The organism is Acinetobacter sp. 70_2, assembly GCF_056736115.1.
This window is the reverse complement of sequence record NZ_JBWZIP010000015.1, coordinates 1,267,725-1,497,797: the sequence shown is the minus strand read 5'-3', so window position 1 is coordinate 1,497,797 and position 230,073 is coordinate 1,267,725. Positions and strand designations below refer to the sequence as shown.

Sequence of the window (230,073 nt, the reverse complement as noted above, 5' to 3'; positions counted from 1 at the left end):
ACCCACGATATTCGGAAGTCTTTTCCACTTGAGCGTTTTGCTCATAACGAAGAAGAACGTGAAAAGCTTTTGCAAACATTTAAGCGTAACCCACCAGTGGTTCACCCAGTGGTGCGTACCCATCCGGTTACAGGTGAGCCTTTGTTGTTTGTAAGTGAGGGTTTTACAATTCGAATTAATGAGTTACCTGAACAAGAAAGTGAGCAATTACTTAATTTCTTGTTTGAACATGCGACCCAAGAGCAATTTCATTTACGCTGGAAATGGCAAGATGGTGATGTCGCGATTTGGGATAACCGTTGTACGCAACATAAAGCATTATTTGATTATGGCGATGCCCATCGCATCATGCACCGCGCAACCATTAATGGCGATGTACCATTTTATACAGAAGAACAAAAGCCAGAGTTAGCAGAGGCTTAATTCTTTTGACTATTCTTTGTTTCAATTCCAACGCAGTGTTTTGAGTTGGAATTGAAACAATAACTCTTTAGCGTATTCCAAATCCTGACAATATACCTGTGTAACTCTTTACAGGAGGTGAGGCCCAATCACCAACTTTGCTGGTTTTTAAATTTAACTGGACTAACATTTCAGCTTGTTTAACTGCTGCTGCAACGCCATCAATAACGATTACTCCCAACTCGTTTTGTAGCTTTAGACATAAATCACTCATACCTGCACACCCCAAAACAATCGCATCGCTTTTATCTTCTGCGAGCGCTTTTTTGCACTCATCTCGTATGGTTCGATAAGCATCTGAGTCAGGAAGCTCCAACTCTTCAACTGCAATGTCACAAGCTCGAATATTTTTGCAAAATGGCGTAGAGCCATAGCGATGAGCCAGATGCCAACTCATATTCACTGTGCGTTGTAAGGTTGTGACTACACTAAACCCAGTACTGACATAACTTGCAGTTCGCATAGCTGCTTCGGCAATCCCAATCACAGGTGCCGAAGTGATTTCACGGGCGGCATAAAGCGCAGGATCACCAAAACAGGCAATGATATAGGCATCTACACCTACAAATTCACCTTGGCGTATTTCTTCTAACACACCTACTGCACTTAGAGCTTCATCATAATAACTTTCAATTGTTGCAGGGCCCATTTGGGGACTCACTGCAATAATTTGAGTACCAGAACTTGTGACTATCTTTGCTGATGCAGCAATTTTGTCAGTCATACTTTGGGTGGTATTAGGATTAATAATTTTAATTTTCATTGTACTTTTACCTTAGTCATTGCCGATTTAGCATGGACAAGCGGTTGGTTAAGAAATCGGTAAATGACAAAACCGAATCCCATCCCAATAAACCATGTGAAATTAGCAAGTGCAGAGAGTTGTGGTAAAAGCACACATAGAATAGGAATTAATGAAGCTGGAATTAAGGCATAAAAGGCAGAGTGGTTATAACCATTTTTGTACCAATACAAACCTTTGGTATCTAAGGTATATAAATCATCTACTTCGATTTTCTGTTTTTTAACGAGGTAAAAATCGGCTAGCAATACACCAAAAAGTGGGCCAATAAATGCACCTAAAATATCAATGGTGTAGTGGATTACTTGAGGATTATTAAATAAATTCCATGGGGTAATGAAAATTGAACCAACTGCTGCAATCATTCCACCCATGCGCCAGCTAATTTTGCTCGGTGAAACATTAGAAAAATCAAAGGCAGGTGAAACAAAGTTAGCGACAATATTAATTCCAATGGTGGCAATCATTAAGGTTAAACTGCCTAAAATCACCACAAATGTGTTATCTAGTTTTCCAACCATCTCGACAGGGTCTGTAATGAGCTTGCCGTAGACTGGAAGCGTTGCTGCAATACACACCACAGTAAGTAAAGAAAAGCCTAAGAAGTTAATCGGTAGCCCAAGAAAGTTCCCCATTTTAATGGCATTAAAACTTTTGCCATAACGAGAGAAGTCACCAAAGTTCAGCATAGGCCCTGAAAAATATGAAACAACAAGCGCAATAGCACCAATCATGACTGGTACAACCGCAAAACCGTCGTATTGAACACCGCTCAAGTTTAAATCAATATTCTGCCATCCAGCTTTCCAGATCAGCCATACTGCCATCGCAAACATTACGATGTAGACAGCTGGACCTGCCCAGTCAATGAATTTACGAATACTGTCCATGCCAGACCAAAAAACAATCGCTTGCAGTAGCCAAAGCAGCATGAAGCCAACCCATCCTAAATAGGAAAGCCCAAGAAAGCCGTAATTTGAAACATCGGCATAGACTGACCATTCTGGAAAGAACTTTAAAATGACCAATAAGAAAGCACTTGATGCCAAATAGGTTTGAATGCCATACCATGCGACAGCAATAAGACCACGAATAACAGCAGGAATATTAGCACCAAGCACACCGAAGGTTGCGCGGCAAATAACAGGATAGGGCGTACCAGTTTGTTGGCTAGACTTGGCAATCAGATTTGTAAAAAACTGAACTATGGCAATGCCGATCAGTAAAGATAAAAGTACCTGCCAGCTATTGAGCCCGAGTGCAAAAAGGCTCCCAGCCATAACATAACCGCCGACACTATGAACATCAGACATCCAGAAAGCAAAAATATTATAAGCGCCCCATGTTTGCTTTTTTAAAGGAGCTAAATCTTGATTTGTCAGTTTTGCATCATAAGAAGGTTTAATTATTGCTTCGGTATTATTCATCTTGAACACTCACTTCCTTAAGATGGAGGCACTTTCAGCAGCATTGTTTTTCTGTCTAAAAGAATGAAATTAAAATTGTGTACAATGTGGTATTTAAATTGTGCACAATTTAGATTGAGCAAAAGTTATGCCAAATTTAAGAAGTAGCGCTTATGAGTCATTTAAACTGGTATAGATTTTGGATATGCAGGGACAGATTTATAAAATGAGAAGTGCTTAATTTTTTATAAAAAGTAAGTAAATTGAGGTGTATAAGTGGATATTTAGAGATTTAATATTGAATTATTTGGTTAAGTATATTTGTCGTGGGAATGAGAGCAATATTCCAAAACGCTTAAGTTAAACTTACACTACTGTCATGAGATAAAGTTTTAAAAAGAGGGAGCATCAATAAAAAATGGAAAAATCAATGCCATCGAATGCACCAAAAAAAGCCGTAGAAATGAGCAATGATGAAATTGATGACCATATATATAACGCTATTGTAGATGCTATTTTAAATCGACAACTTGCCCCTGGCGCACGTTTAGTTGAAGCACCTTTGTGTGAAGCATTTGGTGTAACGCGAGGAGTGTTAAGACGTGTTTTTGTCAAACTTGCCCATGATAAGGTCATCGAAATTCAGCCCAATCGTGGAGCACTCATCGCAAAACATAGCGCTCATGAAACAAAAGAGGTCTTTGAAGCACGCAGCATGCTTGAAATCGCTACTGTAAAAAAGCTAGCTCAAAAGTCACATAGCCTAGATTTTAGTGAGCTTCGAGGTTTAGTAGATCAAGAGTCTCATGAGCGTTTAGCTGGCAATTGGGCCGAGTGGATTAAGCTATCAGGGCAATTTCATTTAAAGCTGATTGAAGCAAATCAAAATACGATTATGACCAGTTATTTGCAGACGCTTATTGCAAGGACTTCGTTATTAATTGGGTTATATGAAATTCCAAAACATAATAATTGTTCGGCAGATGAACATCGTGCAATTTTAAATGCGATTGAGCAAGGCGATGAAAAGCGAGCAACTCAATTGATGGAAGAGCATTTAGAACACTACGCGACGACATTTGTTGAAGAAAACAGCCCAGTGACAGCAGAGCAAAATTTATTAAATTTATTTAAAAATAAGAAGATTGAAGCTACTCAAACCAACTAAAAAAAGTGGGCCAACTCTTATGGAAAAGGCCCAGACCACTTATTTTATAGGAGCGATTTGATGCGTTAAAAAATCAATAAATAGTTTTACTTTCTTCGATAAAATTTTACGGTTTGGCCATGTCACATATAAGTGCAGTGGCTGACTGGTGTAGTCTTCTAAACATTTTTGTAATTTACCTTCTTTGTAGTAAGGCTCCGCAATAAACTCTGGAAGGAATACAATACCGTGATCTTTTAGGCACATATCTAATAATAATTCACCATTATTACAGGTCATCACAGGGAAACAATTAAAGGACACTTCTTTTTGATCTTTTTGGAAAATCAATTTCTTATGACGGCTATCTTGATAATAAATTAAAAATTTATGATCTTTGAGTTCCTCTAAAGAGGCGGGTAATCCATGCTGATTAAAATACTCAGGCGTTGCATATAAATATCGTTGATAGGTATTTAATATTTTACTATTTGCCAAATTTGGAGGAGAACCATCTACACGAATTGTTAAATCAAATTTATTATTATTCATGTCTAATAGCTGATCTGTCATGAACAAATCAATTTTGATACTAGGGTATTTTTCAATAAAATCTGAAATTATATTTTGAAGAAAAATATTACTAAAAGACATGGGGGTATTGAGTTTGAGTTCACCTTCAGGGTACTGCTGATTGTAGTTAATTTCATAGGCGGCCCATTCAAACTCACTTAAAATGACTTTGCTATGTTGATAAAACTTTTCTCCACAAGAAGTGAGGTTCATCTGTCTTGTGGTTCTGGTTAATAGTGTAGTTTTTAGGTCATTTTCGAGGTAGCAAACGCGTTTGGCAACCAAGTCACGAGAGATATCGAGTGCTCTGGCTGCACTACTAAAATTACCATGTTCTACGACACTTACAAAAGTGGAAATACAGTCTAATCGATCCATGGATAAGCGAAAGTTAAAAAAAATATATATCAATGATTAAACTATAAAAATTAAAAAGCAATCATTGTTTTTATTGTATTCGTGCAGGATACAGATTCGTGCTGATTTGCTGTCTATGCTTTTACATTTTTATCTGTTTTCATAATAACCAGTAAGCAATTTTAATGCATTACTCATAAGGAATAATGGAGTTTACCCATGAATAAATCACTTTTAGAACAACTATCACCAACCAATTGTCAGGTTATTTTTATTGATCATCAGCCACAAATGGCTTTTGGGGTACAGTCAATAGATCGCCAAGTATTAAAGAATAATACTGTAGGATTAGCAAAAGCAGCTAAAACATTCAATATTCCTGTCACCATTACAACGGTTGAAACTGAAAGCTTCTCTGGTCATACCTATCCAGAACTTTTAGATGTATTTCCAGATGCTCCATTACTAGAACGTACTTCAATGAATTCGTGGGATGACCAAAAAGTACGTGATTCGCTTGCAAAAAATAATCGTAAAAAAGTGATTGTTTCAGGTTTGTGGACTGAAGTGTGTAATAACACCTTCGCTTTTGGTGCGATGCTTGAAGGGGATTATGAGATTTATATGGTCGCGGATGCTTCAGGTGGTACATCGAAAGAGGCACATGACTATGCCATGCAACGTATGATTCAAGCTGGTGTTGTTCCGGTAACTTGGCAACAAGTATTACTTGAATGGCAGCGTGATTGGGCACACCGTGATACGTATGATGCAGTTATGGCGATTGTCCGTGAACACTCTGGTGCTTACGGTATGGGTGTGGACTATGCCTATACGATGGTACATAAGGCACCTGAGCGTACAACATCAAAACATGAAGTACTTGCACCAGTTCCTGCAAAATAAAACACTACTGATTTAGGTAAAGGCATGTCTAGTATTCAATATTTAAGTGATATTAATACAGATATGCCTTTATTTTTTAGAACGATAATTCACAAGAATGGAGTTCAGAATGACTGAAATAAACCTCATACTCATAAACGGTAAAATCACAACATTAGACCCCAAAAGTCCAGAAGTACAAGCAATTGCGATTGCAGATGGTAAAGTATTACGCACGGGTACAAATGATGAGGTTATGAAGCTCGCAACACCAACAAGCAAAGTTGTAGATTTAAATGGCCGTCGCGTTATACCGGGTCTAAATGACAGTCATTTGCATATTATTCGTGGTGGCCTAAATTACAATATGGAGCTGCGCTGGGAAGGTGTGCCATCTGTTGCCGATGCGTTACGCTTACTCAAAGAGCAAGCCGATAATACTCCAGCTCCACAATGGGTCCGTGTAGTAGGCGGATGGACTGAATTCCAGTTTGCTGAAAAGCGTTTACCGACTTTAGAAGAAATTAATAAAGCTGCACCAGATACTCCAGTATTCGTTTTACATTTATATGCCAGTGCCTTGTTAAACCGAGCTGCGCTTGATGTATTAGGCTTTAACAAGGATACACCTGACCCACCTGGCGGCAAGATTGTACGAAATGAAAAAGGTGAGCCAACAGGTCTGTTGCTCGCAACTCCATCCGCTATGATTTTATATTCGACTTTAGGTAAAGCGCCGAAATTGCCAGTTGAAGATCAAGTCAATTCAACTCGTCATTTCATGCGTGAACTGAACCGATTAGGCATTACTTCAGCAATTGATGCAGGTGGCGGTGGGCAAAACTATCCTGAAGATTATGATGTGATTAAGCAATTGCACGATCAAAATCAAATGACCGTACGTATTGCTTATAACCTATTTGCTCAGAAGGCAGGCCAAGAGCTTGATGATTATCGTCGCTGGACAGAAATGACATTTCCGGGTGATGGTGATGAGCTATTTAGAATGAATGGAGCAGGTGAGAACCTGACGTGGTCAGCGGGTGACTTTGAAGATTTCTATGAACCACGTCCAGATTTACCAGAAAAAATGGAAGGTGAACTCGAAGCCATTGTAGAACACTTGGCTGAAAAGAAATGGCCATTCCGTATTCATGCAACTTATGATGAAAGTATTAATCGCTTACTGAATGTATTTGAAAAAGTAAATTCAAAACAGCCATTTGCGACACGATTTATTATTGACCATGCCGAAACTGTATCTGAGCGTAATATTGAACGTATTGGCGCGTTGGGGGGCGGTATCGCTATTCAACACCGTATGGCATATCAAGGTGAGATTTTCGTAAAACGCTACGGTGCTGAGGCTGCTCAGGCAACGCCACCCGTTAAGAAAATGTTAGAACTCGGTGTTCCTGTGGGTGCGGGAACAGATGCGACTCGTGTTGCATCCTATAACCCTTGGGTGTGTTTGTATTGGCTAAGTACTGGTAAAACAGTCGGTGGTTTACCACTCTATGATGAAAAAAATCTATTAGACCGTCAAACAGCACTTAAACTCTGGACTAAAGGTTCAGCTTGGTTCTCAGGTGAAAAAGATGTCAAAGGTTCACTAACAGCAGGGGAACTTGCCGACTTAGTTGTGTTGTCAGATGACTACTTCAAAGTTGAAGCAGAAGATATCCAGTGGATTGAATCTGTACTCACTGTTTTAGGTGGCAAAGTGGTGTACGCAGGGGCAGAGTTTAAGCACGACGATCCGCCGTTACCGCCAGCATCTCCAACATGGTCGCCGGTAAAACGCTTCGGTGGTCAGTGGCGTTTATCCGAAAACCGTAATGCACCTTCGAATCAATCATTACAGTCACAAAGTGCATTGTGTGCATGTGCTAGCAGCTGTGGAATGCATGGACACAGCCACGCTTGGATGCTTGATGTTCCTGTAAATGATAAGGACAAAAAATCTTTCTGGGGCGCACTTGGGTGCTCGTGTTTTGCATTTTAAATAAAACAGTATGGGAACCTGCTGATTAAATGGCTTGATTCTCTAAGGTATGTACGATGAAAATGTACTTGTTATCTTTGGCTGTAGGGTTGCTTGTTGGTGTCTTATATTATGTTTTAAATGTTAAGTCACCAGCTCCACCTCTTGTTGCATTAGTCGGTTTATTAGGCATGGTAATAGGAGAGCAACTGCTTCCTTTTATTAAATCCTATTTTTAATCCGTTTCATTCAGAAAAAGCTAAATGGTGCCATGCCATTTAGCTTTTTATATTAATAAATATCTTCAATTACTTTATACGGCGGCCTTGTTCATCAATGATTACTTCGCCATCTTCTTTTGCAAAATAGCTTAAGTTTTGTGTATCTAAAATATCCAATACAATCTCAGAAGGGCGGCAAAGTCGCGTGCCTTTTGGTGTAACAACAAATGGGCGATTAATTAAAATTGGGTACTGAACCATAAAATCAATTAACTGTTCATCGGTCCAATGGTCTTGTTCCAAATCTAAATCTTTATAGGGATCAACATTTTTACGAATTGCTTCACGTACAGTTAGGTTTGAATCCTTAATGAGTTGAATCAATTCATCTTTACTTGGTGGTGTTTGCAAATATTCAATAACGATAGGTTCAATTCCTGCATGACGAATAAGCGCCAATGTATTGCGTGAGGTTCCGCAAGCAGGGTTATGGTAAATCTTCACTAGCTCAGTCATGGTAAATTTATTGTCAAATTAAGATATTGCATTTATATATGGATATCCGTATATTTGCAATAACGAATATACTCTGTTGAAGATATGATCAACCAAGTCGATTTCTTTAAATGTCTATCTGACCAAACTCGGTTAAATATTCTTAAATTAGTTCTAAATAAACAAAATATTTGTGTTTGTGAGTTAACTGAACAGCTTGAGTTGAGCCAACCGAAAATCTCTAGACACTTAGCCTTATTAAGAACTCATGGCGTATTACTGGATGAAAGAAAAGGCCAGTGGGTCTATTACAGCTTAAATCCTGATTTACCTGTCTGGGCTTTAGATATTTTAAAGGTGATAGAAAATGATGAGACTGAGACAAGAGTAAAACAACAGGATCAGCCTTTCATCGCTACAACGTGCTGTGATTAATCTTCCTAGATTTCTGTCTTAAAAATTCGGATTTTTTTAGCATAAATGCATTAGTCATTTGTGTGTATTGAGCAAAATTAATCAATTCTTTCTTCGAGTAGAACATGACCAAACAAGGGCTTTCCTTTATAGACCGTAACCTGACGCTATGGATTTTTATTGCCATGGCTTTAGGCTTAGCGATTGGAGTTTTCTTTCCTCAGGCATCTGTGTCTTTAAATGAATTAAGTGTAGATAACGTTAATATTCCGATCGCAATCGGCTTAATTTTGATGATATATCCACCTTTAGCAAAGGTTGATTATGCTACGTTACCAGAAGTATTTAAAGATAAGAAAACCTTAACTTTATCGTTGGTACAGAACTGGATTATTGCTCCAGTTTTAATGTTCGTACTTGCGATAGTTTTCTTGCATAGTTATCCGGAATACATGACAGGCCTGATTTTGATTGGTTTGGCACGTTGTATTGCAATGGTTTTGGTGTGGAATGGTCTGGCTTGTGGTGATAACCAATATGTTGCAGCTTTGGTTGCCTTTAACAGTATTTTCCAAATTTTGTTCTTTAGTACCTACGCCTGGCTTTTCTTAACCTTCTTACCTCCGTATTTTGGTGTGGCAGGGCAAGTCATTGATGTCAATTTTTGGACTATCACACATGCGGTTTTGGTGTACTTAGGTATTCCATTCTTAATGGGGTTCTTGACGCGTTTGATTTTAGTCAAGTCGAAAGGGTTGGAATGGTATCAAACTAAATTTTTACCAAAAATCAGCCCGATTAGTTTAATTGCTTTACTTTTTACCATTGTGGCTATGTTTAGTCTAAAAGGTGGTGATGTGGTGAGCTTGCCTTTAGATGTATTACGTATTGCAATTCCACTCACGATTTACTTTGTGGTGATGTTCTTCATTAGCTTCTTTATGAGTAAACGTATGGGAAATAATTATCCACGTACCACTGCTATTTCGTTTACTGCGGCTGGTAACAATTTTGAGTTAGCTTTAGCGGTTGCCATTGCAACATTTGGTCTGGCATCACCTGTGGCATTTACCACAGTGATTGGACCATTGGTTGAAGTACCTGTGTTGATCTCACTAGTTTCAGTTTCGCTTTGGCTGAAGAAAAAGTATTATTCTTAAAAATATAATAAAATTTATTTGATCAAAGTTTTATTAAAGTGCCTTTATACAGGCACTTTTTTATTATTTGGTTGCTTATATTCAAGTCATCGTTGGTAATAGTTTTTGTAGTAGTTCAATGAAGTTTGAAACTTTCGCTGAATTTTCATTTTCACGTGTAATCAAGTAAATAGGCGCATTCATTTTTATAGAGTCATCAAACTCGCGATATACAATTTCATGTTCCCAAAAGTTATGCATTGAGGCTGGCACAATCGTTATACCAATTCCAGCCGCCACTAAATTTAATGTTGCGGTAGGACGTGGTGCTTCCTGAATAATACGTGGACTAAAGCCTGCTTGATAGCAACTATATAAAATATTGTCATATAAGCCTTGTCCTGAAGAACGACGGTATAAAACAAAATTTTCATCTGATAAGTCATTTGAGCTAATTTTTTCTTTTTGTGTAAGTGGGTGGCCTATAGGCAATGCCACCATCATTGGCTCATCTAATATATGGTGATGTTTTAACCCAATATCACGGCTGATCGGTGCTCTTAAAAAAGCAATATCAAGTTTCTCGGAGATTAATCGATCTAATTGTTTTTGGCTGCCTGCTTCTTCAAGTTTGGTTTGTACGTTTGGATATATTTCTCGATATGAGCGCAATACTAGTGAAATAAGCGGATGTAAACCTGCGGAACTTGTAAAACCAATATTGAGTTGTCCAGTTTTACCTTGGCTAACATCTTGGACTAATTTTGGAATATGTCTGGCATGTTCTAATAAAAGCTGTGCTTCTTTAAATAAGGCTAAACCAGCCTCAGTTGGTTCAATTCCTCGAGGCTGGCGAATAAGTAATTGTGTACCAAGTTCTTCTTCGAGTTTTTTAAGTAAACGCGTTAGAGGCGGCTGTTGAATAAACAATCGGTTTGCGGCATGCGTAATATTCCTTTCTTCAACTACCACAACAAAGGCATGGAGTTTATGTAAATCGAGCATAGGAATACCTTTATGGTATGGTTAATGAAAATAAAAGCATTTGTAGATATACCACAAAAGTATCATTCTATCTTGGTCAGATAAAGTGAAAAGTAACGAAAATGAACCATGTTGAGATTGCCGTGCAGAAGGATACTGTTCCTACCTGCACACAGTTATTTTTAGGTTTTTTAACATTAGGTTTAATTGGATTTGGTGGTGTTTTACCTTTAGCAAGAAAAGTCATTGTAGAGCAGAGACAATGGTTAAGTCCTGAAAAATTCACTGAGTTACTTGGTCTGTGTCAATTCTTACCAGGGGGCAACATTATTAATCTCTCGGTTGCCATTGGCATGGAGTTTCGCGGCGTCCGTGGAGCAGTGAGCTCACTCATTGGTTTAATTCTTGCCCCTACCGTAATTGTTGTACTTTTACATTATGTCTATGAGCAGTTCCAAGATAATTTAATGGTTAAGCATCTTTTTGAAGGGTTGGGAGCCGCTGCCGCTGGGCTTCTGGTGGCAACTGGCTTAAAAATGCTGAAACCATTATTACGTAACCCAATAGCGATATGTGTTGTCGTGGCTGCAATTATCAGTATTGCTTTTCTAAAAATTCCTTTGCTTTTGACGATGCTGATTCTATTGGCACTTTATTCAGCTATCATTTGGAGACGTGTGTAATGGGCGCAGTTTTACTTACTTTAGCGATCATTTTTACTCAATTGTCTCTTATCGCATTTGGTGGAGGAAATACGATTTTGCCCGAAATGCAACGTCAAGTAGTTGATATTCATCACTGGATGACGGCACAAGAATTCAGTGCATTGTTCGCCATGGCTCAAGCTGCCCCGGGTCCAAATATGATGATTGTACCGTTAGTCGGTTGGCATGTAGCAGGATTATCGGGACTGCTAGTCGCCTCTACCGCTAAATTTTTACCTTCATCTATTATTACTGTGTTTGTAATGAGAGGCTGGTCTAAGTTCAAAGACAAAAAATGGCGCCGTGTTTTACAGCTTGCTTTACAACCTGTCACTGTGGGAACTGTGCTTGCCAGTGCGTGGATTATTTCTGAAGCAGCGGCAATAAATACTTTACTTGTCATTATGGTCGTCATTGCAACTTTATTATCTTTAATTAAAAAGGTTCACCCTTTGCATGTCCTGATTGCTGGGGCGGTATTTGGTGTGACCTTACTCTAGTTTAACCAGTTTGCCGACCTGCACTGGGATAAGTTCAGGTTGGCTTTTTTTGAATGAAAAGAATAAAATCTAAAAAACCGATCAAATCTATAAAAACATACTGTTTTACCTATTTATTGTTTTAAAGTACTATGCATCTATTGAAAGAATTTGGATGCATTGGAGTAAAAACAGATGTTAGATCAAAACATTAAAACTCAATTAAAAGCTTACCTAGAACGTTTAGAAAGTCCAATCGAATTAGTTGCTGCTTTAGATGAATCAGATAAAGCTGCTCAAATTAAAGAACTTGTGACAGAAATCGCTGAGCTTTCTGACAAGGTAACTGCCCGTTTTGATGGCAACAATACACGTCGTCCAAGCTTTGGTGTGGCTAAAGCAGGTGAACAGCCTCGTGTGTTCTTTGCAGGCTTACCGATGGGTCATGAGTTTACATCTTTGATCTTGGCTCTGTTACAGGTGTCTGGCTATGCACCAAAAGTTTCTGATGAATTGCTGAACCAGATTAAAGGTTTAAACCTCAAAGCTAACTTTGATGTGTTTGTATCTTTAAGCTGTCATAACTGTCCGGATGTAGTACAGGCGCTGAACCTGATTGCGATTTATAACCCGAACACTACAGCAACCATGATTGATGGTGCATTCTTCCAAGACGAAGTTGAACAACGCAAAATCATGGCTGTACCAATGGTATTCCAAGACAACGAACACATTGGTCAAGGTCGTATGACGCTTGAAGAGATCGTGGCAAAACTTGATACCAACTCAGCTGAAAAAGATGCAGCAGCACTTAATGCCAAAGATGCGTTTGATGTATTGGTGATTGGTGGTGGACCTGCAGGTGCAACAGCTGCAATCTATGCAGCACGTAAAGGTATTAACACAGGTATCGTAGCTGAACGCTTCGGTGGTCAGGTGATGGATACCATGGACATTGAAAACTTCACTTCTGTGCAAAAGACTCAAGGTCCTAAGTTTGCTGCCGAGATGGAAGCACACGTTCGTGAATATGATGTTGATATCATGAACCTGCAACGTGTCAGCAAAATCACAGGCGCGAACCAGACTGCAAATGGCTTGGTTGCAGTTGAACTTGAAAACGGTGCAAAGCTTGAATCGAAAACAGTGATCCTTTCTACAGGTGCACGTTGGAGAGAAATGAATGTACCGGGTGAGCAAGAATATCGTACCCGTGGCGTTGCGTACTGCCCACACTGTGATGGTCCATTGTTCAAAGGCAAACGTGTTGCCGTGATTGGTGGCGGTAACTCAGGTGTTGAAGCTGCAATTGACCTTGCAGGAATTGTTGAACATGTAACTTTGGTTGAGTTCGATACAAAACTACGTGCTGACCAAGTTTTGCAAAACAAATTGCATAGCTTGCCAAACACAACTGTGATTATGAATGCCTTAAGTACAGAAGTGTTAGGCGATGGCTCACAAGTGACTGGCCTTAAATATAAAGACCGTGCGACTGATGAAGAGCATGTGGTAGAGCTTGCAGGGATCTTTGTACAGATTGGTTTATTACCAAACACTGACTTCTTGAAAGAAAGTGAAGTTGAGTTAACTAATCGTGGTGAGATCATTGTGAATGACCGCAACGAAACCAATGTGCAAGGTGTATTTGCTGCGGGTGACTGTACCACTGTGCCTTATAAGCAAATCATTATTGCTACAGGTGAAGGCGCTAAGGCATCGCTCTCTGCGTTTGATTACATCATTCGTTCTGGGCAGTAAAATCTAGTCTAAAACAAAAGAGCCAAAGGATATCCTTTGGCTCTTTTTATTTTTTATGGTTTATATAAACCATGTTCAACTAAATGCTCTCGTAAAATACGACGTAGCTCTAGTACAGCTTGAGGTGTCAACTGAATAGAGTGTCCACCCGGAAGGACTTTCTCAGACTTTGCACCTTCTAGATGAGCACTCTTATAAGGAACAATACCATCGGTAATCACATTTGGATCATCGCTCTTGGTAATGTTACCCATAATTGAGTGGAAGACTAATCCTTGGTGTGGATTAATATTTTCCGTAAGCTCCATAAATTTAGATTGATGACTCAAATCACTTGGTCCATTTTGAATTAGACCATTATCAATGTTATTCAAGAAATCTTTAACATCTAGGTTTTCAGTAGTTAGTGACGTCGCTACAGCAGATAAAAAAGCACCCGGCAAACGAATAATTTTACGAGCAGCCAAAGTAAACCATCGGTCTGCATAATCTGTACCTCTGTGAGGTGATGCCAAGAAAATTGCGCGATCAAAGTTTCCAATTGAATGCATTTGCAATCGCTCAGTTACCATAGGGTGTTTCTTGAAACGGTTCTGTTGACGTACAGTCATCAGTTTTAAGGCTGGTTGAGTAATATCACCATCACTGACCAGTAAACGGCTAATAATACCGCCCATACTATGACCTACAAGCACAGCATCGTGTGCAGCAGGGTCACTTGGGTTTAGCGAACTAAACGCTTGTTTAAGCAGTGCATAAATTTGGAAGCGACTTTCCAAAATTGGCATATTGGTCGAATAGAAAACTTGCCAAACTTGGTAATTGTCTCTTAAAACCGTATCGCCCATAACATCGTTGGTGAGAGCAATCCATGCCTCGGGGCTACTTGCCAAACCATGTACCAACACAATAATTTTTTTGTTTGGATTATAAGGTTCGAGCATATATAAATGCGGCATAGTTAAATGCTGATCACGATCAATCAGACTTAAATAAGCCGCTACGCCTAAGTTATTTTCAGCTAGCCATAAACCATAAGGTGCAGAGAAGTTGGCTGCTAGAGGATATTGTTTACCTGCGACATTAATATTATCGGTGCGATAAGGGTCATAAACTCGAATTACAAATTCTGGGTTATTTAGTATGTCTTGAACAGTTTTGGCATTTTTAGGCTCAGCCACAATCGTTGCAGCTAAATAACGGGCATGGTGAATATTAGGATTTACACCATTTTTATAGCTGTAATTAAGTGGATCTAAAATATATTCATTAATGTCTTCTTTTCCTGAACTCGGAAAAACAGCTACAAATTCAGAACCGAAACCATCACGACGGTTGATTGTTCTTAAACCAGAGAAATTTAAGTTATAGCTCGAAATTAATTTCTCTAACTTTTGGCCAGTTAATTGTCTATGAAATTCAAAGTCTATTGAATAAACACTCTTACCAATATGGATTTGTGGCTCTACCACATTTTTTTTCGGGTATCTTAAATCATAAACACTCACCATTTTGGCAATGGCTTGATTATAAAAGTCGCGTATTTGAACTTGTCTGTTATCAAAAATACGGTCAGTCGGCTGACGTTTTGTTGAAAACAAATAGGCATAACTATAACGAATGCTCTTGTCGAGTAAGTTCAATTGCTGGTCTAAGCAATCGTCATATTTATTCTGAATCGCTTTTTGTTCATCAGCCGCTTTGTGTTTAGTGAATCGACTAATTTTACACTCGGAAGAATCTGATAAAGCCATCGCTTTTGCCAGATAAATTTCGCTCGCAGCAGATAAAAGCTGTTCGTCTAAAATTTGGGGAAGATTTTTAAGCTGATTAACACAGGTGTCAGGGGAGTCTGTACAGGTTTTGGCCTCTTGTCCTGACATAGACAAAACGTTAAGACTTGCTTCACTCAGTTTATCTTGGGTAAGAATACTATTACGTTCATTTGCAATAGTCACGTTGAGAGCTTGTTGCTTAACATTGACCACCTGACATCCACTCAGAATTGAACCGAGGAGTATGACCGTGAAGAGCGCTGAGTTTCTTTTTCTAACAAACATTATGGTCAAATATCTGGATCAGTAATATGCTGATCATACAAATTTTAAAGTATTTTTCAATTGATCAAATATAAAAAAAGGGCTGTCAAATCAGCCCTTTTTAATAAGCTTACATTCTTACTTTTTTGCAGGTGCAGTTGGGGTAGCTGGCGCCATAGCAGGGTTTGTTAAAACTTGCCATACATTCCAACGACCTTGTTTTTCAATTTCTTGAATTAAACGATCTGCAACTTCAGCTTCGTCAGGGTATTTAATCTTGTAATTTTTCAAAGTCTGAATCGCATTTTTCTTTTGTTCCATTGCAATATAGTTATTTGCAGCGGCTAAATATGCTTCTTGAACATTGCCTTTAATGGCTTTGTCTAAGTATGGAATAGCTTCACGTTGACCACCACCTTCAGACAAACCAAAACCAAACCAGAAATTCGCTTCTGCATCGTCTGGGTTAATTTTTAAAAGTCTTTGTGCATATTCTAAAGATCTAGTTGTATGTGCAGTACCTAAATCAAGGTTACGGGCAAGTACGCTTGCTTTAAAAGCACGAATAAGAATATCAAATGACGCATTTGGATTAGCAGCTAAAGTATCTAAACGCTGAGTGACTTCTTTAAGTTTGCTTTCAAAACCTTTACGTTCTTGACGGTCAGTAAAGCGAGGCGGGTAGTGACGAGCTTTACCTTCAACAAGTTGTAAGAAGTCATCAATTTCAGTCACATCAATTTCATTATCGCCCGCTAAAACTGCGTATTTCATTGAACGTTGTGAATTATTGATAGTAGGTACAATTAATTTATTTGTATCTAATGTAAGTGATTTAGTTGGATCGTCCTGACGAGTTACCACCATTTTAGTTACAGGCTGTGCTGCAGCTTCTTTTAAAGCGACTTCAAACGCAGGTGGAGCATCATAATTAAATGGATTTAACGCATAAAATGGAGGAGTAAGCTCTGGTTCCTTGAAAACAAAAGGTTCAATTTTTTGTTCTTTTACAGGTGCCATTGTACACGCTGTTAAACTAGAAGTTGCAAGGATTAAATACGCCAATGGCTTAAAATTCATAGGATCTTCCGTTCATTTTAGTAAAGTCAGATTTGGTACAGCTAAGTCTAGGAAAAGCTAAACCCACTTGCAAGGGTAAGCGTGTTACATTATGAATCAAGAATATTACGTTTTTGATGTCTTGTTTTGTGCACCGCATTCACGACGAACTTCTTCAAGAATTTTTAGCTCTTCATCACTAAAAGGCTGTTCATCTTGGCTTTCTTTTTTGAAAGTTGGATCAAGTTCAGATAAGCGTTGGCACAAATTATTCATACGTGTTTCGTTGTGTTGAATACGATCAAGTAAAACTCGCATTCCTTCTAAAATCGGATCAGATTGATCAGCAGTAGTCGCATACGGAGCAAAACCAATACTCTGTGCATAATCACGGCGACGTTCTTCATCTTTATCTTTAGTTTTATCGGCATCTTTATAAATATAGCGAGCAGGGTTTCCAACTGCTGTTACACCAGCAGGAACAGCTTTTGTCACCACAGCATTTGAACCAACTTTAGCACCTTTACCTACTGTAAATGGGCCTAAGATTTTTGCACCAGCTCCTACAACCACGCCATCTTCTAGCGTTGGATGGCGTTTGCCAGTTTTCCATGTGGTACCACCTAAGGTAACACCATGATAAAGCGTTACATCGTCACCAATTTCAGCAGTTTCACCTATTACAACGCCCATACCATGATCGATAAAGAAGCGTTTACCAATTTTGGCACCAGGATGGATTTCAATACCTGTTGCAAAACGGCTAAATGATGAAACAAAGCGAGCAGTCCCTTTGCAGTCTTTTTTCCAAAGCTCATGTGCAAGTCTGTGCAAGAGCAAGGCGTGAATACCAGGATAAGTAGTGAGTACTTCAAATGTATTTCGTGCAGCAGGATCTCGCGCGAATACAGCCTGTATATCTTCTTTAAGCTGTTTAAGCATTGGATTGATCCTCCTTGTCCGATGATGCTTTTTTCCATTTGCCGCTAGTCAGAGCTTGAACTCGACTAAAAATACCGCGAAGTAAATGATATTCCATACGATCTAATTGTATACGACCAAATAAACGACGCAAGCGTAAAGGTAATAAACGTGGATTTTCTGGATCTAAAAATTCAATTTCGGTCAGCATTTTTTCCAAATGAGGATAAAACTCTTCCATTTGTTGCTGAGTGACTAAAGGCTCATCCCATTGCATGCTTTGACCTTGAGCAAGTGGCATTTGTCCATCATCAGAAGTAGACTCTTTTTGCTCTAATACCGACATGCGAAGTTCGTAACATACGACTTGAATCGCTTGAGCAACGTTAAGTACACCATACTCCGAGTTTACAGGAATAGTAAGGTGATAGTTTGCTAAAGCTAATTCTTCATTGGTTAAGCCGCGGTCTTCACGTCCAAAAACAATAGCAATCTGTTGACCTTGTGAAGCTGCCTTAATTGCTTCTTTGGAAGCAGGGCGCACATCAAGCAAAGGCCATGGAATAGTACGGCTACGCGCACTCGTTCCAAAAACTAAATGGCAATCTTTAATCGCGTCTTCGAGTGTTTCAACAATTTCAACTTGTTCTAATAAATCTTGTGCACCAGCAGCAAGCGCCTGAATATCTGGATGTGGATAGGTCTTTGGTGAAACCAGAACCAACTTACTCAAGCCCATTGTTTTCATTGCGCGTAAAGCACTGCCAATATTAGCAGGCAAAGTGGTATTGACCATCACAATACGCACTTGTGCTAATTGTTTTGACACAGCGGTGTCGTCAAACAAACTCATAAGATTTCCAGAAATTACGAATATTGAGAAACTTCGCTTTGGTATGAATCCAACGCATCATCAATAGTCATGTCCACAGGAGGTGAGGCAACAGGTTGTGGACGAACAGGTTCTGCTGCTTTAGCTGCCTTAGATTTTACCTGATATTCAATATGAATATTATCTTTGCCAAAGTAATCTCTCAGTTTGGCAAGAAGTTCATCTAAAGGAGCGACTTTCCATTGCGGACCAAGCTGAAGCTCAGCTTGAGCATATGGTTGGTCAATCTGTAGTTGTATTGCAATATGCTGATGCATATCGACATTACAATAAGGCAATAATATATTTTGTAGATCTTTAGCCAAACTTGGTTGCATTAAATCATGGGTTAATTTGATTTGAATACTGTTGGCACGTTTTTGTCTGATTTCATTTAAGTTAAATGCTTTGTTTAATCGCCCCATTGGACGATCAAAGCCTTCACGCTCATAAATTTCGCCTTCAAAGACCACTACACGTTCAACTTGAATGATATCTTTAAAGCGTTGGAAACGCTCATGGTTACAGCTGACTTCAATACGTGCTGTTCCATCGTCGAGTACGATAACAACACGGTTTGGGAAGTTGGCTACATCAAGAACAAGACCTGCATAAACAGTCGTTACGCCGCGACGAGTTGCTGTAATTTCGTTAAGTTTTGCAGGAATAAATGCTTTGAGTTCTTGACGGTAAACATCAATAGGGTGACCTGTTAAATACAAACCAAGAGTGTCTTTTTCACCCTTAAGACGAACTTCATCGCTCCACGGCTTAACTGGCTTGGCGGGTTTACGTTGAACTTCTTCAACTTCACCAAATAAGTCCATAATGCCGCTTTCACGGTTACTACGTGCTTGTTCAGCAGCTTGTACGGCTTCTGGCAATTGAGCCATTAAACTCGAACGTTCAATACCTAAACAGTCTAGCGCACCAGCACGGATAAGTGCCTCTAAAGTTCGTTTATTGATTTTTTTCAAATCAATACGGTGGCAGAAGTCGAACAGGTCTGTATAAGGCCCTTGCTGACGGCGTGAGTCAATAACAGACTGCATTGCCTGTTCACCAACACCTTTAATTGCACCTAAACCATAAACGATGGTTTTATCATCACTGGCATGGAAATGATAAGTCGACATGTTAACTGAAGGAGGTAGAACTTCGAGTCCATTATTTCGACAGTCATCAATCAAAAATACGACGCTGTCCGTGTTCTGCATTTCCGATGACATTACCGCTGCCATAAATTCGGCAGGGTAATGAGCTTTTAACCATGCTGTATGGTATGCAACAAGAGCATAAGCAGCCGCATGTGATTTGTTGAAACCATAGCCCGCGAACTTTTCCATATAGTCAAAGATATGGTTGGCGGTGCTTTCATCAATGCCTTTTTGTCCAGCACCTTCAAGGAAGATTTGGCGTTGTTTCACCATTTCTTCAGGTTTCTTTTTACCCATTGCACGGCGAAGTAAGTCAGCGCCACCAAGCGTATAACCTGCACAAATCTGTGCAGTTTGCATTACCTGTTCTTGGTAAACCATAATCCCGTAGGTTGGCTCTAATACACCTTCCAGCAATGGATGAAGATATTCAAAATCTCCACCATGCATACGGTGAATAAAGTCAGGAATCAGGTCCATCGGGCCCGGACGATACAAAGACACGAACGCAATAATTTCTTCGAATTTACTTGGACGTGCTTCTTTCAGCATTCGTTTCATACCGACGGATTCAAACTGGAATACCGCGGTTGTATTTGCATCGGCAAAGACAGAATAAGCTTTCGGATCGTCAAGAGGGACGTGTGAAATGTTTAAAGGGTCATTGCCACGGTTTTTATTAATATTTTGAATAGCATCTTCAATAACGGTTAAGTTACGTAAGCCCAAGAAGTCGAATTTTACAAGACCTGCAGCTTCTACGTCATCTTTATCGTATTGAGCTACACGGTTAGTACCGTCGGCGTCACAAAGTACCGCAGAGAAATCGGTAATTTTACCGGGTGCAATAACAACACCACCGGCATGTTTACCGGTATTTCGGGTAATACCTTCTAACTTTAATGCCATTTCCCAAATTTCGCTGGCATCATCGTTATCAGGGTTTGAAGGGTTAGTTACGATATCTTTAAGCTGAGGTTCCATCTCAATAGCAGTTGCCAAATCTACACCGAGTGGTTTAGTTGGAACCATTTTTGAAATACGGTCAGCTAGACCATAAGACTTACCTAAAACACGGGCAACGTCACGAATTGCACCTTTTGCTGCCATGGTTCCGAAAGTTGCAATCTGAGAAACCGCTTCACGGCCATAAGTACGTGATACGTAGTCAATAACACGGTCACGACCTGCGATACAGAAATCGACGTCAAAGTCGGGCATCGATACACGTTCCGGGTTTAAGAAACGTTCAAAGAGTAGGTCATAACGAAGTGGGTCAAGGTCGGTAATTTTTAAGCTATATGCAACCAATGAACCAGCACCAGAACCACGGCCCGGGCCTACAGGGACACCATTATTTTTTGCCCATTGAATGAAGTCCATGACGATAAGGAAGTAGCCGGGGAAACCCATCTTCAGGATAATACCGACTTCATAATCAATTCGCTCATCATATGGCTTACGAATTTCTGGCCAGTCTTCACCACGTTTTTCAACTGGGTAAAGATAGTTTAAACGCTCTTCCAAACCTTCTTTTGATAAGTGCTCAAAATAGCTGTCGATGGTAAAACCATCAGGAATTGGGTACTCAGGTAAGAAGTAAGTGCCGAGTTTTAAGCTGACATTACAGCGTTTAGCAATATGATATGTGTTTTCAATAGCACTCGGGATGTCTGAAAATAGCTCGATCATTTCATCTGAGGTTTTGAAATGCTGTTCCGGGCTATATAAACGTGGACGTCGGTCATCTGCTAAAACATAACCATCTGCAATACATACACGTGCTTCGTGTGCTTCGAAGTCTTCTTTTTCAACAAAGTGCACATCGTTATGTGCAACTACACCAATTTTGTATTTAGCTGCAAGTTTGGCAGCTTCTTGAATAAAGTCTTCTTCGCCCGGACGATCAGTACGTGTTAAAGCAAGATAAACACGATCGCCAAACTTTTCGATCCACTCTTCAAGTAAAGGTTCAGCTTTTTGTGGGTTAGATGAGCAAAGCATTTGCCCAACATCGCTGTGCTGACCCAGTAAAACAATAATATCTTGGTGTTGTTCTAGAACCCATTCTTTTTGTACGCAAGGGATACTGAGTTGTTGACCTTCAATGAAGCCACGCGAAACAATTTCAGTCATACCTTTCCATCCAACCTCACTCATTGCAAGTAACGTTGCACGATGCTGGGCATCGTTAAGACGGATGGTGCTACCTAAAATAGGTTTAATACCTTTTTTTAGACAAGAGTTATAAAACTTTACAGCAGCATGCAGGTTGGATAAGTCGGTAAGTGCCAGCGCAGGCATTTCATCCTTTACAGCAGCCTTGACCAAGTCGGGTATGCGAACAATCGACTCTGTAATCGAAAATTCTGTGTAAATACCGAGATGAACAAACTGCATAAACCAATCCTTAATGCGACCGAAGCATAGTTTAACACGCAAAGTTCAAACGAAATGCTTAATATTTTGGCAACTGTTATGGATTTTAGTATTTAAACAGAATGTTGAGAACACGAGAGTGGAGGATTGACCAAAGATGGTGCGTATTTTAAAGGAGAGAATTAAGGAGAAAAGAACCAGCCCAAACTGAGTTGGGCTGGTTGAAAAACTTAGTACTGCCAGAACATGCGTTGAATTTCTTTAGCATCATTCGTCTTGGTAAGAGCTAAAGCTGCAAGAAGACGTGCTTTTTGTGGGTTTAAATCATGAGCAGCTACCCAACCATATTTATCATCAGGTTGTTCAGCATTACGTAATACGAAACCTTGTGGTACACGTGATGAACGGATAATTTGAATACCGTCTTTATCATGAAGTTTTTGTAAAGTTGGAACGATATAGTTCGCAACAGAACCGTTACCTGTACCCGCATGGATAATCGCTTTAGCGCCAGCTTTTGCATATGCTTCATAAGCATCAGGAAGCATAGAGTCTGAACCGTAAACGATTTGTACGAGTGGAAGTGCATCACCTTTAATATTTTCAATATTAAATTCTGAAGCATTTGCAAAACGTTTAACAGACTGTCTGAACCAGTATGGTTTACCTTCAACTAATGTACCTAAAGCACCCCATTGGCTAACAAAAGCATTTGTATGAATGTTAATGCCTTTAGTTACATCACGTGCAGCAAAAATAGAGTCGTTCATGAGAACCATAACGCCTTTATTTTTTGCTTCATCAGAAGCTGCTAAAGCAACTGCGCTATAAAGGTTAAGTGGTCCATCTGCTGAAAGTGCAGTTGAAGGACGCATTGAACCAACAACAACAATTGGTTTGTCAGTATGAACAACAAGATTTAAGAAAAATGCTGTTTCTTCTAAAGTGTCTGTACCATGAGTAATTACGACACCATTCACAGATGGCTTCTTAACAAGGTCGTTTACTTGACGAGCAATTTGTAATAATTCCTTGTCAGTAATACTTTCAGAAGCAACCTGTAATGCTTGAATACCGCTTACATTTGCCAAATCTTTGATTTGTGGCACTGCATTGATTAAAGCATCAACTGGAACTTTTGCTGCTGTGTAAGTTGCACTATTTGCTGAGCTTGCGCCAGCACCAGCGATTGTACCGCCAGTAGCAACGACAACAACATTGTTTTTTGCGTAAAGTGGGAGAGAGCAGGCCAATAAGCCCATAGCTAAACCGAAAGATTTAACAGTTTTAGTCAACATCGAAAATATCCTTATGAAGTGACGAAGTAGAAGTTTGCTGAATACGCCTGCTTGTCCTAAGCAAAATACATACCATGTAAAACATATTCGCAACTTGTTTGAATAAGAAGCATCCCTGAATATCATTTTGTTTCGACAACAATCATTTAGTCATTGCTTTTATTCAGCGCTAATAAATATCATGAAAAAAATAAAAAATCTATTAAGTTTTTCTAATTTATCTCTCTTTTTTTACTTTTTTATATAAATATTACAAATGACTTTTTTATTATTATAAAAATAAAAAATAACAGGTAGTTTTGAAGTTTTATTTACCATATGATAATTTTATATTATTGATTTTTAATGTTATGGTTGAAATTGTAAATAATATTAAAATTCATATAGTTAAACTCAATAATAATTTCAGTTATTTAATATAAATAACAAGAAATAAATTGAATTAAAAAGTAAGCGTTTGATCTATATTTTTAAAAATATAAATTTTGATTGTTTGGTTTTTATTCTTTTTTTAAGGTTTGGGTTTGAGAAATTTAATAGGAGTTAAAATCTATTTTTTGGACTATTATTTAATATAAAAATGTCCGTAAATTTTGATTGTTTAATTTTAGAATAAAAAAAAGAGCAATTTTATTGGTCATATAAAATTGCTCTTTAGTTGGGAGAGTGGGAGAAAAGAGAAACTTAAGCGATCGTTTGTTCTTGTGTTGTTTTAATTAATACTGGTTCTGGTGACTCTTCAATATCAGCAACTTTGTCACCTTCAAGTTTTGCGACGACTGCGGTAGCAATACTATTACCAACCACATTTGTAGCGGTGCGGCCCATATCTAGGAATTGATCAATTCCGAGCAATAATAAAATGCCAGCTTCAGGTAAATGGAACATCGTCAGGGTTGCTGAAATCACCACAATAGAAGCTCTCGAAACACCTGCAATACCTTTACTTGTCACCATGAGAGTTAACAGAATTAAGATTTGCTGGGTGAAGCTCAAATCAATATGGTAAGCCTGCGCAATAAAGAGTACTGCAAATGTGGTGTACATCATTGAACCATCTAGGTTAAATGAATAACCCAAAGGTAAAACGAAACTGGTCACTTTTTTAGGCACACCGAACTTATTTAGGGCATCCATAACTTTTGGATAAGCCGATTCGCTCGAAGCTGTAGCAAAAGCAAGTGTTACAGGTTCACGAATTAACTTACCTAAACGGAAGATATCTTTTTTAAGTACGATTGCACCAACAGAGAACAAAATGATCCAAAGTAATAAAAGACCGAAGTAGAACTCTGCAATTAAAATACCGTAGTCAACAATTAAGCCTAGGCCTTGTACAGTAATTGCAGATGCAATCGCTGCAAACACTGCTACAGGTGCAAATTTCATGACGTAATCAGTAATACGGAACATGATTTTACTGAGTTCATCCGTTAGACGAATAATAACGGAGTCTTTTTCTTTACCCTGATTGACATAAGCAAGTGCTGAACCAAAGAAAATAGCAAATACAAGCACTTGTAAAATATCATTGTTCGCCATGGCTTCTGCAATACTGCGCGGGAATACATGGCTTAAGAATGACTGTAGTGTAAAGCCAGTAGTCGCTGGGAGAGTGGCGCTACTGAGTTCTTGAGCTGTTGGTAATACTAAATTTAATGCTGCGCCAGGCTGGAAAAAGTTGACTAAGCCCATACCGATTGCAAGCGATACAAACGACGCAGTAATAAACCAAGTCATTGACTTAAGCGTGATACTACCAATAGAAGTTGATTTACCCATAGATACAATGCCAGACACAATTGTGGCAAATACCAATGGTGCAATAATCATTTTGATGAGACGTAAAAAGATATCTGTGACGATATTAAAATAAGAAGCGATTTGCTTCAGTTGCTCACCTTCGTTAAAGAAGTGGTGACAGATCCAACCCGTCAATACTCCTAATAAAATAGCAACCACAATATACTTGAGCAATTTCTTTTGCTTCATATGAACCTCTATCCTTTGGGTTCAATCATCTTTTAGATGGGCTAGAGATGATTGAAAAGCTTTCCTTGTAACTTCAGTTCGGTCCTTTAACTGATTTCATCTTCCTAAATCTGCATCAGTGTTAACCGAATCGAATATGGTGATGTTGTTATGGAAAGGGATTGTTGCTCGATTTTGAAGCAGTGTGAAATGCAAAAAAATATCAACTCATGCATTTTTTGCATAATTACTAAAAAGCAAATAGAGGAAAAATATAATAATTTAATCGAATGGTAAAAAATTTAGGTTTCTTTTTAAGGAAGGAGGGTGGTGAATTAAATTTATTAAAAATATATATGAATCAATATATTAATTTAATTTATTAATTTTTTTAAATAGAAGTGAATAAATTTTAAATGCATATATAGATGATATAAAAAACAAAAAAGGCATCTAATTTAAGATGCCTTTTTTATTATGCATTTTTTTAACGGCGATTTGCTAAGAAACGACCTAAACGACCAATTGCTTCACGTAATTCATTTTCTGCTGGTAAGAAAACAACGCGGAAATGGTCTGGTGTTGGCCAGTTAAATCCCGTTCCTTGTACTAAAAGTACTTTTTCGGCACGAAGTAAATCTAACATTAATTTTTCATCATCTTCGATTGGGTAAATGTTAGGATCAAGTCGTGGGAAACAATACATCGCACCTTCTGGTTTTACACAGCTTACCCCAGGAATTTCATTTAACATTTCCCATGCGATATTGCGCTGTTCATATAAACGACCACCCGGGCGGATCAAGTCATTAATGGATTGATAGCCACCAAGAGCAGTTTGAATTGCATATTGAGCTTGTACGTTTGCACATAAACGCATAGAAGCCAACATGTCTAGGCCTTCAATATAATCTAATGCACGACTTCTATCGCCTGTGATTGCCATCCAACCTGAACGGAAACCCGCAATACGATAAGCTTTTGATAAGCCATTGAACGAAATACATAGCTGATCGCCGGCTAAAGAGGCAACTGAAACGTGCTCAATTCCGTCATAAACAATTTTGTCGTAAATTTCGTCAGCAAATAGAATAAGGTCGTATTTCTTGGCAAGTGCCACAATTTGTTCAAGCACGTGGCGTGGATATACCGAACCTGTTGGATTGTTCGGATTAATGATCACAATACCGCGAGTATTTGAAGTAATTTTACTTTCAATATCGGCAATATCTGGATACCAACTATTTTCTTCATCGCATTTATAGTGAATGGCTGTACCACCTGAAAGGTTAACGGCTGCTGTCCAAAGCGGATAGTCCGGCATTGGAATGAGCATTTCATCGCCATCGTCAAGTAGACCTTGCATAGCCATTACAATAAGTTCAGACACACCGTTACCAATATACACGTCATTAACGTGCATATTTAGGATGCCTTTTTGCTGGTAATACTGGCAGATCGCTTTACGTGCTGGAAAGATACCTTTCGAATCAACATAGCCAATTGCATTTGGCAGGTTTAAAGCAACGTCATTAATAATTTCTTGTGGTGCTTCAAAACCAAATGGAGCAGGGTTGCCGATATTTAGCTTAATGATTTTATGTCCTTGCTCTTCCATTTCATTGGCGGCTCGTAATACAGGTCCGCGAATGTCATAACAAACATGCTCAAGCTTCGATGATTTCTTAATTTCACGAGAAGTTGGCATGGATTGGAGAGTAGCAGTATTTTTAGACATAGCTGGATTCACTTTTGCATATCGGTATAAATAACTTTTAAATGTTTTAACTGTCACCAAATTCAGATCGTGTTGATCTTTTAGTAATTCAACAATTTTTTCATGGGTAAAGCCCGATTGCTGATACTGTTTGATAACTGGTAATAGTTGCTGGAAAAGCACACTTTTTTTCTGAGACATGTTTTGTCCTATACAACCGTGCCAAACAAGAATAGCACCATCTTTGCTTCCTTGAAAGAAAATAAAGCATAAATTTGCTTACTTTTGTTTTTATAATTTGCTTACCTTTTGCTTTCCATTGCTTAGATGATTAAATTCCAACAAATTTTACGTTCAGAGACTAGTGTTTTTTTGATGAATGGCGTAAATATAAAATACGATTATCAATTTATGTTTACATCAGAATAAAAGGTGCAGCTCATGGGAAAAGTTAATAAAACAGACCGGGAATGGCAAAGAGAGTTATCACCAGAAGAATATCGGATAACGCGACAAAAGGGCACTGAACCAGCTTTTACGGGGCAATACTGGAACACTAAGCAACATGGTACTTATGTTTGTCGTTGTTGTGGCGCGGAATTGTTCTCGTCAGATGCAAAATACGATAGCGGTTGCGGCTGGCCAAGTTTCTTTCGTCCAGTAAATGGAACGGTCATTGAAGAACATGAAGATTTAACGCATGGTATGGTCAGAACAGAAATTGTTTGTCATGATTGCGAAGCTCATCTTGGGCATGTTTTTGAAGATGGACCACAGCCGACTGGTTTGCGCTACTGTGTGAACTCGGCATCATTACAACTTAAAACACAAGAAAAAAATGACGAGGAAACTTATCCATGAGTAACATTTATCAGTTTGAAGCTGAATTGTTAGAAGGTGATATTAAGCAATTTGCTGATTACAAAGGTAAAGTTTTATTAATTGTAAATACTGCCAGTAAATGTGGTTTTACTCCACAATTTGCGGGTCTCGAAAAACTTTATGAAAAATATAAAGATCAAGGTTTAGAAGTTTTAGGTTTTCCCTGCAATCAGTTTGGTGGGCAAGATCCAGGAAATAATAAAGAAATCGGGGCATTCTGCCAGCGAAATTATGGGGTAAAGTTCCCTATGTTTGCCAAAGTAGATGTAAAAGGGCCTGAAGCTCATGTGATTTTTAGATATTTAACACGTGAAGCAAAAGGAATTTTGGGAAGCAGTAGCATTAAATGGAACTTTACCAAGTTTTTAGTTGGCAAAGATGGCTCAGTTTTGAATCGTTATGCACCTACAACCAAACCAGAAGCATTAGAGGCCGATATTGAAAAAGCATTAGCGGGCTAATCAATTCAATGAACGCTATTCCTCAAACTTTCGAGTTTTGGCAAGATCGGCGAATGCCATATGTTGAAACTCGAAAGTCATGTCGTAGTCGGACATGTTATAAATCTCATAGTCATCCAACATTTTCAATTGGTGCGGTAGACGAGGGGAATAGCATTTTTCAAAGTTCTTTTGGCACTGCCCAAGAGATCTCTGCGGGTACTTTAGTTATAGTGCCCGCACATATTGAACATTCTTGTAACCCGAAGCCAAATGAGGCTTGGAGTTACCAAATGCTGCATTTAAATATAGCTTGGTTAAGTCAGTTGTATTCAGAATTTCAAGAACAAGGTTTTGATTTGCATCTACCTCAGCATAAGCCGCTCATTATAAAGGACGACTCTTTATATGAAGCTTTTACTGAAATGAATGAGACATTATTTGATTCGCAAAAGTTAATTCTTGAAAAAGAACAGTCGCTTCTTCATTGTCTTATACATTTGTTATTGCCTCATTTTATTTTAGAAGAAATACAAAAACCTCAATATTTATATAAAGATTTTCTAAATTTGGTCGATGTGATTACTTCTTCTGAGAATTTTATTTCTTTAGAGGAACTTGCCCAGCAGGTTGGTTTGAGCAGATACGCAATCATACGGCTATTTAAAGCAAATGTTGGTTTAACACCGCATGCCTTTCAAATAAATTTAAAGATTAACCAAGCTCGAGAACTCCTTAAACAAGGAATTTCACTCGCAGAGCTGGCTGTCAATTTAGGCTTTAGTGATCAAAGTCATTTTCATAAAGCATTTAAAGCACATACTGGCGTTACTCCTCGACAGTTCCAACTTGCAGCCGCGCAATAATTTACAAGAAATAATTCGATTCTATTTTTAAGATTTTCCAGACTGTTTTATAGATGAAGCTGTTATGGAAGTTTTTTTAGTTATTGCATTTACTCATTTCTTAGCATTGTTATCTCCGGGTCCAGATTTCTTTTTAATTCTCACTAGTCTTCTGCAAAAAGGACGCGGTTATACCTATGGTGTTGTTTTGGGCATTACTTTCGGAAATGCTTTAATTTTAGCTGCATGTTTGTTTGGTTTTATGCTGCTTGGAGATTTGAGCAGTAGCATTCTTACATTATTGAAATGGCTTGGTGCAGCTTATTTAGTTTATTTGAGTGTTCTTTGCTTTAAGGCAGCCAGATCTAGTGTTTTATCTTTTTCAACTGAAGACAATAATTTAAGTGATCAAGCCAACCTTAAGCAAAACAAAATTAAAAGTTTAATGTTAGGTGTGCAGTCTAGTCTTCTAAATCCTAAAAATATTATGTTTTATAGTAGTTTGATGCTGCTTATACAATATAAGTTTAGCTTAATTCAAAAACTGCTCATGAGTGTATGGATGGTTGGAGTTGTTCTTGGTTGGAATATTCTACTGATTGGATTACTTGCTCAGGGGCGGGTTTTAGACAAAATTAAGCGCTCTGCGACAGGTTTATACTATTGTTCTAGTGTTGCTTTTATTATTTTTGCTGTGCTTTTGATTACCTATAAATAGTGTTATAGCCCAGTTGTACAACCTGAGTAAAAGGCTGTACAACTGCTAAGAAGAGACTTAAAGAACTGCTTTTAAACGCTTAACTACTTCTTCACATTGTGCCAAATCTGCTACTAAAGCCATACGTACATGGTTGGCTCCAGGGTTACCTTGTTCCGTATCACGAGATAGATAACGACCCGGTAAAACTTTAATGTGTGCTTTTTCCATGAGCATCTTGGCAAAAGTTTCATCATTATCAACTTTTAGCCAATAGTAAAAACCAGCATCAGGTTTTTGTAATGGCAGTAAATGGCCTAGTTCAGATTGGAATAAGTCAAATTTTGCACGATATTGCTTACGGTTTTCTTCAACATGCTCTTCATCATTCCATGCTGTAATTGATGCAAGTTGATGTTGAACAGGCATTGCTGCACCGTGATAGGTACGGTATTGCAAATATGGTTTTAATAAATCAGCATCACCTGCTACAAAACCTGAGCGCATACCCGGTAAGTTTGAACGTTTAGACAGTGAATGAAATACGACACAGTTTTTATAGTCATCACGACCAAGTTCTGCACAAACCTCTAATAAACCTGTAGGTGCTTGCTCGAACCAAAGTTCTGAATAGCATTCGTCAGAAGCAATAACAAAATTATATTGATCAGATAATGCAATTAGCTTTTTAAATTGTTCTTTAGAAAGCACAGTACCTGTTGGGTTCCCTGGTGTACATACAAAAAGAAGGGCTGTTTTTTCCCAAACTTCTGCTGGTACGGCATCAAAATCACCTAAGTAACCGTTTTCTTCTGTGCAATTAATGAAGTATGGCTTTGCGCCGGCAAGTAATGCTGCACCTTCATAAATTTGATAAAACGGGTTTGGCATTACCACATATGGTGCATCTTCACGGTTAATTAATGCCTGTACAAAAGAGAAAATCCCTTCACGTGTACCAGACACAGGCAAGATGTGGTTTTCAGCACTAATACTATTCAGTTTAAAGCGCTTAGTTAGCCAATCTGCAATGCTTTGGCGAAGCTCTGGTAAGCCTTTACTGTTTGGATAAGTGGATAGATGGTTAAAGTTATCAATAATAGCCTGTTTAACAAACTCTGGTGCTGGGTGCTTCGGTTCGCCAATTGATAGAGGAATCAAGGGAAGGTTAGCTGGGGTAATATCCTTAAAAAGTTGGTTTAACTTTTCAAATGGATACGGATGTAATAACGACAAGCTAGAGTTCATTAAACAGTTACCAAGTAGTTGAGTTTCAGTGCTGACAAATTTGATTAGATGCTTCATCTAATGCAGCTTTCAGTTTTTCCGAGAAGAGTTTAACCTCTTCGTGATTCAGCGGTTTTCCATCTTTTTTGGTGACAAAGAAAATATCTTCTGCACGCTCACCTAAAGTTGCAATTCGAGCTGAATGGATGTCTAAACCTTGCATCATAAATAAACCACCTACACGTGCAAGTAGACCAGGATGGTCAAGTGTTGAAATTTCGACCATGTTTTGCTGTAAAGCTTCATTCAATGTAACGTCGACTGTATTTTCAATATCGAAGTGACGTAATTGACGTGGAATACGGCGTTGCATGAGTCCCGGGTATTGGTCTGGTTGGCTAAGTGCTTTCACTAATGCATTTTTAACCGTTTCTTCGCGTTCTGGGTCGGTAAGTAATGTACCGAAACGATCGAGTACAACATAGGTATCTAAACTAAATGCCGTACTTGCCGTGATAATTTTTGCGTCCTGAACGTCTAGGTTCATTCGGTCTAAAACGGCAACGGTTGTAGCAAACAGGTTAGGTTGATCGCGTGTATAAATAAAGATTTGTACCGCATCTTGAGCTGCTTTACGGTGAGCACGTAAGAGGACTAATGGCTCAGGGTTATCGCCGTGTTTTAAAATAGCTTGTGTGTGCCATGCAATTTCATCGGCCGATTCTTTAATGAAGTATTCATCACCAAGTTCTTGCCATACTTTTTCGACATCTGCCAATGCGAAGTTATTCACGAGTAATTCACTTGCTGCAAATTTGGTGTCTTCAATCAGCATTTGATAGTCAACAGGACGGCCTAAACCAGTACGGATTACATCACGGGCATGCGTATAAAGCTGACGCATAAGCGAGGCACGCCATGTGTTCCAAAGTTTTGGATTTGTCGCATTAATATCGGCAACCGTTAAGGTGTATAGATAATCGAGATGCTCCATATCGCCAAGTTTTTCTGCAAAATCTTTTACGACGTCTGGATCAGAAATATCTTTTTTCTGAGCAGTGAGTGACATGAGCAAATGGTTTTGAATCAACCATGCAATTAATTTGCATTCACGTTCTGTAAAGCCATGTGCACGCCCAAACTCAATTGCATCTTCGGCACCGAGTTCGCTATGGTCACCACCACGACCTTTTGCGATGTCATGGAATAAAGCAGCAATAAATACAATATCTTGACGCGCAAGACGTTGGAAAACCGAACTTACAACAGGAAACTCTTTAGCAAACTCTGGCTCTCTAAAACGGTTTAAATTGCGCAGTAATAGTAATGTGTGAGCATCGACTGTATAGATATGGAATAGGTCATATTGCATAAGACCCATAATTTGCCCAAAAGCAGGAATGTAATTTCCTAAAACACCATAACGTTTCATCGCAACCAAGGTATCGTATAGACGATACGGTGAGCGAATAATCGACATAAACAATGCTTGGTTTTCTGGGTTATTACGGTAACTTTGGTTAATTCTTTTCGCTGCAAGAATCAGTAAGCGCAAAGTACGAGCGCGAATACCTTCGATATCTGGTCTATTCGCTAAAATATAGAACAACTCTAAAATCGCACTTGGATGTTCTGCAAATATTTTATGATGCTGTACGGCAAGTTTATTATCGACAATTTTAAAGTGATCATTAACAACTTCAATTTTGCGTTCGTAGTTGGGTAGTCGAGGGGTAATCACCGATTCGCTAAAATACGCCAGCAGCATTTCATTCAATGTCGAAACCTGTTGCGCCGTACGGTAGTAGCGTTTCATGAACTGCTCAACGCCGTAATTTACAGGTTGACCTTCTTGACGAACATAGCCAAATTTTGCGGCGATTTCTCTTTGGTGATCGAAAAGTAAACGGTTTTCGTCACGTTTCGCTAAACGGTGTAAATGGTGACGAATTTCCCAAAGAAAACTTTCAGCTTCTTCTAAAACACCCAGCTCAAATTCTGAAATAAAGCCTAAATGTACTAAGTCATAAATACGGTTTACACGAAAGTGGCGTTTGGCAATCCAACCAATCTGATTAATATCGCGAATACCGCCAGGCGCATTTTTAATGTCAGGTTCTAAATTGCTTTCAGTATTGTTGTGTTGGTGGTAACGCTTAGCTTGTTCTGCCATTTTTGCGTCATAAAAGGTTTTATCTGTCCACGTCTGCGAAACAATGCGGCGAGGCCATCTTGCAAGTTGAGTATTACCTGTAATTAAACGAGCTTCAATGAGTGTAGTTGCAACGGTTAAATCGGTAGCAGCCTGCTCAACACAACTTTGAATGGTACGAACGCTAATGCCGGGTTTAAAGTTTCCAACGTCCCATAATGAAGAAATAAAGGTAGAGATACGTTTTTCATTTTCTTCACTGATTTCATGTTCTGACAAAATCATGATATCGACGTCAGAGTAGGGCAGCATTTCACGGCGCCCATAACCACCTACAGCAAAAAGACCTAATTCAGTCTGATCAAGTTCAGCATGTTTCCATAAAAAGATCAGTGCTTCGTCAACTAGATCTGAACGGGCTTTAATAATTTCACGAATAGATTGCCCATTTTCATATGAATCTTGCAATTGCTTTTCTACATCCGTTCGCCACTGATTAATGGCTTTAATATCATGATGACTTGAGACATAGTTCAACAATGGCGATGTATTGATCATGAAAATGGGTCTACCAATAAGTAAAAATTAAGAGTTTGTTTGAACGCTTACTTGATCAGCGGTTTCTTTCGCTAAAGTACGAGCAAGATCAGTATTTTCAGCACGAGCAGTTGCAACACCCATACGACGACGTTTGAAACCTTCCGGTTTACCAAACAAACGTAAGTCGGTATCTGGATGAGCTAAAGCTACATTCAGATTGCTATAACTTAAATTGTTGGCATCTACACCCGCATAAATTACGGCGCTTGCGGCCACACTGTGACGCGTTGTGTTTACAGGTAAACCTAAAATGGCACGTGCATGCAGTTCAAATTCACTTTGATACTGAGACGCTAAAGTTACAAGTCCTGTGTCGTGTGGACGAGGTGAAACTTCACTGAACCAAACTTTATCGCCCTTAATAAACAGTTCTACACCAAAAATACCACAGCCACCAAGTGCTGTTGTCACTTTATTTGCAATACGTTTTGCTTCTTCAAGTGCAGCAGGGGACATGGGTTGAGGTTGCCAGCTTTCTACATAATCGCCTGCATCTTGGCGGTGACCAATTGGGTCACAGTAGTGAGTTTCAATTTCACCGGTTTCAGGGTTTTTAGCACGAACAGTAAGTAAGGTAATTTCAAAATCAAAATCAATTTGAGATTCAATAATCACTGTGCCTTGATTAACACGGCCACCTTGCATCGCATATTCCCAAGCAGCATCGACTTCATCGAAACTTTTTACACGAGACTGACCTTTACCTGAAGATGACATGACTGGTTTTACAAAGTTCGGATAACCAATATCATCACACGCGGCGCGGAAACTTTCTAAAGATTCAGCAAAACGATAAGCAGAAGTAGGTAAACCAAGCTCTTCAGCCGCAAGGCGGCGAATACCTTCACGGTTCATGGTGAGGTTTACAGCTTTAGCAGAAGGAATAACAGTTGCTGTTTGGTTAGCTTCAATCTCAAGCAAAACTTCTGTCGCAATTGCTTCAATTTCTGGAACAATTAAATTCGGTTTAACTTTTTCAATGAGCTGTTTTAATTGAGCAGGATCAGCCATGTTTAACACATAAGAAAAGTGTGCAAATTGCATGGCTGGTGCGTGATCATAACGGTCGGCTGCATGTACTTCGACACCAAGGCGTTGTAGGGAAATTACAACTTCTTTGCCAAGCTCTCCTGAACCTAACAATAAAACTTTAAATGCAGAAGATTGAAGGGGGGTACCGAGTGTCACGCTCATGCGAATCATCCTGACAAAATTATTTTTTTAAGCATAGCAGAACTTATGGTGGAGTTAAGCCTTATAACGCATAAAAAGATGAATTTTGTCAGACAATGCGTAAGTCGTTTTTAAACGTTAACTTGATAATTTAAACGTAATTCATCTGCGTTTTGACCACGGATGCCCCAATTTTCTTTAGGGGTTTCAAAAATAGTGATTTCAATGTCTTGTGGGGCAATTCGGCAATACTGTTCAATATTACGAAATAAAGTTTGAATGAGTCTTTTCTTGGCTTCGGTACTTCGGCCAGTAAACATTGAAAGTTCAATAATAACGTAGTGCTGGCTTCGATCTGATGGATAGATAAAGTTTTCCGGTTTAAGGCTAATAAACCTTTGAAATTTTTTCTCTATTGGGTATTTCAACTCTTCAATGAGGGCCTGATGAACTGCATGAGAAAGCATTTCTCGATACTGCATGATGGTTTGTTCATTTGCATAAATTTTAACTTGTGACATTTTTATCTCTAATCGCTAGATGGTGTTATCTTTTAATAAATTTCAAAAATGAGTTTTCATACTAGAAGTTATTATTCTTAATCACTTCTAGTATTTATATATTATATAAGGTTGATAAGTTTATCTATTTATAAAGGTAAATAAGTGTAGATCAAGCCATAAACGAGCGCAGCAGTTAACGTTGCTGGAACAATTTTCTTAAATTTAAAATAAAGACCTGCTAAAACCAGAAAGCCGATGAGCATAGCTAAACTTTTATCTGGATTTTTAAGAAGTGGTGGAAGGGTTGCTACCACAAGCATGGCGCTAATTGCAGATATACCAATACTTCCCAATGCAATTTTTATCCATACAGAACCACGTTTTTGATGAGAACCTTGTAGTTTTTGTATAACGAAAAATGGTCCGAAGCGTGAAGCAAAATTGGCAATACCAACAATAATACCCACCAAAATAATTTCTAAATTCATATCAGGCTTCAACCTCATCAAACTGTTTCAGCACATAATATTTAAATAGACCCGCTAAAATGCCTGAAAAAATACCAATAAAAATAGCAGCAGATAAGTTAATCCAATAACAGGCTAAGGCTGAAACTACTAAAGATACAGCGACAACCAAAGTATGTTTACGTTCAAAAGCCGCGAGTAAAAAACTTAAAAATAAAGCTGGTAGTAAAAAGTCTAAAGCTGCTTGTAAAAATTTTGGAAGATGAGCGACTTGATCTGCAAATAGTCCACCTAACAACGAACCACTTGCCCAAGACATCCAGCTGAACAGACTTAAACCTAACATCCAAGATTCAGACCATTGCTGCTTGCGCTGTGAAAGCTGAATCATTCCACTCGCAAAAACTTCATCTGTAAGACCCCAAGCCCAAACAGCCGTCTTTTTTAAGTTCAGTTTATTTGCAATTAGGTTATAGAGCGCTGGGCCATAAAGGACATGGCGAATATCAAGTGCAATAACCGTTAGGGCAGTTAACCAGATAGATGAACCACTTGCTAAAAGAGCCACCACTAGAAATTGGCTAGCACCGGCATACATCGAACAAGAAAGAAAAAATGCTTCCCACGGGCTAAAACCAAATTGAGATGCAGAAACACCAAAAGCAAAAGAAACAGGTAAATAGGTAAGTACGATGGCTTGACTATCTTTGGCACCTTGCCAAAAAGTTGCTGTTTGAGCAGCCATCTGTTGTTGATTTGACACAATGCACCTTGGCAGGAAAACAATTATAAAAACTTGAAAGATTGAGTATTGTAGCCGAATTTAATAGCATAGTGCCGAAATGTTTAATTCGGCAGTTTGATATGTTCAAGTCAAAGACTCGTTTAGTTTATATCGCCATCCTGAGTGCGAGCGTATTTATATTGCAAGGCTGTGATAATGGGAATCAGAGCACGGATAAAAAAGTTGAAATTAAACCAGCGCCGAAATTAACCAATGATGCAACGGTCTATGCAAATAAGGCATGGACATTAATTAACACGGTTGATCCTTTAGTCTATGGGAAACAGCTTAGTCAGATAAATGATAAGGTTCGTAAACCCTTACGTCAGCTCAGTACAGATTGGCGTATTAATGTAAAAATGACAGATTCGGTAACTGAAGGAAAATATGCACTTTGCCGCAAAGCCTTAACAAGTTTAGATGTATGGGCAAGAGAAACTGTCGAAAATTCAAATTCTGTTGCTCAAAAACAGGTTGATTACGAGCGTGATAAACAGCAGTGTAAGGATGCAATTGCAAATCCAAATTTAGGAAATACATCTCCAAAATAGAGTCACTGCATATAAAAAAGCGAGATTTTGAATCCCGCTTTTTTAACTCATAAATTAATCAATATTAATTATGGTTTTGTCGCAGTTTTAGCAGTGTTCGCAGTTTTTACAGCATCTTGTTTCATTTGGTGAGTAGCTTGATTTGCTTCTTGTTTAGCATGAGTTGCGCTAGTCATTGCAGCATGTTTCTGCTCATTCATATCTTTTTTAACATCTTGTTTTGTTTTTTCAGCTTCTTTTTTTGCTTTTTGAGCAGTAGGTTTGCCGCTTACAGCAACACATTTACCGCCTTTATGATGTGGTCCAGTTCCTCCTTGGAGTTGAGTTCCTTTTGGACATGCAAATGCCGAAACACTTAACATTGCCAATACGCCAGCTGTAAGAATTGTTGATAATTTTTTCATGTTAATCAGCGCCTTGTTGAGTTTTTGAGTATTATTGCTCAGTCTGAGTGTAAAATGAAAAATTCTGTTTTGGAATACTTATTTTGTGAAATAGAGTTTGAACAATGTTTTATTTTGCAGTGTTATCTGATTTTTTAATTTAATTTTAAGTTTTTATTATATAGCGCCTTTAAGTATTAGATTTTGCAATTAAACTTAATTTTTCGATATCTAAAATTTCAATTTTTCTAAAGGCAATTTTAATAATATTTTGTTTTTCTAACAAGTTTAATTCGTGGTTAATGGTCTGTCTGGATGTGGTCAGCATATTTGCCAATTGTTCTTGAGAAATATGGATGTGATGATCTTGAATAAGAATATGATTTCCATATCCTTCTAAAATGAATAGAAGACGTTGAGCAAGCCTTTGAGAAATACTGCGTGTTTGGATAGCAATCTGTTCTAAAAAAACGTACCTGAGTTTTTGGCTGGTTAAACGAGCAAAGTAATACCAGTAATATGGATTGTCTTTGAGTAATTCATTTAATGGTTTGGCAGGAATATGCAGAACGGTACTTTTTTTCAAAGCAATCGCATCGTGCGAACGTGGTTCATGATCAATCAGGGATATTTCACCAAACCACATAATTGGCTCAGCAATTGCAGAAAGAGCTTCGTTACCATTTACGTCGACATAACCTAAGCTAATTGAGCCTTCAAGCACAGTATAAATACCATCAAACACATCTTGGGCACGGAACACATAATTGTTTTTTTCAAAGGTTCTTTGCTTACCATGCTCTAGAATAAAGTTTTGGAATGCTTCTGGAAGCAAACTAAACCACGTGTTTTCTCTTAATCGATTAATATAAATAAGATCCAATATCAGCCCATCCATGAAAAAAATCATTACTTTGTCAAATAGCTGACAACTTTAAGTTTTCCTTATTTGTACAGTATGACTATAGATAGATGAATAGGGAACAACTCATGTCAAATCTGGAGCAACAGCTTAGCAAATATGCAGCTTACCACTTAAATCATAAAAATATTTTGACGCATTTTATCGGTATTCCGCTCATCGTGTTTTCAATTTTATGTTTAACTGCGAGAGCTGGAGTCGATATTGGCAGTTTTAAACTGACTTTAGCTGTAGTGTTGATTGCAGTTAATACGATCTATTATTTCATTTTAGATAAAGTTTTTGGCGTAATTATGCTGATTCTTTTAGCCGCTGTGTATCCACTGGCGAGCCAAATTGCTCAATTATCCTTAGGACAATGGTTAGCGGCAAGTATTGGTTTCTTTGTGGTGGGTTGGGTCTTTCAGTTTGTTGGGCATTATTTCGAAAAGAAAAAACCAGCTTTTGTTGATGATGTGATTGGACTTGCCATAGGGCCATTATTTGTATTGGCAGAATTTATATTTATGCTAGGTTTTAGAAAGCCTTTGCATGCGCGTATTTTACAAGAGGCGCGCAGTAAACGAGAGGCGATGGATTTAAGTCATTAACAATAAAAAAAGCCCCAATATGATGGGGCTTTTTCTTTCTTAAACTTTAACTTATACGTTAAAACGGAAGTGCATTACATCGCCGTCTTGAACAACGTAAGTTTTGCCTTCTAAACGCCATTTACCAGCTTCTTTAGCGCCGTTTTCACCGTTGTATTGTACGAAGTCGTCATATGCAACAACTTCAGCACGGATAAAGCCTTTTTCGAAGTCAGTATGAATCACACCAGCCGCTTGAGGAGCAGTTGCACCAACTTTTACTGTCCATGCACGTACTTCTTGTACACCAGCAGTGAAATAAGTCTGTAAACCTAAAAGTGCATAACCTGCACGAATAACCACATTTAAGCCTGGTTCTTCCATACCCATTGCTTCTAAGAACTCAGCACGATCTTCATCTTCTAATAATGAAATTTCAGCTTCAATCTGGTTGCAAAGAGGAACAACAATCGCGTTTTCTTCAGCCGCAAGTTTTTTAACTGCGTCTAAGTGTGGGTTGTTTTCAAAACCATCTTCTGCAACGTTTGCAATATACATGGTTGGTTTTAAAGTCATTAAACCAAAACCACGAACTAATTTACGTTCGTCATCAGACAAATCAGCTGCACGAGCTGGTTTACCTTCGTCAAGTAAAGGTTGGATTTTTTCTAAAACTGCTTTAGTTGCTACAGCTTCTTTGTCACCGCCTTTAGCAACTTTAGTTAAGCGTAAAATTGCTTTAGCAACAGTTTCAAGATCGGCAAGCGCAAGTTCAGTATTAATCGTTGCGATGTCGTCTAATGGATCAATTTTACCATTTACGTGAATTACGTTTTCGTCTTCGAAACAACGTACAACATGAGCGATTGCATCAGTTTCACGGATGTTAGCAAGGAATTGGTTACCTAAGCCTTCACCTTTTGATGCACCAGCAACAAGACCTGCAATGTCCACAAATTCCATTGTAGTTGGCAAAATACGCTGTGGTTTAACAATCGCAGCAAGTTTGTCTAAACGTGGATCTGGTACAGGAACAATACCTGTGTTTGGTTCAATGGTACAGAAAGGGAAGTTTTCCGCTGCAATCGCTGCTTTCGTTAATGCATTGAAAAGGGTAGATTTCCCTACGTTTGGCAGACCAACAATACCGCAATTAAAACCCATGAAAACCACTCACAAATGTGTAAATTAAAAATTGTCGCTGATTTTACATGAAAGCCATGACAAAGTCATGGCTAGAGCGGGGTTGTATTGCTTTTAAACTTTACGTTTATCAAGTTGCTGGGCTAATGCATCGCCAGTTGCTTGTACTAACATGACTAAAACAATGAGCACAAAAATTACAGCCAACATAATTTGCATATCAAAACGTTGATAACCATAACGATAAGCAATGTCTCCTAGGCCACCTGCACCAATAGCACCAGCAATCGCAGAGGAGTTAATCATAGTCACAATAGTCACGGTAAAGCCTGCCACAATACCCGGCAAAGCCTCTGGTAAAAGCACATGCCAAATAATTTGTTTGCGGTTACAACCCATGGCTTGTGCAGCTTCAATTAAACCTTGATCGACTTCGCGTAAGCTGACTTCTGCAATACGAGCAAAGAAGGGAATTGCCGCAATCGTTAAGGGAACAACGGCTGCCCACACACCATAACTTGTACCTACAATCCAGCGAGTCAGCGGAATAAGTGCAACCATTAAAATTAGAAAGGGCACAGAACGAGTAATATTAATGACCCAACCTAAAGCCTGATTAATCTTTTGCGATGGGTGAATGCCGTGCTCAGAAGTACTGACTAAAACAACAGCAATAGGTAAGCCAATTAAAAAAGCAATAAATGCAGATGCACCTACCATGAGTAAGGTATCTACGGTTCCAGTAATTAATAAATCAATGAGCTGGTCGTGCATAGCCAAGTACCTCAAATTGTGCAATTGCAGTTGATGCATCTTGTCGTATAGATGAAAGATCAATTTCTACGTTTGGAATACCGACTAAAAGTGAGCCAATAATATGCCCTTGAATGGTATCGACCTGACTTTGATATAAATTGACGGGTGCTTTAAATCTAGCAAGTAGCTCTTGTATATCGGGTACTTGATGGGCTTCAGCCTCATATTTCAGTTTTACAATAATATGAGTTGAATTTTCATCGGGTAGAGGGCTGATTTTAAAAGGCAGAGTGATCTGCTCAAGGTTCAACAATTCTTGAGTAATTTGTTGCTCTGGTCGTGAAAATACAGACCAGACTTGTCCAGCCTCTACAATTTCACCTTGATCAATCACTACCACTTGATCACAAATTTCTCGAATGACTTGCATTTCGTGAGTGATGAGTACAATCGTTAGGCCAAGTTCCTGATTAATCTTTTTAAGTAAAGCCAAAATAGTAGCGGTACTTTCTGGGTCAAGTGCTGAGGTGGCTTCATCACAAAGTAAAATTTCAGGATGATAGACAAGTGCACGTGCGATACCGACACGTTGCTTTTGTCCGCCCGAAAGTTGTGATGGATAATGACCAGACTTATCTGCAAGACCTACGAGTGCTAGAACTTCATTTACACGTTGATCGATATCTGCTTTGTTGTAATTGGAAACTTTTAAGGGCAATGCCACATTTTCCCAGACCGTTTTTGCAGACATCAAATTGAAGTGTTGGAAAATCATTCCAATACGTTGGCGTGTTTGAATAAGCTCGGCATGACTCAATTCAGCAATGTTTTGTTGATGAATATGAATACTGCCGCTATTCACTTGTTCTAAGCCATTTAAAGTGCGGAGTAGGGAAGATTTTCCTGCACCACTTTTACCAATAATGCCTAAAATCTTACCTTGAGGAATATCAAGGTTAATCTCTTTTAAAGCATGCAGCTTTTGACTCTGCGATTGGTAAAACTTATTTAAACCACGAATTTTGATATGGGGTAGAGAAAAATCAACTTGTGATCCAAAACTCACCATGGTCATTCTCCTTATTTCCAGCCTTGAAACCACATACCTTGGCCAAAGTCTTTATCCAGAATATCTTGTGCTTGTTTTGAGTTCTGGAATGCTTTAACAAAGGTTGCAAGTTTTTGGTTTTTATCTTGGTAATCGCGACGGGTCACAAACAAAATTGCATATTTTTTATCGATTGGATCTAAAAATAATGCGCTATGTGGGTCGGTTACCTTTGCCATTTTTAAGTAGTGAGGAAAGCCGAAAATTAAATCGACATCGTTATATGCATGCGCGGTTTGAGGGCCTTCAACCTCAACAAAGCTTAGCTGTTTAGGATTAGCAATAATGTCTTGAGTCGTTGAAAGTTCATTATTAATGTCTTTAAGCTGAATTAAACCTGCACGGTGCAATAAAATTAAAGCGCGAGCTAAATTGACGGGATCGTTTGGAATAGCAACACGTGCATTTGAAGGTAAGTCTTTAAGTGATTTATATTTTTTTGAATATAAACCCACATGACTTCCTGAGCCCACGGCAAATGCATGTAAGTCATAACCCGTTTCTTTTACAGCATTACGTAGAAATACGCTTTGCTGGAAAAAGTTTGCATCAATATCGCTGTTTTGTACGGCAACATTTGGTGCTCGCCAGTCAGAAAATTCAACAAGCTTGACATGAACGCCTTGCTTTTCTACTTCATTGGCAACGCTTTGTAATAATTCAGCATACGGTGGACTAATGCCAATCGTTAAAACATCATCGGCTTGTTTATTTTTAATATAACGGTAACCGACGAGGCCCAGAACTACGATAACAATCGTAATTCCGAGTAACCAAGGCTTATGCTGTTTGAACTGAATCGCCATAATCTTTCCGCTATTACTTCCAGCCAGGGAACCAAAGTTTTGGCCCAATCTCAGCATCTAACACAGCTTTAACTTTTGGCGAGTTTTGATAGATCTCAACAAATTTCTTTAATTTGTCGCCCTTGTCCTGATAGTCGTCACGTACTACAAACAAAATGGCATAGCGTTTATTGGTATTGTCATCAAGTAAAAGTGCACTATTAGGGTCAGCTGTTTTTGCTAAGCGTAAGTAATGTGGATAGCCAAAAGCCAAGTCAACATCATCAATTGCACGAGCAGTTTGTGGTCCTTCAACCTCGATGAATTGCAAGTTTTTAGGGTTTGAAACAACATCTTTAAGTGCAGATAAATGGTTGTTGGAATCTTTAAGCGTAATTAATTTAGCTTGCTGTAAAAGGAGTAGGGCACGACCTTGATTCACTGGATCATTTGGGATGACTACACGTGCGTTTTGTGGCAATTCATCAAGGCTTTTATATTTCTTTGAATAAAGTCCCACATGTGATGCTGCCCCTACTGCAAATGCTTTTAATTTAAAGCCAGTTTCTTTAATTGCATTGTCTAAGAAAGGTTGATGCTGGAAAAAGTTGGCATCAATATCCCCATGATTTAAGGTAATGTTTGGTGTGTTCCAGTCAGAAAACTCAACCAGTTTCACATTTAAACCTTGTTTCTTTGCTTCATCGGCAGCAGCTTGTAAAGGTTTTGCAAATGGTGGACTAATGCCAATCACAAGTTCATTTGAGCCACTTTGACGATGTTTATTCCATAAGAATAAAGCAACAAAAAGGACTACAACGACTAAGCCTACGCCTAGCCATTTTTTAGAGGCTGTTTGAGCCATGTCTATCTCCAAATTTAAGCGGTTATTTCTTCAATTTTTGTTAGGTTTTTGCTGTTGTTATAGGGACTACATCGGAACGCTTGAACAGGGTGTTGTTCTGGTAATTGATCACCCCGATTAAAAATTTTGTTCCGTAGTGAACCCGTTTTATATGCAGTTTTATAGCGACCACGTTGCTGTAGTTCAGGAATAACCAAGCGAATAAAGTCGTGGTGAGACTCAGGCGCAACTGTACGTGTCAAATTAAAGCCATCAATATCAGTCTCATCTAAAAGATGAATTAAGTATTCAGCAACTTCTTCGCCACTACCCACGATAAGGGGATAACGGCCACCTAAAACATGTTGAGCTTTTAAGTCATTTTTTGTGATTTGCTGTTCTTTAAATTTTTCGGTAATCGAAACAATGCTATTACTTTTTTGGTAAGGAATTGCTTCATCGTCAGCAAATTTACTTAAGTCAATGCCTGTTGAACTCGCATAATGTGCGAGGCCTGCTTCAGGACTTGCATATTGACGATATTCATTAAGTTTTTGTACGGCCAGATCATGTGTTTCGGCAACAACAACGGTTATACCGACAAAGACTTTAATGTCATCCGCTGAACGGCCTTGTTGTTCTGCAAGATCACGAATCTTTTTCACTTGTTCGCGTATTTTTTCGGGTTTGTCACCGCCAATAAATACACACTCAGCATGACGAGTCGCAAACTGCATGCCTTTTGGTGAAGCACCTGCTTGAAATAGTGTTGGGGTGCGTTGCACAGAAGGAGATACCTGAAATACCCCTTCACTTTGGTAATATTTTCCGTGATGGTGAATGGTGTGAACTTTAGATGGATCTGTAAAAACACGCTGTACTTTATCTTTTTTAACTGCGTCGTTTTCCCATGAACCTTCCCAATATTTATAGCAGAGCTCTAAAAACTCTTCGGCTTGTTCATAGCGAGCATCGTGGTCTTTTAAACCTTTTTGACCAACTAAGCGTTCGGCACTGTCTAGATAACCTGTCACAATATTCCAGCCAATACGACCTTGAGTTAAATGGTCGAGACTCGCAAAGCGGCGGGCAAATTGATAAGGATGCTCATAGCTCAAATTTACAGTGACTCCAAAACTTAAGTTTTGAGTGACTGCTGCCATAGCTGAAATAAGTGTAGATGGATCATGGCTCGGAAGCTGAATGGACTCTTTTAAAGTTAAATCAATACCATTTTGATAGACGTCATAGACACCTGTAATGTCCGCAATAAACAAACCATCAAATAAACCACTTTCTAAGATTTTGGCTTGTTCTGTCCAATAGCTCAGTTCATTAAAGCGGTGTGATTCATCACGTGGATGTGTCCATAAGCCATGATTGATATGACCAACACAGTTCATGTCAAAGGCGTTTAATAAAATTTCTTTTGCTTTGAAATCTGCCATTACAATGTCCCCCGACGAGGTGGTAGAACACCGTTAAGAACATAGTTCCCAATAAAGTAATATTTCCATCGTGCGGCATCATGTAACGTATGTACACGCGCATTGCGCCAGAAACGGTCTAGACCATCTTGTGACTGACTACCACGGCTTCCTGCAAGTTCAATCAGCTTAGACGATGCTTTGAGTGCGATATCAGTACTATGAGCACGCACTTTGGCCACATCAATTGAAGCTTTTGCAATGCTTTCAGGTGTGGTTTCAATTTTTGCGGCATCAATTGATTGAGCTGCTTGTTTTAATAACACTTCACTTGCCCGTACATCTACAGCAATGCGTCCTAATTCATAAATTGTTAAAGGATCTTGGTTTGCTGTTTCTACATTTGAATCAATCCATGGGCGGGCCTGATGCACTCTTTGCAAGCTTTCTTCAAAGGCTGCACGTGCAATGCCTACTTCAATTGATGCATGCATAATTTGGGCAAAAGGGCCCACTAAGGTTGGTTGTAAAAATGCAGTATCAAAAGGAATAACATCATCTGCATCTACAAAAACCTGATCAAATTTAACTGTACCGCTACCTGTGGTTTTCTGCCCAAAGCCAGACCAGTCATCAACAAGTTTTAATCCTTGTGAACCACTTTTTACAAAGGCTAAATATTCTCGGCCTGCATCATCTAAAACTAAGGTTGGAATACGGTGAGCAAATAAACTTCCTGTGCAGTAAAACTTTTCACCTTGAATGAGATATCCATTTTCGTGAGGGCGAATATTGGTTTGTTTATGAGTTGAAGTTTTGGTTTTAAACTCAGCAAGTGCATTACCAAAGCGAGTGCCATTTAAAACTTCGCCGTATAAACGTTGTTTTTGAGCTTCTGTGCCCGTATTGCGCAATACTTCTAAAGCATAGAAATGATTTTGTGGAATTTGTCCGATTGAACCATCTGCACCGCTTAAAAGTGCAATCACTTTAGCAACAGTATGACTTGAAACTTCAGCACCGCCATATTGCTTTGGCACTGTAATTGCCCAAAGACCAGATTGGCTCAAAGCATCAATTTCGGTATACGGTAAAATTCGTTTAGCGTCTCGCTCAACTGCGGTTTTTTTAAATTGCTCAGCAAATTGTTTGGCAATTTCTAATGCTTCAGCATCATTTTGAATAATGTGCGCTTGGCCAGATGCCGATGTTTGTTTAGTTTGAACCGATTGATATGAAGTCATGACAATTGCTCCTTAAATCCAGGCATGGCGGGCAGGGAAATGACCATTAAGGTAATAATTGCCAATGGCATGTAATTTCCAGCGAACAGGGTCGTGTAAGGTATGTACACGGGCATTTCGCCAATGTTGATCTAAATTATGTTGGCTTAAGCTTGAACGACTACCACCTAGCTCTAGTAGTTTTTCAGAGATTTGTAGGGCAGCATCATTGGCATAGACTTTTGCTTCAGCAACCAAAATTGAAGCTTTAGCTACTTGTTCATCAGTCACAGTTTCAAGTTGGTCAAGTTCATCTAAATATTCAGCAGCGTCATCAAGCAGTAAAATTGCAGCATCGAGCAAAATATTTAACTTACCTACCTCTTGCAGGGTGTAATGTTCAAAGCTGGCTTTTTCAACGTTTGCATCAATAATTGGACGTGCTTTATGAATAGTCGATAAAGTATCTTCAAAAGCAGCTTCTGCAATACCGACATCAATCGCTACTTGTAATAGCTGTGAATAAGCACCGCGATAAGTAGGAACCTGTGTTAATAAACGTTCATCAAAAATAAGCTCAGGATTAACTTCAACATGATTTAATTTAACTGTGCCGCTCGCTGTCGTACGTTGCCCAAAACCATTCCAGTCATTAATGACTTCAATACCTTGAGCCTCCCGGTTAACAATGACTAAAACAACATGACCTTCGGGATGAACCGCTTTAATTGCGAGCCAATGCGCAAAACTTGTTCCAGTCGAATAAAATTTTTCACCGTTTAAAATGTATTTACCGTTTTCAATGGTAAGCGTTGTTTTTAGTGTTTTTGAGTCATGTGTATTACGCTCTGGACCGCCGTTAGCAAGACGTTTGCCTGCTAATATTTCTGAAAAGATAAATTGTTTTTGTTGTTCTGTACCCAAGATTTCGATGAGGTTTAACAGGCTAATCTGATTTTGTGGAATTTGACCAACATTGGCATCGCCTTTACTTAAAATACGGAAAACTTGAGCCAAAGTTTTATTGGAAACAAATGCACCGCCGTATTTTTTTGTGATGCGAATTCCGCCTAAACCTTTTTGGCTAAAGCTTTCGATTTGCTCATGCGGCAATAAGCGTTGTTGATCACGTGTATTACGACCCTCTAAAGCAAAATCAGCCACTTGATAAGCGGCATTAATCGCTTGTTGATCATTTTGAATGACTTGGACGTATCCCGTCGTTTTAGATAGAGAATTAGACATAATGACACCTTGTATTGCTGTCATTACCTTACAAAAGAAATATTTTTCCACTAAACGAGGACTTATGCTCAGCTTATGAATAAAAATGCAAAGCACTTTTTTTGATTTTTAATAGATAAATATAGATATAGAAATGTATTAAAAATCAAATAATTATGCTTTTTGTTTGCAAAATGAATTACTAAAGTAGTTTTAATATGAAAAAGAGCTATAAGTACGGTAAAAAAAGATATAAAAAATATAGACCTAACTGTCAGTGAAAAATGAGCACAATATCCATTGTTTTCATTAAAAATAGCTTCTAAAGTATCTATTTACCGAAGACGATTTTTGTACGAATAGTCAAATAAAAATAAACGTGGAGATTTTATGCGGGTTTTGTATCAGTTTCCTTTATCTCATTATTGTGAAAAAGCTCGCTGGTTGTTAGACCATAAAGAACTTGATTACGTTGCACATAATTTGATTCCTGGCTTTCATCGTGCTTTTGCACAACTCAAAACAGGGCAAAATTTATTGCCAATTTTGAAAGATGACCATCGCTGGATTGCTGAATCAACTAAAATTGCGCTTTATCTGGATGATACCTATCCAGAACATGCACTTTTACGCCGAGATGAGCAACTTAGACAGCAAACACTTAAGATTGATAGTTTGGCAGATGAACTGGGTGTACATGTACGTCGTTGGGCACTTGCCCATACTTTAGCCCACGGCGACCATGCTCTAGAGATTATGATGGGTGAACAGGGTTACTTGCGCCAGTTTGAAAAAATATCAAAACCTTTCCTCAAGACTTTAGTAAAGAAGAACTATAAGCTTGAAGGGGAAGTGGTGAGCCAGTCAAAAAAACGTATGGATGAACTCATCAGTGAGTTGAATCAGTACCTCATTGAAAACCAAGCACGTTATATGGTTGGCGAACGCTTGAGTCTCGCTGATATTTCGGTTTGTTCTATGCTTGCACCTTTATTAGAAATAAAAGGTACACCATGGGAACCCGAAGAGGATGAAGAGGTGTCGCCAGAGTGGAGAAATTATCAAAAAAGTTTACTTGATTTGCCGCTTGGACAATATGTTTTAAGAATTTATCAAACTGAAAGAAATGCGCGAGTTGATTGGCGAGGCATTTAATCTATAGGTTTTATAAAAAGGCTCGAAATAAATCGGGCCTTTTTTCTCATATTCCCAAAAACATTTTAATTGTAAAAATATTACTATCAATTTTATAAATGGATTTTATTAAAACATTTATAAATATTATTTTGATGCTTTATCTTCTTTTTTAGAAAAATAATCTGCTTCGGTCTAACTGTTTAATAAGTTTAATTTTTCTTTTTATCAAAATAGTAATCTTTTTCTAAAAACAGTTTTTAGAAAAATTTAAGCCACTTTATTGTGCATGTGTTTACATTGTAATCAATAATTGCCACATTTAAGTGTAAATAGATGAGCTTAATAATAGACAGAAGATTAAAACTTAGATTAAAGTAGAAACATGTGAGCAGTTTTAAAGGTATTAATTCTGCGAAACAGATGAATAATAAGTGAAGCAAATGGATGGAGTCCTGCTTGGAAAAGTTGGCTCGATAATTGCAATTTAATAATAAATCGCTCTATTTCTCTATAAGAATGATTCTTTAGACAAATAGAGAGAATGATCATCAAGGAGTTCTTATGAAACGTTCTGCAACCTCTCTCATTGTTTCAACAGTTATGCTTTGTACGGTTGGTGCTACTTCTCAAATTCAGGCAGCAGATACATTAGCTAAAATTAAAAGTACTGGAAAAATCGTTATTGGTCACCGAGAATCATCCGACCCAATTTCATACGTTGTTGGAGGTAAACCAGTAGGTTATGCAGTCGACATTTGTAACCAGTTCGCAAATGATATTAAAAAAGAATTGAAAATGCCTGGTTTAAAAGTTGAATACAAGGCAGTAACTTCATCAACACGTATTCCTGAGCTTTTAGCCGGCAATATTGATATGGAATGTGGTACCACTACAAACTCTAAACAGCGTCAGCAGCAAGTTGGTTTTTCAACGAACTACTATGCAACAGAAGTGCGTATGGCTGTTAAAGCAAACTCTGGTATTAAGAGTCTAGCTGATTTAAATGGTAAAGCAGTTGTAACGACTCAAGGTACAACATCAGACAAGTACATTAAAATGAATGAAAAAGGTCAGTCACTTAATGTACAAAACATTTATGGTAAAGATCATTCTGACTCATTTGCCATGATGGCATCTGGCCGTGCTGCAGCATTTGTAATGGATGACAATATCTTAGCTGGTCTAATTGCCAAGTCATCTACACCAAAAGCATTCGCAATTGTAGGGCCAGTACTTTCATCAGAACCTTATGGCATCATGATTGCAAAAGATGATCCAAAATTTAAAGCAATTGCTGACCGTACCGTAAATAATTTATGGAAAACTGGTCAAATGGACGCTTTATATAAGAAATGGTTCTTATCACCAATCCCACCAAAAAATACTAATTTGAACATGCAACCAAGTTCATCTTACAAAAAACTTAAAGCTCACCCAACAGATGCAGGAATCTAACCAGATCCTTTTGTCCTAAATTTACTTGTGCAAGTGTAAAACTTCATTTGCACAAGTGGTCTATTTTCTAAGATATTCATTTAAGGGGCAAACATGTCAGTCGGCTCGCTAAACTGGACTATATTCTGTGCGGAGTCTAATGAATATGGTGTCGATAAAGCCGCATGGGCAGAATCAGTTTGTAAAGTCATTGGTAGCTCTAGCTACAATGCCTATTCTGAGGCGCCCACATGGTTACAAATGTTAGGTTCTGGTGTCTTTACTATGGTATGGACTGCCGTTGTAGCCTTTCTTATCGCATTTTTATTAGGTTCTCTCCTTGGGGTAATTCGTACTTTACCCAATAAACCGCTTGCTTTTATCGGCAACTGTTATGTCGAAATATTCCGTAATATTCCTTTAATTGTACAGTTATTCTTCTGGGCTTTTGTATTCCCAGAGTTCTTACCAGATAGTTTAAGTGCCGGAAGTGGAGATGTCGTAGCAGGTGGTTGGTGGAAAAATATTTTAAATCATCATCCTGCTGTTATTGGTGTTTTTGCTTTGGGTCTATATACCGCAGCACGTGTTTCTGAGCATGTAAGAGCGGGGATTAACACTGTTTCTCGAGGACAAAAATTTGCAGCTTCTGCAATGGGTTTTACAACAGCGCAAAGTTATCGTTATGTGATTTTACCAGTTGCATACCGTACGGTATGGCCAACCATTACTTCAGAAGCAATGAACGTCTTCAAGAACTCGGCAGTTCTATATGCACTAAGCGTTTTGAACTTCTTTGCTTATACCAAAACCATGCGAGAAGAAACTTCTCAGGACATTATCATTCTTATTCTGTCTACTCCGGTTTATTTAATCATTACCTACACGATTAAATTTGTGATGGCATGGATTGAAAAACGCATGGCTGTACCAGGTTTAGGTTCGGGAGGAAAATAAATATGGATTTTTCTCTATTACATAACCCTGATGTTATTGCTGCATTAAAAGAAGGTTTTATCTTCACGCTTACAGTAACGGTGCTTGCGATGATGGGGGGGATCCTGATTGGAACTCCATTAGCAATGATGCGTTTATCTAACAGCACCATTGCAAGTAACTTTGCGAAATTTTATGTCGATCTGTTTCGTGGTATCCCATTAATTCAGGTCATCTTTATTTTCTATTTTTTGTTGCCGAAAATATTTGAGTTTCAATCTGATACTTATTGGGGGCCATTATTTTCGAGTGTAGTGACTTTTGCTATTTTTGAAGCTGCATTTTTCTCGGAAATTGTACGTTCCGGTATTCAGTCTATTTCAAAAGGTCAGGTCAATGCAGGCTACGCTTTAGGGTTTACCTATGGGCAATCTATGCGTTATGTGGTTTTACCACAAGCCTTCCGTAATATGCTCCCAGTATTACTCACTCAAACTATTATTCTCTTTCAAGACGTGTCATTAGTTTATGTCATTAGTGCACCAGACTTCTTAGGTCGTGCAGATACGTTGGCTAATACCTATGGTCCTGAAACGAAAGCAACATTCTACTTAATCGTCGCTGTGGTGTATTTCTGTAGCTCGTTTGTGCTATCGCAATTAGTCAAACGTTTACAGAAAAAAATTGCCATCATTCGCTAATTGGAGATTTTAAATGCCAATGATAGACATCCAACATATCTCTAAATGGTATGGTGATTTTCAGGTTTTAACAGATTGCACGACGAGTATTGAAAAAGGTGATGTCGTTGTTGTTTGTGGGCCATCTGGTTCAGGAAAATCAACGCTTATTAAAACTGTAAATGCTTTAGAACCATTTCAGCAAGGCGATATTATTGTTGATGGAGTTTCTCTGAAAGATCCAAAAACGGATCTTGCAAAGTTCCGTTCTCGGGTAGGAATGGTGTTCCAGCATTTTGAACTTTTTCCGCACATGACTGTTTTGGAAAATTTAACCATTGCTCAAGTGAAGGTGTTAAAACGTTCAGTTGCTGAAGCGCGTGAAAAGGGGCTTAAGTATTTAGAACGCGTTGGGTTACTTGCTCATAAAGATAAATTCCCAGGTCAACTTTCTGGTGGGCAGCAGCAACGTGTAGCAATTGCTCGCGGATTATCGATGGACCCAGTCTGTATGTTGTTTGATGAGCCTACTTCGGCTCTCGACCCTGAAATGGTAGGTGAAGTTCTTGAAGTTATGGTGCAACTTGCTCATGAAGGTATGACCATGATGTGTGTGACCCATGAAATGGGTTTTGCTAAACGCGTATCTAACCGCTTAATTTTCATGGATGAAGGAAAAATTCTTGAAGATTGTCCAACCAATGAATTTTTTGATAATTTAGAGGCTCGTCATGAGCGCGCTAAACTTTTCTTGCAGAAAATTCAAGCCATGCACTAATACCATTAATAAAAAAAGAGCCTTTTGAAAGGCTCTTTTTTTACATCCAAATTTTAGAAACTATATTTTGCTAATAAATTTATGCGGGAGTAATCGCCTTTATCATCTGCAAATGTTTTGCGCTGGCCATAAGTATATTCTGCACCTAAGTCAATGTTCTTAACAGGGTTCCAAATTAGGTTAACCAGTGCATTATAAATTTCTTTGTTATAGCTGGTGCTGGTTAAATTGCTATTTGCATAGATGCTATCATCTTTATATTGAATACCGCCTATTGCAAAAGTAGACCGGAGGATAGGGCTCCATTTACGTTGATAGCCGATAACTGCACTATCAAATTCAGCTAAATTAATATCCTGAGTTGTTGTGTCATAGGCATAAGCTGAGTTGCTATAAAGTAAATAGCGGCCATCTCCTTTAACATGATAGTAATTAGCAACCAAGCTATCTTGAGGTGTTAAATCATATTTACCACCTATGCCGACACCCCAACCAAATTTTTCTTCAGAAGTGCTATCTTTGGGAGCTACACGGTTTTCATGAGCAAGACCATGTAACTGTAATAGGCCTTTATTATCTGTAGTTTTAAAATCATATCGTGCTGTTAAAGCAGGAAAGCGGCTTCCACCAGCAGCGTTACCAGCTTTTTCAACATCGCCGCCTTCTAAGGCAACTAATATTTTTTGTTGTGCATCAATAGGCTGAGTATAACGGACTTGTACAGTACGTGTTGTTCCTGTACCAATAGCACCATTAAAATCTACTGTTTCTGGTGATGTATCTGTATTTACAAAAGGTGAAGTCGTTTGACCGGCTAACCATTTTCCTAAAGACATATAAGCATGGCGAACGCGGAAGGTACCATTACCATTATCGCCATTTCCACCCATGAAATCGGCTTCAATTTTACCGGTTAAATCTCCGTATTGGGTAGGTCGAGTAATATCCAGACCAATTCTTGAAGTTGCAGCAGATACATTTAGTGAATCTTGTTTCGGATCATCTTTATTTAATGGATAGTTGGCACCATTTGAAATGCTACCATTTGAACCTTTAAAATCATAGGTTGCATCTGCACGGACACTACCATAAAGCTTAACTTGGGTTTGCCCATCCGTCATTGCCATCCACCCTGGTTTTGATACAGGAGGAGTAGCTGGTGCTACGGGAGTTATTGCTGGAGCACTAACAGATAAAACTGTTTTTTGTTGATCAGATAGTTTCTGGACGAGTTGTTTCAACTCCTTTACTTCATCACGTAAAGCATTAACTTCTGCATCAGTAGCAGCATGAGCAGGCATAACTACACCTGTTAGGCTGACAGTACTCATCGCAAGAACTAAAGTTTTGATTTTTTTCACAAGCATTCCCCACATCGGATAAAGTTTTCCCGTATGTGCATAACAAAAACAGTGCCAACTTTTTAAAATTATAAAAAGTTATTGATTCTATTAAATAAACTCTGAAATTTTGGAAATAAGATAGTCTTTCGTTGATGCATTAAGAGAAATGTTGAAGAGATATAAGGCGATGAACGATTGCAAATGCGCTATAAACGTCATACCACTGCACAGTTAACAGGCACAGTGTTGAGTCAAGATATTGAAGTAAAGCTTAATTCTTTTTTTAATTGGGTTTGATTTTTTAAAGTAGACTTAGCTTTAGGATATACTGTTAACCTAAAAAGAGCTCATTGGAGAAAAGAATGGAGTTAGACCGTTTTGATAAACAAATTCTGGAAATTTTGTCTCATGAAGACCTGAATTTGAATGAGCTCTCAGAACGGATTAATCTTTCAGTTAGCTCTGTTCATCGCCGTATTAAGCATTTGATTGAAGCCAATGTTATGGGGCAGCTTAAAAGAGAAATTAACTTTAGCAAATTGGGTTTTACCTTGCATATTTTGCTACAAGTCTCTTTAAGTAAACATGATAGTGAGACCTTCGATAAATTTCTTTCTGAAATTGAAGCGATTCCTGAAGTTACAAATGCATTTTTAGTGACGGGCCAAAGTGCCGATTTTATTCTTGAATTAGTGGCACGTAATATGGATGACTACAGCGAAATTTTATTAAGACGTATTGGTAAAATTGACAATGTGGTTGCTCTACATTCGAGTTTTGTCATTAAAGAGTACAATGTGTTTAACTGTTATAACTTATTAAATAAGCTATAAAAAAACGCACCAATCGGTGCGTTTTTTTAATTTCAATGTTTGGTTTAAGCATCTAATTGAGCTAAAACTTCATCTGAGAATTCAACGTTTGTATAAACGTTTTGAACATCATCAAGATCTTCAAACATATCGATCATTTTAAGAATTTGTTTTGCTTGGTCAATATCTGTAATTTCAGCTTTTGTTGATGGACTCATCACAACTTCTGCGTTATCAGATTTTAAACCTGCAGCAGCAAGAGCATCTTGAACTTCACCAAAAGTTTCTGGTGAGGTGATAACTAAAATTTCATCTTCTGAAACTTCAATATCTTCTGCACCTGCTTCCAAAGCAACTTCCATGATTTTGTCTTCTAAAGACACATCTTCAAAAGTAATTTCGCCACGTTTAGTAAATAGGTAAGATACAGAACCCGCAGTTCCTAAGTTACCATTGGTTTTACTAAAGCAGTGACGTACATCTGGAACTGTACGGTTAAGATTATCTGTCATTGTTTCAATAAGGACAGCAACACCACCAACACCATAACCTTCGTAAGTTACTTCTTTTAAATCGTCATTGTCTTCACCACCAACACCGCGTTGGATTGCACGGTTAATGGTGTCACGTGTCATGTTGACAGAAAGTGCTTTTTCGACAACAGCACGAAGGCGAGGGTTGCTAGCAGCATCTCCACCACCAAGTCTGGCAGCAGTCACAATTTCACGAATATATTTAGTAAAAACTTTACCGCGACTTGCATCTTGTTTAGCTTTACGATGCTTAATATTGGCCCATTTAGAATGACCCGCCATGGAAGTGAACTCCAAAAATTAAAAAATGCAAAAGTGCCAGAATATTATCATAGGCATGGTTTTCTTGAAAACTGTTGTCCTATGTTTTGTTAACCAATTAAGTAAGCTTAGAGGCCCTAAATTTAAGTAAAAAAATAGTCCCTAAAGTTGTTACAGAAAAAATTAGTTAATCTTCACATCAATATCATATTGCGCGTAAAGTTCTTTAATCGTTTCAAGATCTTTTTGCAAATCAGAAGGGTAAATCTTACCTAAAATACCGCCTTTCTTTGTTCTTGCATTTGCATACATCAGTACAATTGGAACATTCGCAGCTTTTGCAATATGCCAGAAACCTGTACGAATGGGCTTACGCTCAGATCCATCTTTTGCACGAGTTGCTTCGGGGGCAATGACTAGATTGAAGGTATCATTACTTTGAAATTTTTCGACCATTTGAGACACAATATCTTTGCTTGCTTTGCGGTCTACAGGAATGCCACCTAGTTTCTCAAGTATGGGTTTCATTGGCCCTTTAAAAAGCTCTTTTTTAATTAGCGTATGAATCTTTAAATCTAATATTTGAAACATAGCGATTGATAAGATCGCATCTAGGTTAGAAGTATGCTCGAACCCAATAATAACTTGTTTTTTCTCAAGAATTGTAGGATCTACATCATAGGTCCAACCAACTGCTTTGAAGATAGAATTGCCTAAAAACTTTTTCATAGAGACATGGGAGACAATAAGGTTGCGGAATTCTAATATGAGTTGGTCTAAAAAGGTAGAAAATTATCAACAAGTTAAACTTTATTTATTTTAATTTTTAAATTGAAATATTTAATAAAATTTATATTTATTAATATTATATTTTAACTCCCCAATAGAAAAATATATAATAAATCAATTTAAAGTAATCTTTTATATATTAAAAATACTATGAATTCTCTGTTTTAATTAAATACTCGATATATATCCATTTTTTTACAGGATCAATCAATTCTTTATCAATGGTTCCATCAATAATAATCCCATCAATAATCGAGATGATGATATGAGTAAGCGGAGTAGGGTCTTTAATATCTAACTCTACTAATAAACTATTGAGTAAATTGATAAGCCAATTTGTATATTCTTGAAATGGTTCACGAATTGAGGTGTATTGTTTAGATACTTCAATAAATGCCTTCTTAAACAAGCAACCATTAAAGTTTTCGCTATTAATCCAGTCAATATACCAGTTAAAAATAAGATGTATTTTTTCAAGTGGCTCAGCATCTGGATGTAGATTTAATTTTTCATAAATTGAATTTTGTATATTAATATTTCGATGATGTAGACACTCCATGATTAAACTTTCTTTGGAAGGAAAGTATTTATAGAAAGTCATCTTCGCGACGTTTGATTCAGCAATAATTTTATCTACGCCTGTAGCGTTATAACCGATTTGGTTAAAAAGATCTAAAGCAGTATTTATAATATCTTCTTTTTTTGACATTACTGTTCCATATAGTTAAAACTAATTATTACTTTACATAGATTTTAAATTTTTAATCAAATTGATCATAATCAAAAACATAATTTGATTCAAGTTAATATTATAAAAATAATAAGCATTATTTTTAACTTTTTTTAAATATTCTATTTGATTTCGTATGATTTTAATTCTAATATGGATTTTTGATAAAAGGAGTTTTATTTTTGGTATAACTCTTTGTTTTTAAAATAAAATATGGAAAACCAAAGAACTTTAATAAGTTTAACGAGCGTGGATTATGCCTAAAAAATTTGAGAACTTTAATAATCCTAGGAAAAAGGCACTCGCAGGGATGAAACAAAGCATTTCAGCTGAACTTTGGGATAAAAATCTTAACTTTTTAACTCAATTAAGAGCGAAGATTGCGAAGCATCCGGTATCTCATCATCCTGCAATTGAAACTTTAAATAACGGAGAGATTAATAAAGAAAATTTAAAGCGTATTCATTTGGAATATCGCCATGCAATCGTACAAACATTCACAGATGCTTTATTAATGGCTCAGTATCAAACAAAGCAGTTAGAGCCTAGATTGCACGCAGGGGCAAAAATGTTCCCACGTTTTCTTTTAAGTCTGAATATATTTGATGAGTTTGGATTTAGACCCGGAGCTGACCGAGATGGTTACTATCAGGGAAACCCTGAATATGCTCATTATCCATTATTCGAAGATGTATTGAATGATTTTGGAGTAACTGAGGAAGAGCGCCTAAGTTATAAACCAACCAGCATTGCACATCAAGTAAGAGAGTTTTTAGAAAACTCTTACAACGACTATAAAGCTGTTTCCGCTTTACTAGCAGTAGCCGAAGAAGAAGTTATTTTATATAGTCCGCCTTTGCGAAGAGCGACCAGTGCTGTCGGTATAGAGGTTGAGGGTGGTGGGTATTACCATGTTCATGGTGTATCCGAAGATGAAACTGCTGAGGCAGCAGATGATGATCATGAAGAAGATTTATGGTTTATTTTGATGCAAGCTTGTACAGAAGAAGACTATGTTCATTTAGAAAACTTATGTCTTGAATATTGTGATTTATGGGAAAAGTTTTGGGATATTCAAATGGAAAACTCGAAATCAATTCCTAAACAGAATCTGGCTTAAGAATATATCAAATAATTAACTCAATAATTTATAACAATCATAAATACTAAAAGGAATGTTTAAAAATATGGAAATAGGTAAAGATCTTTTAAAGTTTAAGTGATCAGTTTTTGAATAATGTAGTGATATTCAGCAGTAATTTAAGATGCGTAAAATTAAAGAACCCCAAAAACTATAGGTTTTTGGGGTTTGTATTTGGTGGGCCCACACAGACTTGAACTGTGGACCAACGGATTATGAGTCCGCTGCTCTAACCAACTGAGCTATAGGCCCTATAAGTAAGAAAAGCTTTTAATCTCAAGGCTTTTCAGTGCCTGCAATACTAATCAATTTTTTTATTAAACACAAGTATTTTTCAAAAGTAGGCGCAGTAGACCTGAAAAATATTTTGCTATATTGTTAATTATCACAAGCGATAGGGATTCTAGCTTATGAGCACTTCACGAGTAAAGCTAACTAAGCCATTTATCGATCAACTTAAACTCATTCCAGCAATTTATCGCGACAGTGAGATTATTGGCTTTGCTATTCGTGTAAATAATTCCTATAAAACCTATATTGTAGAGAAGAAAGTAAAAGGTAGATCAATACGTTGTAAATTAGGAGACTACGAAAGCATTACTCTCGAAGAAGCACGTATACTTGCCGAGCAAAAATTAAAAGATTTATCTGATACTAATCCTTCAATTATCAAAAATAATAAAATATTAAAAAATAATTTAGATAAGAAAAATTATCAGCCCGACTTAAATGAAGCTTTCCAGACCTATATAAATCACCATAAACTAAAAGAAAGGACATTAGTTGACTATAAAGAAGTCATAGAAAAATACTTAGTAGACTGGGGGGAACTTAAACTAATTCATATTACTGAACAGATGATTGAAGATAAGTATGTCCAGTTATCTAGAAGTAGCTATGCAAAAGCTAATTTATCTATGCGGGTATTGAGAGCTGTTTATTGTTTTTCGGTTAAATATTATCAAGATAAAAATAAAGAAATAGTCATACCTATGATGAACCCAGTTACTTTTTTAAATTCGAAACAACTTTGGCAAGCGGTTCCACCTCGAAATAATTATATTGATAGAGAAAATTTAACAAAATGGGTCCATGCAATTATTGAATATCAAGGTCGGGGCCAAGAAAATGAAACAAATAAGGACTTTTTATTAACACTTGTTTTAACAGGGCTCTTTAGAAATGAGTGTGAATGTTTACGTTGGGAAGATCTAGACTTGGACGAAGGTAGCCTCTCTTTTATAAATACTTATAATAATGAGCGCTATAAAATTTATATGGGTGATTTCCTTTGGCATTTAATGAAAAAACGTAAAATGAAAATTAGGGAAGAATGGGTGTTCCCATCTGTGAAGTCTAAAACAGGACATATTGTTAATATTTCAAAATTCCGAAAAAAAATAGAGGAGCAGTGTAATATCACTTTTACTTTTCAAGATTTACGTAGAACATTTAATTTTGTTGTAGATCACTTAAGTGATAAACCACTATTTATTAGAAAGGCAGATGAGAAAGAGAAAATGCCAGAATCTATCAATGTGGCTCACGATATGCGCAATAGAATGAATAGGGTAGAACAAGTTGTTCTTGGCACCTATAGAGATGAATTTATTAAATCTATCACTACCCATCTATAAAAATTTTGAACTTTCTAAACTAAAAATGAGAAGACTTTCTCTTTTAAAATTAGTGTAATTTTATAGTAAGTTTTGTCTGTAAAACACAGAATGATTATTCTTTCAAACTTCCTACAACTATTTGTAATTGATGAATTTTATACTTGACTAAAACACTTGGAATTTATACAGTAGTGGAGTATTTTTGATAATTATTATTATTGCTTAGTCCTGAAATACAGTAAGAAGCCTATTCGCTATGAATAGGCTTTTTGCTTTGTTTTTAAATGATAACTAAAGTCTAAATCTCTTAAAAAATTAATTTAATAAAATCAATTAAATAGTTTTTAGGTGTTTTTTTAATAAATTGAAAAAAATTGACACGTAAATTTTCATTATGAACAAAACTGATTTAAATAGTAGTCAAAGTGAAACATACCTAAATGCTAAGTTTAATTTTCACTAAACGAGGCATAGGAGTGTCATCATGTTAAAAGCAATGTTTTTCTTCAGTGCAGGTGCAATGTTTGGCTATTGTTATAAACATAAGAATGATAAAGCCGAAGCTGATAAATCTAAATAAGCACTGAAAAACCGCCTATATGGCGGTTTTTAATGAGCAGCATTAGATAAGTTTGCTTGAATAATTTGTACAAGCTCTCTTGCTGCTTTTGATAAGGGTTTATCTTGGAGCCAGATGAGATAGATAGATAAAGGTAAATGATTTTTTGTATTTTTAAAATCTAGTTGAACTAAATGTCCTTGCTCAATTTTTTCTTTTATTAAAGATAAAGGAAAATTTCCCCATCCCAAACCAGCCTCGACCATATGAATGGCAGTTTGTAAACTGTTGGTTTTCCAATACATGGCCCCAACGATGGAACGTGAGTCCTGCATATTTAATTCACTACTTGCAACCACAATTTGCCGAACATTAATTAATTCTTCGATAGAGATTAACTTATTCTTTTGTTCTAAAAGTGGATGATGAGCAGAAATTGTGGCGACTAGAGTTTCATTCATCACCAATTGCAAACTTTCACGCATTTTTATATTGAGATCTGAACCTGCAAGGCAAAGACTAATATTTTCTGTATAGAGCAAATTTAGAATATCGTCTTGTGGAGCTGTAATAATCTCTATGTTAAGTAAGGGAAATTTGTCAGCCAGTTTCTTTATGGCTTTAAAAAGTAAATCGGTATTCGCATCTGAAACAACACCAATTTTTAGTTTACTTTCAAGCCCTAATGAAAGTTCATAGGCATGGGTGCCTAATAGCCTAAGTTGCTCAGCAATAATTCTTGCTTGAGGTTCTAATGCTAAAGCTGCCGAAGTAGGAATAACTTTACGGTGAGTACGTTCAAACAGGGGATAACCAAGTTCTGCCTCGATATTGGCAACAGCCATGCTCACTGCTGATGGTACTCGATTTAACTTACGCGCCGCTGCCGAAAAAGATCCTGTATCTAATACAGTTAAGAAAAGCTCTATATTTTCGCTATTAAAATTCATTTTGATATCAGTAGAACTGAAAGCTGTTAACTTTATGTATGATTTTAACTGAAACTAAAATAAAAAGAAGTAAGAAAAGATGATTGGTTATGCAAGGTTTAAAGCGTCGTATTGTTTATGTGTCCTCATATGAAATTATTGGAATGGTGATTTCATCGGTTGGTTTAGCTCTTCTCGCTGGCGATAGTGTAGAGCATACTGGTCCGCTCTCAGTCATGATTACGACCATTGCGGTAACATGGAACTTTATTTACAACATTCTTTACGAAAAATGGGAAGCTCGCCAAGAAAATAAGTCACGTACGGTTAAACGTAGAATCGGACATGCGATCGGTTTTCAGATCACTTTGGTGATGTTCTTAATTCCGCTGATTGCATGGTGGATGAATATTTCTCTCGTTGCCGCATTCTGGCTAGATGTTGCCTTTATTATCATCATTCCAATTTATACATTTATATTTAACTGGACGTTCGATAAATTATTTGGATTACCTGCTTCTGCACAGGTAAAGATTGTTCAAGAGTAAAAGAAACTATTTAAGAGATATCAAAGTACTGATCTGTTAACTTTGATATCTCATCTGAAATTATTTAATTTGTTCAAGCTCAAGATTTTTTGAAACCTTTATTTGAGCTCTTTTTGCTAACACATAATATAAAAGCGCAGTTGATAACAATCCAACTAACCAAGATAAATCAACTCCACCTAGCATTTGAGCAATTTGTCCTTTGTAAAATTTGCTATCGATAAAGGGTAGTTGAAGTAATATGCCAATAAAATAACAAGCTATACCAATGGTGTTCCAGCGTCCATATTTACCATTTGGATCATATAGTGCGTCGACATCACATTCTTCTTTAGAAATAAAATAATAATCAACTAAATTAATTGCACTCCAAGGAATGAAAAATGTCAAAAGAAATAAAATAAAAGCTTTGAATGCACTTAAGAAGGTATGTTCACCTACAACAGCAATAAATGTCGAGATCAGAACCATTGCAAGAACAATGATAAGTCGGGTCAGTTTTGAAATCTGTCCAGTTGGTTTAAAACTATTCCAAATGGTCGCTATACACATAAAACTGCCATAAGCATTGAGTGTGGATAAAGTGACCTTTCCAAATGCAATACTAAAATATAAGAAAGTAATTATGAGAGCGATAGGGTTCATGCCTACAACATACTGAACTTCATTACCGACAAAACCACCATTCGATACTTGAGCAATCAATACACCTAGCGTCATAGAAATCTGTGAACCGACTAAAGATCCGAGTCCAACCGCCCAAAACACCCGATTTGAAGAGGTCTTTGTAGGTAAATAACGAGAGTAATCGGCAACATAAGGCCCAAACGAAATTTGCCAAGAAGCAGAAAGAGAAACAGCTAGTAAAAATGATGACCAGCTAAAATGGCGTACCGCAAGCAATTCTGAAATATTCGAGAGAGCCAAAATTTGAGTAAGGATAATAATAAAAGCAATTAAACCGATAACGCTTGCGACTTTTCCTACCCAGTGAATTAAGCGATAGCCAATAGTTGCAAATACAATAATAAAACAAGCATAAATTAAAATACCTATCGTATTACTGACTTGTGCAAGGTGTGCAATTGCTTTACCTGCCAGTACTTCACCAGTTGCGGTAAAGCCAATATACATTAGGCAAACCAGAATAATGGGAATGCATGCACCATACACTCCAAATTGAACCCGACTGGAAATCATTTGAGGGAGACCAAGTTTTGGTCCTTGGGCTGCATGCAAAGCCATGACAGCAGCACCAAAACATTGTCCGATAAAGAGGCCAATGATTGACCAAAATACATCGCCACCTAATACGACGGCTAAAGCACCCGTGACAATCGCTGTAATCTGTAAATTGGCACCAAACCAAAGCGTAAATTGGGCGAATATACTGCCATGCCTTTCATTTTCAGGAATAAAGTCAATACTTCGGTTTTCAACAAACCCACTTTTCGATGTTCCAGTTGATGAGTCCATAACACTCTCCTTATCCTTTAAGAGCTTTTCTTTTATTAGAATCCATTTTGTACAAACAAATACAAACATGTATATACAAGTTATTTAAAAAAGAAGCAATGGGTTTATTTAAATCATTGCTATAAAATTTGTGGGCTCATAAATTTAGATGTGCTGTGAAAATTCAACTGGTGTTGTGACTGATTTTATAAATATGAAAAGATTTAATCTGTAAATTAAGCTTATAAAAAAGCCCTCTAATGAGGGCAGATCATCAGACTTCTGCATCAAGAATGGCCTGAAAAAATACAGGTAGTTCCGAAAATTGAACTAACTGAGTTTTATCATCGTGCTTATAATAGTATTGATAGTGGGGCGTTTCAAAAGCGCTATCGAGATATTGTGTTGCATCAGAAAATTGAGCTTTTGCAACGGGTTTATCTTTCTTAAATTTAACGATAATTGGGTTCACAGAGTTTAATTTAACGGGTACACCATTTTCAAATTTGGCAGTTTCAATCAGTAAAGAGATTTTAAAATCACCAAATACGACACAAAACTGACCTCCTTTTTCTGTTTTAATTTCTCGATCGTGAAATAGTTCTTTGAATAAGTCTTTTAATGATTCTCTGTGCTTATCTAAAGCTAACTGAAAATCATGATCTTGCTGTTCTAGTTTCTCTTGCTCTTCTTTTAGCAATCTGGCCTGTTTTTCGATTGTTGTAAAATCCAAATTCATCTTAATTTCTCCTTGTTGTGTTTTTAAAACTATATATGGCAACCAATTGTTAAGTTTTAAAGAAACATACATTCTTTGTTACAACGCAATAATTAAGATGAATTTGTGTGATCACTATTTCGTACAAGGCTTAGCCATAAGTGTCGGACGCTTGATTTGAATAAATCCTCCACTACTTAGCACGCCTAACATGACTAAAGCAGTCCCTATAAGTTGCCAGATATTAAGAGCTTGACCAGCCAACAGTGCCACCAACATACTAAAAACTGGAACAAAATTAAAAAAGATTGATGCTCGGCCTGCGCCTAGTTTTTGAATGCCATTAAACCAAAATAAATAAGCAATCATGGTAGAGCAGATAATGACGTAGCCCATTGCCAAGTGTGCAGTAATAGGCGCCATAACAACCGCTTTAAATGGATGTTCGAAAATTAGACTTAATATGATTAAAGTCAAAGCACCGAACAACATAGAGAAAGTGGTAGTTTCTAATGGCGTAGCATTTTTTACATAACGGCGTGATAACACATTGGCTAAACAAAAGCTGATACCACCGAGTAAGATGAATAAGTCACCGATTGCTATTTTTAAATGAAGTAGCGTTGAAATATGCCCATGGCTAATAACGAAAAGCACACCACTTAAGCCAAATACAACACCAATAGATTTAGGAAGTGTTAATTTTTCTCCATCGAGCAAAATTGCTAAAAGAAGAGTAATCAATGGCGTAGTTGCCATGATTAAAGCACCGTTGACTGCTGATGTGGTTTGTAAGCCATAGAAACAGCCTATATTAAAACCAGCAATACCTATAATTCCAATAAGAAGATAGATAAATAAATTCTGCCGTAAAACGGTCCAACGCAATTTTCCCATGGCCGCAAAAACAATAAATAAGCCAAGACTTGCAAGCGTAAAACGTTCAGCTGCTGCTGAAAGAGGAGGCATCGATTGGATAATATAAGACATCGCATTAAATGCTGAGCCCCAAAAAAGCATCGTTATTACAACACCTGTGTAAGCATAAACCATCGTTTTATTCATGATAGGGCTCCGAAAAAGAATGTCTCTATTCTGAGTAATCACTTAAAGGTGTACAATTCCATATTAATTCATCTCTGATGTGAAAATTTGCACAATGATAGATTGGGAAAATTTACATTATTTTTCGGTTTTTTCTGAAGAAAAATCACTTTCAGCTGCGGCAAGAAAGTTAGGAGTTGACCATGCCACTGTTGCAAGAAGAATCGCTCAGTTAGAACAGAATTTAAAATTAAAATTAGTTGATCGAAGACCTCGGACTTACGTTTTAACATCGGAAGGCGAGCGGCTTGCCCAAGTAGTGGCACGTATGATGGAAGAGACGTTTTCTATTGAGCGGCTTGCTCTGGCTGGACAGCAGGAAGTTACGGGGACTGTTTCTGTTAGTATGCCTCCGTTAACGGCTGCTCATTTAATCATGCCTCATCTCGGAAAGTTTTATCATCATTATCCTCAATTAAAACTGCGTGTACTTGGGGATATTCATTATGTATCTTTGCAGCATAGAGAGGCCGATATTGCTGTAAGGTTTGGACGACCTAAAGATGAATATTTAGTGGCTCGTAAAGTCGGAGAAATCCCTTTTGGAATATATGCTACCCCAAGTTATTTGGCTTCAACGAACCAAGAAAATTATGAGTGGATTAGTGTGGAGGTCGGTGGTGTACATGGACAGAAACAACAAAAATTAAAAGAGAAATTGAATAATAAAGACCCGCTCATGGTTACTAATCATCCTGAGTTGCAATGGAGAGCTACATGTGGGGGAGTAGGTTTAGCCGTACTACCTGACTTTTTAGGTCAACAAGGCAATTTGATAAAATTACCCGATAATGATCCGATGAGCGCTGGAATTTGGTTGGTCATACACGAAGATCTACGGAGTAGTCCTGTGGTAAGGGTAGTGATGGATTTTCTTTTAAATTGTTTTGAACCATTTAGAGTTTAATTTTAAATTTTCTTTAACTCTGTTTTTCCTTATGTATCTATCAAATAAAAAGATTCTTTATTCGTCGGGAAAAATCCCTGCATCTTCTCGTGCTTGTTTTAAAGCTAGAAAAAAGCATAGTAGAAAAAGTAATCCAATAAAAAATAAGAAAAAATCTAAATGACTAATACCTATACCAATTCCGAAAGCCCCTAAACTTAATAATAAAATACAAAAGATTTTCCAAAAAATAAGCATGCGATTTTATAGTAAAAACTTGAAGTTAGGCTGTAATTGAAGAATATTTCTAGATTTGTTTATGTTTTTTTTCTTATAGGTTATGTAAAGCTTTATAATTTATGGAGTTACATACTATGAAGGTTTGCTTTTATGTCAAACTATCTACTTGAGAGATTTTTTAATTATATTTCACATTAATCTCTATAAAATTCATATTTTCTTAATTAATAGAATGATAATTCTTTAGAAAGCCTGTAGAATAGGAAGTCTAAATTTTATTTTCAATTAATTTTTGTTTAAAATTAACCGGTTAAATGGTTTTATCAAACTTTTGTTAAAAAAAAGACTTGATATTTAAGCTAAATTTTGAAATTATAGTCATGCAAATTGTGATCTATTTCCCACAATTTGTATTTCAGGTTAAGTGGTTATCACTAATGCTCATGAGCTTTATTCGCTTATGAGCATTTTTTTAGCTTATTTATTAGTAAAATTTAAAAAACAATTCATATTAAAATTTATTTTTTTAGTATTAATTAAAAATTATTCCTACAATTTTTTCATTCAATATATCTAACTATGTTCCGGTCAGAGTCATTACTCAGAATGTACCAAAACTATTCTAATCATATTGAATCGTGACTGTGGCATTAGCTTTGACTTCTCCAGCGGTGACATTGGCAGCAGTTTGGTAGTAACGTGCAGTTAAGGGGACATCATATTGAACGGTTTGGTTAGAGCCTACAGTACCAATCCCTAGTTTATTTCCTTTTTGAATCGTGTTGTTTGCACCGTTCATATTCCATAGAAGCTCTACACCAACGCCGTTTGCTTTAGTTGATTCAGCAGCGCTGTTGTTAATGACCTGACTGTTTGAAGTGTCAGAATTATAGTCAAAGCTTAAACTTAATGTGTTACTTGTAGGTACACCCGAGTTATTTTCGCCACCATTACACAGAATGGATAGGTTAAAGTTTTTCTCGCCTTGAGTTGATCCGATAGCTCTAAAGCTTGATTTTGTCACAGTAGGAAGTTCGACAACCGTATCTACGCCATTTTGGATTTCACAAGATGATGATGCAATGAGAATAGGTGCACTTCCTAATACTGTGGTTGTTAAGAACGGGCGATTTTGTTGTCCTGTTACATAATAAGTACTATAACGACCAGCCACTAATGCTCCAGAACCTGTAGTGGCAGCGGTTTTAATTACTTCCAAGACAATATAACCTGGAGAAAGTGTATATGTTGTATGAGGCGTCAATGTAAGTTTATAAGGGTAATAGCCAGAAGCGTTTGAAGAGTCTGTTACTTCACGGTAAATTCGAATGCCTATACCCGGAATATTTGTAGCATAAACATTATTGCCTATAGGACTAATTGGATAATTTAGAGGTAGAGCCGCTGTAATTTGGTCACCGGGGCGGTTACACGTTGCAGTAGAATTATTGGGTGAAATGGTAAAAGTATTCTTTTGTAGAACTGTCCCGATTGGATCGGTCGGACGAACTACAATGGTACCAATCGTTATTGGAATATCCACTGTGGTAAAACCTTTACTTAAAGTACAGTTTGCATAGGCTTGGTTATAAATAAAGAAACTCGTGATTAATAAGCCACTCTGTATAAGCATTTTTTTCATTTGCAGATTGCCTCTGTCATAATAATTGATTGTTTTTCCTGTGAGATTTTTGATTGAATGTCATATTCAAGTTGACATTCTTCGGTATTACTTTCTCCCCATTTCACATAAAGATGATCATGGGTCAGAGGAGTACGTAAATAAATGCGACTACCTTGAGCTACCATTCCAACCACTTCATTATTCTGGTTAAAAACTTGTGCCGCGAATGGCAGATGACCACCATTAGGCGTTTGGGTATTAATAAAGAGTGCGTACCCCGTTTTTGTTGAGAAATCGACTTTGGTTATTGATCCTGCATAAGGTGCAATACGGTGACTTGTTTCTGAAAGTTCAACATTTGATGGCATTCCTTGAGGGTCAAGGCTAATGTCATTCAAACGATACGGGGTAACATAAGGAATAACTGCATAACCTTGTTTATTAATGCTTAGACCAGACGTGTTGCCGACTCGCGCACCGGTGGCTTCGGGTGCATAGACCAATACCATGGTTTGCACTTGATCTGGTCCAAATAAAAGACCTTTAGAATGGGCAACTACACTTCCGTTTAAATTGACCATTTCCTGTTGATATGCGTCGGATTGACTAAATGATGCACCTACAGTTGTGTAGTTGGTCCGGTAGGTACCATTAATATTTGCGCTGGTTTGACCTTGATCTTGATATGAAATGGATGAGCCATATTCAAAACGGTTTCCGATATAACCGCTCATCCCTAAAGTCTTACTATCTTCTGAAATAGAACTATTAAAGTTAATTGTGTTTTTCTTAATTTTAAGTGGAAAAGATAGGGACAATAAATATTGCGTTTCATGACCTGACCGTTGATTTTCTAAGTCTAGCTCATGAGTCATTGCGGAAATACTGTAGGTTAAATCTCTAAATTGATTGCTATATCCAAATTGAAATTGTTGATTACGATGAGGTTGATTCCAGTAACTAATCCATGAACCTACCAAATAAAAATTGCCCCATTGATGTGGAAGACTTTGATTTAATGTGACCTGAAATTCACTTTTTTGTTTACCTACAGAAAAACTATCGATATTTCGTTGTTGTAAATCTTGAATTAAAATTGAATCTCTTAATTTTAAATAATTTTCGGTTGAGTATCTGTAGGTTGCCAAAGTTAAATTTGTATTCGTTGGCGTAAATAATCGATTATAACTTAAACGGTAACTTTGCCCTTTAAGTGTAGGCTTTTGGTCAAAATCAGCATTCGATTGAGTTGCATCAAATGCAATTGCACCAATTGGAGTTGCAAATGCGCTACCTATGAGAAAAGACTGGTAGTGCTCGGTTGCCTGAAACCCTGCATAACTTGTTAAATAGTTATTAATGCCTCTTTGATATTTCCCTTGTACCAGCCATGGATTTAAATTGATATTGGCATCTCTAAACTGTCCCAGAGTAAAAGAATAACGGCTCATCTTTGGGCGTAGCATCTCTACTACAGAAGCGTAGGGAATAGAGAACTTTTGAATCTCTCCATTGGTCTCGTATATAGAAACTTGTAGTTCACCACCAAAACCTGTCGGGTAAAGATCGTTAATTTCAAAACTTCCGGGTGTAACAGTAGCTTGATAAATTAAATTTCCCTGTTGGCGTACTTCAACTTTCGCATTGGTCTTTGCATAACCCCGAATTTGTGGAGCATATCCAAGCATACTGTTAGGCAGCATGCGGTCATCACTTGATATGTTAATTCCACGATAAGGTAGGGCATCAAAAAAATTACTATTGGTAAAGTAATCACCTAAAGTAACAACACTATTAAGCTTAGGAAATGCTTTTTGGGCATAAGTATTATTTGATGTATAGGAAGAAGTCTTTTCTGAGATTTCGTTATGATCTTGCCATTTCCACTGCCCAGTATGGCGTAACTGCCAGTCATAGAGATTTATCCCGACATTTGTACCCATAAAAGCATGATTTGTTTCATGGTCATTACTTACAATACGGTAGGCAGAAGCATTGTATGCAAAAAAAGCAGCGTTTATACCACGATCCCATAAACGTAGGTCGACGTATCCTTGAGCATTTTTTTGTAAAGCAACTTGAGGGATCGAAATATCAAGTCTTAAACGAGAAGTATCAAATTGATAAAAAGCATCGTTGACCCATTTTTCTAAATCACTACAGGTAGGTAAATTATTTGCTTCCCGATGAAGAATTTCTGATTTAACCCCATATTCTAAAAGCATATCTGCGGTAAAACAGGTTTTTGCATTTTCATTGGAACTTGTAGTTTTAAAAACAAACTTTCTTTTACCTAACCATTGTCCATTAATATATACATCAAGACTATATTCGCCCGGTAAAATAGGATTGCCGTATTTAAATCGACCAATGTCGATTTTCTGTGCATTTCCTACTAAAAAGTTAGTATCAAAGTCTGCTTTTAGTATATTTTGCCCACTCATATTATCTGATGCATATGCGACTAAGGGCACATTAATCGCTATGCTTAATACTAGATAATAACTAGTGCGCTTTTTAAAGCATGTGCTGAGCATGAACCATTCTGACATAGTCTTTATGCCTATTCATAAATAGGTGTTTAAGTTTTTAAAAAGATAGATAGGTTTAGAACTTTATTGTTTTTTCAATTCGCCCGCCGTAATCATTTATATAAACAAAGCTCATATTCGTTATATTGCTATTTTTAAGTTTTATCTGATCTTCTGAAAATGGAGCAATCATCAGACCTTGTTTTAATAAGTCTGTTTTTTGATGATTCTGTTCTTGAAAAATTGAGCTTATTGTAATGTAAAAGGGAGTAGGGTTTTTAATAAGCAATGTTTCCCCGTTTTTTACCCACTGGATTTTTTCACTAAAAGTATCAATATTTTCTTTTAAATTTACTGGTCGATAAAAGAATTTAATTCGTGAACGAATCGCTAATTGAAGAAAATTATTAGGTAATGCTTCATTATTTTCTTGTTTTTTCCCTTCTGGTCTTGGGGGAATATCTAATACATTAAGCCAGAAAACACTTTCTTTATTTTGGTTTAATTGAGACGCATTGGGTAGCGCAGTAATTCGTAAAGTTTGACCTTTAGATGGTTCGATGCGTGAAATAGGAGGTGTAATAATAAAGGGTACATTCGACTCATCGGGAGTCGATTTAGCATTTCCGTCATCAATCCAAGCTTGAACAAGAGAAGGAGCTGTACCATTATTGCTGAGCTGTAAGCTGACTTCTCGGGCGTCCGATGGGTATATTACACGTGTACCATGAAGTACTATTTCAGCATGTCCTGTAGTAGCAATTACGGCTTGAAGACAAGCCATTCCCCAAAAAAATTTACGACCACGAAAAAGCATGAGTCATATTCTCAATAACAAATAATAGATGAGATATAGCTTCTATTTAATAATAGAAGCTGGTTTTAAATTATTGATAAATAATCGTGTATTTTACTTGTGAAGTTACAGTACCAGCAGTAGATGCACCAGTCGCATAATATTCAGCATAATAATTAAGATCAGCATTACCACCAGCAGAAACATTTACCCATTGAGAGTTATCCTGTGCACCTGAAATTCCTTTAGCAAGTACAGGAATTACTGCATTATTGCTCCCTAATAGTTGAATATTGACATTAGCAGCTGCACCAGAGGTAGCTTGGTTTAATAAGCGGCCAGTATTAAAATCGACAGTTGCGCCTGGTTCAAAATAAGTCGCAACTTTTCCAGCTGAAGCACAATTGGTTAAATTGATTTGAAAAGGAGTGCGACCAGCAACATCACCTGCATTTTTTAAAGATTGAGATGATACTGTAGGTAAATTCACAGTAAGGTTTTTATCACCTGTATCAATTGTACAAGTATTATCAGTTACTAAACCATTAATAGTAATTGTACCGTCCGCTGCTTGTGCTGCTGTAATATTAAAAAGCGTAGCTGTCGCTATAAAAATAAATTTTTTCATGAAATCCCCGAAATATCCTATAAGTATAGATTGCTTACTTTTCAGTGCTTTTATTCTGATCAAGTAGTGCGGTGGAAATATAGCACCTTTCAATTAAAAAACAAGAATAACATTATATTTTTATATATTTTGATTGATTATTTTTTAATAAATAAGTTTATTTTAATTGTGATTTATACCATTTGGTAAAATACATTAAATTTATTTTATTTAAAATAAATTGATAATGAGTTTAATTTAAGTTGTTGAATTTAATTAATTTAAGTTTTTCTTTAAAAAGAAATATAAAATGTATGTTTCCTTATTTATTTAAGTAATTGTTTTTTAATGATAAAATTGTTTTGTTTATATTGCTTAAAGATATTTATTTTTTTAAGAATTTTTTAAGGTTTAATTCCTAGTGTTTTAGTTGTAATTCAATAAAAGATCGTCTGGAGTTTGTTTCCATGAACAGCATGAAATACAGTTATAAACCAAATTATTTTTTCTTTGCTCATAAATTAGTCTTATTTTTAAAAGACTATTTACTTAAACATCCTACAGAACAGAATACGACGTTTAACTTACAAACAATTTATGATGTCTTTAGCCATGACTTGGCATCTAGTACAACGAATTTAGAAGGCATTTTAAATATTGTTGATGAGTATGTTCTAGAAACTGAAGAAGGGCTGTTGCCACTGATTAGCAGATACTCAATCAACTTAAAAAGTCATGTACTTTCTTTAGAGTTTTCACCTAAGGCGTTAACTAGCTTGTTGTCAGGTCACTCATTGGTAAACCCTAAAGCTGCCTAAGGAAATTTCTTTTAAGCTCTGAATATCTCGGATAAAATTTACTTGGTTTTTTTATTAGAGTTATTCATGAGCAAAGACTATAAAGCTTTGACTTATATCGCGGATGAAAATATTTCAGATACCATTCTATGGCTTTTAAACCACCAAGATGTTTTTGAATCTTTTCAGTTTGATGTATTGAGCCAAGAATTATCGGTTACACATGCGGCAGGTAGGGATATTATTCGAGTTGGAACCTTTCTGAATGCTACTTATGGAATATTAGTCACTTCTGTATAAATGGAAAAGCCCTGAATGATCAGGGCTTTTCTATTCTTGATGCTGTTAAGCACTCATTGCATCTACTGATAAATCAGAAACAGTTGGTTTTGGCTTTTCAGCAGTTAAACCAAGTTTGTTAAATAATGCTTGGTCTTTACCTTCACCTGCATTTGGAGTGGTAAGCAATTTATCACCCGAGAACAGAGAGTTCGCACCAGCCATAAATGCTAAAGCTTGATCTGAATCACTTAAGGATTCACGACCTGCTGATAAACGGATATAGCTATGTGGCATAACAATACGTGCTACAGCAATTGTACGAATCCACTCAATGACATCTAGTTTTTCAACATCAGCTAGTGGTGTACCTTCAATTGGAACTAGCATGTTAATTGGCACAGATTCTGGATGAATAGGTAAGGTCGCTAGTTCATGCAATAGGCCGATACGATCTTCACGGCTTTCACCTAAACCAACAATACCACCACTACATACTTTCATACCTGCTTGACGCACATAGTCCAAAGTATTTAAACGGTCATCAAAAGTACGAGTACTAATAATGTGAGAATAGTACTCACGAGAAGTATCAAGGTTGTGGTTGTAATAATCTAGACCAGCATCTTTTAGGCGTTCTGCTTGTGATTGGTTAAGCATACCTAAAGTCATACAGGTTTCCATACCTAATGCTTTAACTTCACGTACCATTTCTAAAACATACGGCATATCGCGTTCATGTGGGTTACGCCAAGCAGCGCCCATACAAAAACGAGAAGAACCTGAATCTTTTGCAGCTTTTGCTTCGCTAATTACTTTTTCAACAGCAATACGTTTTTCTGCTTCTAATTTTGAATCGTAATGTGCAGATTGAGAGCAATATTTGCAATCTTCAGGACATTTACCCGTTTTAATCGATAAAAGGGTGCTGACCTGAATTGTATTGGCAGTGAAGTGCTCACGGTGTACTTGTTGAGCCTTAAAAACTAAATCCAAAAAAGGTTGTTCATATAGAGCTTGGATTTCTTCACGAGTCCAATCATTACGTAGAGTCATTGTCATATCCATGATGATGGCATTAATTCACTGTACATAATCATACAGAATTCGTATTAAAGCTATAGGGCAAAAAACATCATTTTTTTAATTTGATAGCTGAAGTTGATTAAGTTGCTGCTCAATTGCCCAATCAATATGCACATTGACGATTTCGTCATGTAAATTTTTGCCTTTGTGTAGTTGATCTACAATTTCTTCTGAATATGGCGCATTACCCATTCCAATAGCGATATTGCGTTTAAATGATTGATAACCTGTGCGACGTATTGGACTACCTTCGGTATTGGCTAAAAAAGTAGCTTCATCCCACTGCCAAATCTCGAGCAGACTAATGTTATCTAAACCATGTCTAGGGTCGAAATCGGTAATAGAAGCTTTTTTTGCAAAGCTATTCCAAGGGCAGATTAACTGACAGTCATCACAACCAAAAATTCGGTTACCAATACCTGCACGCAGTTCTTCAGCAATAATTCCTTTATATTCGATAGTTAGGTATGCAATACAACGTCTAGCATCGAGCATATAAGGTTCGACAATCGCTTGCGTTGGACAAATGTCGATACACGCGCTACAAGAGCCACAATGTGCTGTTGCAGGTTCGTCAAAAGGTAGGTCGAGTGATGTAAACAATTCACCTAAAACGAAAAAAGAACCCGACTTTTTATGAATGAGCAAAGTATGTTTACCCGTCCAACCCATTCCAGCACTTTCAGCTAGTGATTTTTCAAATATAGGCGCCGAGTCAGCAAAAGGGCGTGACTCAAAATCTCCTACTTTTTCACGAATTCGTGTTGCTAAAGTTTTCAATCTACCACGCATCACCTTATGGTAATCACGGCCACGTGCATATCGGGCGATAATGGCTGAGTTCGGTTCAAGTGGTACATATCGTGGCTTTGGCGATTCCACCAAATAATTCATACGTACGCAAATAATACTTTTTGTGCCCGGAACTAATAAGGTCGGATCAGCTCGCTTTTCTAGGTTTTCTTCTAGATAAGTCATATCTGCATGATAACCACGTTCAAGATACTCTAAAAAACGTGGCATTTGCTCTTGAGCATCTGGTTTTGCGATGACACAATCAGCAAAACCCAAGTCTAATGCTTGAGCTTTGATCCATGCTTTTAATTCATGAGGATCAAGTTGTTGCACTGCAATGCGTGATGTGTCGGAAGATGTCATAAACCAAAATGCAAGAGGATAATAATATGCAGGCGGTAGTTTACCATAGCGATGATATTCGAGCATGGGAGCAGCGCTGGTTTGCTGCACAAAACTCATCATTAGGCTTAATGCAGCAGGCAGCTTGGTCAATCACTCAACAGCTCATCGCAATTTTTGAAAACCAAAATCTTAAGAATATTGCCGTCTGGTGCGGACAGGGTAATAACGCAGGTGATGGCTATTTTATAGCAAGTTATTTAAAACAAGCTGGATTTCATGTAGAGATATTTGCGGCTGAGTCGGGCGACTCAACTGATTTACAACATGCCGTCGATTTTGCGAAGGAAAATGATGTTCAGGTTCACCAAAGTTTCGAGGTGAGTAAAACCTTTGATTGCCATATTGACGCATTATTTGGGATTGGTTTAAACCGTCAGTTAAATGATGATTGGCAAAATGCTATTCAACAATTTAATGAACAAGTTGGACTAAAAATCTCGATTGATATACCAAGTGGTTTGCATGCAAATACAGGACGTGTCTTACCTTCAGCAATAAAAGCTGACCATACTTTTGCTGTTTTAGGTCTTAAGGCAGGATTATTTACTGGGCAAGGTAAAGAGTACGTAGGGCAAGTTCATTTAATTAATTTGATTCCGGTAGATCAAGAGCTAAAACCTTTAGCTTATTTAACACCTATAAGTATTAAACTTCCTAAACGTATGGCTTTTGGGCATAAAGGAAGTTATGGACATGTTTTGGTGATCGGTGGGCATGAGCAAATGGGTGGCGCTGTCATTATGGCTGCTGAAGCTGCTTTTCATGCGGGGGCAGGTAAAGTGACTGTGATTTGTCATCGCAACCACCATCAGGCCATTTTGTCACGAGCTCCTAATATTATGCTCCGTGATATTAATGAGCTCGAAGAAAAGGACATCAAAGATATTTTGTCTCAAGTCGATGCAGTATGTTTTGGAATGGGACTGGGCCGTGATGAATGGGCACAGCAAATTTATCAGCAATGGTTTAATTTATTAAATCAGAGTACACATCTAGAAACTGTTTTAGATGCAGATGCTTTATGGTTTCTTGCCAAGCAGCCTGAAAAATTGGGTGCACACGTTTATGCGACGCCTCATCCAGGAGAAGCTGCTACCTTACTGGGTTCTTCTACAGCGGAAATTGAAAATGACCGAATTGCTGCAATTTATGCGTTGCAACAAAAATATATGGGTCAATGGGTGCTTAAAGGGGTTGGTAGCTTAATTTTAGAGAATAACTTGTACATGTGTACCCAAGGTAATGCTGGTATGGGAACTGGTGGAATGGGGGATGTATTAGCAGGTATGATCGCGAGCTTAAAAGCCCAGTTCCACAAAGGTATTGCATTACATGAGATAGTGACTCTGCATGCCCAAGCAGGTGATGAACTTGCAAAACACGGCATGCGTGGTTTACAAGCTTATGAAATGAATCAGGCAATTACTCAAGTCGTGAATCAATAAAGCTTTAACGTCTACGGCTACTCGAGCGGCTCCGTCCACGTGCCATACCACCTAAAGCATTTAAGACCGAAAGCTTACTCATACTTCCCGATGCATGAGCATGGCAAATGGCAGCCGCAAGGGCATCGGCTGCATCGGATTGCGGTTTAATGGTCAGATTAAGTAATCGCATAACCATCATTTGTACTTGTTCTTTATCTGCGGCGCCATAACCCACTACAGATTGTTTAATTTGACGAGCAGTATATTCTGCAACCTGTAAATCTAAATTAACTAATGCGGCTATGGCTGCACCACGGGCTTGTCCTAGTTTTAAGGCAGAGTCTGGGTTTTGGGCCATAAAAACTTGTTCAACAGCAGCTTCTGTTGGGCCATGAAATTTCACAATTCGCTCAACGCCAGCGAAAATACGCTTTAAGCGCTCTGGCATTTCTTGAGTTTCTGTTCGGATTGTACCGGCATCGACAAAACGCAGTTTACTACCATCTTTTTCAATGATTCCATAACCTGTTAAGCGTGAACCTGGGTCAATTCCAATAATCAATGCCATATGAAGACTTGTATAAATAGTTTAGAGAGTATTGTTACATAGCCAAAACGGTTCTGCATGGGTAATTTAAAGAATGCTGTGATGAACGGTTATTTTTCGGTTTTTATCGTACCAATTTATATTTTTAAAATCATTTGATGTAATTCTATTTTAGTGGAATACTTATCTATAATTGTGGAATAGAGTCTGATGAATGGACGATATTAATATACGAATTGCACATCGTATACGAGAGTTACGTTTAGCCCGTGGGTATACTTTAGACGTACTTGCAGCCCGATGCCAAGTCAGTCGTTCAGCTATTTCTTTAATTGAAAGAGGGGAAACGAGTCCAACAGCAGTCGTGCTTGAAAAACTAGCCAATGGACTTGAAGTACCCTTAACTCAAATTTTCACGAACGAAGCAACTAGTTCATCTCCTCAACCATTTATTCACCGAAATGAACAAGCTGAGTGGCGAGATCCGGAAACTGGGTATGTTCGCCGTACCGTATCACCACCAAATTTAAAACTACCATTTCAAATTGTTGAAATTGAATTCCCGCCTCATTCTCGAATTACGTATGAAATGAGTGAAAGCTCTAAAGTAGTACAACAGCAACTTTGGATAGTTGAAGGGCAAATTGATATTCAATTAGGTGAAAATTCTTACGCATTAGGTCAAGGGGATTGCTTGGCTATGCAATTAGATCAACCTGTTATATACAGCAATAATTCATCACAAGTCGCGCGCTATATTTTAGTCGTCTCTAATCAACTCGTGTCTGCTCTTAAGGAAGCTTTATGAACTATTTCCTCGATTCTAATTTTCGCTTAATTGACTGTAATGAGGCAGAACATGCAGCAGCAATATTAGAGATTCTCAATGAGGCAATTATTAACTCTACTGCCCTATATGACTATGTACCGCGCTCGCTTGCTTCAATGCAAACCTGGTTTTCTGTAAAGAGAGAAAATGATTTCCCTATCATTGGGGTTATAAATGAATCGGGTAAATTATTAGGATTTGCTAGTTGGGGAACTTTCAGAGCTTTTCCAGCTTATAAGTATACAGTTGAGCATAGTATCTATATTCATCATGAACATCGTGGCTGTGGGTTGAGTAAAGTTTTAATGCAAGCGTTAATTCAGCGAGCTCAAGAAGCCCAGCTTCATGTACTCATTGGTTGTATTGATGCGACAAATCAAGCCAGTATAGGCCTCCATGAAAAAATGGGATTCACACATGCGGGTACTTTTAAACAGGTAGGTTTTAAGTTTGGACAATGGTTAGACGCTGCTTTTTATCAGTTAATTTTAAATACACCATTTGAACCTGTTGATGGGTAAATTATCAAATTTTTTGTTAGACAATGGCTCAGTTCAATATAAGAAAAACTGAACTGGGGCATAGCGTAGGTTTATAAAATACCTAATTGTTCTAAGCTTTTATAAGTAATCTCTTTTCGAACAGAGCTAGGTATTCCTTTTTTCATTTCTAAATTGAGAGAGAACGCTACAATATTCCCTTTAGGTTGGATCACCCAGCCAGTTAACCAACCCACTTGTGGGTCTACATCCCATCCCCAGCCACTTTTTGCGTATATTTTATTTCCATTTTTTTCTTCTATGAAAAGCATGGATTGAACTTGTTCTTGTACATTTTGACTAAATGGAAGGGTTTTGTTAGCTAACCTATAGGCAAATTGTGCTTCTTGTTGAGGTGTAATTTTTAAAGGGCCGACAAGCCAAAAATTATCGACTTGGGTGCCAATATTAGTATTGCCATAATCTACACGTTTTACCTCAGCAGACATGAGCTCAAGTCCAATACGACGAGCTAAATCTTGATAAACTGGAATAGCAGAAGCCTTCATAGCATCGCCTAGTGTCATATCCTTTTCCCATTCAGGAAAGAGTCGCTTTTTTCCATCCCATTTGAATATTTCTGTTGTGGTTACCTTATGGTGCTCAAGGCCGATTAAAGCATTAAGCATTTTAAAGGTTGAAGCTGGTACGTACTCTGTTGAAGCTCGAGTAAGATCGTTACCATAGCTTTGTTGTGTTTGACCTTGTTGAATAACTAAAACACCAGTTGTATGTGCTTCTTCAAAGATGTCTTTAATTTTCTGCGCTTTTTCATCTGCTTTTAAAGCACTATTATTTGGATTTGCGGTCACTATATAATGCGAGCAGGCAGAAATAAGAAGAGCGCTTGTTACCAATAAGATAGCTTTAATATTCATGCGATTTATAAAATTAAATTTAAAGTTTAGCTAATTAATGTAACTTGAGTGGATCAAATATTAGATATCAAAAATGTAAGTTAGATTTTAGAAAAATGTCGATAATAGATAAAAAAACGGCTAATTTTTGAAAAAAATGCAATCTTGTAGAAAAAACACTTGATAAAGTCGTTATAGCACTCATTAATAATAAAGTATGGCTATTTTATTAATTTAGAATCAGTCTTATTGATAGTATTGCAGAATGTTGGTTTAGCGGTGATTTGAAGTTACAAGAAAACATTGTCTAAGCTTTACAGCCTTTTTAATCCTATTTTCAACTGAAAATGGTTTATGGGTTAGATGGTGACACCTGCAATGAATTTTCTTTTTGAGATAGATAAAGTTTTACATGAATTTACTTCTTATTGTGGTTCTGGGCGCGATTGTTGAAATTGCCGTATGGATTGGCGTAGCACAGTTCATCAGTGGATGGTATGTGTTTTTCTGGTTCATTATTGCTTTCTTTATTGGTCTAACGCTTATTCGTAAAAGTACGGCTGGTATTATGCCGCAATTACAACAAATGCAGATGACTGGGCAATTAGGCAGTGATCCAACTGTGACTAAAAAACTAGCATATGCTTTTGCAGGTTTTTTATTGATGGTGCCTGGATTGGTATCAGACGTTTTAGCGCTCTTAATTCTAATTCCGGGCGTACAAACTGCGTTCCGTAATATCGCAATGAGAACACTCGCAAAGCGTCAGCAAGCTATGATGGAAAAAATGATGGGTGGCATGGGCGGTGCTGGCGCTGGTCAAAATCCATTTGCTGATTTAATGCGTCAAATGCAGGACATGCAAGGTCAACAAGGTGGTGGTCAATATCGTGGCGATTCAAGTATTATTGATGGTGAAGCACGAGAAGTTACCCCAGACCATAAGAAAATTGAACATAAAAATAAGGATTAATTAATTCCTTATATAAAAGATAAAAGGCCTAAATCTTAAATGTTTAGGCCTTTTTTAATGTTATATGCGTTATTCATCTGAAGTTTTAGGAGTATCCATGTCAGCTGGTGCTGCTACAGTTTGATTTTCTTCTGACTTGGTTTGAGGTTGATACTTGTTTGAAGGCAGACTTGCTTGCTTGTTTTCAGACTGTTGATATTTCCGGCTTCTATTGGCTCTTTCACGAAAGCCACCTTTATTAATGAGCTGTGTGTGTGACATAGATTGGCCTAGAAAAATAAACTATTTATGCATTTTAGCAAATTCAGCAAAATATCAAAATAAGAAAAATAGTACAGAAAAAATAATATTTAATTTATCTCTTTGTATAATCTAAATTTTTTAAAAATGAACGCATTGTTCATTCAGATTGAATTCTCTTTTCATTTCACATAGGATAAATATAAAGGATGTATAAATTAAAAATTGTAGCAAACCTATTAAAACAACAACGGTTGAAGTGAGGGAAGGAGGGTTACCTATGCTATATCAATATCATTGTGCATGTTGTGACAAAGTCGTGGCATCAACAGATAAATCATGTCCGTATTGTGGTTCACACCATATTCGAAGCCCGTATGGGTTATGGATGTTTTGTGTGATGGCTTGTCTAGCTGTAGTCGTTGTATTCAAAGTTGTCCATGTTTATATCCAGAATCATCAAGATACGCCTACGCAATCGACTTTGTTGGATGTACTAAATCAAGGTGATAAAACTACGAAACAGTAGTAGTGCTTAATTTGCTACATACTTATTCAATAATGTGTGTTGGTTGGCTTATTGCTTAGTTTTAACAATATATAAAAATAATAAAAAAGCCCGCATTGAGCGGGCTTTTAATATATGGGACTTAGAGGCCCGCAGCATCTTTAAGTACTTTAACTTTGTCAGTTTTTTCCCACGTAAATGCAGAGTCTGAACCTTCACGACCAAAGTGACCATAAGCAGCTGTTTGCTTATACATTGGTTGAATTAAGTTAAGCATACGAGTAATACCAAATGGACGTAAATCAAAATGTTCACGTACTAATTGAATAATTAACTCATCAGAAACTTTTGCAGTACCGAAAGTATTGATTGAAATAGAAGTCGGCTCTGCAACACCAATTGCATAACTCACCTGAATTTCACATTTGTCAGCAAGACCAGCCGCAACAATATTTTTAGCAACATAACGACCAGCATATGCAGCTGAACGGTCTACTTTAGATGGATCTTTACCAGAGAATGCACCGCCGCCGTGACGAGCCATACCACCGTAAGTATCAACGATGATTTTACGACCTGTTAAACCACAGTCACCTACTGGACCACCGATAACAAACATACCAGTCGGGTTAATGTGGAATTTAGTAGCAGCATGGAACATTTCAGCAGGAATGATCGGTTTGATAATTTCTTCAATTACAGCTTCTTTAAGCTGAGTTTGACTAATTTCAGGATCATGTTGAGTAGAAAGTACTACTGCATCTAAACGTACAGGTTTGCCATTTTCATAAGCAAAAGTTACCTGACTTTTTGCATCTGGACGTAACCATGGTAATGCACCTGAACGACGAAGTTCAGCTTGACGCTCCATTAAACGGTGAGCGTAAGAAATAGGAGCTGGCATAAGCACGTCAGTTTCACGACTTGCGTAACCAAACATTAAACCTTGGTCACCGGCACCTTGATCTTCAGGTTTTTGGCGATCTACACCTTGTGCAATTTCTGGTGATTGTTTACCAATCATGTTGATGACTGCACAAGTTGAACCATCAAAGCCTAGATCTGAATGGTGATAGCCGATACCGTTAACAGTTTGGCGAACAACAGCTTCTACATCAATATTCGCAGTAGTTGTGATTTCACCTGCAAGTACAACAGCGCCTGTTTTTACCAGTGTTTCACAAGCAACACGTGCGTATGGGTCTTCTTTTAAGATTGCATCCAAAATAGCGTCGCTAATTTGGTCGGCCATTTTATCGGGATGACCTTCGCTTACAGATTCCGAGGTAAAAACAGCGTACTCGCGCATGAAAGTCCTATCTTGGTTATTTCAAAAAGACATAATATGTTACATCGACTTGAGCTTGAGGACCAGTTCATACTGACTAAAAAGCATGAATTTATTTCATTTCTACTATGTTTTAATTGATAAGTGTATCAGTAAAATTGATATAGTCATCTGATAATTAAATATTTTTATAATAGACGACGCTCATAACGCATAAATTTTAAGCATTTGATTTTGCGAAAAATTAATCAACAAAATTTAAACTGTGAAGTGAAATAGTATAAATAAGAAAGATAAATTCATCTTTATAGGCTTTTTATAAACATCAAATGCCTACAACAGTTCATTAGAGAATAGCGATAAAACGTATTGTTTTATGCAACTTAAGAATCTAAATGTTTTTTGAGTAACCAAGAAATAGTTAAAAATAAAGAAATATACAGTGTTGGGGTTTACCCCTAGGCGTTTTTTTAAGACAATATAGCGGCATTGAATGGTTATTCATCTTCTTCTTTTCATCAATCTATTAAAATTGGATTCTGATCTATGACGACCCCTTTAAACGAACGTCGTATTGCAAACGCAATTCGTGTATTGGCAATGGATGCTGTGCAACAGGCAAACTCAGGGCATCCAGGTGCTCCAATGGGGATGGCAGATATTGCTGATGTCGTCTGGCGCGAGTTTTTAAATCACAACCCAACTAATCCACAATGGGCAAACCGTGACCGTTTTGTTTTGTCAAATGGCCATGGCTCAATGTTGCAATATGCTTTGCTTCATTTAACAGGTTATGATCTTTCAATTGAAGATTTAAAACAATTCCGTCAATTGCACTCAAAAACTCCTGGTCACCCTGAATATGGTTATGCACCAGGCATTGAAACAACGACTGGTCCTTTAGGTCAAGGTATTGCAAACGCTGTTGGTTTTGCGTTGGCAGAAAAGACTTTAGCTGCTCAGTTCAATAAAGATGACTTAAAAGTAGTTGATCACTTCACTTATTGTTTCTTGGGTGATGGCTGTCTAATGGAAGGTATTTCTCACGAAGTATGTTCATTGGCAGGTACTTTACAGCTTGGTAAATTGATTGCTTATTATGATGACAACGGCATTTCAATTGATGGTGAAGTAGAAGGTTGGTTCAGTGATGACACTGAAGAGCGTTTCAAAGCTTATGGTTGGCAAGTTCTTCGTGTAGATGGCCATGATGCTGATGCTATTCGTCAAGCAACAGTTGAAGCTAAAGCAGAAACTCAAAAACCAACGATCATTATTTGTAAAACAATTATTGGTTTAGGTTCTCCAAACAAACAAGGTAAAGAAGACTGTCACGGTGCGCCATTAGGTAAAGATGAAATTACCTTGACTCGTGAAGCTTTAGGCTGGACTGAAGAAGCATTTGTTATTCCTGCTGATGTATATGCTGCATGGGATGCTAAAGCAAAAGGTAACGAAGCTGAAGCAGCTTGGAATGAAGTATTCGCTCAATACCAAGCAAAATATCCAACAGAAGCAGCTGAGTTACTTCGTCGTATTAGCGGTGATTTACCAGCAGAGTTTTCAGCTCAAGCAGATGCATTTATTCGCGAAACAAATGCTAAAGCTGAGACTGTAGCAACTCGTAAAGCAAGCCAAAACACATTACAAGCATTTGGTCCTTTATTACCTGAATTATTAGGTGGTTCTGCGGACTTAGCTGGTTCTAACTTAACACTTTGGAAAGGTTGCCAAGGTGTTCAAGAAAATCCAGCTGGTAACTACGTGTACTATGGTGTACGTGAGTTCGGTATGACTGCAATCGCGAATGGTGTTGCATTACATGGCGGCTTCATTCCTTACGTTGCAACATTCTTAATGTTTATGGAATATGCACGTAACGCAGTGCGTATGTCTGCATTGATGAAACAACGCGTGATTCATGTTTATACACATGACTCAATCGGTTTAGGTGAAGATGGTCCAACACATCAACCAATTGAACAAATTGCTTCTTTACGTGGTACACCAAACTTAAATACTTGGCGTCCTGCTGATACTGTAGAAACAGCAATTGCATGGAAATCTGCTTTAGAGCGTAAAGACGGTCCTACAGCACTTATTTTCTCTCGTCAAAACTTGCCATTCCAAACGCGTACTGAAGAACAAATTCAGAATGCAGCAAAAGGTGGTTATGTTCTTGCTCAAGAGAAAGGTGAGTTGAAAGCAATTATTATTGCTACTGGTTCTGAAGTTTCTTTAGCAATGGAAGCTTATGCTCAACTTGAAGGTGTTCGTGTTGTTTCTATGCCATGTGCTGAAGAGTTCATGAAACAAGATGCTGCATACCGTGAAGCTGTATTGCCAGCTCATATCCGTGCACGTGTAGCTGTAGAAGCTGCTCACGTTGACTACTGGTGGAAGTTTGTTGGTCTTGATGGCAAAGTAATTGGTATGACAACTTATGGTGAATCTGCACCAGCAAAAGATTTGTTCCAATTCTTTGGTATTACAACTGAAGCTGTAGTAGCTGCGGTAAAAGAATTAACCGCTTAATGATTTAACTGAGCAGAAGAAAAAAGCGTCCTAACTAGGGCGCTTTTTTTTATAAATCTTAAATATTAAGCTCAGTTTGAATCGAAATATTAGAAGTTAAAAGCTTATGAATTGGGCAGCTTTCAGCAACTTTTAAAAGACGTTTATGTTGATCTTCAGTAAATTCACCCTTTAAAGTAATTTTACGTTTAATGTTATTTTGACCTGCTTCCGGATCACCATTTGGATTTAAGGCTAAATCGACTTGTACATGCTCAAGCTTAATCCCTTTGTGACTTGCATACATTTCTAATGTAATTGTAGTGCAAGCACCTAAAGCTGATAATAAAAGCTGAACAGGGTTCGGAGCTGTATCTTGTCCACCTTTATCAGTTGGTTCATCTCCAAACCATTGATGACCAGATGGATCGGTAAGTGTTACTCGGTAAGGAGTAGAAGTGCTTTGTGCTTGAACAGTGTTAACCATGTTTTACCTTGTTATTTATCAATAAAATCGAAGTAAAAACCAATAAATCTGAAAGTTTCTAATAGAAAAATATCTATACTTTATAATATGGGTTTTGAATAACAACTGTAACGCTTTTATTGTTGCATGGATGAAACATATCGTTTTATAAAGAATAGTGAATTTAATTACTTGATGTATACACTAACGACTATATCAATAAAGGATACGAAAAATGCATCTTAAGACATTAAGCTTCGGTTTGGCAGTGGCATTGGCAAGTACAGTTACATTAGCTGCACCAGTGGACTATAAAATTGATCCAACGCATACAGCGACTGTTTTCTCATGGAATCACTTTGGTTTTTCAACACCAAGCGCTAACTTCTCGGACATCCAAGGTGTAATTAAAGTTGATAATGCTAAACCAGCAAATTCTTCTGTAAATGTGACAATTCCTTTAAGCAGCGTAAATACAAACGTACCTGCTTTAGATAAAGAATTCCAACAAGAAGCTTGGTTTAATGCAGCTAAATACCCAAATATCACTTTCAAAAGTACAAAAGTAGAAACTAAAGACAAAAAGCACTTCAAAATTACTGGTGACTTAACTGTTAAAGGTGTAACTAAGCCAGTTGTACTTGATGCTGTTTTAAACAAACAGGGTGAACACCCAATGGCAAAAGTTCCAGCGATTGGTTTCAACGCGACAACTTCATTCAATCGTTCTGAGTTCGGTCTAGGCAGCTATGTGCCAAACGTGGGCGATAAGATCACTGTAAACATTACGACTGAAGCAACGGCAGCTAGTGCAGCTAAAAAATAAGTTGTAAGTTTTCTAAAAAAGTCCTCAATGATGAGGACTTTTTTAATTAGATTGGTTCTTTTTTATCTGGTTCTATAAAAACTAAAGGTTGAGAAGGATCTACATTTCTTTTTTCGGCTTTTTCTCTTAAAAATTGATAAGTTGGTACTTTCATTTTTGCCTGATCACGTAATTTCTTTTTAATATAAAGAACAAGAGCAAAGCAGGTAGTTGCAACGGTCAACATCATGCCATTCATATAACTCATAATTGAACTTACATAGCCTATTGTGGTTAGACGATGCATCATACGTTCAACTTGGGTACTGCTTTCTATACCCGTAATTGCCCAACTACATAAATGTTCGCAATTATTAATGATCAGATGATAATGGTTTTCGTGCATGCGTGAGCGCATACGCCGTACAACAACTTTTCCTTTGTAACGTGGAGCATCGTAAGAACGTACATGAATTTTTTTGCCATGGGAAAAGGCATCTATTGATGTGATTTCAATAGGACGTTTTTTGATGAAATGTGCTAGGCCCGAATAATGAATAACTCGACCTCTCCCAGCGTAAATACCATGATGGCTATAGCCGAGATGTTTTACAATAAGATGAGCCCCTAAAGGGTAGCGTTTATTTGTTTGTTGCATATTCACGCTGATCCAATAAAGTTTTGATCACTTTTATTAAAAGCTGTTCACATTATAACGAATATGGTTGTGTTCTAGTGTATTGATTAGGTGGAATAAGCGACTTTCGGGTATACATCACATAAAAGCATTTTTACTTAATAAAGTGTTCTTATGAACAGAAAATGACATATGAGGTTTGTCATTAATGAAAATATTAATACTGTGTATTATGAACTTTATAGTTTTTGTGCAATATGCTTTAGCTGTAGAGTATCAACAAATTGAAAATGCTGCCGATGATCAATTTGAAGTCATTGAAATTTCTAATTTAAATCAACTACGTCTGTTTTTGAAGAATCCACAGACTAATCAATATTATAAAAGCTTCGACAATATTCGGCACCAACTCAAATCATGTGAACAGCTTACTTTTGCAATGAATGCAGGAATGTTTCATTCCAACTTTTCTCCGGTAGGGTTGTATATTGAACAAGGGAACGTTATTCAAGCATTAAATGAAGACAAAGGATGGGGAAACTTTTTTTTGCAGCCTAATGGGGTTTTAGCATGGAATAAAAGACAAGCTGTTATATGGACAACTGAACAATATAAAGCAAAGGCTTTTCAACCGGATTATGCGACACAATCTGGGCCTATGTTAGTAATGAACGGGAAAATAAATCCCTTATTTCTAGCAAATAGCGATTCAAAGAAAATACGTAATGGAGTAGGTATAAAAAATAATAAGCTATATTTTGTAATATCTAAAAATAGAGTGAATTTTTATAATTTCGCTGAATTTTTCCAAAAGAATTTAAAAGTAGAACAAGCTCTTTATCTTGATGGTTCTATCTCTAGTCTCTATCTGCAAAAGAATAACCGTAATGATAGAAAATTTTATATGGGACCTATTATTGGTTTAGTCAGTCATGCAATTTGTGCAGTCAAATAAAATGCAAAAAAGCCAGTACAGGACTGGCTTTATAATTAATGAATAGATGGTTTTTGAATGAGTTCATTTAACTCTTTTCGGCTATACCCACGGGAAATAAGAACTTTTTTTATTCCCATAATGACATCTTCATCTGTTGCTTGTGCGAGCGCACTTAGAAGTTGTTCATTAGTTTTACATGAGCAGTCATTTTCAACACAAGCAGTTTGATTCTTATGCTCGTTATGCTGTTGATCTGCTAAGAACAGCTTTTGCCAAAAACTCATAGAGCCTTCATATACAACCTAACATAGATCGAAATATAGCCAATTTAAATTAAAATACAAGTCTCTATAAGTGATAAATCCACCAGTTGAACTAGAGAATTTTCGATAGTAATGGTTGAGTTAAACGAAATTATGACGAATAGATGACTTGATATTTTTTTTAAATTTAAATACTTAATGAAAAAATGTTGAAAAATAAGGAGATATTTAATCTCCTTATAAAATAGTGTTACATTGAAAAATTTTGTTTAAATCTTCTCAAGTAATACACCTGACTCAACATGATGCGTATAAGGGAACTGATCAAATAAAGCAAACTTAGTCACTCGATGAGTTTTTGTCAGCGTTTTTAAATTTTCATATAAAGTGTCAGGATTACATGAAATGTAGATGATACGCTCAAAACCTTGTAAAAGTTTTAAAGTTTCATCATCAATTCCTGCACGCGGAGGGTCTACAAATACGGTATCAAAGTCATAACTTTGAATATCAATATTTGCTTCTTGCAGACGGCGGAATTCGCGCTCACCCTGATAGGCTTGAGTAAACTCTTCAGCTGAAAGACGAGCTACTTGAATATTATCGATCTGGTTTTGTTCAATATTCCATTGAGCCGCATAAACTGATGATTTAGCAAGTTCGGTAGCAAGTACGCGTTCGAATTTTAGTGATAATGGAAGGGTAAAGTTACCGTTACCACAATAAAGTTCTAGCAAGTGTTTTTTCGAACCCTCAGCTGCATCACATGCCCATTGCAGCATTTTTTTGCAAACTTGTGCATTCGGCTGGGTAAAACTGCTTTCAATTTGTTTGTATTTGAATGTACGGTTTAAAAGTTCAAACTCTTCTACAACAAAGTCATCGCCAATAACAACTTTCTGACCTCGGCTACGGCCCATAATTTTAATATTTAGTTTTTCAGCAAGTGCTTTAGCTGCTTGTTCCCACTCCTGATTAAGTTTACGGTGATAAATCAGGGTAACTAGCATTTCTCCACTAAGTGTTGCGAGAAAATCAACTTCAAATAAACGCTGTGAAAGTAAAGGTTCTGCTTTGAGCTCTGCTAAAAGGCGAGGCATTAAATCATTAATGCTTTTGTCTGCAATAGGAAACTCGTCTATGCGAACAACTGTTTTTTGTTTGTCTTCATCGTTACGTTCAAACATAGCATAGAACATATCATTTTCTGTATGCCAGATCCGAAACTCAGCACGCATACGGAAATGTTGTTCAGGTGATTCAAACACTTCTAATGTAGGTGGTGTAAATTCAGAAAATTGAGTAGTAATGCGATCAATTTTAGCTTGAAGTTGTTGACGATAAGAAGAGGTCATAGACAAAGAAAATTTAGACAGAATCAAATAGTGAATGGTATCAAAAAAATCGCGCTTGCAGGAGCCAATTTTAGTCAGATATTCATAAAGAAATAGGGCACTTAAATTAGAGATGATTTAAGACGCGGTTAATAAAATCTGATTTTATTTTTCTATATTGATCATGGTCTAAATGGCTACACTCCAATTTTAATTGATTATATTCTTTCACCAAGAGTGGTGAGTCTATAAGCTTATTTCTAAATATTAAGAAAAATGTGAATACTGAATTGGTTACTACAATTTGAAATGCAACATCATCGTTGTTGAGTGATTCGAGCATACAAAGCTCGTGTGTTCTAAGCGTATTTTGTTTCTCTATAAAATTAAGTGTTTTTAACTGGTTTATTGCGAATTCAAATTGGTCAGGCATAACTTCAATATAAATATCTAGATCACCTTTGGAAATTGCATTAGGTATTGCAGAAGAACCTATATGCTCAACTTTGGCAAATGGGAGAAGTGTGGAAATATCTTTTTTATACGAATTAAAAAGTTGAATACATTTTTGTTGATATTGCTCTGATTCTAAAAAGATCATTATGAAATTCTCTAATCGATAACATTTATATATTTAAAAATAGATTACTTCATTAAACAAAAAAGCCCAAATGCTGAGATTTGGGCTTTTTTAGATAAATTTAGGTGTTAGTCAGACATAGTCATTAAGCTTGCATTGCCACCAGCTGCAGCTGTATTCACACTAATTGCACGTTCAATCACTAAACGTTCAAGTGGAATTGACTCGTTTGATTCAACATGTGTAATGCCAACAATTGCGCCAGAGCGGCTAGCAATTTCTTGTTGTAATGAAAGAACCTCTTCACGACTACCATGGTGTAAAACAGCATCAAAATTATCTGATGTGATGTTTTTAACTGTAGTAATTGCATCAAGAACATCTTTTGGCAACGTTTGTTTATGTTTTGCCAACAATGGACTATTTGGCATTACCGCAGCTTGGCTACCCACTGCAAAAATTGCGAGTAATTGATGTAATTGATTTTGTTCAGTGTCTGCAATTGAAAGCACACGGTGACGCGGCAGAATAATATATTGGTTACTTTCCCCAGTAGGGCCTTGTAACTCATAAAACTTACCTACACCAAATGGTTCAATATCACGATTTGCTTGTGGTAAATGCTGTTTTGCCCAGTTTTGTAAGCTCTGATAAACCTCTCGGTTAAAGCCTTCATATGCAGTTTGTTCATTTTTCATAGCGAATGGTGTTGCCAATACTTTATTTGAACAATTTTGCATTAAGCGATACATGTAAAGCGGACCACCAGCTTTCGGACCTGTACCCGATAAACCTTCACCACCAAATGGTTGAACACCAACAACAGCACCAACAATATTGCGGTTGATATAAAGGTTACCCACTTCAGCATGTTGAATAACGGTTTGGATAGTTTCATCAATACGGGTATGCAGACCCATTGTTAAACCATAACCTTTGGCATTAATACGTGAGATGAGTTGTTCAAGTTCGCCGTATTTATAGGTAATGATGTGTAAAACAGGACCAAAAACTTCGCGTTGTAAGTCATCGAGGTTAGGTAACTCAATTGCTGTTGGTACAACAAAAGTACCTTTGCTCAATTCATTTTGACTAGTTGCACCAAACATCAATTGATGTACTGGATAGCCTTTAGACTTCATTTTTTGGATATGCTGATCAATTGTCTGTTTTGCTTCTTCATCAATAACAGGACCAATATCCGTTTTTAAAATAGCAGGGTTACCTACGATTAACTGCTGCATTGCACCTTTAAGCATTTTAATAACGCTTGCCGCACTATCTTCTTGTACACATAAAATACGTAAAGCAGAGCAGCGTTGACCTGCGCTATCAAATGCAGAACTTACAACATCTAGTACAACTTGTTCAGTTAATGCAGATGAGTCCACAATCATTGCATTCTGACCACCAGTTTCTGCAATGAGAGGAATAGATTGGCCATTAGCAGCCAAACGTTTTGCAACTGTTTTCTGCAAAATTTTTGCAACTTCAGTTGAGCCAGTAAACATGATGCCATCAATGCGTCGATCTTGGCTAAGCTGAGCACCTACTGTTTCACCACGGCCAGGTAATAATTGTACAGCGCCATGTGGAATACCAGCTTCCCATAAAATTTGCACTGCTTGAGCCGCGATTAAAGGTGTTTGTTCGGCAGGTTTTGCAATAACACAGTTACCACTGACTAATGCTGCAGCAATTTGACCAGAGAAAATTGCAAGAGGGAAGTTCCATGGACTAATACAAAGTACAGTACCAACTGGCTGAATAGTTGTATTTGCGGGAAGATTCTCAACTTGAGTTGCGTAGTAACGTAAGAAATCTACAGCTTCACGAACTTCTGCAATTGCATTGGCATAAGTTTTACCACTTTCACGGCAAAGTAATACCATTAACTCTTGAATACGACTTTCCATAAGGTCAGCTGCACGTTTTAAATATTGTGCGCGTTGATCTTTAGGTGTATTTGCCCATTCAATTTGTATCTGTTCAGCTGCATTCAATGCAATTTCTACATCATTAAGATCAGCTTCTTGTACATACCCAACAATTTCATCATTTTGTGCTGGGTTTGTAATTGCAACAGAATGACCTTGTTCTGTTGAAGCGTTATTTCCTAGTAATGGACGGCTTTGCCAAACACGATTACGTAGTTGTTGAGCTGTGCTATCTAAAGCTTCAAGCGGAGTGTCGTTTGCTAAGTCATATCCTTTAGAGTTTTTACGGAGTGTGCCGTACATATCTAAAGGAAGAGGAATTGATGGGTGTTTTAAACCAATTGAACCTTCAAGTTTAGCTGCATTGCGTATATCGTAAATTGGAGACTGAATGAGGTCTTCAACCTTAAGTGTTTTATCGGCAATACGGTTAACAAATGAAGTATTTGCACCATTTTCAAGTAAACGACGAACCAGATAAGCTAACAAAGTTTCATGGTTACCAACTGGAGCATAAATACGGCATGGCACGCCTAATTTATTTTGCTCGCGTGGACCAACAACTTGTTCATAAAGTGGTTCACCCATGCCATGTAAGCATTGGAACTCATATTGACCAGCATAATATTTGCTTGGATCAGCTAAATGATAAATTGTTGCCAATGTCTGAGCGTTATGAGTCGCAAATTGCGGATAGATATATTCTGGCGCTGCAAGTAATTTTTTAGCACAAGCAATATAAGATAAATCTGTATGTACTTTACGTGTGAAGACAGGGTAGTCATCCATACCTTCGATTTGTGCTTTCTTGATTTCGCTATCCCAATATGCGCCTTTTACAAGACGAATCATGAGGCGTTTTTGGCTGCGTTTAGCAAGGTCAATAATATAATCAACTACAAAGAAGCAGCGTTTTTGATAAGCTTGAATAACGAATCCAATGCCTTTCCAGTTCGCTAATTCCGGCTCGAAACAAAGACGTTCGAGTAACTCAAGCGAAATTTCTAAACGCTCTGATTCTTCAGCATCGATATTTAAACCAATATTGTAGTGTTTGGCTAAACGAGCAAGTTCAAATACTTTGCCGTAAAGTTCTTGATGAACACGTTCAATTTGCGCACGTTGATAACGAGGGTGTAAGGCAGAAAGCTTAATTGAAATACCCGGGCCATCATAAACGCCTTTACCATTAGATGCCTTACCAATGGCATGGATAGCTTGCGTATAATCGTTAAAGTAGCGTTCAGCGTCATGGTCAGTTAAAGCTGCTTCACCTAACATGTCATAAGAATAACGAAATCCCTTATCTTCAAGTACTTTCGCATGGTCTACAGCTTCTTCAATGGTTTCCCCAGTTACAAACTGTTCACCCATCATACGCATTGCAACATCAACTGCTTTACGAATAATGCCACGTCCACTACGTGCTAAAAGGCCAGTAAGTACACTTGAAAGACTGGTTTGCTTTGGTGTTTCCATAAGCTTACTAGTTAACATGAGGCCCCATGCTGCAGCATTGACAAACATTAAACTGCTTTGGCCAACGTGTTCTTTCCAGTTACCTTGGTTGATTTTATCTCGAATCAGTAAGTCACGTGTTGCTGTGTCTGGAATACGAAGCAAAGCTTCGGCAAGGCACATTAAGGCCACACCTTCTTGTGAAGACAGAGAGAACTCTTGTAATAACCCTTGAACAATACCTGCTTTCCCAGAAGAGGTCTTACGTTCACGTAAATTATGGGCAAGGTTAAATGCAAGGTCATAAATTTTATGATCTAAATCATCAGATACCGCAGCAGCTTGTAATAACTCTTCTACAGCTTCAGGTTCGGCACGTCGCCAAGCTGTATTAATGCGCTGTTCAAACTCACTTTTATCGTTGAATTCGGTGATATAGCCTTGGTGAGATTTATCCATTTGATGAAAAGTATCCATTGTGTTCATATCTATTTCCGACAACCGACTCTCATAAACTCATCTTGAGTAGAGAGGTTTAGATAATTTATGATTACAGAAGAAACACCGAATAACTCACTATATTTAGCCTATTTTTTAGAGGAAAATTCAGATGAATGGCCCATTATTAAGCCTTGATCGCACTGATTTAAAAATTTTGGATATTCTTCAAACAGATGGGCGAATTTCTAATAGTAAATTAGCCGAAATGGTGAACTTATCTCCAACCGCTGTTATGGCTCGAGTGCAGAAGCTAACAAAAGATGAATTTATCTTGGGCTATGAAGCCAAATTGAATCCAATCAAACTGAATGCAAATTTTTTGGTGTTTGTAGAGGTCTTACTTGATAAAACAACACCTAACGTTTTAGACGAGTTTATTGATGCAGTCGTGCATTATCCAGAAATCGTTGAATGCCATATGGTCAGTGGAGGATTTGATTTTTTAATTAAATTACGAAGTGGCAGTATGGAGGAGTTTAGACGTATTGCTGGGCAGGTACTATGGCAATTACCTGGTGTGAAAGAAACCCGTAGCTACCCTGTGATGCAAGTTGTAAAAGATACTTCAAAAATTAAAATCAAAACGAAAAATAAATAAAAAGGGGCCGAAGCCCCTTTTTATTTTATTCATTTTTATACACTTTCTTTGTAGAGTTTGTCGCCTTGTTCAAAACGATCAGTCACATCAGAGTTTGGTGCTTTTGAAATTAAGCTCACTACAATGATGCTGATAAACGCACAGATAAAGCCAGGAATAATCTCGTAAACCCCAGTGCCTGCGAAAAGATTTTTCCAACCAATCACAACAACAGCACCTACGATCATGCCCGCTAAAGCACCTTCTAAAGTCATACGTTTCCAGAACAATGACAAGATGATGAGTGGACCAAATGCAGCGCCAAAGCCAGCCCATGCGTAAGCAACAAGACCAAGAACTTTACTGTCAGGATTACCTGCTAGCACAATTGCAAGAACTGCAATTGCAAGAACCATGACTCGACCAACCCATACAAGTTCTTTTTGAGATGCGTTTTTACGGATGAAACCTTTGTACAAATCTTCAGTTAGCGCACTTGAACATACTAAAAGCTGACAGCTTAATGTACTCATAACAGCAGCCAAGATAGCAGCTAGAATGATACCCACAATCCATGGATTGAATAAAATTTTAGTCAATTCCATAAATACAGTTTCAGGGTTTTTGCTTACAACTGCTGCAAGTTCAGGGTGTTGCTGGAAATATGCAATACCGAAGAAACCAGCACCAACAGCACCAACTAAACATAAAATCATCCAAGTCATACCAATACGGCGAGCAGCAGGAATTGATTTTACAGAGTCAGCAGCCATGAAACGTACAAGAATGTGCGGTTGGCCAAAATAGCCTAAACCCCAAGCCATTGAAGATAAAACGGCTACCACACTTAAATCTGAAACGATGTTAAATGCATGTGGGCGAGCAGTTTCAATAAGCGTTACAAACTGAGTTGTGTCGCCAATTGCAAGGTAAGTTACGATTGGGGTGAGTAAAAGGGCAAAAATCATTAAGCCAGCTTGGAAAGTATCAGTCCAGCTAATTGCCAAGAATCCACCAATACAAACATAACTGATTGTTGCAATAGCACTTAACCAGATTGCGGTGGTATATGACATACCAAATAAATTTTCAAATAAACGAGCGCCAGCTACCATACCTGAGGCACAGTAAATTGCGAAGAAAACCAAGATAATAACGGCAGAGAAAATACGAAGAATCTTTTTCTTGTCATCAAATCGACTTGTAAAATAGTCGGGCAGAGTGAGTGCATTATTTTGGATTTCAGTATGAACGCGTAATCGACCAGCAACCAGTAACCAGTTAAGCCAAGCACCGATAATTAGACCAATTGCAATCCACGCTTCAGATAAACCAGAAAGATAAATTGCTCCTGGTAAGCCCATGAGTAACCAACCACTCATGTCTGATGCGCCTGCGGATAATGCAGTAACAAAACTGCCTAAACTACGACCACCAAGAATATAATCAGAGAAGTCGCTTGTAGCACGGTAGGCGAATAAGCCAATAAGTACCATTGCTACGATGTACACCATAAACATGATGAGGGTGGGATCAAAATAACTCATAATGGATGTGTGTCCTTATATCCATAATCCGTGATTGTAACCTAATCCAGGTCGCTGTTTTCTTGTACGGCATTTCAAGAGGTTGAGATTCAACCACAAAAGAATTTTTTTGCTCTGTTATCTTTGTGATGTATTTTATGTATTTTTGTGTAAACAGGTGTAATTACAGTTACACTTTAAATTAAATTTATTTTAATCAATGATTTATATGAGTTAAATAATTCATTTATTCTTGAGAAAATTATAAAAATAGTAAATTTAGAAAATAGATTAGTATGTTTGGTTACAAAATTAGCAATGACAATATATGATTCAAGAAAAAATTTGATATGAGTTGAGTGTTTTCGCATCAATTTCATGTGAAAAGACAACTTTAGAAGTGAAATCTGCAATAAAAATGAAAGAAATATTAGCTCGTCAACTGATGAAATAGCTCTTTCATACCTTCTGTGGCTGTCATATTTAATAGTTTATATTGAGATGGAACACGAGAATGATCTGCTTGAGGATCTATATAGTAGGCTTCAGTGTAATTTGGAATTTCATGAACTAAAGCAGCAACAGGATACACACTTAAGGTTGAACCAATAACAATGAAAATATCGGCTTCCTGTACTTGCTTTATGGCTTCTTCAAATGCGGGAACTGCTTCACCAAACCAAACTACATGAGGACGAAGTGGATAGCCATTTGGGCAAAAGTCATGTTCTAAGTCTAACTTCCAACCATTAATTTCATAAAACTCAGTTGTATATTGTGCATCTGGTCCAGAGCTTTTTGCTAATCGAATATTGCCATGTAGATGCAAGACATTGCGGTTACCAGCGCGCTCATGTAAATCATCAATATTTTGCGTAATAACCTGTACATCGAAATGGTTTTGTAGTTTGGCAATGTACTGATGAGCTTCATTTGGCTGAGCTTCTAAAATATTTTTACGACGTTCATTATAAAACCGTTGGACTAAAGCAGGGTCTTTATTCCAAGCTTCTGGAGTGGCAACTTGTTGTATATCATAATTTTCCCATAGGCCATTACTGTCACGAAAAGTACTAATTCCACTTTCTGCACTCATGCCTGCACCAGAAAATACAACAAGTCTTGTCATGTCAGTGATCCTATTCATCTGGTTTTTATAGCTGATTTATACATATATAAAAAAACCAGTTTAAAAGTAAACTGGTTTTTATTAAATATTGAAAGCGATGCTATCTTTTATAAGCCTGCTTCATATTCTGCATTTGTTAAAAGTTTTTCAACATCAGCTATGTTGTCTGGCTTGATTTTATAAATCCAGCCTTTCCCGTATGGGTCTTCATTTACAAAATCGGGATCATCTTCAAGGTCTGTATTTACTTCCACTACAGTACCAGAAACAGGAGCGTGGATATCAGAAGCAGTCTTAACTGATTCAACTACTCCAGCTTGTTCTCCAGCTGTTACTTTGCTGCCTACTTCAGGAGTCTCCACATAGACCAAGTCTCCAAGTTCATCTTGTGCATGGTCGGTAATTCCTGTAATAACAAGATCACCTTCAATTTTTACCCACTCATGTGTACGTGCATACTTCAATTCTGAAGGGTGGTTCATGACAACTCCTTAAGCTTGTGTCCAATATTTTAATAACATTATAAATAGGGGTCTTTGCGCCAGTTACTCGGACTACGGCCACTCCAGCGTTTGAATGCACGGCTGAAATTTGCGACATCGGAGTAACCAAGTTCATCTGCAATTTGTTCAAGGCTATAATCTGTACGTGAAAGTAAAGAAGTCGCATGACGATATCGGACTTCATCTACTAATGTTGAAAATGAAGTCCCTTCAGCTGCCAATTGTCGCTTTAAGGTGCGATCTGACATATGTAGGTATTCTGCTACATTTTCTATGCTTAAGTAATGTTGTTCAGAATTACTTAAAATATCACGTACGCGCATTGCCAAACGGCGGCGTTCACCCAAAGCAGAGAGTTCAGCTTCACATTGGTTAATGGCAATTTGACTAGCGATTGGATCGGAATTAATTAATTTAATGCTTAAATATTTTTTATCAAAACTAGAAATTAAATGAGGCTGATTAAAGCGAATAGTGCTGCTGAGTTTGCTTCTATATTTATCAAAACCTGCTGGTTCTGGAAAATCTAGGTCGACATCGCCTGCTAAATCTTCGATACCTGTCATTGCTTTTGCCATTGTCATGATGCCAATGGTTAAGCCTAAAACAATTTCGGTACGAAGTGGTTCTAGCTCAATATCACACTGTAATTGTAATGTGGCTTTGGGACCGAATGTAGAAAAATAAAGTTGTAAAAAGGGTAAGCGTAACTGGATAAAACGAGCAGCAAGAGCAATCGCTTCGGTAATATCTTTTGCTGTCATTATCGCGTAGCCAATAAATCCATGAATTGAAATACGCATTTGAGTGCCAATATGGAAACCCAATGTACTTTCACCAGTGAGATTTAAGGCATGTTTAACCAGCTCATTTGCTACAGGTGTTGAAATACGATATTCAGGATCGGCTAATTGCTCACTCGTAAGATGAAAAGGGGCAAATAATGTTTCATCGTTGTATCCCCAACGTGAAACAACATCTAATAGCAATAAGCCATAGACTCCTGGAATACCTTGATCTTGACGAGCTGAGGTAATTTTCATATGCGTTCCGTTGCTCTCATCAATTTTCTACGTGCATTTCTTACACATCTTGTCATGAAATATAATTTGAGTTTATAAAAACTGTTAGACAATCATATCAACGATTCGTTAAACATTCTTTTTAAAGACAACGATTTTTGTCGTTGAAATAAGTAAAACATCCCCATGCTGATTTAAGGCTTGCGTAACGTAACTTACAATACCACGATCCAATTTTGTTTTGGATGGTGTAATCGCGGAAATTTCAGCTTCAACATGAATACGGTCACCTGGACGGGTTGGACGAGGCCAACGTAGACTCGACTCCGAACCCACTAGTCCACCATGAATTGGCATACATTCAGTCCATAAGCGCATCGTAATTGCAGAGGTGTGCCACCCACTGGCAGCAATACCTTTAAAAATGGGATCTTCTTTGGCTAGCTCTTCATCTGTATGGAAAGGCTGAGGGTCATAGTGGCTTGCAAATTGTTTGATTTCATCTAGTGTAATTTCATATTCACGACTGATAAAACGATCACCAATTTTTAAATCTTCTAAATAAAGCATTAATCCTGACCCTGTACTACTTTTTGCTCAATAAGAAAACCGCCAGTTTGACGTTTCCATAATTGTGCATATATACCATCTTTGGCAATTAATTCTTCATGGGTGCCTTGCTCTGCAATTTTACCTTCATCAAGAACAATTAAACGGTCCATTTGAGCAATGGTAGACAAACGGTGAGCAATTGCAATAACTGTTTTATCTACCATCAGGTCATTTAAACTAGACTGAATAGCTGCTTCAACTTCTGAGTCTAATGCACTTGTTGCTTCATCTAATATTAAAATTGGTGCATCTTTTAAGAAAACACGTGCAATAGCGATACGTTGTCTTTGACCGCCTGAAAGTTTAACACCACGCTCACCAACCTGTGCGTCATAGCCAGAACGACCTTTTAAGTCGACAAGTTGGGGAATAAAGTCGGCTGCCCTTGCTTTATGTACTGCGCTTTGCATGTCTAGATCGGTTGCATCCGGACGGCCATATTTAATGTTTTCAGCAACTGAGCGATGTAGTAGAGAGGTATCTTGAGTAACTAAAGCAATATTCGCTCTCAAACTATCTTGGGTAACATCTTCAATATTTTGCCCATCAATTAAAATTGCACCTTCTTTAAGATGGTAAAAGTGTAAAAGTAATTGAATGAGGGTAGATTTTCCTGCACCTGAACGGCCAACGATACCAATCTTTTCACCCGCTTTAATATGTAGGTTAAAGTGATCGATGACATTTTTATTGTTATAGGCAAAGGTAACATCTTTAAATACGATTTCACCTTGCTTTACTGTAAGTGGTTTTGCATCTGGTTTGTCTTGAATATTGATTTTCTTACCAAGAGTTTGCATACCATCTTGAATAGTCCCAACATTCTCAAATAAAGCTGACATATGCCACATCATAAACTCAGCCATGCTATTCAGTTTTAAAATCATGGCGGTAGTCGCCGCAATTACACCTAATGCTGCTAAGCCTTGTGTCCATAGCCAAACTGCAGTACCAATTACACCTACAAATAAAACAGCAGAGAGTAAATTAATGCTGACTTCAAAAAGAGTACCTAAACGCATTTGCGCATAGACTGTTGACATAAACTCTTTCATTGACGCTTTTGCATACTGGCTTTCACGACCAGCATGTGCAAATAATTTAACTGTTTGAATATTTGTATAAGCATCAGTTACACGGCCAGTCATCACGGCACGAGCGTCAGCTTGTTGCTGTGAAACTTTGCTTAAACGTGGAATAAAGAACCAAGCACTTAATAAAAATAGTCCCAACCAAACCATAAGGGGAATAAGTAAAGTTGGTGAAATTGCACCCAGAACAATACTAACGGTAATAAAGTAAATGCTGACGTAAGCCAACATATCACCCAAAATTATCCAAAACTCGCGTATAGCTAATGCTGTTTGCATCACCTTTGCTGAAAGGCGTCCCGCAAAATCATTATGGAAAAAGTCTAGGCTTTGCTTTAATAAAAGGTTGTGGAAGCGCCAGCGTAAGCGCATTGGGAAAGTGCTATATAAAATTTGGTGTTTTATAACAGATTGAATATTAACAAATAAAATATTGGCGAATAAAACACTAATTAAAATAAGGATATTGGACGCATGTTGGCTTAAAAAACTTTCAGGCTGGCTATTACTAAGCCAATCTACTAATTGTCCAATTTTTGAAAAAAGTAAGGCTTCAAAGCTAGCTGCACCAGCTGTACAAATAATCAGTAATAGTAAATATGGGCGTACACCCTCAGTAGCTTGCCAAACAAATGGGAAAAAGCGAGTTGGTAAGGGCTCATCCAGACCTTTGGTTGGATAAGGATCTACAAGTTTTTCAAACCACTTCAGCATGAATGACTACCTTTATACATCAGCTACTTTATTAAAATTTCGCAATTTAATTTGCAATAAAGTCAGTTAGATCAAACCTGATAAAGATGTTGATCTGTTGGGTGTGTGGGTACACGTCAAAGTCTATGTTGTATATCTTTGGCTAAAACTGACATGATTTAGACAAGACATAAATTTGGAATCGGGAAAAGCCTAAGAGGCATGGTAAAGACAAAATGTTTTATTCATTATATCGATAATAATAGATGAAGTGGTGAATGAATTTGCCCAGAATGTAATTTTTATAAGTTTTTTTAATAAATGATAAAATATTGATATTTACTGCTAAGCAGCATGAGCCTTTATCTCAATATTGATAAAGGCTCTCATAATAATTACCACATTAAGTCATCTGGAATTACATATGCTGCATATGGATCTTCTTCATCGGTAGTTTGTTCATTTTTCTCTGCATTATTAATTAAAATAAAGCCTTGCATTTTTTGATCAATTTTTTCAGCCAAAGCCTTTGGTAGATACGCGTATTGATCTTGATCTTTTGCAATGACTAAACTACCTGTTACAAGTGCATTGTAGACTTGCTGAGATAGGTATACTTTTTTAATTTTATTTTCATCAATAAATTGATATGCAACATCTCCAGCAAAATCTGCAATTTTATGTTGCTTAATCATTTGAATGATTGAAGCCTTTAATGCTTTTTCTTCGAGTTGCTGCTGCTTTTCTAGATTCAAAGCTTGGTCTTTTGCTTGCTTCTCTTTTTGAGCTTTTTCAATATTTGCTTTGATTTCTGCTTCATTACTTTGACCAGTACGCTGTTCATGCTGAGCTTGCTTGGTGAGTTTTTTTGCTTTTTTATTGTCAACTAAACCGGCTTTGAGTAACTGAGCTTGTAAGGCATTTTTAACCATGACTTAATCCGAATCTGAAGAGGAAGAACTATGAAAATAAACGGCCCAATACGAAATACTGAGAGTTAAGCTTAAAATTGCTGGAAGCAAAAATGATTGCAATTTTAAGTAGGGGTGAACTGAAGCAGCAATTATACCACCAATAAGAAAACCTGAAAAAATAAGTAGATGTAAAATTATACGACGGTTTTCAACTTTTAAACCACGTGCCATATAACCAAGCGCAAGACCAAGGTCTGTTAAGACACCCGATAAATGAGTGGTTCTGATAATGGTTCCTTTATAATGGCTAACCATGGCATTTTGTAACCCCATAGCGACACAGGCCCATAATAATCCATATTTAGGAAAATAAGGCAGTAATAACCAGCAAAGGAAAATGAAGAGAGCAACGAGGCTTAAAGGAAGGCCATATCGACGGCCTAATTTAAAATGGCTATTACCTAAAATAAAGCCGCTATAAAATGATCCACATACGTAACACAGTATAACAAGTACTAAATATATGATGTGTTCAAATTGCCAGTTTACCAAACTCATCGCTAGCATACTGACATTACCTGTCATATGCGAAACTGACTGATGTAAAAGGGTGATTAGCCCTAATACATTAATCATTCCGGCATTTATAGCCAGTAAAAAGGCACCAACTTGGAACCAGTTTGGTAAACGTTGAAATGGCATGTTCTCTAAGATTTTTGTTTTGAGCGAATATCAACTGCGGCTGTAAATAAAACATCGGTAGATGAGTTAAGAGCCGTTTCCGTTGAATCTTGTAATACACTAATAATCATACCCACTGCAACAACTTGCATCGCAATTTCTGATGAAATACCAAATAAACTACAAGCGACTGGAATTAAAAGTAATGAACCACCTGCAACCCCAGATGCTCCACATGCTGAAACTGTAGCGACTACAGATAAAATAATCATAGTTGCTAAATCAACATGAATTCCTAAAGTATGGACAGTTGCCAAGGTAAGCACAGTAATCGTAACAGCTGCACCAGCCATGTTAACAGTAGCACCTAAAGGAATAGAAACGCTTGCAGTAGATGGGTTAACACCTAAACGTTCAGCTAAATCGAGATTAACTGGAATGTTAGCTGCTGAGCTGCGGGTGAAGAATGCGGTAATACCACTTTCTTTTAAGCATTTAAAAACAAGTGGGTATGGGTTACCACGAATTGTTAAACCCACCAAAATTGGATTAACTACAAGGGCAACAAAAAGCATTGTTCCTAGTAGAACAGCTAATAATTGTGCATAGCTTTCAAGCGTTGCTAAACCAGCATCGGCAAAAGTTACTGCCACTAAACCAAAAATACCCACCGGAGCAAATGCAATCACTTTATGAATAATCGCGCTCACTGCATGTGAAACATCATGCATTACTTGTTTAGTGGTATCTGAGCTGTGGCGCATTGCTAAACCGAGACCAATCGCCCATGCAAGAATACCAATAAAGTTTGCTTCGCTAATCGCTTGTACTGGGTTTGCAATAAAACTTAAAAGCAAGTTTTTTAATATATCAGCGAGACTACCTGGCGCTTGTAAGTTGTTATGCGAAACAGTGTTGAGAAATAAAGTGCTTGGAAAAGATAAGCTTGCTACAACAGCACTAAAAGCAGCTAATAACATACCTACTACATATAATAGTAAGACTGGACGTAAATTTGCACTGTGACCAACCTGAAAGTTGGCAATCGATGAGAGAACTAGGACAAAGACTAAAATAGGGGCAACCGATTTCAATGCTTTAATGAACAGTTCACCAAACAAGCTTAGGTAGGGCGTAACGTTTGGAAATAAGAGAGCAACGCCTATCCCTAAAATAATGGCGATAATAATTTTGGTGACTAAGCTTAATCGAGAAAAGAATTCAAGCATATAAAGGCCTTATTAACCTATTCGTGGCTAAAGGTTGAACAAGCGGAGTATTTTATACTTAAGTGATGTGAATCTTAAGCTTTTTTATACTCACTAATCATATTTATAAAAAATGATAATATTAAGTATTTGTTTTTAAAATAGTAAAATTTGAATGCTAGAGTAATTAAAATAATGTTTTGCTTATATTACAGACAATAATGGAAATAAGTAAACTTAATTATTGAGGGTTAAGACGAGTTAAGGGAGATATAAAAAGAAATAGAGAGATTATTTTTGTTTTCAATAGATTTGAATGTTAGAAAAACTACGCGAATTTTCAGTCCTCTTTGCTTGGATCATTACCAGCTACCAAGTTGAAAAATCGCATATTTCAGGAATACATTAATATTATTATAATTTTATAAGTTCAGCGCAGTTATTCTATACAGTATAACTGATAAAGCGTATTTAAAATGGAGTGCATCTTATCATCCTTTATGGAGTAGAAAATTTGTTTGCCATCACGACGTGTTGAAACGACATCACTTTTACGTAGCATCATCAATTGTTGTGAAAGGGTGGGTTGGGTGATTTGTGTTTTCTCTTCGATTTGAGAGACATTCAACTCCTCATGAGCTAAGTGACATAAAATTAATAAACGGTCAGTGTTAGCTAAAGACTTTAATGTTCCTACGACTGAATCAGCCGCATTTTTCATTTCTTCAATTTGGAGTCCATCTTTCATACTTTATACCTATATCAATATGGCCGGCATAGTATAGATTGATCTTATGAAAATGAATGTAGCAAAACTAATCAATCCAATTGTTTTTGTTGAAAAGGTTTATAAGTGTAATTGATAAATATATAGCATTATTAAGGTATAACAATAATTTGTAGTTGTTTTGTGTCAAAAGTGTTGCATTGTGTGAGAAGCGTAATTGTTAAGTATAAATGAAACAATGTCAAAGAAAATAAATCCTCTTTTTTGCTCTATCAATAGTTAATTCTGATTTATGTTTAAAAGGGGAATAAAAAAAGATTGAGTTTTTACTTTTTAAGGATATAATCAATCTTGTACAGACAGGTCTGTATATTCTAGTTTGGGATGTATAGTCCAAAAAAAACGTCTAACTCTAGACTAGAATGACTTTCAGACGCAGCGTGATGAATAAGAAGAAGATTCAACAATATAAGAAGAATAATATCACGCTTTATTTTTTAGTGTGCAACTTTTTCAAATTCAATAAGTTTCTCTACACGCTTCCAATAGTCATAAATTTTTACTGAGCCATGTTCCACCTGAGCTTGAATGGTCATGCCTTCTAATATATTGACTAATAACAATGCCAGAGGACGAGACTCTTCAATTTCATGCTGGACGAGAAGGTCTTGCATGAGTTGCGTTAACCATATTTTATATAAAGTCGCTGGTTGATGTGTTGAAGGGTATTGTTTTAATACTTCTTCTAAAGCTTTTTGAAACATACAGCCATTAAAGTCTTCGCTATTAAACCAATCTGAATACCATAAGAAAATTGCTTTGATACGACTCAATGGGTCGTTTTCATCTTCTTTAGATATAGCAGCAGTCAGAGAATTCTGTAAAAGTGAGTTTCTTAATAATAAACACTCTTCAATAAGTTTCTCTTTTGAAGGGAAGTATTTATAAAATGTCATTTTTGCTACACCAGACTCACTGATGATACGATCAACCCCTATAGAGTTATAACTATATGAGTTAAAAAGTCTTAAAGCAGTGGTAATGATGTCATCTTTTTTTGACATATTTTAGTAGCCTCACACAAAAAAATTGCTCTTAGCCTAAATGGTCGAGTGTATAAATAAAAAGCACGAACGCACAATTTTACATTGTATTGATTGTTATTGATAGGAAAAAATGGGTTTTTTAAAAGCAATAGAAGTTCAAAGCATAATGCTCTAGATGTGAATTTTATATTTATTGAAAAAATTTCTATGTCTTAATCAGACGTATTAACTAGATAATTTTTTGATGTAGAAAAATAAATTTATACCATAGACATACAGCCATAAAATAGATTTAAAGAATGGTATATTTAAGCATGTATTTATAAAAGAAAAAAGGAGAAATTTTATAAATTCCTCCTTTTAATGTATTTAGGCGATATTATTCTGCAGGTGGCAGTAACATAAGAATTGAATCATTCAATAATTGAACAATATTCTCTAAAATATCTAAACTGCTCAGCTGGTCGTTGAAAGGGATGCTTTCTCCATCTGCAATTGCTTTGAGTTGAGTGGCAAAAGATTCCACAATTGGTAAATCTTCTCCATTACCCCAAAACTTTAAAGCACCATTTTGTTCTGTATAAAGTAGACGAGAAGCTGGTTCAAGCAATAGTTCATAACCTTCTGACAAAATAGCATTGAGATCTTCAATTTCGATTTCGTCTGGTTCAGGAATGTTATCTGGATATTTAGGCTCAGTCATATATGCCATGATGGCAGCATCAAGTACTGATGAGTTTTGCAACTGAGCTAAAACTAACTCTCTTAAATAAGCCAATTCTTCTTTATTAATTTCACCAACTTGAGGAATGTTCTTTCGAGCAATGTCCACAACTGGGTTCTGTAGTAATTCATCAGTCGCAAATTGATCGCTAATTCTATCGATCATGCCTGAGACATTAGGCATACGGAAACCAAATGAGAAAGTTAAACAATCATCTTCGGCAACACCATAATGTGATAATCCTGGTGGGACATATAATAAGTCACCAGGTGCTAAAACTTCATCAAAATGAACATCGATCTCTGGTAATAGCTTTAATGGTTGATTAGGAACAAGTTCAGTGCTTGCATCACACATTTGGCCTAATTGCCAACGACGGTGACCATGGCCTTGAACAAGAAATACATCATAAAAGTCAAAATGTTTTCCAACTGAACCACCTTTAGGTGCATAAGAAACCATGATGTCATCACGACGCCATTGGGGAATAAAAGGAAATTTCTTCCATAAACCAGCTAGATCAAATGAGTAATGATCAACCGCTTGTACCAAGAGTGTCCATAACTTTGGTAATTTTTGAAAGTCACCTTTGGTTAGAGGAGAGGACTTTACATGCCATTCATTTGGATTTTTGTCTTTTTGACGGATAAGACGCGCACTAACATGATCTTCTAAAGCGAATTCTCTCACATCATTTGGCTCTAATATGCCAATGATTTCAGGCATGGCATTACGCACAAGTAATGGTTTTTTCTGCCAATATTCTGTTAAAAACTGTTCAGCAGTAATGCCGCCTAGAACGGTTAAAGGTTCTGTCATGGAGATAACCTATAAGTAAGCTAAAAAATATTAAGGAATTTGAAGTTCAAGCTGTCTTAAAATCTGACAAAGCTGAATCATGGGTAAACCCATTAGAGTGGTTTGATCTTGGCCTATCATTTTCTCGAATAAACTAATGCCAAGACTTTCACACTTAAAACTTCCAGCACAATGAAGGGGTTGGTCTAAATCGACATATCTCTCGATTTCAAGCTGAGTTAAATTGCGAAATTTAACTTGATAATGTTCAACTAGAGTATGTTCAAAGTTTTTTTCAAGACATTGGACGCTTAAGGCTGTACTAAAAAAAACTGTTCTGGCTGAGTTCGCTGCTAACTGGGCTTTAGCATTTTCAATCGATAATGGTTTGCCAATAAAATCATGAGGTGCATGTTCTCGCCATGCGACTTGATCGGAGCCAATTACAATTGCTTGAGGATTTTTCTGAGCAATCACCTGAGCTTTAGTAAATGCTAGTCTTTTTGCTAAATCATCAGCATGCGTCTCACCACGAGGACTCTCATCAATATCTGGGCTAATACAGATATATTCGATTCCCAAACGATTCATCAAATCCTTACGTGTTTGACTACTCGATGCCAAAATAATTTGGGGGTGTTTCATTACACTGCATATTCCATTAATACATCTAATGGGACATAGCTTAATACTGCTTGATGGCAGGCATGAAGTTTGACAGGTGGTGCTTGACCAGCTTGATATGCTTCTACCCAGCGAGTTACGCAAATGCACCAGAAGTCACCTGGTTGTAGACCTGGAAAACCAGCTTCAGGTAGAGGCGTAATAAGATCGTTGCCAACTTTTTGCGAAAAATTTAAAAACTCAGATGTCATTTGAGCACATACGGTATGTTGCCCAAGATCTGTTACAGCTGTATGGCAAAAACCATTTCGAAAATAACCCGTAATAGGGTCAAAACAGCAGCTTGCTAAAGGTTCACCTAAAACATTTAAACGATTGATTTGTGGATCTGGATGAATAGACATAATGGATGAAATATTAAATTACTACCTCTATCATAATCAAAACTTTGGCTTTCTACAGCTTTTATGCAAAAAAACTAACCTTTTTTGATGTAATCATTTAAAATTGGCGCGTTTTTAAAATCATAAAGAGAGCTTTACATGAATTTTCAGCGTATGACTGACCTTAACTTAGCAGGTAAACGTGTACTTATTCGTGAAGATTTAAACGTTCCTGTTAAAAATGGTGTGATTACCAGCGATGCTCGTTTACGTGCAGCACTTCCAACAATAAAAGCTGCTTTAGAAAAAGGCGCTGCTGTAATGGTATTTTCGCATTTAGGTCGTCCTGTTGAAGGTGAACCAAAGCCTGAGCAGTCGCTTGCACCAGTTGCAGCATATTTAACTGAAGCACTAGGCCAAGAAGTTAAATTATTTACTGATTATCTTGATGGTGTAGAAGTTCAAGCTGGCCAAGTAGTTTTGCTTGAAAATGTTCGTTTTAACGCGGGTGAAAAGAAAAATAATCCGGAGCTTGCACAAAAGTATGCTGCTTTATGTGATGTATTTGTGATGGATGCATTCGGTACTGCTCACCGTGCAGAAGCTTCTACAGAGGGCGTGGCACGTTTTGCTCCTATTGCAGCTGCTGGTCCATTATTAGCTGCTGAATTAGATGCACTTGGCCGTGCAATGCAAACCCCTGAAAAACCAATGGTGGCTATTGTTGCTGGCTCTAAAGTTTCAACAAAACTTGATGTTTTAAACTCATTGTCTACTATTTGCGATCAACTTATTGTTGGTGGTGGTATTGCAAATACTTTCCTAGCAGCTGCAGGTTACAACGTTGGTAAATCTTTATACGAAGCTGACTTGATTGAAACGGCAAAACAAATCGCTTCTAAAGTAAGTGTTCCACTTCCTACAGATGTTGTTGTTGCTGATGCATCTCAAATTAATTTTGAAGATTTCTTAGGTTCTTTAGCAGCAGCACAAGCAGTTGTTAAAAAAGTTGAAGACGTAACAGCAAATGACATGATTTTAGATGTGGGTCCTGAAACAGCTAAAGCATTTGCAAATATTTTAACAACATCAAAAACGATTCTTTGGAATGGTCCTGTTGGCGTATTTGAAGTTGATCAATTTGGTGAAGGTACTAAAGCACTTTCTCTTGCAGTTGCTCAATCTGACGCATTCTCGATTGCTGGCGGTGGCGATACTCTAGCTGCGATTGATAAATATAATGTTGCTGACCAAATTGGCTATATTTCAACTGGTGGTGGTGCATTCCTTGAGTTTGTTGAAGGTAAAACTTTGCCGGCAGTTGCAGTTTTATTAGAACGTGCATAATACATATATGTAAAAATAAGAAGGGGTTGAGTTCAACCCCTTTTTCATGGATAAGTCATTAAATTGTCATATTTCTGAAATAAAATAATGAGCACTAAATCACCAATTGTGGAAAATAGTGATGAATTTAAAACTTACCTTAGCTGCTTTGTTAATTGTTCCAGTGATGTTGACTGCTTGTGCTAAAAAAGAAGAGTCTTCTAAAGCAGGGCAAGATGCTGCTTCTACAGCAGTTGCTGATAAAGTAACTCCTGAACAGCAAGCTACAATTGATTCGCTTGATAAGCCAGTTTTAGATGAAAAGAATACAGATGTGGTTGAAGGTGGCGCGTCTAGCGAGCCGGCTGCTTCAGAAACTCATTAATTTGTTGTATTTTGTTAAAAAGTCCCTGCAAATGCAGGGATTTTTTTTGAAATACTGTGATTTGTTGCTGAATTGAAATAAATGACAAGGTAGAATAAGCCGCACTACCTGGGAGGATATTATGGCACTCATTTCAATGCGCCAGCTCTTGGATCACGCTGCAGAACATAACTACGGCGTACCAGCATTTAACGTAAATAACTTAGAACAAATGCGTGCAATTATGCTTGCCGCGGATGCAACCAATTCACCTGTAATTGTTCAGGCATCGGCTGGAGCTCGCAAATATGCAGGCGCTCCATTCTTGCGCCATCTTATTTTGGCTGCAATTGAAGAATGGCCGCACATTCCAGTGGTAATGCACCAAGACCATGGTACAAGCCCTGATATCTGTCAACGTTCAATTCAGCTTGGCTTTAGCTCTGTAATGATGGACGGTTCATTAGGTACAGATGGTAAAACACCTACATCTTACGAATACAATGTTGATGTAACTCGTAATGTTGTTGCTTTGGCACATGCATGTGGTGTTTCTGTTGAAGGTGAGATTGGCTGTTTAGGTAGCCTTGAAACTGGTATGGCAGGCGAAGAAGACGGTGTTGGTGCTGAAGGTGTACTTGATCACTCACAACTTCTTACTTCTGTTGAAGAAGCGACTCAATTTGTTGCTGATACCAATGTAGATGCATTAGCGATTGCTGTGGGTACTTCACATGGTGCTTACAAATTCACTCGTCCACCTACAGGCGATATCTTGGCAATTGACCGTATTAAAGAAATTCATGCGGCATTACCAAATACTCACCTTGTTATGCACGGTTCAAGCTCTGTACCACAAGAATGGTTGAAAGTAATCAATGAGTTCGGTGGTGATATTAAAGAGACTTATGGTGTACCTGTTGAACAGCTTGTAGAAGCAATTAAACATGGTGTACGTAAGATCAATATCGATACAGACTTACGTTTAGCATCTACTGGTGCAATTCGTCAGTTTATGGCTGAAAACCCAGCTGAATTTGATCCACGTAAATACTTTGCTAAAACTGTAGATTCAATGAAGCAAATTTGTATTGATCGTTATGAAGCATTTGGTACAGCTGGAAATGCTGATAAGATCCGCCCAATTTCTTTAGAGAAAATGGTTGATCGTTATAAATAATTCCCGTTAGGGTTTGATTTATAGAAACCGGTTATGTAAATAACCGGTTTTTTATTAGCCAGATTTTATTCGTAAAAAAACCTGTGATAAACACAGGTTTTAATAGCGGCAAAAAGAACTTACTTTTGTAGATTCTTTTTGTCGAGACTAGGGTCTTTAATCTCTACATATGCATTAGCACGTACTTCTCGTAACCAGCTATCAACTTCGGTATTGAATTGACGCTCACCTAAAATTTGACGTGCCATACGCTCTTGATATTCATGAGTCATATCTTTTTCGCGTTTATCTGTCACTTGTAGAATATGCCAGCCAAATTGAGTTTGGAAAGGCTCACTAATTTGACCTACAGGAATTTCCTGCATTTTTTTGTCAAACTCAGGAACCATCATGCCTGGTGTAACCCAACCTAAACTACCGCCATCACGTGCTGAACCTGTATCATTTGAATAGGTTGCAGCAAGCGTAGCGAAATCTTGTCCCGCCTTTAATCGCTTGTAAATGCTGTCAATAATTTGTTTCGCATTTTCAGGACTTACCACTTCAGATGGTTGAATAAGAATATGGCGAGTTTGATATTGCGGTACCAATGCTTTTTGTTCATTTTGCTTGCGTTCTAAGAGTTTTAGAACATGTACACCATCACGTACAGAGATTAAATCAGTTGTTTGACCATCTTGGAGTGGAGTAATACGAGCGGCAAGTTCTGCTGGAATATCAGAAAGAGGGCGGAATCCCATATCTGCACCTTCAACTTTTACAGTCGCAGTGGAAAGCTTTTTGAGAGCATTTAAATCATTGCTTTGAGCAAGCTTTGAGCGAACTTCTTTGGCTACATTCTGAACTTCTTGAGGGTTGTCTCCTGCGATTCGCATATGAATCACGTGAGCCTGATTACCTAGGGCAGCTTGTCCTTGTGGTGACTTTAAAAAATTGTCGACATCTTGGTCACTAATTTTAATACGAGACATCACTTGTTGCTGGCGTAGGCGATTAATTGCTAAATCTTCAGCAATACGGCCTCGTAAGTTTTCATATGTTCCTGGAGCAATTGCATCTAACTTTTGTTGAAATGCTTCTAGACTTTTACTGCCAGATTGACTTGCTACTTTTAGTACTGCCTCGTTTAGACTTTTCTCATCAGGTTTAATGCCATAACGTTTTACTTGTTCAAGTTGAGCTTGACGTAAGATGAGTTGATCTAAAACCTGAAATTGTAGGTATTGTTGAGGTGGTACGTCTTTTTTTTGTGCTTGCAATTCGTGAGCAGCTTCTGCCATTCCTTGTTCAAGGTCACTTTTCAAAATTACGCTATTGTCCACAATTGCCACAACTTCATCAGTGGGTTGGGCAAAACTATGCATTGATGAAGATATTAATACAGCAAGGGTTGTTGCTTTAAAAAACTGTTTAAGATGCTTTGCCTTCATTAACGTTGTGTCCAAGATTGATTAATTTTGTTAAAACCTAAAACGCGATTTTCAAGTATAGACGCGAGTTTATTGTTTAAACCACCTAAACCTTTAAGCGTAATTTCAGCCATAATCGCGCGTTTCTCGTTAACATTAGGAGATTTTGGATCATCTAGGTCGTTATAGTAAGAACGGCCATAGACTGAGATACCCCAGCAACATGATTCATAGTTAACACCTAATAACAGCTCACGAGCCACATCATTGTCCATGTCATATTGAACAAGACCCATAATACGCCAGTTGTCTTTGATTGGTTGTATAAAGGATGCAACAACTTGATCATAAGTTTCTTGACGACCAGGAATATTTTTGCGATAGAAGTAACCTAAGTTGTATAGGTTGCCTTTGTCACCTGTATAGTAAACTTGGAAGTCTCGCTGAGCGTTATCACCGTTTGACATCCATGCTGAATTTGCTCCAATAGTAAAGTTCTGGTTGAGTTGGCTTGTTAAGCTTACAACTGGTCCTGTATTGCGTTCAGTATCAAATGCATCGGGTTGATTTTGTAGAGTTACACGTCGATCTTCAAAATAATAGCTTTGGCCTACACTTGCACGTAAACGTTCTAAGCCCACCGTATCAAATAAACTATAACTTACACCCAATGATAAGAAATTGTTGTCTTCAAGGCGGTCATGTCCATAGAAGCGGTAAGGGTTAAATAATTGATCGTAATTAACCGATGCTGAAGTTGAGTCAAAGTTTGGATAACTGTTCTGATTTTTATAAGGAGCATAAGCGTAAAAAGCACGAGGTGTAATGGTTTGGAGATATTTACCATCGCGCTCAAATGTCAGACCTGTATCTAAAGTAAACTGGGGTACAACAACTGATTTGGATTCTGAACTAGCATCTAAGTCTTGTGAGGCAATACTGTCTTTGTCATAGAAAGTCTGAATAGAACGTACAGACACTTCAGGGATAACGAAAGCCGCTGGTGTACGATAGTTATAACGTGTTGCGAACTGGTTATAAATACGCGTACCACTACTTTCCTGAGCAGAACCATCATTAATTGATTTTTTGAAGTATGCCGTATCGTTATTAAATTCGTATTGTAAACCTTGTGGGTTACCTGTGACATAGTTTAATAAGAACTGTGGTAAACGGGCATAAGGTTTGTTTGCATCCAAAACTGAAGGGTCTAGTGTCTGGAAGTCCTCAACTTTAAGCTGAGCTTTTAAACCTGGAATGCCATGCTGGTAGTTCAGCTCCCAAGCTCTACGAAGATTTACATCAGTTTTAGAGTTCGGACTGCTGTCTAAGTCTGCAAAATAATCTTTATCAGATGCATAGTGATATTCAAGGTTGGTAGACCATTGATCATTAATATTCCAATTGTGGAGGAAATTAAAATCTTTACGGTCTTTATCGTTATATTCTTTATCAGATGGAAGAATACCGCCTGATATTACCCCTGCACCAAATCCATCCGTTAAATAGCGAAATTCACCTTTGAGCATAGCTCCACGTTCTGATAGATATCGTGGAGTAATCGTTGCATCATAATTAGGTGCAAGATTTAAATAAATTGGAACAGAAAGTTCACCGCCACCACCACTATTTGAGAAACCCGAGAAACCAAACTGAGGGTTAAGAATACCTGTAGTTCGACGGTCATCAATTGGGAAGTTAAAGTATGGGACTGCTATAACTGGAACATCTTTAACATAGATCTTTGCATTGCGAGTGACGCCTCGACCAGTTTCCTGATTCAGCTCAATTTTATTAGCCTGAATTTTCCAAGCAGGTTTTTGACCTGGTGGACAAGTGGTATAGCTTGCATCATTAAGAACCATTACATTTGGAGATGTTCTTTCGATTTTCCCTGCGTGACCATGCGCATGTTGTTGTTCAGAAATATAAAAACTATTATTTAAATCGCCCGTTTGAGTCTTTAAATTATAATTAATTTCATCACTTTGAGAGAGTAAGCCCCCTTGAGCTAACTGTACTCGGCCTTGGGCGTGGGCAAATGTTTGAGTTTTATCGATGGTGACTTTATCGGCACGAACAGTACGACCTTCTTGGTCTATTACTACGTTTCCTTCTAGCTCAGAATCACCAGCAGGGTTGTAATGACCGTAATCGGCAGTTACAACCGATGTAGCCTTATCTGCATCTAATGCTTTAGTTTCAGGGTTGATGGGTGTAATCCAAGTTCCTTGGCAAAATGCCGAACTCAAATATTTATTATTGCGCAACTGCGCCTCAGGTGCAGATTTATCAACATAATATTGTTGAAAGAATTCCTGCCCTGGATAGGCTTCTTTAATACTCGCCTTAAGTTGATTATTGTCTATGTTGGAGACAACACCAGCTGACTCAGCATAACTTGATTGTATGGAGCCACATAAGAGCGTAAAAATAGCGGTCGCTAAAGGATTAAATTTAAACTGATGCTTCATTGTCTCATTAACCAAGTATGCTAATTCACAATTAATTATTGTCGCATCATAGAGAAAAAGTTTATAAGTGGCTACACTTAACCCTTCAAAAATCTCAGCTTGTTTTAGATTTTATTGCAAATGAATACACAACGTGAACAATTGATACATACATGGCTTACATCTGTTCTTGAAAATGATCAATTTCAGATCGCTTATTTAGCAGGGGATGCCAGCTTTCGTCGTTATGCTCGCATCCAGTTACAAAATAAAACGTATATGCTTATGGATGCGCCTCCTGAAAAAGAAGACTGTGTTCCGTTTGTAACCATTGACGAATTTTTTGCGGGTCATGGGGTTCGAGTACCTCAGATTGTTGCAAAAGATTTAACACAAGGTTTTCTGTTGTTGGAAGACTTTGGTGATGTACTGTTGTCGACATTATTGAATGATGCAACAGTTGATCAATACTACGAACAAAGCTTTAAGCAGCTCACTCATTTGCAATCAATTAATGGTACTGATCATTTCCCAGTTTATTCTTATGAAAAGCTTGTGTCTGAAATGCAGCTGCTAACAGATTGGATGTTACCATCACTTGGAATTCATCCAACGGCTGAGCAGAAGAAAACTATTGATGATGCATTTGATTTCTTAGCTCATGCAGCATTGGCTCAGCCTCAAGTTATTGTGCATCGTGATTTTCATAGTCGTAATTTAATGAAAATTACCAATGAAGAGGAATTGGGAGTAATCGACTTCCAAGACGCAGTTATTGGTGCTGATACTTATGATTTAATCTCGATTACACGTGATGCATATGTGCAGTGGAACGCTGAGCGTGTTTATCAATGGTTCAAAGTTTTCTATGAGCTTTTACCAGTCTCTGCTAAACAAAACCGAACTTTTGAGCAATTTAAGCGTGATGCCGATTTAATGGCAATTCAACGCCATATCAAAATTTTGGGAATTTTTGTCCGTTTGTTTGAGCGAGATGGTAAGTCTGGATACTTAAAAGACTTGCCGCGAGTCATGTGGTATTTGCTTGAAGAGAGCCGCGGTTACACTGAACTTGACGAGTTTATGGTATTTATAAATAACATAGTAATGCCTAAATTTATCGAGAAATATGGTCCCTATGAGGTAGCAGCATAATGAAAGCAATGATTCTTGCTGCTGGCTTAGGCAATCGTATGCGTCCACTCACGCTATATACACCAAAGCCTCTGCTTGAGGTCGGCGGTAAACCACTTATTGTGTGGCATATTGAAAAACTTAAAAATATGGGTGTGACTGAAATCGTCATCAATTCTGCGTGGTTAGCAGACAAACTCATCAGTAGCTTGGGAGATGGCTCTCAATTTGGTGTGGACATTCGTTGGACACGAGAAGAAGAAGGGCTAGAAACAGCTGGCGGAATTATTAATGCTTTGCCACTGCTTGGAACAGATCCTTTTATTCTGGTGAATGGAGATGTATGGACCACAATGGATTTTGAAGCTCTACGCGATATTAAGCTAAATGATGATTTGGCTCATCTTGTGTTAGTTGATAATCCTAAACAACATCCTGACGGCGACTTTACATTATTGGATGGGCGCGCTTTTACATTCGATCAAGATGTGAAGGGTGAGAGCCTTACTTTTAGTGGTGTATCTGTTATCCATCCTAAGCTTTTTGATGGATTGGAACATGGTAAACGTCCTTTAGCTCCACTATTAAAGCAAGCGATGCAAAATCAAAAGGTATCTGCTGAAAAGCTTAAGGGTGCATGGGTAGATGTGGGGACGCCAGAGCGCCTAATGGAGCTAGATTTGCAAATTCGTGAAGGCTTCTACGATTAACTGCGTAATCGCTAATCGTTAAATAGTGTTCCACGATGCATAAATGGGTATACTTTGTTTTAAATTTTACTTAGATGTTATCTGTTTATGCATCCATTTTTTCAAGAGTTACAACAGGGTAGTCAAAAATTAGGTTTGTCGCTTAGCGATGAAGCTTTGACATTATTGTTGAAGTATCAAGATGCTTTGGTACTTTGGAACAAAGCTTATAATCTAACAGCGATTCGTGATCCGAAAGAAATGTTAGTGAAGCATTTGTTAGATAGCCTAAGTATTTTGAAAGATTTGCCAGCAGGCCGTTTACTTGATGTAGGTACAGGTGGCGGTATGCCAGGCATGATCATTGCATTATGTCAGCCAGAACGCTCATGCGTATTGCTTGATTCAAATGGTAAGAAAATTCGTTTTTTGAAACAGTTTATTGCTGACCTTAAGCTTAAAAACGTAGTAGCAGTGCAAACACGCGTTGAAAATCAAGATACAATTGATGAGCTTGGCCAATTTGATGTGATTACAAGTCGTGCATTTGCATCGTTAACTGATTTTGTTGATGCTGCGCGTCCATATTTGCATGAGCAGAGTATAATTGCTGCGATGAAAGGACTGATTCCAGTTGAAGAAATGGAAGAGCTTAAGCAGGAATTTTCATGTAAAGTGATTGAACTGCATGTACCAAGACTTGATGAACAACGTCATTTACTTTTACTTCAACGAATTTAAATAAAAAGTATTAGGGTTACCATGGCTCAAATTATTGCGATTGCAAACCAAAAGGGTGGTGTTGGTAAAACAACGACTGCAGTAAATCTTGCAGCATCACTTGCTGTATTGAAAAAACGTGTGTTACTTGTTGATATAGATTCACAAGGTAATGCCACGATGGGGTCTGGTATTCAAAAGAATGATCTACTTTACTCAATCACTGATGTTTTATTGGGTGAAGTGCCAATTGAAACTGCAATTCAAAAGGCAGAGGTTGGATATAAAGTTTTGGGTTCAAACCGTGAGCTTTCAGGTGTTGAACTGGCAATTGCCGAACAAGAAGGTCGTGAGTTTATTTTAAAGAATGCTCTGAACGAAGTTAGAAATTCTTTTGACTACATTATTGTTGACTGTGCACCTAGCTTAAGTTTAATTACGGTAAATGCCTTAGCTGCCGTAGATAGTGTAATCATTCCTATGCAATGTGAGTACTATGCATTAGAAGGTTTGGCTGATTTAACCCAAACTATCGATCGTATTCAAAAAGCATTAAATCCTGATTTAGAAATTATTGGTGTTTTACGTACGATGTACGACGCACGTAATGCTTTAACTCGCGATGTATCAGCTGAGTTAGAACAGTATTTTGGTAAAAAGCTTTATGACACCGTGATTCCTCGTAACGTTCGATTGGCTGAAGCGCCTGCACACGGTTTGCCAGTTATTTATTTTGAAAAGAGTTCAAAGGGTGCAGTTGCATACTTAAATCTTGCAGCTGAGATGTTAAAGAAAAGTAAAGTGAAGAAAGGAAGTAAAGTATGAGCATCAAAAAACGCGGATTGGCGAAAGGGCGTGGTTTAGATGCATTACTTGGTTCAATTCAAAAAGAAAAATTACAACTAGAAGCTCAAGCACTTGATCACGGGCAGTTAAAGCAAATTGATGTGAATTTGTTGAAACGAGGTGAATATCAGCCACGTCGTTTTATTCATGAGCATGATTTGCAAGAGTTGGCATCTTCTATTGAAAAACATGGGGTGATGCAACCAATCGTTATTCGTCCTGTAGATGATGAAGCTCATCCTTACGAAATTATTGCAGGTGAGCGTCGTTGGCGTGCAGCACAAATTGCTGGTTTAACTGAAATTCCAGCAATTGTTCGTGATTTAAATGACCAAGTCGCGATTGCTTTAGCGCTTATTGAGAATATCCAACGTCAAGATTTAAACCCAATTGATCAAGCCTTGGCATTGCAACGTTTTCATGATGAGTTTGGTTTAAGTCATCAGGAAATTGCCGATACTGTAGGTAAGGCGAGAACAACGGTCAGTAACTTGTTGCGTCTATTGAGTTTGGCTGATGACATTAAAGAATTTATGCAACAAGGTCAGCTTGATATGGGCCATGCTCGTGCGATCCTGACCTTAAAAGGTAAAGAGCAACTTGAAGTTGCCAACATTGTTATCGAAAAAGGATTATCTGTTCGTCAGACTGAGCAGTTGGTTCGTGATTGGAACGAACCTAAACAGGAAAAGGAAAAAACTCCTGTTGCACCAGATATCGAGCAATTGACACAGAAACTCTCTGAACGATTTGGTGCCAATGTTAAAATTGATCATAACCAGAAAGGTAAAGGTAAACTTGTTATTCATTATCATTCACTCGATGAGTTAGATGGTATTTTGAATATTTGTTTACCAGATTAATTCTAAGTTAGGTCATATATTTCTAATTTATATTCTTGGGGAAGAAAATATGTGGGAACTTGTGAAAGCGGGCGGCTGGTTAATGCTGCCTTTAATTTTGTGTTCAATTTTAACAGTCGCTATTAGTATTGAGCGTTTTATACGTTTAAGACGTTCACAAGTTTTGCCTAAAGCACTGATGAGTGATGGTAGTGCAGATATTTCTCATATCATCACGAATTTAGAGCAAGATACTGATGCCCCAAGCACAGCATTAGGAAATATTCTAAAAGCTGGTTTTGAGCATCAGGAGCATGGAGAGCAATTTGCTCGGGCTCAAATGGAAGCAATGGCTTCTCAAGAAATTTCTTATTTAGAAAAAAATATTAACTTCTTGGGAACTTTAAGTGCTATTGCACCTTTACTTGGGTTACTTGGAACGGTTGTAGGGATTATTGAGTCTTTTCTTGTGATTGATTTTGGTTCGGCAGGTAGCCCAAGCTTAATGATTCCTGGTATTTCAAAAGCCTTGATCACGACAGCGGTTGGAATGCTTATTGCAATTCCTGCTCTTATTTCATATCGCTATTTTCAAAGAGTGGTGCAAAATTACATTGCGGAGTTAGAACAGCAATCTACACTCTTCCATGCATCGTTGTTTTACAAACGTTCTTCAGTTACGCAAGAACATCGCCGTGTTGGTTGATGGGTAGGGAACAAATATGAAGTTTAAACGTTCTCAAGTTGAAGACATTCATATCAATCTAACGCCTATGATTGATTGTTTACTGTTCATTCTGGTGTTTTTATTGTTATCTACCACTTTTAATCAGCCAAGTCGCATCAATTTAACTTTACCAGATGCCCAAGGTGTCCCACCAAAACAGTACGATCATAAAATTGAAGTCGTGGTAGACTCTAGCGGTCATTACGCTGTCAACGGTCAGGCATTATCTAGCAAAGATGTGGCTGATTTGAGCACTGCAATTAAGCAAATTGCTCAAGAGCGCCGTGATTTTATGTTTATCATCGCTGCTGATGCAAAAGCGTCTCATCAGGATGTTATTCGTGTTATGGATGTAGCAGGACAACTCGGTTTTGTTAACATCAATATTAGTACCAAAGTTCCTTCTAGAGGTTTTTCTGAGTGAATCAAGATTTTAAGGTTTATTTGCGTCTCATATCTTATTTAAAACCTTATTGGGGCGTGGCCTTATTAGTTCTTATCGGATTCGGTATGAACTCAGCAACAGAGGTTTCTGTTGCTAAGCTCATTAAATTTATTATTGATGCAATTCAAAATGCGAGTAGAGCGGATCTGGATTGGTTCCCTTTATTAATCATTTTATTGGTATTTTTCCGTGGCCTAGGCCTATTTATGGGTGGCTACTATACTGCTGTTATCTCACGTAGTTTAGTTTTTAGCATTCGCCAAGAAGTTTATGCAAAACTTTTAAGACTACCAGCTCAATATTATCTCGATAACTCTTCGGGACATATCACAGCCAAAATTATGTATAACGTCGAGCAACTGACAGCTGCTTCATCGGAGTCATTAAAAACCATCGTTCGAGATGGCATGATTACGCTGGGATTGTTAGGTTATTTGTTTTATACAAATTGGCGCTTGACCCTTTGTATTATGGTGTTCTTACCTATTATTGGTGTTTTGGTGCGTAGAGCTTCAAAAAGAATGCGTAAACTTTCACTGCAAGTTCAGGACACTATGGGTGATGTTAACCATGTAGTGCAAGAAAGTATTAGTGGTAGTGCAGTTGTTAAAAGTTTCGCTGGTGAAGAGTCAGAACAAGAGCGTTTTTATAAGTCATCTGAAGAGAACTTAAAACGCGGCTTAAAAATGGTGATTGTGCAAAACCTAAATAGCCCAGTTGTTCAAGTGGTCATGGCTTGTGCAATGGCTCTTATTGTATGGTTAGCCTTAAGACCACAAATTTTAGGTAATACAAGTGCGGGTGAGTTTGTTGCATATATTACGGCAGCTGGTCTTCTTTCTAAACCTGTTAAAAACTTAACTGATATTAATGAGAAGTTGCAGCGTGGTTTAGCGGCAGCACATTCAGTTTTTGAATTATTAGATTTACCTGAAGAAGAAAATAGTGGTCAGCTTAAACCTCAGTTGCAAGGTGCAATTCGTTTTGACCATGTTGTACTTAACTATGCTGATGGCACTCAGGCGATTAAGGACTTTTCTTTAGATATTCGCCCAGGTGAAACTGTTGCATTGGTAGGGCGCTCTGGTGCTGGTAAAACCTCTTTAGTGAACATGTTGGTACGTTTCCAAGAAGTCTCAAGTGGTCAAATTTATTTAGATGACTTGCCAATACGTGATATTGAGCTTTCAAGTTTACGTACACAAATTGCGATGGTAAATCAGCAAGTTGTTTTGTTTAACCGAACTGTACGTGAAAATATTGCTTATGGTCAGCTACACGATGCGAGCGATGAAGAAGTTATCGCAGCGGCAAAGGCTGCTTATGCCCATGACTTTATTATGAATTTACCAAATGGTTATGATACTGTCCTAGGTGCTCAAGGGCTAAATCTGTCGGGTGGCCAACGTCAACGTATAGCAATCGCTCGTGCAATTTTGAAAAATGCGCCTATTCTCGTTTTAGATGAAGCTACAAGTGCGCTTGATAACGAATCTGAACATTTTATTCAGCAAGCATTTGATGAGGCGATGCAAGACCGTACAACGATTGTGATTGCTCATCGTTTATCTACAATTGAAAATGCAGACCGTATTGTCGTATTAGATCGTGGACAAATTGTTGAACAAGGTACTCATCAAGAATTACTTGCTAAGCATGGTGCTTATTATCAATTACATCAGCGTAATTTTGAGGACAACTAAGCATGTCTTTAGCCCAGCTGATACAAAATGCATGGAATAAGCAATCAAATTGGTTGGTTGTTTTGCGTCCATTATCATGTTTGTATCGTGCTGGGTTTTTATTGAATCGTCATTTTTATAATTCAGGTTTTAAAAAGGTCTATGACGCGCCTGTACCGGTTATGGTGATTGGAAATATTACAGTGGGTGGTAGTGGCAAAACCCCATTATTAATAGAGCTGGTTAATTACTTAAAACAACATAACGTAAAAGTAGGTGTAATTAGTCGGGGCTATGGTGGAGTTGGTCCTTTTCCTATGTTGGTAACATCAGCCAGTCAGGCAGCTGAAGCAGGAGATGAACCTGCTTTGATTGTACAGTCAACTGGCGTACCTATGGCAGTAGGACCCAATAGACAAGCGGCAATCGAATTATTATTAGCATCGATGAAACTAGATTTAATTATTAGTGATGATGGATTGCAACATTGGGCATTAGGTCGTCAAATAGAATGGATCGTGCTTGATCAAAATCGTGGCCTTGGAAATAGAAAGTTATTACCAGAAGGCTATTTGCGTGAACCTGCTGAACGTTTAAAAACGGGTACAGTAATCGAACATGCATTTGCCCCATCAACAGCAATGCATATGCATCTGGATGCTGGACAACCTTACTTATTGAATCCTTCTTCAGCAACTGAATTATCATTCGATACTCAAAATAATTACCATGCAGTAGTTGGTATTGGTTTTCCTCAGCGCTTTTACCAAACACTTAAAGGTTTAGGTGTAAACCAATTTCAAGAGCATGCTTTTCGTGATCATCATGATTATGTTATTGATGACCTTTTATTTAATGATGACCAACCTATCATTACGACTGAAAAAGATGCGGTTAAGTTGTTGCCTTTACTTGAAAAGCATCCAGAATTTAAACGGCCTATTTGGGTCGTACCTGTTAAAGCTGTTTTGTCTGAAGAGTGCTATCAGGTTTTAAATCAGCAATTGCAAAAGCTTGATATTCAAATATCTTAGGAAGAAAAAATGAAACACATCGTTATTCCAGCACGCTTCTCAAGTTCGCGTTTGCCAGGTAAGCCATTGTTACTTATTCATGACCGACCTATGATTTTACGCGTAGTAGATCAGGCAAAGAAAGTTGAAGGTTTCGATGATCTGTGTGTAGCAACCGATGATGAACGTATTGCTGAAATATGCCGTGCAGAGGGTGTTGATGTTGTTTTAACAAGTGCTGACCATCCATCGGGAACTGACCGTTTGAGTGAAGTTGCTTGTATTAAGGGGTGGGATGCGGATGACATTATTGTAAATGTACAAGGTGATGAGCCTTTACTGCCAGCTCAACTTGTTCAGCAGGTTGCGAAGCTTCTAGTTGAAAAACCAAATTGCTCAATGTCTACATTATGTGAGCCTATTCATGCTTTAGATGAGTTTCAGCGTGATAGCATTGTGAAAGTGGTTATGTCTAATCAAAATGAAGCTTTGTACTTTAGTCGTGCAACTATTCCTTATGATCGAGATGGTGCTAAACAAGCTGAACCAACTTTACATACCCAAGCATTTCGTCATTTAGGTTTATATGCTTATCGTGTGAACTTGTTACAAGAATATGTTACATGGGATATGGGTAAACTTGAAAAGCTAGAGAGTCTTGAGCAATTACGTGTTTTAGAAAACGGGCATCGTATTGCTATTGCTGTAGCAGAAGCGAATTTACCGCCAGGTGTTGACACCCAAGCAGATCTTGACCGTCTAAATAATATGCCTGTTGAGTCTTTTGAGTAAGTGTTAATTTAATGAATCAGAATGTGACTTCTAAGGTTTATCCGTGGCAACAGACAATGTGGGAAACGTTAACAACACGTTTTCCTAATATTGGGCATGGCTTATTATTTTATGGTAAACAAGGTTGTGGTAAGCATGCTTTTGCCAAGCATTTTTTAGCATGGGTACTTTGTTTAAATAAGCAGCCTCAGGGGGCTTGTGGAGAATGTAGTAGCTGTCAATGGTTAAAATCAGACACGCACCCGAACTATGTTCATATCACGACTGATGAAGAAAATAAAAAACAGAATGCAAAAATTAAAATAGAAAAAATTCGAGATTTATTGCCATTTGTACAGCAAACTGGTGAAGGATGGCGTGTTATTGTCATTGAACCAGCTGAAGCTTTAAATCTTGCATCATCAAATGCACTGTTAAAAACTTTAGAAGAACCCGGTGAGCGCGTTGTTTTAATTTTGTTGGCTGATCACTATTTGAAATTACCAGCTACCATTCGAAGTCGCTTACAGCATTTTGCTTTAGACCGTATTTCATATAAGCAGGCAACATCTTATCTAAATGAGCATTTGGCTGAAATCGCGGCAGTACCACCTGAATTATTGTTAGGTCTTTCTAATGATATGCCTTTGCAAGCAGTCGAAATTGCTACTAGTGATTGGTTTGCGAAAAGACAAACATTTTTAGAAGACTGGACTAAGGTAGTTAACCAAAAAAATATGCCTTTATTTTATTCAGCTAAGTGGCAGAAAGAGCTCAACTTTAGCGATTTTATGATGCTTCTTGAATACTTGTTAGGGGATTTAATTTGTGTCAAGCTGAACCAACCACAGAAAAATATTGATTTACAATTTGATCAATTGGCACAAAACTATAATTTAGAAAGCTTATTCAGTCTTTATGAGGAATTACAGCAATCTAAAAGGTTGGTTGAACAAAATGTACAAACACAACTCATCACAGATCAACTTTTTATAAAATTAATGAACGTTTAAGGGGAAACTATAATGCAACCACAAATGGGTGGAATTATTCAGGTCAATATTCCTGATAGAGCAACCTTACAAGCAAGCTATATGGGGTATGTGCAAGGTGGGGGCTTATTTGTGCCATCGAAGCAAAAAGTGAAGATGGGCCAAGAAATTTTTATTTTAGCTACGTTACCAGAACAATCACAAAAAATTCCTTTAACTGGTAAAGTAGTGTGGATTTCACATAAGCAAAGTGGATTTAAACCGCAAGGTTTCGCAATTCAATTGAGTGGTGATAAAGGAATTTACTATAAAGCTGAAGCTGAGCGGATTTTAGCTGGTAGTATGTCTTTAGATCGTCCAAGTTATACCATGTAAGCAGATAGGAAAGTACAGTGTTTGTTGATACCCATTGCCATTTAACAATGTTAGATTTAACGCCTTATAACGGTGATTTAGATCTTGCACTTGCTGCTGCACGAGCAGAAGGTGTCTCTAAGTTTATGGCAATTTCAGTTGACCTTGATGATCATGTTGCTTTAGCTGAAATCGCAAAGCGTCATGAAGATGTTGGGTATACGGTGGGTGTGCATCCTTGTGAGGATGTAGATACTATGGCTCGAGCAACGACTGAGTATTTGACTGAGTTAGCTCAATCAGAAAAAGTGTGGGCTTTAGGCGAAACAGGTTTAGATTATTACCACAGTACTGACTTTATTAATGAGCAAAAGGCTTGTTTTGCTCGGCATATTCAAGCCTCTAAAAATGTCAAAAAGCCAGTAGTTGTTCATACACGTTCAGCAAAACATGATACGGTGGATATTATTCGAGCTGAACAATCTTCGCATGGTATTTTGCATTGTTTTACTGAAGACTGGGAAACAGCAAAAGCCGTATTGGACTGTGGTTACTATATTTCCTTTTCAGGGATTGTTTCATTTAAAAATGCTCAAGATTTACGTGATGTTGCCAAGCAAGTACCTTTAGATCGACTCTTAATTGAAACAGATAGTCCTTATTTGGCTCCAGTGCCATATCGTGGTAAAACAAATGAACCAAAATACGTACCCTATGTAGCGAAAGCACTTAGTGATGTATATGATAAATCGATTGAGGAAATTGCAAGAATCACCTCGCAAAATTTCGAAAATTTACTCAAAGCGATTTAACTTATAGAAACTATATAAAGAGAGTAATTGCGTGAAGATGGACCGTCAAGCTCAGTTCCGAGCAAGAGAAGCATTAATATTTCAAGTTGCGGAACAGTTGTTGTTAGAAAATGGCGAAGCCGGAATGACACTTGATGTGCTGGCTGCTGAGCTTGATTTGGCAAAAGGCACCTTGTACAAACATTTTCAAAGCAAAGATGAATTGTACATGCTGTTAATTATTCGTAATGAGCGCATGTTACTTGAAATGGTCCAAGACACTGAAAAGGCTTTTCCAGAACATTTGGCTTTCTTTATGTTGCACCATTTGCACCATCCGGAACGAACAGTATTGTTTCATCAAATTGAAGAAAAGCTTTCGATTACTGCTCAAGGTGTACACCATCTTTTTAATGAACTCTATCAAGTGAGAAAGCAGCGCCTACGTATTATTATTCGTATGACTGATCATTATTTAGAGTCAATCCAGAGTCATATGACTACACGAGATTACTTAGCTTCAATCTGGTCGCTCACTCATGGGGCTGCTGCAATTCTGAATTCAAGTTTTTACCAACGTTATTTGGGTTCAAGAGATACTTTAAGAGTAGCTTATATTGATCAGGCATTGGCCTTACCGAAACAAGCAGTTGAGCAATATGCTTAATAGGTCGATATGAAATCGAAATCATTTCAATCACAAAAAGGCTTTACTCTTATAGAAGTGATGGTGGTCATTGTGATTATGACAATTATGACCTCACTTGTTGTCTTGAATATCGGTGGTATAGACCAAAAGAAGGCAATGCAGGCAAGAGAGTTATTTCTACTTGATTTGCAAAAAATTAATAAAGAATCACTAGATCAATCACGTGTATTAGCTTTAGAAACTCATGGTGAGACAGATGTCTCACCATTTTCTTATGAATTATATGAATATCACGATCAAAGTACCTTGCAAGTACAAGATATAAAAAACCAATGGCAGAAATACACTGAATTTAAAACACGGCAACTTCCTACGCATGTGTCTTTTTCTGTAGAACCCTTGGATGGCCAGAATTATTCTAAGGCTAAAAATACCGATTTAGTGGGGGAAAAAACACCTCAACTCATCTGGTTTGGTAATGGTGAAGCCAAGACCGTTAAAATACAATTTTATCTAGAACAAAAACCGATTGGTTCAGAAATACAAATAGATCACTTGGGTAAAATAAATGAAATCTAAAGGCTTTACCCTCTTAGAAGTTATGGTTGCTTTGGCAATCTTTGCTGTAGCAGCTGTCGCTTTAACTAAAGTGGCTATGCAGTACACTCAGTCTACCTCTAATGCGATTTTACGAACCAAAGCTCAATTTGTGGCAATGAATGAAATTGCTATGATGGAGATTAATCAAGAGTGGTTGCAGGGTACTCAAAGTAAGCAAGTAACCTCTCAAGGTGAGACTTGGCAGATTGATAAATCAGCTGAATCGACTGTTAGCCCTAATGTTCAAAAAATTGATGTACAAATTAGCTTATATGATCCGGATAAGGGAAAAGTACAAAACGGTATTACTCATATGGTCTTTTTTAATTATCCAGTGAAAGCAAAATAATGATAAAAAATAAATATTTTCACTATCGTAGCACAGCTGCGCATCTTGCGGCACGATCAGGAGTTGTGTCGACTGGCTATTCAGAGCATAGCTCTTCGTTTTGCGCTCAGACAAAGTGTAGCTTTAAAGACCCTCACACTCGAAACATGGTTTCTCGTCTTGCGGCGCGATCGAGCAGTGTTCGATTAACTCGCGCCTCAGGATTTACGTTGGTTGAGTTGTTGGTTGCTATAGCTATCTTTGCGGTTTTATCTTTATTAGGGTGGAAAATTTTCGATTATCTACTCAAGGTTCGTGATCGCAACGCTGTACATGAAGTACATTTATTTGAGTTACAAGACGCTTATCAACAAATCCTTCGTGATACTTTGCAAATTATTCCTCTATCGGCAAATCAGGGTGGACAACTTCATCCAGCTTTAGAAATCGATAATCAAATTTTGCGTTTTAGCAAAGCAGGGGTAACTGATCCTTTAAAACAAGGGCTCTCACCGTTTGAACGAATTGAGTATCGTTATGATGCGGAACAAAAAAAACTATATCGTCTTAAATATACCAATTTAAATACTTCGAATAGGGAGCAGCCTTTATCGAGTACCTTGTTAAGTCAAGTTGATCAATACCAAATTATGGTTTTGACTCCGCAAGAGGTAACAAAATGGCCCGAGGTTAATATTGATCCAACAAAGCCTAACGAGTTAAAAAAATTACCGAAAGGAATAAAAATCCAACTTACAGTAGCGGGAGTAAGTTATGAATGGATCTATAGCTTAAATCAAGGCAACTTGGCCCTTTCTCAGCAAGGTGGTTCATAATGGCTACTTATAAACACCAACGGGGTGTTGCTTTACTGACAATACTCATTATGGTCGCCTTAGCTACAATTTTAGCTGCTTCAATTGCTAAGCATCAAAATAATACTATGGAAAATACGGCTTACTTAATGCGTCAAAATCAGTCTCTACTCTATGCGAAAAGTGCAGAAGCATTTTTCTCGGAATTATTAATTCAAGATGCAAATAATGCAGGTGGAGTGGATCATTTAAAGGAGACATGGGCTCAACCTATGCCGCCGTTTCCAGTAGAAGATGGTTCTGTCTCTGGGCGTTTACTTGATGAATCGGGTAAATTTAATTTAAATAATTTGACCAACGGGGAAGGTGCCGTAAATGAAGACGCTAAAAGTTGGTTCGAGCGTTTGCTCGTAAGAGTGGGTTTACCTGCTGAGTTAAGTCAAGCTGTGATTGATTGGCAAGATCCAAATGATGAACCGGCTGGACCAATGGGAGCAGAAAGTAGTTATTATCAAGGTTTAGATCCAAGCTATATGGCTTCAAATGCTAAATTTCATCGTATTGAAGAGTTAAAACTAGTTAGAGGCTTTGATGGGAAAAAATATGATCTGATCGCCCCATATATTTCTGCTTTACCAGAAAATACAAAGTTAAATATTAATACTGCTTCACCATTGGTTTTAGCAAGTATTGATGAAAAATTAGATGTTGGGGCGATCGAAAAAGAATTGCAGGTACGACAGCAAAATTTGAAGTTCTTCCAAAATGTTGATGAATTATGGCAATTGAGTGCTTTTTCAGCGGTTGATAGCCAAAAGAAAAAGCAGGCAAGTGGTCTTATTGATGTTAAATCCAACTTCTTTCAAGCTCAAATTGAAGTTGTTCTAAATAATAGGAAGCGTCAGTTTACTAGTGCTTTAATGCGAAAAGATAAGCAAGTATATGTCTATTCAAGAAGTTTGGCTCCATTTAACTAAATAAATTTATTGATATTTTTTTTGAGTCTGTAATACTTGAAACTTATTAATAAAAGGGATGGGGTCATATTTCTGTATAGACAGTATTTAAAGTAAAAATCAATATCTTCAAAATTCCTTCACATCTCTTATCATACTTTTTGCTAATTGTTTCTATTTGAAAAGTGGTGCGAAGTTTTTATCTTTTGCTTTATAATAATGTTCTTAGAAGGAATGATCGATTTGGCACATGTTAATTCGTAAGTTATTTAAGTTTGAAAATGCACATATAGTACGTAACTGTACATCGGATCGTTGTAAGCGATCGATTCATGGGCATAGTTATAAAGTCGAGTTATTACTTAAAGCTTCGAAATTAGATCATGGACAAATGGTATATGATTTTGGACTATTAAAAGGTGTCATTAAGGACCTTTTTGATAGTTTTGATCATGCGATTTGTTTCTGGGAAAAAGATGATCCGCAATATATCGATGCTTGTAAAACTTTTAGTGCACGTTGGATTTCTTTACCGGTGTCGCCATCAGCCGAGCAATTTTCTCGTATCTTCTTCTATCTAGCTCAGCAAGTATTAAAATCAACCGTCACCCAAAACGGGGAAGGCGATGTTGAAGTTTATTCAGTGATTGTTCATGAAACCGATACGGGGTATGCCCAAAGTTTCCTTGAAGATATTCAAAATGAACAAATGGGGTTATTAAACCTTGAAGGAATTGTTTTTTCAGAACAAGTTCAATCTGAATGGACTGATCCACAAATGTATGAAAATTTAAAACAAGGGATTAAGTTTCAGAATCCACATGTTAACTTACAAGTAGAAGTGTAAGTTAACTTACTTTTGTTTTAGAAATGAAAATTGATCTAGGATGACATTAATGCAATTAACTGAGCAACAGCAAAACAAACTCAGTAAAGTTCAATTAGAAGAAAGCTGGAAAAGATCATTAACTCCATTTTTGCTGAGTCCTTATATGGATAGTTTGCGAGACTTTCTGTTTCAGCAGAAGCAGGCTCAAAAAACAATATATCCACCAAGTAAACAAATTTTTAGTGCTTTAAATATTACGCCGTTAGACCATGTGAAAGTCGTTATTTTAGGTCAAGATCCATATCATGGACCTAATCAGGCAAATGGCTTAAGTTTCTCTGTGCAAAGAGGTGTTGCATTACCTCCATCTTTGCGTAATATTTTTCATGAGTTAAATACAGATTTAGGTGTACCAGTTTCACGCCATGGTGATTTAACCAAATGGGCCGAGCAAGGTGTACTTTTATTAAACAGTGTACTTACTGTAGAAGCAGGACAGCCCACATCACATCAAAAACAAGGTTGGGAAGAGTTTACTGACGCAGTAATTGATGTTTTAAATGAACAACGCGAACACATAGTTTTTATTTTATGGGGTGCTTATGCACAACGTAAAGGACAACGTATAAATAGAGAAAAACACTTAGTTTTAACTGCTGCACATCCATCACCACTTGCGGCTAATCGTGGTGGTTTCTTTGGATGTAAAGTGTTTTCAAAAACAAATCAATATTTGAAACAACATGGCATTGAGCCCATAGACTGGCAATTGGACGCATGATGAACTCTCCCAATGTAAATAGCTATCATCCGGATTTGGTAGTTGAAGAAGCGAAAAATGGTTGGCGTATCGTACGTTTGAATCGACCTAAATCATTACATGCTTTAGATGAATCAATCGTAACGGCTTTATTACGAGTATTTGAAGACTTCCGTGATGATGAGCGAGTAAAAGCAATTTGGTTGGATTCGACAACACCAAAAGCTTTTTGTGCAGGCGGAGATGTACGCAAATTACGTCAGCTGGTCATTAATCAAGAAGTAGAAGCAGCAAATAAGTTTTTCCAGCAAGAATATGCTTTGGATTTACTTTTGCATAACTATGCTAAACCTGTTGTTGTATGGGGCGAAGGTTATGTAATGGGTGGTGGGTTAGGCTTGTTCATGGCAGCACCATTCCGTTTGGTTACGCCATACTCGCGTTTAGCAATGCCTGAAATTAACATTGGTCTGTATCCGGATGTTGGAGCCAGCCGTTTCCTTGCTGACCGTGGTCAAATTGGTTTATTTACTGGTTTGACAGGTTCTATTATGACGGCTGCTGGGGCATATAGTATTGGTTGGGCGACACATATTTGTGAAGCACAACGTGATAATGTTCTGCAAAAAGTACTCAATATTAATTGGGCTCACTATCCTGCAGGTGATTTCCGTGCGATTGATGATACTTTAAATAGTTTGCATCGTCCTGTGGCAGCTGGACCTTTGCAAAATTCATTAGATGTTATTCATAGCGTTTGTCGTGGTTCAAGTTTTGAACAAGACTATCAAGCCATCGTAAGCTTACGCGATGCAAGCAGTGATTGGTTGCGTCAAGCCAGTGAAAACTTACAAAAGGGTTCACCGAGCACAGCGGCTATTACTTGGTTGTTATGGCAATGGGGTAAACAAGTACATTCTTGGGACGAAGTTTTTGATCTAGAAGCGCAAATCTCTGAATGGAAAATTCGTCACCCTGATTTTGTGGAAGGTGTACGTGCTCGCTTAGTTGATAAAGATTTATCACCAGAATGGAAAGCTTGTGAAGACCTTACATTAAGAGGTATTTTGGCTGATGATCCGCCAATAACGACTATTGATAGTTGGAATGCTTTACTTAGACAATATGGTGTAGTTTCATAATAAATAAATAAATGTCTAAATTTAGTGATGAGTACTGGATGCAGCTTGCTTACGAGCAAGCTGAATTGGCAGCCAAGCAGGGGGAAATTCCTGTTGGGGCTGTAATCGTAAGTCAAAATAAATTAATTGGAGCAGGGTTTAATGCTCCAATTGGTTTGTCTGATCCTACTGCCCATGCGGAAATTCAAGCTATTCGTTCGGCTTGTGAGTCATTGAAAAATTATCGTTTACCCGAAGATGCGACTTTGTATGTTACGCTTGAGCCATGCACGATGTGCGTAGGGGCTTTAGTACATGCAAGGATTAAACACGTTGTATTTGGTACAACAGAGCCTAAAGCTGGTTCACTCGTGAGTACACGTCAATTATTAGAACATGGTTATTACAACCATAAATTTACTTTTGAGCATGGATGTTTACATGAAAAATGTGCTCAACAGTTAAGTCTTTTTTTTAAGCAAAGACGTGAACAAAAGAAACAAGAGAAGCAACAAAAAACGTCCTTAAATGATTAAAAAATGTCATAGGGTTATGGCAAACTAGCGCCGTTTCATTGACATGATTTATTTAAATAAGGAACTTTCATGCGTAATGTAATTACTGTACAAAAAGAATTTAATGCTCCTCTTAGTGATGTATTTAACCTGCTTTCTAAACATGCAACTTACAACAAGGCATTTGCTCCACTACAAGTTGTACGTGTGAAAGACTCGGCAGATCCTGAAAGACTAGATGGAGTGGGATCTGTTCGTCGTATGGGGTTTGGTGCGATTAAACCGCTTAAAGAAGAAATCACTCATCTCGAAGAAAACAAGCGTATTGAATATAAATTGATTGATAATCCTTTAGTTAAACACCATTTAGGTCGTATCGAGTTTTCTGAAATTACCCCTTATATTACTTTGGTTACTTATCGTATCGAATTAACGGCAAAAGCCCCCGTTGTAAGTAAATTAATTCTTGCACAGCTAAAACTAGCGATTACACTAGGCTTTTCGAGATTAGCTAAAGCATTTGCTTCTTAGTGAGAGTTCAATGACAGTTCAAATTATTACTATTGATGGTCCGAGTGGTTCGGGTAAAGGAACATTAGCGGCAAAACTTGCTGCATATTATCAATTTCATTTACTTGACTCTGGCGCCTTGTATCGTTTGTTAGGGTTGTCATTACATAAACATGATTTATTGGAAAAATTAGATAGCCATTTAGATGAGTGTGTGAACTATGCTCGTCAGCTTAATATCAAGTTTGAAACTTCAGCAGAGGGAACATTGGTTTTCCTTGATGGAGAAGATGTATCGCAAACCATTCGCACAGAGCGAGTTGGTGAATATGCATCTAAAGTTGCTGCAATCCCTGAGCTAAGACAAGCACTCTTTGATCGTCAAAGAGCATTTGCACAAACTCCAGGTTTAGTTGCAGATGGCCGAGATATGGCAACATCAATTTTCCCGGAAGCCAATGCAAAAATTTACCTAACAGCTTCGGCTGAGTCTCGTGCTGAGCGAAGAGTAAAACAGTTGCAGGGCATGGGGCTAGATGCTAAAATAAACGACATTTTAGCTAATATACAAGCGCGTGACAAAAGAGATATGGAGCGAGAAGTTGCTCCTCTCAAGCCAGCCGCAGATGCTTATATTATTGATAGTTCGGAATTAACGATCGATCAAGTATTTAAGTTAATGGTTGATTATGTCAATAGCCGTACTGTTAGCAACTAAGATTATCAGTTGACGCATAGCTTGATCAGTCTATAAAGACTATGTTGATACTTAACTAAACCGGCCTTGTCTGATCCAAGACCGCTGAATTTATCAGGTATATCATGACCGAATCTTTTGCAGCCCTCTTTGAAGAAAGTGAATTAAACCTCAACGTTGAAAAGGGTGCAGTCATCCAAGGTGTTGTTGTAAACATCGATAGCGACTGGGTTACTGTTGACACTGGCCTTAAATCAGAAGGCATTGTTGATCGTGCTGAATTTTTAAATGAACAACGTGAACTTGAAGTTCAGGTTGGCGATACTGTTGACGTAGTTGTTGAAGCTCTTGACAACGGTATGGGTCAAACAGTTTTATCACGTGAAAAAGCTAAACGTGCTGAAACTTGGACTAAACTTGAAAAAATCTTTGAAGATGGCGAAATCGTTACTGGTGTTATCTCTGGTAAAGTTAAAGGCGGTTTCACTGTTGACATCGGTCCTGTTCGTGCGTTCTTACCAGGTTCATTAGTTGACACTCGTCCTATCCGTGACACTACTCACCTTGAAGGTAAAGAGTTAGAGTTTAAAGTAATCAAACTTGATGCTAAACGTAACAACGTTGTTGTATCTCGTCGTGCTGTTATGGAAGCTGAATCTTCTGCTGACCGTGAAGCATTACTTGCTCAACTTGAAGAAGGTCAAACAGTTACAGGTACTATCAAGAACCTTACTGATTACGGTGCATTCGTTGATCTTGGCGGTATTGATGGTCTTCTTCATATCACAGATATGGCTTGGAAGCGTATCAAGCACCCTTCAGAAGTTGTTGAAGTTGGTCAAGAAGTTACTGTTAAAGTACTTAAATTTGACCGTGAGCGTAACCGCGTATCCTTAGGCCTTAAACAATTAGGCGAAGATCCATGGTTAGCGATCATGAGCCGTTACCCTAAAGGTTCTATCGTTAAAGCACGTGTTACTAACTTAACTGACTACGGTTGTTTCGCTGAAATCGCTGAAGGTGTTGAAGGTTTAGTTCACGTTTCTGAAATGGACCACACTAACAAAAACATCCACCCATCTAAAGTTGTTCAGATCGGTGACGAAGTTGATGTTATGGTTCTTGAAGTTGACGAAGAACGTCGTCGTATCAGCCTTGGTATCAAACAAACTCGTGCTAACCCATGGGAAGAGTTTGCTAAGTCTCATGAGAAAGGCGAAAAAGTTTCAGGTACAATCAAGTCTATCACTGACTTCGGTATCTTCATTGGTTTAAATGGCGGTATCGACGGTCTAGTTCACTTGTCTGATATTTCTTGGAACGAACAAGGCGAAGAAGCTATCCGTCGTTACAAGAAAGGTGACACTGTTGAAGCAGTTATCTTGTCTGTAGACGCTGAAGGTAACCGTATCAGCCTTGGTATCAAGCAATTGAACAGCGATCCGTTCAATGATTTCTTAGCTGCTAACGAACGTGGTGCTTTAGTTAAAGGTACTGTGACTGCAGTTGATGCTCGTGGCGCAACTGTTAAGTTAGCTGACGAAGTAGAAGCTACTCTTAAAGCTTCTGAAATCAACCGTGACCGCGTTGAAGATGCGACTAAATTCTTAGAAGTTGGTCAAGAAGTTGAAGCGAAAATCATCAACGTTGATCGTAAATCTCGCTCTATCAACTTGTCTATCAAAGCGAAAGACGAAGCTGAAGAGAAAGAAGCAGTTGCTAACTTACGTACAGCATCAGCTTCTCAAGAAAATGGTCCTAAGACTATTGGTGACTTGATCAAAGCACAAATGAAGTAATAAGGTAACAAAGTACAGTTTCATGTAACGAAATTGTACTTTTTATACAAATTACTGTAAACGGTAGCGTAGTATTCAACATACTGCGCTACCGTTTTGTATTTAAACAGGTTATTATCAAACGACTTAGAGTAGTAATAAATAACGAGGTCGTAGATGACTACTGAAGCTCTTAATAAGTCTGATTTGATTGAACGCATTGCGCTAAAAAATCCACACTTGGCTGAACCATTAGTGGAAGAAGCGGTTAAAATCATGATTGATCAAATGATCGAAGCTCTTTCGACTGACAATCGTATTGAAATCCGTGGTTTTGGTAGCTTTGCTTTACACCACCGTGAACCTAGAGTTGGTCGCAACCCAAAAACAGGTAAGTCAGTAGATGTTGCAGCTAAGGCTGTTCCACATTTTAAACCAGGTAAAGCACTCCGTGATGCAGTGAATGAATCTGGAAAATAAATAAAACTCATAAGTGGGGTGCCTATGCGTTATATTCTAATTGCATTACTCATTATTGTATTTGGCTATTCTTTAGCACTTGTTTTGCAGAACCCAACAGAACTTCCTGTTGATTTATTATTTACTCAAGTTCCTGCAATGCGTTTAGGTTTATTATTGCTGCTTACCTTGGCGCTTGGAATTGTAGTTGGACTTTTATTGGGTGTACAAGTTTTCCGCGTTTTTCAAAAAGGTTGGGAAATTAAGCGCCTTAGAAAAGATATTGATCATTTGAGAAAAGAACAAATTCAAAGTGCTCAATTGGCAGCAGCAGAAGCAGCTGCAAATGTAAGACATGAAAAAACTGTGGTAGATATTTATCCCCAAGATAAAAACTCTACTCCGTTATAATTATTCTTGGTACTACTCTTTATCTAGGTATAAAGAGTAGTATTTTGCTTCCTATATTTCCTCATTATCTATCAAATTTAAAATCAATATTTTCTTATTCAAAAACTTGTCTCAATAGATTTCTTTATTAGTAGCTGACTTGTCTATTATAATAGCCCTGATTTTATATGATGGAAGAAAGTCTCTTGAGTATCATTGTTGCGTTGGATGCTAAAAGCCAATATGACGCTTTAAAAATTGTTGAACAACTTGATCCTACGTTATGTCGCGTAAAAGTAGGTAAAGAGCTTTTTACTCATGAAGGCCCATCTGTTGTAAAAAAACTTCAAGAAGAGAATTTCGAAGTTTTCCTAGATTTAAAATTCCATGATATTCCTAATACAACTGCTCAAGCTGTATGTGCTGCGGCAGATTTGGGTGTATGGATGGTGAACGTACATGCATCAGGTGGTCGTAAAATGATGGAGACCTGTGTAGAGCGTTTAAAGGCGGGTAATTATCAAACTCAGTTAATTGCAGTAACAGTTTTAACTTCAATGGGTCGTGAAGACTTAAAAGATATTGGGTTAGATATTGAACCTGTAGAGCAAGTTAAAAGATTAGCTAAACTGACTAAAGATAGTGGTTTAGATGGTGTAGTTTGTTCTGCTCAAGAAGCTAAAATTCTCCGTGAATTAATTGGGCAAGATTTCTCTTTAGTTACTCCTGGAATACGTCCAGAGGGTAGCAATGCCGATGACCAAAAACGTATTGTAACTCCAAAACAAGCAATGCTTGATGGTTCTACTCATTTAGTTATTGGTCGCCCGATTACTAAAGCAGAAGACCCAACTCAAATGTTGAAATCAATTCTTGCTTCAATTGCTTAAACGTTTAAAAACACAGTAATTAAAAGTGGAGCGAGCAGGCTTAGAAGTAAGCCACTCATCATGGCATGTGGTACATAATGTGTGCCACATGACTGTTTCACCATAGCTAATGTTACATCCATTGAAGTGGCGCCAGCGCTTGAAATTGCTGGACGTGGAAAACGCCATCCCATTGTGTACATCAGCAATATTGCCACTATTTCTCTAAATAGGTCTGTGAGTAAAGCAATCCCACCTAACTCAGCTGAATGTAATTGTGTAAATAAAATACCTGACATTGAATACCAACCATAGCCTTGGGCTAAAGCCAGCATTTCATTAAGTGTAAAGTGATTGCCTAGTAAGAAATAGTTGAGAAAACCAGCTATACATGAACCTATAAAGGCAGCTAAAGGTACAATAAGAATTTTCCAGCTTAACCATGTACGGTTGAAATGAGTAAAGGCAAGTTCGATTCCGATTAAAAAAATAAAAAGTAATAGTAAATACCAGCTATTAAATGGAATATGGACATTTAACCGAGTAAAAAGAACACCTAAAATTACGCCGACAATTAAAGCTAGAAATGCCTTGGCAATATTTTTTAGAGCATTTATAAAAAGCTGAAGTGAAATTTTTCCTTTAACACTTTCTTTATCAAATATTGTATAGGCAATTAAACAAGTAAAAAAAGAACCGAGAGAGGTGGTAAGTGCAATTAATAGAGCAGGTGGGAGTATAGTAGAAGGATTCTCAATTTGATCAAGTGCAAGTGTTAATTCTAAAGCGACACTTGCTAATAAAATATAAGAGAAATAAGGCAGAATTTTAAAAATAAACTGTCGAATATTTAATGAAACTTTAGGACCTAGAAAATAGCCAAATGCTAATACAAGAAAAATTTGAATAATGAGGCTAACAGATTGCATATAATAATAGATAGATTGTTATCAACCCATCTATTATGTATCGAACATATTAGGCTGCATAGCTCTTAGAGCATTTATTTAATAGCAAATAATCTTTGGGATTCACTTTACGGGTTTCTAACCAATATTTCCAAGTATAAGTTGGCCATAAAGAGAAGTTCTTCCCATCAGCAGCCTGATACCAACTATTACAGCCACCTGCTTGCCATACAGTACCTTGAAGTTGTTTCTGTATTCTTTCATTGAAGCTATCTTGGACTTCCGGTTTAATTTCTATCGCGTGTTGACCAGATTTATCGACAAGTTCAATCAGTTGTAAAATATAATTAACTTGTGACTCGATCATAAAAATAACTGAGTTATGACCTAAAACAGTATTTGGTCCAACGAGTTGAAATAGGTTGGGAAAATTCTTGGTCATAATCCCATAATAACTTTCTGCACCATCTTTCCAAGCCTGTTTTAATTCAATTTGATTACGACCAATACAAGTAAAATGTTTTAAGTAAATGCGTGGTTCTGTAATAAAGCCAGTTCCATAAATCAGACAATCAATAGGTCTTTCTTTTCCATCTTTTGTAATAATGCTGTGCTCTTTAATTTCTTGTATACCATCCGTCACTAATTCAACATTTTTACGATTAAATGTCGGGAAGTATTTATTTGAAATAAGAATACGTTTACAACCCATCACAAAGTCTGGTGTAAGTTTCTTAGCTAATTCTTTATCTTTGACTTGGAAACGTATGAAAGTCTCAGCTAATTTTTGCCCATATTTCATGATTTGCGGCTGAACTATAGGAACAACACGTGATTCATTACTCCAATAAAGGCGGCTGCGATGAATTTTTCTGTAAAGATTAGATGTTTTAAATAGAGTTTTACTCAAACTGGAGTATTTACGTTCATCTCGTGGAATAACCCATGCGGCTGTTCTTTGAAAGACATATAGTTGTTTAACATCTTTGGCTATTTCAGGAATATATTGAATTGCGCTACCACCTGTACCAATAGATGCGACTGACTTTCCGTTTAAGTCATAGTCATGTTCCCACTGTGATGAGTGAAAGACTTTACCTTTAAACTTTTCGATACCGCTAATATGAGGGATTTGTGGAATATGTAAGGGGCCAGAGGCAAATACTACAAATTGTGCTTCTAGAGAAGGTTGGTTTGTAAAGTCTAACGTCCATACATGGCGCGTTTCATCATACTGAACATGATTAACTTCATGATTAAATTTACAGTAGTTTTTAATTTGATATTTTTTGGTTATATCTTGAATATAATCAAAAATTTCCGGTGCTTCCGCATAACGTTTTGACCAGTCAGTTTTAGGTGCAAAAGATAGAGAGTACATATGTGACTGGACGTCACATGCAGCTCCCGGATATCGATTTTCTCGCCATGTTCCACCAACGTCATTAGATTTTTCTAAAATAAGAAAATCTGTTTGTTGATTCTGTAATAGACGAATAGCCATTGCAAGGCCACCGAATCCAGCACCAATAATTGCGATTTTAGTTTTTTGAATAGCGTTTTGTTTTGCACTGAGCATTGTAAACCCTGCATATGCTGTAAAGAGGATTGTAAGCAAGCCTAACGTTTTTTGATCAGTTTAAACATGATTGTATCGACGTGAAAATTGATAGATTCGGCAATTAATTTTATTACTTCTTTATAGTAAAACATTTCAGTCTAGAGAAATTGATTGAAGAATGAAACGATCGGCACTTGGTTTAATCTATTTAATTCAAGGAATGCGCAATGCGGGCATTGATGTCGACTCACGTTTGGCAGATATCGGTATTAAAGTAGATTCCTTGGACCCCAGTTCAACAATTCATGACAGTTTAGAATGGGATATTCAACAAATTATTAGTGAAAATGTTGATCCTGAAAAAGGATTATTCATTGGGCAGCACTATGCATTAGCAGGTTATGGCCCTTTGTTAATGCTACTTGTAACAAGTCAAGATATACAAACCGCCTTAGAAAAAGGCATAAAGTATCAAAAACTTACTCATTTATTTGGTACTTTGAGCTTACAAGAAACTGAAAATCATATTATTTTGAACTATTTACCTGTCGATTTAAAAACAGAAAACGGTTTACTTCGTGCCCAATGTGAAATTTCGGGGACCTATAAGTTTATTCAGGATATTTATACCATGATGGGCTTAACCATGCCTCATATGCGTATAGATGTACCGTTTCCCAAACCAAATAATACAGATACCGTTGCTCAATATTTCTCATATTATGGAGATGATCTGCATTTTAATTCTACACATGCAGCATTTAGCCTAAGTAAGAATGTGCTTGGAATAAAAATTCCTACAGCAGATATCATTACTCATCGTATCTATGAAGCTAAATGTATTAAAGAAATAAAACGATTAAATGAGCAAGATCATCAAATACCACCCATTATTCAATATGTGCAAGATTATCTAGAGCTACAACAAGGAATTATCCCGAGCATGGCGGAAACCGCTTTTGCTTTAAAAATGCCTGAAAGGACATTAAGGCATCAATTGCAGCAGCTTAATACGAGTTATAAACAAATTCGTGAACAGATTATTAAGAATAAGGCGCTTAAACTTATGGAATATAAAGAATATTCAATAGAGGTTATTGCTGAATCGCTTGGCTATTCTGAACCTGCAGCTTTTAATCATGCATTTAAAAGATGGTTTGGGCAGAGCCCTCGGCAATATGGAAAGGAGTTTTACTGAGCGTAACTCTTGATGCTAAAAGCTAATGTGGTCGGACAAAATGTTCGCTATACTCTCTTCAGTTAAAATTGAAATAAAATGATATGTTAAATTTAAAATCTTCTCATAGTACTGCATTTACCCCTTCTTCCCCAGCAGAGCGCTATGCTGAGGCATTGGCTTCAGGCCAGTTTATGGCAGATGAAGCACAAGCACAGGCAGTGCAAGAATTAGATCGTGTATGGAAAGAACTTTTAAATCGTTATAAGGCTTCTAAAAAAGCTTTCCGTCGTTTTCGCCGTCAAACCTCACCAAAGGGTGTATATATGTGGGGCGGTGTAGGACGTGGCAAAACTTGGCTTATGGATCAATTTTACGAATCTGTACCGTTTCGCCGTAAAACACGTATGCATTTCCATCACTTTATGCAACATGTTCATAAAGAATTAAATAAACTTTCTGGTCAACGTAATCCACTCGATATCGTGGCTGATCAAATCTATAAAGATGCTGTTGTTATTTGTTTCGATGAGTTCTTCGTTTCAAACGTAACAGATGCAATGATCTTGAGTGATTTATTCCAGAAGTTATTTGTTCGCGGTGTGACACTCATTGCAACTTCAAACATTGCACCAGACGGTTTGTATAAAAACGGGATTCATCGTGATCGCTTTATTCCTACAATTGAAATGGTTAAAAAGAACTGTGTCGTTTTAAATGTAGACGCAGGTGTGGATTACCGTTTACGTGTTTTAAAACAAGCTCAATTGTTTAAATCACCACTGGGCAATGAAGCTCAAAACTGGATATCAGAGCGTTATACAGCTTTAACTCATACTCAAACGAATTCTCATGAACCGATTGTGATCAATAACCGTGTTGTTGAAACACTAGGTCATACAGAAGATGTTTTATGGTGTGAGTTCTCTGAACTTTGTTTAAAGCCGCGTAGTCCTGCAGACTTTATTGAAATTGCCAATATTTATAATACGGTTCTGGTGAGTAATGTTCCGCACTTAACTGACTTCTTGTCAGAAGGTACACGTCGTTTTATTTATCTAGTCGATGAATTTTATGACCGTGGCGTGAAGTTACTCTTAACTTCTCAAGACAGCATTATTGATATCTATCAAGGCGAGAAATTAGCTTTTGAAATTGAACGTACTCGTTCTCGTTTATTAGAAATGCAATCAGATGAGTATTTGCATTCTGAGCATCGTCATATTGATGCTACTAAAACTTCTTAAGAAATGAGATATAAAAGAGCGCTCTAAATAGGGCGCTTTTTTTACAACAAAAATAGATAAATTTAGCTAAATAATACTTTTTCATTGTGCAAAGTTTGATATAACTAAATACGCTTTAGAAAAAATAAGATAGTGAAACTTTTTGTATGTTAACAAAAAGTCTAGTTTCAGTATCTTTCAATATTGAATAAATTGTTGGGAAACCTAGTTAGAATTTTAATATTTTCCTATATAGAAAAATTTATCTTTGTCAATAGTTTTGCAAGGGAAAATGCTTACTATTTAGGAATGTGATATTAGTATTCAGCTTAATTTAAATCGGTATACTAGGTTTCTCTTGGTATAAAAAGTAGCAACTTCAGGAAAGACAATGACTGCACGTATTCAAAAAGGCAAGTTAGCGATTGCTAAAGAACTTTACGATTTTATCGAAAATGAAGCTTTACCAGGTTCTGGTTTAGATAGTGAAACTTACTGGAAGAACTTTGAGCAAGTTGTTGTCGATCTTAGCCCAAAAAATAAAGCGTTATTGGCTAAGCGTGATGAATTACAAGCAAAAATTGATGAATGGCACCGTAATAACAAATTTGAATTATGTGCTTATAAAGCGTTTTTAACTGAAATTGGTTATTTATTACCAGAAGTTGAAGATTTCCAGATCACAACTGAAAACGTAGACGAAGAAATTGCATTATTGGCAGGTCCGCAGTTAGTAGTGCCTGTACGTAATGCACGTTATTGCTTAAATGCAGCAAACGCACGTTGGGGTTCTTTGTACGATGCACTTTACGGCTTCGATGTAATTTCAGAAGAAGGTGGTGCTGAAAAAGGGAAAGGATATAACCCTGTACGCGGTGCTAAGGTAATTGAGTTCGCTAAGAATTTCTTAAATGAAGTTTTCCCGCTTGCTCAAGGCTCACATGCAGATGCAACTAAATATGCAATTGAACAAAATAAACTTGTTGTAACTTTAAAAGATGGTTCAAAAACAGGTTTAGCTCATGAAGCTCAATTTGTTGGTTTCAATGGTGAAGAAGCAAATCCTTCAGAGGTTGTACTTTTAAGTAATGGCTTGCATGTCATTATTGAAATTGATGCGAATAGCCCAATTGGTCAAACTGATTTAGCAGGTGTTAAAGATTTAACACTTGAAGCTGCGGTAACCACAATTCAAGATTTGGAAGACTCTGTTGCAGCTGTAGATGCAGAAGAAAAAGTTGAAGGTTACCGTAACTGGTTAGGTTTAATGAAGGGTACACTTCAAGAATCTATCGAAAAGAATGGTAAAACAATTGTCCGTGCATTAAGCAAAGATCGCGAAATTAAAAATTTAATTGGTGGAACAACAAAGCTTCATGGTCGTTCACTTATGTTACTTCGTAACGTAGGTCACTTAATGACGAACCCAGCTATTTTGGTAGATGGTGAAGAAATTTTCGAAGGTATTATGGATGCATTGGTAACACCATTGTTATCAGTTGCTGATATCCGTAGTACAAACGAAAATAAAAACTCTCGTAAAGGGTCTATGTATATTGTTAAGCCAAAAATGCATGGTCCAGAAGAAGTTGCTTTTGCTGTTGAATTATTTGAACGCGCTGAGCAAGCACTAGGTTTACCAGCGAAATCTTTAAAAATCGGTATTATGGATGAAGAACGCCGTACATCTGTAAACTTGAAAAACTGTATTGCTGCTGCTAAAGATCGCACTATCTTTATTAACACTGGTTTCATGGACCGTACAGGTGATGAAATCCATACTTCTATGGAAGCTGCACCAGTTGTTCGCAAAGAAGCGGTTAAAACACAAAAATGGATTGCTGCTTACGAAAACCGTAACGTTGCAATTGGCTTGAAATGTGGTTTACAAGGTAAAGCTCAAATTGGTAAAGGCATGTGGCCAAAACCAGATAGCATGAAAGATATGTTGGCAACTAAAGCTGCTCATCCAAATGCTGGTGCTTCATGTGCTTGGGTACCATCACCAACTGGTGCTGTACTTCATGCGATGCATTACCATCAAGTAAATGTAAAAGCACGTCAAGATCAGTTGAAAGCTGAAGAAATGTTGTCATTAGATGACCTATTAACACCTCCATTTGCACCTGATACAAACTGGTCAGCGGAAGAGATCAACAATGAACTTGAAAATAACTGCCAAGGTATTTTAGGTTACGTTGTTCGTTGGGTTGACTTAGGTGTAGGTTGTTCAAAAGTTCCTGATATTAACAATGTGGGCTTAATGGAAGACCGTGCGACATTACGTATTTCTTCTCAACACGTTGCGAACTGGCTACGTCACGGTATTGTGACTCGTGAACAAGTTGAAGAAGTGCTTAAACGCATGGCAAAAATTGTTGATGAGCAAAATGCGAATGACCCATTGTATAAACCAATGGCAGCTAACTTTGAAACGAATATTGCTTTCCAAGCCGCTTCTGACCTTATCTTTAAAGGTTGTGAACAGCCTTCAGGTTATACTGAACCGTTACTTCATGCTGCTCGTTTAAAGTTAAAAGGTTATACAGGTGACTAATTTTAACCTGTCATAAGAAAAGCCTCTTCGGAGGCTTTTTTATTTTCGGTATATTTTGTGTTTACAGATAAGGCGTGAATTTATAAATAAAGGATTTCAAGTTTGATTAACTTAAAAAATCTCGATCGTGAGAATTGGATTCAATGTGCAAAGTTGTCGTTGGATGAAGCCCAAAAGGACTATGTTGCACCAAATGTATATTCTATTGCTGAGTCTTGAATATTTCGCTTCAAAAAAAACGCTAACTGAAGATTCAAGTTAGCGCAGGAGTTAATAGAGTTAAATAGATTAAAAGCAATATTAGTTACTGCTCACAATTCCAATTTTAGTGACACCTAAACGCTGTGCTGTAGCCATGACCATTGCTACATTTTTATATTCAGCCATCTGGTCTGGTTTAAGTTTGATCTGGTCTTGATCTTTTTTGGCAACAACACCTTGAAATAATGTCTCTAGAGCCTTGCGGTCAGAAACCTCTTGGTTATTCCAAAATACTTTGCCTGCTGTATCAATCCTTACATCAATCACTTCAGGTGGCTTTTCATTTGTTGGTGGCGGTGTGCCATTTGGCAAATTAATATTAATCGCGTTGTTTGGTGCAGGTATGGTAATAATAAACATGATAATGAGTACCAACATGACATCAATAAGAGGTGTCATGTTGACTTCTAACATCACATCATCATCATTATTTGAACCGACATTCATACCCATAAGATTCTCCTTAAAATAGTTACGGGGAGGCTGGAGGGGTAGTAACAAAGGCAATTTTGCCAATACCAGCTTGTTTGGTCGTACTAATGACCTGATCTATCGCTTCAAAATGAGTAAGCTGATCTCCTCGAATATGTACCTCCGGCTGCGGTCTTTTTTGTGCCACAGCCTGTAATTTTGCTAACAATATTTCTTTATTAGGTACATAACTTTCGTTCCAGAAAATATCTCCTTTCTTATTCACTGAAAGTTGAATATTTTCAGGTGTAGTTGCGTACGGCGTATTTTTTTCTTCTGGCAGTTTCACCGGAACTGTATGAGTAACTACCGGAATAGTAATCAGAAAAATAATAAGTAAAACCAACATGACATCAACTAGAGGCGTCGTGTTAATTGTTCCAATCATTTCGTCATCATCTTCAGAACCAACACTCATACCCATAATGTTTGCTCCTGATTATTTAATGCTGCGGTTAACTGAATTATTGGTATTAATTTCACCGCTTAATAAAACTGCATGTAAATCTGAACCAAACGAACGGACGTTTTCCATTACTGCTTTATTGCGACGAGTCAACCAGTTGTAACCAAGTACAGCCGGTACTGCGACTGCAAGACCAATAGCTGTCATAATCAGAGCTTCACCAACTGGACCTGCAACTTTATCAATAGACGCCTGACCTGAGATCCCGATTGCAGTTAACGCGTGGTAAATTCCCCAGACTGTTCCGAATAGGCCCACGAAAGGTGCCGTAGAACCTACAGTTGCTAAAAAGGCTAAACCGCCACCTAAATGGTTTTGTACTTTCTCAATTGCACGTTGTATTGAAATGCTCACCCAAGTATTGAAGTCAATGCGTTCCAGTAAAGAACCGCCGTGTGACTTAGTTGAGTTAATGCCTTTTTCTGCAATAAAACGATATGCACTACTTTGTTCTAGACCATCAGCGGCATTATCTAAAGAAGTAGCTTCCCAAAAACTTTTTTCGGCTTCTTTACCTTGGCGTTTTACTTTTGCTTGTTGTAAGAATTTAGAGACAATGATGTACCACGTACCAATAGACATCAGTACGAGTATAAATAGGGTAGACTTAGCAACTAAATCGCCTTCACGCCAAAGAGCTTCCAGACCATAAGGGTTTTTAACAGTTTCACTGCTTGCAGGCTTTGGAGGTGGAGTTGGTGTATTTGCGTTTGAAGTTGCGTTTGAAGTTGCTTCTGTAGTTGCGGTTGCAACAGGAGTATTGCTCGTTTCTTCTGCAAAAGCTGTACTTAATGGGAGCAATGAGCATGCTGCGATTAAACTTGCAGAAGCGAAACGTACGAGTGGTTGAGTTGATTTTTTCATCATATTATCTCCAATATTTTTAATTTCTGATTAATTCAATTTGTTCATTCAATTACGAAAGGATATTCAATTTCATACCAGTCCTGCTGAGGCACACCATCTTTCATTGCTGGTTTGAATGTACATAGGCTGTAAGCTTTAGTTGCTGCTTTATCTAAGGTTTTGCTGCCACTTGATTTTTTCACCTTCGCATCAATCACTTTGCCGGAAGTATCAACTAAAACACGTATGCGCACCGTACCTTGTTCTTCATTCATCAGTGCTTCACGTGGATATTCCGGTTTTTCACAACCTGCGGAACCTTCTGAAACGCCACGAGTCACGCCAGCTGGTTTAGGCGCTGGTGCGGCTGCCGCTGGAGCAGGTGCTGCAACTGGACTTGGTGATGGTGCACTAGGTGCAGCCGGCGCGGCTGGAGCAGGAGTCGCAACTTTAGTTGGCTGAGCTACCGGAGTGGTTTTTTGTACCGGTGTCGCTACTTTCTCAACCTGTTTAGGTGGCTCAGGAACCTTGGCAACTTTTTCGACCATTTTTGGTGGCTCTGGTGGTTTTTCCTTAGGTTTTGGCTCCTCCGGTTTTGGTGGAGGAGGTGGCTTAATATCCTGAATAATTTGTAATTCCACAGGTTTTTCTGCTGGTTTTTGAATATTGTTTGCTAAACCTGACATCAGAATATAGGCAACAAGAAGATGCAGAAAAAGCACTGCGGCAATACCAATAAGGCGTTTGGCAGATTTATTTTCTATGTCTGTAAAAGTCATGCCCATAGTTACTCCTGAAACTGTAGACAAACAATTTTTTAAAATGACTGTTTGGCTAAGAATGAGTATTTGTTCTGCAAATTAACTTTTTGAAGGTTATATTTGCAGAACAACCATTTAGAACTTATATGTACCTCGTACAAAGTAAGTACGTCCTAAAGGATCTGCGTAACGTGGGTCATATCCCATTTGGAAGTTATCAATTACGTTAGAAGCAGGTGGGTCTTCATCAAATATATTTTTAATGCCTGCTGTTAACTCTAGGTTTTTAAAGCCTTTGTAAGTCCCTGAAATATTGTAGGTTGTATAGTCACTTACTCTATGGTTCTGATCATTCGCGTTTTGATCTTGATAACCACGTGAGAAGTTTTGTTGTAGATTTAAAGCCCAGTTCTCATAGTTCCAGTTTAAGTTGGCGGTATGTTTCCAGCGTAGAATAATCGATTGATAATCTAAGCCGCTATATGACCCTGCAACACCTTTCCAGTCACCATCTGGTTCTGCTTGATATTTGTAGTCAGTGATATATGTACCATCAATATTGAAACCAAATCGACCTGTGGCAGTCATTGGTGAAACCCAACTTAAGCCCACATCAAAACCAGATGTTTTAATACCACCTAAATTTTGTTGTGTAGTAATAATATAATTTAGTGAACCGTCAGCATTACGTACAAATTTGTCTCCATATTTCACAGGATCTGCAAATATAGCTGCTTCGGATAGTGTGGCAATTTGTTTATCTACTTCTATATTGAAATAATCAAGAGTGAAGGCTAAATTTTTAACAGGTTCAAATACTAAACCTGCTGTAAAAGATTTAGATTCTTCTGGATTTAAACTCTTATTCCCACCGTTTTGACGTTTGAACTGCATATTACAGTCGCGTTCTTGTTTACCACCAGGTTGTACAACTCCTCCAGGACAAAGTGCTGGGTCGTCATATGTTGCACCAGTATTTGTGACAGAGTTCGGGCCATTAACCTCCCAAAGTGTAGGAGCTCTGAAACCTGTACTATAAGTGGTTCGGAACATTAACTGTTTAATCGGTTCCCAACGAAGTGCAAATTTTGGATTGAACGTATCACCAAAGTCATTGTAGTCATCATATCGAGCAGCAATTTGAGCTTCTAAAGTTTTGTGCAGTGGAATATGAAATTCGGTAAATACCGATTTGATATTACGATCACCCTTATTTTCTGGTTCGTCTGGATCAGTACCCGTACTAGGAGCTAGTCGAGCAACATCCGCAACTACCTTTGAAGTCCAATCTTCATAACGATAGCTTGCTCCAACAGCGAACCCAACATCACCTGCTGGTAGTTTGAAAATAGGTCGACTTGCAGTGAAATCAACTGTGGTTGTGTCTAGGTTGGCTTTTAAATATTTGCCCTTAACACCGAGTTGATCCCATACACCAGCATCTTCAGCGTTCTGAGGTCCGAATGGATTTAAGGTGCCATTGTTTAAAGCTTCTTGAGTTTTGTCATAGTTTAAATATCCACTCAAGATTGCATCGGAGGCACTGCTATGTGCATAGGTCACCCCTGAATTGATATCCCAACCATGTGTTTCACCTTCAATACCCGCAAATATCCGGTGTGATTGATTAATACTATTACTTACACGATTACCAGCTTGTGAACGTAAATAAAGATCGATAGGACCCGATGCTCCAGCAAGAGCAGGGGTTATCCCATTTCCTGGGTAATATTTACTGTTAGGGTCTAGGCTTAAATCAAAAAATACGTCTGGTGCGACTGAAGTGGTAACCTCATTTCTTGCATATAAATATTCGGCAATTGCATTAAAATTATCGCTGAGTTTAAAAGTCGCACGGCCCATTACAGAAATGTCTTCTGTTTTTGGAACTATTCCAATAACCGCTTGGCTGTTATATCTACAAGTTTTGCCATCAGGACTGCTGACTAGAGGGTCATTGCTACAACCTATAGATGCATAAGGATTGCCTAAACCTGGAACATTGGCAGGGAATGAACCACTACTGGTTTTATTTACACCTAATTCAGGTAAGATGCCTCCGCGTCGACTGACTTTACGGTCTTGGGCCATGACATCATCGCCTTTTCGGTAATCGACAACCCCAAAAACGTTATAGCCATTTTCCTCTAAGTCACCAAAACCACCGAAAATGCTATAGTCTTGTTGATCTCCACCTTTTTCTTCTGGTTTTTGATATCCAGCGGTTAGGTTAAGACCTGTAAACTGTTTTTTAGTAATGAAGTTGATAACCCCACCGATTGCATCTGTTCCATAAATGGAAGAAGCACCATCACGTAAAACTTCAATACGGTCTAACATAGCGAGTGGAATAATATTTAAATTTGTCACCCCACTATCGTATGCATTAGCAGCTAATCTACGACCATTCAGCAAAATAAGTGTCTTGTTTGCACCTAAAGCTCTCAGGTTTGCTGCTGACCCCACAGTTTTACTAGCGCCCACATTGCTAGCAGTTACGAAGTTTGATTGGTTTGCACTAATCTTGGCTAAGGCTTCTTCAGTTGATGTTACCCCTTGTTTTAAAATTTCATCAACTTTTACAACAGTAATTGGTGAAGCACTTTGAGCAGCAACGCCTTTGATTGAAGAACCTGTAACGGCAACTTTCACAACTTTTGCTGGTTTATCATCATTACTTGTTTGTTTGGTTTCTGCTGCTTGTGCCATGGTAAGACACATCATGCTTAAACTAAGGGTACTTAATTTAAGTATTGTCTTGCCGATCTTGGGGGTTACCTGAGATCGAACATTGTATTTTTTTTTCATCGTGGACGTGATCCCTTTTTGTTGTAGTTAGCGATATTGCTGGAATGTTTTTAAGCAAAGCAAGTGCCAACTATATATTTTTCTTTTTTTAGTTTATGCAAAATATTGATAAATATTGATTTTATTATGTTTGAGGGCAGTGCCTCTGTTTCTTTTGAAGTTAAATAAATTTTCCGTTTGGCAAATTTTTTTATATTGGCTAAAAGTTTCAAATTTATTTGTATAAAAAATATACATTAATGGACACTTCACATACTTAATAAATAAAAATGTATCGTTTTAGAACTTTATTATATGTAATGTTATACTATTTGTTGCAAGATTTTTTTATATAACTTTATTTAATTATCAATGTATTAAGTTAATATTTCCCCTTAAGTGTAAATGGATTAATATGATGCATAATGAATCATCAATGTATTTTTTTTGTGCATTTAAGATGTTAAATGATTAACATATACAAATATAATATTTGGCAAAAAGTAACTTTTATTTATATAGTTCAAACGGATTTAAGTACCTAATAAAAATATGAATTTCGAATAATCTTAAATATTTTATTATGAATACTCATAGATGGCATGAAATTCGCTTTATATTCAGTAGTTACAAAACACTGGGTACTTGAATTTATTTTTCCATTTGATCAAATAAAAAGATGATAAAGGAAAGTGAATTCCAAATCCCAAATAGGCCTATCTGCTGAAAAAAGAACTTTTCTTATGCGGATTTAGATGTTACTCAAAAGGTTAATATCTTTTAAAAAAATTAGTTATGTGGATATGAACTTGAAATTAAAATTTTTTAAGCTCGCCATTTTAAGTTTGGCTATTACATCAATTCCATGTGCTTATGCAATTACACCAGCACAACCAAACAAGATTTTGCATGTTGCCTATGAAGCACCTGATGACGGTTTTGACATGGTTAAAACCACCAATTTCTATAGTGCAAGTATTGCAGAAGCTATTTTTGAACCTCTACTCAAATACGATTATTTAGCACGTCCACTACAACTGGTTCCTTATACGGCTGAAAGCATGCCGAAGGTTGAGCAAGACGGTAAAGTTTATATATTTAAAATTAAGCCAGGTATTTATTTTACGGATGATCCTGCCTTTAAAGGCAAGCGCCGTGAATTGGTGGCCGAAGATTATGTTTATTCAATTAAACGTATTTTAGACCCTAAAAATAGAGCACCTTCCGTTTCTTTTCTGGATGGAAAATTAGTGGGTGCTGATGCAGTTGTAGCTCAAGCAAAGAAAACTGGAAAGTTTGATTATGCCGCGCCAATTGCAGGGCTTAAAGCTACTGATCGATATACCCTACAGTTTACCTTAACTCGCCAAGATTTTAATTTTCCTTATATTCTTGCCTATATTACGTTTGGTAGCGTTGCTAAAGAGGTTGTTGATTATTACGGTGATCGTATTGGCATGCATCCAGTAGGTACCGGACCGTACATGTTAAGTAAATATGTTCCAAGAAGTAAGGTCGAATTGGTTGCCAATCCTGATTATCGTGGTTTCGTCTGGAATTTTAAGTCAACAGGAACGCCTTGGGACAACCAACTTGTTAAGGAAATGTCTGGAAAGAAAATGCCACAAATTGGCAAAGTTGTAGTGAGCATTATTGAAGAACAACAGTCGCGGTGGTTAGCCTTTCAATCGGGTCAATTAGATTTTGACAAACTTACAGCAGATGCCGTTCCTCAAGCGTTAGATGGCAATCAACTTAAAGCTTCTTTTCAAAAAAGAGGCATTAAACATTTTCCATATAAAGAACCTGAAATGACCTATACCATGATGAATATGCGTGATCCTGTCATTGGTGGTTTTAGTCCAGAAAAAATTGCGCTTCGTCGAGCAATTACTTTGGCCTATGACCAAAAAGAAAGCATAAAACAGGCATATAAAGGTCAGGCAGTGAGAGCAGAAATGTTCATACCTGAAGGTGTAAACGGATATAACCCGAAGTATAAAAGTAGCGTAGGATATAATCCGCGGCTAGCAAATAAACTGCTTGATTATTATGGTTATAAAAAAGGGGCTGATGGCTATCGGACCTTACCAAATGGCAAACCTTTAGTTTTAAAAATTAATAATGAAAATAGCTCAGCATCAGTTATTCATTCTGAACTCTGGAAAAAAAATCTAGACGCGATTGGCATTCGTGCTGACTTTAAAGTAAGTAATTTTGCAGATAACTTAAAAGCCGCAACTCAATGTAAATATATGATGTGGAGCGGGGCATGGATTGCTGACTATCCCGAAGGAGATAATTTTGCACAATTATTATATGGACCAAATGCTGGACAGGGAAACCATGCTTGTTATCAGTCTAAAACATATGACGCTCTTTATACTCAGGCCATTCATTTACCACCGCAACAACGTCTACCATATTATGAAAAGCTTAATCGCCAGATTGAAGCTGACAATCCTTGGATTATTCATGTAACTCGAATTCGTAATTGGTTGATACGACCACAAGTTCAGGGTTTTAAACCTCACCCGATGATGAATACAAACTGGCAATATCTTGATATTACCCCTATTAAAAAATAATTTTAGATAAAGATCATCATGACTGAAAATTTAAAACAAAAGCTCAAGCACTGTAGTGTAGGTCTATTATTTGCCAGTATGGCATTAACGGGTACCACGACTATTTTTGCAAAAAGCCCAGCCGATCCAAATAAAGTTTTACATTATACGTTCCCAACAGCTGAAACAGGTTTCGACCCAGCGTATATCCATGACTTATATTCGGCACATGTAACCACTTCAATATTTGAAACTTTATATACCTATGACTATTTAGCAAGGCCAGCAAAGCTTATTCCCCAAATCGCAACCGCTATGCCAGAAGTGAGTGCAGATGGTCTGACTTATACTATTCACATTAAAAAAGGTATTTATTTTACACCGGACCCTGTTTTTAAAGGTAAACCTAGAGAGTTAACGGCTTACGATTATGCGTACTCTTTTAAGCGTTTATTGGACCCAAATTTACGTTCGCCAAATAGCTGGTTGTTGGAGAACAAAATTGAAGGTATGGATGCTTTAGTACAATCAGCCAGTAAAACAGGAAAGTTTAACTATGATCAAAGTGTGAGTGGTTTACAAACACCTGATAAGTACACCTTGGTTATTCGGTTAGTGAAGCCTGATTATAACTTTCCGTTATTACTGGCACATGACCCTACAGGGGCTGTAGCGCGTGAAGTTATCGAAAAATATAAAGATAAATCTGGCTTTGTTATGGGGCATCCAGTAGGAACAGGACCTTATATGCTCAGTAAGTGGGTGCCTGCTTCGCGTATTGTTTTAAAAGCGAATCCTGATTATCGCGGTTTTACTTGGAACTTTGTAGCCAGTAGTGCTGAGGACCAAGCAATTGTGAAACGCCTCAAAGGTAAACAAATGCCTCAAATCGGCACAATTGATATTCAGGTAATGGAAGAAAACCAGTCACGATGGTTGGCATTCCAGCGTGGTGAAGTTGATATCATTCAACTTGAAGGTCAATTAGTCTCGAAAGCCATTAAAGACGGCAAGTTAAGACCTGAACTTGCAAAAGATGGTGTGCATTTATCGCGTATTGTTGATCCGGAAATTAGTTACAACTATTGGAATCTTAAGAATCCTGTTGTCGGAGGAATGAGTAAAGAAAAAATTGCTTTACGCCGTGCAATTGCAATGTCTCGTTCAATAGATCAAGAAATTAAATTAGTACGTAATAGTGATGCTGAGCGTCTACATTTTCCAGTACCGCCAGGTGTGGTGGGTTCTGATCCGCAATATAGAAGCAGTACCCCATATTCGGTAAAAGCAGCAAACTTACTATTAGATCGATATCACTATAAAAAAGATGCATCAGGATGGCGTACACAACCAAATGGCAAGCCTCTAGTCATTGAATATATGGCGCGTAATGACAGTATTGGTCAGCAAAGCGCTGAGCTTTGGAAAAAGAACTTTGACAGTTTGAATATCCGTATGATGTACAAGCCTATGCTCTTTTCAGACCTCATTCGGGCACAAAAACAGTGTGACGGAATGTTTGGCTCTTCTGCATGGATTGCCGATTATCCAGATGGCGATAATTTTATGCAGAATTTTTATGGCCCCAACACTCATATGACCAACTGGTCTTGCGGTTCAATACCAGAGTTTGATCAATTATACCGTCAGTCTCAACAGATTAAGCCAGGCCCAGAACGCGACGTGATTTATCGAAAAATGACACGTTTGTTAGAAGTGTATATGCCAGTGCAAGTGTTGTATGCACGTTATAGAAATATGTTGGCTCAACCAAGAATCATTGGATATAAGAAGCATCCGATTTTACATGCTGAATGGATGTACTTCGATATTGATACAAATACGAAATCTAATCATTAAATGAAAAAAATTGGAGATATGATGAAAAATAACACGCTGAAAATGACTAGTTTATGTATGTTGACCATAGGTATAAGTCAGTTTGCATCGGCAGAGATGACACGTGCGACGTTACCATTACTTAAAGCAGAGCAACTTCCCACATGGTGCGATTCTAATTTAAAAAAAATCCAGCAAGAGATTTCAAGTTTTGAAAAAATACCTGCTAAAACCGATGCTGCCGCCGCTCCGATATTAGCAAAGTGGGATAAAATTTTTGCTCATCTTGAAGACTTTTCAGGACCCATAGGTCTATATAGTAATGTAGACCCAGATGCGGAATTACGTAAGGCAGCCGAAGACTGCGAAATTAAAATTAATCAGTTTCATACTGATATATTCCAAAATTCAAAATTATATAACGTAATTAAAAATACAAAAGCGACTGATCCGATAGATAAAAAATACCGTCAGGATATTCTGGATCAGTTTGAAGACACGGGGGTTCAATTAGAACCAGCAAAACGTGCAAGAATGAAAGCCATTCTGGATGAGTTGACTAAACTCGAACAAGAATATAACCGCAATATTCGTGATAACCCTGAAAAACTTGAATTTACTCCTGAAGAAATGAAAGGGCTGCCAGAAAGTTATATTTCAGGGTTAAAGAAAAATACCAAAGGTAACTATCTATTAGGTTTTGAGTATCCGGAATATCGTCCATTTATGGAATTGGCTGATAATGATGATGCCAGAAAAAGATACCAGATTGCCTTTACACGACGTGGTACTGAACAAAACTTAAAACTACTCAAACAGGCAGTAGATTTACGTTATGAGCTTGCGCAGTTATTTGGAAAAGCAAGTTATGCAGATTGGGTGTTAAAAGACCGTATGGCAAAAACGCCCGAAGCTGTAAATCAGTTTTTGGCAGAAGTACAGAAAACGGTCGCACCACTTGAGCGCAAAGAAGTAGAAGAGCTCCGAGCATTTAAAGCACAAACTTTAAAAACACCATTAGATAAAACCGAGATCACACGTTGGAGTGAAGCTTACTGGAGTGAGAAACTTCGTAAGAGCAAATATCAAATTGATCAGGAAAAGCTTCGTGATTATTTCCCAACTTTAGCGGCACAAAAATGGTTATTTGCTATTTCATCTGACCTTTATGGTATTGATTTTAAACCTGTCAAAGTGAAAGCATGGCAGAGCGAAGTTGAATATTACGATGTAGTCGATAAAAAGACAGGAAAACTTCTAGGCGGTCTATATATGGATAAATTCCCTCGCGAAGGGAAATATGGCCATGCCGCTGTTTGGGGAGTATATGGTGGTAGCACTTTAACCAACCGATTGCCAGTTTCAGCACTCGTCACGAACTTTAACCGTAAAGGTTTAAATAGTGACGAGCTCGAAACTTTTGTTCATGAATTTGGTCATGCTTTACATGGCATTTTATCTAATACCCGCTATGCAAGTCAGTCTGGAACATCTGTAGAGCGTGACTTTGTAGAAGCACCATCTCAAATGTATGAAGAGTGGGCACGACGTAAAGAGACTTTATCTAAAGTGGCTGATTATTGTGATCCAGCATGCCCACGAGTTGATGATGAACTAATTGCCCGTTTAAAAGCAGTACATAACTATGGGCGCGGTTTACGTTATGCACGTCAGACGCTTTATGCACAGTACGATATGGCGCTTCATACCGCCGACGCTTTAAAAGTAAAACCTTTAGAAACTTGGCAAAAAATGGAAGCAGCTACAGCCTTAGGTTATGTGCCAACAACAGAGTTTCCAGGACAGTTTGGACACTTAATGGGTGGCTATCAAGCAGGTTACTACGGTTATATGTGGTCTGAAGTTTTAGCTCTAGATATGCTTTCTGCTTATGGTGAAAACCTTAATAACCCACAAGTCGGACAACGTTACCGTCAAACGATTTTATCTCAGGGTAGCCAAAAACCGGCAGCTGAATTGGTTAAAGATTTCCTTGGTCGTGATCCTGACAATAAAGCATTCTTTAATGAAATTACCGGACAACGGGTTAAATAAGGAATTATCACTATGCTGGCATATGTTATTCGGCGTTTATGGCAGATGATTCCAACCATGTTGGGAGTAGTACTGTTTATCTTTATTCTTTTTAACTGGGTGGGTGGAGATCCAGCCTATATTCTGGCAGGTAAGATGTCTAATCCTGAGCAGATTGAAAATATTCGTAAACAACTAGGTGTCGATCAGCCTTATTACGTTCAGCTCTGGATTTTTATTAAACAGATTCTCACTTTTGACTATGGCGCAAGTTGGAGTACGGGGGAACCTGTTTCACAAATTATTTTAACTCGCTTGGGGCCTTCGCTAACGCTGTTAATTCCACTCACTATTTTACAAACCGTTATTTCAATTGGCTTAGCTTTGGCTGTATCGGCAGTACGTGGCACTTTAACAGATCGTATGGTCATGATGTTATGTACCATTGGTATGTCGATTAGTATCTTGGTTTATATTATTGTTTTTCAATATGTTCTGGCTTATCAGTTAAGTTGGTTTCCAGTACAGGGCTGGAGCGATAACTTTACCGATAATTTATTTAAGTTCGCCTTGCTTCCAATTTTAATTATGTTGGTGGTGAGTATTGCACCTACTTTAAGGTTATACCGTAGTTTTGTGCTAGATGAGATTAACCAAGATTATGTTAGAACGGCACGTGCTAAAGGTGTAGGTGAAAGCCGAATTTTAGGTGTACATGTTTTACGTAATGCCTCAATTCCTATTATTACCGATGTGATGGCGACTTTGCCTGCGTTGCTCATAGGTGCATTTTTAATTGAACGTTTTTTTGGTATTCCCGGTATTGGTCGAGAAGTAATTATTGCGGTTGAGCGAAGTGATTTTCCTGTGATTAAAGCAATTACAGTGTATATCGCAGCTGCAACCATGATTTTTAACTTGATTGCCGATTTAGTCTACAAAGTGGTTGATCCACGTGTACAGTTGAAGTAGGTGGGTTATGCTAAGTGTTCTATCAAAAAGAAAATTACAAACCCAGACAGCTCCTGCTTCAGCGGGTTTATGGCGCCTTGCAATGCGCCGCCTTCGGGCTGATAAAATTGCAATCGCATCGCTCATTGTTGTGCTGTTCTATTTGATCGTATTGCTATTATCATTTACGGGAGTGATTGCATCGGACTGGAACAAAGAAGTTGCGGTCAGTTATGCACCCCCTACATTTATAGGTGCAGATAAGACAACTGAAGCTTTGAAAAGTACAACCGCTGTAGATGAGGAATTACCGGAAAACCCAGTCGATCCCTTAAAAGATGTCATTCACCAACTTAAGGCTGAAATTAAACAAGAAAAGAGCTCTGGAAGTGCAATTGATTATTATGGTGTAGTTGACCCGCTGGCTGATGATATGAAAGCAATTGATCAGCAACTCGGTGGACATTTACTCGATCAACAAAGTGAACTAAAAAGTACCCTTATCTTTGGAGCTGACAAATGGGGACAAGATGTTCTTAAAAAGACCATTAAAGGTGCTGAAACTTCAATTATTGTAGGGCTAGTTTCAGCAGTGCTCGCAGTGACATTAGGCACATTATTAGGTGCAATTTCAGGGTACTTTGGTGGTTGGGTAGATGACATCCTTAACTGGTTTTATAACATTTTTACTTCCATTCCATATTTATTATTAGTTCTTGCGATAGCTGCCGTACTGCAACAAAAGGGAATTTTATCTATTGTTCTGATTTTAGGTTTAACGGGCTGGACAGGTGTTTACCGTTTAATTCGTGCTGAGTATATGAAACATACCGCCCGTGAATATGTTCTGGCCGCCAAGGCAATTGGTGTTGGGCATTTCCGTCGTATATTCATTCATATTTTTCCTAATGTCAGCCATATTGCTTTGGTTCAAATGTCGATTTTGGTGGTTTCTTTTATTAAATCGGAAGTTATTTTGAGTTTCTTAGGTTTCGGTGTGCCAGTAGGCGTAGTGTCTTGGGGCAGTATGTTAAATGAAGCTCAAAGTGAACTTCTTTTAGGAAAATGGTGGCAGCTTGTTGCAGCCTCTGTAGCAATGGCTGTTTTGGTTACGGCATTTTCAATGTTTACTGATGCACTGCGTGATGCATTAGATCCAAAATTAAAATAAGAGGAAAACCTAATGTCAGAACAACAAAAAAGTATCCCTTTACTCCACATTGAAAACTTACGTGTAAGCTTTAAAGGTGAAGACAAGCAGTATATCGAAACTGTTAAAGGAATCTCCTTTGATATTCCAGCAAATACCACTGTCGCTTTAGTTGGCGAGTCGGGTAGTGGCAAGTCAGTTACTTCTTTGGCAACTATGGGTTTACTACCTATAGGCCAAAGTAAAATTGATGAAAAAAGTAAGATTGTTTTTGAGGGTCAAGACTTACTCAGCTTATCCCGTAAGGATATGCGAAAAATCTGTGGTAAAGATATTGCCATGATTTTTCAGGAACCGATGTCATCATTAAATCCGGTTTTTACAGTTGGCAATCAAATTGCAGAAGTATTGTGCATACACATGGGTATGAGCCGTAAACAGGCCCGTCAACGTGTTTTAGAGTTACTCAAAGAGGTCGGGATACCATCACCTGAAACGAAAATTGATGCTTATCCTAATCAGCTTTCCGGTGGTCAGCAGCAACGTGTCATGATTGCAATGGCGATTGCTTGTGAGCCTAAACTACTGATAGCTGATGAACCGACTACAGCGCTTGATGTCACCATTCAAAAACAAATTATTGATCTGCTTGAGTCATTGCGTCAGCGCCGTCAAATGTCGATGCTTTTTATTACGCATGATTTGGCTTTGGTGGGTGAAATTGCGGATCAAGTCATTGTAATGCGTCATGGTGAAATTAGAGAGCAAGGTCTTGCAGAACAAGTTCTAGAGCAGCCTAAAGATATATATACCCGAGCCTTACTTTACTGTCGCCCTCAAATGTCACAGCGACCTTATCGTTTGCCTGTGACCAGCGACTTTATGCGTCAAGAAGACAATGTATTGGTAGAGCAAAGCTTTGATGTTTCAGAAATTCCACAGCGTAAACGCGGTTTAAATGGCAATGAGCAAATCATCTTAGAAGTAAAGGATTTGAAAAAAAGCTTTTATAGTCGTAAAGGATTATTTGGCAAAGAAGAGTTTCAGGCAGTAAAAGGTGTTTCTTTCAAACTGGCTAAAGGGAAAACTCTTGGTTTAGTGGGAGAGTCAGGTTCAGGCAAAACCACTGTGGGCTTGTTGCTTATGCGTTTACACGAAGCAACAGGTGGGGAAGCCTTAATTGAAGGTAAAGATATTCTTTCATTAACTGAAAAAGAGTTTGCCAAATATCAAAGAAAGATTCAGATTATCTTTCAAAACCCATATGCTTCGTTAAATCCACGCTTTACCATCGGGCAGATTTTATTAGAACCTATGCAAATTCATGGCATTGGTAAAGATGATGCGGAGCGTAAGCAAATTGCACTTGGGTTACTTGAGCGTGTGAATTTACCTGAACAAGCTTATTATCGATACCCACATGAGTTTTCTGGCGGTCAACGCCAACGTATTGCGATTGCACGTTGTTTAACGTTAAAACCTGAAATTTTGATATGTGATGAATCCGTTTCTGCACTCGATGTTTCAGTTCAGGCACAAGTACTTAACTTATTACAGGACTTACAAGATGAGTTCGGACTCAGTTATATCTTTATTTCACATGATTTATCGGTTGTGAAATATATCTCGGATCAAGTCATGGTCATGAATCATGGTGAGGTTGTTGAAATCGCTAACTCAGACGAGCTCTATGCACACCCTCAACATGACTACACTAAACGACTATTGCAGGCGATTCCACAAGGTATTCAACACGTTTCATAAGCGTAAAGTTACGTCGTTCAAGGCACTTTCGAGTGCCTTTTTATTTGGTTTATAGAATAAATACTTATAAAATAAGAGAAGTAAAATTACAGTATTTTATTCTTGCTATGTGTGCCAACTTTAAACCTTTAACTCTTGCCCAATTACAGCAACTTCAATTGCCTGTGGTCGGCTTTAGCTATGCCGATGAGGTTTATCCTGCTGGAACAATGCCGTTATTATTTAAATCACCGCAAGGTCTTGAATGGCGTGAAGTCATGTTTGGATTAGTTCCCAAATGGGCGGAAGATACAAACATAGCAAAACATACTTATAACGCCCGTCATGAAACGATTTTCCAAAAACCGAGTTTTCAAGAAGCTGCTCTTAAATGTAAGTTCGGTGTAATCCCCGTGACTGAGTTTTATGAAAGTAAATATATAAATGATAAACCTGAGCGATGGGCGGTACGCCGTAAAGATGGGCAGGCATTTTTCATTGCAGCAATTTATGAAATTTGCAAAATGAATGAAACGATTGTCCGATCTGCAAGTATGTTAACTATGGACGCGATTGATCATCCGATGATGAAAGACTTCCACGAACCGGGCGATGTCAAAAGATCAGTCATTGTGATTCCACATGACCGTTTAGATGAATGGTTAAGTTTAGAAACACCAGATATTTCAAGCTTTGTTGAAGGTTTCCCTGTTAAGGAATTTGAATGTTTACATGTTCCCAAAGAGAAAATTATAAAACCTACGCCTCAATTAAGTATGTTTGAATAGCAACAATAGGGCTAGGTTATCGGCTTAATTGTTAAGCCAATAACCCTTTATATTTAGTCAATATTCTTACTTAAAGTTTGTACCTGATTATCTTGTGCTAGGTAAGCCAATTCAATTGGTGAAATCACAAAAGTTGAGTTATCTGAGGTTTGTTTAAAAACAAAGCCATATTCAAATGATTGAGTATTTTTACTCGGTAACCAAAATAAATAAGGGCAACCCGTATAGCTACCGTCCCAACCCATTTCTTTAGCCAAAGCCAAAGCCGTATCTGATTTAGCAATAATTTCTTTAAGCGATTCTTTGTCTCTTTGGGAGACATCGCCGTCATCATCTGCAAATGTTTGTAAAAACTCATTTAATGGGGTTAAGTCTTCCCAGTTATTTTCAATTGTTGAGAAGTGATATCCATATAGCATCATTATTTAGTCTTCCATTTTGTTATTGTATTAATGAACATAGCAAGAAAAGTGTGAAAAGAAAATGGTTGGTTTCACATTAAGTTATTTATTTTTCATAAGTTATAGCATGTTTTTTATACAAAATTTAACGTTACTTTCTCTTGAATAATAAGCATCTTGCCCAGTTAAAATATAAAGACTGAGCTTTTGAAGAAATAACGGTGTTCTTAATTAAAGATAAAGCATTTTTATAAGGATACTAGACTGTTGGTGAATACTGAATTTGTCATAATTCACTTATAATGAAAAGGAAAGTAAATAGAGCTTATTTATGTTTATAACAACAACTCGTCCCAATGATGCCTTAATTGAACAGCTGCTACCAATTTTGGAAGAGGCTAGTCAGATCTTATTACAAGAATATCAAAACTATTCAGCAGGATATGAGTTTAATATTCAAGAAAAACATGATGATTCACCTGTAACTCAAGCAGATTTAAAGGTAAATCAATTTTTATTAAAGCATCTTGCAGACATCACACCGGAGTTACCGGTTTTATCGGAAGAAAGTGACTATAGCGCTCGCCATGACTGGTTTTCTTGCTGGATGCTTGATCCGCTTGATGGTACCAAAGAGTTTATACATGAACGGGATGAGTTCACGATAAACTTGAGCTTGATTGAGGGACGCGAAACAGTATTTTCTGTGATCGTTGTGCCTTGTGAACAGGTTGTTTATTTAGGTTATTTAAAAGATTTGCCTTTTAAATATAGCTTTAGCCAAAAACAATGGTACCAATACCAAAAAGAGTCTTATTCAACACAAGCACCTGTACAAATTGGTTTAAGTCATAGTAGTAAAAATCCGAAATATCATAAATTTATTGAACCTATTGAAAAAAACCGTACCGTAATTCGACGTGAAGCGGGCAGCGCTTATAAGTTTTGTATGATGTTAGAGGGTGAGATTGATATTTACCCTAGATTTCATCCTACATCTGAATGGGATACCAGTTCAGGTCAGGGATTATTAGAAAGTATTGGTGGAGGTTTACTCACCTTAAAAGGTAAACCCTTTGAATATAATCAGCGTGATACTGTATTAAACGGAGGCTTTATCGCATTTCGTGATCAGGAAAGCAAAAAAATAGCATTTGAAGCTTTAGCTCAATCGGGTGTTTTGGATTGAGAGTTATTGTAGACATGCTATAGTGGCAAAATATTGAGAAAAGATGACACGATCAAAATGGCACTCGATTTATTGCCTAAAAGCATGTTTGAAGCAATTGATTTATTGCCTGATGCTGCAACCCCTGTAACCCTTTTTACACGTCACTCTTTAAGAGAGCTGGTTGATGGGCAAGGCTTGGCGGGATACGACCTTCAACTTACTCCTCAAGGCCGTGAGCTTGCACAAGCATGGGGTAGCTACTTAATTAAGAATACAGATCGTGTGATTCAACACTGTATTTCTAGTCCAATTCAACGTTGTGTAGATACTGCTGCGCTTATGATTGAGGGTGCAGACGGTGTAAGTCCTGAGCCTAATACGCATACGATTGAAATTGTTGAGCAAGGCTTATTGGTAGAACCGGGAAGTTTTGTACTCGATATTCAACAGGCTGCTCCTTATTTTCGTAAACAAGGAGCACTCGGGTTTATTAATAGTTTTGTGAATAATGCTTTGCCAGGCATGAAACATCCAATTACTGGTGTTTTAGATGTGTTAGAACTGATTTATCGAACTCATCCTAAAACAAAAAATGGGCTAAGTTTAGCTGTAAGTCATGACACGATTATTGCAGCCATAGTTGCCGTAATTTCAGGTAATAATCAAATACAAAAAGCAGATTGGCCAGAAATGATGGAAGGTCTATTTGTATGGTTTGAAGGGGATGAATTTCCAAATTGTAAATTGAAATGGATTTGGAGAGGCGAAGCTTACGAGTTAGATGTATCTAAATTTCATAAAGTAGAGTAATTATAAAATTATAGGCAATAAAAAAAGCCCTGTTGGGCTTTTTTTACATACTTCAAATTAGTTAGCTAACGCTTTAACTTGAGCATTTAAACGGCTCTTATGACGAGCAGCTTTATTTTTGTGGATGATGCCTTTATCAGCCATGCGGTCGATTACAGGAACAGCTTTTTTATAAGCTTCTGTAGCAACTGCATAATCACCACCAGCGATTGCACTTAAAGTACGCTTGATGTAAGTACGAACCATAGAACGCAAGCTTGCGTTGTGTTTACGCGCTGTTACGTTTTGGCGCGCACGTTTTTTAGCTTGAGCAGAGTTTGCCACTCTTGCACTCCTTGAAAATAAGTTGGTCTGGGCGGGCTGTGGTCAATCCAGTAAACTGGTGTAACCATCACCAGCCCGTAAACAAGTGCCATATTGTGATGAATCAATACCGTGAAGTCAAGCCTTGCGAGCATTTTAAGCCGTTTTAGGGGCTGCTAAAACCGTAAGAAAAGGTTAAATTTGATACAAACTTAAAGAGGGTTGAATAAAAAATGACTATAAGCACGAAAAAAGCAATTGTAGTAGGTGCTACAGGACTCGTTGGATTAGCTCTAGTTGAAGAGCTTGAACAAACACCAGAATTTGAAGCAATTACGATTGTTGTTAGAAAAGAATCACAACTACTTAATACATATAAAAAAGTTACTCAGTTGGTGATTGAGGATTTTTTATTGCTCAATGATGAAGATGTAAATGATCATACTCACGCATTTAGCTGCTTAGGTACAACTTTAAAAATAGCAGGTTCAAAACAAGGTTTCTATGCAGTGGACTACGAGATAAATGCCCACTTTGCAGACTTAGTTCAAGATAAACATATTCATTTTTTAATTGTGAGTGCACTTGGAGCAAATGCAAATTCACCAATTTTCTACAATAAGGTCAAAGGGCAATTAGAAGACTATATTGAGAGTTTAGGCATCGAAAAATTATCTATTTTCAGACCATCTTTATTGATTGGTAAGCGTAGCGATGTGCGTTTTATGGAAGATTTGGGGCAAAGTCTTTTTAAATTTATTGAAAATAAATGGAATAAACCATTCAAATATAAACCTGTTACAGCTGAGCAATTGGCTCATACGATGGTCGTAGCGGCGCTAACGCAAATTGAAGCATTTAAACGATATGATAATCTCAGCATACAACAAACTCGATAAGGGAGAATAAAAGTGTCTACAGTACCATTTGTGACATGTGATTTATTGGATGATAACCCAGAAAAAGATTTACAAGTGGTCATACCATCAATGGATGGTAAGTTCTTTAGAAGTTATGGTGCGCGTCAAACCTTTGGTGGACAGGTTGTAACTGTAAAGTGCTTTGAAGATAACTCACGTGTAAAAGAGTTATTAGCAACAGATGGTACAGGGAAGGTGTTGGTTGTGGATGGTGGTGCTTCAATGCGCTGCGCACTGATGGGAGATATGATTGCTGAATCGGCTGTTAAAAATAACTGGAATGGTGTGGTTATTTATGGCTGTGTACGCGATGTTGATGCACTTGTAACTCTAGATTTAGGTGTACATGCATTGGCTGCAATTCCGCAAAAAAGTAATCGTAAGGGCATTGGTGAAGTTGATATTCCTTTGTATTTTGGTGGAGTCACAATTCAATCTGGTGATTTTATTTATGCAGATAACAATGGAATTGTGATTGCTAAGGAAAAATTAGTTTAGCTCCACAATATAAAGGAACGTGTAATGGTGAATCATCAAATTAAGGTGCTGCAAGCAGTAGCATCTGCAATTGCTCAAGGTGGTAGAGGGGTTACAGGTACAGCATTTCCTAATCAGCCTGTTAAAGCTCTAAAACTTTATGAATTTGAAGGTTCGCCATTTTGTCGACGTGTTCGTGAAGTGATTACACTATTAAATTTAGATGTTGAAATTTATCCATGTCCCAAAGGTGGAACGAAATACCGTTCTATTGTTAAAGAAACGGGTGGCAAGTTACAGTTTCCTTTTTTAATTGATGAAAATACAGGTGATAAATTATACGAATCGCAAGATATTATTCATCACTTATTTAAACACTATGGTAAGACAGGACAAACGCCTCAGAAATTTTCAAATTATCCAAAAATGCCATATCTGGCATTTGCTGGAACGTTGTTGAATGGTGCTAGTGGAGTCTGGATTAATAAAAAAATAGTAAATAGAGCTGCGCCTGAGCAAAAACTTGAACTATGGAGCTTTGAAGCAAGCCCATATTCGAGAGTAGTAAGAAATGTACTATGCGAACTTGAAATTCCTTATATTTTGCACAATGTGGCAAAAGAACGATGGCAAGATATGGGACCTGCTATTCTTCGCTTAAAACCGGGTAAATATATACCCTTAAAAGATGGAAAAAGAGAAAAGTTGTTGCCGATTATGCAAGGTAAAATGCAAGTACCTTATCTAGTCGACCCAAATACGGGAGTGAAAATGTTTGAATCTGCTCAAATTGTAAAATACTTAAAAAAGCAATATGGCAGCTAAGATAAGTTAGAAAAGTTAAAAGAGATTGAGTAAATTCAGTCTCTTTTTAAGTTATGAGAACAATAAGAAATCGTACGATAAAAACATGAATATGCTAAATTACTACCGTAAATTACCAAAATAAGGCCTGTTTTATGGAATGTATGAGAATTCAGCCTGTAACGAGTCATCCTGGAGAAAATGCATTATTTATTGTATTGGGATTAGCTCAAGGTGATTCTGTTGTAGAAAAAGTAAAAGATTTTGCTGCTAATTTTTCAGCGTTAACTCGAAGTTTGTCTAATCGTTATCCAGAAAGTAAATTTAATGCCACATTCGGTTTTAGTTCAAATGCATGGGATGTTTTATTTCCAGAGCAAGCAAAGCCTCAAGAATTAGAAACATTCCAAGAAATCAAAGGCCCAAAGTACACCGCCGTTTCAACACCTGGTGATTTATTCTTTCATATTCGTGCTGATCGACAAGCTCTCTGCTATGAATTGGGGAGCATAATCAATGAACAGTTGGGTAAAGTGACTTACCCAATTGATGAAGTACACGGTTTTCGTTATTTTGATGGTCGAGCGATTATTGGTTTTGTTGATGGAACAGAAAACCCTGAACCTGTAATCGCTGCACAATGGGCGTTAGTAGGTAGTGAAGATCCCGAATTTATTGGGGGAAGTTATGCATTTATTCAAAAATATACCCATGACATGGAAAAATGGCGTGCTTTAAGCGATGAAGAACAAGAAAAAGTAATAGGTCGCAAAAAGTTTAATGATATTGAACTCGGTGATGATGAAAAGCCTTTAACAGCCCATAATGTGGTAAGTAAAGCGCATGATGCTGAAGGCAATGAGCTAAAAATTATGCGTGCCAATATGCCTTTCTCGAACCCATCAAAAAATGAATATGGTACTTTTTTTATTGGTTATTCCCGTAAATTTAGTACAACACGTCAAATGCTTGAAAATATGTTCCTAGGAAATGAGCAGGGTAATCTTGACCGTTTACTTGACTTTAGTACTGCCCAAACAGGTACTTTATTTTTCGTACCGACTGTAGATTTTCTCGATGATTTGGGTGAAGAATAGTTGCGAAAAAATAATTAGATATAAGTGGTGGAGGCGAGTAGGTTACCTCCATTATTTATATTGAAACTAATACGATGTGATGAAATGTTCAAAAAGTTAAGCCAGCTTTTTCAGGGCTCGAAAGAGTCACCAGAGCAATTATATTTACAAGAGAATCAACTTAGTTTTGATTCTGAACGTGGACCCGTAATTAAAAATGTGGTGATTAATGAAAAATGGTCAGAGCATATTGAGTATTTTTCAAATCGAAAATTACAGAACTTTGATGATTTACGTAAGTTATTTCAAATTACGCCACAAATTAATGAAAAAATTGACTTAGAGATTGCAAATCAGCGCTATGTCGAAAGGTTAGGTAATACTCAAGAAAAGTTACTTGAACTTAAAGCAATCATACAAATATTGAACCAATATTATGTGATGTTTTTACGTGATAAATAAGTTCAAATATTTGTTTAAGAACTATAAAAAAGTATTGTAAAGTAGTAGCTTGATTTCAGAAAAATAACTCAATTCAATAAAAACATCATGCTACTATTAACCTCATATCTTTTTAGCTCATAAAAGCCATATACATGTTTCAACAAGAAATCTCTCAATTGAATTTGCAACAGCTCAAGGCCGGTGAAAAGCGTTGGGTGGGGTCATTATTAGGTTCATCAGCCGCTTTATTGCTTAAAGAAATTGCGACTCAGCATTCTTCTTTATTAGTTTTAGTCGCTCGAAATAACCAACATGTTGCACAATTAGAAAGTGAACTTGAGTTTTATGGAATAAAACCGACAATTTTCCCCGATTGGGAAATCTTGCCTTATGATCGGTTATCTCCGCATCAGGATATTGTCTCAGAGCGTCTTGCAATTTTATCGAATATGCCGCAACAAGGCGTATTACTCATTTCAGCAAGTACTTTGGCTCAACGAGTTGCACCTTATTCATGGGTTCTAGGTAAGCACTTTGATATAAGAGTGGGACAAAAATTTGATTTAGAACAGCAAAAGTTAAGACTGGTTCAGGCTGGCTACCACTTGGTAGATACAGTATATGATCATGGAGAATTTGCGGTACGCGGTAGTATTATGGATATTTTTGCATCTGGGCAAGAAGCTCCTATCCGCATAGACCTATTTGATGACGAAATTGATTCTTTAAAATTCTTTGACCCGGAAACCCAAAGAACAACCACAACACTAAAAAGTTTTACTGTTCTACCAGCTAAAGAGTTTCCATTAAAAGAAGCACGGTCAGTTTTTAGAGATCGTTATTCTGAGTTTTTCCCGACAGCAAACCCTAAGAAAAATCCAATTTATCAAGATGTCTTAGATGGCATAGCATCTCCTGGGATTGAGTTTTATTTACCATTATTTTTTGATAAAGAGCAAATGCAATCGCAAAGTATGTTTACAACGTACTTACCAAAAAATTGCATTGTAATTACAAATAATGATGTTGATACCGATTTAACTAACTTTTGGAAAGAAGTTATGCGTCGTTATGAAGATCGACGTCATAATATTGATCAACCTATTCTTACACCTGAAGAGTTATTTATTTCTCCAAATAATTTGCTGAGTGCTTTAAATCAGTTTCCACGAATGCTTGTGAGTGCAGAAACGATTGAAGAAAAAGCTGGTGCACTTAATCTTAAAACTGAGCAACCACCTAAATTACCGGTCGATCCAAAAAAAGAAAAACCATTTGCAGCTGTAAAAAAATATATTGATGAAGCAAACCATCCTGTTCTATTGGTTGCGGAAAGTGCAGGACGCCGAGAAAGTTTAAAAGATGCATTGCGTTCAAGTTTGGGTGAAATTCCGAATGTAGAGAATTTTGAGCAATTCAAAACCAGTCAATTTGCAATTGCGATTACCAATGCACCTTTAGACCGTGGTTTACTTATAACTGATCAATTAACAGTTATTTCAGAAAATCAGCTTTACGAACACCGAGTTGTACAGCGTCGTCGTAAGCGTCAACAAGAAGTTTCGGAAGAGTTTCTAATTCGAAGCTTAACTGAGCTTAGTATAGGTGCTCCTGTTGTACATATTGATCATGGTGTGGGGCGTTATGCTGGCTTAATTACACTTGCTATCGAAGGTCAAGACTATGAGTTCCTCCAACTCGATTATGCTGAAGATGCTAAAGTTTATGTCCCAGTAACCAACTTGCATCTGATTAGCCGTTATAGTGGTGGCGACCCAGATTTAGCACCACTACATAAAATTGGTACAGATGCTTGGAGTAAGGCAAAACGTAAGGCTTTAGAACAAATTCATGATGTTGCAGCCGAACTTTTACATATACAGGCACGTCGTCAATCAAAACCTGGCTTTGCTTTTGAATTAGATCAATCGCTTTATATGCAATTTGCAAGCGGCTTTGCGTACGAAGAAACCCTTGATCAGGCCAATGCAATTGAAGCCACACTGTACGATATGCAACAAGCAAAACCAATGGATAGATTGGTGTGTGGTGATGTAGGTTTTGGTAAAACCGAAGTTGCCATGCGTGCAGCGTTTGTTGCAGTACAAAATGGTAAACAAGTTGCAGTTTTAGTTCCTACCACATTACTTGCTCAACAGCACTATGAGTCTTTTAAAGACCGTTTTGCTGATTGGCCCGTTCGTATTGAAGTGTTATCACGTTTCGGTTCAAACAAAACTCATGTGAAAAATATTGAAGACTTGGCTGATGGTAAAGTCGACATTGTGGTAGGTACACATAAGCTATTGCAAGAAAATGTTCAGTTTAAAGATTTAGGCCTAATGGTTGTAGACGAAGAACATCGCTTTGGTGTACGTGATAAAGAGCGAATTAAAGCTTTACGTGCCGATGTTGATATGTTGACTCTTACAGCAACACCAATTCCTCGTACGCTTAATATGGCTTTCTCTGGTATGCGTGATTTGTCAATTATTGCAACTCCGCCTGCACGTCGTTTAGCAGTGAAAACCTTCGTACAAGAGCATACAGATGCTTCGATTAAAGAAGCAGTTTTGCGTGAGTTATTACGTGGTGGACAAGTTTACTTCTTGCATAATGAAGTAGATACCATTGAAAGAGCTGCTGAAAATATCCGTGTTCTTGTACCAGAAGCACGTGTAGCTGTAGCACATGGACAAATGCGTGAACGTGAGCTTGAGCAAGTCATGCAGCAGTTCTATCACAAAGAATATAATGTACTGGTATGTTCAACCATTATTGAAACGGGTATTGATGTTCCAAATGCCAATACAATCATAATTGAACGTGCAGATAAGCTTGGTTTAGCACAATTACACCAACTACGTGGCCGCGTAGGTCGTTCACATCATCAGGCTTATGCTTATCTATTAGTACCTTCAATCAAACATTTGAAAGGTGATGCTGAAAAACGCCTTGATGCAATTCAACGCGCTTCTACATTGGGTGCAGGTTTCATGCTTGCTACTGAAGATTTAGAAATTCGTGGTGCTGGTGAGTTATTGGGTGAGCAACAAAGTGGTTCAATGCAAGCGATAGGATATAGCTTGTATATGGAAATGCTTGAGAAAGCGACCAAAGCAATTCAACAGGGTAAAACGCCGAATTTTGATGCGCCATTGTCGTTAACTGCTGAAATTAATTTACATATTCCTGCACTTATCCCTGATGATTACTTAGGCGATGTTCATCAAAGATTATTATTCTATAAGCGTATTAGTAGTACCGATACTCAGGAAAAATTAGATAATATCCAAATGGAGCTGATAGACCGTTTTGGTGTACCTCCACAGTCAGTTAAACACTTGTTTAGTGTGCATCAGATCCGCTTAAAAGCAGAACATTTAGGTATTACAAAAATTGATATTAATACTCAGGGTGGACATGTTGAATTTTCACCTGATACCCCAGTTCAAGCCATTAGTATTATTCAATTGATGCAAAAGAATCCGACCTATTATCGTATGGAAGGTGGTCAACGTTTAAAGGTAATGGTTCAGCTCGAAGAGTATGAAAAACGGATTCAATTTATCAATGATCTACTACAAAAATTGATGAGTGAACTACATGTCTGAGATATGTTTTTTTATAAACGATAACTGAGTAAGACATTTGTATTGCTACAATTGAAAGTTATGCACTATTTATACCTTGAGATATGAATAAGTGCATAAAATCATTATTATTTGTAAGCAAACAGGCTACTAATAATATTCACATCAAAACTGATGTGATAGTATTAGCCATTATTGTTTATTGTCATTTATAAAAGATATGTTTAGTTTGCATCCACAACTTGCTCAAGATACTTTTTTTGTAGGCGATTTTCCGCTTTCAACATGTCGTTTAATGAATGATATGCAATTTCCTTGGTTGATTTTAGTACCGCGTGTACCAGGAATCACGGAATTATACGAATTGAGCCAAGCTGACCAAGAACAGTTCTTACGTGAATCAAGCTGGTTATCTAGCCAGTTAGCTCGCGTTTTTCGTGCTGACAAAATGAATGTTGCAGCTCTAGGTAATATGGTACCTCAATTACATTTCCACCATGTTGTCCGCTATCAAAATGACGTAGCTTGGCCTAAACCAGTGTGGGGTACACCAGCGGTGCCATACACAAGTGATGTTTTAGCTCACATGCGTCAGACCCTTATGCTTGCTTTACGTGGTCAAGGTGATATGCCTTTTGATTGGCGCATGGATTAAGTCAATGTAATGCCACATCTCAGTGTGGCTACATTGAAATGTGGAGGATAGGGTGCAATTAGAGAGGTTTATAGATCGAGAACCTAAACAGTTTGCATATTTTCATCGTTTGATGGGGTATTCAATTCTGTCATTGATTTTAGTGATCTATGCTTTTACCTCACCAAATACTAATTATCAAATCTATATTCCTCCTTTTTTTCTTTTTTTACTTTTTATCAGTTCTAAATTAGAACATTGGTTACAGTATCAATTTGATAAGAAAACACAAAAAAGTGTTTTTTTTGCGATAGACACGATTGTGGTGGCAGTTACTCTTGCAGGAGTACACCTTAATCTTGTTCCAACATTTATTGCAGTTTTTGCCTTATTTTACTCAGCAATTAATAGTCGTATTTCGTTTGCAGTCATTTGTTTAACGAGCTTGCTTGGTGCGATTATTTTTTATTTAAGTACTTTTTTTCTCTTCGGTTTCCATCCATATTTTGAAGCTACTAGTCAAGAACTTACAGTAATTACTTTGCTTGGTCTGGTTATGTTTATAACCATTGGTAATTACTACCAACATCGCTGGGTCAAAAAAATTAGTCAGCAACGTCAGCATTATTATGACCAAATGACACGTTATATCGCTTTTGCTAATCAGTTAAGCCGCTATGCGCCATTACAGCTATGGCAATCTATTATGCGCGGTGAGGCTGAGGCAAAAATTGAATATAAACGTAAAAAAATGACCGTATTCTTTTCTGATATTCAGGGTTTTACTGAATTGTCGGAAACCTTAATTCCAGATGACTTAGCTTTCTTGCTTAATGACTATTTAAGTCATATGACTGAAATTGCGAAGCAATACGAGGCAACTGTCGATAAATTTATGGGAGATGCCATTCTCATATTTTTTGGAGATCCAAATTCGCAAGGTGTCGAACAAGATGCTAAATCTTGCGTAGAAATGGCAATTGCGATGCGTCAGCAAATGAAGCTGCTGCGCGAACGTTGGAAAAAAATGGGATATTCAGCCTTACATATTCGTATGGGGATTAGTACAGGTTATTGCCACGTTGGGAACTATGGGGCAACGCATCGTATGGCCTATACGATTGTAGGTCGTGATGTAAATTTGGCAGCACGTTTACAGTATGCTGCTGAAATCGATGAAATACTTATTTCTGATGATACTTATCAACTCATTAAAAGTGATTTCCTGTGTGCGCCTAAAACACCAATTTATTTAAAAGGTATTCAAGGTGCAGTAAAAACATGGCAAGTCATGGAAAAATATACAGGGAACAAGTCAGATCATCAGCAATGGTTTGATTATGAATATAAAGGTTTCCATTTAGTATTAAACTTAGAAGAAGTACAAAACTACGAATATCCAGAATTGGTTGAAGTGCTTGAAAAAATGATTCAACGCATTAAAGTTCAACAAACTTTAATTAATACTCAAGGTGTTGCTCAGCTTAGACTCGAAGATGAGGTTAAGCCAATAAATATTGATCAAGAGCAAGATTCGATATAAATCATATAAATAAAAAAAGCTGCTTTAAGCAGCTTTTTTTAACATTAAATCTTAATGATTTTCTGAAGCATGGTTAATTGTATATTTCGGAATCTCGATTTCAAGATCTTCATCTACAATTTTAACCTGACATGAAAGACGAGAGTCAGGTTCTAATCCCCAAGCACGGTCTAAAAGATCAGCTTCAACATCATTCATTTCTTCTAAGCTATCAAAACCTTTGCGAACAATCACGTGGCAAGTTGTACATGCACAAGACATATCACACGCGTGCTCAATTTTGATACCTTTATTGAGCAGACTTTGGCAAAGATTGGCATTTTGTTCAACCTCAAATTCTGCGCCTTCAGGGCAAATCTGAGCATGAGGAAGTACTTTAATACGTGGCATATTGATCACCTATACCTTTTAGTTTGATTTTGACCAATCGTCGAGCTTCGTGCCCTTTAAGGCATGGTCAATATGTCGATTCATTCGTAATGCTGCAAAAGCGTCACTATATACTTTAAGCTGTTGAACAGCTTGCTCAATCGCTTGGATATCACTACCTTCAAGTTGAGCTTTTAATGATTCTTTTGCAGAATTGAGTTCTGCGAGCTGCGTTTCATCAAGTAAATCTGCATCTACTTTTAATGCTTGCTCTAGAGCTTCAAGTTCACGTTCTGCTTCAACTTTAGTTTCCTTTAAATGACGAAGATTTTTGTCTTCTTCAGCATGTTGGAAACCTTCAATTAATAAGCGTTCTGTATCTGCTTCAGATAAACCATAAGATGGTTTGATATCGATATGAGCTTGTACACCAGAAGTTGCTTCACGAGCAGAAACGGTGAGTAAGCCATCGGCATCAACTTGGAAAGTGACTTCAATACGTGCTTGACCTGCAGTCATTGGCGGAATGCCATGGAGTACAAATCTACCTAACGAGCGGCAATGTTCAACTAAATCACGTTCACCTTGAACCACATGAATTAACATGGCAGTTTGGCCATCTTGATAGGTTGTGAACTCTTGTCGACGTGCAACAGGAATAGCTGTATTGCGCGAGATGAGACGTTCAACTAGGCCACCCATTGTCTCTAAACCAAGAGAAAGAGGAGTTACGTCTAGAAGAAGTGAGCCATCTTGACTATTACCAATTAACTGGTTTGCTGTAATTGAAGCACCGATTGCCACAACTTCATCTGGGTTGATTGTGCAGAGAGGTTCTTGGTCAAAAACTTCACGTACAGTTTTTTGAACTGCATAAGAGCGGGTAGAACCACCCACTAACACTACATTTTGAATGTCACTTAACTCGAGCTTTGCATCACGCAGTACACGCTTACAAACACTGATCGTTTTATCTAACGCAACTTGAATAATGCTTTCAAATGTAGGTCGGTCTAGAGTAAGAATTGCATCAAGCAGTTTTAATTCAACAGTATCTTGAGTAGATAATTGCTCTTTAGCTTGACGTGCTGCAACTATAAATACGGCATAGTCTTCATTACTTAATACATCAATATTAAGCTGTTTTTTTGCCCATTTTACAATTAGACGGTCTAAGTCATCACCACCTAGAGCTGTATGGCCGCCGGTCGCTAAAACCTCAAATACGCCTTGTGAAAAACGTAGGATTGATACATCAAAAGTACCACCGCCCAAATCGTAAATTACATAATTACGGTCGGTCTCTAAATTACTTTCTTGATCTAATCCATAAGCGACTGCAGCAGCTGTAGGTTCATTTAATAAACGTAATACGTTTAAACCAGCAAGTTGAGCTGCATCGCGAGTTGCTTGACGCTGAGCTTCATCAAAATAAGCAGGAACTGTAATTACAGCACCATTGACAGGATTTTGTAAGCTGTCTTCAGCACGATCTTTTAATTGTTTTAAAATTTCAGCTGAAATTTCTACTGGTGTTTTGCGCCCAGCACGTGTTTCAAAAGCAGGCATTTCATTTTCTGAGCCTACTAATTCATAAGGATGCTGAAACTTAATATCTGCTTTTGAGCGACCCATAAATCGTTTAACAGATACAATTGTATTTTTGGGATCTGCAATAATAAATGGTTTGGCTTCTTCACCATAATGAGTTGTATTTTCCCCATAATGAACAATAGAAGGAAGTAATCTTCTATTTTGGACATCATTGAGTACTTTAGGTTTGCCTGATAACACTGTCGCAACTAATGAGTGTGTTGTTCCTAGGTCAATACCAATCGCAATGCGATGTTGGTGTGGGGCACTGGATTGACCCGGTTCAGCAATTTGCAAAAGTGCCATGAGTTAAATCCCTTGAAAATAAAGTAGAGAAAGCAAAATTAAAAATCATCGTCTAAATCAAAGCTGTCTTCTTCATCTAACAGTTGATCTTCTGCTTTATCAATATCGTTTAAAACACGTTGAAAGAAACGCAACTTACGTACAGTATCACGTGCTTCAGCCCAATCTTCTTCGCTGTAATCAATTTTGAATTCACGAACTAAGCCATCAATCCATTGTTGTACTTCTAATCTTAAAGTACGTAAATGTTCAGGTGTTGTGGCTTCATCAAGTTGTTCACGAAGTTCTAATGCAGATTGTAGAAATTCAAAATCACTAATAGATTGGTCAAGATGATGATCTTGCTTTTTAAGTGCTAAAAGGTAGGCAGCACGGCTATCAACTTGTGAAAGCGTTTTAAAAGCTTGATTGATTTCACTTGATTTGATCAATGCTTGATCTTTATCTGCGGCTTTATCAGGATGATATTGTTGTTGCAAACTCAAGAAATTTGATTTTAAGCTTGCCAAATCGATATCGAGTGCCACAGGTAAATTGAACAACTCAAAATGATTCATTAGAAATGGGATCCACGTTAATTAAATACATTAAAACAGTGCTGTTGAAAGACACTGTTTTAATGAGAAAAAGGAAAGGAGAGGATTAAACAGTGAAAGACTCACCACAACCACATTCACCCTTTTTATTAGGATTGTTAAATTCGAACCCTTCATTAAGGCCATTTTTAACATAGTCCATTTCTAAGCCTTCTAAGTAAACTAAGCTTTTAGGATCTACAAAAACCTTAACGCCGAATTGTTCGAAAACTTGATCATGCTCATCGATATCGTCTACAAATTCGAGAACATAAGCCAACCCAGAACAACCAGAAGTTTTCACACCAACGCGAATGCCTTCACCCTTACCTCGGTTTTTAAGGTAATTGCTAATATGAGTCGCAGCATTTTCAGTTAAATGAATCATGAAAACTCCAACGTTTATAATGGTAACAAATTAAGCTTTTGACTTTTTACTACGATAATCTTCAATCGCAGCTTTAATTGCATCTTCAGCTAAAACAGAACAGTGAACTTTTACTGGTGGAAGAGCTAACTCAGTTGCAATATCAATGTTTTTGATTGCTTGAGCTTCATCAAGAGTTTTGCCTTTTAACCATTCAGTTACAAGGGAACTTGATGCGATTGCAGAACCACAACCGTAAGTTTTAAAGCGTGCTTCTTCGATTACGCCACTGTCATTTACTTGAATCTGTAAACGCATCACGTCGCCACATGCAGGTGCACCCACCATACCTGTACCAACATTTTCAGAGTTTTTATCTAAAACACCAACATTACGTGGATTTTCGTAATGATCAATTACCTTTTCGCTATAAGCCATTTCGCTTCTCCAAACCTCGGGGTCAGCCTAATATTAATATGAGGGTTAAAACACTAATTTCAATAATTAGTGTTCTGCCCATTCAACTGTAGAAAGATCGATACCTTCTTTGTACATGTCCCAAAGCGGAGAAAGTTCACGTAATTTCTCAACAGCGGCTTTGGTAATTGTAAGCACGTGGTCAATGTCTTCTTCAGTGGTGTATTTACCAAAACTAAAGCGAATTGAGCTATGTGCTAGCTCATCAGATAAACCTAATGCGCGAAGAACATATGAAGGCTCTAAAGTTGCAGAAGTACAAGCTGAACCACTTGATACAGCAGCATCTTTAAGCGACATCATTAAAGATTCACCTTCAACAAAGTTGAAGCTGACATTTAAATAGTTAGCAACGTTTTGAGTAGGGTGGCCATTTAGGAACACTTGTTCAAGGTCTTGTAAACCATTCCAAAGTTTGTCACGAAGTTTACGAATACGCTCTTGTTCTGCATGCATTGTTTTGCCTGCAATTTCAAAAGCTTCACCCATACCAACGATTTGGTGAGTTGCCAAAGTACCAGAACGCATACCGCGCTCATGACCACCACCATGAATTTGTGCTTTTAAGCGAACACGTGGACTACGACGTACATATAATGCACCGATACCTTTTGGACCATAAATTTTATGAGCAGAAAAACTCATAAGATCAATTTTCATAGTAGATAAGTCGATATCAACCTTACCAGCTGCTTGCGCTGCATCTACATGGAAAAATGTTTTGTTGGCACGTGTTAATTCACCAATCGCCGCTACATCTGTAACTGTACCAATTTCATTGTTTACCATCATAAGAGAAACAAGAATAGTATCTGGGCGAAGGGCAGCCTTAACCATCTCAGGAGTAATTAAACCTGTTTGTGGCTCTGGCTCTAGGTAAGTAATTTCAAAACCTTGTTCTTCTAATTCACGACAAGGGTCTAGAACAGCTTTGTGTTCAATTTTACTTGTAATGATATGTTTGCCTTTAGATGCATAGAATTGAGCTACACCTTTAAGAGCAAGGTTGTCTGACTCAGTTGCACCAGAAGTCCAAACGATTTCACGTGGATCGGCTTTAATTAAATTTGCGACTTGCTCGCGTGCATATTCAACTTTTTCTTCTGCCTGCCAGCCGTAAGCGTGGGAACGAGATGCAGCATTACCAAAGGTACCGTCGAAAGTTAAACACTCCATCATACGTTCTGCAACTTGCGGATCTACTGGAGTGGTTGCTGCGTAATCAAGATAAATTGGACGTTTCATATCAAATACCTGTACCCGATAAAAGAGCTGAATCTATGCCAGTCACATTTTGGCGTAGTGCAACAGTTTGAACGTTGTCTCGGCTAATGAGGTCGGCAAGTGTGATTTTGGCTAAATAGTCGGCAATATGATGAGAGAGTTCTTGCCATAAATCGTGAGTAAGACACATTGCGCCATTTTGGCAGTTGCCTTTGTGGTCACAACGTGTTGCGTCAACAGTTTCATTTACAGCTTCAATGATTTCTAACACAGTAATTTCATCAGCGTTTCGAGCCAAATGGTAACCACCATTTGCACCGCGAACACTAGAAACTAACCCATGACGCTTAAGTTTTGCGAACAACTGCTCTAAATAAGCAACTGAAATAGATTGACGTGCGGCAATTTCGGCGAGCGTGATCGTTTGTTCAGTTGGCTGCAAAGCTAAATCAAGTAGAGCAGTCACTGCGTAGCGACCGCGAGTTGTAAGGCGCATGATTCGATACACATGTTAAGACTAGATAATAGGATTTTATGAATCCCGACTAAAATAGTCAAGTTTTTTTATTTTTAATTCAAGTGTAGGATCAAGATAGAAAAAATAAGTTAGGCCACCCACAAATTATATATGAAATAAGCAATAAATATTAGGCTAATTATACCAAAGCACAAGTTAATATTGCGTTGGCGCTGTTGTAAACGTGCAATTCGATTTTGATATTGTTTAATTTCGACATGCAACGAATTTATCTCTGAACGTTGTTGATCGATTTTTTCAAGTAAAGGTGCAATTCTTTTGCGTGAAGCTAGGGCTTCGGCTTCATCATCTGGTGTGTTGAACCATTGTTTCCAGTCTGCAAGAAGCTTAGGTAAAGTAAGATGTGAGATTAAATCGATAAGTTCTTTTTTAGTTTCTGCATCACCATCAATTCGCATGTTGTTTAAACTGCGTTGGTTTGAGAAAGCAAAAATTTTGATAAGATCGATGAGTGTACTATTGATTTCTAGATCAATACGACGGTCATATGAATGAATATCAAATAGCAGTCCTTTTTCCGTAAATTGCACATAAAAGTCAAAAAATGGCAAATAGCTATTAATACGGATTGTTATTTTGTTGGCGATAAACTTTTTCGCTTGCAAGCGAAGAACACCATCGTGGGTGAGAATAAATGAGAAAAAAGTTTCTAAAATAATTAGAACAATATTCAGCAACAGACGTGGATGTTTTTGTCTTTGTTGCGTTTCACTCATAAAAGTTTATCCTTAAATATTAGAGATTAATTGAGAGAATGAGACATCCTATCTCAAACTTAACACAATGTCCTGTTAAATATATTTACATGACATGATTGTTTTGTAGAACAGTTTCATAAATGTATCAAGTCTTGACTTTGTTATTATAAGAATATTTTGTGGTTAAATAAGACTTCGTCTGTCTCATCCGATCAGGAGCTTAGATCAATGGATAATGCAAATATAGAAACACAAGCAGAAGATCAAGGAGAAAAAAATAAATTAAAATCAAAAAGTTCCAGAAAGTCTGCATTAGATTTTAGGAAGTATACCAAACAAATCTGGTTAGCGGGTTTAGGTGCTTTTTCTCGTGCAGAAGAAGAAGGCAATAAACTATTTGACTCCCTAGTCAAAGTGGGTGAAGAGCTCGAGTCTAAAACTGGTGATTTAGCCGATACAACTGTTGGTAAAGTAACCGAAAAAGCGAAAGAGTCAGTGTCTGATACAAAAGACAAGGTCGAAAAAATTTTAGATACCAGTGTAAATCACTCTTTAAATCGAATTGGTTTGGTTACTCCGAAGGATTTACAGCACATTGAACAACTCCTAGTTCAACTGCATATAAAGGTAGATGCTTTAATTGAAGAAAATCAGAAATTGAAGGCAAAATTGAATGAAAAGTAAAAAAATGTAGGGATTTAGCAAATATATAACAGTTTTTTAGCATTTATTTTTGCTAAAAGCTCTGCTCTAGTATTGCGTTTTCCCCCAAAGCATTGCTATAAAGGCGTCATGGCCTTTTAAACTATAGCCTTGGACCTTAAACAAACGATATTAAGAGGATGTTTTATTCATGAATAAATCAGAATTAATCGATGCAATTGCTGAAAAAGGGGGAGTATCTAAGACTGATGCAGGCAAGGCACTCGATGCGACAATTGCGTCAATTACTGAAGCACTTAAAAAAGGTGACACAGTAACTTTAGTTGGTTTTGGTACTTTCAGTGTTAAAGAACGTGCTGCACGTACTGGTCGTAACCCTAAAACTGGCGAAGAGCTTCAAATTAAAGCAACAAAAGTACCTAGCTTTAAAGCTGGTAAAGGTCTTAAAGATTCAGTTGCTTAATCTTTTAAGATGATTAAACGCGCCGATATAGGCGCGTTTTTTATTAAATATCTGAATTGACCAATATTGCTCATTCATTCATTGTGGTTTTTCAGTTAAAATTCTCCTCGAAATAAAATATTGGAATACTTATGGAATCGTTTCGTACAGTCATTAAGGGTTGGCTCGGCAAAGTCCTTTTAATTTTGTTTTTGACCCCTTTAGCGCTTGTAGGTATTAATGGATATTTTAATAGGGGAAACAAGGCAGATGTCGCAAAAACTGTAAATGGACAGGACATATCAAAAAAAGACCTTGAAACTTTAACGCAAAGGTATAAAGAACAATATTTAGCTGCTGTAAAGGGTGATGAAAGTTTATTAAATTTACCGGTAATTCAAGCAAAAGCACTTGATATATTGGTATCTCGTAATTTACTTATTCAGCAAGCTGAAAAACTGGGTATTTCTTTGAGCGATGCTCAAATCGAGCAAATGTTAGCTCAGCAGCCAAGTTTGCAAGAAAATGGCCAGTTTTCACAAAAATTATATGAAAATTATTTGCGTTCGATTGGTATGACAAGCCAAGCTTTAATTGCGAGCTTGCGTCAAGATCACGCTTTAAAAATGTTGACTTCAACTTTTTCAGATTATTCTTTAGTAAGTAAAGTTGATTTAATGCAAATTGCGAATTTGCAAACTGAACAACGTACATTACATTTGGCTAGCATTAAGTTAGACACTTATAAAACTGGTTTAACAGCATCTAATCAAGAAGCTACTGACTACTACAACAAACATCAAAATGAGTTTAAACAGCCTGCTTCTGTTGATGTAGATTATGTTGTTTTATCTCCGTCTTTAATGGCGAAACCTGCACCAGCAACAGATGCTGAGCTTAAACAAGCCTATGCGAAGTTTGTAGAAACTCAGCAAAAAGATGCTAAACGTGTAGTGAAACATATTCTTATTACGACGGATGCTCGTGATGATGCAGCAGCTCAAAAGCTCGCTAAAGATGTATACGCAAAAATTCAAGGCGGTCTTTCATTTGCTCAAGCAGCAGCTCAGTTCTCAGAAGATCCAACTTCAAAAGCGAAAGGCGGTTTAGTTGAGGCTTATGCACCTGGCGTTTTCTCTGATGCATTTGATAAAACTGTTTTAAGTTTGAAAAATGGTCAAGTTTCACAGCCAGTAAAAACACAATATGGCTATCATATTATTGAAGCAGAAACTCCAGCGACCCAAATTCCTTCATTTGAAGCTGAAAAGGCGCGTTTAACTGCTGAAGTTGAAAAGAATAAAGTTGCTACTGTTTATTCAGATACGGTAAATAGTTTGAATGAAACAATTGTTGGTAACGACTCTTTAGATGTAGTTGTACAGCAAGTTAAAGGTACTAAAATTGAATCATTAAATGGTGTAACTTTAGCGACTCAAAATCCACAACTAAGTGATCCAAACGTAAAAATTAAATTGTTTAATGATGATGTGAAAAATGGCGATCGTAATGCTTCATCAAATATTCAATTAGCGAATGGTGATACAGTCTGGATTAAAGTACGTGATTATCATGCTGCTGGTGTTAAACCAATTGCTCAAGCGATGAATGAAGCAAAAGCTAAAGTGATCGATGAAAAAGCACGTAAAGCAGCTCAAGCTAAAATTGCAACAATGTTGACTGAATTCAAAACTCAGCCAGCTGAACAAGTTGTTGCGAAAAATAATGTACCTTTTGAATCTGCTGGTGTCTTTACTCGTTCACAAGGTTTGAAACGTGCAATTGAGCGTGCAGCATTTAGTGTTCCTACGCCAAAACCTGGTATGTGGTCTGTTACAACAGCGAACTTACCAAATGAGTTAGTCGTTGTTGCTGTTTCTAATGTAAATTCAGCTGCCGTAAACGCTATGCCAGCCGACCAGTTAAAACAATTACAACAGCTTTATCGCCAATCTCGCGGTCAGCAAATACTCGAAGATTACAGTGAATACTTAAAGTCACACGCTAAAATCAAATAAAACTTATGTAATAAAAAAAGCGCTTCGGCGCTTTTTTTATTACTGATCAAGATTACTGCCAATATAGTTTTGTCTATATTGTTTAGGCGATAAATCAAATACTCTTTTAAATGCCTGACTAAATGCTGTTTCTGACGAATAGCCCACTTTATTTGAAATTTGTTGAATTGATAAATTACTTGTACGCAGATATTGGCTTGCTAAACGAAAGCGATAATGCTGTAAATAAGTAAGGGGGGGTTCCCCAATAATACTATTAAAAAGATTGGCAAACTTAGAACGTGACATGCAGCATTGTTCAGCTAATGATTCAACAGTCCAGCTTGCTTCAGGTTGGCTATGAATTGCAGATAGAGCATTACTTAATTCAGGATGAGTTAATGCTCCTAACCAGTTTTGTTGGTCAGACATTTGTTGAATATGATCTCGAATACATTCAATTAAAAGAATACTCACTAAATGATCGATAATCTTGTCATGCCCAGGTTGAATTTTTTGTGTTTCGACTGCTAAAAAATAAAGTCCTATTTGTAACCATTCAGGAGGGGTAGTTTGGTTCTCTCGTTGAATATGCATGATCGGTGGTAATGCATTAATAAGTGGTCCAGCCATATGCGTATCAACTTGACAGCGTAAACAGAGCAGTAATGTATTTTCAGATGCTGCTGAACCGAGCTCAATCGGGTCTTGTCGATGTCCGTTAAATAACGGAGTAATATCGATAGGATCTACAAGTTTACTTGCAGTCGCTTTTGAGTCAGTAGCATGGTGAGCTTTTCCAGAGGGAATTAAAATAATATCTCCAGCCTTTGCTGTTATTTTTTCTGAAGGATTTATTTGAATATATACAGAACCGGTTAAAACGATATAAGCAAGTAAAGCAGATTGATCTTGTGTTTTAAAAGCCCATTCATTTTGTGCTTTGATATAGATATATTCTGACTTATTTAAGTGGATATCATCAAAAAATTTACTTAGTGCATCCATGTTTACGTGATCAATCATTATTTTAATAAAATTATAGTGAGCTGTAAGAATAGATCAACATGTGTTTTTAGGACAAAAAAGTGGAAGAAAATGCCAAAGACTTTGAAATAGGTTTTTTGGACGGTTACAACTGTTAAGCAAATGGTATTTCTTTAACTATATAGATATATAGAAAAAGGAAATATGACTATGAATGCACCAGTAAATGTTCAGCAAGAACTTATGCCAGTGCCAGCGTCTATGCGTGAGATAGATCGTAAGCGCTATTTATGGATGATTAGTCCGGCTTTACCTGTAATTGGTTTAGGTATTTTAGCTGGTTACCATTTTGGTCCACGTCCATTAAAGAAAGTATTTGCTTTAGGTGGTCCACTTTTATTACATGTTGTGATTCCTGCAATTGATACGATTATTGGTAAAGATGCACGTAATCCAACTGATGAAGAAATTAAACTTCTAGAAAAAGATCCGTATTATTCACGTTTGGTGAAGAGCTTTATCCCATTACAATATGCAGCAAACGTTTATGCATGTTATTTAACAAGCCGTAAAACTACTTCTTTTATAGATAAAATTTTACTTGGTATTTCAATGGGTGCAATCAATGGTATTGCGATTAATACTGCTCATGAACTAAGCCATAAACATGATCGTATTGACCATATTTTATCTCATCTTGCTTTGGTGCCTACAGGTTACAACCATTTCCGTATTGAGCATCCATATGGCCATCATAAGCGTGCGGCAACGCCTGAAGACCCTGCATCTTCACGTATGGGTGAAACATTCTATGAATTCTGGCCGCGTACAGTTATTGGTTCTTTCAAGTCAGCAATTGAAATTGAGAAAAACCGATTAAAACGTAAAGGTAAAGAGTTTTGGTCACTCGATAATGAATTACTGCAAGGCTGGGGTATGACTGCTGCTTTTCATAGTTCGATGATTGGACTTTTTGGTAAAGGTACGATTCCGTATTTAGCGACGCAAGCATTTTACGGTATTAGCTTATTTGAAATTATTAACTATATTGAGCATTATGGTTTATTGCGCCAGAAAAAAGAAAATGGTCAGTATGAACGTACAATGCCAGAGCATAGCTGGAATAATAACAACGTAGTGACAAACTTGTTCTTATATCAGTTACAGCGTCACTCAGATCACCATGCTTATCCAACTCGTCCATTCCAAGCACTGCGTCATTTTGATGAAGCACCTGAGTTACCAAGTGGTTATGCGAGTATGTTGCTACCAGCATTAATTCCTTCACTGTGGTTTAAAATGATGGACAAGCGTGTATTTGATCACTACAAAGGTGATTTAAATAAAGCAAATATTTCACCAAAACGTCGTGCAAAAATCTTTAAGAAATTTGGTGTAGTTGATAAGTCATTAGAAGTTACGCCAGTTAAATAAATAAAAAATATATACCTGAAATACCTAACCCTCTAATCATATGATTAGAGGGTTTTTATTTTGTAGATAGAGTAGTACTAAGCAGTAAGGAAGTTTTAACTTCCTTGCAACGCTCTTATTTTAATTCGCTTGACGATTTACCAAGCTCACGTCGAGCAATAATAAGCTGCTGAATTTGTTGAGTTCCTTCAAAAATATCAAGAATTTTGGAGTCACGTGCCCATTTCTCAAGTAATTCATCTTCGTTATAGCCAACACTTGCTGCTAACTCGACACACTTCAAAGTAATTTCATTACCTACACGGCCTGCTTTTGCCTTGGCGATGGAAGCTTCTTTTGAGTTTGGTTTCTTGTTGTCAGCCATCCATGTTGCTTTCAACATGAGTAACCGTGCTGCTTCCCATTCGGCCTCCATACGGTAAATTTGTGCCGCAAGATTGGATGTTTGCAAATATGGCGTTGAGTAACTTGGGTCCAACTGATCTTTAAAAATTTCTTTAATACGTTCTAATGAAGCTTTAGCACAGCCAATGGCCATAGCAGCGACTAACGGGCGTGTATTATCAAAAGTTTCCATTACACCTGCGAAACCTTTAGCCACATCGACTTCAGCATTACCTAAAAGATTTTCTGCTGGTACGCGGCAGTCAGTAAAACTAATAACTGCTGTATCAGAAGCTTTAATTCCCAATTTGTGTTCAAGGCGCTCCACCTTCATTCCAGGCGTGCCTTTAGGCACTACAAATGATTTGATGGCTGCACGTCCAAGTTTTCGGTCGAGGGTAGCCCAGACAACTACAGAGTCTGCACGTTCACCAGAGGTTACGAAAATCTTTTCACCATTTAAAATGTAGTCATTACCATCTTTAGTTGCTGTGGTACGGATAGCGGCAGAGTCTGAACCACAGCCGGGTTCAGTAATCGCCATTGCAGCCCAAGTACCTTTAAAGCGTTCTAGTTGCTCATCATTTGCAACTGCAGCAATTGCAGAATTTCCTAAACCTTGGCGTGGCATACTGAGTAATAGCCCAGTATCGCCATAACACATTTCAATGATGCCTAGTGCTGTTGACATGTTGGTGCCGTTACGGACACCTTCATTATCTGTTTCACCTCGTTTGCTTGCACCAGCTGCACCTGCATTAATTCCTTCGCCACCTTCGTTCATACCGTCGATGAGTGAAGCAAGCATATCAAGCTCTTTGGGATAAGCATGTTCTGCTTTATCGTATTTACGGGAAATAGGGCGTAATACATTGATCGCAACATCATGTGCTTGATCAATCATCATTTTGAATTTTTTTGGATTTTGTAAATTCATGAAAATGTCCTCTGATTGATCTTAAGCATGTAAGCCAGAATGTAAAATTGCGGTCGCACGTAAATCACGGTACCAACGTTCAACTGGGTGTTCTTTTGTGAAGCCATGACCACCCAAAATTTGTACGCCATCTGTTCCTATTTTCATGGATTTTTCTGCACAAAGAAGACGAGCTAAATATGCTTCACGATGGAAAGATTTACCTGCTTCAGCAAGACTTGCGGCATTTAGAATCAGCATACGCATAGCATCAATTTCAATTGCCATATCTGCAATCATGAATGCGACACTTTGGCGATGTGAAATCGGTTCTCCAAAAGCAGTTCGCTCATTGGCATATTTAATACAATAGGCTTTAATAGCTTCACAGGTTCCTACAGCCATTGCACACCACATAAGATTGCCTAAATCTAAAAAGGCGGTGTAATCAAAATCTGTTGCACCTAGTCGTAGAGCAGGTGTGTGGCTGAATTTTAAAGTAGCTGTCTCTGTTGCTTTGAGGCCCATTGCCGGAGTGTTCTTAATGGAAATAGTGTCACCCACTTGCACTACAAATACATCTGGCTTGCCATTAAAGTCAGCACTCACCAATAACACATCAGCCAAATCACCTAAAATGACTAAGGTTTTTTCACCATCAATGTAAAATTGATCATTTTCAAGAGAAGCTTTCGTTTTTAAAACATAAGGGTTGAATGCTGGAGTTGCTTCTTGTACTGCAAAGGTTGCTGTAATGTCTGAGTCTTCAGCAAAACATGGCAGATACATTGACTGAACCTCGGCAGATCCCCAACGTGTGATTGCATTAATAACGCTAAAGGTACTGAGTAATCCCGCTGTAAGACTAAAATCACCTTCAGCTAGTTTTTCAGCGATGAGTAAGTTGCTTACAATATTTTGTTCAGCAGCAACGCCACCTAGTGCTTCTGGTAGGGCGTAATAATTTACCCCTAAATCTTCAACATATTGCCAAAGGTTTTCTGGAAATTGTGCTGCTTGATCGGCATCATGAGCTAATGCTAGTAAAACTTCTTTAGCAAATTGAGACATTGCTTCAGAAGTCATTTGTTGTTCTTCAGTTAGGCTTAAATCAAATAGGTTTTTCTTTTGCTGAGGTAATCGTTGTTGTGGAATTTGTTTAGGTTTAAATGCTTTTTGAGTTTGGCTTAATGCTCTAAAGCCAGCTTTTGAACCTTGATAAAGAGACTTTTCAAGAAATTTACGTAGTTTGAGTTGATCAAGTACATCGCTTCCAGCTAATTTTGTGATCAGCGATAAACCCAACCCTTGGGCTTTATTGATCATATTTGTCATGATTATGGTGTCCTAACACATTGTTATTGGTTTATGCTGACACGCAGTATAAGAAAAAACTATGTCGTTACTGACATTCAAAAAAAGAGTAGATAAATGGTAAAAATAAAATAGACTTGATTTTATGTTTTTGATTTTATAAATAAAAATTAGTTCTTAAAAATAATAATTTTGTTTGCATTGACTAGAATGACATTGAGCCATTCTAGTCGTGATCAAATTAAGCAAAGTTACGAATCATACGACGTACATTTGTTTTGGCATCAATAACAGTCATAAATGTATATGCGCCAATAAATTTACGGCTAATAAACATAAATTCTTTTGGAGGAACAGAGAAATATCGGGATGCCATTGATTTACTTGCCTGCTGCATAACACGGCTATGTAACTGGCTTTTTTTCCAGTCATAACGTTCATGTTCATCCATCAGGCCAGCTGGCATATCTGGATTATTTGCAGGGGTGCTGAATGCTTCAGTCGCAAGTAAAAAGACATCTGCCATGCCCGGTTTAATACTTTCAGGCATCGCATCGAAAAACTCATATCCAGTCATTGCTTGGACCATCGCATGTTTATCATGCTGATAACCCGCGTGTATGAGATTGCGTGCAACTGAGAGTAAGTGTTCATCGAACTGACGAATCGCGCCGAAGTCTAATAATACGATTTTGTCCTGAACATCTTGGCCATTACCTAAACGAACAAGATAATTACCAAAGTTAGGGTCAGTTTGCATTTCGCCCCACTCAAAAATCTCACGAACTGCAATCTCTAATGACGCTTCACCAAGTTGATTACGGCGTTCTTGTGGAAGAGAAAGCATAACAGGACTATTAATAGGTACGCCGCGTTCGAATGTCATACACAGGACTTGATCTGTGCAGTAGTCGTCTACAATTGTAGGGACAATATAGCGCTCATCATCTTTTAAGCGCTCACCAAAGCGGCGAGTGGTTGCTGCTTCTACATCATAATTGACTTCACGATGCATCATTTCACGTACTTCATCAAACCACTGATCAAACTCACGTGTCTGAGGAACCATACGTGTAAGCTTAAGCATGTTTTTAAATAGACTCATGTCTGAGTCAATTGCACTCGCTACACCAGGGTATTGAATTTTTAAAACTAACTCTAATCCATCTGATTTGCGGATTGCGCGATGAACTTGTGCAAGAGAAGCTGTACCAATAGGTTCATGATCAATGGTTAAATCGTTTAACTTAGAACCAAGTTGTTCTTGTAAATGTGGCTTAATCGCAGGCCAGTCTAAAGCAACCGTTTGGTTGTTTAAAGTATTTAACGCCTGAGTAATTTCTTCTGGTAAAAAATGTTCACCATAAAGCGCCATCATTTGGCCAATCTTAACAATAGAACCTTTAAGTTTGCCAATTTCAGAAACAAGATAATTAGCTTGTTCGCTCATTGCCTTTTTACGCTTCTTCTCTTTTTCTTCTTCACTAGAAAAGAGGGTAGAGGCACTTGCAGTAGCCCAACGTGTTCCTGCCAGTAAAGAAGCTTTCGCGATTGATAAGCGTCGATCCATGGAAGAAGTTTTTAAACTCTTAAGCTTATCGTTCTGATTTGACATGAAAATAGAATCCTATGCGCATCATGCAGCCAAACGCTGGTGATCTAAAATTGTAACGAATATTACATGTTTTGAACGTATTAAAATAGTTCCCTCAGACTGAATGGTGAGTTGAAAGTATCATTTTATATCTTAATTTTCTAAAATAGCCTAAGCAATATAATGAAAATTAAAATACAATCTCTCCAGAAAGAGGAGCTAGATTAAAAAGCCATTAAATATTAATCATTAACTTACATTTTAAACTGAATTTTTAATTCAGCTTTTTGCATTAAGTGGACACGATTAGCTTGAATATGTTGAATAACCATTTGCTTGACAGAATCATGCATAAAACCAAGTGCATGGGCCTTTACAATAACGATGCTCGGTAGTGTATAGAAAAAATACTTAACATCCTCAAAAGTGGCATTATTAAAAATGCCTTGTTCGATTAAGGTCTGCTGTAAAAATTGCTTTTCATTTAATACATGATCTGAAGATTCATCCCAAAAACGGTGACGCATTGCCATCAGATTATTGTGTTTGTAACTCATAAATTTGCCAGTTCAGACTTTAAATCTCAATTAAATATATTGGAGTCATCCACTCAATATCAAGTTCAGATTGTTTTTTGTTCAGTGTCTGTTTGATTTTTCATGTAAATGATGTAAATAGCCTAAGCAAATTTTAAACTTTTCTCTAAAATAAATATAATCAATATCATTTCATTAAAATCTAAAATCCTATGACACCTGCATGTAGACTGTTAAAAAGTAATAAAATCGAATTTTCTATTCATGAATATGAACATGATGCAAATGCTAAAAGTTTCGGTTTAGAAGCTGCCGAAAAATTAAATCTTGATGTAAATGAGGTGTTTAAAACGCTACTTGTAACTGATGAAAAAAATTATTTTGTCGCAATTATACCTGTTAATCATCAACTCAATTTAAAAAAGGTGGCTACGGCGGTTGGCTGTAAAAAACTACAAATGGCAAATCCAAAAGATGCAGAACGTTTAACAGGGTACTTAGTGGGTGGAATTAGTCCATTAGGACAAAAGAAACGTTTGAAAACTGTGATAGATGCTTCTGCACAAGAACTTGGCAAAATTTATGTAAGTGGGGGAAAAAGAGGATTAGATATTGGTCTAAATCCAAATGATCTGGCGCAAATATTGACGGCGCAATTTGTAGATATCCTTGATTGATTAAAATAAGGGCAATATCAAATTGACTTATTAAATGAAAATGATTATCATTATTGTGTGGAGTTTGGTTCTACCAGAATATAACAAGAGTTAGATAAATTTCTGGTATTGGTAGACCTGCAAGACATAATAAAAACAATGCAGGTTTGTTTAGCAGTAAATGGACCTAAGAAAAATAAACATGATCAGCGCAATAAAAAGAACAAGTAAAGATAGCAAGCAAGGATAGCTTGCTATCTTTGCATTAGAACTCGGTTTCAGAATTATTTTCATTATTCAACCTTTTAGAGTTTTTAAGTTCTCTCAGTAACAGATTACTTATATTTTTGATTAAAAAATAACCAGTAATGTTTCATTTATTATCATCCTACCTTTTTAATCAATTTTTTGTATACCCTGAATAAAACATGATCAAAAAAAGAGGTAAAAACGTGCTTATTTTTCATGGAAAACCTGTTCATGGAGCTATCTTTGATATGGATGGGACAATGTTTGACACTGAGCGCTTACGATTTCAAACATTGCAACAAGCATCTCAAGAGCTGATTGGGCAGGAGTTTTCACACGAATATTTAATGCAATGTTTGGGTTTAAGTGCGACAACAGCAGAAAAACTAGCACAACGTTTATATGGGGTAGATGTTCCGTATAAAGAAATAAGAAAAAGAGCTGATGAGATGGAGCTTGAGCATATTCGTAAACACGGCGTGCCTATTAAAAAGGGATTAGTTCAAGTTCTTGAACGTTTAAGAAAATCTGGTTTAAGAATGGCCGTAGCCACCTCAAGTCGTAGAGCAATTGCCGAAGAATATTTAATAAATGCCAACGTTTATAAGTTCTTTGATGTGATTACTTGTGGTGATGAAGTGGAACAGGGAAAACCTCATCCTGAAATATTTTTAAAAGCAGCAAGCCAACTTAATTTAAACACTAAGCAATGTTTAATGTTTGAAGATTCTGAAAATGGTCTAACCTCAGCTTACACATCTGAGGGTCTAACGATTTTATTAAAAGATATTAAAGAACCAAATGATGAAATGCTTGAAAAAGCGCATTTTTATTATGATCAGATGTATGACTTTTTAACCGATCTTGACCAATTTATTCCTGTTATGGATATGCCGGAAATACAAGAACCTTTTCCACAGAGTTTGAATCAACTTACGGTTGGTATACATGGCTTCGGTGCTATTGGTGGGGGGTATATAGCTCAAATATTGTCACATTGGGATGGATATACAAAACCAAGAAAAATAATTGCTTCAACGCGTAATAGTCTTTTTCGCGAGGCCGTAAATGCGTTTGGAACCTATAGTATTCGCTATGGACAATTTTCTTATGATGAACGTATTGAGAATATGACGATTGTCGACTCTGACAATGAGCAACAAATGTTAGAGATGTATACTCATTCAAGTTTGATTGCACTTTGTTTACCAGAGCAAGCGATTGAAGCTGAATCAAAAATGATTGCAAAAGGACTATACGCCCGTTTTAACTCGCCACTTGAAACATGTATAGAACCCTTAACTTTTTTAATTATTTTAAATAAAGTGGGTGCTAAATATTTAGTCATGAAGCATCTTCGCGAAGCTCTTTTAGAGTTAACGAATGATGAGGATGTGACTGAACATATTTTAAAAGAGCATTACTTTTGTGACACTGTAGTAAACCGAATGGTTTCAAAACTTTCTAATCAGAATTTATATCGTCAACTTCGTATTAAGCATAATTTCCTTGAACAGCATTTAGAAGATGTTGAACAAGAAGATCAAATTGAAATTGAAGACTGCAATAAACTGACTACAGATCAGCAAAACAACGCCTCGGTTTATGTTGAAAATATGCGTCGTAATTTCCAACCTGGTCATATCTTACAAAGTATGGATTTAATCTTATTCCACAGTGAAACGGATATGCCAATTTATGTTGAAAAAGGCAGTCCTTTACTTGAAAAGCTACGTCAGGTTGTATTGGTTGAACAAATTACAGATATTCAACTTATTAAAAACCGCCTATGGAACGGCGTGCATGCGATGCTTGCTTGGTATGCATCTTTAATGGGTTATGAATCTATTGGGATTGCTATGGGTGATCATTCAGTAAAAGCATTTGCAGAAAACTTAATTACAGAAGTAAAACAGGGGCTTGCAATTGTATTACCTAACTATGCAAAAGATCTGAACCGAATGGCTCAAAGTTTTCTAGACTCTTGTGAATACGCATTTAAAGATCCGTGTCAACGAGTAGCTCGAGATCCATTACGCAAACTCAACTATAATGAACGTGTCATGGCATCAATTGAAATGAACATATGTCATGATTTACCTTATAAAAATTTATTAAAAGGTACTGCTCTAGGTTATGCGTATGCGATTCAATTTTTAGAAATTGATGATAATGCTGCTATTCAGCATCTACAGCAACAAATTCTAAAATTAGATCTGAATATGACTCAGAAAAGACAGCTTGAAGTTGATTTGGTCCAACACATTCAATATTTGTTTTCTGAACAAGACCAACAGCTTTTGGATATGAAAACTAACAAAGCCAGAACGACAGCTACCCAATATGTTTGAAGGCATTTAATGATTTAACACTCTACAATTGAAAGGCAAACATGTTTTAATACAAAACTTAAGTGACTTTGAATTAAAACTGTGCTGCTAAAACCTACGACGTTCATGGTGCCAACGACTATACGGGATTATCCGGAATGGCACCTAGGACGTCAAAATTATGCTTTGTGGTATCTAGAGATTAATGATCAGAAATTAGTTGATTATCTAGATGTCTTACGTACACATTTTTCAGAATTTTTATTAGAACCGAATAACCGTCAATATCATGTCACATTATTTATATGTGGATTTTTAACCCATGAACCTCGTGTTTATAGTGATGACTTTAGTTTCCATAATTTCTCAAAACAAAGAGAAATTTTAAAAAAAGAAAATATTTCACCATTTCGATTAAAAATTGGTTCAGTTGATAGTTTTAGTAGTGCTTTATTTGTAGAAATCCAAGATACCGATAATGTTTTATCTCACATACGTCAAAAATTAGGCATAGTTTCTAATGAAATTGCTACTTTAGATTACTATCCCCATATCACCTTAGGCTTATATAAAAACATCTGTAGTAGTGATTTGATTTTGCAAAAAATTTCTCAATTACCTGTACAATACAAAAACGTTGAATTTGAACTGAAAGTTGAGCATTTAACGTTTGGTTTTTATGAAGCTCAAACTTTACAAGGTAAGCTGTTTTCGTATCAGCATTTGTTTTTAGGTGATTCATGTTGCAATTGATTTTAGGTGGTGCTCGCTCTGGCAAAAGTCGACTCGCTGAACAAACGGCAATATCTACACAATTACCTGTGACTTATGTGGCGACGGCGCAAGCACTTGATCCAGAAATGCAAAGTCGAATTGCACATCATCAAAATCAGCGACCTGTTCACTGGGCATTGGTTGAGGAACCATTATTTTTAGCAAATGCTCTGAAAAAAATTGATCAACCTAATCAAATTATTTTGGTAGATTGTTTAACGCTTTGGTTAACCAATTTGTTACTGTTAGATGATCAAAATATTCAACAATTTGAATGTGAGCAACTATTAAAAGTTTTACCTACACTTGAGTCAGAAATTATTTTAGTAAGTAATGAAACAGGGCTTGGTGTTGTCCCACTCGGCGAGATTAGTCGCCGTTTTGTCGATGAAGCAGGAAGATTACATCAAGCTTTAGGGCAAATTGCAGATAAAGTTGTGTTTTGTGTGGCTGGTTTTCCAATGATTTTAAAAGGTGAGAAGTAAAATGAACTGGTGGTTAGAATCTGTAAAGCAACCTAATCTAGACGCAAAGCAACAAGCTGAACAACATCAACTCCAGCTCACTAAACCTACAGGTGCTTTAGGTGATTTAGAGCAGATTGCAATTACACTTGCTAGTTTACAATCAAATGCACATCCTCATGTTAACCATCCATGGATTACAATTTTTGCCGGTGATCATGGCGTAGTTGAAGAAAATATCTCTGCATATCCTCAAGCTGTTACCCGTCAAATGTTGCAAAACTTCACGACGGGTGGCGCAGCAATTAGTGTACTTGCTAAATATCATGAAGCCCATTTACAAGTGATTGACTGTGGCACAGTGGGCGAAGCATATGAATACGCAGGTGTTGAACGTCACTGTATTCGTGCTGGGACTGCAAATTTTGCTAAACAAGCCGCAATGAATGCTGATGAATGCCGTGCTGCCTTAGAGTTAGGAAAGAAGAGTGTAGATACTGCTAAAGTCGACGGCGCAGATATTTATATTGCAGGTGAAATGGGAATCGGGAATACCTGTTCTGCTTCTGCCTTAGCTTGTCTTTTACTAAATGATACTGCCGAGCAATTGACTGGAGTAGGGACAGGAATAGGTGCCGATCAGTTAAGACATAAAATTGAAGTCATTGAGAAAGCTATAGAACTTCATCATAAACATGTCGTTGGTGATGTCTTCAAAACATTATGCGCCGTCGGTGGTTTGGAAATTGCCGCAATTACTGGTGCTTATATTCGATGCGCTCAAGTGGGTTTACCTATCATTGTGGATGGTTTTATTAGTTCTGTAGCCGCTTTATGCGCTGTGCGGATGAACCCTAAAGTACGTGACTGGATGTTTTTTGGTCATCAATCCGCTGAATATGGCCACCGCCGTATTTTACAAGAGCTCAATGCTGACCCGATTTTAAAAATGAACTTGCGTTTAGGTGAAGGTAGTGGTGCTGGTGCTGCATTGGCATTAGTTAAAATGGCATGTGTATTACATAATCAAATGGCTACCTTTGTCCAAGCTGCTGTAAGCGGGGATAAAATTGGGTAAATTCAGAATCGATTTACTCAGACATGGCGAAAGTCAGTATAGCCATACTCTACGTGGGCATTTGGATGATGAGTTAACCGCAAAAGGTTGGCAGCAAATGCAGTCAACCATTGAGCAAGTTACAGACCAGACATGGGATGTCATTGTAACTTCTTCTTTAAAACGGTGTGCTTGTTTTGCTGAACAACTTGCAAAGACAACTCAGCTGCCTTTACTTCTAAATCATGACTTAAAGGAAATGTATTTTGGCGAGTGGGAGGGTGTATCAACTCAGCAAATTTACGAAACTTCACCCGAACTACTCGCAAATTTCTGGCAGAAACCGAGTCAATATTGTCCACCACAGGCAGAAACCTTAATGCAATTTCAAACGAGGATTTTGAAAGGCTTTCAAGATTTACTCTTAGATATGCAAAACCAAAATTGGCAACGTGCATTGGTCGTTACACATGGAGGCGTGATTAAGCTATTGTCTTGCTTAGCACAGCAACAACCTTTAGATGACTTGCTAAAAATGCAGGCAGAACTTGGAAAATTATACTCATTCGAATTTTTTGAAGAAGAAGAACAATTAACTTTTATCTTGAAATAGTGGTTTTATATTTTTATACAATTGTAAGTTATTATTTTTATGAAGATATTTAAGTCCGTTTAATAGAACTGTAATTGCTAAAAACTAAGCTAGGGGTATTTCTTATTAATAGCCTATCTAACTTATGAATATTTTATTTAAAACGACGTTGCTTGCCACAACCATATTACTCGCGGCTTGCAATAACAATGATGATCAAGAAGTTCAAACTACACCATCTACAAACTCATCCAAATATTATCAAACCAAAACACCTTATCAACCGCAACAAGATCTAAAAAGCTATGAACAAGCACCCAATGGGTTCCAACCAGTTTTTACAGAGCTAGTTGCACGTCACGGTTCACGAGGACTCTCAAGTCTTAAATATGATTTAGCACTTTATAATTTATGGAAACAGGCAAAAGCAGAAAATGCTTTAACGCCGTTAGGTGAGCAGTTAGGTGCTGACTTAGAAGCAATGATGAAAGCCAATATCCTGTTAGGTTATGGTGTTGAAGGTATTCGCCAGTATGGTTACGGAAATGAAACCATGACTGGTATTTTAGAACATCGTGGCATTGCCGATCGCTTATTACAACGTTTACCAACACTTGTAAACTCTCAAGCATCTATATTGGTACAAAGTTCTGGGGTAGATCGTGCGGTGGATAGTGCTAAATTCTTCACTGCTGAACTAATGAAACAACAACCGCTGCTTAAAGATAAAATTGTGCCAACGTCTTATACCAGTTTATCGAGTTCAAGTGTTCCTAGCCTTGTAGATGGTGGTGTTGACCGTTTTAAACTTTATTTTCATAGTCTGAATGCGACTGAAGATTTAACTCAACCACTAAGTGCTACCCAACAGAAAATTTATGATGCAAGCCAGACTTATCAAAATTTTGAAGCAAACAATAAAGATTTAGCTCAAAAGTTGAATGAGTTATCGAAGAATAATCAGGCAGAAAAAACTGCTCAGACCGTACTCACTCCAATTTTTAAAGCAGACTTTATTAAAAAGCTTGGTACAACAGCTTATAGTTTTAGCAATAATGGGTCTTTTACAGTAACTTCACCTAAAGGCGAACAAATTACAGAAAAAGGTAAGGGTAAAAATACCATTGCTAGTGCAGTAGATGCTGCGGCTTATATTTATGAGCTTTATTCTATTTCTGGTGGTATGAAAGATGAGTTAAAAGGTGTTGATTTTGATAAATATATGCCTTTAGATGCTGCGAAATTCTACGCTGAATTTAATGATGCCAATGATTTTTATCAAAAAGGCCCAAGTTTCACAGAGTCAAATCAAGTTACCAGTGAAATTGCACAAGGCCTCAAACAAGATTTATTTCAACAAGTTGATGCAGTTGTAAATAAAGCCCAACCATATAAAGCAGTTTTACGTTTTGCTCATGCTGAAATTATTATTCCTCTAGCGACCAGTTTAGATCTGCATAATATGATGCAGCCTTTACCACTACGCCAAACTTATACCTATTCAACAAGTACATGGCGTGGTGAAGTAGTTTCGCCTATGGCAGCCAATGTACAGTGGGATATTTATCAAAATAACCAAGGTAATACTTTAGTGAAGATGCTTTATAACGAAAAAGAGACGTTATTTAAGTCTGCATGTAATTATGCACGTTACACACCAACTAGTTTTTACTATGACTACATCAAATTGAAACAGTGCTATCAAATGCAATAGATTTTCAGTTTTTAAAGTCTTTCATGGGAATAGGGATTGCTATTCCCATTTTTATTTCTTCATAATTCAGTTTATTTTTAAATATAGTTCAGTTAGAGAGTTGGATATGACACCTTTTTGGATTGCATTGCAATTTTTAACTGTTCTGCCTATTGAGTTAAAAACAATACCAACGGCGCAACAAAATGGTCAAGCTATTTTGTTTTATCCACTGGTTGGGCTAGTTATCGGTGGCATACTTTTTATTTTCACCTGTCTTTTGGCTAAACTCCCTATTGTTCTACTTGCCTCAATCATACTCACTTTATGGATTTGGTTGACTGGTGGATTGCATCTAGATGGGTTAGCTGATACTGCCGATGCGTGGGTAGGTGGTTTTGGTGATAAACAACGTACTTTACAAATCATGAAGGATCCAAGTTGTGGTCCAATTGGAGTACTGAGCTTAGTTATCATTTGTTTACTCAAATTTGTACTGATCTATGTGTTGATTGAACAACATCAAACACTATTTTTAATACTTGTACCTATAGTTGGACGCGTTGTACCGTCTATTTTGTTTTTAACTACATCATATGTTCGTGAAAAAGGTTTAGGGCGTTCTTTGACAGATCATTTACCTAAAATTGCTTCATGGATAATAACTGGGTTTGTTCTGCTATTGCCATTGTATTGGGAATTGCAAGGGCTTATCGCGATTATTGGCTTTTTAAGCAGTCTTGTTTATTTAAGACACTTATTTATAAAACGAATAGGTGGTATTACAGGCGATACTGTCGGCGCAGCAATTGAGATTAGTGAAACTGTACTGCTTTTTACTTTTGTGGTGAGTTATTTTTACTTATTTTGATATTAAATTTTGTCCAAGCAAAATAAAAAAGCCCTCAAAAATGAGGGCTTAATTTTCAATCTTAAAAAAGATGAATTAACGGTTTGGTAAAACATCTTTTAAAGCTTCATGCATTTCAAGCAATGTCTTTTCAGTAGTTTCCCAATCGATACAACCATCAGTTACCGATTTACCATATTCAAGATCACAAAGATTTTCAGGAATATCTTGGCGGCCACCTTTTAGGTGACTTTCAACCATAATACCTACAATTGACTTATTGCCATCTAAAATTTGTTCAGTAATGTTTTTAAGCACGAGTGGTTGTAAGTACGGGTCTTTATTTGAGTTAGCATGACTCGCATCGATCATGATCTTATTGCTAACTTTTGCTTTTGCTAAAGCATTTTCTGCTTCTGCAACAGAGCCAGCATCGTAGTTTGGTTTACCATTACCACCACGTAATACAACGTGTGCATAAGGGTTACCATTTGTATTAATGATTGAAACCTGACCGTCTTCGTTCAAGCCTAAAAAGCTATGACCATATTTAACAGACTGCATGGCATTGGTTGCAACAGTTAAACCGCCGTCTGTACCATTTTTAAAACCTACTGGTGATGATAGACCAGAAGACATTTCACGGTGAGTTTGGCTTTCTGTTGTACGTGCACCAATCGCAGACCAAGAAATTAAATCTTGGTAGTATTGTGGCGAGTTAGGGTCAAGTGCTTCAGTTGCACAAGGTAAACCTTTTTCATTTAACTCAAGCAAAAGCTTACGACCAATACGTAAACCTTTTTCGATGTTAAATGAGTCATTCATATCTGGGTCATTGATTAGACCTTTCCAACCAATTGTCGTACGTGGTTTTTCAAAATAAACACGCATAACCAAATAGAGAGTATCTTTAACCTTTTCGCTTAGTGCTTTTAAGCGATCGGCATATTCGTGAGCAGCTTTAGGATCATGAATAGAGCAAGGACCAATAACGACAAACAAACGCTTATCAGAACCATCTAAAATATTACGAATAGTTTCGCGACCTTTTAGAACAGTTTGTGAAGCAACATCAGATAAAGGAAGTTCTGACTTAAGCTCGGCAGGTGTTACAAGAGTTTGGATGCTTTTAATATTAACGTCGTCGATATCTGGCTTGGAAACGGAATTTGAATGTGTAGTCATTGCTGTCACTGGTTCGATCATACTAAAGGTTGTTTTGTGTACTGAATATACCATGAAATAATTATGAAAATGCTACATCTCATGGTATTTCAGTTTGGAAAAATCCTATTGATTTTACTATCTTTCAGTCGAGTTGCTTGTTTTTTCAGCAACTACTACTTGTTGTTGTACCACAGCTGCTTTTGGTTTGGCTTTGACTGGGTGAACCATAAAGTTAACACCTAGGGCAAATAGGGTAATCCCTAGAATTTTTCGGATTAAGCGTTCTGGCATACGAGAGCTAATTAATGTCCCAATAATAATTGCCGGAATAGAACCTACTAATAACCACATAAGCAGCATAAAGTCGACATTACCCGCACTCATATGTCCAAGACCAGCAACTAGGGTAAGTAATACGGCATGTACCACATCTGACCCAATAATTCGAATCATTGGTAAGTTCGGGAACATAATCACAAGCGCCATAATGCCAAAAGCACCAGCACCAACAGACGATAACGTTACGAATACACCTAAAATGATGCCCATAATGACAATATAGGTACGCTTGTTTTGAACAGCTAATTGCTCATTTTCAGTATGAGTAATTTCTTTATTTCGGAATTTACTGAAGAACTTTTCAATCCGAGAACGGAAAATAATAGAAACACCAGTCAAGGTCAGCATAAAGCCTAAAACCATTGTTAAAACGGCTTTATAGTGTGTTGACTGACTTAAATAATGTTCCAATACCCAAGCAGTACCGAAAGATGCAGGAATACTACCGACTGCGAGCCATAAAACGATAGGCCACACAATATTGAGTTTTTTTGCGTGAACCATTGATCCACAGAACTTTGAAATTGCGGCATAAAGTAAATCGGTACCAATTGCGATATGAGGTTCAATTCTAAAAAGACCAATTAAAATTGGTGTCATTAATGACCCACCACCAACTCCTGTAATACCTACACAGAAGCCAACTAACATACCCGCTAAGATAAATTCAAAAGCACCAGACATCTTTATCGCCACTTATCATGAAACGCAGATATCTTATTCCTTTTAGAGATAAACAGTTGTCATGAATAATGATTTACTTATGCAAAAAAAAGCTAAGCAATCAAAAAAATACCTATTTTGATGAAATTTCATTCAGATTTATGACTTAGATGATGATCGTGAAGCTCGCAATGGGTTAAGCCATAATATGAGTAAAAATGTCAAAGGCGTTGCAAAGATCCACCAGCTGACAAAACCAATTGAAAAACCATACTTTTTGATGAGTACAAATCCGCTTAAAGCAAATAATAGAAAGGCCGATATCCTCAAAAATGAATAATATTTTTGAGCCAACGATTTGAAATAACCCGTTGATTTCGGTGATCGATATTTCTCGCTAGATATGAATAATAAATACATACCCAGCAAAGTCAGGACAAAAACAAAGATCATCATGAATTCACCTCAATATTTAACTTATTCAGCTTTTTTTGAATTTTTTCTACAGCTTTATACTGAATAGGTCTAATTTTGCAGAATATGAAGAGTGCTAAAGCTGCAAATAACCAGAAAAAAACGTCTACACGAGCAAAGTTCCAATAGTCGCTGAGGCTTCGAATGTAATCATATTTGAGTAAATAGCTTGGATTTAAGATTGGAAGTACAATACAAAGCACAATAAAAATACTCAGTTGAGTTCGCCACAAATGCTGCTTTTTAGTGATTAATGCAATAACTAGGCTCATGAGCCAGACTAAGAAGAAACTATAAATTTCATAATTTATTGTAGTCGGGGTGACGGTAAATAATCGATTTGCGTATAAATAAGCAATGGTTGCACAAGGCAAGCCTACAAATGTGGCAACATTTAAACGGTCAACTAAATAGTGCCCGAAATGAAACTTAGTATTTTTATTTTGAAGTTGGCGTTTAAGGCTCCAAAGTAATAAGCCAGACGCAATCATCACACAACCTAAAATGCCAGAAAAAAACAATCCTAAGCGAAGTAAAGGTTGAGCAAAAGTTGCCATATGTAAGCCATATACTCCAGCATAAAGTGTAGCAATAGGACTATGATTACGTGTATCCCCCAAGACTTTGCCGGTTGTGGCATCTAAGGTGATTTGTGCTTGATTACGGGTAATAGAGCGGTCTTCTTGCTGGATAAATGTAATTTGAGCCTGATTCGTATTTGGGTTTTTAACACTCATAGTTTCTAAAGTTTGATTTCCCCAACGTTGCTGAACTTGACTCAATAACTTCTCAATCGCTAAGTTTTGAGCAGGTTGAATCGATTGGTTCTCAGAGACAGTCTTTGTGCGAATTTCTGTAAAATATTGATATGGATTCTCTGGATAGAGTTTTTGCATTCCCCAAGGTAGATATAAATAAAAGAAAATAGCTAAGCCTGTAAAAGTAATAGTCAAAAAGAAGGGCAGTGCAAGAACAGATGACACATTATGAAAATCTAGCCATGAACGCTGAGACTTAAAGGTGCGCAAGGTAAAAAAATCGGTAAAGATTTTTTTATGGGTAATAATGCCTGAGACTAAGGCGATCAACATAATAAAAGCTGCTAAAGATACAACTAGCCGTCCAATGAATATCGGAACGCCAAAAAGTTGATAGTGAAAACGATAAAAGAAGTCACCACCTTCGGTTGCCGAAAGTTTTAGTTCTTGACCTGTGTTTGCATCGAGTGTGGCATTGCCATAACCACCGTTAGGTTTTTCCCAATACATGGTGTTAACGGGGCTTTCTACTGTAGCAACAGTTAAATACCAAGACTTGGCATCTGGAGCGTTTTTTTGTAAGTATTGATATGCCGTTTTAATTGCTACATCTTGTTTTATTTCGTACTGTGCAAGTGCTGGTTGCATCCACAAATTAACTTCATGGCGGTAATACGACAAACTGCCCATTAAAAAAATAGTAAATACGAGCCATCCAAAAATTAAACTAGTCCATGAATGCAGCCATGCCATAGATTGGCGTATACCTTTATGCATAACTCACCATCCGTGTCACAAAAAAGAAAAGGGCGCATAGCGCAATTGATAGTCCAGTCAATTTCCATAATGATTGGATGCAGAAACCTAAAAGCACGAAAAGTACATAAAACAAAATAGAGATAAATGCTGCCAAATAAATGGCTTCAGGTTTGTCTAGAGTCAAATGAAAAATGCCAGTAAGACCAAGACTTAAATAAGCCATACAGGCATAACCCATACCGAAAACGACTAAGAATCGATAGAAAACTTTTATGCGATATGACATAGGGAGGTTTAAAGTTTTGGACATCTTTACTGGCACATAAAAAAATAAAAAGAAAGCCAACGCCTAAACTGGAGTTGGCTGTGCGATTAATATTTAAACTTTACAGCAACTGTATAGTTAGCTGAGGGTCCATAAAAGCCTTGACCATTAGGGAAACTATATAAATATTTCTTATCGAAAATATTATTACCGTTGGCTTGAAGCGTAATGTGGTCATTCACTTCATAGCTCGCCATTAAATTCACCAAAGCATAAGAATCTTGTTTAATGGTGCTGTTTGCTGTCGAGTCATACAGTTTCACGGCGTCTTGCCATTGTAAGCCTGCACCAACTTTTAGCTTAGGTAAAACTGATGGTGTATAGGTCGTCAGCAAGTTAAGGGTTTGATTCGGATTATACGTTCTCGCTTCACCACCATTTTTAATATCTTTAATACTAAATTGAGCATAACCAAAAGCAAGATTGACGTTATCAGTGATTTGACCAGATAAGCCGACTTCTACACCTTGTGACTCTAAATCACTGGTTGGTACTTTTCGATTAAGTGGATTTCCGTCCGAGTTACGTAGTGGATAATTGTTTTGTTCGGTTTTAAATACTGAAAGAGTGCCGGTTAAACGGTCATCTAACCACGAGCTTTTTATCCCCATTTCATAGCTTTTACCCTCAACAGGTTTTAAAGCCTGGTTGGTATCTTGATCAATACCAGTTTGTGGACGGAAAATTGAGGTATAACTCATATAACCTGTATATTCAGGCGTAAAGTTATAGGTTAAGCCAGCATAGGGTGAAACTTTACTTTCACTATATGCCATAGGTGAACCATAGCTTTCGCCCTTACTCTCGGCTCTCACATAGTTTGCACCAAGTAAAAGTTTTAAATCTTCATTGAGATGTAAACGTGTAGCTGCATAAATTGAATCTATATTTTGCGTATAGTTAGCTGCTTCAGTGAAATCTGACCACGTTATAGATTGAGGTGTCCAGCTTGCCCAATTTATTGTGGTCGAATTGATAACATTACTGTCGTTAATTGTTCCTGTAGATTGATTATCATGCTGACGACTACGTACATAGTTATAGCCTAACGTTGCTTCATGCTCTCGATTAAAAAGTTTATAAGTCCCTTCAAGATTAAAATCTACAGCGTGTTGTTCTTGATGCTCTTGACCACCCCATGGTGTTAAAGATACTCCTGAACCATCAGCTTTTGGATAACCATAATAGTAAAGGAGACGACTATTATGCTTGTTATCCAGATAGTTATAAGTCAGTTTAGCTGCCCATTTTTCATTAATTTTTTGCTTTAATTCAACAAAAACATTTTGTGTTTCATTATCCCAATGCGCCCAGTCAGGGTTTGGGTTATATGAGCGATCATAAGAAATTTGTTTGCCGTTGGCATCCAATAAAGGTAGAGCACCCCAGTTGTTTGCATTCGATTTATTTTTTTCTTGGCTATAACCTACGGTAAGTAACGTGGTATCTGTTAAATCAGCTTCAACAATACCAGCGAAACCATTTTTCTCTGAAGAATATCGGTCAAGGTAAGAATCACCAGTTTGCTCATAACCCATAATACGGCCACGGACTTTTCCACTCGGTAGAATTGAGCCAGATACATCTGCTTCATAACGCTGAGTATCCCAAGACCCATAACTTACACCGCCGCTTGCTTGAAATTCTTGAGTTGGACGCTTTCGAATATTGTTGATGGTTGCACTTGGGTCACCAAATGCGTTCGTTAAAGAGTCAGCACCTTTAACGACTTCTACACGATCATAAAAATAAGTATCAGGATTGGTATTGTTATAGTTATAACCAGAGAGGGGGAAACCCACGCCGTCAGTCAATATATTTGAAATCTCAAAGCCACGAGCCATATAAGTAGTTCGCTCTGTTTCCTGATTGGTTACTGTTACCCCAGGTGTATTGTTTAGAACATCTCGGGTGCTGGTAAGACCAAAGTCTTCAATTTGTTGACGAGTAACGACATTAATAGTTTGAGGAGTTTCTTTAGCCTCAATATTAAGCTTGGTTGCACTATTCGAGTTTTTAACATTATAGGCTTTGGTTTGTTCAGAAGATTGCTCTGTACTTGTCGCTTTAACTTGAATCGTCTGCAAAGCTTGTATATCTGCGTCTTGAGCATAAGTGAGATTTACATAATAAATCGCGCAGGCGATTACAGAAAGTTTAAATAGTCGAGGTGGGATGGTCATAATGGTAAAGATAATGTAAATAATTCTCATTTATTTTATTGTTTGTAAATGTAAGCTACAATTCAAATCACATTGTTAATTTAGATTAAAAGATAGGGCATGAATGTAATTTTAGATTGTGGTGTGCTTTCATTGGCTTTAGCCACATGTATTTAGCAAGTTCAAGATTAATAAGCCTCTATGCTAGAATGCATTATTTCTAATTTTTGGGTAACTCGCCTTGGCAAATCGAAAACTTAAAATAGGCATTGTGGTTGGGGAAGTTTCTGGAGATACACTGGGTGTGAAACTCATGCGTAGTTTCCGTGAGCAAGGAATCGATGCTGAGTTTGAGGGAATCGGTGGACCCCAAATGATTGCTGAAGGTTTTAACAGTTATTATCCAATGGAAACTCTGTCTGTAATGGGGATTGTTGAGGTATTAAAAGACTTAAAAAAGCTATTCGCCGTTCGAGATGGTTTAATTAACCAATGGACTCAGCATCCAGTTGATATATTTATTGGTATTGATGCACCAGATTTTAATCTTAGACTTTCGAAAAGTATTAAAGAAAAGAGTCTTCCAATAAAAACAGTTCAATATGTCAGTCCATCTGTTTGGGCGTGGCGCCAAGGGCGTGTTCATGGCATTAAGCAGAGCATAGATTTAGTACTTTGCTTATTTCCTTTTGAAAAAGTTTTCTATGAACGATACGAAGTTCCAGCAGCATTTGTAGGACATCCGCTAGCTAAACAATTGCCACTTGAGAACCCAATTCAAATTGCTAAGCAGCAATTAGGTCTTAATGAAAATCAGAAGCATATTGCTTTGTTACCAGGTAGTCGAAAAGGTGAAGTAGAGCGACTCCTTCCTATGCTGCTGGGTGCGGCTAATATTTTGCATACAAAATATCCAGACATCCAATTTTTAATTCCAGCAATTAATGATGCCCGTAAGCAACAGATTGAGCAGGGTGTTGAACAATTAGCACCCTATTTAAAAGCCTGCATTCATATTTTAGAAAATACTGATAGTGAATCCAAAATTGGCCGTATGGTGATGAACGCAAGTGATATTATCGCGTTAGCTTCTGGGACGGCGACACTAGAAGCCATGCTCATGCATAGACCAATGGTTACTTTCTATAAATTGCATTGGTTGACCTATATAATTGCTAAGCTTTTAGTGAAAATTCCTTACTATTCTTTGCCAAATATTATTGCGGGTAAGAAAGTCATTGAAGAGCTGATTCAGGCCGATGCAACACCGGAAAATTTAGCCGCTGAAATAGAAAAACTGATGAGTGTTGAAACAGCTCAAATTCAAGTGATGCAACATTTAACTATGCATAAACAGCTTATTTCTGGAAATACAGAAGATCCGGTACAAGCCATTTTGCAATGTTTGAATCGCTAATTTTTAAGATTTGATTGGCTAATTGCTTTTAATCCTGCTAATGAAAATTTTTTAAAATGTTCAACTAAATCATGTAATGGCATCTGAGCAATATTTTTAAGTGGCTCAGGTGCTTGAGCATTTGGTCCGGCAATAATGAGCATCATGCAAGGGGTCATCACGCTTAAAATACAAGGCAAAACAGCTGGATTATTTTCATCTAAACCAGCAACTTGACTAATGAGCTTACGAATAAGAAAAAATTTCCTCATACCTGCAAGTTCAATAAAACTTAATAAATGCTCAGAAGGTGAGAACAACTCACGAATAAAGACTTTGCCATGCCAAACATCTTTTTCAGTTAATTTATGCAGCAAAGTTTCAAGTAATAAGCTTAACTTTTCTTCTGGTGAGTGAGTGCTTTCAACAAGTTCTAATAAATATTTTTCATCTAGATAGTGAGCGTGGGCTTCTACTAACACAGCTTGATACAGCCCGTCTCGACCATCGAAGTGATAATTAATTGCAGCCAAATCGACATTCGCAGCGTTAGCAATTGTTTTGTTCGCTGTCTTTGCAAAACCATATTGGGCAATTAAAGGTCCTGCTGCCTCAATAATTTTAGACTTGGTTAAGTCACCATCACTTCGTCTAGATCTGGACATATTTAACCCTAATTTTCATTCACCATAAAAGTATATCTTTTATTCAAAGATTGGAGTAATTTAAATTTAAATTGAATTTAAACTAATAAAATTTGAATTTAATAAGAAGGCCAATAAGATGAATAAAAAAGTAATTGCCGTCGTCTTGGTTGTTATAGCTGTGGTTATCATCGGCTTTTGGGTATGGAAATATAATGATAAAAATCAAAAAGATAATGTATTAACTTTATATGGAAATGTTGATATTCGCCAAGTTTCACTTGCATTTGAACAGTCTGGTCGTATAGAGAAACTGTTAGTACAAGAGGGCGATAAAGTTAAAGCAGGGCAAGTACTAGCGGCTCTTAATACCAATGCACTACACATTCAGGCAAAGCAAGCTCAAGCACAACTTAAAGCTCAACAAGAGGCAATTGTTAAACAAGATGTGGGAGCTCGCCCAGAAGAAATTAGTCAAGCAAAAGCACAACTTGCATCTGCCCAAGCCGAGCTTGATAAAACTAACAAAAACTTGCAACGCTTACAAATTTTGGTAAGTAGTACTGATGGTCGGGCCATTAGCCAACAAGAGCTAGACTATGCCAAAAGTAATAAAGATAGTGCTGAGGCAGCGGTCCGTGAAAAACAGGCTAATTTAGAATTAATAATTAAGGGTGCTCGACAAGAAGATCGTGAAGCGACCAAAGCACAGTATGAAGTAACCAAAGCTAATTTAGATCTAATTAACTATAACCTTACTCAAGCTGAATTAAAGTCTCCTGCAAATGCAGTGGTACGAGCGCGGTTACAAGAAGTTGGAGATATGACAACTGCGCAAAAGGCCGTTTATACATTGGCTTTAATCGATCCCAAATGGATTCGTGTGTATGTAAACGAACAAGATTTAAGTTCTATCAAGATGGGCGGTACGGCCCAAGTTATTCGTGATTCTGATCCCAATCAACCTATCAATGGAAAAATTGGCTATATATCTTCAATAGCTGAGTTCACGCCGAAAACAGTACAAACCGAAGAGATTAGAACAACACTGGTTTATGAGGTTAGGGTCTATGTAAATGATCCGAATGATCAATTAAAAATGGGCCAACCTGTGACTGTAAAAGTGCCACTTGCTTCAGGTGAGAAAGCTCATGACTGATGAAAAAGTAGGGGTTCAAGTTAAAAATTTATTCATGACTTTTAAGGCTGAGAATAATAAGGCAGAAGATATTAGTGCAATTGTTGATTTGAATATGCAAATTAACAAAGGAGAGCTTACAGCTTTAGTTGGTCCAGATGGTTCGGGAAAAACAACTTTATTAAGATTAATTGCAGGACTATATAAAGCCACTTCTGGTTCATTAAATGTACTTGGAATTGACGTGAGTAAAAATCCGCAAGCTGTACAAGACCGTATTAGCTATATGCCACAACGTTTTGGACTCTATGAAGACTTAAGTGTGCAAGAAAATTTAGATTTATATGCTGACTTACATGGTGTTCCAAAGGATGTACGGGAGCAAAGGTTTAAGCGGTTATTGGAAATAACGGATCTTACTCAGTTTACTCAACGTCTAGCAGGCCAACTTTCTGGTGGGATGAAACAAAAACTAGGGCTGGCATGTACTTTAGTTCGGTCCCCAGAATTGCTCTTACTTGATGAGCCTAGTGTTGGGGTGGATCCTCTATCAAGACGAGATTTATGGATCATTATTGAACAACTTGTTCAAGAAGCAAACTTAAGCGTAATTATAAGTACTGCTTATATGGATGAGGCAGAAAAATGTGCTCACGTGTATATCATGCATGAGGGAAAAATTTTAAAACAAGGTTCACCTGAACAATTAAAAGAAATAGCACATGGACAAACATGGAAAATAAAACTTTCAGAACAAATTAAAGCTCGGGCCTTACAAGCCCAGTTACTTGATAACCATATAGAGATTATCGATGCTGTTCCAAAGGGTGAACAAGTAAACTTTATTAGTCGTCAAAAAGAGCTATCAGCTAATACTTTACCTGAAGGGCTAAAAGCCAATGCACGACCACCTGAACTTGAAGATGCATTTATGATGCTGTTGCAGCAGACTCAAAAGCAACCAAAACATATACCTATTTCTGAGCAAGCTTTTCAATTACAACAAAACAATAATTTAAAATCAGAGCAACCTATCATTGTAGTTAAAGATTTAGTCAGAACCTTTGGCGACTTTACTGCTGTTGCCAATACATCATTTACTGTACAACGTGGCGAAATATTTGGATTACTTGGACCCAATGGCGCGGGTAAAACGACAACATTTCGAATGTTGTGTGGATTGCTACCAGCAAGTAGCGGGTATTTGGAAGTTGCTGGTAAAAATTTACGGACAGCTCGTGCTGAGGCAAGAGCTAAAGTGGGGTATGTCTCTCAAAAATTTGCACTGTATAGCAATTTAACTGTCTTGGAAAACTTGAAGTTTTTTGGTGGAGCCTATGGGTTATCTGGCAAAAAACTAAATCAACAAATTGATAAAGCCTTACAGCAATACGATTTAAAGCCACATATTAAAAGCGGTGATTTACCTGGGGGTTATAAACAACGATTATCTATGGCTGCGGCACTGTTGCATGACCCAGAAATTTTATTTTTAGACGAACCCACGAGCGGAATTGACCCGCTTGCACGGCGTTCATTTTGGTACAGCATTGGCGAGCTGGCAAATCAAGGGATTACTATCATTATTACCACTCATTTTATGGAGGAAGCAGAATATTGTGACCGCATTGCCATACAAGATGCTGGAAAGTTATTAGCCTTAGGTTCACCCCAACAAGTGCGCGATTTAGCCAGTCGAGATAAGCATATTGGTGATATGAATGAGGCTTTTATAGCAATTGTGGAACAAGCACGTGCATTAAGGCACGCTGTTTAGGAGGTCTACAATGAGCTTAGGATTTTGGAATCGATTAACAGCGTTAGTAAGAAAAGAAACTAAGCAGCTCATTCGTGATAAAAGCAGCCTCGGGATTGGTCTGGTTTTGCCTGTTATTTTAATTCTACTGTTTGGTTATGGACTATCTTTTGACTTAAATCAGGCCCGAGTCGGCGTTGTCGTTGATCAGTCTTCACCGCAGATCAATCAGGCTTTAGCTGGTTTAAATGGCTCACGATATTTAACAAGTCAAGAGTTTCATAATTTGCCTGAAGCAGAGCAGGCCATTCGAGATGGCGAAATTGATGCCATTTTGCATTTTCCTTCAGATTTTGCCAGTCAGGCACAGCAAGGTAATGCCAAGGTTCAACTATTATTAAATGGGACATCCACCACCATAGCAACAGCCTTAGAAGGTTATGTTGCAGGTGCTTTAGCTACCGCACCGTCTATACAGTTTGACCGTAGCCCAATATTAGCAACGTCAAGCGCCGTTAATATTGAACAACGAATATGGTTTAACGAATCTGGTAACAGTACTTGGTTTTTAGTCCCTGGCTTAATGGTGCTCATTTTAACTTTAATTGGCGCATTTTTAACTGGTTTACTTATTGCCCGTGAAAGGGAGCGGGGAACTCTAGAAGCTTTATTTGTTACGCCTGTACGGCCATTTGAAATTGTATTAGCAAAACTCATTCCCTATGTGGTGGTCGGCATGATTGATATCATAATCTGTCTTGTTGCTGCATATTTTATTTTTGAAGTGCCCATGCGCGGTTCATTATTTTCAATTTTGCCTGCTTCATTTCTATATTTAATTGTGTCGTTATTACTTGGTTTAGCTATATCAGGCTTTGCCCAAAGTCAATTTCAGGCGAGTCAAATTGCCTTATTGGCAAGTTTTATGCCCGCGCTGATGCTTTCTGGGTTTGTTTTTGATACACGCAACTTGCCTTTGGTTGTGCAAATTATTAGTCAGTTGCTTCCAGCTACGCATTTTATGATTTTAATTAAAACCTTATTTATGGGAGGTGATGATTGGAAGTTATGGTTTAAAGAGTGCGGTTTTCTGTTGGGATATATCGTTGTTTTGATATGTGCTGTGAACTTTTCACTGAAAAAACGGTTGAGATAAAGTTATGTGGCAGCAACTAATCGCTTGGCTAAAACATTTAAGTTTTTTGGTCAAAAAAGAATTCTTAACTATTTTTAGTGATCCTGCAAATAGAGTCATTCTATTTGTACCCGCACTGATGCAAGCGCTTTTGTTTGGTTATGCTGCAACTTATGATGTTAACCATGTGGATTATGCAATTTTAGACCAGAGCAATGGGCAGGTCTCACATGAACTCATCTCCAAACTAGATGGCTCGGGTATTTTTAAACGTGTTGCAACACTTGAATATACTGGTCAAATCAAACAGGTTATTGATAGTCGTCAGGCATTGGTTGTAATTACCATACCGTCCGACTTTGAAGACAAATTAAATAATAACCAAAGCTCATCTATACAAGTGATTGTTGATGGCAGGAACTCATCAACTGCTGTTGTAGCTGGTTCATATCTAAATAAAATTATTGGTCAGTTTAATCAGCAAAAATTTAACTCAACTTTGCCCTTTAGCCTTGAAACAAGAACATGGTATAACCCAAATCAAGAGTCTCGATGGAGTTTAATGCCTTCATTAATTGCAGCATTAAGTATGATGCAAACATTACTTTTATCCGCTTTATCAGTTGCGCGTGAACGTGAGCAAGGTACATTTGATCAGTTATTAGTGACACCCTATACACCATTACAAATAATGATTGGTAAGGCCTTACCGCCAATTTTTGTAGGGCTCATGCAGTCAACCATTATTTTATTGATTATTTTGTTCTGGTTTAAAATTTCTATGAATGGCTCTATTGGGCTGCTTTATTTTGGTTTGTTGAGTTTTAACGTAGCTGTAGTCGGTGTAGGCTTATCAATTTCGGCATTATCTTTAAATATGCAACAAGCTATGTTGTTTACGTTTTTACTCATTATGCCTTTAATGTTGCTTTCAGGTTTATTAACTCCTGTAGAAAACATGCCAGAAGCATTGCAAATAGCAACTTATGCAAATCCTTTAAGGTTCGGAATTAACTTGGTACAACGAGTTTATTTGGAAGGTGCAAGCTTTACACAAGTTAAATTCAACTTTATTCCAATGATCATACTCGGACTGGTCACTTTACCTTTGGCAGCTTGGCTATTTAGAAACAGATTATCTTAAGTACATTGATTAAAAAGCCCCATTTTAGGGGCTTTAAAATTTCACTTATGCACGTACGATCAGCTCGTAACCTGTATATTTACGGATATTGATAACACCAATATCAAAAATTAAATATTGGCCTTTGATGCCCTGTAATACACCACGAATTTTGGGTGTTTTATCTAGGTTTAAAGACTTAATTTTTTCAGGATATTGTTCAACTGGATAAACAAACTCACGTGGCAATTCATTTTCTAGTAGTTCAACCGTTTCGTTAAATTCGAGGTTTTGACTAAATTCTTCACGAATAGATTGAATTTTAGGTGCAAACTCTTCAATTAACTGATCACGTTGTTCAACCATATTTAAAGGTTCAGCCTCACCCTTAAGGAGTTTACGCCAGTCAGTTTTATCAGCAATTAAAGAGCCGAACATTGTTTCAAGCTGACCAGATAAACGGCGTGATCCAACCTTTAAAATAGGTAAGGCTTGAGTTGCCCCTTGATCTAACCAACGACCTGGCATATGACTAATACGAGTAATACCTACTTTTAGAGCACTTGAGTTTGCCAAATATACAATATGAGGTTGGAAACACACACTGTGGGCAAAGTCATCTTCACGACATGTACCCAAGTGGTAGTGGCATGTTTCAGGTTTCATAATGCAAAGGTCACATTCAGCTTTTGTTTTAAAACATTTAAAGCAGTGACCTTGAGAATAAGACTTCGGTGTTTTGGTGCCACAAGATGTGCAATAAATATTACCTGTCCATTCGATTTCTAGTTCTTGTCCTAAATTAAAAGGAAGATCAATTTCTGAACGGTCTAATACAAATTTGTATTCAACATTTGCCTTGGTTGTCTGTTGATCAGTTACACTAGCATCTTTTAGGCCTGCATGCATTTTATGGCAAATGCCTTGTAGTTCCATAAAGTTTAAACTCACATCTTTCAATTAAGGGTTGCAGTTATGGCTGAACAAAATGTCATCACTTCTATGCTAGACGATTTATCAAACGAACAGCTCATTCATACTGCACTTTGTATTGGCCAGAAAATTGACCAGAATAACGCAATTCAATGGCACTATTTTACCGTAACTGAGCTTTTAATTCTGCCTTTTACTCAGCGTTATGATTTGGGTTTTGTATTGTTTGATACAGATGAAATGCAAAACATTAGCGATGTGCAAAAATCACAATTATTAGTAAAGTTAAGAGATTTATTAGCAAAACGAATTGTTGTAGTAAGCAAACGCAGTGATGAACAGTTATTACGTTCTTTAGGTTTCACGCAACTCATTGATAAAACTTCACATGATAGTGATTTCGCTTTATGGCAATTTAACATCTTGACCTATAAACATGTTCCAGACTGGTTTAACTCAAAGTTTTGGGCAAACCCGGAAAATTGGAATAAATTCCGCTGGTAAAGGGCCACTAAATCTCTTTCAAAATTTAACAATTTCGCTTTTGCTGTCTTAACAGAAAAACGCGTATGCTCATGTATAAACCATACATAAGAGTTACACATGACAAATTTAAGCAACATTGTAGAAGTTTTGGCTCAACAAGCTTTAGGTGGGAACCAGCAAGCATCAGGTCAAGGTGGTTTAGGTAGTATTTTAGGTTCTGTATTAGGACAAATGGGTGGTAATAATTCTTCTGGTGCTCAAGGCGGTCTGGGTGGAGTATTAGGTTCTGTATTAGGACAAGTGACTGGTAACAACAATGCGCCTCAAGCTGGTGGCGGCGTACAAAGTTTATTAATTGCTGTTGTGCCTTTAATTCTAGGTTGGGTGCAGCAACAAGGCGGTTTACAGGCTGCTTTAGAAAAGTTAAAAGGAGCTGGTTTAGGCAGTCAAGTTCAAAGTTGGGTTGACCCAAATCAAAGTAATAGTGAAGTTCCAACTCAACAATTACAAAGCCTATTTAACCCAGCAGATATTGAACAAGTTGCCCAGCAGGCTCAAGCGCCAAAAGAACAAGTTTATGGTGCGATTGCTTCTGTCTTACCGCAGGTTATTGATTCTTTAACACCTCAGGGTGATAGTACAGACCACCAAGAAGCTAATCAAGACATTCAGAATGTGATGAATCTGGTAAGTGGTTTCTTAAAATAAGATATAAATTTATAAAAGCCGATAATTTTTATATCGGCTTTTTTAGTCGGAACAATAAAATAAAAGGGCAGAAGCCCTTTTATTTTATATATGAACTGAATGTAACTGATTAGAAGTTATATTCGATACCAGTACCAACAACCGTTTGTTTGTCGTTATCACTCAACCAATCACGTTTTTGTTGAGCAACAATGCCGTAGAAACGAGCTTGTTTGTTGATTTGGTAGTCAAGACCTACACCGTATAAGTCAATTTTACGATCTGCTAAACCACTTACTTGTGTTTCAGCAGAAGAATATTCTGCTTTTACTTTAAGTTTAGTATTCGGGATTTTATAAGCAGCTGTGATTGAATAAGCTTCTTCTTGTAAATCACGGTAAGCTTTACCAGCTTTGTCAACTGATCCATCTGCTTTGTATGTTTGACCATATGCAGTCAATTCATCAGTAGGTTCAGCATGTTGCCATAAAGCGCCAATTACTAGACCTGTTTTTGCGATGTCATAAGAGCCTGTTACACGGTAAGCATCTGTATAAATATCTTTCAGACCATAAGCCGCATATTTACCTTTAATACCAAAGTCACCTGCAGCCGCAATTGCTAAGCCAAGGTCTTTGTTTTCATAACCAAGCGCAGTTGATACAGAGTCAAAACTATTATTTTTGCTGTCTTTACCAGTTTCACCTGGTTTATTATCACTAGTACTTTCACCAGTTTGAGCCATGATGTTGAAAGTTATACCAGCTAATAATTTAGGATCTAATTCAAAACCAATTACGTTATCTAAACGGTTTTCACCATACATGATATTAGTAATATCTAAACGTGTATCGTCATTAAAGATATCTTGGTTATTACCAGCAGCAGTTTTAAAGTAAGAATCGTATTTACCTACTTTTAATGTACCAACACCATCAGTTTTTAAACCGATATAACGGTTACGAGCGCTAAGATCACTATCAGAACCTGAACCATCAGTAGAGATTGCCCACTCAGCTAAATAAACAGCAGATAGCTTGTCAGTTAATTTTTCTTCGCCTTTCACCCCAATGCGAGAAGCGTTTGAGTTAATTTCAGTAACGTCACTTTTCCCATCGAAATTTTTATTGTCAACTTGGTTAATAGAAACATTCAGTTTGCCATACAAAGTTGGCGCTGCTTGCACCGCGTTTACGCTCAAAGTTGCAACTGCGGCAGCGAGTAGCAATTTCTTCATTGAGATTTCTCCAAAAAGTATTTTAAAAATGGCACATGCCTGTTAACTAATTATTTTGTAGTTGACTTGTGTACAAAAAGTTACAGAAGCTCACCAACTTGCTAAGAAGTATCTGTAAACTTTGTGACAGTGGAGTGAAGAGGAAATGACAGTTTTATGACAATTAAAAATTAGAAATATTTTATTTTCTTTTGATTTTATTACACTTTTTAAATAAAAAAGCGGAGCCGAAGCTCCGCTTTTAAGGCTTTAAATCAAAGAGCTGCTTTAATTTTTTCAGCTAAAGCCTTGATTTTATCTTGATCTCCTAATTGTGCAGCATGTTTACCAAGTTGGTGAACATTTGTCGGAATTAGGTGAAAATGAACATGAGGGACAGTTTGTCCAGCAGCAGCACCTGATAATTGCATGAGTACAATTCCATCAAGATTCAGTGCGGTTTCCATTGCTTTCGCAATTTTTTGCACGATCTGAATGGTATAGGCTGCCGCTTCAGGCGGTAAATCAAGTAAAGTTACTGCAGGAGTTTTTGGAATAACTAATGCATGACCATCGGCTTGGGGCATAATATCCATAAAAGCTAGAACTTGATCATCTTCATAGAGTTTTATCGCAGGAAGTTCACCACGTAAAATTTTTGCGAAGATATTTTGATCATCATATGCCATGTATTATTCCTTTAAATACTATTTACACTTCAATTCTTTTTGACGTTCTTTAATTGCGTCTAGACGTTGCTGCTCTTTATCAGAGAATTTTGGCTTAGTCGTATGACAGTTTTCATTACCATATTTTTCTTTAGCATCTTGGTCTTTAAAACAAAAGCCTTTTGATGCATAAATCAAATTGTAATCATCTTGCAATTTTTGACATTCTTGCTCAGGTGTTGCAGCTTGAGCACTGAAACCGGCAAGGGTTACCATTCCAGTGAATACTGCAACCAATAATTTATTCATGAGCTTTTCCTCAGTTAAAGGTATGAACCTGTACTCAATATAAGGTTTATTCCCAATATTTCAATGACTATTAATTACTCAAGTGTTATTAAAAATCATATTTGATCTTATAATACAAAAAAGCTTTACATATCAATATCTTTTTTTAAATTTATTTTAAATCAAGTGTTTAGGTCTTATTTTATATTAAACAATAAAAATATATACATAATAAATATTTAACGTCATTATTGAAATTCCATAGTGATGAATTAAATACATTATATGAGTAACATCGGTTCTTGTTTATGTAATCAAGTAAAGTTTTCTATATCCCGTGAAATAAAAACGGTTTATCACTGTCATTGCAGTTTATGCCGAAAACAAACGGGTACAGGAGCGAATGCGGCTACTTTGGTGAAAGAAAGCCAATTTAACTGGTTGGCTGGAAGTGAATATGTCGCTACCTATAAAAAGGAGACTGGTTTTACCTCGTCGTTTTGTAATCAGTGTGGTTCGCCAGTACCTAATAAAATTAATGGTACAAACTATATATGGATACCATTAGGGCTTTTGGAACAATCATTTAATCCGGACTTAAAGCTTAATTTTTGTATAGAGTCAAAACATGAATGGGTGGTGTTAGCGAACGCTCATAAAAGTTTTGACCATTTGCCTGTTATTGAGGAATTCTTAAAGTACTTCGAATAACATCATTCTTAAATTTTATATCTTTTAATACTTCTTAAGTGTTCGTTACATAAATGATGTGTGTTCACTGTTGAATATATCTGACATTTAATTGAGCATGAAATGACATAACTTAAAAGGATGGTTCACATGATAAATGAAGAAAAGCCTTTAAATTTTGAAGATGATGACGAGCCTCTTGATTTTGAAGATGAAGAATTCACAGATGATAAAAAAGAGGATGAAATGTATAACTCGATCACTAAGGATGGATCTAGTGTTGACCCCGCCGATGATGGCACACGACATATTCGTCCAGAAGATGGCGATCCTATAGAACTTGATGAGTAAGTACATCAGTTTAAAAAAGATTAGTCTTTTTAATCTTTAAGTATAAGTGTAATATCCGAGCGCTGTCACAAACAGCAAAAAGTCCTGAATGATCAGCGCAAAAAATCAAAAGGGTAAAGCCTGCTTACAAAGCGGGCTTTTTTATTTTTATAAAATTATAGATTACGAAAATTAATTTATTGTGACTGTAAAAACTTATTTTTTTAAAAAAATAGTTGGACACCATAGATGAGAGGCTAATCGATGCTCCTATTGTTTGTAATGAGCATTTAAAAGAAGCACGAATGTAAATAATAAAAATAAAAAAAGTAGAAAGACCATGAGTTAAAACATATCGTTAAATTATTTAGGTATTTTACACAATTTAACATTTTATGCAAATTAGTTTACATTTCATTAAGATTTGTTAAAGGTTCGACCTGAGATTAATCGTTTTAAATATGTGACAATTAAAGCATAATTTGTTAAATTGTTTGATTTTTATAACAACAGGTGAACTAAATGAAGAAATTATTATTTGTCCTTATTGCTGGGTTTGGGCTAGAAGGTTGTGCGTCACTGACGGAAAAAGCTGATGAAAATTATATTAGCAAGTCACCAATTACCCCAGTCAATACTGCATTTAATGATACGAAAGTACTTGAGCATGGAATTTTTACTGAGCAGGATATTGCTGATATGCCTGAGCATTCAAATATCAATTCACGTTATAAAATATCATTTTAAGTCAATACTTAAAATTAAAATTGAATAGTTAAACTAAATAATCCAGTAAATTAGCAGAAATTTAAAATTTACTAAAATTGCATTTAGTAATAGCTATTAAGTATAAAACCACCGGTCAGGTGGTTTTTAAAACGATAAAATGTTAAATTTTAATCATTGAAAAAATTGGTTTTATAAATGAAAAGAGTCATTATTTTAACTTCTATATTGTTATTAACTGGGTGTGCAATTAACTCAAAGACATTATCACCGACTAAAAGTAGCGATGATAAAATTATTTTAGAGGCTGAAAAATATAAGCAACAATATCAAAAAAAGATATTTAAAATTTGGGATATTCCACCGTCTTCAGTAGGCATGAGCGCCAGTGTAAAAGTCTTTTTAAATGATAGTGGTGAGATTGAGCAAATTATTTTTCTAGATAAAGAAGATCCAAAGTTTAAATCGAGTATTGAAAAAGCAATATGGCGTGCAAGTCCTTTTGTTTTACCTTCTAATCCTGATGTAAGAAAACAGGTAAGAAAGTTCAACATCAAATTTATGGCAAAGTAAATTTTAAATGTGAACTTCGCCTTTTTATTTGTAGAAACCACCGAGAGGTGGTTTTCTATATTTAAAATTATAAATAACAAATATATAGAAAAACTTTTAAACCTCATTATGTCATTTCTGTAACTGCATAAGTGACCAAGCTATAACTTTATTTTATTAATTATTTAAAAACTAATCATTATTTTTTATCTACTTTTTCTTTTATGGTTAGCTCATCGAAGAAGAGGAATAAGCCATGTTGAATCAACATGAGATAAATTTAAAACAGTACCAAAATAAATCTTTAAGTTATTTGAATAGCACAGCTCACTCTGAAGGAGTTGAGTTTGATAAGTTTATTAAAGAGATTGAGAAATATTCAAATGCTGTTGTTTTAGATTTAGGTTGTGGTGGTGGTCATGTGGCTTATAACGTTGCTCACCATGCCGATCTGGTTTTTGCTTATGATTTATCTCATGAAATGCTTGATACTGTTTCAAAAGCTGCCAATGCTCGGAAAATAAAAAATATTTTCGTACAACAGGGCATAGCTGAAGATATGCCTTTTACTGATGAACAGTTTGATGTAGTGATTAGCCGATATTCTGCTCATCACTGGCAGCATGTACCAACGGCCATGAAAGAAATAAACCGTGTTTTAAAAACAAATGGTACTGTTATTTTTGTTGATATTATCAGCTCAAGTTTTCCCATTTTAGACACGTTTTTACAGACTATAGAGGTGATTCGGGACCCAAGTCATGTAAGAAATTACAGTATTAAAGAATGGGTTTACTTTATAGAAGATGCTGGTTTTGAATTAACTGCCTTAGATAAACAATCACTCATGCTAGATTTTGATAGTTGGGTACAGCGTATGAAAACTCCTGAAGATCAGATAAAAACGCTTAAGTATCTACAAGAGAATGCATCAGATGTAGTCAAAAAATATTTTAATATTCAAAAAGACGGAAGTTTCGAAAGTAAGGTAGGGTACTTTGTATTTAAAAAGATATCCTTCTAGTTTAATTTTAGCTTGAGAGTTATGAAATACGAAAAAGTTTTAAAACTTTGAGGCCTATGAAATAAAATGCTCATATCATTATAAAAGTTATGTGAAATTGGCTATTGAAGTCGATAGGAGATAAAGATTTTAATCCAGAATAATTCGGTTAATGCATTAATTGTAGTAGATGTACAAAAGGCTTTTGTATTAGGCAATGAGGCTGTTCCAGCCGCAGAGCAACTTCTTTCTTCAATTAATATTTTACTTTCGAAGGCGCGCTTAGCTCGGGCACCTGTCATTTTTCTGCAAAATGACGGTGCTTTAGATACTGTAGATGAACCATTTCAATGGGGATGGGAACTATTTTTTCCTCCTCAACAAGGTGAAATTGTATTAAGAAAAGTCAATGACAATGGGTTTGATGGTACGCCTCTTCAGCAAATTCTAAATGAAAGCAGAGTACAAACCTTTGCAATTTGTGGGGTACTATCCGAAATGTGTGTAGCGGCTACTGCTCGTGCTGCACTAGAGTTAGGTTATGGGGTGCTTTTACCTCATGATGCACATGCAACTTATAATGTACCCGCAGGACCAGGCTCAGAAGAGGTACCAGCAGCAATGGCGGCCCGAGCTGCTGAGTGGTCTCTTGGCGATGAAGTTGTCATCTGTGCTTCATCTCATGAAGTGAATTTTATAGAAAATGTTAAATAAAAGCCCTTACTTGAAGGGCTTTTCATATCTATATTTAAATTTTTGTTGAACGATCGCTTAGCCATGCTGCTAGCTTTGGCCAGAATTCCTGAGCACTTGCTTGGCTTGACATTAGTCCCAAATGTCCGCCAGGAATAAGAGTAAACGTCACATCTGTGCTGCTGGTTAATTCGCTTAATGGTTGAGCAGCATCCGCCGTAACTAATTGATCGCTACGACCAGCGCCAACTAAAAGAGAACAATCGATATTTTTTAACTCGATTTTTTTATCTTTTAATAGAATAGAACCTTGCTTCAACGGATTTTGTAGCCATACATTGAATAACATGTCCTGATTAATCCCCCCAGGATAATCAATCATATTGTTTAAAAAACTACTTAATGTGGCATGTTCTTGTACAAACTGCAGATCATCAAGGTTTTTAAGTAATTGAATATGACCCTCGAACCAGCCTTTAGGGTCAAGAATTTTAAATCCTAGAGAATTTAAAATACCTGAAGTATGAATCAAACGCTTCGGTAAACCTGAGTAGATACGTGCCTGAAGTTTTTTATTTCGACCAATAATATTATTTATGGTTCGGTAGAGTTTTCCAATATAGCCAGAAGCATAGCTATCGATTGGACTGCCTAACACTATAAGGTTTTTGACATAATTTGGATGGTTATGAGCTGTATATAAAGTAACGAATATACCTGCCATACTCCACCCATGTAGAGAAATTTGATCACTTCCTGAATGAGTGCGGACAAGCCCTATAGCTTTAGGAATAAAATCTTCAATAAATGATAAAAAGTTAAGATGCCTATCTTTAAACCCTAAATGGCCCCAATCGACAAGGTACACGTCAAATCCTGTATTTTGGAAATGCTTAATAAGAGAACGATAAGGATATAAATCATAGATCGCCATATTAATTGCTAGAGGTGCAACAAATACTAATGGTTCTTTAAAACGCTTTTGAGCAGCCGCATAGTAACGAATACGAGTTTCATTAAATTGACCGATGACTTCATAGGGTGTGCTTTGTGACAACACCAGTGTTTCGGGTTGAAATAGTCGAGTAGAGAGGTGTTTGATATGGCTTTGCTCAGAGGCAATGGACTTTAAGCGTTTCATCTTACTTTGCCAACTATTTACTAAAATTAAATAAAGTCTAAGCGATAATTTTCAGGTTTACCTTGACCTTAAATACCTTAGACACTCAAAATGATGATAGTTTTTTAGTACATGACCAGTAAAGGCGAACATTTAATGAACCAGTCTGATGATTTAGAATACCAACTTGATACTTTAGCCATTCGTACCGGACATACTCGTAGTTTTGAAGGTGAGCATGGCGAACCGATTTTTTTGACTTCATCTTTTGTGTATGAAAACGCTGCTGAAGCGGCTGCAAAATTTTCTGGTCAAGTTCAAGGAAATATCTATTCACGTTTTACCAATCCGACTGTATCAATGTTCGAAAAACGCTTAGCAGCTTTAGATGGTGCTGAACGTGCTGTTGCGACAAGTTCTGGAATGGGCGCGATTTTGTCAGTTGCTATGGCATATTTAAAAGCGGGTGATCATGTTATTTGCTCAAGAGCAGTTTTTGGTTCAGTTGTCGCTTTGTTTGAGAAATATATTGCCAAGTTTGGTGTAGATATTACATTTGTCGATTTATGTGATTTGGACGATTGGAAAAACGCGGTACGTCCAGAAACTAAACTTTTATTTGTTGAGTCACCATCGAATCCTTTAGCTGAGATTGCAGATATTCAAGCACTTGCAGATATTGCACATGCGAATGGTGCATTACTTGCGGTTGATAATAGTTTCTGTACGCCTGTTTTGCAGCAACCATTAAAATTTGGTGCAGACCTTGTGATTTACTCGGCAACTAAATATTTAGATGGACAAGGGCGAGCATTAGGCGGTGCTGTTGTCGGTAATCATCAGTTGTTAGAAGAGGTTTTTGGTGTCGTCCGTACACTTGGGCCATCAATGAGTCCGTTTAATGCATGGGTTTTCTTAAAAGGTCTAGAAACTTTACGCTTACGTATGAAAGCACACTGTGAGAGTGCTCAAATTCTTGCCGAATGGTTATCTACCCATGACAAAGTAGAAAAAGTTTACTACGCAGGCCTACCAACTCATGAAGGACACGAACTTGCTGCAAAACAGCAAAATGGTTTTGGTGGGATTGTTTCTTTCGTTGTTAAAGGCGAACGTGAAGGTGCTTGGAAGGTGATTGATAACACCAAATTTATTTCAATTACTGGTAATTTAGGTGATGTGAAGTCAACAATTACCCATCCTGCGACAACAACACACGGCAAACTTTCTGCTGAAGCAAAACAAGCAGCAGGAATTCAAGAAGGCCTAATCCGTGTTTCAGTTGGTTTAGAAGATATTAACGATATTATTGGTGATATCTCACGTGGATTGGATTTAATTTAATTAATTTATATATTTAAGATTAAACCACACTTATTTAGGTGTGGTTTTTTATTAATGATGCTGTTACTCATACACAACGAAAGAAATAAAAAGACTACATTTTGTTATAAATGACTCTAAAATCACAACGTATAAAAGTTCTAAATTTAATAAAAATAACAAAGTGAGTTTTTGAACCATGCTTAAACCTATAATTATATTAGTCGCTATAGGGGCAATTGGTTTGGTTGGATACAGAGTATTTGCCCAAAAAGACGAACCGACTCAGATTAGCGAAACTGTATTGTTAATTAATGATGCGAACAAATCAGTTGAAGATGCAGATCATTCCATAGAAAAGGCAAATGCCTCTTTTCAGAAAATGCCTTTAAATGAATACAAACCGGACAATAAAAACCTTCAAGCCTCACAATAGTTGCACTTAAATTTTAGAACTGGTTCTAAGAGTGAAAAGTTTTACACAGAAAGCTTTAAACTCATGAGTTAGCGAAAATAGTTTCATAGATACCAATAGAAAACATTAATTTATTGTGTCAGAATTACAGATTAATTTTGATTTAAACGTAATGACCTCAATGCTCTTTATGATGGGTTGAGGGACTAAAAGAGTTTAAGTTCTGAAGTGTTATGTGACTATCAATTATATTTGGTAGAGATACGGAGTTAGGTTTATGAATATCAATATGCTCATGCAGCAAGCGCAGCGCATGCAAAAAGATATGGAATCAAATATAAAAAAGGCCAAAGAAGAGCTTGCTCAAACTGAAGTACACGCTGAAGCGGGTGGTGGTTTAGTTAAAGTAACTATGACTGGTCGTTATATCGTAAAACGTATCGAAATTAATCCAGAATTGCTTCAAGATGAACCAGACATGATTGAAGACTTAATCGCAGCTGCTGTTAATGATGCTGTGCGTCAAGCAGAAGTAGTTTCTGAAGAAAAAATGCAAAAAGCTAACTCTGGCATGGGTTTACCTCCTGGCTTAGCGGGCATGTTCTAAGGAAATTCAGTGTTTAGTGATAGATTTGAACAACTCGTTCAAGCTTTACGTATTTTGCCTAGCGTTGGACCTAAGTCGGCTCAACGTATGGCTTTACATCTGTTGATGAAAAATCGAGAAGGTGCATTTGCTTTAGCGCATGCTCTACATGAAGCATCAAGTTATATCCACGAATGTAGTGTTTGTCACTCTTTAACTGAGCACGAAATTTGTGATATTTGTGCTTCAACAGAAAGAGATGATCAACTGCTCTGTGTAGTTGAATCTCCAGCAGATGTGATGGCAATTGAGCAAAGTGGTAGTTTCCGTGGCAAATACCATGTGTTGGGTGGGCATCTCTCTCCATTAGATGGAATTGGGCCAGAAGAAATAGGTATTCCTTACCTAATCCAGCGTTTAAGCCAAGGTACTATCGAAGAAGTCATTTTGGCAACTAACGCTACTGTAGAAGGTCAGGCGACAGCGCATTATTTGGTTGAAGCGACGAAGCATTTACCTATTCACATGACACGTATTGCTCAAGGTGTACCACAAGGTGGTGAGCTTGAATATGTTGATAGTCATACATTAAGTCAGGCGGTACATAACCGTATGCGTATGAAATAAGTACCTCGGTGCTTATTTCAAAGATTTTTTTAAAATATAAGTTTTATTATTAAAAAAATCTTTTTAAAAGACAAAAACATATTTTTAAAAATGACTTAATGAATATATAAATTAAAAAAGCTGTTTGTAAAAAATAAATTTTTATAAGGATCTTAAATTGAAAAATTTAAAATAATGATCAAAAAATTATCTCTTTTTTGGAAAATTGTTCAAAAATAGATTATTCATCATGGATTCAGTAGCATTTTTCTATTGCTATGTTATATATACCAGAGTTTAAAGCACTCTTTGCATTTACTTGAGAAAGCATGTTTCAGTTTATCCAACAGCAAACCGAATTGGTTGATGTTCTTCAACAAATGGATCAATGTTCAACGTATGGACTTGATACAGAATTTATTAAGGTTGATACCCTTTGGCCTAAACTTGGAGTATGTCAAGTCAATGTCAACGGAAACGTATATTTGCTGGATGGCGTGTCGCTAGACTTAAGTGAGTTTTGGAAAAAAATTTTTGTTGCTCAACAAAATATTTTTCACGCATGTGGTGAAGATATCGATTTAATCTATCACTATGCTGATGAACAAAACCTATTAAATGTTTTTGATACTCAAGTTGGACTTTCCTTTTTAGGGCATGGTTTACAAGTAAGCTATCAAGGTGCTTTAAAGCTTTGTTTAGAGATTGACATTGAAAAAGACCAAACTCGATCTGACTGGTTAGCAAGACCTTTGTCTCCTCAACAGTTATGCTACGCAGCAAATGATGTTTTATACCTTATGCAGTTGGCTAACCATATTAAGGATCAGCTTAAGCAAAAAGGGCTTTATGAATATGTTCTTGAAGACTGTAGTAGTCTAACCAAAGAAATTATTAGGGAAACACCAACGTCATTACTCTATACAGATGTAGGCAACTATCGACATTCACGCCGTCAATTAATGCAATTGCAGAATTTAAGTGAATGGCGCGAACATATAGTTAAAGCAACCAATCAGCCACGTAGTTTTATCCTTAGAAATTCGACAATGATTGATTTGGTCGAAAAAAATCCACGTAATAATTTTCAATTATCTCAAGTAAGAGATATCCGTCCAAATGTTGTTCGTGAATATGGCAAGATTATTCTGGATCTTTTAAAGGATTTACCAGTAGAAGGGCAATGGCCGGCTAAAATTGCTAAACCTTTTAAAATTACGTCAAAAGAAACTCTAGATAAAATGGATGCGTTAATTGCAAATGCTATAGAGCAAACCTCCATTCCGAAAGAAGTTTTACTGCGTAAGAAATGGTTAAATGCAATTCATCAGCATGTACTTTCTAAAGGTGATGAACAAGATTTACCCGATTACTTGTTGGGTTGGCGCTACGAATTACTCACCAAACCACTTATCCAACTATTTACAGAAGAGAAAGCAACTCTGTTATTTTAAATTTACCAATGTGTTTTCAGTTCAAATGAGCACTTTGTATTTAAAAATAAGTTATTTGATTAATATTTGCTCAAATAATAGTGGTTAATTTTAATTTAAAATAAAGCTTTTTTATAAGGTCATCTTTATAAATTTAATCTTTTATTTAGTTGTACTTTATATTCTTAGGTTTTTTTAAAGTTTAAATCCTATAAATATGAGTTAATCTTAATTTCATATGATTATGCTGAATTAAATTAACTTTATTCGTGAGAAAAATTCAATTGCGTATATATACAGGTCTGTATATTCTTGGCATCAAGAAAAACAATTTCAAAATAAACAATATATAACTATAAGTTTGTTTCGGTGCAGAAATATAGAGGCCTTCTCGGGGAGAGGAGGCCTCTAATTTTATTTGTACAGCCGTAAAAAGTTTTTAAAATCAATAATAAGTTAATATTGAGATTAATTTTTTATGCTATAAATGAAAGTTACTAATAACTAGAGAGATAAACATGACTAATAATTTTAATGCTGAACAGGCAAGAAAAAATGCTAAAGATGTCAAAATAGATCAAGCAATATTGTTGGAAAAAATCTTAACTGGAACTGAGGAAATCTCGAAAGAAGGTAAACGTCGAGCAGTGTTTCAATTTCCAATAGATGCTTTGCATCCTGAACATATTACACAGGTAGAGGAAGAGCTAAAGACGCGAGGTTTCAATGTTTCAACCAATATTGAACAGTCTGGTACAACGGTCAATATTGAAGTTAGTTTCTAAACTTTTGTGCAATCAAACGCCCATACTTTAGGGCGTTTCTTATAATTTTTTACAATCTAAATTTATAAAAATCAATATATTGTTTGACAGGTTTATGCTTCTTCTGTAGCTTTACTTTTTGAGTGGAATATGGATATGAACTTCCAAACAATACTTTCATCTTTCAAAAATCAATCTACTGGTACAGATGCATTTAAAAACTTAAAAAATGTGTGTGAGCAGTATCTCAAGCAATCTTCAGATTTAAATGAAAAAGCAGCAACTTATCTCATTTATGGGTTTGCTCGTAGTTATGTCATCTTATATGAAGATGAAGCAGTGACTACCGAGTTTGCGCAAGCTTCTAAAGAAACGTTAATGAATTACATGCGTCATTTAAATAAAGCCTTACTTACTCAAGATGACAGCATAATTTTGAGTGCTTTAAATCAGGTGAGTAATGACTATATGCAGAGTGCAAGAGTCTTTTAAAATCTTTGTTTAGCTTATTAGTAGGATACTTCTTTAGTCATCAAGTTAACCAAAGAAGTATCCAGTAGTAATTTTAATGTGATTTTTTCTTGCCACCGCCATCTTGTTTATTGACAGTAGACCATGCAATACGTTCAGCTTCTTCTTGAGAATGACCTCTATCTACCTCACTCTCAACAATATGTTTAGCCTGACGCTTTTGCTTTGCTGTATAAGATGATTTATCGCCACGAGACATAGCATAGACCTCCGTATTTTGTTTTAAGATCTTCTACTATTGAAACACATCCGAATTTAAAATCGGTTAAATAATGTCTTATCCTGTATGCATAAGTTGAATCTTATTTAGAACTTATTTTAAATTTTAGTTAAATTAAATTTATTATTTTCAATAAATTAAGCTGAGTTCAATCTGTTTTGAGCTGAGTTTTATTGTTTTTAAAATGTAATTTTTTCATTTTATAAAAGTAAATAAAAAGATTTTTTATGTAAAATTAACAGCTTAATAAAGGTTGAAAAATTTAAAACTTTAGAAAATTAAAAGTTATTTATCGACCTTGATGATTGTTGTGGGTTAATATTTCGCAAGAAAAGAAAAAACGACTGATGCGTAAACAAACCTGCGTGTGTCTGTTGTTTTTTTTCATGTATGCTGTCCTTAGTTCAAGAGTTGATTTGAAATGCACTGTGATATTTATAGATCGAGCAAAAAAGATGAAATGTACATTTATATTGCTCGTCCAAACTATCCTGATGATACGGAGCAAACTGATCCGTTTGAAAAAGTTCCAGAAGCTGTTTTACAAGCATTTGGTCGTGCAACGTTTGTCATGCATTTAGAATTAGCTCCAACACGTAAATTAGCGCGTGTAAATGTTTTACATGTTCTAGACTCATTACAAACAAAAGGTTTCTTTATTCAGATGCCGCCAGAAGGGCTAATTAACCCAAATGCAGTTGAACCAGAGGGCTTACGTGGTGCGTGAAGATCAAGCTGGAGTTTTAAATCAATTACTTTCTTCTCTCGATGCAATTCCTGAAGAGATCATTGCTTTAACAGCTTATGGCGTTGGCGCTATTATTGCCTTGTGGTGTTGGTGGCGTTTAATGCGCCGCTTACCTGCTACTTTTGGTGCAATAAGCTGGTTAGTTGTTTTTGCTATTTTGGTGACACCAACCGTTTCGGAAGGACCGAATGCATCTGTAGCACCAGCTATTTTTGGACTACTGTTTGGTGTTTTAACGAAAGATAGTCCTTTAATCTGGTCAAATTTATCCTTAATTCTATTTGTAATCGGTCTAGGTTTGGTTATTGGCTATTGTTGGTCAAAATATACAACAAACAAAAGCATGCGTTCCATCTAACCATTGAAATAGAAAAATAAGGTCTCTACATGTCTGCTGATACCCAACATTTTACCGGTACAGATCAATATATCGCGACTGATAGTCTTAAACTTGCTGTAAAAGCAGCTCGTGCCTTGCAAAAGCCTTTATTGGTTAAAGGCGAGCCGGGTACAGGTAAAACTTTACTTGCTGAGCAAGTGGCAGAAAGCCTCGGTTTAAAACTCATCACTTGGCACATCAAGTCAACAACTAAGGCACAGCAAGGCTTATATGAATACGATGCTGTGTCTCGTTTGCGTGATAGCCAATTGGGTGATGATCGTGTTTACAATATTAAGAACTATATTAAGCCCGGTAAACTGTGGGAAGCCTTCACCAGTGAAGAGCGCTGCGTGCTTTTAATTGATGAAATTGATAAGGCGGACATTGAGTTTCCAAATGACCTGTTACATGAACTTGATAAGATGTCTTTTTATGTTTATGAAACAGGCGAAACGATTACGGCTACTCAACGTCCAATCGTAATTATTACTTCAAATAATGAAAAAGAATTACCAGATGCGTTCCTGCGTCGTTGCTTCTTCCACTACATTGAATTTCCAGACGAAGCAACTATGCGTGAAATTATCTCGGTACATTTCCCAAATATCTCTGCAAATTTGGTAAATGAAGCGCTTCAAGTTTTCTTCAAACTCCGTGAAATTCCTAACTTGAAGAAACCACCATCTACATCTGAACTGATCGATTGGTTGAGTCTGCTTATGGCAGATGATATGCCGGAAGATGTACTACGTAATCGAGACACATCAAAAGCGATTCCACCTTTATATGGCGCACTTATTAAAAACGAGCAAGATGTGCAATTGCTTGAACGTTTGGCTTTCATGTCGCGACGTTAAAGGAGGGAATAACCCATGTTTGTGCGGTTATTTTACACCTTACGAAAATATGGTGTTCCAGTTACAACTCGTGAACTCATTGATTTAAATCGTGCGGTGAGTGAAGGCTTAGTTTTTGCCGATCAGGAAGAGTTCTATCAACTTGCTAAAACCATTTTAGTTAAAGATGAACGCTTTTTTGATAAGTTCGATCGTGCCATGAAAGATTACTTTGATGGCATAGAAACCTTTGATA

229 protein-coding genes, 1 tRNA gene and 1 pseudogene (2 of these 231 running past the window's edge) are annotated in these 230,073 nt (G+C 37.2%); 125 read left to right on the top strand and 106 right to left on the bottom strand.

The genetic code is table 11. The features are described 5' to 3' along the window. A protein-coding gene (gene tauD / locus AC1PJ9_RS16165) for a taurine dioxygenase (protein ID WP_311087813.1) crosses the window boundary here: on the top strand, window positions 1-423 show its final stretch. Its footprint begins 459 nt before the window's first position; only the last 423 of its 882 coding nucleotides appear in the window; the start codon falls outside the window, past its left edge; its stop codon occupies window positions 421-423. Between the two features lie 67 nt (window positions 424-490). On the opposite strand, the gene AC1PJ9_RS16160 is transcribed toward tauD, so the two are convergent. Next, window positions 491-1,225, bottom strand: coding sequence for an aspartate/glutamate racemase family protein (locus tag AC1PJ9_RS16160; RefSeq protein ID WP_311087812.1), 735 nt, complete (start codon window positions 1,223-1,225; stop codon window positions 491-493). After that, window positions 1,222-2,691, bottom strand: a complete 1,470-nt coding sequence (locus AC1PJ9_RS16155) for an NCS1 family nucleobase:cation symporter-1 (protein ID WP_311087811.1) — start codon at window positions 2,689-2,691, stop codon at window positions 1,222-1,224. Before AC1PJ9_RS16155 ends, AC1PJ9_RS16160 begins: the two co-directional genes overlap by 4 nt. A gap of 397 nt (window positions 2,692-3,088) precedes the next feature. On the opposite strand from AC1PJ9_RS16155, the gene AC1PJ9_RS16150 reads away from it, so the two are divergent. Further along, entirely contained in the window at window positions 3,089-3,838 is a 750-nt protein-coding gene (locus AC1PJ9_RS16150; protein WP_311087810.1) for a GntR family transcriptional regulator, read from the top strand. A 39-nt stretch (window positions 3,839-3,877) separates the two neighbouring features. On the opposite strand, the gene AC1PJ9_RS16145 is transcribed toward AC1PJ9_RS16150, so the two are convergent. Further along, entirely contained in the window at window positions 3,878-4,768 is an 891-nt protein-coding gene (locus AC1PJ9_RS16145) for a LysR family transcriptional regulator (protein ID WP_311087809.1), read from the bottom strand. A 198-nt stretch (window positions 4,769-4,966) separates the two neighbouring features. Between AC1PJ9_RS16145 and AC1PJ9_RS16140 the strand changes: the two genes are divergently transcribed. From AC1PJ9_RS16140 to AC1PJ9_RS16130, 3 genes are all read left to right on the top strand, one after another. Beyond that, a complete protein-coding gene (locus tag AC1PJ9_RS16140; RefSeq protein WP_001043290.1) occupies window positions 4,967-5,653 on the top strand; it encodes a hydrolase in 687 nt (228 codons plus the stop codon). A gap of 109 nt (window positions 5,654-5,762) precedes the next feature. Further along, on the top strand, window positions 5,763-7,637 hold the full coding sequence (locus AC1PJ9_RS16135) for an amidohydrolase (protein WP_311087808.1): 1,875 nt from the start codon (window positions 5,763-5,765) through the stop codon (window positions 7,635-7,637). A gap of 56 nt (window positions 7,638-7,693) precedes the next feature. Further along, entirely contained in the window at window positions 7,694-7,855 is a 162-nt protein-coding gene (locus AC1PJ9_RS16130) for a DUF1427 family protein (protein WP_000784879.1), read from the top strand. 69 nt (window positions 7,856-7,924) lie between these two features. On the opposite strand, the gene arsC is transcribed toward AC1PJ9_RS16130, so the two are convergent. Beyond that, window positions 7,925-8,353, bottom strand: coding sequence for an arsenate reductase (glutaredoxin) (gene arsC, locus AC1PJ9_RS16125; RefSeq protein WP_238517402.1), 429 nt, complete (start codon window positions 8,351-8,353; stop codon window positions 7,925-7,927). Between the two features lie 84 nt (window positions 8,354-8,437). Between arsC and AC1PJ9_RS16120 the strand changes: the two genes are divergently transcribed. Both AC1PJ9_RS16120 and arsB read left to right on the top strand, forming a co-directional pair. Further along, on the top strand, window positions 8,438-8,767 hold the full coding sequence (locus AC1PJ9_RS16120; protein ID WP_311087807.1) for an ArsR/SmtB family transcription factor: 330 nt from the start codon (window positions 8,438-8,440) through the stop codon (window positions 8,765-8,767). Between the two features lie 104 nt (window positions 8,768-8,871). Beyond that, complete coding sequence (gene arsB, locus AC1PJ9_RS16115) at window positions 8,872-9,906, top strand: ACR3 family arsenite efflux transporter (RefSeq protein ID WP_311087806.1); 1,035 nt, start codon at window positions 8,872-8,874, stop codon at window positions 9,904-9,906. A gap of 81 nt (window positions 9,907-9,987) precedes the next feature. On the opposite strand, the gene AC1PJ9_RS16110 is transcribed toward arsB, so the two are convergent. Continuing rightward, window positions 9,988-10,890, bottom strand: coding sequence for a LysR family transcriptional regulator (locus tag AC1PJ9_RS16110; RefSeq protein ID WP_311087805.1), 903 nt, complete (start codon window positions 10,888-10,890; stop codon window positions 9,988-9,990). Between the two features lie 101 nt (window positions 10,891-10,991). On the opposite strand from AC1PJ9_RS16110, the gene AC1PJ9_RS16105 reads away from it, so the two are divergent. The 3 genes from AC1PJ9_RS16105 to ahpF all read left to right on the top strand — a co-directional run bounded on the left by AC1PJ9_RS16105 (window position 10,992) and on the right by ahpF (window position 13,813). After that, complete coding sequence (locus AC1PJ9_RS16105; RefSeq protein WP_311087804.1) at window positions 10,992-11,552, top strand: chromate transporter; 561 nt, start codon at window positions 10,992-10,994, stop codon at window positions 11,550-11,552. Next, window positions 11,552-12,073: a chromate transporter gene (locus AC1PJ9_RS16100; RefSeq protein ID WP_311087803.1), complete on the top strand. Its 522-nt coding sequence runs from the start codon at window positions 11,552-11,554 to the stop codon at window positions 12,071-12,073. Before AC1PJ9_RS16105 ends, AC1PJ9_RS16100 begins: the two co-directional genes overlap by 1 nt. 174 nt (window positions 12,074-12,247) lie before the next feature. Then, on the top strand, window positions 12,248-13,813 hold the full coding sequence (gene ahpF, locus AC1PJ9_RS16095; protein ID WP_263613515.1) for an alkyl hydroperoxide reductase subunit F: 1,566 nt from the start codon (window positions 12,248-12,250) through the stop codon (window positions 13,811-13,813). A gap of 53 nt (window positions 13,814-13,866) precedes the next feature. Here the strand turns inward: ahpF and AC1PJ9_RS16090 are convergent, their stop codons facing one another. The 8 genes from AC1PJ9_RS16090 to AC1PJ9_RS16055 form a co-directional block, all read right to left on the bottom strand. Next, window positions 13,867-15,873 (bottom strand): esterase/lipase family protein, encoded by a 2,007-nt coding sequence (locus tag AC1PJ9_RS16090; protein ID WP_311087802.1) that lies wholly within the window; start codon window positions 15,871-15,873, stop codon window positions 13,867-13,869. A gap of 117 nt (window positions 15,874-15,990) precedes the next feature. After that, window positions 15,991-16,932: an ABUW_2363 family tetratricopeptide repeat lipoprotein gene (locus AC1PJ9_RS16085; RefSeq protein WP_311087801.1), complete on the bottom strand. Its 942-nt coding sequence runs from the start codon at window positions 16,930-16,932 to the stop codon at window positions 15,991-15,993. A gap of 105 nt (window positions 16,933-17,037) precedes the next feature. Further along, window positions 17,038-17,853 (bottom strand): serine O-acetyltransferase, encoded by an 816-nt coding sequence (cysE, locus tag AC1PJ9_RS16080; RefSeq protein ID WP_263613518.1) that lies wholly within the window; start codon window positions 17,851-17,853, stop codon window positions 17,038-17,040. Then, on the bottom strand, window positions 17,846-18,685 hold the full coding sequence (locus AC1PJ9_RS16075; protein WP_263613519.1) for an RNA methyltransferase: 840 nt from the start codon (window positions 18,683-18,685) through the stop codon (window positions 17,846-17,848). Before AC1PJ9_RS16075 ends, cysE begins: the two co-directional genes overlap by 8 nt. A 14-nt stretch (window positions 18,686-18,699) precedes the next feature. After that, on the bottom strand, window positions 18,700-22,260 hold the full coding sequence (gene dnaE, locus AC1PJ9_RS16070) for a DNA polymerase III subunit alpha (protein WP_311087800.1): 3,561 nt from the start codon (window positions 22,258-22,260) through the stop codon (window positions 18,700-18,702). Between the two features lie 209 nt (window positions 22,261-22,469). Beyond that, complete coding sequence (locus AC1PJ9_RS16065; protein WP_022574713.1) at window positions 22,470-23,537, bottom strand: type II asparaginase; 1,068 nt, start codon at window positions 23,535-23,537, stop codon at window positions 22,470-22,472. A gap of 684 nt (window positions 23,538-24,221) precedes the next feature. Then, a complete protein-coding gene (locus AC1PJ9_RS16060; protein ID WP_263613521.1) occupies window positions 24,222-25,529 on the bottom strand; it encodes a dicarboxylate/amino acid:cation symporter in 1,308 nt (435 codons plus the stop codon). A 466-nt stretch (window positions 25,530-25,995) separates the two neighbouring features. After that, window positions 25,996-27,426, bottom strand: coding sequence for a pyridoxal phosphate-dependent aminotransferase (locus AC1PJ9_RS16055; protein ID WP_263613522.1), 1,431 nt, complete (start codon window positions 27,424-27,426; stop codon window positions 25,996-25,998). Window positions 27,427-27,666: 240 nt separating this feature from the next. Between AC1PJ9_RS16055 and msrB the strand changes: the two genes are divergently transcribed. The 4 genes from msrB (at window position 27,667) to AC1PJ9_RS16035 (ending at window position 30,110) form a co-directional block, all read left to right on the top strand. After that, the gene (gene msrB, locus AC1PJ9_RS16050) at window positions 27,667-28,086 is read left to right on the top strand and encodes a peptide-methionine (R)-S-oxide reductase MsrB (protein WP_004702186.1); all 420 of its coding nucleotides are present in this window, start codon (window positions 27,667-27,669) and stop codon (window positions 28,084-28,086) included. Next, the gene (locus tag AC1PJ9_RS16045) at window positions 28,083-28,568 is read left to right on the top strand and encodes a glutathione peroxidase (protein WP_002050111.1); all 486 of its coding nucleotides are present in this window, start codon (window positions 28,083-28,085) and stop codon (window positions 28,566-28,568) included. Before msrB ends, AC1PJ9_RS16045 begins: the two co-directional genes overlap by 4 nt. Continuing rightward, window positions 28,568-29,413 (top strand): AraC family transcriptional regulator, encoded by an 846-nt coding sequence (locus AC1PJ9_RS16040; protein ID WP_311088070.1) that lies wholly within the window; start codon window positions 28,568-28,570, stop codon window positions 29,411-29,413. The genes AC1PJ9_RS16045 and AC1PJ9_RS16040 overlap by 1 nt, the downstream gene beginning before the upstream one ends. Before the next feature lie 64 nt (window positions 29,414-29,477). Then, entirely contained in the window at window positions 29,478-30,110 is a 633-nt protein-coding gene (locus AC1PJ9_RS16035) for a LysE family translocator (RefSeq protein WP_311087799.1), read from the top strand. A 57-nt stretch (window positions 30,111-30,167) separates the two neighbouring features. Here AC1PJ9_RS16035 and dapC read toward each other — a convergent pair whose 3' ends face one another. The 6 genes from dapC to AC1PJ9_RS16005 form a co-directional block, all read right to left on the bottom strand. After that, window positions 30,168-31,337: a succinyldiaminopimelate transaminase gene (dapC, locus tag AC1PJ9_RS16030; protein WP_311088069.1), complete on the bottom strand. Its 1,170-nt coding sequence runs from the start codon at window positions 31,335-31,337 to the stop codon at window positions 30,168-30,170. Between the two features lie 25 nt (window positions 31,338-31,362). Continuing rightward, the gene (gene glnD / locus AC1PJ9_RS16025; RefSeq protein ID WP_263613524.1) at window positions 31,363-34,026 is read right to left on the bottom strand and encodes a [protein-PII] uridylyltransferase; all 2,664 of its coding nucleotides are present in this window, start codon (window positions 34,024-34,026) and stop codon (window positions 31,363-31,365) included. A gap of 27 nt (window positions 34,027-34,053) precedes the next feature. Continuing rightward, window positions 34,054-35,271 carry a formate-dependent phosphoribosylglycinamide formyltransferase gene (gene purT, locus AC1PJ9_RS16020; protein ID WP_311087798.1) on the bottom strand — a complete coding sequence of 406 codons (1,218 nt, stop codon included), beginning with the start codon at window positions 35,269-35,271 and terminating at the stop codon, window positions 34,054-34,056. 101 nt (window positions 35,272-35,372) lie between these two features. Then, complete coding sequence (locus AC1PJ9_RS16015; RefSeq protein WP_263613526.1) at window positions 35,373-35,762, bottom strand: tautomerase family protein; 390 nt, start codon at window positions 35,760-35,762, stop codon at window positions 35,373-35,375. Window positions 35,763-35,890: 128 nt separating this feature from the next. After that, on the bottom strand, window positions 35,891-36,232 hold the full coding sequence (gene ygaH / locus AC1PJ9_RS16010; RefSeq protein WP_263613527.1) for an L-valine transporter subunit YgaH: 342 nt from the start codon (window positions 36,230-36,232) through the stop codon (window positions 35,891-35,893). Window position 36,233: 1 nt separating this feature from the next. After that, window positions 36,234-36,956, bottom strand: coding sequence for an AzlC family ABC transporter permease (locus AC1PJ9_RS16005; protein WP_311088068.1), 723 nt, complete (start codon window positions 36,954-36,956; stop codon window positions 36,234-36,236). A gap of 119 nt (window positions 36,957-37,075) precedes the next feature. On the opposite strand from AC1PJ9_RS16005, the gene AC1PJ9_RS16000 reads away from it, so the two are divergent. Next, a complete protein-coding gene (locus AC1PJ9_RS16000) occupies window positions 37,076-37,546 on the top strand; it encodes a hypothetical protein (RefSeq protein ID WP_311087797.1) in 471 nt (156 codons plus the stop codon). A 68-nt stretch (window positions 37,547-37,614) separates the two neighbouring features. Here the strand turns inward: AC1PJ9_RS16000 and AC1PJ9_RS15995 are convergent, their stop codons facing one another. Continuing rightward, the gene (locus AC1PJ9_RS15995) at window positions 37,615-37,950 is read right to left on the bottom strand and encodes a hypothetical protein (protein ID WP_263613529.1); all 336 of its coding nucleotides are present in this window, start codon (window positions 37,948-37,950) and stop codon (window positions 37,615-37,617) included. A gap of 169 nt (window positions 37,951-38,119) precedes the next feature. Further along, window positions 38,120-38,827 (bottom strand): Crp/Fnr family transcriptional regulator, encoded by a 708-nt coding sequence (locus tag AC1PJ9_RS15990; protein ID WP_311087796.1) that lies wholly within the window; start codon window positions 38,825-38,827, stop codon window positions 38,120-38,122. A 92-nt stretch (window positions 38,828-38,919) separates the two neighbouring features. Here AC1PJ9_RS15990 and AC1PJ9_RS15985 point away from each other — a divergent pair, with 92 nt between their 5' ends. Then, window positions 38,920-39,441 carry an Mpo1 family 2-hydroxy fatty acid dioxygenase gene (locus AC1PJ9_RS15985; RefSeq protein ID WP_311087795.1) on the top strand — a complete coding sequence of 174 codons (522 nt, stop codon included), beginning with the start codon at window positions 38,920-38,922 and terminating at the stop codon, window positions 39,439-39,441. Window positions 39,442-39,492: 51 nt separating this feature from the next. Here AC1PJ9_RS15985 and ychF read toward each other — a convergent pair whose 3' ends face one another. From ychF to AC1PJ9_RS15945, 8 genes are all read right to left on the bottom strand, one after another. Further along, entirely contained in the window at window positions 39,493-40,584 is a 1,092-nt protein-coding gene (ychF, locus tag AC1PJ9_RS15980) for a redox-regulated ATPase YchF (RefSeq protein WP_004642544.1), read from the bottom strand. Window positions 40,585-40,677: 93 nt separating this feature from the next. Next, window positions 40,678-41,337: a methionine ABC transporter permease gene (locus tag AC1PJ9_RS15975; RefSeq protein ID WP_004792864.1), complete on the bottom strand. Its 660-nt coding sequence runs from the start codon at window positions 41,335-41,337 to the stop codon at window positions 40,678-40,680. Next, a complete protein-coding gene (locus AC1PJ9_RS15970) occupies window positions 41,318-42,394 on the bottom strand; it encodes a methionine ABC transporter ATP-binding protein (RefSeq protein ID WP_311087794.1) in 1,077 nt (358 codons plus the stop codon). Before AC1PJ9_RS15970 ends, AC1PJ9_RS15975 begins: the two co-directional genes overlap by 20 nt. A 5-nt stretch (window positions 42,395-42,399) precedes the next feature. Further along, window positions 42,400-43,233, bottom strand: coding sequence for a MetQ/NlpA family ABC transporter substrate-binding protein (locus AC1PJ9_RS15965; RefSeq protein ID WP_311087793.1), 834 nt, complete (start codon window positions 43,231-43,233; stop codon window positions 42,400-42,402). Between the two features lie 13 nt (window positions 43,234-43,246). Beyond that, window positions 43,247-44,077, bottom strand: coding sequence for a MetQ/NlpA family ABC transporter substrate-binding protein (locus AC1PJ9_RS15960; protein ID WP_077164057.1), 831 nt, complete (start codon window positions 44,075-44,077; stop codon window positions 43,247-43,249). A gap of 14 nt (window positions 44,078-44,091) precedes the next feature. Next, complete coding sequence (locus tag AC1PJ9_RS15955; protein ID WP_263613534.1) at window positions 44,092-45,504, bottom strand: LLM class flavin-dependent oxidoreductase; 1,413 nt, start codon at window positions 45,502-45,504, stop codon at window positions 44,092-44,094. Beyond that, entirely contained in the window at window positions 45,504-46,727 is a 1,224-nt protein-coding gene (locus AC1PJ9_RS15950; RefSeq protein ID WP_065184751.1) for an SfnB family sulfur acquisition oxidoreductase, read from the bottom strand. Before AC1PJ9_RS15950 ends, AC1PJ9_RS15955 begins: the two co-directional genes overlap by 1 nt. Window positions 46,728-46,739: 12 nt before the next feature. Beyond that, window positions 46,740-47,975, bottom strand: a complete 1,236-nt coding sequence (locus tag AC1PJ9_RS15945; RefSeq protein ID WP_311071437.1) for an SfnB family sulfur acquisition oxidoreductase — start codon at window positions 47,973-47,975, stop codon at window positions 46,740-46,742. A 345-nt stretch (window positions 47,976-48,320) separates the two neighbouring features. On the opposite strand from AC1PJ9_RS15945, the gene AC1PJ9_RS15940 reads away from it, so the two are divergent. From AC1PJ9_RS15940 to AC1PJ9_RS15920, 5 genes are all read left to right on the top strand, one after another. Further along, window positions 48,321-49,085, top strand: a complete 765-nt coding sequence (locus AC1PJ9_RS15940) for a glutathione S-transferase family protein (RefSeq protein ID WP_311071435.1) — start codon at window positions 48,321-48,323, stop codon at window positions 49,083-49,085. Between the two features lie 543 nt (window positions 49,086-49,628). Further along, window positions 49,629-50,522 (top strand): amino acid ABC transporter substrate-binding protein, encoded by an 894-nt coding sequence (locus AC1PJ9_RS15935; protein ID WP_002049815.1) that lies wholly within the window; start codon window positions 49,629-49,631, stop codon window positions 50,520-50,522. A gap of 93 nt (window positions 50,523-50,615) precedes the next feature. Then, window positions 50,616-51,458 carry an amino acid ABC transporter permease gene (locus AC1PJ9_RS15930; protein WP_004709206.1) on the top strand — a complete coding sequence of 281 codons (843 nt, stop codon included), beginning with the start codon at window positions 50,616-50,618 and terminating at the stop codon, window positions 51,456-51,458. A gap of 2 nt (window positions 51,459-51,460) precedes the next feature. Next, window positions 51,461-52,138, top strand: coding sequence for an amino acid ABC transporter permease (locus AC1PJ9_RS15925; RefSeq protein ID WP_002049960.1), 678 nt, complete (start codon window positions 51,461-51,463; stop codon window positions 52,136-52,138). 13 nt (window positions 52,139-52,151) lie between these two features. Beyond that, window positions 52,152-52,895: an amino acid ABC transporter ATP-binding protein gene (locus tag AC1PJ9_RS15920; protein WP_002049786.1), complete on the top strand. Its 744-nt coding sequence runs from the start codon at window positions 52,152-52,154 to the stop codon at window positions 52,893-52,895. 53 nt (window positions 52,896-52,948) lie between these two features. On the opposite strand, the gene AC1PJ9_RS15915 is transcribed toward AC1PJ9_RS15920, so the two are convergent. Continuing rightward, window positions 52,949-54,256: a DcaP family trimeric outer membrane transporter gene (locus AC1PJ9_RS15915; RefSeq protein ID WP_311087792.1), complete on the bottom strand. Its 1,308-nt coding sequence runs from the start codon at window positions 54,254-54,256 to the stop codon at window positions 52,949-52,951. 344 nt (window positions 54,257-54,600) lie between these two features. On the opposite strand from AC1PJ9_RS15915, the gene AC1PJ9_RS15910 reads away from it, so the two are divergent. After that, window positions 54,601-55,071 (top strand): Lrp/AsnC family transcriptional regulator, encoded by a 471-nt coding sequence (locus AC1PJ9_RS15910; RefSeq protein ID WP_311071427.1) that lies wholly within the window; start codon window positions 54,601-54,603, stop codon window positions 55,069-55,071. A 44-nt stretch (window positions 55,072-55,115) separates the two neighbouring features. Here the strand turns inward: AC1PJ9_RS15910 and AC1PJ9_RS15905 are convergent, their stop codons facing one another. From AC1PJ9_RS15905 to AC1PJ9_RS15895, 3 genes are all read right to left on the bottom strand, one after another. Then, window positions 55,116-55,865 carry a YebC/PmpR family DNA-binding transcriptional regulator gene (locus AC1PJ9_RS15905; RefSeq protein WP_263613538.1) on the bottom strand — a complete coding sequence of 250 codons (750 nt, stop codon included), beginning with the start codon at window positions 55,863-55,865 and terminating at the stop codon, window positions 55,116-55,118. 162 nt (window positions 55,866-56,027) lie between these two features. Beyond that, window positions 56,028-56,573, bottom strand: coding sequence for a 1-acyl-sn-glycerol-3-phosphate acyltransferase (locus AC1PJ9_RS15900; RefSeq protein WP_311087791.1), 546 nt, complete (start codon window positions 56,571-56,573; stop codon window positions 56,028-56,030). A gap of 208 nt (window positions 56,574-56,781) precedes the next feature. Then, entirely contained in the window at window positions 56,782-57,342 is a 561-nt protein-coding gene (locus AC1PJ9_RS15895) for a TetR/AcrR family transcriptional regulator (RefSeq protein WP_311087790.1), read from the bottom strand. A 277-nt stretch (window positions 57,343-57,619) separates the two neighbouring features. Between AC1PJ9_RS15895 and AC1PJ9_RS15890 the strand changes: the two genes are divergently transcribed. Next, a complete protein-coding gene (locus AC1PJ9_RS15890; protein ID WP_311087789.1) occupies window positions 57,620-58,483 on the top strand; it encodes a hypothetical protein in 864 nt (287 codons plus the stop codon). 196 nt (window positions 58,484-58,679) lie between these two features. Here AC1PJ9_RS15890 and AC1PJ9_RS15885 read toward each other — a convergent pair. Continuing rightward, window positions 58,680-58,756, bottom strand: a tRNA-Ile gene (locus AC1PJ9_RS15885). 158 nt (window positions 58,757-58,914) lie between these two features. Here AC1PJ9_RS15885 and AC1PJ9_RS15880 point away from each other — a divergent pair. Beyond that, on the top strand, window positions 58,915-60,141 hold the full coding sequence (locus tag AC1PJ9_RS15880; RefSeq protein WP_311087788.1) for a tyrosine-type recombinase/integrase: 1,227 nt from the start codon (window positions 58,915-58,917) through the stop codon (window positions 60,139-60,141). Between the two features lie 591 nt (window positions 60,142-60,732). Here the strand turns inward: AC1PJ9_RS15880 and AC1PJ9_RS15875 are convergent. Further along, window positions 60,733-61,632, bottom strand: coding sequence for a LysR family transcriptional regulator (locus tag AC1PJ9_RS15875; RefSeq protein ID WP_263613543.1), 900 nt, complete (start codon window positions 61,630-61,632; stop codon window positions 60,733-60,735). 89 nt (window positions 61,633-61,721) lie between these two features. Here AC1PJ9_RS15875 and AC1PJ9_RS15870 point away from each other — a divergent pair, with 89 nt between their 5' ends. Next, on the top strand, window positions 61,722-62,159 hold the full coding sequence (locus AC1PJ9_RS15870; protein WP_263613544.1) for a PACE efflux transporter: 438 nt from the start codon (window positions 61,722-61,724) through the stop codon (window positions 62,157-62,159). Window positions 62,160-62,219: 60 nt separating this feature from the next. On the opposite strand, the gene AC1PJ9_RS15865 is transcribed toward AC1PJ9_RS15870, so the two are convergent. From AC1PJ9_RS15865 to AC1PJ9_RS15855, 3 genes are all read right to left on the bottom strand, one after another. Continuing rightward, window positions 62,220-63,635, bottom strand: coding sequence for a purine-cytosine permease family protein (locus tag AC1PJ9_RS15865; protein WP_263613545.1), 1,416 nt, complete (start codon window positions 63,633-63,635; stop codon window positions 62,220-62,222). 253 nt (window positions 63,636-63,888) lie between these two features. Then, on the bottom strand, window positions 63,889-64,353 hold the full coding sequence (locus tag AC1PJ9_RS15860; protein WP_263613546.1) for a hypothetical protein: 465 nt from the start codon (window positions 64,351-64,353) through the stop codon (window positions 63,889-63,891). A gap of 114 nt (window positions 64,354-64,467) precedes the next feature. Beyond that, a complete protein-coding gene (locus AC1PJ9_RS15855) occupies window positions 64,468-65,397 on the bottom strand; it encodes a DMT family transporter (RefSeq protein WP_311087787.1) in 930 nt (309 codons plus the stop codon). A gap of 94 nt (window positions 65,398-65,491) precedes the next feature. Between AC1PJ9_RS15855 and AC1PJ9_RS15850 the strand changes: the two genes are divergently transcribed. Beyond that, the gene (locus AC1PJ9_RS15850; protein WP_311087786.1) at window positions 65,492-66,343 is read left to right on the top strand and encodes a LysR family transcriptional regulator; all 852 of its coding nucleotides are present in this window, start codon (window positions 65,492-65,494) and stop codon (window positions 66,341-66,343) included. Window positions 66,344-66,400: 57 nt separating this feature from the next. On the opposite strand, the gene AC1PJ9_RS15845 is transcribed toward AC1PJ9_RS15850, so the two are convergent. From AC1PJ9_RS15845 to AC1PJ9_RS15825, 5 genes are all read right to left on the bottom strand, one after another. Next, window positions 66,401-66,580, bottom strand: coding sequence for a hypothetical protein (locus AC1PJ9_RS15845; protein ID WP_263613549.1), 180 nt, complete (start codon window positions 66,578-66,580; stop codon window positions 66,401-66,403). Between the two features lie 604 nt (window positions 66,581-67,184). Next, window positions 67,185-68,204, bottom strand: coding sequence for a fimbrial protein (locus tag AC1PJ9_RS15840; RefSeq protein WP_311071403.1), 1,020 nt, complete (start codon window positions 68,202-68,204; stop codon window positions 67,185-67,187). Further along, the gene (locus tag AC1PJ9_RS15835) at window positions 68,201-70,738 is read right to left on the bottom strand and encodes a fimbria/pilus outer membrane usher protein (protein WP_311087785.1); all 2,538 of its coding nucleotides are present in this window, start codon (window positions 70,736-70,738) and stop codon (window positions 68,201-68,203) included. Before AC1PJ9_RS15835 ends, AC1PJ9_RS15840 begins: the two co-directional genes overlap by 4 nt. Window positions 70,739-70,793: 55 nt before the next feature. Continuing rightward, a complete protein-coding gene (locus AC1PJ9_RS15830; RefSeq protein ID WP_263613552.1) occupies window positions 70,794-71,534 on the bottom strand; it encodes a fimbrial biogenesis chaperone in 741 nt (246 codons plus the stop codon). A 70-nt stretch (window positions 71,535-71,604) separates the two neighbouring features. Further along, window positions 71,605-72,141: a fimbrial protein gene (locus AC1PJ9_RS15825; protein ID WP_311071398.1), complete on the bottom strand. Its 537-nt coding sequence runs from the start codon at window positions 72,139-72,141 to the stop codon at window positions 71,605-71,607. 446 nt (window positions 72,142-72,587) lie between these two features. On the opposite strand from AC1PJ9_RS15825, the gene AC1PJ9_RS15820 reads away from it, so the two are divergent. Together AC1PJ9_RS15820 and AC1PJ9_RS15815 are read left to right on the top strand one after the other, a co-directional pair. Continuing rightward, window positions 72,588-72,938, top strand: coding sequence for a hypothetical protein (locus AC1PJ9_RS15820; protein ID WP_311087784.1), 351 nt, complete (start codon window positions 72,588-72,590; stop codon window positions 72,936-72,938). 66 nt (window positions 72,939-73,004) lie between these two features. Further along, entirely contained in the window at window positions 73,005-73,217 is a 213-nt protein-coding gene (locus AC1PJ9_RS15815; RefSeq protein WP_002050123.1) for a hypothetical protein, read from the top strand. A gap of 45 nt (window positions 73,218-73,262) precedes the next feature. Here the strand turns inward: AC1PJ9_RS15815 and bioB are convergent, their stop codons facing one another. Together bioB and queG are read right to left on the bottom strand one after the other, a co-directional pair. Next, on the bottom strand, window positions 73,263-74,252 hold the full coding sequence (gene bioB / locus AC1PJ9_RS15810) for a biotin synthase BioB (RefSeq protein ID WP_002049782.1): 990 nt from the start codon (window positions 74,250-74,252) through the stop codon (window positions 73,263-73,265). Window positions 74,253-74,339: 87 nt separating this feature from the next. Beyond that, window positions 74,340-75,440 (bottom strand): tRNA epoxyqueuosine(34) reductase QueG, encoded by a 1,101-nt coding sequence (gene queG / locus AC1PJ9_RS15805; protein ID WP_311071393.1) that lies wholly within the window; start codon window positions 75,438-75,440, stop codon window positions 74,340-74,342. A 26-nt stretch (window positions 75,441-75,466) separates the two neighbouring features. On the opposite strand from queG, the gene AC1PJ9_RS15800 reads away from it, so the two are divergent. Further along, window positions 75,467-76,927, top strand: coding sequence for an NAD(P)H-hydrate dehydratase (locus tag AC1PJ9_RS15800; RefSeq protein ID WP_311087783.1), 1,461 nt, complete (start codon window positions 75,467-75,469; stop codon window positions 76,925-76,927). A gap of 4 nt (window positions 76,928-76,931) precedes the next feature. On the opposite strand, the gene ruvC is transcribed toward AC1PJ9_RS15800, so the two are convergent. Further along, the gene (gene ruvC, locus AC1PJ9_RS15795; RefSeq protein WP_002121356.1) at window positions 76,932-77,477 is read right to left on the bottom strand and encodes a crossover junction endodeoxyribonuclease RuvC; all 546 of its coding nucleotides are present in this window, start codon (window positions 77,475-77,477) and stop codon (window positions 76,932-76,934) included. 193 nt (window positions 77,478-77,670) lie between these two features. On the opposite strand from ruvC, the gene AC1PJ9_RS15790 reads away from it, so the two are divergent. Next, window positions 77,671-78,264: a helix-turn-helix domain-containing protein gene (locus AC1PJ9_RS15790; protein WP_311071389.1), complete on the top strand. Its 594-nt coding sequence runs from the start codon at window positions 77,671-77,673 to the stop codon at window positions 78,262-78,264. After that, window positions 78,261-78,806, top strand: a complete 546-nt coding sequence (locus AC1PJ9_RS15785; RefSeq protein ID WP_311071387.1) for a GNAT family N-acetyltransferase — start codon at window positions 78,261-78,263, stop codon at window positions 78,804-78,806. The genes AC1PJ9_RS15790 and AC1PJ9_RS15785 overlap by 4 nt, the downstream gene beginning before the upstream one ends. A gap of 71 nt (window positions 78,807-78,877) precedes the next feature. On the opposite strand, the gene blaOXA is transcribed toward AC1PJ9_RS15785, so the two are convergent. Continuing rightward, window positions 78,878-79,702 (bottom strand): OXA-51 family carbapenem-hydrolyzing class D beta-lactamase, encoded by an 825-nt coding sequence (gene blaOXA / locus AC1PJ9_RS15780; protein ID WP_311087782.1) that lies wholly within the window; start codon window positions 79,700-79,702, stop codon window positions 78,878-78,880. A gap of 391 nt (window positions 79,703-80,093) precedes the next feature. On the opposite strand from blaOXA, the gene AC1PJ9_RS15775 reads away from it, so the two are divergent. Then, window positions 80,094-80,654 carry an FxsA family protein gene (locus tag AC1PJ9_RS15775; RefSeq protein WP_311071383.1) on the top strand — a complete coding sequence of 187 codons (561 nt, stop codon included), beginning with the start codon at window positions 80,094-80,096 and terminating at the stop codon, window positions 80,652-80,654. A gap of 69 nt (window positions 80,655-80,723) precedes the next feature. Here AC1PJ9_RS15775 and AC1PJ9_RS15770 read toward each other — a convergent pair whose 3' ends face one another. Continuing rightward, window positions 80,724-80,915 carry a hypothetical protein gene (locus AC1PJ9_RS15770; RefSeq protein ID WP_311071381.1) on the bottom strand — a complete coding sequence of 64 codons (192 nt, stop codon included), beginning with the start codon at window positions 80,913-80,915 and terminating at the stop codon, window positions 80,724-80,726. 259 nt (window positions 80,916-81,174) lie between these two features. On the opposite strand from AC1PJ9_RS15770, the gene AC1PJ9_RS15765 reads away from it, so the two are divergent. Further along, the gene (locus tag AC1PJ9_RS15765) at window positions 81,175-81,423 is read left to right on the top strand and encodes a hypothetical protein (RefSeq protein WP_311087781.1); all 249 of its coding nucleotides are present in this window, start codon (window positions 81,175-81,177) and stop codon (window positions 81,421-81,423) included. A gap of 121 nt (window positions 81,424-81,544) precedes the next feature. Here AC1PJ9_RS15765 and metK read toward each other — a convergent pair whose 3' ends face one another. Further along, on the bottom strand, window positions 81,545-82,711 hold the full coding sequence (gene metK / locus AC1PJ9_RS15760; protein WP_311071379.1) for a methionine adenosyltransferase: 1,167 nt from the start codon (window positions 82,709-82,711) through the stop codon (window positions 81,545-81,547). Window positions 82,712-83,236: 525 nt separating this feature from the next. Between metK and tkt the strand changes: the two genes are divergently transcribed. Continuing rightward, a complete protein-coding gene (tkt, locus tag AC1PJ9_RS15755) occupies window positions 83,237-85,225 on the top strand; it encodes a transketolase (RefSeq protein ID WP_263613562.1) in 1,989 nt (662 codons plus the stop codon). Window positions 85,226-85,283: 58 nt separating this feature from the next. On the opposite strand, the gene AC1PJ9_RS15750 is transcribed toward tkt, so the two are convergent. Next, window positions 85,284-85,691: an OsmC family protein gene (locus AC1PJ9_RS15750; RefSeq protein ID WP_311087780.1), complete on the bottom strand. Its 408-nt coding sequence runs from the start codon at window positions 85,689-85,691 to the stop codon at window positions 85,284-85,286. Between the two features lie 214 nt (window positions 85,692-85,905). Here AC1PJ9_RS15750 and AC1PJ9_RS15745 point away from each other — a divergent pair, with 214 nt between their 5' ends. Further along, entirely contained in the window at window positions 85,906-86,496 is a 591-nt protein-coding gene (locus AC1PJ9_RS15745) for a YceI family protein (protein WP_087605545.1), read from the top strand. Window positions 86,497-86,542: 46 nt separating this feature from the next. On the opposite strand, the gene AC1PJ9_RS15740 is transcribed toward AC1PJ9_RS15745, so the two are convergent. Continuing rightward, window positions 86,543-87,133, bottom strand: coding sequence for a lecithin retinol acyltransferase family protein (locus AC1PJ9_RS15740; protein WP_087605546.1), 591 nt, complete (start codon window positions 87,131-87,133; stop codon window positions 86,543-86,545). Between the two features lie 187 nt (window positions 87,134-87,320). Between AC1PJ9_RS15740 and AC1PJ9_RS15735 the strand changes: the two genes are divergently transcribed. Further along, the gene (locus AC1PJ9_RS15735) at window positions 87,321-88,067 is read left to right on the top strand and encodes a phosphodiester glycosidase family protein (protein ID WP_311071371.1); all 747 of its coding nucleotides are present in this window, start codon (window positions 87,321-87,323) and stop codon (window positions 88,065-88,067) included. A 35-nt stretch (window positions 88,068-88,102) separates the two neighbouring features. Here AC1PJ9_RS15735 and AC1PJ9_RS15730 read toward each other — a convergent pair whose 3' ends face one another. The 4 genes from AC1PJ9_RS15730 to putA all read right to left on the bottom strand — a co-directional run bounded on the left by AC1PJ9_RS15730 (window position 88,103) and on the right by putA (window position 94,107). Continuing rightward, window positions 88,103-88,333 carry a hypothetical protein gene (locus tag AC1PJ9_RS15730; protein WP_002050077.1) on the bottom strand — a complete coding sequence of 77 codons (231 nt, stop codon included), beginning with the start codon at window positions 88,331-88,333 and terminating at the stop codon, window positions 88,103-88,105. Window positions 88,334-88,581: 248 nt separating this feature from the next. Further along, complete coding sequence (gene trmA, locus AC1PJ9_RS15725; protein ID WP_311071368.1) at window positions 88,582-89,667, bottom strand: tRNA (uridine(54)-C5)-methyltransferase TrmA; 1,086 nt, start codon at window positions 89,665-89,667, stop codon at window positions 88,582-88,584. Window positions 89,668-89,773: 106 nt separating this feature from the next. Beyond that, window positions 89,774-90,247 (bottom strand): GrpB family protein, encoded by a 474-nt coding sequence (locus AC1PJ9_RS15720; RefSeq protein ID WP_311071367.1) that lies wholly within the window; start codon window positions 90,245-90,247, stop codon window positions 89,774-89,776. A 107-nt stretch (window positions 90,248-90,354) separates the two neighbouring features. Next, the gene (gene putA / locus AC1PJ9_RS15715) at window positions 90,355-94,107 is read right to left on the bottom strand and encodes a trifunctional transcriptional regulator/proline dehydrogenase/L-glutamate gamma-semialdehyde dehydrogenase (protein WP_311087779.1); all 3,753 of its coding nucleotides are present in this window, start codon (window positions 94,105-94,107) and stop codon (window positions 90,355-90,357) included. A gap of 124 nt (window positions 94,108-94,231) precedes the next feature. Here putA and AC1PJ9_RS15710 point away from each other — a divergent pair, with 124 nt between their 5' ends. Next, on the top strand, window positions 94,232-94,720 hold the full coding sequence (locus tag AC1PJ9_RS15710) for an AsnC family transcriptional regulator (protein ID WP_019458967.1): 489 nt from the start codon (window positions 94,232-94,234) through the stop codon (window positions 94,718-94,720). A 35-nt stretch (window positions 94,721-94,755) separates the two neighbouring features. Here the strand turns inward: AC1PJ9_RS15710 and putP are convergent, their stop codons facing one another. From putP to AC1PJ9_RS15640, 14 genes are all read right to left on the bottom strand, one after another. Beyond that, window positions 94,756-96,246: a sodium/proline symporter PutP gene (gene putP, locus AC1PJ9_RS15705; RefSeq protein WP_311071364.1), complete on the bottom strand. Its 1,491-nt coding sequence runs from the start codon at window positions 96,244-96,246 to the stop codon at window positions 94,756-94,758. Between the two features lie 409 nt (window positions 96,247-96,655). Further along, complete coding sequence (locus tag AC1PJ9_RS15700) at window positions 96,656-97,363, bottom strand: SIR2 family NAD-dependent protein deacylase (RefSeq protein ID WP_311088067.1); 708 nt, start codon at window positions 97,361-97,363, stop codon at window positions 96,656-96,658. Between the two features lie 98 nt (window positions 97,364-97,461). Then, window positions 97,462-97,836: a glycine cleavage system protein GcvH gene (gcvH, locus tag AC1PJ9_RS15695; protein ID WP_001016341.1), complete on the bottom strand. Its 375-nt coding sequence runs from the start codon at window positions 97,834-97,836 to the stop codon at window positions 97,462-97,464. A gap of 38 nt (window positions 97,837-97,874) precedes the next feature. Continuing rightward, on the bottom strand, window positions 97,875-98,900 hold the full coding sequence (locus AC1PJ9_RS15690) for an AraC family transcriptional regulator (protein ID WP_311087778.1): 1,026 nt from the start codon (window positions 98,898-98,900) through the stop codon (window positions 97,875-97,877). Between the two features lie 108 nt (window positions 98,901-99,008). Further along, a complete protein-coding gene (locus AC1PJ9_RS15685; protein ID WP_000966086.1) occupies window positions 99,009-99,449 on the bottom strand; it encodes a MaoC family dehydratase in 441 nt (146 codons plus the stop codon). Beyond that, window positions 99,449-101,296 (bottom strand): ABC transporter ATP-binding protein, encoded by a 1,848-nt coding sequence (locus AC1PJ9_RS15680; RefSeq protein ID WP_311087777.1) that lies wholly within the window; start codon window positions 101,294-101,296, stop codon window positions 99,449-99,451. The genes AC1PJ9_RS15685 and AC1PJ9_RS15680 overlap by 1 nt, the downstream gene beginning before the upstream one ends. A gap of 374 nt (window positions 101,297-101,670) precedes the next feature. Continuing rightward, complete coding sequence (locus AC1PJ9_RS15675; RefSeq protein WP_263613572.1) at window positions 101,671-102,207, bottom strand: DUF2058 domain-containing protein; 537 nt, start codon at window positions 102,205-102,207, stop codon at window positions 101,671-101,673. Window positions 102,208-102,210: 3 nt separating this feature from the next. After that, window positions 102,211-102,891 carry a YoaK family protein gene (locus tag AC1PJ9_RS15670; RefSeq protein WP_200001960.1) on the bottom strand — a complete coding sequence of 227 codons (681 nt, stop codon included), beginning with the start codon at window positions 102,889-102,891 and terminating at the stop codon, window positions 102,211-102,213. 5 nt (window positions 102,892-102,896) lie between these two features. After that, the gene (sstT, locus tag AC1PJ9_RS15665; protein ID WP_311071359.1) at window positions 102,897-104,099 is read right to left on the bottom strand and encodes a serine/threonine transporter SstT; all 1,203 of its coding nucleotides are present in this window, start codon (window positions 104,097-104,099) and stop codon (window positions 102,897-102,899) included. Between the two features lie 418 nt (window positions 104,100-104,517). Continuing rightward, a complete protein-coding gene (locus tag AC1PJ9_RS15660) occupies window positions 104,518-104,826 on the bottom strand; it encodes an ArsR/SmtB family transcription factor (protein ID WP_263613574.1) in 309 nt (102 codons plus the stop codon). A gap of 476 nt (window positions 104,827-105,302) precedes the next feature. Further along, the gene (locus AC1PJ9_RS15655) at window positions 105,303-105,869 is read right to left on the bottom strand and encodes a TetR/AcrR family transcriptional regulator (RefSeq protein WP_263613575.1); all 567 of its coding nucleotides are present in this window, start codon (window positions 105,867-105,869) and stop codon (window positions 105,303-105,305) included. A 361-nt stretch (window positions 105,870-106,230) separates the two neighbouring features. Continuing rightward, on the bottom strand, window positions 106,231-107,394 hold the full coding sequence (locus tag AC1PJ9_RS15650; protein WP_311087776.1) for a ribosomal protein uL16 3-hydroxylase: 1,164 nt from the start codon (window positions 107,392-107,394) through the stop codon (window positions 106,231-106,233). A 30-nt stretch (window positions 107,395-107,424) separates the two neighbouring features. After that, window positions 107,425-108,018, bottom strand: coding sequence for a Maf family protein (locus tag AC1PJ9_RS15645; RefSeq protein ID WP_311087775.1), 594 nt, complete (start codon window positions 108,016-108,018; stop codon window positions 107,425-107,427). After that, a complete protein-coding gene (locus tag AC1PJ9_RS15640) occupies window positions 108,018-108,401 on the bottom strand; it encodes a DUF2237 family protein (RefSeq protein WP_209833207.1) in 384 nt (127 codons plus the stop codon). Before AC1PJ9_RS15640 ends, AC1PJ9_RS15645 begins: the two co-directional genes overlap by 1 nt. 138 nt (window positions 108,402-108,539) lie before the next feature. On the opposite strand from AC1PJ9_RS15640, the gene AC1PJ9_RS15635 reads away from it, so the two are divergent. From AC1PJ9_RS15635 to fba, 3 genes are all read left to right on the top strand, one after another. After that, window positions 108,540-109,727: a phosphoglycerate kinase gene (locus AC1PJ9_RS15635; protein ID WP_311087774.1), complete on the top strand. Its 1,188-nt coding sequence runs from the start codon at window positions 108,540-108,542 to the stop codon at window positions 109,725-109,727. A gap of 121 nt (window positions 109,728-109,848) precedes the next feature. After that, window positions 109,849-110,091: a hypothetical protein gene (locus AC1PJ9_RS15630; protein WP_263613579.1), complete on the top strand. Its 243-nt coding sequence runs from the start codon at window positions 109,849-109,851 to the stop codon at window positions 110,089-110,091. Window positions 110,092-110,212: 121 nt separating this feature from the next. After that, a complete protein-coding gene (fba, locus tag AC1PJ9_RS15625) occupies window positions 110,213-111,250 on the top strand; it encodes a class II fructose-bisphosphate aldolase (protein ID WP_002121428.1) in 1,038 nt (345 codons plus the stop codon). 119 nt (window positions 111,251-111,369) lie between these two features. Here the strand turns inward: fba and AC1PJ9_RS15620 are convergent, their stop codons facing one another. After that, window positions 111,370-112,680: a peptidylprolyl isomerase gene (locus AC1PJ9_RS15620; protein WP_263613580.1), complete on the bottom strand. Its 1,311-nt coding sequence runs from the start codon at window positions 112,678-112,680 to the stop codon at window positions 111,370-111,372. After that, window positions 112,680-115,133: an LPS-assembly protein LptD gene (locus AC1PJ9_RS15615; RefSeq protein WP_263613581.1), complete on the bottom strand. Its 2,454-nt coding sequence runs from the start codon at window positions 115,131-115,133 to the stop codon at window positions 112,680-112,682. The genes AC1PJ9_RS15620 and AC1PJ9_RS15615 overlap by 1 nt, the downstream gene beginning before the upstream one ends. Window positions 115,134-115,253: 120 nt before the next feature. Here AC1PJ9_RS15615 and AC1PJ9_RS15610 point away from each other — a divergent pair, with 120 nt between their 5' ends. From AC1PJ9_RS15610 to pyrF, 28 genes are all read left to right on the top strand, one after another. Next, entirely contained in the window at window positions 115,254-116,267 is a 1,014-nt protein-coding gene (locus AC1PJ9_RS15610) for an aminoglycoside phosphotransferase family protein (RefSeq protein ID WP_263613582.1), read from the top strand. Further along, the gene (murU, locus tag AC1PJ9_RS15605; RefSeq protein ID WP_311087773.1) at window positions 116,267-116,956 is read left to right on the top strand and encodes an N-acetylmuramate alpha-1-phosphate uridylyltransferase MurU; all 690 of its coding nucleotides are present in this window, start codon (window positions 116,267-116,269) and stop codon (window positions 116,954-116,956) included. The genes AC1PJ9_RS15610 and murU overlap by 1 nt, the downstream gene beginning before the upstream one ends. 87 nt (window positions 116,957-117,043) lie before the next feature. After that, entirely contained in the window at window positions 117,044-117,676 is a 633-nt protein-coding gene (gene rsmG / locus AC1PJ9_RS15600) for a 16S rRNA (guanine(527)-N(7))-methyltransferase RsmG (RefSeq protein ID WP_032007248.1), read from the top strand. Window positions 117,677-117,697: 21 nt separating this feature from the next. Continuing rightward, complete coding sequence (locus tag AC1PJ9_RS15595) at window positions 117,698-118,480, top strand: ParA family protein (RefSeq protein WP_263613584.1); 783 nt, start codon at window positions 117,698-117,700, stop codon at window positions 118,478-118,480. Then, window positions 118,477-119,364, top strand: coding sequence for a ParB/RepB/Spo0J family partition protein (locus AC1PJ9_RS15590; RefSeq protein ID WP_263613585.1), 888 nt, complete (start codon window positions 118,477-118,479; stop codon window positions 119,362-119,364). Before AC1PJ9_RS15595 ends, AC1PJ9_RS15590 begins: the two co-directional genes overlap by 4 nt. A 49-nt stretch (window positions 119,365-119,413) precedes the next feature. After that, window positions 119,414-120,049 (top strand): MotA/TolQ/ExbB proton channel family protein, encoded by a 636-nt coding sequence (locus AC1PJ9_RS15585; RefSeq protein ID WP_263613586.1) that lies wholly within the window; start codon window positions 119,414-119,416, stop codon window positions 120,047-120,049. Window positions 120,050-120,065: 16 nt separating this feature from the next. Further along, the gene (locus AC1PJ9_RS15580; RefSeq protein WP_000669682.1) at window positions 120,066-120,494 is read left to right on the top strand and encodes an ExbD/TolR family protein; all 429 of its coding nucleotides are present in this window, start codon (window positions 120,066-120,068) and stop codon (window positions 120,492-120,494) included. Beyond that, window positions 120,491-122,218: a lipid A export permease/ATP-binding protein MsbA gene (msbA, locus tag AC1PJ9_RS15575; RefSeq protein WP_263613587.1), complete on the top strand. Its 1,728-nt coding sequence runs from the start codon at window positions 120,491-120,493 to the stop codon at window positions 122,216-122,218. The genes AC1PJ9_RS15580 and msbA overlap by 4 nt, the downstream gene beginning before the upstream one ends. Window positions 122,219-122,220: 2 nt before the next feature. Further along, window positions 122,221-123,231, top strand: coding sequence for a tetraacyldisaccharide 4'-kinase (lpxK, locus tag AC1PJ9_RS15570; protein ID WP_311087772.1), 1,011 nt, complete (start codon window positions 122,221-122,223; stop codon window positions 123,229-123,231). 9 nt (window positions 123,232-123,240) lie between these two features. Beyond that, a complete protein-coding gene (gene kdsB / locus AC1PJ9_RS15565; protein WP_263613589.1) occupies window positions 123,241-124,002 on the top strand; it encodes a 3-deoxy-manno-octulosonate cytidylyltransferase in 762 nt (253 codons plus the stop codon). Between the two features lie 11 nt (window positions 124,003-124,013). Beyond that, window positions 124,014-124,994, top strand: coding sequence for a DNA polymerase III subunit delta' (locus tag AC1PJ9_RS15560; RefSeq protein ID WP_311071337.1), 981 nt, complete (start codon window positions 124,014-124,016; stop codon window positions 124,992-124,994). Window positions 124,995-125,006: 12 nt separating this feature from the next. Further along, window positions 125,007-125,348, top strand: a complete 342-nt coding sequence (locus AC1PJ9_RS15555; protein ID WP_001183024.1) for a PilZ domain-containing protein — start codon at window positions 125,007-125,009, stop codon at window positions 125,346-125,348. A 17-nt stretch (window positions 125,349-125,365) separates the two neighbouring features. Then, the gene (locus AC1PJ9_RS15550) at window positions 125,366-126,139 is read left to right on the top strand and encodes a TatD family hydrolase (RefSeq protein ID WP_311087771.1); all 774 of its coding nucleotides are present in this window, start codon (window positions 125,366-125,368) and stop codon (window positions 126,137-126,139) included. A 37-nt stretch (window positions 126,140-126,176) separates the two neighbouring features. Beyond that, window positions 126,177-126,785: a TetR/AcrR family transcriptional regulator gene (locus AC1PJ9_RS15545; protein ID WP_000375838.1), complete on the top strand. Its 609-nt coding sequence runs from the start codon at window positions 126,177-126,179 to the stop codon at window positions 126,783-126,785. A gap of 9 nt (window positions 126,786-126,794) precedes the next feature. Then, entirely contained in the window at window positions 126,795-127,346 is a 552-nt protein-coding gene (locus tag AC1PJ9_RS15540; RefSeq protein ID WP_263613592.1) for a type II secretion system protein, read from the top strand. Further along, window positions 127,336-127,716, top strand: a complete 381-nt coding sequence (gspI, locus tag AC1PJ9_RS15535; RefSeq protein WP_019458993.1) for a type II secretion system minor pseudopilin GspI — start codon at window positions 127,336-127,338, stop codon at window positions 127,714-127,716. The genes AC1PJ9_RS15540 and gspI overlap by 11 nt, the downstream gene beginning before the upstream one ends. Next, the gene (gspJ, locus tag AC1PJ9_RS15530) at window positions 127,716-128,531 is read left to right on the top strand and encodes a type II secretion system minor pseudopilin GspJ (protein WP_077168510.1); all 816 of its coding nucleotides are present in this window, start codon (window positions 127,716-127,718) and stop codon (window positions 128,529-128,531) included. The genes gspI and gspJ overlap by 1 nt, the downstream gene beginning before the upstream one ends. Then, window positions 128,531-129,487, top strand: coding sequence for a type II secretion system minor pseudopilin GspK (gene gspK, locus AC1PJ9_RS15525; RefSeq protein WP_311071329.1), 957 nt, complete (start codon window positions 128,531-128,533; stop codon window positions 129,485-129,487). Before gspJ ends, gspK begins: the two co-directional genes overlap by 1 nt. A 229-nt stretch (window positions 129,488-129,716) precedes the next feature. Further along, window positions 129,717-130,313: a 6-pyruvoyl trahydropterin synthase family protein gene (locus tag AC1PJ9_RS15520; protein ID WP_263613594.1), complete on the top strand. Its 597-nt coding sequence runs from the start codon at window positions 129,717-129,719 to the stop codon at window positions 130,311-130,313. A gap of 49 nt (window positions 130,314-130,362) precedes the next feature. Further along, on the top strand, window positions 130,363-131,076 hold the full coding sequence (gene ung / locus AC1PJ9_RS15515) for a uracil-DNA glycosylase (protein WP_311087770.1): 714 nt from the start codon (window positions 130,363-130,365) through the stop codon (window positions 131,074-131,076). After that, window positions 131,073-132,197 carry an enoyl-CoA hydratase/isomerase family protein gene (locus tag AC1PJ9_RS15510; protein WP_151739649.1) on the top strand — a complete coding sequence of 375 codons (1,125 nt, stop codon included), beginning with the start codon at window positions 131,073-131,075 and terminating at the stop codon, window positions 132,195-132,197. Before ung ends, AC1PJ9_RS15510 begins: the two co-directional genes overlap by 4 nt. An 11-nt stretch (window positions 132,198-132,208) precedes the next feature. Further along, on the top strand, window positions 132,209-132,712 hold the full coding sequence (tadA, locus tag AC1PJ9_RS15505) for a tRNA adenosine(34) deaminase TadA (protein WP_311071326.1): 504 nt from the start codon (window positions 132,209-132,211) through the stop codon (window positions 132,710-132,712). 69 nt (window positions 132,713-132,781) lie between these two features. Further along, window positions 132,782-133,222, top strand: a complete 441-nt coding sequence (locus AC1PJ9_RS15500; protein ID WP_311087769.1) for an SRPBCC family protein — start codon at window positions 132,782-132,784, stop codon at window positions 133,220-133,222. Between the two features lie 10 nt (window positions 133,223-133,232). Next, window positions 133,233-133,919: a (d)CMP kinase gene (gene cmk, locus AC1PJ9_RS15495; RefSeq protein ID WP_284083715.1), complete on the top strand. Its 687-nt coding sequence runs from the start codon at window positions 133,233-133,235 to the stop codon at window positions 133,917-133,919. 104 nt (window positions 133,920-134,023) lie between these two features. Then, on the top strand, window positions 134,024-135,697 hold the full coding sequence (gene rpsA / locus AC1PJ9_RS15490; protein ID WP_002050239.1) for a 30S ribosomal protein S1: 1,674 nt from the start codon (window positions 134,024-134,026) through the stop codon (window positions 135,695-135,697). Between the two features lie 156 nt (window positions 135,698-135,853). Further along, the gene (locus AC1PJ9_RS15485) at window positions 135,854-136,156 is read left to right on the top strand and encodes an integration host factor subunit beta (RefSeq protein ID WP_002050043.1); all 303 of its coding nucleotides are present in this window, start codon (window positions 135,854-135,856) and stop codon (window positions 136,154-136,156) included. 24 nt (window positions 136,157-136,180) lie between these two features. Beyond that, complete coding sequence (locus AC1PJ9_RS15480; protein ID WP_263613598.1) at window positions 136,181-136,546, top strand: lipopolysaccharide assembly protein LapA domain-containing protein; 366 nt, start codon at window positions 136,181-136,183, stop codon at window positions 136,544-136,546. A 170-nt stretch (window positions 136,547-136,716) separates the two neighbouring features. Beyond that, complete coding sequence (gene pyrF, locus AC1PJ9_RS15475) at window positions 136,717-137,415, top strand: orotidine-5'-phosphate decarboxylase (RefSeq protein ID WP_263614967.1); 699 nt, start codon at window positions 136,717-136,719, stop codon at window positions 137,413-137,415. Here pyrF and AC1PJ9_RS15470 read toward each other — a convergent pair. Both AC1PJ9_RS15470 and AC1PJ9_RS15465 read right to left on the bottom strand, forming a co-directional pair. Next, window positions 137,412-138,323 (bottom strand): LysO family transporter, encoded by a 912-nt coding sequence (locus tag AC1PJ9_RS15470; protein WP_311087768.1) that lies wholly within the window; start codon window positions 138,321-138,323, stop codon window positions 137,412-137,414. The two genes, pyrF and AC1PJ9_RS15470, sit on opposite strands and share 4 nt — an antisense overlap. 49 nt (window positions 138,324-138,372) lie before the next feature. After that, the gene (locus AC1PJ9_RS15465; protein ID WP_311087767.1) at window positions 138,373-139,920 is read right to left on the bottom strand and encodes a flavin-containing monooxygenase; all 1,548 of its coding nucleotides are present in this window, start codon (window positions 139,918-139,920) and stop codon (window positions 138,373-138,375) included. 121 nt (window positions 139,921-140,041) lie between these two features. Here AC1PJ9_RS15465 and AC1PJ9_RS15460 point away from each other — a divergent pair, with 121 nt between their 5' ends. The 4 genes and pseudogenes from AC1PJ9_RS15460 to AC1PJ9_RS15445 all read left to right on the top strand — a co-directional run. Continuing rightward, a complete protein-coding gene (locus AC1PJ9_RS15460) occupies window positions 140,042-141,061 on the top strand; it encodes an AraC family transcriptional regulator (protein WP_311087766.1) in 1,020 nt (339 codons plus the stop codon). A gap of 83 nt (window positions 141,062-141,144) precedes the next feature. Next, window positions 141,145-142,287, top strand: coding sequence for a cell division protein ZapE (zapE, locus tag AC1PJ9_RS15455; RefSeq protein ID WP_151789524.1), 1,143 nt, complete (start codon window positions 141,145-141,147; stop codon window positions 142,285-142,287). Window positions 142,288-142,657: 370 nt separating this feature from the next. Beyond that, window positions 142,658-144,823, top strand: a complete 2,166-nt coding sequence (locus tag AC1PJ9_RS15450) for a malate synthase G (protein WP_311087765.1) — start codon at window positions 142,658-142,660, stop codon at window positions 144,821-144,823. Between the two features lie 102 nt (window positions 144,824-144,925). Then, window positions 144,926-145,039: pseudogene (locus tag AC1PJ9_RS15445) on the top strand (GNAT family N-acetyltransferase); the annotation flags it as partial. Window positions 145,040-145,123: 84 nt separating this feature from the next. On the opposite strand, the gene AC1PJ9_RS15440 reads toward AC1PJ9_RS15445, so the two are convergent. The 5 genes from AC1PJ9_RS15440 to AC1PJ9_RS15420 form a co-directional block, all read right to left on the bottom strand. Beyond that, window positions 145,124-145,537 (bottom strand): ExbD/TolR family protein, encoded by a 414-nt coding sequence (locus AC1PJ9_RS15440; RefSeq protein ID WP_311087764.1) that lies wholly within the window; start codon window positions 145,535-145,537, stop codon window positions 145,124-145,126. 19 nt (window positions 145,538-145,556) lie between these two features. After that, window positions 145,557-145,979 carry an ExbD/TolR family protein gene (locus AC1PJ9_RS15435; RefSeq protein ID WP_000525862.1) on the bottom strand — a complete coding sequence of 141 codons (423 nt, stop codon included), beginning with the start codon at window positions 145,977-145,979 and terminating at the stop codon, window positions 145,557-145,559. A 15-nt stretch (window positions 145,980-145,994) separates the two neighbouring features. Beyond that, a complete protein-coding gene (locus AC1PJ9_RS15430) occupies window positions 145,995-146,888 on the bottom strand; it encodes a MotA/TolQ/ExbB proton channel family protein (RefSeq protein ID WP_311087763.1) in 894 nt (297 codons plus the stop codon). Between the two features lie 41 nt (window positions 146,889-146,929). Beyond that, on the bottom strand, window positions 146,930-147,652 hold the full coding sequence (locus AC1PJ9_RS15425) for an energy transducer TonB (RefSeq protein WP_151683013.1): 723 nt from the start codon (window positions 147,650-147,652) through the stop codon (window positions 146,930-146,932). Between the two features lie 111 nt (window positions 147,653-147,763). Next, window positions 147,764-150,436, bottom strand: coding sequence for a TonB-dependent receptor (locus tag AC1PJ9_RS15420; protein ID WP_311087762.1), 2,673 nt, complete (start codon window positions 150,434-150,436; stop codon window positions 147,764-147,766). A gap of 776 nt (window positions 150,437-151,212) precedes the next feature. Between AC1PJ9_RS15420 and AC1PJ9_RS15415 the strand changes: the two genes are divergently transcribed. From AC1PJ9_RS15415 to AC1PJ9_RS15385, 7 genes are all read left to right on the top strand, one after another. Further along, complete coding sequence (locus AC1PJ9_RS15415) at window positions 151,213-153,003, top strand: ABC transporter substrate-binding protein (protein WP_311087761.1); 1,791 nt, start codon at window positions 151,213-151,215, stop codon at window positions 153,001-153,003. A 15-nt stretch (window positions 153,004-153,018) separates the two neighbouring features. Next, entirely contained in the window at window positions 153,019-154,842 is a 1,824-nt protein-coding gene (locus AC1PJ9_RS15410) for an ABC transporter substrate-binding protein (protein ID WP_311088066.1), read from the top strand. Then, complete coding sequence (locus AC1PJ9_RS15405; RefSeq protein ID WP_311087760.1) at window positions 154,843-156,876, top strand: M3 family metallopeptidase; 2,034 nt, start codon at window positions 154,843-154,845, stop codon at window positions 156,874-156,876. Window positions 156,877-156,888: 12 nt separating this feature from the next. Beyond that, the gene (locus tag AC1PJ9_RS15400) at window positions 156,889-157,827 is read left to right on the top strand and encodes an ABC transporter permease (protein WP_039251373.1); all 939 of its coding nucleotides are present in this window, start codon (window positions 156,889-156,891) and stop codon (window positions 157,825-157,827) included. Between the two features lie 7 nt (window positions 157,828-157,834). After that, entirely contained in the window at window positions 157,835-158,977 is a 1,143-nt protein-coding gene (locus AC1PJ9_RS15395; protein WP_311087759.1) for an ABC transporter permease, read from the top strand. A 12-nt stretch (window positions 158,978-158,989) separates the two neighbouring features. Further along, window positions 158,990-160,720 carry an ABC transporter ATP-binding protein gene (locus AC1PJ9_RS15390; RefSeq protein WP_311087758.1) on the top strand — a complete coding sequence of 577 codons (1,731 nt, stop codon included), beginning with the start codon at window positions 158,990-158,992 and terminating at the stop codon, window positions 160,718-160,720. Window positions 160,721-160,827: 107 nt separating this feature from the next. Further along, on the top strand, window positions 160,828-161,487 hold the full coding sequence (locus AC1PJ9_RS15385) for an SOS response-associated peptidase family protein (protein WP_311088065.1): 660 nt from the start codon (window positions 160,828-160,830) through the stop codon (window positions 161,485-161,487). Window positions 161,488-161,540: 53 nt separating this feature from the next. Here the strand turns inward: AC1PJ9_RS15385 and AC1PJ9_RS15380 are convergent, their stop codons facing one another. After that, the gene (locus AC1PJ9_RS15380; RefSeq protein ID WP_311087757.1) at window positions 161,541-161,909 is read right to left on the bottom strand and encodes a hypothetical protein; all 369 of its coding nucleotides are present in this window, start codon (window positions 161,907-161,909) and stop codon (window positions 161,541-161,543) included. A 310-nt stretch (window positions 161,910-162,219) separates the two neighbouring features. Between AC1PJ9_RS15380 and AC1PJ9_RS15375 the strand changes: the two genes are divergently transcribed. Then, window positions 162,220-163,077 (top strand): 3'(2'),5'-bisphosphate nucleotidase CysQ family protein, encoded by an 858-nt coding sequence (locus tag AC1PJ9_RS15375; RefSeq protein ID WP_311087756.1) that lies wholly within the window; start codon window positions 162,220-162,222, stop codon window positions 163,075-163,077. A gap of 57 nt (window positions 163,078-163,134) precedes the next feature. After that, a complete protein-coding gene (locus tag AC1PJ9_RS15370) occupies window positions 163,135-163,869 on the top strand; it encodes a histidine phosphatase family protein (RefSeq protein WP_311087755.1) in 735 nt (244 codons plus the stop codon). Window positions 163,870-163,926: 57 nt separating this feature from the next. Here the strand turns inward: AC1PJ9_RS15370 and rpsT are convergent, their stop codons facing one another. Further along, window positions 163,927-164,193, bottom strand: coding sequence for a 30S ribosomal protein S20 (gene rpsT, locus AC1PJ9_RS15365; protein ID WP_002117906.1), 267 nt, complete (start codon window positions 164,191-164,193; stop codon window positions 163,927-163,929). A 212-nt stretch (window positions 164,194-164,405) separates the two neighbouring features. On the opposite strand from rpsT, the gene AC1PJ9_RS15360 reads away from it, so the two are divergent. From AC1PJ9_RS15360 to AC1PJ9_RS15325, 8 genes are all read left to right on the top strand, one after another. Continuing rightward, window positions 164,406-165,071, top strand: coding sequence for an NAD(P)H-binding protein (locus AC1PJ9_RS15360; RefSeq protein WP_263613613.1), 666 nt, complete (start codon window positions 164,406-164,408; stop codon window positions 165,069-165,071). Between the two features lie 12 nt (window positions 165,072-165,083). After that, the gene (gene rraA / locus AC1PJ9_RS15355; RefSeq protein ID WP_263613614.1) at window positions 165,084-165,590 is read left to right on the top strand and encodes a ribonuclease E activity regulator RraA; all 507 of its coding nucleotides are present in this window, start codon (window positions 165,084-165,086) and stop codon (window positions 165,588-165,590) included. A gap of 24 nt (window positions 165,591-165,614) precedes the next feature. Beyond that, complete coding sequence (locus tag AC1PJ9_RS15350; RefSeq protein ID WP_263613615.1) at window positions 165,615-166,394, top strand: glutathione S-transferase N-terminal domain-containing protein; 780 nt, start codon at window positions 165,615-165,617, stop codon at window positions 166,392-166,394. A gap of 143 nt (window positions 166,395-166,537) precedes the next feature. After that, window positions 166,538-167,470 carry a Dyp-type peroxidase gene (locus AC1PJ9_RS15345; protein ID WP_311088064.1) on the top strand — a complete coding sequence of 311 codons (933 nt, stop codon included), beginning with the start codon at window positions 166,538-166,540 and terminating at the stop codon, window positions 167,468-167,470. 84 nt (window positions 167,471-167,554) lie between these two features. Continuing rightward, window positions 167,555-167,911, top strand: a complete 357-nt coding sequence (locus AC1PJ9_RS15340; RefSeq protein WP_311087754.1) for a hypothetical protein — start codon at window positions 167,555-167,557, stop codon at window positions 167,909-167,911. A 134-nt stretch (window positions 167,912-168,045) separates the two neighbouring features. After that, complete coding sequence (gene mfd, locus AC1PJ9_RS15335) at window positions 168,046-171,507, top strand: transcription-repair coupling factor (RefSeq protein WP_311087753.1); 3,462 nt, start codon at window positions 168,046-168,048, stop codon at window positions 171,505-171,507. A 199-nt stretch (window positions 171,508-171,706) separates the two neighbouring features. Then, a complete protein-coding gene (locus AC1PJ9_RS15330; protein WP_004701924.1) occupies window positions 171,707-172,141 on the top strand; it encodes an HIT domain-containing protein in 435 nt (144 codons plus the stop codon). A gap of 52 nt (window positions 172,142-172,193) precedes the next feature. Next, complete coding sequence (locus AC1PJ9_RS15325; protein ID WP_311087752.1) at window positions 172,194-173,663, top strand: adenylate/guanylate cyclase domain-containing protein; 1,470 nt, start codon at window positions 172,194-172,196, stop codon at window positions 173,661-173,663. A gap of 51 nt (window positions 173,664-173,714) precedes the next feature. Here the strand turns inward: AC1PJ9_RS15325 and fdx are convergent, their stop codons facing one another. The 8 genes from fdx to AC1PJ9_RS15285 all read right to left on the bottom strand — a co-directional run bounded on the left by fdx (window position 173,715) and on the right by AC1PJ9_RS15285 (window position 179,828). Continuing rightward, a complete protein-coding gene (fdx, locus tag AC1PJ9_RS15320) occupies window positions 173,715-174,053 on the bottom strand; it encodes an ISC system 2Fe-2S type ferredoxin (RefSeq protein WP_002049779.1) in 339 nt (112 codons plus the stop codon). An 18-nt stretch (window positions 174,054-174,071) separates the two neighbouring features. Next, entirely contained in the window at window positions 174,072-175,931 is a 1,860-nt protein-coding gene (gene hscA, locus AC1PJ9_RS15315) for a Fe-S protein assembly chaperone HscA (protein WP_311087751.1), read from the bottom strand. 38 nt (window positions 175,932-175,969) lie between these two features. After that, window positions 175,970-176,488 (bottom strand): Fe-S protein assembly co-chaperone HscB, encoded by a 519-nt coding sequence (gene hscB / locus AC1PJ9_RS15310; RefSeq protein WP_151793645.1) that lies wholly within the window; start codon window positions 176,486-176,488, stop codon window positions 175,970-175,972. 85 nt (window positions 176,489-176,573) lie between these two features. Beyond that, complete coding sequence (gene iscA / locus AC1PJ9_RS15305) at window positions 176,574-176,894, bottom strand: iron-sulfur cluster assembly protein IscA (RefSeq protein ID WP_002050042.1); 321 nt, start codon at window positions 176,892-176,894, stop codon at window positions 176,574-176,576. Between the two features lie 30 nt (window positions 176,895-176,924). Next, the gene (gene iscU, locus AC1PJ9_RS15300) at window positions 176,925-177,311 is read right to left on the bottom strand and encodes a Fe-S cluster assembly scaffold IscU (protein ID WP_002049835.1); all 387 of its coding nucleotides are present in this window, start codon (window positions 177,309-177,311) and stop codon (window positions 176,925-176,927) included. A gap of 66 nt (window positions 177,312-177,377) precedes the next feature. Further along, window positions 177,378-178,595: an IscS subfamily cysteine desulfurase gene (locus AC1PJ9_RS15295; protein ID WP_002050229.1), complete on the bottom strand. Its 1,218-nt coding sequence runs from the start codon at window positions 178,593-178,595 to the stop codon at window positions 177,378-177,380. Between the two features lies 1 nt (window position 178,596). Then, on the bottom strand, window positions 178,597-179,070 hold the full coding sequence (locus tag AC1PJ9_RS15290) for an Rrf2 family transcriptional regulator (protein ID WP_004701912.1): 474 nt from the start codon (window positions 179,068-179,070) through the stop codon (window positions 178,597-178,599). 110 nt (window positions 179,071-179,180) lie between these two features. Next, window positions 179,181-179,828 carry a hypothetical protein gene (locus AC1PJ9_RS15285; protein ID WP_311087750.1) on the bottom strand — a complete coding sequence of 216 codons (648 nt, stop codon included), beginning with the start codon at window positions 179,826-179,828 and terminating at the stop codon, window positions 179,181-179,183. 210 nt (window positions 179,829-180,038) lie between these two features. Between AC1PJ9_RS15285 and AC1PJ9_RS15280 the strand changes: the two genes are divergently transcribed. The 3 genes from AC1PJ9_RS15280 to AC1PJ9_RS15270 all read left to right on the top strand — a co-directional run bounded on the left by AC1PJ9_RS15280 (window position 180,039) and on the right by AC1PJ9_RS15270 (window position 182,933). Then, a complete protein-coding gene (locus AC1PJ9_RS15280; protein WP_304400635.1) occupies window positions 180,039-180,494 on the top strand; it encodes a phasin family protein in 456 nt (151 codons plus the stop codon). 169 nt (window positions 180,495-180,663) lie between these two features. Beyond that, window positions 180,664-180,936, top strand: a complete 273-nt coding sequence (locus AC1PJ9_RS15275; RefSeq protein WP_001043034.1) for an HU family DNA-binding protein — start codon at window positions 180,664-180,666, stop codon at window positions 180,934-180,936. A 131-nt stretch (window positions 180,937-181,067) separates the two neighbouring features. After that, window positions 181,068-182,933 carry a SurA N-terminal domain-containing protein gene (locus tag AC1PJ9_RS15270; RefSeq protein ID WP_311087749.1) on the top strand — a complete coding sequence of 622 codons (1,866 nt, stop codon included), beginning with the start codon at window positions 181,068-181,070 and terminating at the stop codon, window positions 182,931-182,933. 39 nt (window positions 182,934-182,972) lie between these two features. Here the strand turns inward: AC1PJ9_RS15270 and AC1PJ9_RS15265 are convergent, their stop codons facing one another. Beyond that, window positions 182,973-183,920, bottom strand: a complete 948-nt coding sequence (locus tag AC1PJ9_RS15265) for an AraC family transcriptional regulator (protein ID WP_479762068.1) — start codon at window positions 183,918-183,920, stop codon at window positions 182,973-182,975. Between the two features lie 189 nt (window positions 183,921-184,109). Here AC1PJ9_RS15265 and AC1PJ9_RS15260 point away from each other — a divergent pair, with 189 nt between their 5' ends. Next, on the top strand, window positions 184,110-185,333 hold the full coding sequence (locus AC1PJ9_RS15260) for an alkane 1-monooxygenase (protein WP_019459032.1): 1,224 nt from the start codon (window positions 184,110-184,112) through the stop codon (window positions 185,331-185,333). Between the two features lie 115 nt (window positions 185,334-185,448). Here the strand turns inward: AC1PJ9_RS15260 and AC1PJ9_RS15255 are convergent, their stop codons facing one another. From AC1PJ9_RS15255 to AC1PJ9_RS15240, 4 genes are all read right to left on the bottom strand, one after another. Further along, complete coding sequence (locus AC1PJ9_RS15255; protein ID WP_077168540.1) at window positions 185,449-186,654, bottom strand: acyl-CoA dehydrogenase family protein; 1,206 nt, start codon at window positions 186,652-186,654, stop codon at window positions 185,449-185,451. Between the two features lie 21 nt (window positions 186,655-186,675). After that, a complete protein-coding gene (locus tag AC1PJ9_RS15250) occupies window positions 186,676-187,959 on the bottom strand; it encodes an acyl-CoA dehydrogenase family protein (RefSeq protein WP_311088063.1) in 1,284 nt (427 codons plus the stop codon). A 229-nt stretch (window positions 187,960-188,188) separates the two neighbouring features. Then, entirely contained in the window at window positions 188,189-189,562 is a 1,374-nt protein-coding gene (locus tag AC1PJ9_RS15245) for an ABC1 kinase family protein (protein WP_311087747.1), read from the bottom strand. A 233-nt stretch (window positions 189,563-189,795) separates the two neighbouring features. Further along, the gene (locus tag AC1PJ9_RS15240; RefSeq protein WP_068934550.1) at window positions 189,796-190,098 is read right to left on the bottom strand and encodes a hypothetical protein; all 303 of its coding nucleotides are present in this window, start codon (window positions 190,096-190,098) and stop codon (window positions 189,796-189,798) included. A 191-nt stretch (window positions 190,099-190,289) separates the two neighbouring features. Here AC1PJ9_RS15240 and ybaK point away from each other — a divergent pair, with 191 nt between their 5' ends. From ybaK to AC1PJ9_RS15200, 8 genes are all read left to right on the top strand, one after another. Beyond that, complete coding sequence (ybaK, locus tag AC1PJ9_RS15235) at window positions 190,290-190,754, top strand: Cys-tRNA(Pro) deacylase (RefSeq protein ID WP_004701891.1); 465 nt, start codon at window positions 190,290-190,292, stop codon at window positions 190,752-190,754. 431 nt (window positions 190,755-191,185) lie between these two features. Continuing rightward, window positions 191,186-193,333 (top strand): bifunctional mannitol-1-phosphate dehydrogenase/phosphatase, encoded by a 2,148-nt coding sequence (gene mtlD / locus AC1PJ9_RS15230; RefSeq protein ID WP_311087746.1) that lies wholly within the window; start codon window positions 191,186-191,188, stop codon window positions 193,331-193,333. 105 nt (window positions 193,334-193,438) lie between these two features. Next, on the top strand, window positions 193,439-194,065 hold the full coding sequence (locus tag AC1PJ9_RS15225; RefSeq protein ID WP_311088062.1) for a 2'-5' RNA ligase family protein: 627 nt from the start codon (window positions 193,439-193,441) through the stop codon (window positions 194,063-194,065). Beyond that, window positions 194,053-194,571: a bifunctional adenosylcobinamide kinase/adenosylcobinamide-phosphate guanylyltransferase gene (gene cobU, locus AC1PJ9_RS15220; RefSeq protein ID WP_107973237.1), complete on the top strand. Its 519-nt coding sequence runs from the start codon at window positions 194,053-194,055 to the stop codon at window positions 194,569-194,571. The genes AC1PJ9_RS15225 and cobU overlap by 13 nt, the downstream gene beginning before the upstream one ends. 1 nt (window position 194,572) lies before the next feature. Beyond that, window positions 194,573-195,628 (top strand): nicotinate-nucleotide--dimethylbenzimidazole phosphoribosyltransferase, encoded by a 1,056-nt coding sequence (cobT, locus tag AC1PJ9_RS15215; RefSeq protein WP_311087745.1) that lies wholly within the window; start codon window positions 194,573-194,575, stop codon window positions 195,626-195,628. Beyond that, the gene (locus AC1PJ9_RS15210) at window positions 195,621-196,220 is read left to right on the top strand and encodes a histidine phosphatase family protein (RefSeq protein WP_049066342.1); all 600 of its coding nucleotides are present in this window, start codon (window positions 195,621-195,623) and stop codon (window positions 196,218-196,220) included. Before cobT ends, AC1PJ9_RS15210 begins: the two co-directional genes overlap by 8 nt. 124 nt (window positions 196,221-196,344) lie before the next feature. Beyond that, window positions 196,345-197,913, top strand: coding sequence for a histidine-type phosphatase (locus tag AC1PJ9_RS15205; RefSeq protein WP_212511448.1), 1,569 nt, complete (start codon window positions 196,345-196,347; stop codon window positions 197,911-197,913). A gap of 106 nt (window positions 197,914-198,019) precedes the next feature. Then, a complete protein-coding gene (locus AC1PJ9_RS15200) occupies window positions 198,020-198,763 on the top strand; it encodes an adenosylcobinamide-GDP ribazoletransferase (RefSeq protein ID WP_199999876.1) in 744 nt (247 codons plus the stop codon). Window positions 198,764-198,838: 75 nt separating this feature from the next. Here AC1PJ9_RS15200 and AC1PJ9_RS15195 read toward each other — a convergent pair whose 3' ends face one another. The 6 genes from AC1PJ9_RS15195 to AC1PJ9_RS15170 all read right to left on the bottom strand — a co-directional run bounded on the left by AC1PJ9_RS15195 (window position 198,839) and on the right by AC1PJ9_RS15170 (window position 205,410). Further along, entirely contained in the window at window positions 198,839-199,948 is a 1,110-nt protein-coding gene (locus AC1PJ9_RS15195) for a 3-deoxy-7-phosphoheptulonate synthase (protein ID WP_016805781.1), read from the bottom strand. Between the two features lie 96 nt (window positions 199,949-200,044). Next, a complete protein-coding gene (locus AC1PJ9_RS15190) occupies window positions 200,045-200,932 on the bottom strand; it encodes a sulfite exporter TauE/SafE family protein (protein ID WP_311087744.1) in 888 nt (295 codons plus the stop codon). Window positions 200,933-201,070: 138 nt separating this feature from the next. Continuing rightward, on the bottom strand, window positions 201,071-201,367 hold the full coding sequence (locus AC1PJ9_RS15185; protein WP_263613635.1) for a DUF1634 domain-containing protein: 297 nt from the start codon (window positions 201,365-201,367) through the stop codon (window positions 201,071-201,073). Beyond that, window positions 201,364-202,920 (bottom strand): PepSY-associated TM helix domain-containing protein, encoded by a 1,557-nt coding sequence (locus tag AC1PJ9_RS15180; protein WP_311087743.1) that lies wholly within the window; start codon window positions 202,918-202,920, stop codon window positions 201,364-201,366. Before AC1PJ9_RS15180 ends, AC1PJ9_RS15185 begins: the two co-directional genes overlap by 4 nt. After that, a complete protein-coding gene (locus AC1PJ9_RS15175) occupies window positions 202,913-203,212 on the bottom strand; it encodes a hypothetical protein (protein ID WP_311087742.1) in 300 nt (99 codons plus the stop codon). The genes AC1PJ9_RS15180 and AC1PJ9_RS15175 overlap by 8 nt, the downstream gene beginning before the upstream one ends. A 62-nt stretch (window positions 203,213-203,274) precedes the next feature. Continuing rightward, window positions 203,275-205,410 carry a TonB-dependent siderophore receptor gene (locus tag AC1PJ9_RS15170; protein ID WP_311088061.1) on the bottom strand — a complete coding sequence of 712 codons (2,136 nt, stop codon included), beginning with the start codon at window positions 205,408-205,410 and terminating at the stop codon, window positions 203,275-203,277. Between the two features lie 220 nt (window positions 205,411-205,630). On the opposite strand from AC1PJ9_RS15170, the gene lpxB reads away from it, so the two are divergent. Further along, on the top strand, window positions 205,631-206,806 hold the full coding sequence (lpxB, locus tag AC1PJ9_RS15165) for a lipid-A-disaccharide synthase (RefSeq protein WP_311087741.1): 1,176 nt from the start codon (window positions 205,631-205,633) through the stop codon (window positions 206,804-206,806). On the opposite strand, the gene eppR is transcribed toward lpxB, so the two are convergent. Next, on the bottom strand, window positions 206,803-207,450 hold the full coding sequence (gene eppR, locus AC1PJ9_RS15160) for an error-prone polymerase regulator EppR (RefSeq protein WP_209048040.1): 648 nt from the start codon (window positions 207,448-207,450) through the stop codon (window positions 206,803-206,805). The two genes, lpxB and eppR, sit on opposite strands and share 4 nt — an antisense overlap. Before the next feature lie 118 nt (window positions 207,451-207,568). Here eppR and AC1PJ9_RS15155 point away from each other — a divergent pair, with 118 nt between their 5' ends. Genes AC1PJ9_RS15155 through AC1PJ9_RS15140 form a run of 4 tightly spaced genes read left to right on the top strand, consistent with a single transcriptional unit; the run spans window position 207,569 to window position 212,602 of the window. Then, on the top strand, window positions 207,569-208,588 hold the full coding sequence (locus AC1PJ9_RS15155) for an HlyD family secretion protein (protein ID WP_311087740.1): 1,020 nt from the start codon (window positions 207,569-207,571) through the stop codon (window positions 208,586-208,588). Beyond that, a complete protein-coding gene (locus tag AC1PJ9_RS15150; RefSeq protein WP_311087739.1) occupies window positions 208,581-210,344 on the top strand; it encodes an ATP-binding cassette domain-containing protein in 1,764 nt (587 codons plus the stop codon). The genes AC1PJ9_RS15155 and AC1PJ9_RS15150 overlap by 8 nt, the downstream gene beginning before the upstream one ends. 10 nt (window positions 210,345-210,354) lie before the next feature. Then, the gene (locus tag AC1PJ9_RS15145; protein ID WP_311087738.1) at window positions 210,355-211,479 is read left to right on the top strand and encodes an ABC transporter permease; all 1,125 of its coding nucleotides are present in this window, start codon (window positions 210,355-210,357) and stop codon (window positions 211,477-211,479) included. Window positions 211,480-211,483: 4 nt separating this feature from the next. Further along, entirely contained in the window at window positions 211,484-212,602 is a 1,119-nt protein-coding gene (locus tag AC1PJ9_RS15140; RefSeq protein WP_311087737.1) for an ABC transporter permease, read from the top strand. A 45-nt stretch (window positions 212,603-212,647) separates the two neighbouring features. On the opposite strand, the gene AC1PJ9_RS15135 is transcribed toward AC1PJ9_RS15140, so the two are convergent. After that, window positions 212,648-213,517: a DUF2797 domain-containing protein gene (locus AC1PJ9_RS15135; protein ID WP_311087736.1), complete on the bottom strand. Its 870-nt coding sequence runs from the start codon at window positions 213,515-213,517 to the stop codon at window positions 212,648-212,650. A gap of 39 nt (window positions 213,518-213,556) precedes the next feature. Here AC1PJ9_RS15135 and AC1PJ9_RS15130 point away from each other — a divergent pair, with 39 nt between their 5' ends. Together AC1PJ9_RS15130 and AC1PJ9_RS15125 are read left to right on the top strand one after the other, a co-directional pair. Then, window positions 213,557-214,018 (top strand): DUF6231 family protein, encoded by a 462-nt coding sequence (locus AC1PJ9_RS15130; protein ID WP_311087735.1) that lies wholly within the window; start codon window positions 213,557-213,559, stop codon window positions 214,016-214,018. Window positions 214,019-214,117: 99 nt separating this feature from the next. Continuing rightward, window positions 214,118-214,708: a YidB family protein gene (locus AC1PJ9_RS15125; protein WP_311087734.1), complete on the top strand. Its 591-nt coding sequence runs from the start codon at window positions 214,118-214,120 to the stop codon at window positions 214,706-214,708. A gap of 109 nt (window positions 214,709-214,817) precedes the next feature. Here AC1PJ9_RS15125 and AC1PJ9_RS15120 read toward each other — a convergent pair whose 3' ends face one another. The 3 genes from AC1PJ9_RS15120 to AC1PJ9_RS15110 all read right to left on the bottom strand — a co-directional run bounded on the left by AC1PJ9_RS15120 (window position 214,818) and on the right by AC1PJ9_RS15110 (window position 216,880). Further along, the gene (locus tag AC1PJ9_RS15120; protein WP_311071229.1) at window positions 214,818-215,924 is read right to left on the bottom strand and encodes a porin; all 1,107 of its coding nucleotides are present in this window, start codon (window positions 215,922-215,924) and stop codon (window positions 214,818-214,820) included. A 254-nt stretch (window positions 215,925-216,178) separates the two neighbouring features. Then, on the bottom strand, window positions 216,179-216,592 hold the full coding sequence (locus AC1PJ9_RS15115; RefSeq protein WP_000312749.1) for an HIT family protein: 414 nt from the start codon (window positions 216,590-216,592) through the stop codon (window positions 216,179-216,181). Window positions 216,593-216,610: 18 nt separating this feature from the next. Beyond that, window positions 216,611-216,880 (bottom strand): YARHG domain-containing protein, encoded by a 270-nt coding sequence (locus AC1PJ9_RS15110; protein WP_002049864.1) that lies wholly within the window; start codon window positions 216,878-216,880, stop codon window positions 216,611-216,613. 264 nt (window positions 216,881-217,144) lie between these two features. On the opposite strand from AC1PJ9_RS15110, the gene AC1PJ9_RS15105 reads away from it, so the two are divergent. The 6 genes from AC1PJ9_RS15105 (at window position 217,145) to AC1PJ9_RS15080 (ending at window position 220,874) form a co-directional block, all read left to right on the top strand. Beyond that, window positions 217,145-217,570, top strand: coding sequence for a GFA family protein (locus tag AC1PJ9_RS15105; protein ID WP_311071225.1), 426 nt, complete (start codon window positions 217,145-217,147; stop codon window positions 217,568-217,570). A gap of 129 nt (window positions 217,571-217,699) precedes the next feature. Beyond that, window positions 217,700-217,900 carry a hypothetical protein gene (locus tag AC1PJ9_RS15100; RefSeq protein WP_311087733.1) on the top strand — a complete coding sequence of 67 codons (201 nt, stop codon included), beginning with the start codon at window positions 217,700-217,702 and terminating at the stop codon, window positions 217,898-217,900. Between the two features lie 501 nt (window positions 217,901-218,401). Beyond that, the gene (locus tag AC1PJ9_RS15095; RefSeq protein ID WP_311087732.1) at window positions 218,402-218,626 is read left to right on the top strand and encodes a hypothetical protein; all 225 of its coding nucleotides are present in this window, start codon (window positions 218,402-218,404) and stop codon (window positions 218,624-218,626) included. Window positions 218,627-218,803: 177 nt separating this feature from the next. Further along, window positions 218,804-219,178, top strand: a complete 375-nt coding sequence (locus AC1PJ9_RS15090) for a TonB C-terminal domain-containing protein (RefSeq protein WP_263613651.1) — start codon at window positions 218,804-218,806, stop codon at window positions 219,176-219,178. Window positions 219,179-219,413: 235 nt separating this feature from the next. Then, entirely contained in the window at window positions 219,414-220,181 is a 768-nt protein-coding gene (locus tag AC1PJ9_RS15085) for a class I SAM-dependent methyltransferase (protein WP_311087731.1), read from the top strand. Between the two features lie 120 nt (window positions 220,182-220,301). Further along, complete coding sequence (locus AC1PJ9_RS15080; protein WP_311088060.1) at window positions 220,302-220,874, top strand: isochorismatase family protein; 573 nt, start codon at window positions 220,302-220,304, stop codon at window positions 220,872-220,874. A 34-nt stretch (window positions 220,875-220,908) separates the two neighbouring features. Here the strand turns inward: AC1PJ9_RS15080 and AC1PJ9_RS15075 are convergent, their stop codons facing one another. Further along, on the bottom strand, window positions 220,909-221,994 hold the full coding sequence (locus tag AC1PJ9_RS15075; protein WP_311087730.1) for an alpha/beta fold hydrolase: 1,086 nt from the start codon (window positions 221,992-221,994) through the stop codon (window positions 220,909-220,911). A 135-nt stretch (window positions 221,995-222,129) separates the two neighbouring features. Here AC1PJ9_RS15075 and AC1PJ9_RS15070 point away from each other — a divergent pair, with 135 nt between their 5' ends. The 7 genes from AC1PJ9_RS15070 to AC1PJ9_RS15040 all read left to right on the top strand — a co-directional run bounded on the left by AC1PJ9_RS15070 (window position 222,130) and on the right by AC1PJ9_RS15040 (window position 227,592). Further along, on the top strand, window positions 222,130-223,317 hold the full coding sequence (locus AC1PJ9_RS15070; protein WP_025465269.1) for an O-succinylhomoserine sulfhydrylase: 1,188 nt from the start codon (window positions 222,130-222,132) through the stop codon (window positions 223,315-223,317). 178 nt (window positions 223,318-223,495) lie between these two features. Continuing rightward, window positions 223,496-223,732 (top strand): hypothetical protein, encoded by a 237-nt coding sequence (locus AC1PJ9_RS15065; protein ID WP_004887361.1) that lies wholly within the window; start codon window positions 223,496-223,498, stop codon window positions 223,730-223,732. 256 nt (window positions 223,733-223,988) lie between these two features. Continuing rightward, on the top strand, window positions 223,989-224,318 hold the full coding sequence (locus AC1PJ9_RS15060; protein WP_001024697.1) for a YbaB/EbfC family nucleoid-associated protein: 330 nt from the start codon (window positions 223,989-223,991) through the stop codon (window positions 224,316-224,318). Between the two features lie 9 nt (window positions 224,319-224,327). Beyond that, complete coding sequence (recR, locus tag AC1PJ9_RS15055; protein ID WP_000490551.1) at window positions 224,328-224,924, top strand: recombination mediator RecR; 597 nt, start codon at window positions 224,328-224,330, stop codon at window positions 224,922-224,924. A 308-nt stretch (window positions 224,925-225,232) separates the two neighbouring features. Beyond that, window positions 225,233-226,357: a ribonuclease D gene (locus AC1PJ9_RS15050; RefSeq protein WP_263613655.1), complete on the top strand. Its 1,125-nt coding sequence runs from the start codon at window positions 225,233-225,235 to the stop codon at window positions 226,355-226,357. Between the two features lie 497 nt (window positions 226,358-226,854). Beyond that, window positions 226,855-227,121: a hypothetical protein gene (locus AC1PJ9_RS15045; protein WP_263613656.1), complete on the top strand. Its 267-nt coding sequence runs from the start codon at window positions 226,855-226,857 to the stop codon at window positions 227,119-227,121. A 135-nt stretch (window positions 227,122-227,256) separates the two neighbouring features. Continuing rightward, window positions 227,257-227,592 (top strand): hypothetical protein, encoded by a 336-nt coding sequence (locus AC1PJ9_RS15040; RefSeq protein WP_311087729.1) that lies wholly within the window; start codon window positions 227,257-227,259, stop codon window positions 227,590-227,592. A gap of 73 nt (window positions 227,593-227,665) precedes the next feature. On the opposite strand, the gene AC1PJ9_RS15035 is transcribed toward AC1PJ9_RS15040, so the two are convergent. Next, complete coding sequence (locus AC1PJ9_RS15035) at window positions 227,666-227,830, bottom strand: hypothetical protein (protein WP_000086293.1); 165 nt, start codon at window positions 227,828-227,830, stop codon at window positions 227,666-227,668. A gap of 442 nt (window positions 227,831-228,272) precedes the next feature. On the opposite strand from AC1PJ9_RS15035, the gene AC1PJ9_RS15030 reads away from it, so the two are divergent. The 4 genes in view from AC1PJ9_RS15030 to AC1PJ9_RS15015 are tightly spaced (at most 29 nt apart) and all read left to right on the top strand, a layout consistent with a single transcriptional unit that may run on beyond the window. Next, the gene (locus AC1PJ9_RS15030) at window positions 228,273-228,578 is read left to right on the top strand and encodes a YcgL domain-containing protein (protein WP_004701812.1); all 306 of its coding nucleotides are present in this window, start codon (window positions 228,273-228,275) and stop codon (window positions 228,576-228,578) included. Continuing rightward, window positions 228,571-228,957 (top strand): hypothetical protein, encoded by a 387-nt coding sequence (locus AC1PJ9_RS15025; protein ID WP_249668227.1) that lies wholly within the window; start codon window positions 228,571-228,573, stop codon window positions 228,955-228,957. Before AC1PJ9_RS15030 ends, AC1PJ9_RS15025 begins: the two co-directional genes overlap by 8 nt. A 29-nt stretch (window positions 228,958-228,986) precedes the next feature. After that, window positions 228,987-229,838 (top strand): AAA family ATPase, encoded by an 852-nt coding sequence (locus AC1PJ9_RS15020; protein ID WP_311087728.1) that lies wholly within the window; start codon window positions 228,987-228,989, stop codon window positions 229,836-229,838. A gap of 15 nt (window positions 229,839-229,853) precedes the next feature. Next, a protein-coding gene (locus AC1PJ9_RS15015; protein ID WP_000498060.1) for a vWA domain-containing protein crosses the window boundary here: on the top strand, window positions 229,854-230,073 show its beginning. 968 nt of this gene lie beyond the right edge of the window; only the first 220 of its 1,188 coding nucleotides appear in the window; it begins with the start codon at window positions 229,854-229,856; its stop codon lies beyond the right edge, outside the window.

Excerpts from the sequence above, each read along its gene's own strand:
- AC1PJ9_RS16160 (WP_311087812.1), bottom strand. The coding sequence starts at position 1,225 with ATGAAAATTAAAATTATTAATCCTAATACCACCCAAAGTATGACTGAC.
- AC1PJ9_RS16155 (WP_311087811.1), bottom strand. The coding sequence starts at position 2,691 with ATGAATAATACCGAAGCAATAATTAAACCTTCTTATGATGCAAAACTG.
- AC1PJ9_RS16150 (WP_311087810.1), top strand. The coding sequence starts at position 3,089 with ATGGAAAAATCAATGCCATCGAATGCACCAAAAAAAGCCGTAGAAATG.
- AC1PJ9_RS16145 (WP_311087809.1), bottom strand. The coding sequence starts at position 4,768 with ATGGATCGATTAGACTGTATTTCCACTTTTGTAAGTGTCGTAGAACAT.
- AC1PJ9_RS16140 (WP_001043290.1), top strand. The coding sequence starts at position 4,967 with ATGAATAAATCACTTTTAGAACAACTATCACCAACCAATTGTCAGGTT.
- AC1PJ9_RS16135 (WP_311087808.1), top strand. The coding sequence starts at position 5,763 with ATGACTGAAATAAACCTCATACTCATAAACGGTAAAATCACAACATTA.
- AC1PJ9_RS16130 (WP_000784879.1), top strand. The coding sequence starts at position 7,694 with ATGAAAATGTACTTGTTATCTTTGGCTGTAGGGTTGCTTGTTGGTGTC.
- arsC (WP_238517402.1), bottom strand. The coding sequence starts at position 8,353 with ATGACTGAGCTAGTGAAGATTTACCATAACCCTGCTTGCGGAACCTCA.
- AC1PJ9_RS16120 (WP_311087807.1), top strand. The coding sequence starts at position 8,438 with ATGATCAACCAAGTCGATTTCTTTAAATGTCTATCTGACCAAACTCGG.
- arsB (WP_311087806.1), top strand. The coding sequence starts at position 8,872 with ATGACCAAACAAGGGCTTTCCTTTATAGACCGTAACCTGACGCTATGG.
- AC1PJ9_RS16110 (WP_311087805.1), bottom strand. The coding sequence starts at position 10,890 with ATGCTCGATTTACATAAACTCCATGCCTTTGTTGTGGTAGTTGAAGAA.
- AC1PJ9_RS16105 (WP_311087804.1), top strand. The coding sequence starts at position 10,992 with ATGAACCATGTTGAGATTGCCGTGCAGAAGGATACTGTTCCTACCTGC.
- AC1PJ9_RS16100 (WP_311087803.1), top strand. The coding sequence starts at position 11,552 with ATGGGCGCAGTTTTACTTACTTTAGCGATCATTTTTACTCAATTGTCT.
- ahpF (WP_263613515.1), top strand. The coding sequence starts at position 12,248 with ATGTTAGATCAAAACATTAAAACTCAATTAAAAGCTTACCTAGAACGT.
- AC1PJ9_RS16090 (WP_311087802.1), bottom strand. The coding sequence starts at position 15,873 with ATGTTTGTTAGAAAAAGAAACTCAGCGCTCTTCACGGTCATACTCCTC.
- AC1PJ9_RS16085 (WP_311087801.1), bottom strand. The coding sequence starts at position 16,932 with ATGAATTTTAAGCCATTGGCGTATTTAATCCTTGCAACTTCTAGTTTA.
- cysE (WP_263613518.1), bottom strand. The coding sequence starts at position 17,853 with ATGCTTAAACAGCTTAAAGAAGATATACAGGCTGTATTCGCGCGAGAT.
- AC1PJ9_RS16075 (WP_263613519.1), bottom strand. The coding sequence starts at position 18,685 with ATGAGTTTGTTTGACGACACCGCTGTGTCAAAACAATTAGCACAAGTG.
- dnaE (WP_311087800.1), bottom strand. The coding sequence starts at position 22,260 with ATGCAGTTTGTTCATCTCGGTATTTACACAGAATTTTCGATTACAGAG.
- AC1PJ9_RS16065 (WP_022574713.1), bottom strand. The coding sequence starts at position 23,537 with ATGTTGACTAAAACTGTTAAATCTTTCGGTTTAGCTATGGGCTTATTG.
- AC1PJ9_RS16060 (WP_263613521.1), bottom strand. The coding sequence starts at position 25,529 with ATGAAGCAAAAGAAATTGCTCAAGTATATTGTGGTTGCTATTTTATTA.
- AC1PJ9_RS16055 (WP_263613522.1), bottom strand. The coding sequence starts at position 27,426 with ATGTCTCAGAAAAAAAGTGTGCTTTTCCAGCAACTATTACCAGTTATC.
- msrB (WP_004702186.1), top strand. The coding sequence starts at position 27,667 with ATGGGAAAAGTTAATAAAACAGACCGGGAATGGCAAAGAGAGTTATCA.
- AC1PJ9_RS16045 (WP_002050111.1), top strand. The coding sequence starts at position 28,083 with ATGAGTAACATTTATCAGTTTGAAGCTGAATTGTTAGAAGGTGATATT.
- AC1PJ9_RS16035 (WP_311087799.1), top strand. The coding sequence starts at position 29,478 with ATGGAAGTTTTTTTAGTTATTGCATTTACTCATTTCTTAGCATTGTTA.
- dapC (WP_311088069.1), bottom strand. The coding sequence starts at position 31,337 with ATGAACTCTAGCTTGTCGTTATTACATCCGTATCCATTTGAAAAGTTA.
- glnD (WP_263613524.1), bottom strand. The coding sequence starts at position 34,026 with ATGATCAATACATCGCCATTGTTGAACTATGTCTCAAGTCATCATGAT.
- purT (WP_311087798.1), bottom strand. The coding sequence starts at position 35,271 with ATGATTCGCATGAGCGTGACACTCGGTACCCCCCTTCAATCTTCTGCA.
- AC1PJ9_RS16015 (WP_263613526.1), bottom strand. The coding sequence starts at position 35,762 with ATGTCACAAGTTAAAATTTATGCAAATGAACAAACCATCATGCAGTAT.
- ygaH (WP_263613527.1), bottom strand. The coding sequence starts at position 36,232 with ATGAATTTAGAAATTATTTTGGTGGGTATTATTGTTGGTATTGCCAAT.
- AC1PJ9_RS16005 (WP_311088068.1), bottom strand. The coding sequence starts at position 36,956 with ATGGCTGCTCAAACAGCAACTTTTTGGCAAGGTGCCAAAGATAGTCAA.
- AC1PJ9_RS16000 (WP_311087797.1), top strand. The coding sequence starts at position 37,076 with ATGTTCAAGTCAAAGACTCGTTTAGTTTATATCGCCATCCTGAGTGCG.
- AC1PJ9_RS15995 (WP_263613529.1), bottom strand. The coding sequence starts at position 37,950 with ATGAAAAAATTATCAACAATTCTTACAGCTGGCGTATTGGCAATGTTA.
- AC1PJ9_RS15990 (WP_311087796.1), bottom strand. The coding sequence starts at position 38,827 with ATGGATGGGCTGATATTGGATCTTATTTATATTAATCGATTAAGAGAA.
- AC1PJ9_RS15985 (WP_311087795.1), top strand. The coding sequence starts at position 38,920 with ATGTCAAATCTGGAGCAACAGCTTAGCAAATATGCAGCTTACCACTTA.
- ychF (WP_004642544.1), bottom strand. The coding sequence starts at position 40,584 with ATGGGTTTTAATTGCGGTATTGTTGGTCTGCCAAACGTAGGGAAATCT.
- AC1PJ9_RS15975 (WP_004792864.1), bottom strand. The coding sequence starts at position 41,337 with ATGCACGACCAGCTCATTGATTTATTAATTACTGGAACCGTAGATACC.
- AC1PJ9_RS15970 (WP_311087794.1), bottom strand. The coding sequence starts at position 42,394 with ATGACCATGGTGAGTTTTGGATCACAAGTTGATTTTTCTCTACCCCAT.
- AC1PJ9_RS15965 (WP_311087793.1), bottom strand. The coding sequence starts at position 43,233 with ATGGCGATTCAGTTCAAACAGCATAAGCCTTGGTTACTCGGAATTACG.
- AC1PJ9_RS15960 (WP_077164057.1), bottom strand. The coding sequence starts at position 44,077 with ATGGCTCAAACAGCCTCTAAAAAATGGCTAGGCGTAGGCTTAGTCGTT.
- AC1PJ9_RS15955 (WP_263613534.1), bottom strand. The coding sequence starts at position 45,504 with ATGGCAGATTTCAAAGCAAAAGAAATTTTATTAAACGCCTTTGACATG.
- AC1PJ9_RS15950 (WP_065184751.1), bottom strand. The coding sequence starts at position 46,727 with ATGACTTCATATCAATCGGTTCAAACTAAACAAACATCGGCATCTGGC.
- AC1PJ9_RS15945 (WP_311071437.1), bottom strand. The coding sequence starts at position 47,975 with ATGACAGCAATACAAGGTGTCATTATGTCTAATTCTCTATCTAAAACG.
- AC1PJ9_RS15940 (WP_311071435.1), top strand. The coding sequence starts at position 48,321 with ATGCGGGTTTTGTATCAGTTTCCTTTATCTCATTATTGTGAAAAAGCT.
- AC1PJ9_RS15935 (WP_002049815.1), top strand. The coding sequence starts at position 49,629 with ATGAAACGTTCTGCAACCTCTCTCATTGTTTCAACAGTTATGCTTTGT.
- AC1PJ9_RS15930 (WP_004709206.1), top strand. The coding sequence starts at position 50,616 with ATGTCAGTCGGCTCGCTAAACTGGACTATATTCTGTGCGGAGTCTAAT.
- AC1PJ9_RS15925 (WP_002049960.1), top strand. The coding sequence starts at position 51,461 with ATGGATTTTTCTCTATTACATAACCCTGATGTTATTGCTGCATTAAAA.
- AC1PJ9_RS15920 (WP_002049786.1), top strand. The coding sequence starts at position 52,152 with ATGCCAATGATAGACATCCAACATATCTCTAAATGGTATGGTGATTTT.
- AC1PJ9_RS15910 (WP_311071427.1), top strand. The coding sequence starts at position 54,601 with ATGGAGTTAGACCGTTTTGATAAACAAATTCTGGAAATTTTGTCTCAT.
- AC1PJ9_RS15905 (WP_263613538.1), bottom strand. The coding sequence starts at position 55,865 with ATGGCGGGTCATTCTAAATGGGCCAATATTAAGCATCGTAAAGCTAAA.
- AC1PJ9_RS15900 (WP_311087791.1), bottom strand. The coding sequence starts at position 56,573 with ATGAAAAAGTTTTTAGGCAATTCTATCTTCAAAGCAGTTGGTTGGACC.
- AC1PJ9_RS15895 (WP_311087790.1), bottom strand. The coding sequence starts at position 57,342 with ATGTCAAAAAAAGAAGATATTATAAATACTGCTTTAGATCTTTTTAAC.
- AC1PJ9_RS15890 (WP_311087789.1), top strand. The coding sequence starts at position 57,620 with ATGCCTAAAAAATTTGAGAACTTTAATAATCCTAGGAAAAAGGCACTC.
- AC1PJ9_RS15880 (WP_311087788.1), top strand. The coding sequence starts at position 58,915 with ATGAGCACTTCACGAGTAAAGCTAACTAAGCCATTTATCGATCAACTT.
- AC1PJ9_RS15875 (WP_263613543.1), bottom strand. The coding sequence starts at position 61,632 with ATGAATTTTAATAGCGAAAATATAGAGCTTTTCTTAACTGTATTAGAT.
- AC1PJ9_RS15870 (WP_263613544.1), top strand. The coding sequence starts at position 61,722 with ATGCAAGGTTTAAAGCGTCGTATTGTTTATGTGTCCTCATATGAAATT.
- AC1PJ9_RS15865 (WP_263613545.1), bottom strand. The coding sequence starts at position 63,635 with ATGGACTCATCAACTGGAACATCGAAAAGTGGGTTTGTTGAAAACCGA.
- AC1PJ9_RS15860 (WP_263613546.1), bottom strand. The coding sequence starts at position 64,353 with ATGAATTTGGATTTTACAACAATCGAAAAACAGGCCAGATTGCTAAAA.
- AC1PJ9_RS15855 (WP_311087787.1), bottom strand. The coding sequence starts at position 65,397 with ATGAATAAAACGATGGTTTATGCTTACACAGGTGTTGTAATAACGATG.
- AC1PJ9_RS15850 (WP_311087786.1), top strand. The coding sequence starts at position 65,492 with ATGATAGATTGGGAAAATTTACATTATTTTTCGGTTTTTTCTGAAGAA.
- AC1PJ9_RS15845 (WP_263613549.1), bottom strand. The coding sequence starts at position 66,580 with ATGCTTATTTTTTGGAAAATCTTTTGTATTTTATTATTAAGTTTAGGG.
- AC1PJ9_RS15840 (WP_311071403.1), bottom strand. The coding sequence starts at position 68,204 with ATGAAAAAAATGCTTATACAGAGTGGCTTATTAATCACGAGTTTCTTT.
- AC1PJ9_RS15835 (WP_311087785.1), bottom strand. The coding sequence starts at position 70,738 with ATGTCAGAATGGTTCATGCTCAGCACATGCTTTAAAAAGCGCACTAGT.
- AC1PJ9_RS15830 (WP_263613552.1), bottom strand. The coding sequence starts at position 71,534 with ATGCTTTTTCGTGGTCGTAAATTTTTTTGGGGAATGGCTTGTCTTCAA.
- AC1PJ9_RS15825 (WP_311071398.1), bottom strand. The coding sequence starts at position 72,141 with ATGAAAAAATTTATTTTTATAGCGACAGCTACGCTTTTTAATATTACA.
- AC1PJ9_RS15820 (WP_311087784.1), top strand. The coding sequence starts at position 72,588 with ATGAACAGCATGAAATACAGTTATAAACCAAATTATTTTTTCTTTGCT.
- AC1PJ9_RS15815 (WP_002050123.1), top strand. The coding sequence starts at position 73,005 with ATGAGCAAAGACTATAAAGCTTTGACTTATATCGCGGATGAAAATATT.
- bioB (WP_002049782.1), bottom strand. The coding sequence starts at position 74,252 with ATGACTCTACGTAATGATTGGACTCGTGAAGAAATCCAAGCTCTATAT.
- queG (WP_311071393.1), bottom strand. The coding sequence starts at position 75,440 with ATGACATCTTCCGACACATCACGCATTGCAGTGCAACAACTTGATCCT.
- AC1PJ9_RS15800 (WP_311087783.1), top strand. The coding sequence starts at position 75,467 with ATGCAGGCGGTAGTTTACCATAGCGATGATATTCGAGCATGGGAGCAG.
- ruvC (WP_002121356.1), bottom strand. The coding sequence starts at position 77,477 with ATGGCATTGATTATTGGAATTGACCCAGGTTCACGCTTAACAGGTTAT.
- AC1PJ9_RS15790 (WP_311071389.1), top strand. The coding sequence starts at position 77,671 with ATGGACGATATTAATATACGAATTGCACATCGTATACGAGAGTTACGT.
- AC1PJ9_RS15785 (WP_311071387.1), top strand. The coding sequence starts at position 78,261 with ATGAACTATTTCCTCGATTCTAATTTTCGCTTAATTGACTGTAATGAG.
- blaOXA (WP_311087782.1), bottom strand. The coding sequence starts at position 79,702 with ATGAATATTAAAGCTATCTTATTGGTAACAAGCGCTCTTCTTATTTCT.
- AC1PJ9_RS15775 (WP_311071383.1), top strand. The coding sequence starts at position 80,094 with ATGAATTTACTTCTTATTGTGGTTCTGGGCGCGATTGTTGAAATTGCC.
- AC1PJ9_RS15770 (WP_311071381.1), bottom strand. The coding sequence starts at position 80,915 with ATGTCACACACACAGCTCATTAATAAAGGTGGCTTTCGTGAAAGAGCC.
- AC1PJ9_RS15765 (WP_311087781.1), top strand. The coding sequence starts at position 81,175 with ATGCTATATCAATATCATTGTGCATGTTGTGACAAAGTCGTGGCATCA.
- metK (WP_311071379.1), bottom strand. The coding sequence starts at position 82,711 with ATGCGCGAGTACGCTGTTTTTACCTCGGAATCTGTAAGCGAAGGTCAT.
- tkt (WP_263613562.1), top strand. The coding sequence starts at position 83,237 with ATGACGACCCCTTTAAACGAACGTCGTATTGCAAACGCAATTCGTGTA.
- AC1PJ9_RS15750 (WP_311087780.1), bottom strand. The coding sequence starts at position 85,691 with ATGGTTAACACTGTTCAAGCACAAAGCACTTCTACTCCTTACCGAGTA.
- AC1PJ9_RS15745 (WP_087605545.1), top strand. The coding sequence starts at position 85,906 with ATGCATCTTAAGACATTAAGCTTCGGTTTGGCAGTGGCATTGGCAAGT.
- AC1PJ9_RS15740 (WP_087605546.1), bottom strand. The coding sequence starts at position 87,133 with ATGCAACAAACAAATAAACGCTACCCTTTAGGGGCTCATCTTATTGTA.
- AC1PJ9_RS15735 (WP_311071371.1), top strand. The coding sequence starts at position 87,321 with ATGAAAATATTAATACTGTGTATTATGAACTTTATAGTTTTTGTGCAA.
- AC1PJ9_RS15730 (WP_002050077.1), bottom strand. The coding sequence starts at position 88,333 with ATGAGTTTTTGGCAAAAGCTGTTCTTAGCAGATCAACAGCATAACGAG.
- trmA (WP_311071368.1), bottom strand. The coding sequence starts at position 89,667 with ATGACCTCTTCTTATCGTCAACAACTTCAAGCTAAAATTGATCGCATT.
- AC1PJ9_RS15720 (WP_311071367.1), bottom strand. The coding sequence starts at position 90,247 with ATGATCTTTTTAGAATCAGAGCAATATCAACAAAAATGTATTCAACTT.
- putA (WP_311087779.1), bottom strand. The coding sequence starts at position 94,107 with ATGAACACAATGGATACTTTTCATCAAATGGATAAATCTCACCAAGGC.
- AC1PJ9_RS15710 (WP_019458967.1), top strand. The coding sequence starts at position 94,232 with ATGAATGGCCCATTATTAAGCCTTGATCGCACTGATTTAAAAATTTTG.
- putP (WP_311071364.1), bottom strand. The coding sequence starts at position 96,246 with ATGAGTTATTTTGATCCCACCCTCATCATGTTTATGGTGTACATCGTA.
- gcvH (WP_001016341.1), bottom strand. The coding sequence starts at position 97,836 with ATGAACCACCCTTCAGAATTGAAGTATGCACGTACACATGAGTGGGTA.
- AC1PJ9_RS15690 (WP_311087778.1), bottom strand. The coding sequence starts at position 98,900 with ATGAAAATTACCTCAGCTCGTCAAGATCAAGGTATTCCAGGAGTCTAT.
- AC1PJ9_RS15685 (WP_000966086.1), bottom strand. The coding sequence starts at position 99,449 with ATGCTTTATTTAGAAGATTTAAAAATTGGTGATCGTTTTATCAGTCGT.
- AC1PJ9_RS15680 (WP_311087777.1), bottom strand. The coding sequence starts at position 101,296 with ATGCTGAAGTGGTTTGAAAAACTTGTAGATCCTTATCCAACCAAAGGT.
- AC1PJ9_RS15675 (WP_263613572.1), bottom strand. The coding sequence starts at position 102,207 with ATGGTTAAAAATGCCTTACAAGCTCAGTTACTCAAAGCCGGTTTAGTT.
- AC1PJ9_RS15670 (WP_200001960.1), bottom strand. The coding sequence starts at position 102,891 with ATGCCATTTCAACGTTTACCAAACTGGTTCCAAGTTGGTGCCTTTTTA.
- sstT (WP_311071359.1), bottom strand. The coding sequence starts at position 104,099 with ATGCTTGAATTCTTTTCTCGATTAAGCTTAGTCACCAAAATTATTATC.
- AC1PJ9_RS15660 (WP_263613574.1), bottom strand. The coding sequence starts at position 104,826 with ATGAAAGATGGACTCCAAATTGAAGAAATGAAAAATGCGGCTGATTCA.
- AC1PJ9_RS15655 (WP_263613575.1), bottom strand. The coding sequence starts at position 105,869 with ATGTCAAAAAAAGATGACATCATTACCACTGCTTTAAGACTTTTTAAC.
- AC1PJ9_RS15650 (WP_311087776.1), bottom strand. The coding sequence starts at position 107,394 with ATGACAGAACCTTTAACCGTTCTAGGCGGCATTACTGCTGAACAGTTT.
- AC1PJ9_RS15645 (WP_311087775.1), bottom strand. The coding sequence starts at position 108,018 with ATGAAACACCCCCAAATTATTTTGGCATCGAGTAGTCAAACACGTAAG.
- AC1PJ9_RS15640 (WP_209833207.1), bottom strand. The coding sequence starts at position 108,401 with ATGTCTATTCATCCAGATCCACAAATCAATCGTTTAAATGTTTTAGGT.
- AC1PJ9_RS15635 (WP_311087774.1), top strand. The coding sequence starts at position 108,540 with ATGAATTTTCAGCGTATGACTGACCTTAACTTAGCAGGTAAACGTGTA.
- AC1PJ9_RS15630 (WP_263613579.1), top strand. The coding sequence starts at position 109,849 with ATGAATTTAAAACTTACCTTAGCTGCTTTGTTAATTGTTCCAGTGATG.
- fba (WP_002121428.1), top strand. The coding sequence starts at position 110,213 with ATGGCACTCATTTCAATGCGCCAGCTCTTGGATCACGCTGCAGAACAT.
- AC1PJ9_RS15620 (WP_263613580.1), bottom strand. The coding sequence starts at position 112,680 with ATGAAGGCAAAGCATCTTAAACAGTTTTTTAAAGCAACAACCCTTGCT.
- AC1PJ9_RS15615 (WP_263613581.1), bottom strand. The coding sequence starts at position 115,133 with ATGAAGCATCAGTTTAAATTTAATCCTTTAGCGACCGCTATTTTTACG.
- AC1PJ9_RS15610 (WP_263613582.1), top strand. The coding sequence starts at position 115,254 with ATGAATACACAACGTGAACAATTGATACATACATGGCTTACATCTGTT.
- murU (WP_311087773.1), top strand. The coding sequence starts at position 116,267 with ATGAAAGCAATGATTCTTGCTGCTGGCTTAGGCAATCGTATGCGTCCA.
- rsmG (WP_032007248.1), top strand. The coding sequence starts at position 117,044 with ATGCATCCATTTTTTCAAGAGTTACAACAGGGTAGTCAAAAATTAGGT.
- AC1PJ9_RS15595 (WP_263613584.1), top strand. The coding sequence starts at position 117,698 with ATGGCTCAAATTATTGCGATTGCAAACCAAAAGGGTGGTGTTGGTAAA.
- AC1PJ9_RS15590 (WP_263613585.1), top strand. The coding sequence starts at position 118,477 with ATGAGCATCAAAAAACGCGGATTGGCGAAAGGGCGTGGTTTAGATGCA.
- AC1PJ9_RS15585 (WP_263613586.1), top strand. The coding sequence starts at position 119,414 with ATGTGGGAACTTGTGAAAGCGGGCGGCTGGTTAATGCTGCCTTTAATT.
- AC1PJ9_RS15580 (WP_000669682.1), top strand. The coding sequence starts at position 120,066 with ATGAAGTTTAAACGTTCTCAAGTTGAAGACATTCATATCAATCTAACG.
- lpxK (WP_311087772.1), top strand. The coding sequence starts at position 122,221 with ATGTCTTTAGCCCAGCTGATACAAAATGCATGGAATAAGCAATCAAAT.
- kdsB (WP_263613589.1), top strand. The coding sequence starts at position 123,241 with ATGAAACACATCGTTATTCCAGCACGCTTCTCAAGTTCGCGTTTGCCA.
- AC1PJ9_RS15560 (WP_311071337.1), top strand. The coding sequence starts at position 124,014 with ATGAATCAGAATGTGACTTCTAAGGTTTATCCGTGGCAACAGACAATG.
- AC1PJ9_RS15555 (WP_001183024.1), top strand. The coding sequence starts at position 125,007 with ATGCAACCACAAATGGGTGGAATTATTCAGGTCAATATTCCTGATAGA.
- AC1PJ9_RS15545 (WP_000375838.1), top strand. The coding sequence starts at position 126,177 with ATGGACCGTCAAGCTCAGTTCCGAGCAAGAGAAGCATTAATATTTCAA.
- AC1PJ9_RS15540 (WP_263613592.1), top strand. The coding sequence starts at position 126,795 with ATGAAATCGAAATCATTTCAATCACAAAAAGGCTTTACTCTTATAGAA.
- gspI (WP_019458993.1), top strand. The coding sequence starts at position 127,336 with ATGAAATCTAAAGGCTTTACCCTCTTAGAAGTTATGGTTGCTTTGGCA.
- gspJ (WP_077168510.1), top strand. The coding sequence starts at position 127,716 with ATGATAAAAAATAAATATTTTCACTATCGTAGCACAGCTGCGCATCTT.
- gspK (WP_311071329.1), top strand. The coding sequence starts at position 128,531 with ATGGCTACTTATAAACACCAACGGGGTGTTGCTTTACTGACAATACTC.
- AC1PJ9_RS15520 (WP_263613594.1), top strand. The coding sequence starts at position 129,717 with ATGTTAATTCGTAAGTTATTTAAGTTTGAAAATGCACATATAGTACGT.
- ung (WP_311087770.1), top strand. The coding sequence starts at position 130,363 with ATGCAATTAACTGAGCAACAGCAAAACAAACTCAGTAAAGTTCAATTA.
- AC1PJ9_RS15510 (WP_151739649.1), top strand. The coding sequence starts at position 131,073 with ATGATGAACTCTCCCAATGTAAATAGCTATCATCCGGATTTGGTAGTT.
- tadA (WP_311071326.1), top strand. The coding sequence starts at position 132,209 with ATGTCTAAATTTAGTGATGAGTACTGGATGCAGCTTGCTTACGAGCAA.
- AC1PJ9_RS15500 (WP_311087769.1), top strand. The coding sequence starts at position 132,782 with ATGCGTAATGTAATTACTGTACAAAAAGAATTTAATGCTCCTCTTAGT.
- cmk (WP_284083715.1), top strand. The coding sequence starts at position 133,233 with ATGACAGTTCAAATTATTACTATTGATGGTCCGAGTGGTTCGGGTAAA.
- rpsA (WP_002050239.1), top strand. The coding sequence starts at position 134,024 with ATGACCGAATCTTTTGCAGCCCTCTTTGAAGAAAGTGAATTAAACCTC.
- AC1PJ9_RS15485 (WP_002050043.1), top strand. The coding sequence starts at position 135,854 with ATGACTACTGAAGCTCTTAATAAGTCTGATTTGATTGAACGCATTGCG.
- AC1PJ9_RS15480 (WP_263613598.1), top strand. The coding sequence starts at position 136,181 with ATGCGTTATATTCTAATTGCATTACTCATTATTGTATTTGGCTATTCT.
- pyrF (WP_263614967.1), top strand. The coding sequence starts at position 136,717 with ATGGAAGAAAGTCTCTTGAGTATCATTGTTGCGTTGGATGCTAAAAGC.
- AC1PJ9_RS15470 (WP_311087768.1), bottom strand. The coding sequence starts at position 138,323 with ATGCAATCTGTTAGCCTCATTATTCAAATTTTTCTTGTATTAGCATTT.
- AC1PJ9_RS15460 (WP_311087766.1), top strand. The coding sequence starts at position 140,042 with ATGAAACGATCGGCACTTGGTTTAATCTATTTAATTCAAGGAATGCGC.
- zapE (WP_151789524.1), top strand. The coding sequence starts at position 141,145 with ATGTTAAATTTAAAATCTTCTCATAGTACTGCATTTACCCCTTCTTCC.
- AC1PJ9_RS15450 (WP_311087765.1), top strand. The coding sequence starts at position 142,658 with ATGACTGCACGTATTCAAAAAGGCAAGTTAGCGATTGCTAAAGAACTT.
- AC1PJ9_RS15440 (WP_311087764.1), bottom strand. The coding sequence starts at position 145,537 with ATGGGTATGAATGTCGGTTCAAATAATGATGATGATGTGATGTTAGAA.
- AC1PJ9_RS15435 (WP_000525862.1), bottom strand. The coding sequence starts at position 145,979 with ATGGGTATGAGTGTTGGTTCTGAAGATGATGACGAAATGATTGGAACA.
- AC1PJ9_RS15430 (WP_311087763.1), bottom strand. The coding sequence starts at position 146,888 with ATGATGAAAAAATCAACTCAACCACTCGTACGTTTCGCTTCTGCAAGT.
- AC1PJ9_RS15425 (WP_151683013.1), bottom strand. The coding sequence starts at position 147,652 with ATGGGCATGACTTTTACAGACATAGAAAATAAATCTGCCAAACGCCTT.
- AC1PJ9_RS15420 (WP_311087762.1), bottom strand. The coding sequence starts at position 150,436 with ATGAAAAAAAAATACAATGTTCGATCTCAGGTAACCCCCAAGATCGGC.
- AC1PJ9_RS15405 (WP_311087760.1), top strand. The coding sequence starts at position 154,843 with ATGAAAAAAATTGGAGATATGATGAAAAATAACACGCTGAAAATGACT.
- AC1PJ9_RS15400 (WP_039251373.1), top strand. The coding sequence starts at position 156,889 with ATGCTGGCATATGTTATTCGGCGTTTATGGCAGATGATTCCAACCATG.
- AC1PJ9_RS15395 (WP_311087759.1), top strand. The coding sequence starts at position 157,835 with ATGCTAAGTGTTCTATCAAAAAGAAAATTACAAACCCAGACAGCTCCT.
- AC1PJ9_RS15390 (WP_311087758.1), top strand. The coding sequence starts at position 158,990 with ATGTCAGAACAACAAAAAAGTATCCCTTTACTCCACATTGAAAACTTA.
- AC1PJ9_RS15385 (WP_311088065.1), top strand. The coding sequence starts at position 160,828 with ATGTGTGCCAACTTTAAACCTTTAACTCTTGCCCAATTACAGCAACTT.
- AC1PJ9_RS15380 (WP_311087757.1), bottom strand. The coding sequence starts at position 161,909 with ATGATGCTATATGGATATCACTTCTCAACAATTGAAAATAACTGGGAA.
- AC1PJ9_RS15375 (WP_311087756.1), top strand. The coding sequence starts at position 162,220 with ATGTTTATAACAACAACTCGTCCCAATGATGCCTTAATTGAACAGCTG.
- AC1PJ9_RS15370 (WP_311087755.1), top strand. The coding sequence starts at position 163,135 with ATGGCACTCGATTTATTGCCTAAAAGCATGTTTGAAGCAATTGATTTA.
- AC1PJ9_RS15360 (WP_263613613.1), top strand. The coding sequence starts at position 164,406 with ATGACTATAAGCACGAAAAAAGCAATTGTAGTAGGTGCTACAGGACTC.
- AC1PJ9_RS15350 (WP_263613615.1), top strand. The coding sequence starts at position 165,615 with ATGGTGAATCATCAAATTAAGGTGCTGCAAGCAGTAGCATCTGCAATT.
- AC1PJ9_RS15345 (WP_311088064.1), top strand. The coding sequence starts at position 166,538 with ATGAGAATTCAGCCTGTAACGAGTCATCCTGGAGAAAATGCATTATTT.
- AC1PJ9_RS15340 (WP_311087754.1), top strand. The coding sequence starts at position 167,555 with ATGTTCAAAAAGTTAAGCCAGCTTTTTCAGGGCTCGAAAGAGTCACCA.
- mfd (WP_311087753.1), top strand. The coding sequence starts at position 168,046 with ATGTTTCAACAAGAAATCTCTCAATTGAATTTGCAACAGCTCAAGGCC.
- AC1PJ9_RS15330 (WP_004701924.1), top strand. The coding sequence starts at position 171,707 with ATGTTTAGTTTGCATCCACAACTTGCTCAAGATACTTTTTTTGTAGGC.
- fdx (WP_002049779.1), bottom strand. The coding sequence starts at position 174,053 with ATGCCACGTATTAAAGTACTTCCTCATGCTCAGATTTGCCCTGAAGGC.
- hscA (WP_311087751.1), bottom strand. The coding sequence starts at position 175,931 with ATGGCACTTTTGCAAATTGCTGAACCGGGTCAATCCAGTGCCCCACAC.
- hscB (WP_151793645.1), bottom strand. The coding sequence starts at position 176,488 with ATGAATCATTTTGAGTTGTTCAATTTACCTGTGGCACTCGATATCGAT.
- iscA (WP_002050042.1), bottom strand. The coding sequence starts at position 176,894 with ATGATTCATTTAACTGAAAATGCTGCGACTCATATTAGCAATTACCTT.
- iscU (WP_002049835.1), bottom strand. The coding sequence starts at position 177,311 with ATGGCTTATAGCGAAAAGGTAATTGATCATTACGAAAATCCACGTAAT.
- AC1PJ9_RS15295 (WP_002050229.1), bottom strand. The coding sequence starts at position 178,595 with ATGAAACGTCCAATTTATCTTGATTACGCAGCAACCACTCCAGTAGAT.
- AC1PJ9_RS15290 (WP_004701912.1), bottom strand. The coding sequence starts at position 179,070 with ATGCGCCTTACAACTCGCGGTCGCTACGCAGTGACTGCTCTACTTGAT.
- AC1PJ9_RS15285 (WP_311087750.1), bottom strand. The coding sequence starts at position 179,828 with ATGAGTGAAACGCAACAAAGACAAAAACATCCACGTCTGTTGCTGAAT.
- AC1PJ9_RS15280 (WP_304400635.1), top strand. The coding sequence starts at position 180,039 with ATGGATAATGCAAATATAGAAACACAAGCAGAAGATCAAGGAGAAAAA.
- AC1PJ9_RS15275 (WP_001043034.1), top strand. The coding sequence starts at position 180,664 with ATGAATAAATCAGAATTAATCGATGCAATTGCTGAAAAAGGGGGAGTA.
- AC1PJ9_RS15270 (WP_311087749.1), top strand. The coding sequence starts at position 181,068 with ATGGAATCGTTTCGTACAGTCATTAAGGGTTGGCTCGGCAAAGTCCTT.
- AC1PJ9_RS15265 (WP_479762068.1), bottom strand. The coding sequence starts at position 183,920 with ATGGATGCACTAAGTAAATTTTTTGATGATATCCACTTAAATAAGTCA.
- AC1PJ9_RS15260 (WP_019459032.1), top strand. The coding sequence starts at position 184,110 with ATGAATGCACCAGTAAATGTTCAGCAAGAACTTATGCCAGTGCCAGCG.
- AC1PJ9_RS15255 (WP_077168540.1), bottom strand. The coding sequence starts at position 186,654 with ATGAATTTACAAAATCCAAAAAAATTCAAAATGATGATTGATCAAGCA.
- AC1PJ9_RS15250 (WP_311088063.1), bottom strand. The coding sequence starts at position 187,959 with ATGATCAATAAAGCCCAAGGGTTGGGTTTATCGCTGATCACAAAATTA.
- AC1PJ9_RS15245 (WP_311087747.1), bottom strand. The coding sequence starts at position 189,562 with ATGTCAAATCAGAACGATAAGCTTAAGAGTTTAAAAACTTCTTCCATG.
- AC1PJ9_RS15240 (WP_068934550.1), bottom strand. The coding sequence starts at position 190,098 with ATGAGTTACAAACACAATAATCTGATGGCAATGCGTCACCGTTTTTGG.
- ybaK (WP_004701891.1), top strand. The coding sequence starts at position 190,290 with ATGACACCTGCATGTAGACTGTTAAAAAGTAATAAAATCGAATTTTCT.
- AC1PJ9_RS15225 (WP_311088062.1), top strand. The coding sequence starts at position 193,439 with ATGGTGCCAACGACTATACGGGATTATCCGGAATGGCACCTAGGACGT.
- cobU (WP_107973237.1), top strand. The coding sequence starts at position 194,053 with ATGTTGCAATTGATTTTAGGTGGTGCTCGCTCTGGCAAAAGTCGACTC.
- cobT (WP_311087745.1), top strand. The coding sequence starts at position 194,573 with ATGAACTGGTGGTTAGAATCTGTAAAGCAACCTAATCTAGACGCAAAG.
- AC1PJ9_RS15205 (WP_212511448.1), top strand. The coding sequence starts at position 196,345 with ATGAATATTTTATTTAAAACGACGTTGCTTGCCACAACCATATTACTC.
- AC1PJ9_RS15200 (WP_199999876.1), top strand. The coding sequence starts at position 198,020 with ATGACACCTTTTTGGATTGCATTGCAATTTTTAACTGTTCTGCCTATT.
- AC1PJ9_RS15195 (WP_016805781.1), bottom strand. The coding sequence starts at position 199,948 with ATGATCGAACCAGTGACAGCAATGACTACACATTCAAATTCCGTTTCC.
- AC1PJ9_RS15190 (WP_311087744.1), bottom strand. The coding sequence starts at position 200,932 with ATGTCTGGTGCTTTTGAATTTATCTTAGCGGGTATGTTAGTTGGCTTC.
- AC1PJ9_RS15185 (WP_263613635.1), bottom strand. The coding sequence starts at position 201,367 with ATGATGATCTTTGTTTTTGTCCTGACTTTGCTGGGTATGTATTTATTA.
- AC1PJ9_RS15180 (WP_311087743.1), bottom strand. The coding sequence starts at position 202,920 with ATGCATAAAGGTATACGCCAATCTATGGCATGGCTGCATTCATGGACT.
- AC1PJ9_RS15175 (WP_311087742.1), bottom strand. The coding sequence starts at position 203,212 with ATGTCCAAAACTTTAAACCTCCCTATGTCATATCGCATAAAAGTTTTC.
- AC1PJ9_RS15170 (WP_311088061.1), bottom strand. The coding sequence starts at position 205,410 with ATGACCATCCCACCTCGACTATTTAAACTTTCTGTAATCGCCTGCGCG.
- eppR (WP_209048040.1), bottom strand. The coding sequence starts at position 207,450 with ATGTCCAGATCTAGACGAAGTGATGGTGACTTAACCAAGTCTAAAATT.
- AC1PJ9_RS15155 (WP_311087740.1), top strand. The coding sequence starts at position 207,569 with ATGAATAAAAAAGTAATTGCCGTCGTCTTGGTTGTTATAGCTGTGGTT.
- AC1PJ9_RS15150 (WP_311087739.1), top strand. The coding sequence starts at position 208,581 with ATGACTGATGAAAAAGTAGGGGTTCAAGTTAAAAATTTATTCATGACT.
- AC1PJ9_RS15145 (WP_311087738.1), top strand. The coding sequence starts at position 210,355 with ATGAGCTTAGGATTTTGGAATCGATTAACAGCGTTAGTAAGAAAAGAA.
- AC1PJ9_RS15140 (WP_311087737.1), top strand. The coding sequence starts at position 211,484 with ATGTGGCAGCAACTAATCGCTTGGCTAAAACATTTAAGTTTTTTGGTC.
- AC1PJ9_RS15135 (WP_311087736.1), bottom strand. The coding sequence starts at position 213,517 with ATGGAACTACAAGGCATTTGCCATAAAATGCATGCAGGCCTAAAAGAT.
- AC1PJ9_RS15130 (WP_311087735.1), top strand. The coding sequence starts at position 213,557 with ATGGCTGAACAAAATGTCATCACTTCTATGCTAGACGATTTATCAAAC.
- AC1PJ9_RS15125 (WP_311087734.1), top strand. The coding sequence starts at position 214,118 with ATGACAAATTTAAGCAACATTGTAGAAGTTTTGGCTCAACAAGCTTTA.
- AC1PJ9_RS15120 (WP_311071229.1), bottom strand. The coding sequence starts at position 215,924 with ATGAAGAAATTGCTACTCGCTGCCGCAGTTGCAACTTTGAGCGTAAAC.
- AC1PJ9_RS15115 (WP_000312749.1), bottom strand. The coding sequence starts at position 216,592 with ATGGCATATGATGATCAAAATATCTTCGCAAAAATTTTACGTGGTGAA.
- AC1PJ9_RS15110 (WP_002049864.1), bottom strand. The coding sequence starts at position 216,880 with ATGAATAAATTATTGGTTGCAGTATTCACTGGAATGGTAACCCTTGCC.
- AC1PJ9_RS15105 (WP_311071225.1), top strand. The coding sequence starts at position 217,145 with ATGAGTAACATCGGTTCTTGTTTATGTAATCAAGTAAAGTTTTCTATA.
- AC1PJ9_RS15100 (WP_311087733.1), top strand. The coding sequence starts at position 217,700 with ATGATAAATGAAGAAAAGCCTTTAAATTTTGAAGATGATGACGAGCCT.
- AC1PJ9_RS15095 (WP_311087732.1), top strand. The coding sequence starts at position 218,402 with ATGAAGAAATTATTATTTGTCCTTATTGCTGGGTTTGGGCTAGAAGGT.
- AC1PJ9_RS15090 (WP_263613651.1), top strand. The coding sequence starts at position 218,804 with ATGAAAAGAGTCATTATTTTAACTTCTATATTGTTATTAACTGGGTGT.
- AC1PJ9_RS15085 (WP_311087731.1), top strand. The coding sequence starts at position 219,414 with ATGTTGAATCAACATGAGATAAATTTAAAACAGTACCAAAATAAATCT.
- AC1PJ9_RS15075 (WP_311087730.1), bottom strand. The coding sequence starts at position 221,994 with ATGAAACGCTTAAAGTCCATTGCCTCTGAGCAAAGCCATATCAAACAC.
- AC1PJ9_RS15070 (WP_025465269.1), top strand. The coding sequence starts at position 222,130 with ATGAACCAGTCTGATGATTTAGAATACCAACTTGATACTTTAGCCATT.
- AC1PJ9_RS15065 (WP_004887361.1), top strand. The coding sequence starts at position 223,496 with ATGCTTAAACCTATAATTATATTAGTCGCTATAGGGGCAATTGGTTTG.
- AC1PJ9_RS15060 (WP_001024697.1), top strand. The coding sequence starts at position 223,989 with ATGAATATCAATATGCTCATGCAGCAAGCGCAGCGCATGCAAAAAGAT.
- AC1PJ9_RS15050 (WP_263613655.1), top strand. The coding sequence starts at position 225,233 with ATGTTTCAGTTTATCCAACAGCAAACCGAATTGGTTGATGTTCTTCAA.
- AC1PJ9_RS15045 (WP_263613656.1), top strand. The coding sequence starts at position 226,855 with ATGACTAATAATTTTAATGCTGAACAGGCAAGAAAAAATGCTAAAGAT.
- AC1PJ9_RS15040 (WP_311087729.1), top strand. The coding sequence starts at position 227,257 with ATGAACTTCCAAACAATACTTTCATCTTTCAAAAATCAATCTACTGGT.
- AC1PJ9_RS15035 (WP_000086293.1), bottom strand. The coding sequence starts at position 227,830 with ATGTCTCGTGGCGATAAATCATCTTATACAGCAAAGCAAAAGCGTCAG.
- AC1PJ9_RS15030 (WP_004701812.1), top strand. The coding sequence starts at position 228,273 with ATGCACTGTGATATTTATAGATCGAGCAAAAAAGATGAAATGTACATT.
- AC1PJ9_RS15020 (WP_311087728.1), top strand. The coding sequence starts at position 228,987 with ATGTCTGCTGATACCCAACATTTTACCGGTACAGATCAATATATCGCG.